This window comes from Phyllobacterium sp. 628 (genome assembly GCF_014189505.1).
Lineage (GTDB): Bacteria > Pseudomonadota > Alphaproteobacteria > Rhizobiales > Rhizobiaceae > Phyllobacterium.
Genome location: NZ_CP050301.1, coordinates 2,582,715 through 2,810,581, shown reverse-complemented (window position 1 = coordinate 2,810,581; position 227,867 = coordinate 2,582,715). Strand labels below are relative to the sequence as shown.

Below are 227,867 nucleotides of genomic sequence, written 5' to 3'. Positions count from 1 at the left end.
AAATCGCGATTTTTGGCGATTATGATGTCGATGGCGCCTGTTCTTCAGCCATTCTATCGCGATTTCTCAGCCATTATGGCATAGCCAATCATATCTATATTCCGGACCGGATTTTTGAAGGCTATGGCCCCAATCCCCAGGCCATGCGCGAATTGGCGCAAAATGGCGCATCGCTGATCATCACCGTTGATTGTGGCACCAACAGCGCTGCTGCCATTGAGGCAGCGCGTGAGGCAGGCGCGGATGTGGTGGTTCTCGACCACCACCAGGTTGGCGGCGCATTGCCAGCGGCAGCGACGGCGGTGGTCAATCCCAACCGCGAGGATGATCTGTCAGGCCAGGGATATCTTTGCGCGGCGGGCGTGGTTTTCCTCACATTGGTACAAATTCTGCGCTCGTTGCGCGAACAGCGTATCGCCACCGGAACGCTGCCGCCCGACCTTTTATCGATGCTGGATCTTGTAGGACTTGCAACGGTTTGCGACGTGGTGCCGCTCAAAGAGTTGAACCGTGCATTCGTGGTCAAAGGTCTTCTGGTGGCCCGCGCGCAACAGAACGCGGGTTTGGCCGCTTTGGCGCGTGTTTCGCGCATTGGCGAGCCGTTGAGCGCGTTTCATTTCGGCTATCTGATCGGACCGCGCATCAATGCGGGCGGGCGCATCGGCGATGCCGGGCTTGGCGCGCGGCTGTTGACGCTGGATGATCCCAACGAAGCGGCGCGTATTGCGACGGAACTCGACCGGCTTAATACAGAACGGCAGGCGATGGAAACTGTTATGCTGGAGCAAGCGGAGGCAGAAGCCATGCTGGAAATGTCCAGCGGCGGAGGGCCGGCCGTTCTGGTCACCGCCAGTGACGATTGGCATCCGGGCATCGTCGGACTGATTGCGGCGCGGCTGAAGGAGCGGGCGCGGCGCCCGGTCTTCGCCATCGCGTTCAATGCGAATGGCACCGGCAGTGGTTCGGGCCGCTCGATCAGCGGTTTTGACTTGGGAAAACTGGTGCGCAACGCGGTCGAGGCCGGGCTTCTGGTCAAGGGCGGCGGGCATGCGATGGCGGCCGGAATCACGCTGGAACGCGCCAAAATGGGCGCTTTGCGCGCGTTTTTTGAAGAACAGGCGGCTGAAATGGTCGGCCAGCTCAGGGAAAACGAGTCGCTGGCCATTGATGGCGCGCTAAGCGCATCGGGTGCAACCGTGCAACTTTACGAGACGATGGAGAAGGCCGGGCCGTTCGGCTCCGGTCATCCGCAGCCGGTGCTGGTGCTGCCGCATCACCGGCTTGTTGATGCCCGCACCGTCGGTACCAATCACGTCAAGGCGACGCTGGCGGGCGCCGATGGCAAGCGGATCAACGCCATCGCCTTCCGCGCGACCGGCGCGCCGCTGGGCGATTTCCTGTTCAAGCGGCTGGGACAATCCATGCATGTGGCTGGCAATCTCGCGCTCAATCATTGGAATGGCTCAACGACCACCCAGTTTCGGATCATAGACGCCGCAACAGCGTAAATCTCATTTTAGCCACAATCTAAGATGTCTCGCCTTATTTTTGCTTCAATCTCAGGCGGCTTTTCGCGAAGCTGTTGCATTCATTTTATAGATATGTTCTAGTTTTGTTCTCGCTTCCCTTTAAAGCTCGAACAATGCCTGTGACCCCATGCGTAAGCCGATCCATCTTGAAAAACTGTATCTGGATTTTGACAGTTTTTTCGCCAGCGCCGAACAGCAGCTGAACCCGGCACTGCGGCAGCGCCCGGTTGCGGTTGTGCCGCTGGATTCGCCGCATACGAGTGTCATCGCTGCGAGCCGTGAGGCAAAGCCGTTTGGCATCAAGACGGGCACATCGGTACGCGACGCCAAAGCGCTATGCCCGGATATTGTGTTCCTGGAGGCGCGGCCGGACGTCTATGTAAAGTTGCACAATCGTATTCTCACAACCATTGAGACCTGCGTGCCCATTGCGGCAGTCCGGTCAATCGATGAGGTGGCCTGCAGCCTGCTTGCTTCGGAGGCGCGGGACCCGCATGGACTGGCCGCACGGATCAAGCGGGGGCTGCATGACGAGATCGGCGCGGTGCTGACCTGTTCGATCGGAGTGTCGTTAAATGAACTTCTCGCCAAGATCGCCGCTGAGATGGACAAGCCGGATGGCTGCGTTGTGCTAGATCATGAAGATCTGCCGGGGAGGCTGTTTGATCTCAGGCTGAAGGATTTGCCCGGCATTGCCGGCGGTATGCAGCAACGGCTGGAGCAGGCAGGCGTGAGCACCGTTGAGGGACTATGGGCGCTCGCGCCGAAACACGCCCGTGCCATCTGGAACAGTGTTGAGGGCGAACGGTTTGTCACAGCGCTGCATGGCTATGCCGTGGAAAAACCGGAAACGGTCAAGCGCATGTTCGGCCATGGCCGTAATCTGCCGCCGGACTGGCGTGCGCCGGACAAGGTGCTGCAATGTGCACGGTTGCTTTGCCTGAGTGCGGGGAGGCGCCTGCGCCGGTCGCATTACCGTGCGGGCGCGATGAGTTATACGGTGGGCGTGCGGCGTGACAGCCGGGTGACACTGGTAGGCCAGTTTCGTGCTGCGCGCGATGACCGCAGCTTTCTCGACTGTCTCAACGATTTGCACGACAAGATGGTACGGGCAGGCGAGATGCGGAATATCAGCAGCGTCACGGTGGTGCTGCATGATCTGTCCAGTGAAGTGGAGGAAAGCCGGGATCTGTTCGACACACAAGCCGCTACGGAACAGCGTGGCCAGTGGGAACGTGTGTCTGACCTTCTCGATACGGTGCGGGTGCGGCATGGTTCGAAAGCGCTCAATCTCGGTCCGGTCAATGGTCCGGGCAATTATATTGGCTCAAAGATTGCCTTCGGGCGTATACCGGAACCGGAAGATTTTTGAGGGGTATAGGTAGCGAGTATCCATAAGGCTGCAAAGCCACTTTGCGTGGTTCGACAAGCTCACCATGAGGGAGATTGGTGTGTTGCAGGGAGCCAAGTTCTGCATCGGTGACGATCAGCTTGCAGCCCATTCCATTCCCTCATGGTGAGCTTGTCGAACCACGCACCATCCTTATGCAAGCGCTTGGTTTGATATAGGTGTTTTACTAATCTGGACACCCCGTTGGATTAAAACCGGCGGCATGTTTCCACGCCGCCGATTTCTTTTTACCGGTTGTCCAGCTCTGAACGCACCAGTGCCAGACCCCGCCGGGTGACCCGGTAGGGACCGCCGCCTGATGAGGCGATGGCTTTTTTCTGCTTGAGCTTGCGGAATAACCGCAAGTCGCAAGCAATGTATCGGGCACCATCGCGTGTGAGGCAAATGATATCCGTGATGGCCTTGCGCTCATCTTTTTCGAGTAAAATTTTGCCGCCCTGGGCGAGCAGGTGAAGTATGCGCTGTTCGTCGCGCGAAATGTCCATTGATCCAAGTCCTGGGAAAACGGGCAAAAGCCCATAAGAACGTATCCGCTGCCAAACATGTTTGGCGCGGGGCTCCTGTTTTCACGCCCCAACCTTCAAAGAAGCTGGGGCTCTAGAGGGACTCAGACTGATAAGACATAAACACTCCATCGGTGTGGACGCTGCGTATAAAACAGGTCAAAGCGGATGTCAAAGCTTCTCGCTGTGCAATAGCTGGCATCCCTGCTGCATTGTTCGGCCTCACAAATACCTCTGTCTGTACTCGGCTGGTGTGACGCCGACATGGCGGAGAAAGGCGCGGCGTGGCCTATCCGCATCGGTAAAGCCGCATTCCACCGCAGCAATTTCTGCGATGTGATCCGCTGCTCGCATTGGAAGGCCTGATGGCTGCTCAGTCCTTGGTGATCTGCAGCGGGCTGTCGTCGCCGCGTTTGCTGATGATCGTGTCGACAAGGCCCCATTCGAGCCCTTCCTGTGCGGTCATGAAATGGTCGCGGTCGAGGGTCTTCTCGACCTCTTCCACCGTGCGGCCGCAATGCTCGGCATAAAGGCGGGTCATGCGCCGTTTGACCACGGCCATCTCCTGCGCCTGGATAAAAATATCCGAAGCCTGTCCCTGAAAGCCGCCAAGCGGCTGGTGAACGTGCAGGCTGGAATTGGGCAAGGCGGCGCGATGGCCGGGTTCGCCCGCCATGAGCAGGAACGAACCCATGGAACGCGCCGTGCCCATGCATAGTGTGGCGACCGGGCAGGTGATGAACTGCATCGTGTCATAGATGGCAAGTCCAGCCGTGATGACGCCGCCGGGCGAATTGATATACATGGCGATGGGTTTTTTCGGGTTTTCCGATTCCAGAAACAGCAGTTGCGCGCAGATCAGCGCCGCCATGCCGTCCTCCACCTGACCGTTGAGAAAGACGATGCGCTCCCGCAGCAGGCGCGAGAAAATGTCGAATGACCGTTCACCACGGCTGGATTGTTCAACAACCATAGGGACGAGCTGCATCATGTCGCGCATGGCGAACACTCCTTCGATAGATGGGATTGGGTTGGTTAGGCGGCGAGGTGCATGGTCAGCGGTGGCGCATTGCCATTGGCGGGAGTGCGGCCCTGCGACTGAACCAGCAGCACCGGTTCATGCAGAATACTGAAGGTGGTGCCGCCATTTCCGTTCGGATTGAGCCGGAAGGTGACGATGCTGTCAGCCACGGCGTCGTCTTCTTCGCGCATGGAATAGCGGACAAACCGTTCCGTATCGGCTTCGAGCATCTTCAGGGAAATGCGGGGCGGTTCTTGCGGGGCCTGCGGCTCGGGCAGAAGCCAGCGGGCGACAAATTCCGGCACCGTCAGCGCGCGCCAGACTTTTGCAGGCGCGGCATCGAGATCATATTCGTAACGCAGTTCTTTCCCGGTATCCGGCTTTTCACTGGTCATTGATCCATCTCCTGCAAAAGCTGTTTCAGTTCGTCGACACGCTGCGGCCAGAAGGCACGATAGCGGTGAAGCCATTGGTGGATTTGTGCGAGTCCATCCGGATTGACACGGTAATGCACATGACGGCCCGAACGCTGTTCTGCGACAAGACCCGCTGAACGCAGGACCGCGAGATGCTGCGACATGGCCGGCTGGGAAAGGGCGAACCCTTCGCGCAGCTCGGTTGCATTCTTCTCGCCATCGGCCAGCCGCTCAAACACGGCACGACGGGTGGGATCGGCAAGCGCCTTGAATATATCAACTTCAGACATGTCAATACATAAGCACAGACTTATGTGAGTCGCAAGCGGGATTTTGTTTGGCTGATTCTGCGTTTGCAAAGGCACCGGTCAAAGACCGGAGGCTGATCTTGCGTTTTCCGGCCAGATACCTGTCGCGAGTGAATTGGGCGACCAGCTATCGTCGGTCATGTCGAGGTTCAGCGGCAGACGGGCTTCCCGGCGTATGATCTTTTTGGGCGAAAACTTCCAGAACAGTTCTGCACCCGCAAAGCCGCCGACCTGATCCGGACCAATGATTTCGGCCGTTCCGGTCATCTGCAGCAACTGGCCTTCGCTGATGAAGGCAAGACCTGCACGCGGATTCACCAGAAAATTTCCAAGCGTGTTGTAAAAGCGATTGCCCGTGAATTCGGGAACGACGAGGCTGCCATCCTTCGTGGCGCGCACGAAGCCGGAGCGACCACCGCGATGGGAGACATCAACCTGTCTCGCTCCGTCCGGCCGATCAACGTAGGACGCAACGAACAATGTGTCGGCCCGCGTGACAAGGCTCTTTGCCGCGGCATCAAGGTCTGTGATTTCCTCAACAGTCCCCGTGTAGGGCCGCCGCGGATCATCGAGCATGTCCATGCTGCGCAATTGAATATATTTCGGACAATTGCCGTAACTCTGCTCTACACCGAGTTCAAACTCTGTGTCGCTGGTGCGTGTGATATGCCCGTTCAACCGGTTGCGGCGGCGCGTCCGCAGATCAATGCCCAGCAGGGCCAAAGCAGCGCCGCCATCCATACCCGCATCAGCGGGATCGGACAGGTCGCGTGGCAAATCCACATGAAGCGCGTAAGGGGTGGGGGCAGTCAGAAATCCGGGACGTCCGGCCCGGACCGTCGCCCAAACGTCCCCCGCCGGATCGACTGCTCCAAGCACAACCATGGGCAACAGCGGATAAAACTCGCGGTGCTGCTCAATCAGCTCGGTCCGGATAACCTTTTTGCCGATTTCCGCCATACGTTCCGCAACGCCCATTCTGTTTTGAAGCGCTGTTTCCCCGGGATGCCAGGGTGCAGAAGGGGTGGGGTATGACATGATTGTTCTCCGGAACCGGTGGAAATCAGGCCGCCGTTGCCAGCGGTGTTTTCACAAAGGGAACGAAGTTGGGCAGGGCTTCGATGCGCTGCAACCAGACTTCCACAGCGCTATAGGCGGATAAATCAATATTGCCTTCGGGCGCTCGCGCGACATAGCTGTAGAGCGCGATGTCGGCGATGGTAGGCCCATCCCCGGCAATCCATTTTTGTGTGGTCAATTCGGCGTTGATCAGCTTCAGGATGGCGTGGGCTCTGGCGATGGCCTCTTCCGGGCGAAATGGCGCGTTGAAGAGCGTGACAAGGCGCGCTGCAGCAGGGCCGAAGGCCAGTTGACCCGCCGCAACGGACAACCATCGCTGGACACGCGCGGCACCGGGCGCATCCTCCGGCAGCCAATCGGTGCGCTCAAACTTCTTGGCCAGATAAATCAGAATGGCGTTTGAATCCGGGATGATCGTCTGTCCGTCCACCAGCACCGGCACCTGACCAAACGGATTGAGCGCGAGAAAAGCCTCGGATTTATGCTCGGCGCTCTTGATATCAACCAGCACCAATTCGAAATCGGCACCGATCAACGACAAAAACAGGTGTGCCCGATGGGAGTGGCCTGAAAGCGGGTGATAGTGGAGTTGCATGACATTGTCCTCGGCGTTTTCGTTAACCTGCAGCAAATGTGATTGCTTTTCATAAACAACTCAATCCATACTTTATGCACTTAACTATTGCATATACTGAAATAATCAGGTGAGAGGCAGCCAATGGACCGTTTGAGTGGAATGCGGATTTTCAGTCTGGTTGCCGAACAGGGAGGCTTTGCCAGCGCTGCCAAGACCTTGGGAACAAGCGCGGCCACCGTGACCCGTGCAGTTGCCATTCTCGAGCGCTCCATCGGGGCCCGATTGCTGGTAAGGACCACCCGCTCGGTAAAATTGACGGAAGCCGGGCAGCGCTATCTGCAGGATTGCAGGCGCATTCTTACAGAGATCGATGAAGCCGAGGCGCAGGCTGCCGGCAGCTTTTCAGCACCGGCCGGTACGCTGACGATTACAGCGCCGACATTGTTTGGCCGAATCTATGTTTTGCCGATTATTCTGGAGTTTCTCGACCTTTATCCAGGAATCAGCATCCGCACCGTGTTTGTTGATCGCGTTACCAACCTGATCGACGAAGGCATCGATGTTGCGGTGAGGATTGCCCATCTCCCGGATTCCAGTCTGACCGCCTTGCGGGTCGGTTCGATCAGGCGGGTTATGTGCGGAGCGCCTGCCTATTTCGTCAAATATGGCGTTCCGCTGACGCCGGACGATTTGCGTAATCACCGCTTCATTGCGCGCAGCGGATTATTCGGCAGTGCAGAATGGCGTTTCGGAAAGAATTCACAGATCAGAATTCCTGTCACCAGCCGCTTGCTGTGCAATACCAATGAGGCGGCGATAGATGCCACCGCTGCGGGATGGGGTGTCTCGCGCTTTCTGTCCTATCAGGTTGCCCACGACATTCAGTCCGGCAGGCTGCAACGTGTTTTAGCAGATTTTGAGGAAGAGCCGGTGCCGATCCACATCATCCACGCTGAAGGGCGCACGGCTTCAGCGCGGATGCGGGCATTTGTTGATTTTGCGGCCCAACGGCTGCGCGCCAATGAACATATAGCCGTCTAGGATGGGTTGGCGGCTCAGCCTGCCATTCGTTCTGCGGCAAGCGCAACGTCATCCTGACGCTGTTTGACGAATGGTTGCATATTTCTGCGCACCACATCGACAATGGCCTGCGGGGCTGTGTCCGGCCGACCTGAACTGAACGGCGGGGCCGGAGCGTATTCCAGCATCAGTTGGATGCGCTGGGCCACATCATCGCCCTGCAACTCGGCAATCAGGGTGAGGACGAAGTCGATGCCAGCGGTGACGCCGCCGCCAGTCAGAATGTTGCCATCGCGCACAACGCGGCCCGTATCGGGGATGGCGCCAAAGGGGATCAACAGGTCGCGCCATGCCCAATGGCAGGCGGCGCGTTTGCCTTGCAGCAGACCCGCAGCGCCGAGGAGCAGCGAACCGGTGCAGACGGACGTGATGTATTGTGCGGAAAGGCCAAGATGCCGGATCACGGCAACAAAATCCGCATTCTGCATCGCTGCCGTACAGCCACCACCACCGGGTACGCACAGCACATCGCAATACCCGATGCTCGCAAGGTCCTCAAGATTCGTGAAAACGAGGTTGTCCGCGTGGATATCGGCTCCGCCCATGGAGGCGACAATCACCTTTGCATCGGGCAAGCGGGAGAGAAACTGGTGCGGCCCGGTGAAATCGAGATGCGTGACGCCATCATAAATGGCAATGACGATAGTGATTGGAGCGGGCATGGCGGAATCTTTCGCTTGGGTTGACATGCCAAACATAGAACGGCAAGGTAATGTCTTAAATGACATATAACCCTCATTTTAAGCCATGACGCGCAATATCGGATTTTTCGTCTTCCCCCAGTTCCAGATCCTTGATCTGACGGGACCGCTGGCTGCTTTTCAGGTCGCCGGGGCGGAATATGTACTGCATGTGATTTCTCCCGATGGCGGGTTGGTGACCAGCAGCGCCGGGCTTGAAGTGATGACGAAGCCAGCGGTTGGCCAGCATTTTGATACGCTGGTGGTTGCCGGCGGCTATGGTGCACGGTTGGGCTCGCACACACCGGCGCTCCCGGCGCTGGTCAAAGAAATCGCGGAACGGTCGCGGCGGATCGCCAGTGTGTGCACCGGAGCGTTTCTGCTGGCGGCAGCGGGTATTCTTGATGGCAGGCGCGCGACGACACACTGGCGGCGTGCCGGTGATCTGCAGAAGCGCTTTCCCCACATCGCCGTGGATGGCGACCGGATTTTTGTAAAAGATGGGTCCATCTGGACATCGGCAGGCATTACGGCTGGCATTGATCTGGCATTGGCGCTGATCGAGGAAGACCTGGGGCTGGCTGCGGCACGGGCAGTGGCACAGGAACTGGTGGTCTATCACCGCAGGCCGGGCGGCCAGTCGCAGTTTTCAGCCATGCTGGAGCTTGAGCCCGACAGCGACAGGGTACGGCGTGCACTGGTGTTTGCCCGCGAGCATCTGCATGAGGCATTGCCGGTGGAACGGCTAGCGGAGGCGGCGTGTTTGAGCCCGCGTCAGTTCGGCAGGGCATTTCGGGCGGAAACGGGAGAAACACCGGCAAAGGCGGTGGAGAGGTTGCGGGCCGAAGCCGCACGGGTACGGATTGAATCGGGCAATGAGCCGATCGAGAGCATTGCGATATCGGTCGGTTTCACCGATCCGGAGCGCATGCGCCGGGCTTTCCTGCGGCTCTATGGCCAGCCGCCGCAGGCTTTGAAGCGCGCTGCACGCGCGCTTCGGGTCTAAGTCTGCGACTGCTGGGCGAAGGCAAAGATGAACGCGACGAGGGCAGCAAAGCTGGTAATTGTGCGTACATGGTTCCACGGCAGCCATTCCTTGAGGTAAGTGGCCCAAACGCTCGCGCCTTCGGGGCTGGCTGGGGCGGTGACAGCGGCCAGAGCGTCATTCAGCGGGACGTTGAACACCATCGTGACAATGATCGTGCCGACGAGAAAGAGCACGCTTCCCGCCAGCAGGGCCAGCGAACCGGATTCGCTCCAGCGCAGGATGCTGACAACGCCGAGCACCACGCAGATCGCCGCCGTGCCCAAGAAGGCGAGCATGAATGTGAAGTTGATGATCGTCACATTGATCGAGTTCATCGCGGCAATGCCCTGTTCGGCCGGAAGCTTGGCCAGCGCAGTCATGATGAAGCTTGAAAAGGCAAAGAACAGACCTGCCATCAGGCCGCTTCCCAGGGCGGCCAAAAGGGTGAGAATAGGTAGCCACATGTTATTATCCCTTCGATGTACCGGACCAGATGCCGGTCGCTGCCGTTTTCTGAACGTAATCCGAGAAGTCGCGCGGCGCGCGGCCGAGTGCCCGCTGTACACCATCGGTAAGATGTTCGTTGCGGCCATCGAGCACCTCAGTGAAAAGCTCGTTGAGCAGTGCAATCAGATCGGCCGGAATCTGTTCCTGTGCCAGCCCCTCTGAGAATTGTTCCGGCGTGATTGTGAGGTAGCGAATATCGCGGTTGGTGGCTTTGGCGATTTCTGCGACAGCGTCGGCAAAAGTCAAGAGGCGCGGTCCGGTGACCTCGTAGAGCTGGCCGATGTGCCGGTCGTCGGTAAGTGCCGCTGCAACCACATCGGCAATATCGTCAGTGTCAATGAAAGGTTCGCCGACATTACCAACCGGCAAGGCGAGTTCCCCGGCGAGAATGGAGTCCAGCATAACGTTTTCACTGAAATTCTGGGCGAACCAACTGGCACGGACAATGGTCCAATCGGCACCGCTGGCCTGCAACGCCTTTTCGGCGCGCTGGGCTTCGTGCTCGCCGCGTCCGGACAAGAGGACAAGCCGTTTGACGCCATTGGCAACGGCCAGTCTGGCAAGTGCTTCCACCGCTTCGGTGGCGCCAGGAACGGCAAGATCAGGATAATAGGTGATGTATGCGGCGTGCACGCCCTCAAGCGCCGGGAGCCATGTGCTCCGGTCTTCCCAATCAAAGGACGGATTGGCACTGCGCGAACCGATGCGGACGGGCACGCCCTGAGCACCCAGGCGATCAACGACGCGGCGGCCGGTTTTTCCGGTGCCGCCAACGATGAGAATGGGTTTTGCCGGGGATGTTTTGTCGATGCTGTCGGTCATGTTCATCTCCATTGTTAATATGAGTAATCCTCACATTTGCAATATGTGATAAATCCTCATATTCTGCAAGTCAAGTGGAATTTATGAACATGTGGAGACGCTGCCGATGAACGAGATCACGCCGATTGCGCCTGCATCCGGGGATAAGGAAGCCACCATGCCGCGCAAGGACCCGACGCAGCGGCGCAGCAGGGAGAGGGTGGAGCGTATTCTCACCTGTGCCTCGACACTGATCGCTGACAATGGCAGCGATGCCATGCGCATGAGCGACGTGGCGCAGATGGCAGAAATATCGATCGGCTCACTCTACCAGTACTTTCCGGACAAGGGCTCGATCATCCGTACGCTGGCAGAACGCTATAATGTACTGGGACGCGAGTGTATTGCCGACGCTTTGCAAAATGTCAGTGATATGAATGGATTACAGTCGTCTTTTGCGGAGCTCATTGACATCTATTACGCCATGTTTCTGGCCGAGCCGGTGATGCGGGACATCTGGTCGGGCACGCAGGCGGACAAGGCGCTGCGCGATATCGATCTTGCGGACAGCCGCATGAATGGCACGGTTCTGGCGGCCGCACGTGCCCGTATCGATCCTGTCGCAGATAGAGATGAACTGGAAAATTCCAGCTTCCTCATCATGCAATTGGGCGAAGCAACAATGCATTTGGCCATCTCCGTTGATCGTGCGGAAGGCGATGCGCTGGTCGAAAATTTCAAACGGATGTTTTTGCGGGAGATGCTGGGGTGAACCAGATCAGGGCAAACTGATGATTGTTGCACCTGCCGGTTCTGTTTTGATCGTCGTACCCGCTGGTGTTATCACAGCGCGGCTAAGTGCAGGTGTAGGCTTTCCGGTCCTGATGAAGCTGAGAATATCCGCCGCGACCTGATCCGGTGCATCCCACTGCACGTTGTGGCCGATATCGGTTTCCTGTGCGCCGGATTTGGGCAACGGGTCGATGCCGTACTGTTTCCAGATCATTGGAATTTTGTGTATGGTGGCTGCTTTCCGCAGGGCTTCGATGATGCCGGTCTGATCCGGATCATGATAGAAAATGCTGTCCTGCGAACCCCATATAACAAGGGCAGGCACGCCCAACTCCGCCAGCCGCGAAGTGTTGTCGAAATCAAGCAGAGCGCCGGTCGCACCGATCCATGTGCCCATTTTCACATTGGCGGTTTCGGGTACAATAGCCTTGATAAGCGCCGGATCGGCGGCCGGATCGACGTCCCAGTTCTTGGCAATCCAGTCTTCGGCGTTCGGATCAGCGTCATGCGGTGTGGCGTTCCAGACCGATTCGGGGCTGGTGATACCCTTAGCCTCAAGGGCTTTTTTCCAGCTTCCCCCGTGACCGCGCTGATCGAGGGCGAAAATATGCAGCGAAGGGTCAGAAACATGCAGCGTTGCCATGGCAGAGGACCATGAGCGTGCCGTGTCGGTCAACCCGTGCAGCAGAATGACAACGTTGCCATCAGCCGGTCCAGTCTCGAGATAGGCCATGCGAATGCCGGTTTTAAGATCAACTGTGCATTTGCCGCTGTCCACACTGGAGCAACTAGCATCCGCCGGAAATGCTCTTGCGGGAAGCATGAGAAGGCCGAGTGTGGCCAAGGTGAGAGCAAGCCGCTTGCGATCGATCATCCCAATATCCCCTCTGATATTGACGCAGGTTAACATTGCTGTCTGCCCCCGGTTAAGCCCGCACCGCCGACAGTTTGTCCGTTTGCGTCGATGTTTCAAGTACCGGATAGCCGGGATAATTGTATGAGGCTTTTTTTGGAGAGTGCCCAGAACTGGCCACTGGTTGAAGCGTTAAGCAGGGGCATTGCGCGTGGTTCGACAAGCTCACCATGAGGGAGATGGATGGGTTGCATGGGGTAATTCCCATAGAGCTGTAATAACCGATCTTTGCGACGGTTCCCGAACCTTTGCAGCCCTCCATCTCCCTCATGGTGAGCTTGTCGAACCACGCGCAATGGTGATGCTCCGATCTATTGAACAGCAGCGGCCAATTCCTCGACCGTACAGAACATCGCGTCGCCCATAAACCGCAGGTTGGCCATGGACCGCTCCGCGGCTTCAGGATGGCCGCCGCCGCAGGCATCGGTGACCACGATGGGAATGAGGCCGAGATCGGCGCCATGGCGCACAGTCGGGTCGATGCCGATTTCGGTGGCAATTCCGCAGATGATAAAGCTCTTCAGGCCGCAATCGCGCATGGCAATGGCCAGCGGTGTGCCTTCAAAGGCCGAGAAGGTGATCTTGTCAAAGATTGCCTCGTCATCGCGCACGGCAAGTTCCGGAGCAAGGCCAAAGCCGGGACTATCGCGCAAAAACCAGGGCTCGACCTCTTCAGCTGATGTTTTGCGCTGCCATACCATCATCTGCCTGTATTGAAAGGCGCCTGCCATGCGTTTGGGCAGCGACATATGCCGCATGAAGAAGACGCGGATGCCGGCTGACCGGGCAATTTCGAGGGTTTTCAGCACGCGCTCCAGAATGGCCGGGCCTTCCTTCATCTGCCGCAATATCCCGATCTGCATGTCATAGACGACAAGCGCTGTGGTTTCAGGCCGGGTGGCTTCGGCAAGTGTCTCGGGAATGGCGAGACCATGGATATTCTGCATCGGGTGTCCTCCGTTATTGGCCGCTGCTCCCCAGCACCTGAGTCCGGCCGACGTTATCATGGGGATGGACGAAAACGAGATCAAGGCACGTTAAGCCGCCGCTTTTCTTTAATCTCTATCGCGCAGGATTGAGAAACACTTGCCTCATGGGGCGGTTTCGACTAGCCAGTATGCAAACAAATTTAGCCAGGAATAGCAGCCCAGTATGACTCTCGTTGATACCCGCACGCCCGAACCCAAGCGTTTTGTTTCCGGTGCCACAGGCGACTGGGAAATCGTCATTGGTATGGAAGTTCATGCGCAGGTCACTTCCCATTCGAAACTCTTCTCCGGTGCCTCGACAACCTTTGGTGCAGAGCCGAACGAGAATGTATCGCTGGTCGATGCCGCTATGCCCGGCATGCTGCCCGTCATCAACGAGTGGTGCGTGCGTCAGGCGATTCTGCACCGGGCTTGGTCTCAAGGCGCAGATCAACCTGAAATCGGTTTTCGACCGCAAGAACTACTTTTATCCGGATTTGCCGCAGGGCTACCAGATTTCCCAGTTCAAGCAGCCGATCGTCGGCGAGGGTACGATGCTCATTTCCGTTGGTCCTGACAACAAGGGCCAGTTCGAAGACATCGAGATCGGCATCGAACGGCTGCATCTGGAACAGGATGCCGGCAAGTCGCTGCATGACCAGAACCCGACCATGTCCTATGTCGACCTGAACCGTTCGGGCGTGGCGCTGATGGAAATCGTCTCCAAGCCGGATATGCGCTCGGCTGATGAAGCCAAGGCATATCTCACCAAAATGCGCACCATCGTGCGATATCTCGGCACCTGCGACGGCAATATGGACGAAGGCTCGATGCGCGCCGACGTCAACGTTTCCGTGCGCAAGCCGGGCGGTGAATTTGGGACGCGCTGCGAGATCAAGAACGTCAACTCCATCCGCTTTGTCGGTCAGGCGATTGACTATGAAGCACGCCGCCAGATTGCGGTGCTGGAAGATGGCGGCAAGATCGATCAGGAAACACGACTGTTCGATCCGGTGAAGGGCGAAACACGTTCCATGCGCAGCAAGGAAGAAGCGCATGATTACCGCTATTTCCCTGACCCGGATCTGTTGCCGCTTGAATTCGAGCAGTCCTTTGTGGACGAATTGCGCGCCGATCTGCCCGAACTGCCTGATGACAAGAAGACACGGCTGGTTACCTCGCTCGGCCTTTCGGTGTACGACGCATCCATTCTGGTGACGGAAAAGGCGATTGCCGATTATTTCGAGGCGGTGGCTGAGGGGCGGGACGGCAAGCTTGCGGCCAACTGGGTGATCAACGATCTGCTCGGCGCGCTGAACAAGGCGGGCAAGGGCATTGAGGAATCGCCCGTTTCGCCGGTACAGCTTGGCGGCATTATCGATCTGATCAAAGAAGGCACGATTTCCGGCAAGATCGCCAAGGACCTGTTCGAGCTCGTCTGGAACGAAGGCGGCGATCCACGTGAGCTGGTTGAATCGCGCGGCATGAAGCAGGTGACTGATACGGGCGCGATCGAAAAAGCAGTGGATGATGTCATTGCCGCGAATCCTGATAAGGTCGAACAGGCGAAGGCAAAGCCAACCATGGCCGGCTGGTTTGTCGGGCAGGTGATGAAGTCGACTGGTGGCAAGGCAAATCCGCAGGCTGTCAGTGATCTGGTCAAGGCAAAACTTGGGATTGTCGATTAAAGAATGTGGATTCGAAGCGCGACGAAGGACGATTTACAGACCGTCCGTGATTTGCTCGTAGAGACCTGGCATGCCACTTATGACGACGTCTATGGCGTCGAAAAGGTCAATGCGATCACCAACCGCTATCATTCGCTGGATGCGCTGAAAAAGCAGCTGGCAAAGCCCTATTCGGAGTTCATCCTCGCCGATGACGGGGCTGATCTTTACGGCATGGCCTATGCCTCGCAGAAAGATCACAAGCTGGCTTATCTTCACCAGCTTTATGTCCATCCGGGCAAGCAGAGCAATGGCGTTGGTTCGCTGCTGCTGGCGGAAGTCGAGAGTGCGTTCCCCGGCGTGTACATGCTCAATCTGGAAGTTATCGAGTCAAATCAAAAGGCTCGGCGCTTTTATGAAAGCAGGGGATTCGATCTGACCGGCGCGCGCACCGACAATTGGGGGAAGCCAATTCCGGCATTTCGGTGCTGGTGATGGAAAAATCCCTGACTGGATATGAGCTTGCACCGTGACATCAGGTACTGAGGCGGTTTTCCGCCGCGCCGAGCGGGCGGATTTGCCTGCACTGATAGCCATTTTCGCTGAGGATGTGCTGGGCGGACATGGCGATACGACCGAAGCGGAAGCTCTGCCACGCTATGAGCGCGCCTTCGAACAGATTGAGGCCAGCAACTGTGATATCCTGATTGTTGGTGTAGTGGGCGGCGCTGTGATTGCCACGGCACAGTTGACGTTCACCACCACCTTGCCGAGCATCGGCACCACCAACATGACCATTGGTGCGGTGCAGACCCGCAGCGACCTGCGCGGCAAGGGGATAGGCGCAAAACTGATCGAACATTGTATCGTACTGGGCAAGGAGCGCGGTGTCGGGCTGATCCAGCTGATGTCAAATGCCAAGCGCGTCGATGCCCATCGCTTCTATGAAAGGCTGGGTTTCAAGAAGAGCCATGCGGGTTTCAAAATGGTTGTTCACACAGGGCCAGCGGCAACTTGACCCTTGCTATCCCCAGGCGATACGGCCATAACCCGATGAGTTGAACGACAAAGTTCGAAGCAGGATTGCTATGAAGACCCTCCTTTTACAGATTTTCACCTGGTGGAACAGTCAGACGATCGGTACGCGCTTCTTTACGTGGCGCAAGGGTACGAAAGTCGGCGAGGATGAGTTCGGCAATGTCTATTACGAAGGCACGCTGGATTCCGAAGGCCGTACGCGCCGCTGGGTGATCTACAAGGGTTATGCGGAAGCGTCCGCTATTCCGGCCGGCTGGCATGGCTGGATCCATCATCGCGCTGAAACAGCGCCGTCGCAGGAAAACTACAAGCCGCATGTGTGGGAAAAGGCACATCAGCCGAATCTCACCGGTTCCGCCGCTGCATACCGTCCGAAAGGCTCGATTGCCCATGGCGACAACCGTCCTGAGGTGACCGGCGATTACGACGCGTGGACACCGGGATCCTGAGCGGATTTTCTTCTGCCACAATTGGTTATTATCGACGGGCTGGTATGAAACTGTCCCGTCAGCCCGAACACAACCGGAATTGAAATGATCCGTCCCAACTTGTCTTTTCTCTTCCAGCACAAAACACGTATCCTTGCGGCCGGTTTAATCGCAGCGGGCGTCTTTTCACCTGCTTATGCGGCCGATGATAAGATTTCCAATCCGATCGCCGTGTTTTCCGGGCTCGATAAGATCACCGGACGAATCACATCCTTTGACGTTTATATCGATGAGACGGTGCAGTTCGGTGCGCTGCAGTTGACGCCGCGGGTCTGCTACACGCGGCCCGATACGGAAACTCCTAAAACCGATACGTTTGTTGAGGTCGATGAAATCACGCTTGATCGCAAGATCCGCAAGATTTTCTCCGGCTGGATGTTTGCCGATAGCCCCGGCCTCAATGCTGTTGAACATCCGGTCTATGATGTGTGGCTCAAGGGCTGCAAGCAGTCCTCGGATGTGCCAAAGCCCGCTAAGAGCTGATCAAATACATAACAGAACTTGGCTCCCACCCTCCCACCTGTGGGGAGGGTCGCTGCGCAGCAGCGGGGTGGGGGTAATGCTGTTTGGAACTAAGCTCTTGAGTGAGATTGTTAGGTTGTTCCCCCCCACCCCGGACCTGATGGTCCGACCCTCCCCACGTTGGGGGAGGGTAAGGATGTGGCGACAGTGTTATCCAGATCCCGGCACCGAGGCACCGGGATTTTAATCATCCAAACATTACATTGGTTTGGCGTGGTTGATGATCCATGGTGTACCGAACCGGTCCACCAGCATGCCGAACCGAATTGCCCAGGAGGTTTCGCCAATGGGTGCGGTGATTTTGCCGCCATCACTCAGCGCAGCAAAAACCCGGTCGGCTTCTTCTGCTGTGTCGAGATGCAGGGCGACGTGCATGCCTTGGGGCTTTTCGAAATAGGGCGGCGGTGCATCTGAGCCCATCAGGGCGTTCTGGCCTACAGTCATCATCACGTGCATGATCTGCTTGGCAGTTTCCGGAGGCATCTGGCCGCCCTCAGGCGCTTCATCGAAGCGGATCAGCGCCTGAATGGTGCCTCCCAGCACTTTAGCATAAACGTTGAAAGCTTCTTCGCATTGGCCGTTGAAGTTCAGATAGGCGTTGATGTTCATAACAGTCTCCTCTGTCGCCAGTTTGGCGCTCCCCAAGGACGTTTGGGGAAGCTGCAAACCGACACCGTTTGAAATTTTTTTGACCGCGCCAATCTTATTGTCAGCTGTGATCGAGCCCACAATACAGCACAATCACAGGACGGCTATGACGCTGGAAAACTCTACTGACAGTTTTAAAATTGCGCAGGCTGGGCCAGTGCGTTTTCGAGCATCTTCTGATACTGCCGCCGGGGCACTTCCACCGCACCGAATGTTTCAAGATGCGTGGTGGTGAACTGGGTATCGAGCAGGGTAAACCCTTTTTCGATCAGGTGGCTGACGAGGTGAACGAGACAGACTTTCGAAGCGTCGCGCTGGCGGGAAAACATGCTCTCGCCAAAAAAAGCCGATCCCAGCGATATGCCGTAAAGCCCCCCGACGAGCATATTGTCCTGCCACGCCTCTACCGTATGGCAATGGCCGTAATCGAACAATGTGCCATAGGCTTCGCGGATCGGGGCATTAATCCACGTGCGGGCACGCTCGCCGCTGCCACTGGCGCAACCGTCGATCACCCCGTCAAAGTCCGTGTCGAAGCGGATATCGAAGCGGCCCTGACGGATGGTTTTGCGCAGGCTGTGTGAAACGTGAAAATTTTCGAACGGAATAATGCCGCGCTTTTCGGGACGAACCCAGAAGATTTCCGGGTTGTCAGCCTCTTCGGCCATGGGAAAGACCCCGGTTGCATAGGCACGCAGCAACAGCTCGGGGTCTATTTTGAAGGTCTCTGCCGGGTCCTTGCCCGTCATGCCTCTTCTTCGACAGCTTTCACGTCGCCAGCCAGATATTTTTCCAGCCAGTGAATGTCATAGTCGCCATTGGCAATGTCAGGATTGTTGATCAGGTCCTGAAACAGCGGCAGCGTCGTCTTGATGCCATCGACCACGAATTCATCCAGTGCGCGGCGCAGGCGCATCAGGCATTCCACACGGTTGCGGCCATGTACGATCAGCTTGCCGATGAGGCTGTCGTAATAGGGCGGAATCTTATAGCCGGTATAGACGCCGGAATCGACACGAATGCCGAGGCCGCCGGGGGTGTGGTAATGGGTGATCTTGCCGGGCGAAGGTGCGAAGGTCCGCGGATCTTCCGCGTTGATACGGCATTCAATGGCATGACCATGGAAGCGGATTTCATCCTGCGTAACGGATAGACCGCCGCCCGAGGCAACACGGATCTGTTCATGCACGAGATCGATGCCAGTGATGGCTTCGGTCACGGGATGCTCGACCTGCAGGCGGGTGTTCATCTCGATGAAATAGAACTCGCCGTTTTCGTAAAGGAATTCGATCGTGCCGGCACCGCGATAGCCCATATCGGCCATGGCATTGGCACAGATCATACCAATACGGTCGCGGGCGTCGGAATTGAGTGCCGGTGAATTGGCTTCTTCCCAGACTTTCTGGTGACGGCGCTGCAACGAGCAGTCACGTTCACCCAGATGCACAGCCTTGCCCATACCGTCGCCCATGACCTGGACTTCGATGTGACGTGGCTTCTGCAGATATTTTTCGATGTAAACAGCATCGTCGCCAAAAGCTGCGCCAGCTTCGGTGCGGGCAGTTGACAGGGCAACCGACAGCTCTTCTTCGCTGAGTGCAACCTTCATGCCGCGTCCGCCACCACCGGCCGAAGCTTTGATGATCACGGGATAGCCGATTTCCGCAGCAATACGGGCCGCTTCCTTGTCATCGGTCACGCCACCATCAGAACCCGGAACAACCGGAATGCCAAGACGTTTTGCAGTGCGCTTGGCTTCGATCTTATCGCCCATCGTGCGGATATGCGCTGCGGTGGGTCCAATGAAGGTGATGCCATGGGCTTCAAGGATTTCGGCGAACTTGGCGTTTTCGGACAGGAAGCCGTAGCCGGGATGGATGGCATCGGCGCCGGTGATTTCGCAGGCCGCAACGATCTGGTGAATATTCAGATAGCTGTCGCGCGAAGGCGGCGGTCCGATACAAACGCTTTCATCGGCAAGGCGCACATGCATGGCGTCCGCGTCCGCAGTCGAGTGGACCGCGACGGTCTGAATGCCGAGCTCTTTGCAGGCGCGCAGAACGCGCAGGGCAATTTCGCCGCGGTTGGCTATGAGAATTTTCTGAAACATCACGCTCTCGATTTATTCGATCACAACTAGCAATTCGCCATACTCAACCGGCTGGCTGTCTTCGATGAGAATCGCAGTGACAGTACCGGAGCGGGGCGATGCGATCTGGTTCATCGTCTTCATCGCTTCGATGATCATCAGCGTCTGACCTTCCTTGACCTTGGTGCCGACTTCGATGAAAGCACGGGCGCCGGGGGCCGGGGACAGGTAGGCTGTGCCAACCATGGGCGAGGGAACAGCGTTCTTCGACGGATCGCCAGCGGGCTTGGCGGCCTCAGCAGGCGCAGCGGCAGTGGCTGCCGGAGCGGCAACTGCGGCAGGAGCCTGCGCATAGACGGCCTGCGGCGCAGCCTGCATTGTGATCTGACGCGATACGCGGATGCGCAGGTCGCCCTGTTCGATCTCGATATCGGTGAGGTCCGTCTCGTTCAGAATTTCTGCGAGATCGCGGATCATGACCTTGTCGATCCCGGTGTTTCTGGTAGCCATGCTTTTTCAAGCCCCTTATTTCTGTTTGACGGCGTTTCTTATTTATCTGCCGCCAGCTTGACGAGTGCGCGCAGGCCCATCACGTAGCCATCCACCCCAAAGCCACATATCACCCCTTTGGCCAAAGGGGAAACATAGGAGTGGTGCCGGAATGACTCGCGCGCGTGAATATTGGAAAGATGAACTTCCACCAGCGTGACGGCTGCCGCGCGGATGGCATCATGCAATGCGATTGATGTATGCGTATAGGCGGCCGGATTGATCAGAACAGCGGCTTTTTTCTCGCCTGCCTCCTGAATCCAGCTAACCAGATCACCCTCATGGTTGGATTGGCGAAACTCGATCTCGACGCCGAGTTTTTCGCCTTCGGTGCGGCACAGGGCCTCGATATCAATCAATGTGGAAGCGCCATAGATCCCCGGTTCACGCTTTCCCAGCATGTTCAGGTTCGGGCCATTGAGGATAAAGATCAACTGTTTCATACCATACCGGACAAATTGACATGTTTCGGGACCCGATATCGGGTCCCATGACGCGTTTCATATAGAGCAATGGATATCCAAAGGAAACTGGTTCTGTTTGCCAGATGGCGAGGCAGTCCACAAGGAAGGTAGCGAGGCCGATGTTTACCCATCGGACGACGCTAGCTGACAAAGTGGATGCCCGCCAGCCGGAAACCCGAAGGGCCGGGTGAATTCGGACCAAATCCATCGGGCTTTGGTATCATCCGATGGAAAAACATCGGCCTCGCCAAACCCCTCGACCTTGTCCGCGAATTCCCTCCGGCAGAACCGTTTCATTTGGGTATCCATTGCTCTAACGGCTTATCGGCAAGCGAAAAGCCTGCAAAGTCAATTGATTGCTTGTCCACAACGGGTTTTAGCAATCATCGGCATTTAGGCAGGGCTATTTGTTGCGAATATGGCTGATTTTTTCGGCCAATGCATCCGCGCCAAGCGCACCGGGAACCACTTCGTTACCGATGATATAGGATGGCGTACCATTGATGCTCAGGCTGTTGGCGAGCTCGTAATTCTGCTGAAATGCCTGCGTGACTTCAGGCGATTTCATCTTCTCGCGGATGGCCTTCTCGTTACCGCCGAGCTTGATGGCGATCTGCATGGCAGAATCTTCCGTGGCACGGCCGTCACGGCCCAGCAGGTCACGGTGGAATTCAAGATATTTTTCCGGCATCAGCGCCTTGAAAGCTTTGGCGACAATGTGGGCGCGGGTAGAATCGGCGCCGAGGATCGGGAATTCCTTCATGACAAAGCGCAGGTTCGGATCGCTTTTGAGCAGGGCGTCCATATCGGGCAGGGCGCGCTTGCAGTAGCCGCAATTGTAATCGAAGAACTCGACAATGGTGACATCACCCTTGGGATTGCCGAAAACGGCATCGAGCGGCGAGTTGAACAGCTTGTCGCTGTTCTCGGCGATGATCTTGCCGGCTGCCTGCTGCTGCGAGGCCTCCTGCTTGGCCGTGAGCGCCGCCTGCGCCTCAACCAGCACTTCCGGATTGTTGATCAGATAATCCTTGATGATCGCTTCGATTTCAGCCCGGTTGACCGTCGAAGGCGACGCAGCCTGCGTCGTCGCTGACGTGTTGACCTGACCGGCCATGCCCGCCTGTTGGCTTAAAACCAGGGCAGCGAGGCCAAGAAGGCCTACGGATGCACCAACCAGAGCGACTTTTTTCATAGCGTCATATCCTTGTTCGTATCAGGGGCGGCTAAAGGCAGGATCAATCTGCCGATTGTCGCTTGGCATTGATAATGTCCTGGGCGCGAACCCAGTCTGGCGATCCGGTGACGAGACCTCTCTGGGCGCGTATCGCGAAGATTTGCGCGTCCTGAATCTTGCCGGAGTAATACTTTTGTTCAGCGCTGGCGAGGTCCGAACGTGGCCCATCACCCAACTGCCCATAGGCTTGCGCCAGATAGCCATAGCCATCGGGGAATTCGCGGTCGCGGTCAATACCGGCTTGAATTTCTTTGATCGACGCCTTGAGATTGGCCGGCGTGCCGCTGAGCATCAGCGCACGGCCATACATCGTGCGGATGAGGCTGGATTTGCGCGGATCAAGCGCACTGGCTTTTTTGAAGGCTTCAGCCGCTTCCATGACCTTGCTCTGCTTGAGCAGAATTTCGCCGCGTATTTCCTGAAAATAGGGGTTCTTGGGCTGTTCGCGGATCAGCGCATCGATTTTGCCAAGTGCTTCCTGCGACGAACCGTTGAGATAGATGGCGATAGCATTGCCATAGCGCGCGCCGATATTGTTCGGATCCTTGCGGAAGCTTTGCAGGACAGTGGTGCCGCCACCGGTATAAGCGGCAATCTTGCCGCGCATCAGATCATGGCGCTGTTGCAGGGCCGGACTATCCGTTTTGTCAAAATAAGGACTGGCATGGGCGAGCGTCTCCAGGTTGGCAATACGCTCGCGCGGCATGGGATGACTGATGCGGTAAGGATCTGTGCGGGTTCCGGTAAGCGCCAGGGCGTTGGAAAAGCGTTCGAAGGTCGTCAGCATGCCCTTGGCTGATTGGCCCGTGCTGGCAAGATATGTGATGGCAGAACGATCAGCAGCCATTTCTTCGGAGCGCTGATAGGCGAGCAGGCTGCGCATGGCAACTTCTGGAGCGCCCATGGCAATACCCGCGCCCGCTTGGGCAGCGCTGCCCGATCGTGTTGCAGCGCCCGCAACGGCTGCGCCTATGCCGAGCAGACCGGCGACTACGGCCATTGTCTTGGCGCGCGCCATCTGTTCGCGCAGTTGGAACTGATGGCCGCCCGCGAGGTGTCCGGTTTCATGGGCGAGAACGCCGATGATCTCATTGGGCGTTTCCGCCTGAAGCAGGGCGCCTGTATTGATGAAAATACGTCTGCCATCGACAAAGGCATTGAAACTCTGGTTGTTGACCAGAACGATCCGGATGGCATGTTTGGTAAGGCCCGCCGCGTTGATGATCGGCGCCGCATAATCGGTAACAAGCGCTTCGATTTCAGCATCGCGGACAATCGGTACGCCGCTCGACTGCGCCGCCGTCGTACCGGTCTGCGCCATGCTGACGGCTCCGCTAACCAGCACGGCGACCGCGCTGCGAACCATGGCAGCGAGTGTTTGACGTGAACTGATACGGCGAATTGTCATCATGGTCTTATTCGTAGCGAAACCGGTCTTTGAAGGAAAGAGAAGCAAATCATCCTCTCTTAATCGTGAAAGATCAGATTAATCAGGCAAATCTGCGGCTTGTGGCGAGACTACAGGGAGTCTTGATAAAGAAAAACCGGCAATGATGCCGGTTTTTCAACTCAATTATCCACGCGTTTTTTCAGGCTCAAAAGAAACCTTTTTTCTGCCACCAGCCGCGTTTTGTCGGCGCGTCGCCTTCCGCCTTCTTTTCCTTTGTCGCAGTCGAAGTCACAACAGGCGTGCTGTTATCAACCTTGGCTGGCTCCGGCTTTGGCGCAACAACAGGCTCCGGTGCCGGTTCTGGCTTGACTTCGACCGGTGCTGCAACAGGTGCTTCAACGGCAGCGGGTGCTGCTTCTTCGACTACGGTTTCCACGGCGACCGCTTTCTTGGCGGTCTTGCGTGGCGCACGTTTCGGCTTGGCCGGTGCTTCGGTTTCAGCAGGAGCAACTTCAACCGGTGCCGTTTCGGCAACGGTCTCAACAGGTGCCGCACCAGCCTTGGCGCGCGGCTTGCGCCGGGCAGGCTTCTTGGCAGGCGCTTCTTCTACGGCAACAACCTCGACGGTGGCGGTTTCAACGAAAACGCTCTCTTCGACGGCATCTGCCTTGGTTTCAACCGCAGCAGGCTTGCTGAAGTCCGGCAGCGGAATGCTGACGAATACTGGTTCAGCGTCTGGAACGGATCTGGCTGCGACCTGATGATCGTCGCCATCTTCCGGGCGGCGGTTCTTGCGGCCACCGCGACGGCCCCGCCGGCGCTTCTTGCGGCGTTCGTTTTCTTCTTCGCGTGCCTTGGTCGCGGCTGCATCTTCGCCTTCAACAGCAGGCATGTCCGAATCGTCGGCATCGTTGTCGCTGCGAACGGCCTGACCGGGTTCACCAGCTGCGGCTTCCTGACGGTCACGGCCACCACGACGGCGACGCTTGCGGCGGCGCTTGCGCGATGATTCATCGTTGTCACCGGTCTTGGTAGTTTCGCCGGACTGGGTCTCGACTTCGGCATCGTCGTCCACATCATCGATAACTGGATCGCTCTCGTCGAAGTCATCGACAATACCAAGAGTCGGTGTTTCCGTCAGCGGAACGATCGGACCAAGCGCAATGGAGCCCTTGTCGATGGCGAAATGCTGGGCGCCGACACTGTCATCAGCCTCAATGCTGATGGTCAGACCGAAGCGGGTCTCGAGATCGGCAAGGTTCTGACGCTTGTGGTTGAGAACGTAGAGCGCCGTGGCAACGGTTGTGCGCACGATGATGTTGTTCTGCGAATGGCGCAGCAGGTATTCCTCGATCGAGCGCATGACATGCAATGCGATGGAAGAAGCGGAACGCACATGGCCGGTACCGCCGCAATGCGAGCAGATCTGCGTGGTGCTTTCCAGAACGCTGGCGCGGATGCGCTGGCGTGACATTTCCAGCAGGCCGAAATGCGAGATGCGGCCAACCTGAATGCGGGCGCGATCGTCTTTCAGACAATCCTTCATCCGCTTTTCAACCGCACGGTTGTTGCGGTTTTCTTCCATGTCGATGAAATCGATGACGATCAGACCGGCAAGATCGCGCAGGCGCAATTGGCGCGCAACTTCATCTGCTGCTTCAAGATTCGTCTGTAATGCCGTGTCTTCAATCGAATGTTCACGGGTCGATCGTCCGGAGTTGACGTCGATGGCAACCAGCGCTTCGGTCTGGTTGATGATGATATAGCCGCCTGATTTGAGCGTTACCTGCGGCTGCAGCATACGGTCAAGCTGCGCTTCAATGCCATTACGGGCAAAGATCGGTGTCGGCTCCCGATAGGGCTGCACAACCTTGGCATGGCTCGGCATGAGCATGCGCATGAAATCCTTGGCCTCGCGGTAGCCATTTTCACCAGCGACGAGGATTTCCGTGATGTCTTTGTTATAGAGGTCGCGGATCGAACGCTTGATCAGGCTGCCTTCCTCGTAAACAAGGGTAGGCGCGCTGGATGCAAGGGTAAGGCTGCGCACATTTTCCCACAGGCGCATCAGATATTCGTAGTCGCGCTTGACTTCCGGCTTGGTGCGCATGGCACCGGCGGTGCGCAGGATGACCCCCATGCCTTTCGGCACTTCGAGATCCTTGACGATATCCTTCAGGCGCTTGCGATCCTGAATGCTGGTGATCTTGCGCGAAATGCCGCCGCCACGGGCTGTGTTCGGCATGAGGACCGAATAACGTCCGGCAAGCGAAAGGTAGGTTGTGAGCGCAGCGCCTTTGTTGCCGCGTTCTTCCTTGACGACCTGAACCAGCAGAATCTGCCGGCGTTTGATCACGTCCTGAATGTTGTACTGGCGGCGCTGGAAGCGCTGATGCGTCGGAACTTCTTCCATGGCATCTTCGGCACCGACAGACTCGACTTCGTCGAGTTCGTCATGCGGTTCTTCCTTGTCGTCCGGCTGGTTGCGACGCTTGGAACGGCGGGAATGGGTTTCACCTTCGCTCGACTTTTCGTCGCCATCGGTGTCTGCCTCATCGGCATCGATTATCACGGCTTCGGAAATCACATCGGCATCGATGGCCGCAGCAATTGTCTGGCCGCCATTATCCTCGGAGGAGGGGTTTTCATCCGATGCACTCTGTTCGGATGATTCATGATCGTCGCCAGCCTCGTCGGCTGCAGCGTCATCGGAAGCGTCGAGCTTTACGGAATCATCGTTCTGGCGGGTGCCACGACGGCTGCGGCGGCGATTGCGCTGACCACGATCATTGCGATCGCGGGTGCGCTGTTCACCGGCATTTTCCTCATGGTCTTCGTCCTGGCTGGCTGCCTCGGCTTCCGCGTCGATCAGCGCCTGACGATCCGCAACGGGGATCTGGTAGTAATCAGGGTGAATTTCGCTGAAGGCGAGAAAGCCATGGCGATTACCGCCATATTCAACGAAAGCTGCCTGAAGCGATGGTTCTACACGTGTGACACGCGCCAGATAGATATTGCCTTTGATCTGTTTCTTGTGTTCCGACTCAAAGTCAAATTCTTCAATTCGGTTGCCGCGAACCACGACAACGCGCGTTTCCTCCTGGTGGGAGGCGTCGATTAGCATTTTGTCCGACATTATAATTCTTCTCCCCGGCCCAAACGCTTGAAACGCGGGACAACCGGGACGCCCTTAGGGGTTCCGTAGCCGCGTTTTCACATTTGCCGGATATATTAAGGTTCGCAGAAACAGACAGACACGGCATCGCGCGGGGTTGCATCAAAGCACCCGCGGCTTTCAAGCCGGTAATAGTCACGTCTGTATCAAACATTTCTGTTCCTGACGAAACGACCTCTACGAATGGCACGCCTTGTAGCTGTGCCGACCCGTTACTGCACCGTGCGTCTGTTTGGGACGCACAGAGGCGCAGTAACAACTAAGATTGCGCATAATCCTTATCCAAAAATCGAATATGATTTTTGGGGTTATGCGGTAACACCCTCGAAAGGGCTGGCTCGACGCGCCTTGTCTGCGCTATCTGCCGTTCACAAAAAGCGTAGCCGACATTCCCTGTCTGCTCACGCCAAATTCTTTTCCGGTTACCCGCAGCGATGCTTCGCCTCTGCCGCTCCATGTCCCTGTCTTCATTGTCAGCCGGGCAAATTGCCGTGACAGAGAAGAGCATGATTCCGGATGGCGGAAAGTAACCCACCTTTGCTTTTAGGAGGTGTGTCGCGTTATGACAAGGCCTTCTTCATAATCGTGTCATCCGAATGGCACAGATGTGGCCGCACATAAGGCTGTTAACAACCCAGTATAACACTAAATTAACCACGATGGATTACCAATCGTTTACACATAGCGGGTGTAACATGGCGCTCCGTCTGATACAAAACAGCACCAGAGGGGATGATGCCTGCCCGGCGCGGCATCGATCTGCATTGAAATGAACGTGATATACCGGACTCTTCTCGCTGCTGCTTTTGGTGTGCTCGCCGTCGTGCAAGCTGGCCAAAGGTCTTATGCCGCCGATGATCTGGCCGCCTTGACCTATCAGGCAGCCGGTGACGAATTGCGCACCCGCGTTGTCATCAATTTCGATAAAGAACCCGATATTTCCACACTTCTGCTCGATCAGCCGCACCGGCTGGCGATTGATCTGCCGAAGACGGTGTTTGCCTTTGACAAAAAATCGCTAGAGCCGCGCGGAATTATCGATGACGTGCGCTACGGCATGATTGACGATGCGCGTTCGCGGCTCATTTTCACGCTGAAGGGGCCGTTCAAGGTAGAGCGGGCCGATGTGCTGAAGAATGATAACAGTCCGGGGTACCGGCTGGTGGCCGATCTGGTAGCTTCGTCCGACCGGGAATTTGCCGAAGCCGTCAAGGCGCAGAATGCGACAACGGCTTCGACACAGCTTGCGCCGAAGGGCGACCGCCTTGCCAGTGCGGCACCCGCTGAGGTCAGCAAAGCGCCAAAGCCGTTCACGGTTGTCGTCGATGCCGGTCATGGCGGCATTGATAGCGGCGCTGAAAGCACTGACGGCACCATGGAAAAGGACGTGACCTTGATGTTTGCGCGCGAATTGCGCGATCAATTGCGCAAGATTCCGGGGTTGCGCATTGAAATGACCCGCGACAGTGACGAGTTTCTCCGCTTGCCGGAACGCGTCCGCATTGCCCGCCAATATGAAGCGGACCTGTTCATCTCCGTCCATGCCGATACGATCAACCAGCGCAGCATTCGCGGCGCCACGGTCTATACGGTGTCCGACAAGGCGTCCGACGCAGCATCGCGCGCCATGGCTGACCGTGAAAACAAAGCAGACAACGTTGCGGGCGTGACATTTGATAATGAGACGCCTGAAATTGCCGATATTCTCATGGATCTGACTCGCCGCGAGACACATACTTTCTCCCTGAGTTTTGCTAAAGGCGTGGTCAAGGCGCTCAAGGGCGATGTCAATATGATCAACAATCCGCATCGTTTCGCTGGTTTTCAGGTGCTGCGCGCGCCTGACGTGCCCTCGGTGCTGGTTGAAATCGGTTATCTGTCGAATGAAGAGGACGCCAAGCTGATGCTGGATCCTGCCTGGCGCACGCACGTGGCCGAGCGGTTGGCTTCGGCGGTCGGTGAGTTTTCCGGCAAAAAGACAGCAGGCGCATCGAATTGACGCTTTGCGACGCGACTGGCAGCGGTACTAACCATAGCTATAGTTGTAGAGACTACTAAACTCGCGTTTGCGTTGCCGAAACTCCACAATTGGTATTTAAATTGTGCGCAGAACCGGGTTGTCCTTGCCTTTGTCACATTTGTCGCTCAATTGCGTCACTGAAATTGCCGGGCGTGGTGTTTTCCGGCTGACTTATATCAGGAGTACCTTTTGAGTGGTGTTTCTGAAGTGCGATCTGCATTGATTCTGGTCGTGCATAGATTATCGACATGCCAAATGGATGAAACGGGTTCCGGATACAAATGATACGCTTGATCGGATATTTTTTCGGAATCGGCACTGTTGTTGCGCTTTTGGCAGCGGGCGGTGCGGCCCTCTATGTGGTCAAATTATCCAAGGACCTGCCTGACTACGAAGTTCTGGCGAAATACGAACCGCCCGTCATGACGCGTATCCACGCTTCTGATGGTGCGTTGATGGCAGAGTTTGCGCGGCAGCGCCGGTTGTATTTGCCGATCCAGGCAGTTCCTGACCGCGTGAAGGCTGCTTTCATCTCCGCAGAAGACAAGAACTTCTACCAGCATCCCGGTATCGATATCAGCGGTCTTGCCCGCGCAATTATCGTCAACGTGCAGAACTGGGGCTCGCGCCGTCCAGTCGGCGCATCGACCATCACCCAGCAGGTGGCAAAGAACTTCCTTCTGTCGTCCGATCAGACGATGGGCCGCAAGGTCAAGGAAGCAATTCTGTCCTTCCGCATCGAGCAGGCCTATTCCAAGGACCGTATTCTCGAGCTCTACCTCAACGAAATTTTCTTCGGCCTGAATTCCTACGGTATCGCCGGTGCGGCGCTGACTTATTACAACAAGTCGGTCAACGAGCTCAGTATTGCCGAGGCGGCCTATCTGGCTGCGCTCCCGAAGGGACCTTCCAACTATCATCCGTTCCGCCAGACCGAGCGCGCGCTTGAGCGCCGCAACTGGGTCATCGACCGTATGGCCGAAAATGGCTACATCACGATGGATGAAGCCAAGACGGCCAAAGCCGAACCGCTGGGCGTGACGCCGCGTCATACCGGAAATTATCTCTTCGCTTCCGAATATTTCACAGAAGAAGTTCGTCGCCAGATCATCGGCAAATACGGCGAGAACGCGCTGTATGAGGGCGGCCTGTCCGTCCGCACGACGCTGGATCCGAAAATGCAGGTGCAGGCGCGCGCCGCCCTGCAGCACGGCCTGTTCAAGTATGACGAGGCCAAGGGCTATCGCGGGCCATACAAGACGATTTCAACCATTGGCGACTGGGGTCTCCCGCTTGCCGAGATCAAGCCGTTCTCCGATGTTCCGGATTGGCAGCTGGCGGTTATTCTTGAGGTAACGCCCACCCAGGCAACGATCGGGCTGCAGCCTGAGCGCAATGACGCCAATGGGCTTGTGACGGAACGCAAGAAGGGCACGATTGCCGCCGCTGATATCAAGTGGGCCATGAACCTCTATAAGGACGGCAGGCGCACGTCGGTGAAATCGCTTGAGGGTGTGTTCAAGCCCGGCGATGTAGTGTTTGTGCAGAAGAAAGACGGTAGTGACACGGCCTTCGATCTGCATCAGGTACCCGGCATCGAAGGCGCCATGGTTGCCATGGACCCGCATACGGGCCGTGTTCTGGCAATGGTCGGCGGCTTCTCCTTTGCCGAATCGGAATTCAACCGTGCGACGCAGGCGATGCGCCAGCCGGGCTCTTCGTTCAAGCCGTTCGTCTACTCGGCGGCGCTTGACAATGGCTATACACCGGCATCCGTGGTGCTTGACGGCCCTATCTCCATCGATCAGGGCGGCAGCCTCGGCGTATGGGCACCAAAGAATTATGGCGGCAATTTTGCTGGTCCATCCACCCTGCGCTACGGCATTGAACAATCGCGCAATCTCATGACCGTGCGGCTGGCGCAGGATATGGGCATGAAGCTCGTGGCCGAATATGCCGAACGCTTCGGCATCTACGACAAGATGCTGCCGGTTCTGGCCATGGCGCTAGGGTCGGGCGAAACCACTGTGATGCGCATGGTGACGGGTTATTCGATTATCGCCAATGGCGGCCGCAAGATCACGCCATCGATCGTCGATCGTATTCAAGACCGCTACGGCAAGACCATCTTCAAACATGACGAGCGCAAGTGCGAAGCCTGTACGGCTGAAGACTGGAAGAATCAGCCGGAGCCGGAACTGGTCGATGACCGCGATCAGGTGCTTGACCCGATGACTGCCTATCAGATCACATCGATGATGGAAGGCGTTATCCAGCGCGGTACCGCAACGATCCTGAAGAGCCTGAACCGTCCAATCGCCGGCAAGACCGGTACGACAAATGACGAAAAGGACGCCTGGTTCATGGGCTTCACGCCGGATCTCGTGATCGGTCTCTATCTTGGTTATGACACGCCCATGGCGATGGGCCATGGCGGCACGGGTGGCGGTCTTGCTGCTCCCGTGGCCAAGGATTTCTTCGACGCAGCCATGAAGGGCCAGCGGTCGGTTGATTTCCGTGTGCCGGAAGGCATGACCGTGGTTGCCATCGACCGCAAGACCGGCATGCGTGCGAGCGAAGGCCAGCCCAACGTGATCATGGAAGCCTTCAAACCCGGTACAGGCCCTGCGGACAGTTATTCGGTGATTGGCGCGAATTCATTCTCCGAGGGTGCACCGGTGGAAGTGCAGTCGCCCAACGTCAATCGCGCCATTCAGGGTGGCGGCGGCGGACTTTTCTGACCGCTTACCCTCAAGACTTTTTCGTAAAGTCTGAAGACTTTACATCGCGCGGACCAGTGAATATGGTCCGCCGCAATTCGAAAACACTGCCATATACAGAAGGAACGGACAGCCGATGCGCGCTGAAATCGAGACGCTGGTCGATGAGATCAAGCAGGCCATAAGCCTGCTGAGGAGGCATCTTTGACTGGGATACGTCAATCAAACGCCTGGGCTATCTGAACCAGCTTGCCGAGGACCCGACGCTGTGGAACGACGCTCAGGAAGCCCAGAAGCTGATGCGCGAACGCCAGCAGCTGGAAGATGCGATCAACTCCATCCGCAGCCTGTCGCAATCGCTTGAGGACAATATCGAACTGATCGCCATGGGCGACGAAGAGGGCGACAAGTCCATCGTCACCGAAGCGGAAGAGGGCATCCGCGCCATAAAGGTGGAAGTGGACCGCCGCCAGATCGACACGCTGTTGTCCGGCGAAGCCGATGCCAATGACACCTATGTCGAAGTGCATTCGGGCGCGGGCGGTACCGAGAGTCAGGACTGGGCGTCGATGCTGCTGCGCATGTATACGCGCTGGGCCGAACGCAAGCGCATGAAGGTCGAACTTCTGGAAATCCATGACGGTGAAGAAGCCGGTATCAAGTCTGCAACAATCCTGATCAAGGGCCACAATGCCTATGGTCTGATGAAGACCGAATCGGGTGTGCACCGGCTGGTGCGCATTTCGCCTTATGATTCCAATGCGCGGCGGCACACATCGTTCTCCAGCATCTGGGTCTATCCGGTTGTCGATGACAATATCGATATCGCGGTGACGGAAGCCGATGTGCGTATTGACACGTATCGCGCCTCGGGTGCAGGCGGTCAGCACGTCAACACGACGGATTCGGCCGTGCGTATCACGCATATCGCCACCGGTATCGTTGTGCAGTGTCAGGCGGAACGGTCGCAGCACAAGAACCGTGCCACGGCATGGTCAATGTTGCGCGCCCGGCTTTATGAAGCCGAGCTGGAAAAGCGCGAACAGGCAGCTGATGCCATTTCCGCTTCCAAAACCGATATTGGCTGGGGGCACCAGATCCGCTCTTACGTGTTGCAGCCATACCAGCTGGTCAAGGACCTGCGCACCGGGGTCGAAAGCACCAGCCCGCAGGACGTGCTCGACGGCGAAGTGGACATGTTCATGGAAGCCGCGCTGGCGCACCGGGTGCACGGTTCCGATGTTGAAGTGCAGGACATCGCCTAAAGGCGTTTGTATCGTGCAGGTTGAATACAATCCCCCGGCAGGACACAATCCTGCCGGGGGATTTTTATTCGGAGGTAACCCAAATGGAACCCGGACAATTGGTGACGCTCGATGGAGAACGCGTTTTCCTGCGGCGTCCGCACAACGGTGATGCCCAAGTACGGCTGGCACTTGGACACGACCTGGAGATTTATCGCATGTTTGGCGGCAGCCGGGAGGAACTGAGTGAAATGACGTCCCACGGTGCGGCCATGTGGGTAGAGAGCCTTGCCGAGCATCCCTATGCCTGGGTTATTGAGCATGAATCATTGATCGGCGAGATACGGCTCGATCACGTCAATCTCAGCGACCGGCGTGCCTCACTGGCCATCGGCATTTATGATCCTGCCTTGCTTGGGCACGGGCTTGGGTCAGAAGCTATCAAGCTTGTGCTAGCCTACGCCTTTGATGTGCTTGGCCTGCACCGCATTGGCCTTCGGGTGCTTGCCTATAATCAACGCGCGATCCGCGCCTATGAGAAATGCGGCTTTGTCATCGAAGGGCGGGAGCGCGACGCCGCCTTTGTCGATGGCGCATTCCACGATGATATCATGATGGGTGTGCTGGAACAGGAGTTCCAAGTGTTGAACCGGTGTTAGAGTAGTAGCAAGTTTCTGTTGAATGACAGTAGTTCTAAGCGTCCGCACACTGACTGAACCAGATGCAATTCATCTAAGAATTTCAGCATAAAATTACCAAGAAGTTGGATATCGTCAAGGAGAGACTCCCTGTACAAATTCGCGCCGTCCGGTATGGGCAATAGTATAATAGGGGGAAATATGAAGCGGATATTTATCGGTGTAATATCGTTGTTTATTACCGCATGTGCGACTACGAGTGAAATGCCATTGGCACAGAATATGGTGCGGTTGGATACACAAGCAAGCGGCCTTTTGTTCGTGGGCAGCGCGCCAAGCATGACAATGAAGAAAGCCGCCGAAGCCACATTAAAGCGGGGCTATACGCATTTTCGTTTAGAACAGGCCTCGACTTCACAAGGACATACGTTGGCTGGGATACAAACATACGGTTCAGGTATGGCAAGTGCCAATGTGTATGGCAATACGGCTTATGGCACATACACAGGACAGAGCTTTGCAAGGCCGGTGTATGCACCAACAGCAAATGTCGGTGTGACTGTTGTTATGTTTAAAGCTAAAGAGCCCGGTGCGCGTGGAGCATTCGATGCGGCAGATGTTTTAAAGAAGCAGGGTAAAATATAGAAAACGTTTCGGTAAAAGTCTCACACAAGCGAGGCTTTTACTATTCTTATGGTGAGTCTCGTTTTCAATCTTCTCGCTGATCTTCGAGAAAACATGACCACATGACATCTATGATCCGCTCGTCAGCGGCTGTGCCGATCTGGTAACGGTTGCTGCCAGCAAACCGGCCGCCTTCGTCCCACGGACCGGTGCCGCTCAGATATTCGGCGATTGCAAGGGCGGGCAGGGTGATCTTTGTGCCTTGAGCGGTGTCAACGCCAATGGCCTCGCATTCATGCGAAAACGCTTCATCGGTTTCGATAGTGACAGCGCCCGCCGGCTCGCCGCTCAGTTCCAGCATGCGGCTGAAGATTTCCGACCGGGCGGAGTGACTCATCATCACCTGTACCATCGACACTTTGTGCATAGCAGCTGCTCTCAATTTCCAAATTGGCTCGAGCTGTCGTCCTTAGGAGCGGAAGATTGCGGATACATGATCCGTCTCAGTGTCGATATCTAACGCATTGATTTGCTGGAATGGAATGGACGTGAGAGCCGGGCATTGCCAGCATCACTGGCAAATGCCAGCAGACCTGTTTTTTGAGGTATGTTAGGTATTTGCAGCGGACATTTTGTCCGCTGCCGGGAAAGTCACACGAATGCGCTTGATACTCATCGCGGCAACAAGTCTTCCATTGATCTGGAGTTTTCCGGCTGGAGCCAAAACCCAGTTCGGTCCCGGCGCTGTGACCTGCCAGACATTTCTTTACAGTTTCGGAAAGAGACACATCCTCGGTCAAGGCTATCGCGATTGGATCGCCGGTTTCATAAGCGGCTTCAATGAAACCCAGCCGGGGCCTGATGTCTTGAAGGAAGGTCACGAAGAAGAATATTTCAAGGCGGTGGAAGAGAAGTGCATGGCAATCCCCGACCAGCCTCTGTCGGATGCGATCATAGATCTGGAGCTGGAGCTCAATAAAAAGCTATTGGAATAGGAGAGGAACCCTTATGCGGACCTTGTTCAAGCTGTTCATAGCCATTGGTCTTTTCGCGACCGCAACTTCGGTCCCTGTGCAAGCAGCGCCGGTGGAAACTCACGTCGAAATTTCAACCGGGTTCCAAAAAACCTTCGCCGTTTCCGGGAAGACGAGTTTGACACTTGGCCCGGCGCGGCGATCGCGGATCGGGCCCGACGCCACAGGTCCAGGGGAGATTACCGTCAGCCTCGCACCGCCGGGCGGAGCCGTGGGTATTGCAAAGCTGCATGTTTTTGAGCGTACAGCCGTCCCTGTGGGGTTTACGGCAACAGCGTTTCGGGGGAAGGAGAGCATCGCCACCGTGAAGGTGAACGGCTGTCTCAATTTGGACGCTTGGGTCACCCTGCCAGTTGAGACAACGCGGGTCCGTCTGTCTGACTTCAAGCCTATCGAGAACGTCTGCAAATAGAACGAAGTTGGTTAAAGTTCGGCGGCGACTTCGCGGCCAACGGTCAGAAACCCTGCGGGATTAAGAGCAGTGCCGTTGCGGCGCACTTCATAATGCAGATGCGGGCCGGTGGAGCGGCCGGTGCTGCCCACCTTGCCGACGACATCGCCAATGCTGATCTTTTGGCCGACGCTGACGAGGATCTGGCTCATATGGCCATAGCGGGTCGAGAGGCCATTGCCGTGGTCGATCTCGACCATATTGCCGTAGCCGCCATTATAACCCGCCTCGGTCACAGTGCCATTGGCGGTTGCCTTTACGGATGAACCGGAGATGGCGCGAAAATCAATGCCGGAATGGAAGGCCATGGAACCGATAATGGGGTCCTTGCGCACGCCGAAGGTGCTGGAAACCGGCATCCCTGGCACAGGATTCGAAATCGGAATGGTCTTTGCCAGCGCTTTGGCACCTTCAAGCCGCTCCAGTGCCTGATCAAGATCGTTGAGCTTGGCGTCGAACGGGGCAACAGAACCGGCAGGAATGAACGGACCACCCGTATCGGACTTGCCGTCGAGTTCAGGTTTGACACCCGTCGCCGCCAGCGCTTCCATGATCTTGTCGGCATTCTCATAGGCGGTGTTGGACAGGGCTTGCATCTGTGCAACCTGTTTGGCCTCGATATCCGTCAGCGATGTGTTGACTTTTTTCAGCAAGAGCTCTGCCTTGTCGACACCGCGCTTCGACTTGTCGTCCTCGCGCGGCGGGACGGGTTTGCGTGTTGCCGTCGTCGGGCCGGTGATGATCGGATCAATGCCGTAAAAGCCGTCGTCTTCAGCCTTCACAACATCGTCGCCGTTGCTGTCCATCGGGGCGTTGTTATCTGCTTCAGGCGGGATAGCTGCGCCGGCATGTTCGGCGCGCTGCAGCAGCGGCACAAGCTTGTCATGACGTTCGGTCAGGGATTTCTGCCGCTGGATCAGTTCCGCAACCTTGGTGTCCATCAGCTGCTGGTCGAGCATCTGGCGGCTGGTGACCTGATCGAGCTGGGTGCGCAGGTTGGCAATCCGGTCTTCATAGGCTTGCTGCAAGCGGGCCTGACGGGCAACGCTGCCGCTGATCAGATCGTCGCGGAATACCAGATAGGAGGTGGCAATCAGATAGGTGCCCGCGAGAGCAAAGGCGAGGGTGCCGCCAAGAATAGCTGCCCATGGCCGAAGCGTGAAATGACGGATCGTTTCGCCCCGCGCGATGATGATCGTGTGGGGTTCCTGGCGGTTGCTGAAGATGGGGGAGTGTTTTGCCTTCTTCATGGCGGATGCGCTCGTCATTTTGCAGCTTCAATTCATGGAGGCATTACACTCTGTTAGGGTTAATAAATCCTGACCAAGAGCATAATCCTCCATGAATTCAAGCGGAAAGCGGCGTGTTTATGCCTTGAGCGCCCTGGTGGCCTCGAGAACTTCCGCAGCGTGGTTGGGAACCTTCACCTTGTTCCAGATCCTGGCGATCTTGCCATTCGAATCGATGAGGAATGTCGTGCGCTCCACACCCATATATTTGCGGCCATACATGCTCTTTTCGGCCCACACACCGTAAGCTTCCAGAATGGTCTTTTCTTCGTCGGCAACGAGATCAACCTTCAGGTCATATTTGGTCTTGAACTTGTCATGCTTCTTGGTGGGGTCGGGAGACATACCAATGACCCTTGCACCAAGCTTTTCGAATTCAGGCTTGAGACCGGAAAACTCGATGGCCTCCTGTGTGCAACCGCTCGTATCGTCCTTCGGGTAGAAATACAGCACCACAGGTTTGCCGCGCAACTCCGCCAAGGAGAGCATACCGCCGCCATCGCGGGGCAGCATAAACTCGGGTGCGGAATTGCCGATTTCAAGGGATGTCATAGGAATGCCTTTCTTTCATCATTGAATGCGCGCCTCATGTGAGCAACTATAGAGAGGCAAGGGAATCGTCTACGGTTTCCCATATGATTCCTCAATTGGCTTGGGAATTTGACAGAGAAACCGAAAAGAGTCCGCTTCTCAAAGCGGGACTTCCTCAAATTTCATCACTACCCGTCTGCGGTGGAGCAAGGCGAGGCGCCTGTGCCTATGCCTGCCCGGCGATCGCGATTTAAGTTTGTTTGTGGTGCGCTTGCTTCCTTTCTTCTTCTCATTGTGGTGCTGGCCGGTGTGGCATTTGTGGTGCTGCGCGTCGGCATTGGCGGCGCGGCTCTGACCGACCGCGCCCAGACGGCGCTGAAGTCGGTTCTGGGACCCGATACGCAGGCAACAATCCAGTCGGTACAGATTTCCCTCGATCAGCGCAAACATGTCGCCCTTGAGGCGCGCAACGTCAATATTTCCGATGCCAAACGCGGCATCGATATCACCAATGTGCGTTCTGTGCGCATCGGGCTGGCAACCCTGCCGCTGCTGCAGGGCAATGTGCAGGTGCAGAACCTTGAGCTTGAAGGCGCGCAGATCAAGGTTGCGAGCCAGCAGCCATTCGATTTCATGGCGCTCGTTCCCAAGGATGATCGCGGTCTCGTCAATCTTGACGGTGTATCGCAACTGCTCTTCACCAGTCTTGAAAGCGCGGTTTCGCTGCTGGATCAACGCGAAACCCGCAATATCTCCATCGCCGATACGACCTTTGCCTTTACCATTGCCGGTCAGCCGCAAAGCCTGCGGATTGTCAATCTCGATCTGGTGGAGACCGGTGGTCCTGTCGCCATCAAAGGCTCGATTGAGTGGCAGGGCAAGGTGGTCGATGTCTCGGCACAGGTGAAACGCTCCGCTATCGGCGCGAAGATCGATTCGTTCTCGATGGCGATCAGCAAAATTCCACTTATCGGAACGCACGGGAATGCACCCGTTCCCGATGCCGATGGGATCAAGCCAGACACATCCTATTTCGCTTACAACAATCTGGGTGAAATCAACCTTGGCGGCACCGCTGGTGCAGCGACGGTACCGATGCGGGTCTGGGGTTCGGTCAATATTGGCGAAGGTCCCATCAGTATCGGCAATGTCGAGAATATGGGCGTGGGCACCCAGATCAATTTTGAACATGTGTTCGGCAGCGAGAAAATTGAACTGACGCCGTCGGCCATTCATTTGGGCGGCATCAAGGGCGTGGTCGAGGGTGCAATCGGCCCCGAACCGTTGCCCACGGATGGTTCGACGCCGGAAAATCCCGGATATCGCTTTGAACTGATAACCCGGGAAGCCAGTTCGGCACCGCAGGATTCAACCGAGCCGCCATTGCTGTTCAACGCTCGGCTTGCCGGACGGTTTGAACCGGCACAGAACAAGCTGGACGTTTCCGAGATTTCCGTGCGCGGCAATGGTGAAAGCGAGCTTTACGGGCAGGCCGGTCTGGTCTTCGGCAAGGGCTCCCCGGCAATAACACTGGCATTGCGCGTTCCCAAAATGCCTGCCGCCCATGTCAAACAGCTGTGGCCGATCTGGGTGGCGACCGGTGCACGCCGCTGGGTTCTCGACAATCTTTTCGGCGGCGATGTGAAAGACAGCCGGATCGACGTGATCTTCCCGGCTGGCCGGTTTGATGGACCCGACAAGCCTGCACCTTTGACTGCTGATGAAGTGCAGGTCGATTTTGCCATTCAGGGTACACGTTTTGATATTGTCGGTGATCTGCCGCCGATCCGTGATGCGGATGGTACGATCAATGTGCGCGGCGCCTATACAACCGTCAAACTGCAGAAGGGCTCGGCATTCACGCCGGGTAATCGCGAAGCAAAGATTGTTGACGGCACGCTGATTATTCCGTGGGGACCGCAGCGTCCGGTGCTTTCGGAGCTTGATCTTAATATTGCAGGTGATGCATCAGCCATTGCCGAGATTGCCGGTTTCAAGCCGATCAACGCGGTGAAAGGCGTGCCATTTGTGCCGGAAGACATTAGCGGCGATGTGAAGACCCATGTTCTTGTGACTTTTCCGGTCACCCGGCACGCGCCGGAAGGCAGCCTGCAATGGTCGGCATCGCTTGATCTGGCGAATGTGGATCTCGCCAAGAAGATCGACGGCCAGACGATCACCAATGCCAACGGCACCCTTAACGTTAATGACACCGAGGCGAATATCGACGTCAAGGCGCTGCTGAACGGCGTTCCGGCAGATATAACCATGTTTGAGCCGCTGGGCAGCAATACGGCCAAGCGCAGCCAGTCCGTGAAGCTGGCGCTGGATGACAAGACGCGCAACATCCTGTTTCCAAGCCTCAACCCTTATATTTCAGGACCTATTACCGTTGATATCGACAAGGCCGCAGACGGATCGCAGATTGCCACGGCGGACTTGACAAAAGCCGAAGTTAAACTGGCACAGCTGGGCTGGACCAAGGGAGCCGGTGTGAAGGCAAGTGCCAAGTTCGGATTGCAGCAGGACAATGACAACCTCAATATCCGTAATCTTGACGTATCAGGCGATACGTTCCGTTTGCGCGGTGACATATCCGTGGCCAAAGGCGATCTTGTAACGGCTGATTTCAGTCAGGTGAGCCTCAATCGCAGTGATGATATCGCCGTCAAGGTAACCCGCACCGGGTACGGCTACAGGGCTGACGTGAAAGGCAAATCGTTCGATGCCCGGCCATTGCTCAACCAGATTACCGACAAGAAGCAGGGTGGTGGGGACACTGGCGACAAGAAACGTATTCTGCTCAATGCCGATATCGATCAGGTGCAGGGCTTTTATTCCGAGAGCTTTGGCAATGTATCCTTGTCCTATGAGGGCGTTGGCTCCAATGTGTCCGGGCTGGCCTTCAATGCCGTGACAAAGACCGGGCAGAAGGTGATTGCAACGGACAGTTCAGAAAGCGGTGCACGGTCGGTCAGTCTCCAATCAAAAGATGCCGGTGCCGTGCTGCGCTTTACCGGTTTCTACGACAAAATGCAGGGTGGCAGCATTGCTGTGACGCTGGATTCCAAGGGTGATGGTCCGCTGCGCGGCCAGATCGATGCGCGCGAGTTCACCCTGGTCAATGAACCAAGGCTGGCCAGCCTCGTTTCATCGTCGTCCAATGGAACCAGTTTGAATGATGCGGTCAAAAAGAACATCGATGTTTCGGTGGTGACCTTCGATCGCGGCTTCTCGCAGATTGAAAAGGGCAAGAATTACATCAATCTCGCCAATGGTGTCGTGCGTGGCTCGACCATCGGTACCACCTTTCAAGGTGTGCTCAGCGATCCCCAGGGCAATATGGCGCTTACCGGCACGTTCATGCCTGCCTATGGTATCAACAGCATTTTCAGTGATCTGCCGGTGTTGGGGCTTTTGCTCGGCAATGGCCGGGATCGCGGCGTGATTGGCATTACCTACAAACTGCAGGGACCGATCAAGCAGCCGCAGATCATCGTGAACCCGATATCGGTGATTGCACCCGGTATTTTCCGGTCGATTTTCGAATTTCAGTGAGAGTGCAACTTTTATCTCCCCCCTTGTGGGGGAGAAAGCGATTTCAGCATCTTAGCCTCTTGGCTAAGTGCTAGAAATCGCAAGAGAGGGGATTTGCAAATCGCAAGCTACCCCCTCACTTGGATTTTCTAAAGATTTAGCAAAGAGGCTAAATCCAAGAAAATCCGTTCTCTCCCGCAAGGGGAGAGAAAACCGGGGTTGGGCGTCCTAAATTAAACCGGGCGAACCAGAATGTGCTTCTTCTTGCCCAGTGACAGCTTGATCACACCGTCGGCCGTCACTTCTCCCGTGCCAATTTGAGCCTTTTCATCGGAAATGCTGGCATCGTTGATACGCACCGCGCCACCCTGAACATGGCGGCGGGCTTCGCCGTTGGATGCGGCAAGGCCAGCCTTGACGAGAAGCGTCAGAATGCCGACGCCGCCATCGAGTTCGCCGGCAGGAATATCGATGGAGGGCAGGTTGGCTGCCAAAGCGCCTTCCTCGAAGGTTGTGCGGGCGGTTTCAGCAGACTGCAAGGCAGCCTCGCGGCCGTGCACGATGGCGGTGGCTTCCGTTGCCAGAACCTTCTTGGCCTCATTGATCTCTGACCCGCCAAGCGCTTCCAGCCGGGCGATTTCATCGAGTGGCAGGCGCGTGAAAATTTTCAGGAAGCGGCCAACGTCGGCATCTTCCGTATTGCGCCAGTACTGCCAAAAATCGTAGGGGCTGAAGACGTCTTCATTCAGCCAGACCGCGCCGGTGGCGGATTTGCCCATTTTTGCGCCCGAGCTGGTGGTCAGCAATGGTGTGGTCAGAGCATAGAGCTGCTGTGTGCCCATGCGGTGGCCGAGATCGACACCATTGATGATGTTGCCCCACTGGTCCGAGCCACCCATCTGCAGCACGCAGCCGTGACGGCGGCTGAGTTCGACAAAATCATAGCCTTGCATGATCATGTAGTTGAATTCGAGGAACGACAAAGACTGCTCGCGGTCAAGCCGCAGCTTCACGCTGTCGAAGGACAGCATGCGGTTGACCGAGAAGTGCCGTCCGACATCACGCAGGAAGTCCACATAGCCAAGCCCCATCAGCCAATCGGCATTGTTGACGATAAAAGCATCGGTCGGACCTTCGCCAAAACGCAGGATGCGGGCGAAAATGCGCTTGATACCTTCGATATTGGTGGCAATGGCTTCGGGCGTCAGCAATTTGCGCTGTTCATCGCGGAAAGAGGGATCTCCGACCATCGATGTGCCGCCGCCCATCAACACGATCGGACGGTGCCCGGTTTCCTGCAGCCAATACAGCATGGTCACGGAAATCAGATTGCCGATATGCAAACTTGTGGCCGTCGCATCATAGCCGACATATGCCGTCACAATCTCCTTGGCGAAAAGCGCATCCAGACCTGACTCGTCAGAGACCTGATGGATGAAGCCGCGCGTGGAAAGCGTGTGCAGAAAGTCGGATTTGAAGGCAGACATGGGGTTTTCCTGAGACTTTTACCTGATTGGGATGGACGGGCACGAAGAACGTGCCGAACAAGACGTGGCCGTTTAACATCATTCGGGACCGAATCACAAGAAAGGCTGTGGCGTGGCAGTGACGAGACGGGCAATTGGCCTGATGAGCGGAACATCGATGGATGGTATAGACATTGCTCTCATCGAAACCGATGGCGTGAACAAGGTTCAGCGTGGACCATCCGGGTTTGTCGCCTATGAGACTGCTTTCCGCCGCCAGATCGAGGCCGGACTTGAGGATGCCAAGGCCATTCGCGTCCGGAGCGAACGGCCCGGCAATCTCGCTGCGATCGAACAGGAGTTGAGCCGGAGGCATGGTGCCGCCGTGCTCGGCTTTCTATCGGACTATAAAATAAGCCCGGATAGCATTGATATTATTGGGTTTCATGGCCAGACAGTGCTGCACCGGCCGCAAGAACACCTGACTGTGCAACTCGGTGACGGCAAGCTGCTGGCGGAACTGACCGGCATTCCCGTTGTCTATGACATGCGTGCCAATGATATGGTGCATGGCGGGCAAGGCGCACCACTGGTTCCCGCCTATCATCAGGCACTTGCTACACGCGTTCCGATGGAACTTGGCAAAGGCAAACCGGTGGTGTTCGTCAATATTGGCGGTATCTCCAATGTTACTATTATTTCAGGGCAAACCGATCCGATTGCCTTCGATACGGGGCCGGGCAACACGCTGATTGATCAATGGGTCTCGGATAGAGCAGGAATCGCCTATGACGCGGGTGGAACGATTGCCAGCGAAGGCCAGGTGATTGTCAGTACTGTTGCCCGGTACTTGGCAAAGCCGTTCTTTGACCTGCAGCCGCCGAAATCGCTCGACCGCAATGATTTCACGCTTGAGGACCTTGGCAATCCGGAACTGGCAGACGGCGCACGTACGCTGGCCAAGGTAACCGCCGACGCGATCCTTAAAGCCAGCGCCTATGCGCCCGATAAGCCGTCGCTGTGGGTGATCTGTGGCGGCGGGCGCAAGAACGCGACCATCATGGCCGATCTTGCCGAGGGTGCGGGCAAGGCAGATGCCGCAGTTATTGCAGCAGAAGAGCTGGGATTGAATGGCGATTCGATGGAGGCCGAAGCCTGGGCCTATCTCGCTGTACGGGCACTGGATGGGCTGCCGCTGACATATCCGACTACGACGGGATGCGATGTGGCGGTTACCGGTGGTGTCGTGGTGGGTAAGGGTATTTAATTGGAGGTTAGCAGGAGCACTGTGCGTGGTTCGCCCTTCGACAAGCTCTGGAGCTCACCATGAGGGAGAGTGAGGATTGCAGGGAGCTAGTTCTGCAACTGCGCATGAGCTCAAAAGCTGCCGATTAACCGTGCAGTGCTTTATTTTCCCTCATGGTGAGCCTGTCGAACCACGCAGATTGTTGATGCTAATCTTTTCAAAGAGCACCCCTTAGCTGTAATCCAATTTCAGCTCCGCGACTTTTTTGACGAATTTTAACCACCTTTCAAACCCCATCCGTCAAAAATGTAAGGCCCTCGGCAATCCACCACCTCAGATGCCCAAAAATCACCCTCGCTAATACCTTCAATTTTAATAAAATTTTTTGAAATTAACCTTAACTAACGGTTTACGTTGCGCATAAACTCTTAGCAGATATCAATGTGATTCGAAAATACCTCGTGATTTCACGGGGTTACACAGTCCACTTTGCTCTTCCCCGCTAGGAGAAATGAATGCGCAGCTTCCTGATATTCTGGGCGGGCCCGTTGAGCTTTTTGTGGGGATGGTACTTTTTGTCGTATTACGACCTGAGTGGCGGCATGTATTTCTTCAGCCGCGAAATGCACGATCTGGTCTTCAATATTTACGGAAATATCCTTGGAATCGCACCCGAGAGCATTCCGCCGCTGGTGGCGCGGGCATGCATCGTTGATACCGGCCTGGTGTTCGCCTTGATCGCCTTCCGCCGCCGTAAAAAGATCATCGCGTGGGTCAAGGTCTGGCGAGCAAACCGTGTTGCTGCTGCCGCAAACGCCGCGACCGCCTATTCGAAGGAGTTGCCGTCCGCGTCGGTTTCCTGACGCAGGCTTTGCAACCGGTCCAATGCCCCTTGCAGGATGAAAGCGGCCGCAGCGGAATCAATCCGCTCGGCCCTTTTTTGCCGTGATACGTCCATACCGATCAGCACGCGTTCCGCCGCAACCGTTGACAGGCGTTCATCCCAATAGATGAAGGGCAGGTCCGTCAGCTTTTCCATGTTACGTACAAAGGCGCGGGTTGCCTGTACGCGCGGACCTTCGCTGCCGTCCATGTTGATGGGCAGCCCAATGACAATTGCGCCGACGTTGTCGGTTTTCAGAGCCTTCAAAAGATCCTGCGCGTCATGGGTAAATTTGCTGCGCCTGAGAACAGTGCGTGGATTGGCGAAAGAGAATCCACGGTCGGAAATGGCAATGCCGATGGTTTTTGTTCCAAGATCAAGCCCTGCGACGGTCTGTCCATCGGCTACATGTTCTTCCAGCTGGTCGATTGTCAGAACAGTCAATTGCTTGTTATCCACCTTAATTGGCCTGTAAAAGGCCGCTCTAATCTGCAACGACTGTCACATAGCTGCAATAGATGGTTGTGGCGAGCATGAATGAAGGGAAAGCGTCATGAAAATTACCTGGCTGGGCCATTCGGCGTTTCGTATTGAAACCGCCAAAAGCACGATTTTGATTGATCCATTTCTCAACGGCAATCCCGGCGCGCGTGGCGTGGATTTCAAGGAAGCGGCAAAGGGCGTAACGCATATCGTCCTGACCCATGGCCATGGCGACCATGTGGGTGACACGGCTGCCATCGCCAAGGATACGGGCGCGGTGGTTATCGGCAATGCCGATCTGGTTACATGGCTCAACAATCGCGGTGTTGCGCGGGTTGATCCGACAAATACCGGAGGAACCGTATCGCATAACGGTTTTACTGTTACCTATGTCAACGCCCTGCATTCCTCGGCATTCATGACCGAAGACGGCATTTCCCATTCGCTGGGCTCGGCAAACGGTATCGTGCTGCATTTTGATGACGAGCCAACGGTTTATCACATGGGCGATACGGACATTTTTTCCGACATGGCGCTGATCAACGAACTGCATCAGCCGGAGATCGGTATCATCCCGATCGGTGACCGTTTTACCATGGGCGGGGCAGTGGCCGCGCTGGCGACCCAGCGCTATTTTAAATTCGCCAAGGCGATTCCCTGCCACTACGGCTCGTTCCCGATTATCGACCAGACTCCAGACAAGTTTGTCGCTGGTATGGATGGCAGCACGACAAAGGTCTTTATCGCCGGGACAAATGACCAGTTTACGGTTTGAGTTGGGATTGCTAAAGCCGTTGACACACACGTAGTCGTCACCACGACGATAGACTGAAGTATTGGAGGTATTGTGCGTAAACTATTCCTGATTTCCTGCGTTATGGCGTTATCCACGCCGGTTTTCGCACAAACGGTCGATACCAAAGGCGCTGACGAGCTCGCCAATACTTTGTCGAAATATTTTGGCAAGGCGGCGCTCAAGAACGGTATTCTCAAAGTTGCGCCGGAAACCGATGCTTATCGCATCACCTTCAGCACTGATGCTTTCCTCAAATCAATGCCCAAGCAGGATTACTTCAAGGGCAATTTTGGCGACTACAGCATTTTGACCAAACCGCTGGCTGACGGCACGTGGAACGTGACATCGGCAGCCATGCCAGCAGGCTCGTTTGAGGTTAATGCTCCGAAGGGACCTGAAAGCTTCCAGTGGTCCGTGGATGGCGGCAGCTGGACCGGGCTGTTCGATCCGAAGATCGGTACGTTTTCCAAGTCAAGTTTCGCTTACGACGCCTTCAAGATGACGGTTAAATCGCCGGAGCAGGATATAGATGCCAATGCAACGGCGGCAAAAGGCGAGATGATTGCATCGGCTGCCACCAGTGGTGGTGTCGATATCAACATGACGCAGTCGCTGGCGAACTTCAGTGAAACGATTCTGACAAAACTCCCGAACCTGACCGAACCTGCGGTGGAAGGTGAAACTGCAGCGCCTGCAGGCGAACCGATCAAAATCGCCTTGCGCAGCGGCGAACTTGGGACGACGGCCGAGGGCAAAGGTTTCCGCAATACCGAGTTTATGGACCTGTGGGCGTTCTTCATTGCTCATTCGGAAGAGAAGAAGCTGAAAAAGCCTGCTCAGGAGGAGCTGAAAAAGAAACTCTCGGCGGTTCTGCCGCTGTGGGACAAGCTCAAGGGTGAGTATCATTTCAAGGATTTCGCGGTTGAAACGCCATTGGGCAACTTTGCCGCGCAGAACATTTCACAGGATATGCAGTTCGATGGCATCAGCAAGAATGGCGCTTATCACTATGCCATTCGCAGCAATGGCCTGAAATATCCGGCGCTGCCGATCCCGGAATGGAGTGTTCCGTTCCTGCCGACCGATGTCGAACTGGCCGTCGGGACCGCAGGTGTTGATCTCGATACGGTGGTCAAGGGTGCGATCGAGGATATGGATCTCAATCGTGAGAAGGTTCTTTCCGAAGAATTTGAAACCAAGACTGCCGCCCAGTTCTTGATGGCACCGCCCAAGCTCGTCATTTCCAAGAGCCTCGTGCGCACCGCCGACGCTGAACTTACGGTCGAAGGCGAAATGACCTTTCCCGGTTTGAAGCCGGAAAGCCACACCACGTGGGAAATGGCCGGGTTTGACAAGGTTGTCGAACGCTTGAACAAGGCGGCGGAGAGCGACGAAGAGATCAAGAATTACGTCGTTTTCGTCAAGCTGGCCAAGGATTTCGGTACGGAAATCGATGGCGGGCGCATCCGCTGGGTTGTTGACCAGAAGGCTGATGGCTCGGTTGCAGTGAACGGCAATGCGGTCAAGGGCCCCGATCCTGTGGTTGAACCGGGCACTGACGATGCAACCGATACCGCCACGCCGGAAGGCGAGGACGAAGATCCGGATGCGGATGCCGGTGCAGGCGCTGCCAAACCGCAGTAAACGCCTCTTCCGCGCTGTCTTGTCCGTTGCGCTCAGGCGCAACGGACACTATAGCTGCATGATCAAAATTTGAATTCGGGAATCCCAATGTCTGTCGATATTTCCACCGTCAAACGCGTTGCGCGTCTTGCCCGTATTGCCGTGAGTGAGGACGATGCGGCGCGCATGACCGGCGAACTCAACACCATTCTTGGCTTTGTCGAGCAATTGAACGAAGTGAATGTCGATGGTGTTGAGCCAATGACATCGGTCACGCCGATGGCCATGAAAAAGCGCACGGACCTGGTGACCGATGGCAACAAGGCAGCGGATATTGTCGCCAATTCGCCGGTTACCGAAGATAATTTCTTCGTCGTTCCGAAAGTGGTGGAGTAATTCAGGCGATGACCATCACCGTCGCCATCGAAACCCCGTTGCAGGATGATGTTCGTGCGCTGGTCGATGCGCTGAACGAGCACCTGCTGCCGCTGTCGCCCGTCGAGTTCCAGTTCAAGATGAGCGTGGAAGAGATGGCCGGTGACGACACGACGGTGTTCATCGCACGTGACGAACATGGTCAGGCAGTCGGCTGCGGCGCCTTGAAGGAACATGAAGACGGCGTTGGCGAGGTCAAACGCATGTTTACCCTGCCATCGCTGCGCGGCAAACGTGTCGGCTCGCTTCTGCTTGATGCCGTTACGAAGCTGGCTGCAGAAAAGGGTATCACGCGCCTCGTGCTCGAAACCGGTGTAGGACCGGGATTTGATGCGGCGTGGCGGCTGTATGAGCGCTCCGGCTTCAATCGTTGCGGCGTGCTGCTTGATTACCCGGATTCAGAACATAGTGCATTTTACGAAAAGCGGCTTGCCTTCGCGCCAGCCCAATAAACAGGACTTGATATGACCGATCTGACCGCTCTCACCATTGCCGAGGCGCGCGACCAGCTGAAAGCCAAGGCGTTCACCGCCACGGAGCTGACCGGCGCATACCTGAAGGCGATCGAGACCGCGAATGAGGCGCTGAATGCCTATATCGTCACCACGCCGGACAAGGCGCTGGAGATGGCCAAGGCTTCGGATGCACGTCTGGCCGACGGCAAGGCAGGCGCACTGGAAGGTATTCCGCTTGGAATTAAAGACCTGTTCGGCACCGAAGGTGTTCACACGCAGGCCTGCTCGCACATCCTTGACGGCTTCAAGCCCAAATATGAATCGACGGTCACCTCGAATCTGTGGGCCGATGGCGCTGTCATGCTCGGCAAGCTCAACATGGATGAGTTCGCCATGGGCTCGTCCAACGAAAGCTCCTATTACGGCCCGGTGAAAAACCCGTGGCGCGCCAGCGGCTCCAATGCCGATCTGGTTCCGGGCGGCTCATCCGGTGGTTCAGCCGCTGCTGTTGCCGCGCATCTGTGCGCCGGTGCCACAGCAACCGATACGGGCGGCTCTATCCGCCAGCCCGCTGCCTTCACCGGCACAGTCGGCATCAAGCCAACCTATGGCCGCTGCTCGCGCTGGGGCATTGTCGCGTTCGCCTCGTCGCTCGATCAGGCCGGACCGATTGCCCGCGACGTGCGCGATGCGGCAATTCTTTTGAAGTCCATGGCTTCGGTCGATTCCAAGGATACGACCTCGGTCGATATCGCCGTGCCGGATTACGAATCCATCATCGGCAAGCCGCTGACCGGCCTCAAGATCGGTATCCCGAAGGAATACCGTGTCGACGGCATGCCGGAAGAGATCGAAAAGCTCTGGCAGCAGGGCATTGCCTGGCTGAAGGATGCCGGCGCATCCATCGTCGATATTTCCCTGCCGCACACCAAATATGCGCTGCCGGCCTATTACATCGTCGCGCCTGCCGAGGCATCGTCCAATCTCGCCCGCTATGACGGCGTGCGTTATGGCCTGCGCGTTCCGGGCAAGGATATTATCGACATGTACGAAAAGACCCGCGCGAGCGGGTTCGGCGATGAGGTCAAGCGCCGCATCATGATCGGCACTTATGTGCTGTCAGCCGGTTATTACGATGCTTACTATCTGCAGGCGCAGAAAGTGCGCACGCTGATCAAGAAGGATTTTGAGGACGTCTTCCATGCCGGCGTCGATGCAATCCTGACCCCGGCCACGCCATCGGCAGCGTTTGGTATTGCCGATCAGGACATGGCGGCCGATCCCGTCAAAATGTACCTGAACGACATTTTCACCGTTACCGTCAACATGGCGGGCCTGCCCGGCATTGCTGTTCCGGCAGGGTTGGACAGCCGCGGTCTGCCGCTTGGCTTGCAGCTGATTGGCCGTCCGTTCGATGAGGAAACCCTGTTCCAGACCGCCTATGTCATCGAACAGGCCGCAGGCAAGTTCAACGCCCCGAAATGGTGGTAGTCAGGCCAGCCACGCAAGCCGACATCGCAGCCATCGCTGCGGTCGGCTCACGTGCCTGGGCTTCGAACATTTTCTCGTTCGAGCCGGAATTGCCCGGCATGCGTGTGCATGTCGAACGTGCCTTCCTGACCTTTGCTGAAGATTTCTACGGCAGCGTGCTTGTTGCCGAAGAGGATGGCAGCGTTGTTGGCTGGGGCGCACGCGACAAGGATGACGATTATATCTCGGACCTTTGGGTTGAGCCCTATGCGCAGGGGCAGGGCGTCGGCTCAGCTATCCTTGCAGCCCTGAAATCCGCCATTGCTGAAGCTGGTTACCCCAACGCCCGGCTGGAGGCTCATGCCCGCAATGTCGGTGCTATCCGCTTATATGAGCGGGGCGGCTTTGAAATTGTGCATCGAAGCCTGCAATGGTCCGAAAGTCTCGAGCGCGAGATTGAAAAGGTCAAAATGCAGGTCAAACTTATATAGGACGGCAATGTTTTTCTTTATTTCCAAGGTTTTCTGGTTTTTTGCTCAACCGTTGAATTTTTCCATTCTGTTGATGGCCGTCGCGTTCTTCGCAGTCTGGTTGTCATGGAAGCGCATTGCCATGACGGCGTCTGCCTGCGCCTTTCTCATCCTCGGTCTTGCCGCCTGGAGTTCTCTCGGCGCACTGCTGCTGCATCCGCTGGAGGACCGTTTTCAACGGCCATCACCAGCACCCTCGCATGTTGATGGCATTATCGTGCTTGGCGGCGGCTTTGAGGGCGGCGTCAATCTGGTGCGCGGCGGCTATGAGCTTAACGCCAGCGGTGACCGCTTTGTCGAGGCAGCAGTGCTGGCACGCAGCTATCCCGAAGCCAAGGTTGTGGTCACCGGTGGCGGCGGCACGCTGGTGCTCGAAGGCGAGGGCGATGGTGCCACGGCTCCCCGTCTGCTGACGGCTCTTGGCATTTCAGCTGACCGGCTCATCCTCGAAAATGAATCGCGCGATACCTATGAGAACGCGCAATTCACCAAAAAGCTTCTCGATATCAAACCCGGCGAAACATGGCTTCTGGTCACTTCGGCCTTTCATATGCCGCGTTCGGTGGGTCTGTTCCGCAAGGCCGGGTTCAACATCGTGCCGTGGCCAGCGGATTATCGCACCTCCGGCATCGAATATGCCGGACCGGCACAGGATAATCCGCTGGATTCCCTGCAGAACCTCACCATCGTCATTAAAGAATGGGTCGGGCTCTTTGCCTATTGGGCCACCGGCCGCACCGATGAACTGTTGCCTTCGCCATGATGAAACAGGTTGACGTTCTCATCATCGGCGCCGGTGCTGCGGGTATGATGTGCGCCGTGGAAGCGGGCAAGCGCGGCCGATCGGTGCTGATCGTTGATCATGCCGCAGCGCCGGGCGACAAAATTCGCATCTCCGGCGGCGGACGCTGCAATTTCACCAATCTCAACGCGGCTCCCCAGAACTACATCAGCAACAACCCGCATTTTTGCATCTCGGCCCTGCGTCGCTATACGCAGCGCCATTTCATCGCGCTCGTCGACCGTTATGGTATCGCCTGGCACGAAAAGACGCTGGGCCAGCTCTTTTGCGATGGATCGGCCAAACAGATCATTGATCTTCTTGTCACCGAGACGAAGCAGGCAGGCGTTGAATTGCGTCTGCGCACCGAGGTCGGTTCCATTGAGCGCGACGGCGATGGCTATGTGGTGTTGCTCGCGGGTGAACGCGTGCGTTGCACATCCTTGGTTGTGGCTTGCGGCGGCAAATCCATTCCCAAAATGGGTGCAACCGGTTTCGGCTATGACATTGCGAAACAGTTCGGGCTTGCGCTGACCGATATCCGCCCGGCGCTGGTGCCTTTGACCTTCGACGAAAACACGCTCGCGCCGCTCAAGCCTTTGTCAGGCATTGCCGTTGATGCGGTGGTCAGTCATGGCAAGACCAAGTTTGCCGAAGCCATGCTGTTCACCCATCGGGGTCTCAGTGGACCATCCATTCTGCAGATTTCGTCCTATTGGCGCGAAGGCGACACAATCAATGTTGCCATGCTGCCGGGAGCCAAGGTTCTTGACGCGCTGCGCGCCGCCCGCTCGCGCAATGGTAAGCAGGCATTGCAGACAGCCTTGTCTGAACTCCTGCCGAAGCGGCTGGCGCAGCTGATTGCCGAAAACAGCAAATTGCAGGGCCATCTTGCCGATATGTCCGACAAGCAATTGTTGACCGTAGAAAAGGCCATCAATGAATGGCAGGTCAAACCGGCAGGCTCCGAAGGCTACCGGACGGCCGAAGTGACACTCGGTGGCGTTGATACCGATGGCCTCGATCAAAAGACAATGGAGGCCAAGTCTGCCAAGGGGCTCTATTTCATCGGTGAGGTGGTCGATGTCACCGGCTGGCTCGGCGGCTACAATTTCCAATGGGCATGGTCATCCGGCTGGGTGGCCGGGCAGGCGGTTTAGATATCGTTCCAAGGTTTACCGGTTTGCGGGCAAACAGAAGGCACCTCTGTCATCTCCCCCTAGCGGGGGAGAAAGGATTTTCTTGGATTTAGCCTCTTCGCTAAATCCGTAGAAAATCCAAGAGAGGGGATCGCTCCGGTCAAAGCTCAACACATCCCCTCTCTGGCAATTTCTAGCACTTAGCCAAGAGGCTAAGATGCTGAAATCGCTTTCTCTCCCGCAAGGGGAGAGATAAGCCTGCATTGTTGTTTTGTGCGAAAACTCCCACCTTGCAGCCAATGCTTCTCCGTCATGGCAAGTTTCCTCATTTTGTTGAAGAACAAACCAGGCAGAATGCTGATGTCATCGAAAAGTAACTTGGCAAAATCCAACAACCATCTAGTCTAATTTTTGAAAATCCCTCCCTTGGAGCGTAAACGTGAGTGATGATCTGAACTGGCGGGTGGAGGAGGCCTGTTTTAATGGCTGGCCCTCGCCACGGCAAATTCTCCATGGCGGCTGGCTGATGCGCTTTTCCGGCGGTCCAACCCGCCGTACGAATTCGGTCAATCCCTTGCGTGGCCCGCGCGCGGAACCTGCGGCAACAATCGATGCTGCCGAAAAGCTTTACCGGTCACTCGGCAGCCGCATTGTTTTCCGCGTACCCACCATTGCCAATGAAATGGAAGAATTGCTCGTGGAGCGCGACTACCACTTTGAGGGGGGCAGCACGGTTCTGCTGTGTGACTTGAGCCTTTTTGATGCCAAGGAGCCGGCCGGGGATTTGTCCCGAGACATGACGCCATTCTGGGCGAAGGAAGGCCAGCGCATTGCCGCATGGTCTGACGAAGATCAGGCGATCTTTGTCGAAATGATCGGGTCAATTGTTGCGCCGAAAGCCTTTGCGTCAGTTACGATTGATGGCCGAATGGTCGCCAAAGCCTATGGTGTAATCAGCAATGGTCTTCTTGTGCTGGAATCCGTGGCGACAGATCCGGATTTTCGCAAACGCGGATATGGACAGCGTGCGGTTGGCGCCTTGCTGGAATGGGCAAAGATCGAGGGCGCAGAGGCTGCGTGTTTGCAGGTGATCACTGACAATCTTCCCGCGCGTGCACTTTATGCTTCACTGGGTTTTGGCCGCGAACTTCACAGTTATCATTATCGGATAAAGCCCTGAACTGGAAAACGCTCCTGACAACAAGCTGTCAGGAGGTGTCAGCTATAGACAACCGCAGTGATACATTTGGAGGGGATAATAATGGGTATTCTGGCAAGCTGCCATTGCGGCGCAATCAAGTTCGAAGTCAGTGAAGCACCGGCGACAGTGACAGCGTGCACATGTTCGTTCTGCTCAAAACGGGGTGCTTTGTGGGCATACTACACGCCGGATCAGGTGAAGCTGTCCGTCGATGCCTCTGCCGATGCGGTGTATGCTCGCAACGGCTTCAACAAGCACCATCATTGCAACGTTTGCGGATGTGGGACGTATTCGCAAGTTCCCAGCTGGGCAGATTACAAGCCTGATCTGGAACATCCGCGTATCTCGGTGAATACGCGGCTTTTCGATGATTTTGATCTGGCCGCCGTTCCCGTGGAAATCATTGACGGCAAGAATCTCTGGTAATGCCGTTAATCGAATTGCTTGATTGAGGGAATCCTGCTTCCCTGACGGGAACAGCGTGTTTGGGAAACGCGTTGTTCCAGTCAAACAGGGAGGTAAGGCCATGTGGATCAAACTGACCGACGTTAATGGCGACCATATCACAGTCAATTTCGCGCATGTCGTCTCGTTCAATCCGTACGGGACCGGAACCCATATCGTCACGATCACCGCTGGTCTGACGTTCTTTGTCAAAGAAACCATCGACGACATTCAAGCCAAGGTCGGCATCACGTCGAACTGAAGAGCTTCTCTGCATTCTTGTTTTCGTGACCTTATTTTTCTGCAGCCGAAGTGGCCGCAGGAGCGCGACTGTTTTTCTTGAGCTGTGTTGGCAAGCCAAATCCAAAAGCGCAGCAGTTCTTATGTGCGCGGCATAATCATTCACGCGTGCAAAAGGCTGCCTTGCCCGTTCAGGGCGAGGGCTTTCGGGGTTGGTTATCACTCGCCAAAGGTATGATTGCGCAGGGAATATTAACGCGTTACTATTGTTTCAAAGTGAAACACTCCTGTGATATTTACGGGTAGGGAACTTTTTTGCGATTTATTAGTTTTATTCAAACGAGAGTCAAAATCGGATACAAATAGTGATTTGTTAAATCGGTTGAATTTTCTTAATGTCACAATGCATCCGAAATACAGACGCATGCTGAACCAGGATTATTCTCTTTTTGAGAGTAGTTTAACTAGAGGTGTGAACAAATGCTAACAACAAACAAAGAAACGTCGCCGTCTGAAGTACGTGTCATGAAACTACCGAAGGTTGCTGTAAAGTCGGCTGCCGTCATCGCCAAGGCCGTCAAAATGGCCGAGCCCCGTGACAAGCGCACCATTTCGCAGATTCTTCGCGAGTCGAATGGCGGCTTCAGTTTCCGCCGTTAATTCTTTGTAATTGTTATGAATATCCCGCCTCAAAGCGGGATATTGTCGTGTTTCTTCCACGGATTTTCCAGATCCTTGTTGCGCAACATGCGCAGTGCCCTTGAGACCCGCTTGCGCGTGGAATGGGGAATAATCACTTCATCGATATAACCACGCTCCGCCGCCACGAATGGCGACAGGAAGCGATCTTCGTAACGCTTTGTATGGGCTGCGATTTTTTCCGCATCGCCTATATCTTTGCGATAGATGATCTCGACTGCGCCCTTGGCGCCCATCACCGCAATCTGGGCCGATGGCCAAGCATAATTGATATCGCCGCGCAGATGTTTCGATGCCATGACATCGTAGGCGCCGCCATAGGCTTTGCGCGTAATTATTGTGATCTTGGGAACAGTTGCTTCCGCATAGGCGAACAATAATTTGGCACCATGCTTGATCAGCCCGCCATATTCCTGCGCAGTACCTGGCAGAAAGCCCGGTACATCCACGAAAGTGACAATCGGGATATTGAAGCAATCGCAAAACCGGACAAACCGTGCGGCTTTGCGCGAGGCATCGCTGTCCAGAACGCCAGCCAGAACCATCGGCTGATTGCCAACAATACCGACGGTCCGGCCTTCGACCCGGCCAAAACCAACAACGATGTTTTTGGCAAAACTCTCCTGAATTTCGAAGAAATCGCCTTCATCGACCGTCTTTTTGATTAATTCCTTGATGTCATAGGGCTTGTTGGCATTGTCCGGAACCAATCTGTCCAGTGAATAGTCTGGCTCGTCGGTGCTCTGATAACATTCCACTTCAGGGATTTCGGCGGTATTCGATGCGGGCAGGAAGTCGATCAGCCGCCGCATCTGCAAAAGCGCGGCCACATCATTGTCGTAGGCACCGTCCGCAATTGACGATTTGGTCGTGTGGATCGATGCGCCGCCCAGCTGCTCCGCCGTAACCGTCTCATTTGTCACGGTTTTTACGACATCCGGCCCGGTTACGAACATGTAGGATGTATCGCGCACCATGAAGATGAAGTCCGTCATGGCAGGGGAGTAGACGTCGCCGCCCGCGCATGGTCCCATGATCACGGATATCTGTGGAATGACGCCGGAGGCAAGCACGTTGCGCTGGAAAATCTCGGCATAGCCGCCGAGCGCCGCCACGCCTTCCTGGATACGCGCGCCGCCGGCATCGTACAGGCCAATGACCGGCGCGCGGTTGCGCAGCGCCATATCCTGAATTTTCTGGACTTTTTCCGCGTGTGCTTCCGACAATGAACCGCCGAACACGGTGAAATCCTTGGCAAACACAAAAACCGTACGACCGTTGATCGTTCCCCAACCGGTCACGACACCGTCGCCGGCAAATTTTGTCTCTTCCATGCCAAAGTCAGTCGATCGATGCTCAACGAACATGTCGAACTCTTCAAACGAGCCTTCATCGAGGAAAATATCGATACGCTCGCGCGCCGTCAGTTTGCCGCGTTTGTGCTGGGCTTCGATCCGCGTCTTGCCACCGCCTTCGCGCGCAACGGTTCTGCGGCGCTCGAGCTCGATCAGCACATCCTTCATGGCATCCTCCTCATTTTGTCATTCCTGATATCAGGACAAAGAGGCGGGTGAAAGCCGTTTGTCAGCGATATCAAGTGCTGGCTTGAACGATATTTCATTGGGATTATTGCTAAATTGGTCAAAGTCGAGCTAAGCAGGTTAACTGGGTTCACGTTTGACAAATCTGTTTCGGGGGAAACATGGAAGGTTCACCACACGCTGCATTTGGCCGTCCGGCTGAACAGGTCGGGCATCGTTTCGTCTTTTCCGGTACGGCAAAAGAGTATTTCGGCATCTGGATTGTCAATGTACTTCTGACGATTGTTACACTCGGCATTTATTCTGCGTGGGCCAAGGTGCGGCGTAACCGCTATTTCTACGGAAATACTGCTCTGGCTGACGGCCGGTTTGATTATCATGCCCGGCCTTTACAAATATTGATCGGCCGACTTCTCGTGATCGGTTACCTTATCGTCTATAATACTCTGCTCCATTTTGTCCCGCTTGTTGGTCTGGTGCTGGCGCTGGTCTTTCTTGCTGCCATGCCTTGGCTGATTGCACGCGGCTTGCGTTTCAGCGCACGCGTCACCAGCTACCGCAACATTCGTTTCGACTTTGTCGGTGGCTACTGGGGGGCGGTGAGGGCTTTTTTCCTGAGCAGTATCGTAGCCGGTGTATCGCTGGGTATCCTGGCACCCTTCGCCAGCCGCTGGACTTTGCGCTATACGCTTGGAAATCTGCGTTATGGCGGTAAAGTGTTTTCGCCGGACCCGACGATTGGCTCTCTCTACCGCGTCTGGGTTTTGCCTGCGGTGCTTACTGTTGTGGGACTGCTTCTTTTCGGCATCCTGATTGCAGGTGCATCTGCCGGGCTGGCGTCACTGCGGGAACAAGCTTCGAATGGCGAAATTGCGTTCATTCTGGTTCTGTACGTTCTGTTTGTGCCCATTCTGCTGATCTACGCCGTTTTGGGGCTGCTCTACACAGCTGGCGTCAGAAATGTTGGCTTCAGTGCCACCACATTCGATGAGCGGCACTATCTTTATTCCGACATGCCGCGCTGGAGCTATGCCTGGGTCGTGATCTCAAATTTGGTTGTGACTGTTCTAACCCTGGGTCTTCTGCGCCCATGGGCAGCCGTAAGATTGGCGCGTTTTCATGCGGACTATACTGCTGTTGTCTTTGATGGCGATGTCGGCGAAATCTTCTCGAACATCAAGGATTCGGGCTCGGCCGTTGGATCGGAGTTTATGGACATCGAAGGTATAGACTTTGGCTTCTGATACGGCAAAGCTCGCTACAGGTCTCTGGTATCGCGAAGGATCCAGTGCCGGCAGGGCCGCCAGCCTCAAATTTGCTGACGATACGTTGTCGGCCATTGACGAGGATGGAACGGTTCTTTCTGCGTCCGCGTTTGCGGGAATAGAGATCAGTGATCGTGTTGGTTCCATCCCTCGGCGATTGACTTTTTCCGACCAGACCAGTTTCGAGACAGCGGATAATGATGCAATTGATGCGTTGGTTGCCTCGAATAGGGGTAGCCGCGCGGGATGGGTGCATAGGGCGGAGCGTGTTCATCCGCGCTTGCTACTCTTTGTTTTTCTTACATTTATCTTCGCTTTTTCAATTTATCGCTTCGCTGTGCCCGCCTTGGTCGAAGTCGCCGTTCTGGTAACGCCTCCGGTTGTGCCGGAGCTCATGTCCAAGGGCGCTTTGCAAACGCTGGATACAACAACTTTCAGCACGACAGCTCTTTCAGCAGAAGAGCGTTCAAAATTGAGTGACGGATTTGCGCGGTTAACGGCCAAATCAGATCTGGGGGCATCTCATTTCGATCTGCTGTTTCGCCAAGGCGGCTTGATTGGACCCAATGCATTTGCTTTGCCGGATGGTACGGTCGTTATCACTGACGAATTGGTTAAGCTGGCCGATGGCGATACGGAAATGCTGCTCGGTGTGCTCGCCCATGAGATCGGCCATGTCGAACTCAATCACAGTCTGCGGCAGCTTTACCGCGCTGCAGGCGTGGCTGGATTGATCATGCTGATTGGCGGCGACATTGGCGACAGCACGCATGACATACTGGTGCAGGGTGGCGGATTGCTGGCGCTGTCCTATTCACGCGCCTATGAAAATGCCGCCGACCGTCACAGCGTCGAACTTATGGCGAAGGCGGGGTACAATCCGGAAGCAATTTCGCGGTTTTTTGCTCTCGTCGAAGACAAGCTGAACGATCACAGCCCGACGAGCATGTTGGAGACCCATCCTGGCACACCCGAGCGCCGTAAAATGGTGCTCGACTATGCGCAGGAGTTGAAGGCAAGAACGCCGCCGGGCGTGGCGAACTGAATGTTACCAGCTGCCGGTATTGGGCATTGAGAGCCAAGGCTCTTGCGGTGCAAGCGCCGGGCCTTTTTGGATGAGTTCAATGGAAATTCCGTCGGGCGAGCGGACAAACGCCATATTGCCGTCGCGAGGAGGGCGATTGATGACCACGCCCTTGTCCTGCAGGTTCTGACAGGTCTCATAGATATTATCGACGACATAAGCGAGATGGCCGAAATTGCGTCCGCCTGTATAGGTTTCGGGATCCCAGTTGAATGTCAGTTCCAGTTCCGGGGCCCGTTCGGCAATGGCACGGCCTTTGTCTTCAGGCGCAGCCAGAAAGATCAGGGTGAAGCGGCCCTTTTCATTTTCGGTACGGCGAATTTCCTCGAGGCCGAACTTATTGCAGTAAAAATCCAGCGATTCATCGATGTCGCGGACGCGGACCATTGTGTGAAGATAGCGCATCATATCCCTTTGATGTGTTCGTCAGTGGCTGAAAGGTGACGGCAATCATCCGATTGCTCAGGCGGATCGCCTACATGTTTTTGGTAACACTATTTTGGTGGCTCCACAAATTAACGACCTTGTGACCGGGGGGTGATCCAGCAATCTTGAGATTTGCACCTGTTTTTCAACAAAAGCGGTCAGATGATACTTGCCCTCATCCATCGGACAGGTGTTATTCTGAAACAAGAGAATCAGTGTTGCTTTCAGGAGAGGAGGGGCTAGCTTCATGTCAGACAGACCAGTATCAGCCCAGCATTCCCCCGATGACGAACAATTAGCCGACGGCCTTGATCTGATCGAGGTTGCGGGTGCGATTAAATGGTTCGATGTCGCCAAAGGATATGGCTTTGTTGTCCCTGACAACTCTGATTTGCCTGATATTCTTCTGCATGTGACATGTCTGCGCCGTGACGGATTTCAGACAGCGCTGGAAGGCTCGCGTGTCGTTTGCGAAGTCAAGCAGGGCGAACGCGGCATGCAGTGCTTCCGTGTTGTCTCCATGGACAATTCCACGGCTGTTCATCCGACAGAACTTCCACCTGTACGCACGCATGTTACCGTCACGCCATCAAGCGGCCTTGAGCGCGTTCTGGTTAAATGGTTCAACCGCACCAAAGGTTTCGGTTTCCTGACGCGCGGCGAAGGCACCGAGGATATTTTCATTCATATGGAAACCCTGCGCCGGTTTGGTTTGACCGAACTGCGCCCGGGACAAGTTGTCCTGATCCGCTTTGGCAATGGCGACAAGGGTCTGATGGCGTCTGAAGTTCACCCTGATATCGGCACACAATTGCCGGCGTCACACTGAAGATGCTCTTATGAATAGCTTGATCAAAATATACCGGTCCCTCATGATCGGTTTTTTTGTCATTATAGCCTCGACGCTGATGGTGCACGGGGCGGATCAACAGCCGATGAAACTCCCCATTGATGCAACTCCACTGGTTCTCAACACTGCCAGAGGCGACGTGCCTTTTCAGGTTGAAGTGGCCGATACCGACGAAGAGCGGGAGCGGGGCCTCATGTTTCGCACCGATCTGAAAGACAACAGCGCGATGTTGTTTGTCTTTGAGGAAAGCCGCTTGGTCACGATGTGGATGGAGAATACACCATCGGCACTCGATATGATTTTTCTGGATGATAATGGGCGCGTATCCGCTATTCGCGCAAACGCCGTGCCCTTTTCCCGAGCGACAATCTCTTCGGGCGGCGCGGCGCGCTTTGTTATCGAAGTCAAGGCGGGTACGGCCCGGCGGTTGGGTCTGGCGGTTGGCGACAAGGTGCACCATCCTGCAATCGCCGCAGTTTGCGGCAAGTGCGCAAAAAAATAGGTCACGGACGTTATGCAGTTTTTTGAGAATGACGGATTGAAGCTCGCTTACATCGATGAAGGCGAGGGAGAACCGATCCTGCTCATCCACGGCTTTGCCTCATCGCATTTTTATAATTGGGTACAGCCCGGCTGGGTTCCTGCATTGACGGCAGCGGGCTACCGGGCAATCGCGATTGACAACCGTGGTCACGGTCAGTCTGACAAACCCCATGACGGCTCGCTTTACACGCCGACACTCATGGCGGGCGATGCCGCTGCGTTGCTCGATCATCTCGGGATCGCGCAAGCCCACGTCATGGGCTATTCGATGGGTGCGCGTATCAGCGCATTTCTCGCCTTGGAACACCCCAAGCGTGTGCATGATGTGATATTTGGCGGCCTTGGCATAGGTATGGTTGAAGGGGCGGGCGACTGGAATCCGATTGCCGAAGCACTGTTGGCTGAAGATGCGGACAGCGTGACGCATCCGCGCGGCAAGATGTTCCGCATGTTTGCCGACAAGACCAAAAGCGATAAAATCGCACTGGCCGCCTGTGTGATCACTTCCAAGGAAGAAATCAGCGAAGCCAATATGGCGCGTATCACGCAGCCTGCCTTGGTCGCAGTCGGAACCAAAGATGATATTGGCGGCAGCCCGCAGCGGCTGGCGGCATTGATGCCCCGTGGCGAGGCAATCGATATTCCAAACCGCGATCATATGCTTGCCGTGGGTGACAAGGTTTTCAAGGAAGCCGTTCTTAAATTTCTCAAAGCGCACCCGCTTTGAGGACCTTACGCTTTATGTGCCGTTGAAGTTGGGCTTGCGTTTTTCCCGGAAGGCAGCGCGGCCTTCGGCATAATCTGCACTTTCAAAGGTATGATCGCCCAGACGGTTCGCTTGGTCGATATCGGTGGATTCTAGCGTTATTGCAGCGCGGATCGCGCGTTTGGAAGCCATGATGCTGAGCGGCGCATTGCCGCTCATTTGTTCACAGATCGCAGAAACGCGCTCGGCCAGCAATTCTCCGCGGGTAATCTCGAGCAGAAACCCGGCTTTGAAAGCTGCTTCGGCATCAATGACAGCACCAGTGAACGTGAGATATCGCGCCATTTGCGGACTGGTTGCTTCAACAATGTCGCTCATGGCCTGACGGGGATATGCAAGACCCAATTTGGCTGCGGGCACACAGAAGCTGGCGTTGTCCGATGCCAGACGAAGATCGCAGGCTGCCGCTATGCCGAAAGCGCCACCAAAACAGATACCTTGTATGGCCGCTATTGTGGGCTTGGAGAACGTACGAACAGCTGCAAACGCTTCGACATTTTGCGCCTCATAGGTTCGCGCGGTGTCAGCATCTTTTCGGACAGTTTCAAACTCGCTGATATCGGCACCGGCAGAAAAATCACTGCCTTGCCCCTGAAAAACCACCACGCGGACACCGGGTTCTTGATCCAGAAATGCAAGCAGTTGCGGCAATGCAGCCCACATCGATGCCGTGATTGCATTTTTTCTGGCAGGCCGGTCAAAGAAAATGGTAGCGGTATAGCCCGAATGCGTGAAATGCAGTCCTTCTGGCAGTGCTGGGTGATATTCAGACAAATCGATCATACCTTCAATATTTCTTGCCATTGATGCGCGGGAATTTGAGGTGTCAAGAAATCATTTTTGCCGTATGCTAGGGGATAGAGCAAGAATATTGGCTGATTGCCTGGAGTTAGGAAATGTCCGCAAGCAACCCGATGAAAATAACCGGATCGGTTAAGCAGATGGATCCAATCTGGCTTTCCATTCGTGCCGAAGCTGAAGAGACGATCCGTCAGGAACCGCTTCTTGCAACGTTCCTTTACACGACGATTCTCAACCACCAATCACTTGAGCAGGCGGTTATTCATCGCATTTCGCAACGGCTTGATCACCCGGACGTTGAGTCGGAACTGTTGCGTCAGACATTTACATCGATGCTGGATGCAAACCCGTCATGGTCGCAAATCCTGCGTGTCGATATTCAGGCCGTCTATGACCGGGATCCAGCCTGCACCCGGTTCATCGAGCCGATCCTTTATTTCAAAGGTTTCCAGGCGATCCAGACGCACCGGCTTGCACACTGGCTGTGGAGTGAGGGCCGCAAGGATTTCGCACTCTATTTGCAGAGCCGCTCTTCCTCCGTTTTCCAGACGGATATTCACCCGGCCGTTCCAATGGGGCAGGGCGTATTCTTTGATCACGCGACCGGTATTGTTGTTGGTATGACCGCTCTCATCGAAGACAATGTTTCGATCCTTCAAGGTGTGACGCTTGGTGGTACCGGCAAGGAAACCGGCGACCGGCATCCAAAGATTCGCCATGGGGTTCTCATCGGTGCGGGTGCCAATATTCTTGGCAATATTGAAATTGGCCATTGCTCAAAAGTGGCCTCCGGTTCCGTGGTTTTGAAACCTGTGCCGCACAACGTCACTGTCGCCGGAGTTCCCGCCCGGGTGGTTGGCGAAACCGGCTGCGCGGAACCGTCCCGTGCCATGGACCAACTCGTCACCAATTTCGACTGAAGCGCAACAAGGGCCTCAGCAGACAGAAATGACAAAGTCAGCCCTTTACAGGGCTGACGGCTGCATGCCACAAGCCCGCTTCCAGATTATCTATTCGACAGGAGAAACCGCGTGAAACCCGAAGAACTGAAAAAACTCGACAGCTACTTCAAGCGCACATTCGGAAACACGGAACTCACGGTTAAAGCGCGTCCGCGTAAGGACGACTCAGCTGAACTCTATCTTGGCGATGAATTTCTCGGTTTGATTTACAAGGACGAGGATGAAGGCGAGTTGTCTTACAACTTCTCCATGGCCATTCTCGATATGGATCTCTGACGGATCAATTCCGAGAGATGGAAGTGCCGCCTGCATTGCTGGCGTCACTTCAGAGTTTTAAGATGTCCATCGGCATAGGCCCGAACCTTTTGATCCACTGATTGCCAATCGGCGAGCAACTCGCGTGGAAAACGGTATGTCAGCTGCAAATCCTCACCGATAAAAATATCCCGCTGGCAGGATGCCAGATTGGATTTGGAGGTTGCCTCATCCAGGCAACGCGCCACAAACGGCACACGGCCTGTATTTTCAGGTGCGACGACCAGTTCTTCATTCACAAAACCGCTGGTTGACCGAAAGTTCTGAACGGTGAGCCCGGATGGGCCTTTTTTGCCAGGACCATCGGTCAGTGTGCTGTAGATCGGGCCATAGCGTCCGGACATATCGCGGGATGTCGCGCGTGGCTCAAAGGTGAGAAACAACAATGTCTTCTTATCGCCGGATCCGTTGAAATCTCCAATGAACACGGGCTGATACCCTTGCATGTCCGGCCAGTGCAGATAAAGATCAACACGTTCGGCGACGCCATCGCGCCTTTGGCTTCGGAAGCGGATCGCATTGGCAGGTAATTCAAGGATACTGTTGCCAATGACGACTTCATGCAATGTCGTCTCTTCGGTATGACCGCCAAGCGAGATTGTATGGCCGAAATACCGCCCGGCAAGTACGAGCCCAATTGAGATGATAGCCAGTGCGACAACGCAATAGAACGCACGCTGCAACAGGTGGCAACCTGTGATTGGTTCTACGCGCTGTGTCGAAGCCTGCATCAGTACCGAACCCTGTTGCTATGGATAGGGTTACATTAGGCGCCAAGTGCTGAATTATGGTTAATTGGGTGTGAAGCTTTTGTTCGCAAACCTTCACCGGTTCGCTAAGCTGACGCAAAGAATCTCCGGAGGATTTATGCCCATATTCACGCTCGATGGCCATGCGCCCGCATTTGAACATCGCAAATCAAATTGGATTGCCCCTGATGCAACCCTGATCGGCAAGGTTTTCCTCGGCGAGAATGCAGGGATCTGGTTCGGGTCTGTTCTGCGCGGCGACAATGAGCTGATTCACATCGGCCGTGATACCAATGTTCAGGAACACACCGTGATGCACACGGATATGGGTTACCCCTTGACGATTGGTGAAGGTTGCACCATCGGCCACCGGGCTATGCTCCACGGTTGCACGATCGGCGAGAATACGTTGATCGGCATTGGCGCAATCATTCTCAATGGCGCCAAAATTGGCAGAAATTCACTCGTTGGAGCAGGTGCCCTTGTAACGGAGCGCAAGGAGTTTCCCGATAATTCGCTGATTGTCGGATCTCCGGCACGCGTCATACGAACGCTGGACGAGGCCGCGATTGCGCAGCTACGGCTTTCGGCTGCTCATTATGTCGAGAACGGCAAGCGTTACATGCGTGGCATGGAGCTCGCTTGACCCCCGGCCTTAACACATAAGGCCAGCCCCTTTGCAGGACTGGCCTTATCGAGGCGAGAAACTTTCAGCCGGAACTTACTGTGTCTCGATGCTGCCTACCAGAACCTGCCGGTCATCCGTAATGGAAACCCAAGCGCCGGTATTATGGGTTGATTGACGCTTCAAGTAGTCGTAACGCGTGTCGTTCCATGGCTTGATCCGTGCTTCCAGATTATCGAGAATGTAGTCGCCACGATCTGTGCGCACGGTGAGGACGGCATGGCCTTCGCCATTCATCTGCCGGACGACGGTGATAAGCAGTGAGTTGACGGGTATGCCGCGTTCCATCAGGATTTTGCGCTTGAGCAGAACGTAGTCTTCGCAGTCGCCGACGGTTGTCGGATAGGACCACACTTCAGCCTTGCCCCAGATTTCCATATCTGTTTCCGGCTTTATATCGGTGTTGACCTTTGTGTTGACCTCAACCATCTGCGCCCAAACCTTAGACGTAAGGGTGACAGGTGTGTCGCTGATGCTTCTGATGCGGCACTCGTCCTGATAGGTCTGACAAAAATCGTAGTGACCTATAGGCTGTGATGTACGCCCGTCCGTTTTCATGACAGTGGTTGAAAGTGCCGGACCGGCCTGTGCCGCCATTGCCATGAGCAGAAGAGTTGTGCCCGCAAGAATTATGCTTTTTATCATACCGTCGTCTCCCCGGTTGAGGATGAGATTGGCAGACAGAACTTGATCGAGCGGAAATCTGAATCAGTAAATCTGATTGAAGTAAGTAGTAGAAAATAAACGATTTGGCATTCGTAAAGTATTATTGAATATTACCAATTTATTTAAAACAAGTTATCGAGGTGGTTCAGTGTGTATATCCCGGTTAAAATTCAGTTTTATTGAGTAAAGTGTGCTTTAAAGTGGCTTAATACCCGCCGAATTGCCCACTTCTCAAGTGAATGAATTTGGTAACCAACACAGCAGGTAACGATCAACCGCTAATTTTGAAAAGCGATCTCGATTGTTTCGCGGCTTTGGACAGTCGCAAATTCAATTGCGATCCCTTCTTCAAAATGCCGCACAACGCGCCCGCGCATTGAGCCGAGCACAACCTGGCTGTTCAGGGCAGGGCGCATGCGAATCTCTACTGCTGCGCCCGATATCGACAGATCGATGATCCGGCATGGATATTCCCGGCCATCCGACATGCCAAGCATGGAGATTGGATTGCGCGGCGCAATGCGCTGATGGCGCCGATCCTCCGGCATGTCCAGTTCGTGCTTGTTGGCGAGCCATGTCAGCTGGGCTGCAATCTTGTTCTTCTTGCGATCAGACGCGACAAGCGAGAGCAGGAAGCCTCCGCTTACCAGCTTCTCGACTGTACCTTCCACCCGGCCAATATGATCGATATAGGCGATAACGCGCTCGCCCATGCTTGCCGCAGCTTCTGTGGCAAAAAGGACATCGCCTGGCGACATTTCACCAATCTGGCACACATGTTCGGTTCGATCTTCCAGCATGAAGCGCCCGTAAAGCTCCACCTTCACACGATGGTACTTTCCCATGGCAACGGCTGGCTGAGTTGAGTCGTCACGGTTCAGGTGCATGAAGTTGGTTCCGGAAGGCTGAAATTGGCTGTCGATCCATCCAGATTATGCCACAAGTCTTAACGGTGATGTAACGGGTATGGCTATCTCCTAAGTATCTACTAACCTAGTCGATAATTTTTCCGCCATCGAAAACCATAAGATGCCCGACGCGCCGGCTGGTGCCGGGAACTGGCTGCGGATTATTCGGTATGGGGCTTTTATGAGCTTCGAGCAGGGCGCTGCCAATCGTCGTCGGGGTTGAGCTGTGCGGATCACCCATGGAAATCGAGCGGAGGCTGTTTTCGATAATGGCGTCGGATTCCAGCCAGAATGGTTTTCCGGCATTGGTGATCATTCCGAGAAGGTGGCGTTCATTCACCTCATTTGCCAGAGGTAACAGGATCAGATTGAAAAGCGTCTTGCGTCCGCGGCTGCTTTTGCCCTCATAGGTCGATCGCACAACCGTTTTGGTTGTCAGGCTGCTTGATACGATCCGCGCAATGATGGGTTTGTCCTTGGCCTGCCAGATCGAGGTGAATGTCTGGCCTTTGAGTTCACGTCCATAAATCGAACAGATACGTGTTCCTGCCAGCCGGAATCGTGCTTCCGCAACACCATTTGCCCTTAGAAGGAAGATGTCCGACAGCCGCGAGCGGATGAGGGCAGGCGATATCTCCCGCCGTTCGGGCGCAGCGCGCGTTCCGCGCAGATTATTCCAATAGGCAAAAATCTCGCTCGTTCCATCGTGCCGCATATGGTGCTTCCGTTTTTCTAAAGACCATCGACAGGGTTGGTCATGCCGAGCGGACATTGGCACCGGCACACTCTGAGCGCCATTAATCATATGAGAGCGTCCACCGCAGGGACTGATTAAGGTTAACAAATGGTTTAGATTGAGTGGCGGGCCTCTCTGTGAGACAAGAGAGGTGAGTAGAGTTCATGTTGACTATCCAGATTGAGGCCGTTCAGTTTATTGAGCGGCCTTATTTTTGTTTGGAGTGTTTGCTGCTAAGCACAGGTTTTAAAGAACCAGTGGCAGGAAGAATGACTGAGCCTACAAACGTCCACAATGCCCCGCCGTCACGCGAGCCCGTCTTCAATATACCGGGTGTGATCCTTGCAATCTTTGCGATTTGCGTTGCTGTATTTGTTCTGGAAAATTATGTTCTGACGGATGCGCAGGATAGTAATTTCCTGCTGGATTATGCGTTCATTCCCGCACGGTTTTCACAGTTTGGCGGATTTTATTCGCCGTCAGCATGGCTCACCACACTGACATATTCTTTCATGCATGGCAGTTTTGCCCACATAGCGCTGAATATGATCTGGCTTGCTGCGTTTGGTTCGCCGCTTGCGGCGCGTATTGGTCCATTGCGTACAGCTTTGTTCTGGGTGGTTACGGCCATTGCCGCCGTCATGATGCATTTCGCCATCTACCCCGCAAGCCCGATCCCACTGGTCGGCGCATCCGGTGCCATATCGGGCATGATGGGCGCGGCTGCACGCTTTGGCTTTCGCCGCTCGACACAACGCAATTCTGCTGCGTTTACCGGTCCTCTCCTGCCGATTGGCGTCGCGTTGCGTACGCGCACTGTTCTGGTCTTTGTTGCGGTCTGGTTCATCACAAATATCGCAACGGGTCTTTTCGCGGTTGTTCCGGGCGATGCGGCAACAATCGCCTGGGAGGCCCATATCGGCGGTTTCCTCATCGGTTTTCTGGGCATTGCCTTATTCGACCGCAACGATCCCGTCACCAACGCGCGCTGATTTGTGGAATAATTGCAAACCTGTTGCATTGGATGCAACATACGCGCACCATGTTGTACTGATCGAGGGAATGGAGGATTTCCGCGATCAGGAGTTCAGTAGGCTAATGTGCAAGGAGGACGTACATGACAGTCAAATTGATTCTGGAACGCAAAGGCTACGACGTTTTCAGCGCTGCACCTGAAACAACTCTTGGCGATGCAGTCGCCGCACTCGCAAAACATAAAATCGGCGCGATTGTTGTTGTCGATGACAAGAAAGCCATCAAAGGTATTCTCTCCGAACGTGATGTTGTTCGCGCAATTGCTGCTGATGGTGGTGATGCCTTATGGAGACCCATTTCCGAAATCATGACCATTAAAGTGAGCGTCTGCTCGGAAATGCATACGGTCAATCAGGTCATGGAAATGATGACACGTGGCCGCTTCCGCCATTTGCCCGTCGAAAAAGACGGGAGATTGTACGGTATCGTGTCAATTGGCGACGTCGTGAAGCTTCGTATTGAAGAAGTCGAACGGGAGTCCCAGGAAATTCGCAGCTATATAGCAACTGCTTGAAGCAGTTGCCCTGACATGGTCGTTTAAAAGACGACCTTCTGCATGCGCTCGAGCTCTCCAATCCGGGCCATCGTTTCCTCATAGCCGAGTTTGATCGCCTCATCGGCACGATGAAACTCGGCAAGCCCCACATGCCCGATTTTCGGTAGAAGTGCGATATCAGGTGGATCGCCAGCCATGCGCGCGCGGGAAATCCGGTCCTGAATGATGTTGAACGATTCCATCATGACGCCGGTAATACCAAGTCGCTTCGAGCGGGCAGCACGGAAATGCAAGCCAGATGCGTCCGGCTGTTCCGCTTCCGATGAATGGGGCGGTTCGGCCGAATGTTTGACAACTGCGGCGCGGCCAAACTGGTCGTAATGCAGATTCACTGCAACGACCAGCGCTTGTTCGTAGGACCGGCAAACGGACACGGGTACGGGATTAACCAGCGCACCATCGACCAACAAACGGCCATTGCATTCAACGGGTTCAAATACGCCGGGCAGGGCATAGGATGCGCGCATCGCCGTGATCAAACTGCCTCGCGTCAACCAGATTTCGTGTCCCGTATTGATTTCAGTACACACAGCGACGAAGGGTTTCGGCAGATTCTCGATCGCCAGCTCTTCGAGATGGTCCCGCAGGCGGCGATCAAGCTTCATTCCACCGAAAAGGCCATTCCCGCCAAAACGCAGGTCCAGCATGCTGAAAATGCCGCGCTTGGTGAGACCGCGCGCGAATTCCTCCAGTTGATCCAGTTTGCCGCCGAGATAACAGCCGCCAACAAGGGCACCGATTGATGTGCCCGCAATCATGGATATTTCGATGCCGGCCTCGTCAAGCGCGCGCAGGACACCAATGTGCGCCCAGCCACGCGCCGCACCACCGCCCAGCGCCAGCGCGATAGGGGCTCTTTTCTCAACATGTGGGGGCGGGGTCATCACAGGGACATCTGATCTGTCAGTGATGCCGATGGGTTCTGCCGCACGTCGCCGTCGCGATGCCCAATCGAGCATGGCTTATACTCCTAAAGTCGTATCCGTTCATTATCCCCTCACTTTGGTATCGAAAGGATGAATATTGCGGAATTATGACCATTTAGCCAACCAAGGAATATGCAGGCATCCAAATCACAGCGCGACAGACGCGGCGTTGTCACGCCGCAGGTGCGATGACCAGATGGGTCCCGTCATTTTCGGTGACGACTTGACGGTAAAAACATGACCTGCGGCCGGTATGGCAGGTGGGTCCATCGCCAGCCACTGTCACTTTGAGCCAAAGGGCGTCCTGATCGCAATCTGTGCGCATCTCAACGACGGTTTGCAAATTTCCAGACGTTTCGCCTTTTTTCCAAAGCGACTGCCGCGAACGGGACCAATAGTGGGCTATGCCCGTTTCCAGGGTCAGGCGCAGAGCTTCCGCATTCATATGTGCGACCATCAAGAGATGGCCGTCATGAGCATCGGTAACGATGGTTGTCACAAGACCTGAAGCGTCAAAACGCGGTGCAAACACCGCGCCTTCTTCATTCTCGTGTTTATCGCCGAGAGGTGATGAAAAATAACCGTTGCTCATGAATGCCAATTCTTGAAGTCGATGGGCTTAACGGCCCTTGAGGAGTGTCATGAAGCGAACCTGTTCGTCAACGTCGCTTTTGAACGCACCAGTGAAGGTGGTTGTCGTCGTCGTTGAACCGGATACGCGAATACCCCGCATGGACATGCACATATGTTCGGCTTCGATCATGATGGCAACACCGCGCGGGCGCAGCGAATTCTGGATCGCATTGGCAATCTGGGCCGTCATGCTTTCCTGCGTCTGCAGGCGGCGGGCATAGATATGAACAACACGCGCGATCTTCGAAAGACCAACGACTTTCTCGCCATCGGGCAGATAGGCGACATGTGCCTTGCCGATGATAGGAACCATGTGATGTTCACAATGCGAGAAGAAGGGGATGTCTTTGATGAACACAATATCATCGTAACCGGCGATTTCTTCGAAAGTCCGGCCGAGAACTTCTGCAGGGTCTTCATCGTAGCCCGAGAACAATTCCTTGTAGGATTTGGCGACACGCTGGGGCGTATCCAACAGACCTTCTCGGTCTGGATTGTCACCGGCCCAAAGCAAGAGCGTGCGCACAGCAGCTTCCGCTTCTTCCTGTGTTGGACGTCGTGGATTGTTCTGATTGACAGTCGTTGACTGCAAACTTTTAATTACCGCATCCATCGCGATCTCCCGTAGCCGCTCTCAAAGGAGCGACGAGTTAAACGGCAATACACGATAGTCGTTCCATAACGAATACGCGATGTATTGAAGCCGGCATAACCCGAAGGCTTTTGCCTAGGCGAACACTGATATCATTGACGCAGAATTTACGCCATGGTGCTTTGTGCTCGTCCGCTCACATACTATATAGAGAGTGAATTCGGGATTCATAGAGCTAAAGCGCTAGACAATGGTCTGATTGCGCTGTGGTTCGTTTCAGTGCGGAAGCTCGTTATGATCAATGACGTCTATAATACACGTATCCTGGAATTTGCCGGGAATATTCAACGTCTCGGGCGTCTGGATCACCCCGATGCATCAGCGAAGGCGCATTCGAAATTGTGCGGCTCCACGGTTATTGTCGATCTGAAAATGGACAGTGGAGTGGTTACCGATTTTGCGCACGATGTGAAAGCATGTGCGCTGGGTCAGGCATCGTCGTCGATCATGGCGCGGCATGTCATCGGGGCAACTGCACAGGAATTGCGCGAGGTTCGCGATGCAATGTTCAAAATGCTCAAGGAAAATGGCGCTCCACCGGAGGGGCGTTTTGAAGATTTGAAGTTTCTCGAACCCGTGCGGGATTATAAGGCCCGGCACAATTCCACCATGCTGACATTTGAAGCGGTGGTGGACTGTCTCGATCAAATCGAAAAGAAAAACGCGGAAGCTGCGGCTTAAACGCTGATGTGTGATGGCACGGCGCATGATGAAGCGCCCAAGACTCCAAAAAGATATTCCCGCAATTGGGGTGGGCCGTGGCGTAAAACGCCAGGGCGCCTGCTTGGGACAGGTCTTGTAAGGTTTTACCAGCTGACCCTGTCCGGATTTATCGGCAATTCCTGCAGACATTTGCCGACTTGTTCCGAATATGCCTATGAATCCGTTGCCCGCTATGGATTGTGGGCGGGCGGATGGATGGGGCTTTTCCGGTTTGTCCGTTGTGGCCCAGGCGGAACGCATGGTCATGATCCGGTGCCGACCAATCTGGACAAGCGCTTTGTCTGGTATACGCCTTGGCGGTATTGGGGCATCAGCAAACCACACTGACATATGTGGCATATCGAGTGTGCGTGGTTCGCCCTTCGACAAGCTCAGGAAGCTCACCATGAGGGGGAGCGAAGACTGCAAAGCGCTTTATTCTGTTACACTGGTCATTGGTACTGCAGCCAACAATCACCCTCATGGCGAGCTTGTCGAACCACGCACAACAGATGTGCAGCAGCGAAAATTCGCATTTCACCAACGCCCACTTTACGGCGGACAAACTTATGAATAAAAGTCCGCTCGCCGGAGCAGTTCCGGTCATACGACACCACCCGCGATTGTTGGCGGGACTGGATAGGAGCAATCTGATGTCACAAACAGTTTCCAAAACTGTATCCATGCAATTTCCCGATGGCTCGAAGCGCGAATATGACGCTGCCATTACCGGCGCGGAACTTGCAGAAACAATTTCCAAATCACTTGCCAAGAAAGCTGTTGCCTATGCGGTGGATGGCACTGTACGTGATCTGTCCGATCCGCTGCAGAATTCCGGCAATATTGAAATCCTGACCCGCGACGATCCACGCGCGCTCGAGCTGATCCGGCACGATTGTGCCCACGTTCTGGCCGAAGCTGTGCAGGAATTGTTTCCGGGAACGCAGGTCACCATCGGTCCGGTGATCGAGAACGGATTCTATTACGATTTCGCCAAGAATGAGCCATTCACGCCCGATGACCTGCCGGTTATCGAGGAGAAGATGCGGGAGATCATTGCCCGCAACAAGCCGTTCACAAAGGAAATCTGGTCGCGCGAAAAGGCTCGCAAAGTTTTTGCCGACAAGGGTGAAGCTTACAAAGTCGAGCTGGTTGATGCGATTGCGGAAGGTCAGGACCTGAAGATTTATTCGCAGGGCGACTGGTATGATCTGTGCCGCGGCCCGCATATGGCTTCAACAGGTCAGGTCGGCAACGCGTTCAAGCTGATGAAGGTTGCCGGTGCCTACTGGCGTGGCGACAGCAACAATCCGATGCTCAGCCGCATTTACGGTACAGCATTCGCGACGGATGCTGAATTGCAGTCCTATCTGCATGTTCTGGAAGAAGCAGAAAAGCGCGATCACCGCAAACTTGGCCGCGAAATGGATCTGTTTCATTTTCAGGAAGAGGGTCCCGGCGTTGTCTTCTGGCATGCCAAGGGCTGGCGCATGTTCCAGACGCTGGTGAGCTATATGCGCCGCCGGCTCGATGGCGTCTATCAGGAGGTCAACGCGCCACAGGTGCTCGACAAATCCCTGTGGGAGACATCAGGCCATTGGGGCTGGTATCGCGACAACATGTTCAAGGTGACTGTTGCCGGTGACGAGACCGACGACGAGCGCGTATTTGCACTCAAGCCGATGAACTGTCCCGGCCACGTGCAGATATTCAAGCATGGATTGAAGTCTTATCGCGATCTGCCAGTGCGGCTTGCGGAATTCGGCAATGTCCATCGCTATGAACCTTCAGGTGCCTTGCATGGTTTGATGCGGGTGCGCGGGTTTACGCAGGATGATGCGCACGTCTTTTGCACGGATGAGCAGATGGCGGCTGAATGCCTGCGTATCAACGATCTGATCCTTTCGGTTTACAAGGATTTCGGCTTTAACGAGATCACCATCAAGCTTTCCACGCGCCCGGAGAAGCGCGTGGGCTCGGATGAACTCTGGGATCGCGCCGAAGAGGTCATGATGGGTGTTCTGGAGCAGATCAAGCAGCAATCGAGCGACATCAAAACCGGTATTCTGCCGGGCGAGGGTGCCTTCTATGGCCCCAAGTTCGAGTACACGTTGAAAGACGCCATCGGCCGCGAGTGGCAATGCGGCACGACGCAGGTGGACTTCAATCTACCGGAACGCTTCGGTGCCTTCTATATCGACTCAACATCGGAGAAGAAGCAGCCTGTCATGATCCATCGCGCCATTTGCGGTTCGATGGAGCGGTTCCTCGGCATCCTGATCGAAAACTTTGCCGGTCATTTGCCCCTATGGTTTGCGCCGGTGCAGGTTGTGGTTGCAACCATCACAACGGAAGCCGACGAGTATGGCAAGCAGGTTGCCAAGGAACTGAAAGCCGCCGGTCTTCAAGTTATCACCGACTTCCGCAACGAGAAGATCAACTACAAGGTGCGCGAGCATTCCTTGCAGAAAGTTCCGGTCATTCTCGTCTGCGGCATGCGTGAAGCGGAAGAGCGAACGGTTAATATGCGCCGTCTTGGTTCTCAGAATCAGGTTTCGCTTAGCCTTGACGATGCGATCAAGCAGCTCGGCACGGAAGCAACGCCGCCGGACCTGTTGCGCGCAGCCGCAGAATAATCCTGTAAATAGCTTTATGACAGCGCGATGAAATTCATCACGCTGTCATGGAGTTGCGCAAATAATCAGCCGCTTCATTATTCGCCGGGATGCAAACGTGCAGTTCAGAGAACTCTCTTATGCCAATGATACCCAGTCACGCGTAACGCAATGGCTGATCCGTTCCATTGAGGGCCTATCCGGGCGCGATCATTATGTCAGGCTCTATAATGCGTGGCGTACCGATATCGTGCCGGTGGGAATCGATGTGTTTTGCCGGATGATGGATCTGATCAACATCAAGTTGGATGTTCAGGATCAATGGCCGCCCCAGCAATTGCCCGATACACCGCTGGTCATCGTCGCCAACCATCCTTTCGGCATTGGCGACGGCATCGCCGCGTTGGCATTGGCTGAGCAGCTTGGACGGCCGTTCCGGGTTCTCATCAACAATGATCTGATGAAGGTGCCTGAGATCCGCCCCTATGCGCTGCCTGTCTGTTTCGATGAAACGAAAGAGGCAGTGGCGATGAACATGGCAACCCGGCACGAAGCGGTTCGTTTGCTCAAAGAAGGCGTGACGATCGTGGTTTTCCCTGCGGGTGGCGTTGCGACCGCCCGCAAGGGTTTTGGCCGGGCCGAAGATCTGCCTTGGAAGATTTTCCCGGCAAAACTGGTGCAGCAGGCGAAAGCATCCGTCATTCCTGTTTATTTCAGCGGGCAGAATGGCCGGTTTTTCCACCTAGCCAGCAAAGTCTCGATGACCCTGCGCATTTCGCTGCTGATCCGGGAGTTTCGCAAACTCTCGGGCAAAGCCATCAATGTGCGTATCGGCCGGACGATGGACTGGTCAGAACTGGCGCCTTTGGTGGATCGCAAAAACCTGCTGGATTACATGTATGGCGCGGTGTTTTCGCTCGACCCAGCCAAGAAACACTGAGCAGGTTTAATCGAGCGGCTCTTCGCCGCCTGCGGGCTGATTTGCCGTCGTGGTGGCACTTGCACCATTGGTTGCAATAAGTTCGACGTCCTGATTGCGCCCGGCAACCACTTTGAAATCGCGCTGATAAATCTTGTCCTTGTTCTTGGCGATGATGATGTATTCGCCTTCCGCCAGAACAATCGATGCAAACGCTCCAACGCTTTCCCGCACGATGTCCCCGGATGTGGTCAGCACCGACCATGCCGTGTCGGCGAGGGCTTCGCCGCCGGTTTCACGGACCAGTTTCATGGTCAGCTGTGCGGCGCGGTGCTCCACATTGGCTTCGGTGATCTTGCCTGCTTCGACACGGATATCGGCGCGGATAACGGCGTTCGCTGTGCCGTAGTTGGAAACGATCTGATAGGTCCCCGCATTCAGTCGTACGACGCTCTCCGGCTTGACGTCGGGGATGATCAACGCGCGCTCGCCGCTGGCATCTTCATGGTCTTCATAGATCGAGAATCGCAACTGGTCCTGCGGAATGCGTCCGCCACCGGACAATACAGCATTGAGTTTGACCCCGCCCGCATCGAGAATCATCGTTTCATTGCGCTTGACCCGGGTCATGGTTACACGTTTTGTAGCCCCTGCACGCCCGAATGCCACGTGGACAAGGTAGCTCCCGGGAGCAAGGTTGAATGATGTCGTGCCGCCCTTGGATGTCGCCAGCAATTGCAATTTGCCGTCGGCATCAGGTTCAGGCGAAAACACCCGCCAGACAAGTCCGCGCCCGATGTTTTCGCCGTTTTCAGCGAGCTTGGCCGACAGGATTAATTCCGGCTCGTTGGCGATCGGATTGTTCGCGGGCGCCTTTGGATTGGCATATTGATTGATGTTGGGCAGCACCGGTAAATCGGCATCGGGCGTGCCCATATCCGGCGCTAGCACCTGTGCAAAGGCACCGGTGGCAAACAGGCTTGCAACCAGCCCGGCAAGCAATGGCTTACAGCTGATCAAGCGTCCACGCGCCGATTGATGAAAAAATACGCCCATGAAACGGTTTGACCCGAAGCCGGTGGCAATTTCAAGGCTTTTTCGTATGAACGTGACTTTACACACCCGATGAAACCGGGACATTGTCCGCCCAAATGAAAAAGGACTTGGTCAGCTATTCCATGGATAATTCTATGCCTTCTCCCATTATCGAATTCTTGTCGCAGCGTTGTTCAACCCCAATATCGGCAATTGGCCTTCCGGGTCCCAGCGATACAGAAATTCAAACGATGATCCGAATCGCGTCGCGTGTGCCGGATCATGGCCGTCTGACGCCGTGGCGGTTTGTGCTTTACCGGGGCGATGCACAGGTCGAAGTTGGCAAATACTTGGCCGATCTGGCCGAACAGCGGGAAGGTCCGCTGACCGAGCAACGGCGCGAGCAGGAACTCAAACGCTTTGCCCGCGCTCCGCTTGTCATCGGTGTCATCTTCTCGAAAGTCGAACACCACATCCCGGAATGGGAGCAGTTTTTGTCTTCGGGGGCAGCCGCTATGAATCTCGTTCTGGCGGCCAATGGGCTTGGCTATGCCACCAACTGGATCACCAACTGGTATTCATCCGATGAAAAGGGCCGGGCTCTGCTAGGTCTTGCTCCTCACGAGCGGGTGGCCGGCTTTGTCCATATCGGCACATGCCCGACACGCGTACCCGAGCGGCCACGTCCTGAAATTACGGATATCCTGTCCGAATATACAGGGCCGTGGAAGGGCTGAGCCGCCATGTTTTACAGGTATGAGGATGGTCACGGCCTGCCGCATGATCCGCTGAAGGCAATCGTTGCACCGCGCCCGATTGGCTGGATATCAAGCCGATCGGGGAATGGCAGGATCAACCTGGCGCCTTACTCCTTCTTCAACATGATCAGCACCAAGCCATGTCTGATCATGTTTTCATCGGAGGGGCGCAAGGACAGCGTGTCATTTATCGAAGAGACAGGCGAGTTTGCCACCAATCTGGTCAGCGCCAACCTGTCTGTCGCGATGAACAAATCGTCGGTCGATGCACCGCGCGGTGTCAGCGAGTTTGACTATGCGGGGCTTCGCGCTGCCGATTGCAATCTCATCAGTGCCCCGCGCGTGGCCGAAGCTTATGCTTCATTCGAATGTGTTGTGACCGATATTCAGCATCCGAAGGATCGCAACGGCAATCCGGTGCAGGCCATTATGGTGACGGGCGAGGTCATCGGCGTGCATATCAATGAAGCAATTCTCACAGACGGGCTTGTTGATATGACCAAAGCCCAGCCGGTCTCCCGGCTTGGCTATATGGATTTTGCTTCCGTGTCAGAAACGTTCCAGATGTTCCGGCCCAAATGGGAAGGGTGAGATTGTTAGTGTTGTAGTAAGCACCCCCCTCTGTCCTGTCGGACATCTCCCCCACAAGGGGGGAGATCACATCGACATCAATTTTATCGCTTACTTTGTGATATCTCAGAACTCATCGAGGCCGCAATGAAGGCTGATCTCCCCCCTTGTGGGGGAGATGCCCGACAGGACAGAGGGGGGTAATTGCACCTCGATAGTTCAGGAACCCCTGACCCGCCCAATCAATCGTTCCGCCCGGCGCAAATGCGGGCGGTCGAACATCTGGCCATCTATGCCGATGACCCCGGAGGATGGATCGCTCGCGAAAGCATCGATGATCTTCTGCGCATGGTGAACAGCATCCGCCGATGGTGTGAACACTGCATTGATAACCGGTACCTGAGCCGGATGGATAGCCAGCTTGGCTGTAAAGCCGTCGCGCTCTGCTTCGGCACACTCGCGGGCGAGGCCCGCATCGTCCTTATAGTTGATATAGACCGTGTCGATGGCGGCGACATCGGCTGCCGAAGCGCCAAGAATGGTGAGCGCTCGGGCAAGCCTGAACACATCCGTATATCGACCAGTCTCATCCCGCACGGCGCGGGCACCTATGACAGCCGAAAGGTCTTCCGCACCCCAGCTAAGACCGATGAGCCGCGATGATGCATCCGGATAGGTTGCCGTCGAGAGAGTGCCCAGCGCTGTTTCGGTGATGATCGCCAGTATCTGTGTCGTACCTTCAGCAACATCCGCATGCGCTTCGTGAACATTCAGCTTGGCGGAGAGGCGCGTGACATCTTTGCCGCTGTTGGATTTCGGCAGAAGAATGCCATGGGGAAGTGCTGGCATAACGGCATCAAGATCAGCGTCCGCCAAACCGCTCGCCAGATCGTTGATACGCACGAACAGCCGCGGCGACTTCTGGCCTTGATTCGCTCTCAAAAATTCGGCGGCAATTTGCCGGGCAGCATCTTTGCGTTCAGCGCTCACCGAATCTTCAAGGTCGATCAGCAGCACGTCCGCGCCACTGGTCAAACCTTTTTCAAGCTTCTTTTCCGAATCACCGGGTACAAACAGGAGTGAACGCATCAGGCGGCAGCCTTCGATTTCATCATCGCCTGACGGGTGCATTTGGCGACCAGAACGCCGTTCTGATTGAACGCACGATGCTCGAACTCGACGATGCCGCGATCCGGCTTTGATTTGGATGGCCGCGTTGAAATAACCGTTGTTTCAACCCGTACCGTATCGCCATGAAACAGCGGCGAGGGGAAGGTGACATCGGTCATGCCAAGATTGGCAATAGTTGTGCCGATGGTGGTGTCGTTGACCGAAATGCCGATCATCAAGCCGAGCGTGAACAGCGAATTGACCAAAGGCTTGCCCCATTCTGTCTTGCTGGCAAAGTCGAAATCGATATGGAGCGGCTGCGTATTCAAGGTCATGACCGAGAACAGCATGTTGTCGCTTTCGGTGATTGTCTTGCGTAAGGAGTGGTTGAAGACATGCCCGACCTCAAATTCTTCCAGATACAATCCGGCCATATCTCGCGTCTCCTGATCCTGTGTTTTTTGCCAAAGACTAGGGCGGGTTCACCGGCTTCGCAACATTGCAGATAAAACTTCTGTTTCAGCCACTGTCGAACGTGGTTAATCGATATGGTGAACCGATCGTAAACCTTTTGTCATTAGCGTGGATTCCAATAAGAGCTTGGGGTCTAACATTCATGACAATTCAGCATTATCTGGCGATGGTCGGACATGCTTCGGCGGCACAACGTTGCCATGCCGCAGGTGCTCTGGCTCATATTTATCTCGAAACAGGCCGTGCCTTTGAAGATCGTTGTGCTGCCGAAGCAGCGCTGACGCTGCTGCTTGATGATCCTTCGCCAAAGGTGCGTCTTGCACTGGCTGAAGCCTTTTCCACCAGCGCTCATGCACCAGTTCATATCGTAGCGAGTCTCGCGCGCGATCAGATCGAAATTGCTGCCTATATGCTGGCGCGTTCGACGATACTTACCGACATCGATCTGATCGACTGCATAGCGGGCGGCTGTGGTGAAACCCAGAAAGTGATTGCGGGCAGGGCCAAGGTATCTTTTGCCGTCAGCGCAGCGCTTGTTGAAATCGCCGAACCCGTTGCGATACTCGAACTGCTGGCCAATACAAGGGCGCAGATTGCAGATATCAGTTTCCGCCGGTTGATCGAACGGCTTGGTCACATCGCTGATATCCGCGCTTTTTTGGCCGATGATCAGCGGCTGCCTGCCGATTGCCGCCATGCACTGGCGATCCGGGTTGCCGAAGCACTGTGCCAGATGGACATGGTCATGGCTTTGATGGGCGAGCGCCGCGCCAAACGCATCACCAATGAAGCCTGTGTCAAAGCCTCGATCAGTCTCGTCACAGCTACGCTCCCGGCCGAATATCCGGCATTGATCGAGCACCTGCAATTGCGCGGTGATCTGACAACTGCCTTTGTCATTCGCGTGGTCGCGTCCGGCAAGATCGATTTTTTCGGCGCAATTCTCGTCGCTCTCTCGGGGCAGAGCCTTTCCCGCGTCCGCAATCTTTTGATTGATGGCCGCGATACATCATTGAGTGCGCTGCTCAGTGCTGCTGGTCTGCCTGACAGTACCCACCGGCCGCTGCGCATTGCCTTGCATGCCTGGCGCGACGTTGCCAATGGCAAACTCGCAATCGGACCGCAGGAAGTCACGCGCCGCATGATGGAACATCTTGTGCCGGAAGATCACGGATTTTCACCGGTTCTGACGGGTGCAAATGACGGCATGCATTCACTGCTCCGGAAAATCTATCTGGAGGCGATTCGTGACAATGCACGCGATCATGCACTGGCGATGGCTGCCGCTTGAACCGCGTTCTGGCGGATGAGCGCACATTTGATTACAAAATCAGATGCTCCAGTGAACAAATGAATATGCGGCGTGCGTATTCTTTGATGCAAAATTGCTTTTTTACATTGCCGCTCGCGATGTTGTAAGCTCCGCGTTCGCGGAACTATCATGAATTTCATGATGTTATAGCCGGATGCTTATGTTCTGCGGGCTTCTCGGGCCAAAGGGTAGAATAATAAGACAGTATTACTGACCTAATATTTCATGTTAGAGTGCATGAAAAGTCGAATGACTGGGAGGTCTGCTGAATGTCTGATGATTCCCCAAATGAATTTGGTCCCCTAAGCCTGCATGTGCCGGAACCGGCCGTGCGTCCCGGCGGCGAGCCGGATTTTTCCAATGTGAATATTCCAGAGGCGGGTTCGGTACGCCGCCCACCCGTTGATGCCAATCCGGAAGAAATCCGCGATCTGGCGTTTTCGATCATCCGGGTTTTGAACCGTGATGGCGAAGCTGTTGGCCCATGGGCTGGGGAATTGACCGACGAGCAACTGGTTGAGGGCCTGCGCCACATGATGACGCTGCGCACGTTCGATGCGCGTATGCAGATAGCCCAGCGTCAGGGCAAAACATCCTTTTATATGCAGCATTTGGGCGAAGAAGCCGTCAGCTGTGCCTTCCGTAAGGCATTGTCGCCGGGCGACATGAATTTCCCGACTTACCGGCAGGCCGGTCTCCTGATTGCGGATGACTATCCGATGGTCGAGATGATGTGCCAGATCTATTCCAACGAGAAAGATCCGCTCAAGGGCCGCCAGCTTCCCATCATGTATTCCTCCAAGGAACATGGCTTTTTCTCGATTTCGGGCAATCTGGCGACGCAGTATATACAGGCTGTCGGCTGGGCCATGGCGTCAGCGATCAAGAACGATACGAAGATCGCAGCGGGCTGGATCGGCGACGGATCGACGGCGGAGTCGGATTTCCACGCCGCACTGGTCTTTGCATCCACGTACAAGGCGCCGGTGGTTCTGAACATCGTCAACAATCAATGGGCCATTTCCACCTTCCAAGGCATTGCCCGTGGCGGTGCCGGTACATTTGCTGCACGTGGCCTCGGTTTCGGCATGCCCGCCCTGCGGGTGGACGGCAATGATTATCTTGCGGTTTTCGCCGTCGCCAAATGGGCGATCGAGCGGGCAAGGCGCAATCTCGGTCCGACGGTCATCGAATATGTGACCTATCGCGCCGGTGCGCATTCCACCTCGGACGATCCTTCCGCCTACCGGCCGAAAACCGAATCCGATGCCTGGCCGCTTGGCGATCCCGTCATGCGCCTGAAGAACCATCTGATCGGGCGCGGTGTCTGGTCCGAAGAACGCCACACGCAGGCCGAGGCGGAAATTCTCGACACGGTGATTACCGCGCAGAAGGAAGCCGAAAGCTTCGGTACATTGCACGCGGGCGGCAAGCCGTCAGCCCGTGACATGTTCGAAGGGGTTTATGAGGAAATGCCGCCGCATCTGCGTCGTCAGCGTCAGCAGGCGGGAGTTTGATCTATGCCGCGTAAAACAATGATTGAAGCCATCCGTGACGCGATGGACACGATGATGGAACGCGACGACAATGTGGTTGTGTTTGGCGAGGACGTTGGTTTCTTCGGCGGGGTTTTCCGCTGCACCCATGGCTTGCAGGCAAAATACGGCAAGACTCGCTGTTTCGATGCGCCCATCAGCGAGGGCGGTATTGTCGGTGCTGCTATTGGCATGGCGGCCTATGGACTGAAGCCCTGTGTTGAAATCCAGTTCGCTGATTACGTGTATCCTGCTTATGACCAGATCGTCTCGGAAGCAGCGCGGTTGCGTTACCGGTCCAACGGCGGTTTTACCTGCCCGATCGTTATCCGCATGCCGGCTGGCGGCGGTATTTTCGGCGGGCAGACCCACAGCCAGAGCCCGGAAGCGCTGTTCACACACGTATCCGGCCTGAAGGTTGTCGTGCCGTCCAATCCGCACGATGCCAAGGGGCTGTTGATTGCTGCGCTCGAGGATCCGGATCCGGTAATCTTCTTAGAACCCAAGCGGCTCTATAACGGTCCATTCGACGGCCATCATGACCGTCCGGTGACACCATGGTCCAAACATGAATTGGGCGAGGTGCCGGATGGCCATTATACCGTGCCGCTGGGCAAGGCGATCAAGCGCCGCGAAGGCAAGCAGCTAACCGTTCTCGCCTATGGCACCATGGTTTACGTGGCTGAGGCTGCAGCGGAAGAAAATGGCATCGACGCCGAGATCATCGATCTGCGCACGCTGCTGCCGCTCGATCTTGAAACCATTGTTGAGTCTGTTACCAAAACAGGGCGCTGCGTCATCGTGCACGAGGCAACGCTGACTTCCGGTTTCGGTGCGGAACTCGCTGCACTGGTCCAGCAGCATTGCTTTTACAATCTTGAAGCACCCGTCGCGCGGGTTACCGGCTGGGATACGCCTTATCCGCATGCGCAGGAATGGGACTACTTTCCCGGGCCGGCACGCGTTGGCCGTGCATTCCTTGAAACGCTGGAAGGATAGGAGCAGACGATGGGTGAATTTGTCATCAAGCTGCCGGATGTCGGTGAAGGCGTTGCAGAAGCCGAACTGGTCGAATGGCATGTAAAAGTCGGTGATCTCGTGCGCGAGGATATGATCCTTGCCGCCGTGATGACCGACAAGGCTACTGTGGAAATACCGTCGCCTGTCGACGGCGAAATTCTCTGGCTGGGCGGTGAAATCGGGCAGGTGATTGCCATCGGTTCGCCAATCATCCGCCTGAAGGTGGAAGGCGAGGGCCATGCCATTGCGCCAGAACCAGCAAAGCTTGCGAAAGCCGAAGAGCCAAAAGCGCAACCCGTCAAGGAAGCCGCACCTGAGGCCAAGGTGGAAAAGCCTGCATCCAAACCGGCTCCGATAGCGCAAGCATCAAAGCCGCTTTCTGCACCGCTTGCCATTGGTGCGCCACGCGCCGAGGGCGACAAGCCGCTGGCATCGCCTGCCGTTCGTCAGCGGGCGCGCGACGCGGGTGTGGATTTGCGTCAGGTGACGGGCACCGGTCCCGCAGGCCGGATCAGCCACGAAGATCTCGACACCTTCTTTGCCCGGGGCTCGCAAAAGCCAGTGGTTTCCGGCCTTACGCCAGATATATCGGTGAAGGAAATCAAGGTGGTGGGCCTGCGCCGCAAGATTGCGGAGAAGATGGCGATCGCCAAATCGCACATTCCGCACATCACTTATGTTGAAGAGATCGATGTGACCTCGCTGGAAGAGTTGCGTGCCCTGCTCAATGGCAAGAAGCGCGGGGATCAGCCCAAACTGACGCTTTTGCCGTTCCTCATGCGTGCCATGGTGAAAGCCATTGCCGAACAGCCACAGCTGAATGCGCTCTACGACGACGATGCCAATGTCATTCATCAGCATGGCGGCGTGCATATCGGCATCGCGGCGCAGACGCCGTCCGGCCTCGTGGTTCCCGTCGTCAAGCATGCGGAAGCCCGTGATCTCTGGGGCTGTGCTGCTGAAGTCAATCTTCTGGCGGATGCCGCCAAAACCGGCACGGCAACGCGCGAACAACTGACCGGATCGACCATTACCATCACATCGCTAGGCAGCATGGGCGGGATCGTCACCACACCGGTTATCAACTATCCCGAAGTGGCGATTATCGGCGTCAACAAGATGATGACGCGGCCCATGTGGGACGGTGCAGCCTTCATTCCGCGCAAGATGATGAACCTGTCATCGAGTTTCGATCATCGTGTGATCGACGGTTGGGACGCCGCTGTGTTTATTCAACGGATCAAGACGCTGCTCGAAACGCCAGCGCTGATTTTCGTGGAGGGTTGATCCGATGAAAGATATTTCCTGCAAGCTGCTGGTCATCGGCGCTGGCCCCGGCGGTTATGTCTGTGCCATTCGCGCTGGACAACTCAATGTCGATACGGTGATCGTTGAAGCGGCCAAGGTCGGCGGTACATGCCTACTGGTTGGCTGTATTCCGTCGAAGGCACTCATTCATGCCGCTGACGAATTTGCCAAAGTTGCGCATTTCGCCGTGGGACAGACACCGTTGGGTATTTCGGTGGGTGAACCTGCCATCGACTTTTCCAAGACGATTGCCTGGAAAGACGGCATCGTCAGCCGCCTCAACAATGGCGTTGCCGGTCTGTTGAAGAAGGCCAATGTCAAGATCGTCACGGGCCGGGCAAGCTTCCGCGATGGCAAGACGGTCGAGGTTGAAACCCTCACCGGTCAACAGATTATCCGCGCGGAAAATGTGGTGATCGCGACGGGTTCGGCACCGGTTGAAGTGCCGTCGCTGCCGTTTGGTGGCAATGTGATCTCATCAACTAAAGCATTGTCGCTGCAGCAGGTGCCTGAAAAGCTCGTTGTTGTCGGGGGCGGTTATATCGGCCTTGAACTGGGCACGGCCTTTGCCAAACTGGGTTCGAAGGTGACGGTGGTCGAGGCGCAGTCGAAGGTTCTTCCGCAATATGATGCGGAATTGACCCGTCCGGTTGTCAAACATCTGAACGAGCTTGGTATCACCGTTTTGACCGGCGCGAAGGCCAAGGGTGTCAGCACCAAGGGCGATGCTCTGCTGATCGAGACGGCGGATGGCAAGGATGACAGGATTGCTGCCGACAAGATCCTCGTGACGGTCGGGCGCAAGCCGGTCACATCTGGCTGGGGTCTCGAAGAGATCGACATCGATATGGACGGCCGCTTTGTCCGCATCGATGACAAGTGCCGCACGTCCATGCGCGGCGTCTATGCAATTGGCGATGTGACGGGTGAGCCAATGCTGGCGCATCGTGCCATGGCGCAGGGCGAAATGGTTGCCGAAATCATCGCTGGCGAAAACCGCAGTTGGGACAAGCGCGCCATTGCTGCTGTTTGCTTCACCGATCCGGAAATTGTTTCGGTGGGATTATCGCCTGATGAAGCAAAGCAGGCCGGTCACGAGATCAAGATTGGTATGTTCCCGTTTGCTGCCAATGGCCGCGCCATGACCAAGGAAGGCGAGGAGGGTTTCGTGCGGGTTGTTGCCGCTGCCGGAAACCATCTCATCCTTGGCATTCAGGCGGTGGGACATGGCGTCTCCGAGCTCTCGGCTTCCTTTGCACTTGCTATGGAAATGGGTGCGCGGCTGGAGGATATTGCCGGAACCATTCATGCGCACCCGACGCAGGGCGAGGGTTTTCAGGAAGCAGCGCTCAAGGCGCTGGGCCACGCGCTGCATATCTAAATCAGGATCAGCCACATATCAGGGCGCCAGCAATGGCGCCCTTTTTATTTTGTTGCGGATTGCATTTGAAAACGATGGGTTGATTGTTTTCACCCCCCTCTGCCCTGTCGGGCATCTCCCCCACAAGGGGGAGATCACATCGTCATCGAGGATTTCGCTGAATTTTCAACATTGAAGGTTGCGTGAAACTGTAATGAAGGCTGATCTCCCCTCTTGTGGGGGAGATGCCCGACAGGGCAGAGGGGGGTGAAACACTAATCACCACAGACCTTGAGAACCAGAGCGGCGGCTCTTGCCCCCCACCCCGGACCTTGCGGTCCGACCCTCCCCACAGGTGGGAGGGTAAGTGGTGGTGCCTCCTGCTGGTCACCTCCCTATGGAGAGCCTCCCGAGCTCATCCAAGGGCAACCCACACAAGGCGGTTTGCAAATCTTTTAGAAGCCTGCCGCTATAATCAAATATCCAGCTCTTCCACAAAGGCAGCGCGGTCCTGGATAAACCGGAAGCGGGCTTCGGGTTTGGTCCCCATCAGATCGTCAACGGCGAGTTTTGTCTCCTCGATCCATTCCTCGTCGATCTGGACACGCAGCAGGGTGCGCTTCTTACGGTCCATCGTCGTTTCCTTGAGCTGATCGGCGCGCATTTCGCCAAGGCCCTTGAACCGTCCGATTTCGATCTTGCCCTTGCCGGTAAACAGTGTGCGCATCAGTTCGTCCTTGTGCGCGTCCGTACGGGCATAGGCGACCTTGCCGCCCTGCGAAATACGATAAAGCGGCGGAACGCCGAGGAACAGATGGCCGTTGCGGATCAGTTCCGGCATTTCCTGATAGAAAAATGTAATGAGCAACGAGGCAATGTGTGCACCGTCGACGTCAGCATCGGTCATGATGATGACGCGGTCATAGCGCAAATCTTCGTCACGATATTTCGAACGGGTACCGCAACCCAGAGCCAGAATGAGATCGCCGATCTGCTGATTGGCGGTCATTTTCTCGCGCCCTGCACTCACCACGTTGAGGATTTTACCACGCAGAGGAAGAACCGCCTGCGTTGCGCGATCGCGGGCTTGTTTGGCCGAGCCGCCGGCGGAATCACCCTCGACGATGAAAATTTCCGCACCAAGTGCCGCTGTCTGCGTGCAATCGGCAAGCTTGCCCGGCAGGCGCAGCTTGCGGACAGCCGACTTGCGGTTGACTTCCTTTTCCTGACGGCGTTTGACGCGCTCATCGGCCCGTTCCACCACCCAATCAAGCAGTTTCGACGCTTCCTGCGGCGAGGCAGCCAGCCAATGATCGAACGGATCGCGGATGGCGTTTTCAACAATGCGCTGCGCTTCGACGGTAGCAAGCTTATCCTTGGTCTGGCCGACAAATTCCGGCTCGCGGATGAAGACGGAGAGCATCGCTGCCGAGGAAATCATCACATCGTCGGTGGTGATGATGGAAGCGCGCTTGTTGCCGGTCAGTTCCGCATAGGCCTTGAGGCCGCGAGTAAGAGCGATACGCAGGCCCGCTTCATGCGTGCCGCCTTCGCCGGTCGGGATGGTATTGCAGTAGGAATTGACGAAACCGTCCCCGCCATACCAGGCAACCGCCCATTCCATTGCGCCGTGACCACCGGATTTTTCGGTCTTGCCTGCGAACATTTCGCGTGTGACCTGAAAATCCTTGCCGAGCGATGCGCCGAGATAGTCTTTCAATCCGCCGGGGAAATGAAACACTGCCTTGTCAGGCGTCGGATCTTTGGGATCGAGCAGGGACGGCGCGCAATTCCAGCGGATTTCAACACCGCCAAAGAGATAGGCCTTTGACCGCGCCATCTTGTAGAGACGCGCCGGATCAAACTTGGCGCCTTGACCAAAAATCTCCGCATCCGGATGAAAGGTTACGCGGGTTCCGCGCCGGTTGTGAACCTCACCGGCATCTTCCAGCGGTCCAAGCGATTTGCCGCGAGAGAAGCGCTGACGATAAAGGCGGCGGTTCCGGGCTACTTCCACTTCGACATGATCGGACAGGGCGTTGACGACTGAAATACCGACGCCGTGCAGACCGCCCGAGGTTTCGTAGACTTTTGAATCGAACTTGCCGCCGGAGTGAAGCGTCGTCATGATCACTTCCAGCGCGGACATGTTCTTGAATTTTGGATGCGGATCGATCGGAATACCGCGGCCATTGTCGGTTACAGAGAGATAGCCGTTTTCATCAAGATCAATGTCGATGAAATTGGCATGTCCAGCCACCGCCTCGTCCATCGCGTTATCGATGACTTCGGCAAAGAGATGGTGCAGCGCCCGCTCGTCGGTACCGCCAATATACATGCCGGGACGGCGACGGACCGGCTCCAGCCCTTCGAGAACCTCGATATCCGCCGCATTATAGCTGCCGCTGCTCTCCGGCGTAGGTCGCGGCGAAGGCTTTGCAGTCGTAACGGGCGCGATCTTAACAGGCGGCTCGACGGGCGTTACCGCCGGTTCTGGCCGCGTCTGATTAACCGCCTCCTGGCGTTCGCGTGCTGTTTTGACTACCGCAGAAAAGAGGTCGTTATTGTCATCCATATCGTATTTTGGCCAATGCTACAGGGACTGCGAATCACCAGCAATCTTTACACGCTTCGCATGGAAACGCGATGGGAGTTCGCGGTCTGTTCCGGGGTTCACCACAGAACTATGCAACAAAACCTCAAGTTTCAAGCGGCTTTGAGGCGCGCGACCACGTTTTCCAGCTGTTCGATCCGTTCACCCAACTGTTCATGCTGAACTTTCAGATTACGGATCTGGTTCTTGAGCATGTCATTGGTATCGGCAGTCTCGGTTTCATCAGGTGATTGTCCGACGCCGTGAATAAGCCAAGTGGGTGTCACACCAAGCGAACCTGCCAGCATAATGATGCGGTTGGCGCGGGGTTCTGAGCGATCCGATTCCCAGGCGGCGACAGTTTGTGATTTCACGCCGATATGCAGGGCAAGTTCCGCCACTGTCATTGACTTGGCATCCCGGGCCCGCGACAGGCGTCCGCCCAGCGTGTCCGTGTCGGGTGCATCGGTCATGATATTGGTCGGGAAATTCATGGAATTCTCCATTTCTGGTTTTGGAGCATTGAACAGCTGCAAATAGCAGCGTGCGTGGTTCGACAAGCTCACCATGAGGGAGGATGAGGATTGCAGGGAAATATCCCTGCAATATTTTCGGATAGCTTTACAGCACTACTCTCCCTCATGGTGAGCTTGTCGAACCACGCACTGCATTTGTGCTCATTCAACCGGGATTTTGGTGCAATTCAGCAACTGAATTCGACTGTTTGCACCATTTACAGGCAGAAAAGTCAAATCTGCTTCGCATTGGGATCAGTATTGCGCTTTACGGGTGATTGCATTTTCCAGCAGAGCGGATATGCCAGAAAGCCTCATCTGAGCCCGTTCATCCGGAAAGGTCACTGCCATGGAAAACTCAACCTCACCACAAATGAGGGGTGTTGGAACAATGGCTGGAGCCATGTTTATTCTGCCGATGATGGATGCGATTGCCAAATGGCTGTCGACGGTGGATAGCCTGCCGCCGGCAACGGTCACGCTGTCGCGTTTTGTGGTGCAGACGCTGTTGACCTTGCTGATTATCGTGGCGCTGACTGGCATCAAATCGCTCAGGCCGCATAATCTGTGGGGCAATATGTTTCGCGGCTTTCTCATGGGCATCGGCAGTCTGTGCTTTTTCGCAGCAGTCAAATACATGCCGCTGGCCGATGCGATGGCGGTGTTCTTCGTGGAACCCTTGATGCTGACGGTTTTGTCAGCGCTGGTCCTGAAGGAAACAGTCGGCTGGCGCAGGCGGATTGCCGTCGCTATCGGCTTTGTTGGCACGCTTGTCGTCATCCAGCCAAGCTTTGAACTGTTTGGCTGGGTTTCGCTGCTGCCGCTGGCCACTGCAGCGCTGTTTGCCGTGTATCTCATTCTCAACCGGCGTTTTGGTGAGCACGATTCGCCGCTTGTCATGCAGCTCTATGCGGGCATCGGCGGCACCGTGACAGTGGTCGTAGCGTTGTTTCTGGGCGGCTGGTTCGGTGTCAGCGATATGACACTGGGATCGCCAGCGACCGGAATGTCGTGGTTTCTGCTGTTTGCCATCGGGGCGATTGCCACGGGCGGTCACCTTCTCGTCGTACAGGCTTCCCGCCTGGCACCGGCATCGCTGCTAGCGCCGTTCCAGTATCTCGAGATCGTCATGGCTGTCATCATCGGGCTGTTTGTATTCCAGGAATTCCCGACAGCATCGAAATGGCTTGGCATCATTATCATCATAGCATCCGGCGCTTACATCGTCTGGCGCGAGGGCAAAAAGAACAAAGCACCTGAGCCAGCTTTCAATTGATCCAAGCCTATCTTACCAGTTGAGCAAAGCCGCCTTTGGCAATAGAACCAAAGACGCATTTTGTGCGGGGAGGTCCATAAGAGTGTTCAAAAAAATCCTGATTGCCAACCGTGGCGAAATTGCCTGCCGGGTCATCAAGTCGGCGCGGAAGATGGGGATCGCCACGGTCGCAGTCTATTCGGATGCTGACCGCGATGCGGTGCATGTCGAGATGGCTGATGAAGCGGTGCATATCGGCCCGGCAGTTGCTTCGGAAAGCTATCTCGTTGCCGACAAGATCATAGCCGCCTGCAAGGCCACCGGCGCGGAAGCGGTTCATCCCGGTTATGGATTTTTGTCCGAGCGCGCATCTTTCTGCGAGGCGCTGGAAAAACAGGGTATTATTTTCATCGGGCCCAAACCCAAGGCGATCATTGCCATGGGGGACAAAATCGAATCGAAGAAGTTCGCCAATGCGGCCAAGGTGAACACAGTTCCGGGTTTCCTTGATATCATCACCGATGCGGCGCATGCGGAAAACATCGCCGGGCAGATCGGCTATCCGGTCATGATCAAAGCGTCGGCCGGCGGCGGCGGCAAAGGTATGCGCATTGCCTGGGACGAAAGCGAAGTGCGCGACGGCTTCGAGCGCGCAACATCGGAAGCACGCAACTCCTTCGGCGATGACCGGGTTTTCATCGAAAAATTCGTGGTTGATCCGCGCCACATCGAAATCCAGGTGCTGGGCGATAGCTTTGGCAATTGCATCTATCTGGGTGAGCGCGAATGTTCGGTACAGCGCCGTAACCAGAAAGTGGTTGAAGAAGCGCCATCCCCTTTCCTTGATGAGGCAACCCGCAAGGCGATGGGCGAGCAGGCTGTGGCACTTGCCAAGGCGGTTGACTACCAGAGTGCCGGAACGGTCGAATTCATTGTCGACAAGGATCGCAACTTCTATTTCCTTGAGATGAACACCCGCCTGCAGGTCGAGCATCCGGTCACCGAGCTTATTACCGGCATTGATCTGGTCGAGCAGATGATCCGCATTGCCGCGGGTGAAAAGCTTGACATCAAACAGGCGGACGTGAAGCTGAACGGCTGGGCGGTGGAAAGCCGCCTCTATGCGGAAGATCCATACCGCAATTTCCTGCCTTCAATTGGCCGCCTGACGCGTTATCGTCCGCCGAGCGAAGGTCCGGTTGGCAAAGCCATCATCCGCAATGATACCGGGGTGACGGAAGGCTCCGAGATTTCAATGTTCTATGACCCGATGGTGGCAAAGCTTTGCACATGGGCACCGACCCGCATTGAAGCCATCGATGCCATGGCTGATGCGCTGGATACCTTCGTGGTCGATGGTATCGAGCACAATATTCCATTCCTCGCTGCCCTGATGCAGCATCCGCGCTGGCGCGAAGGGCGTCTGTCGACCGGTTTTATTGCCGAAGAATTCCCCGAGGGCTTTCACCCGATTGCGCCAACAGACGAAGACAGGGACGTGCTGGCCTGCATTGCCCTTGCGGTGGAGTTGGTGCGCAAGGCACGGCTGGATGGCCTTGGTGACCGTCTGCGGCCGCATACGGGCAAAATCAGAGCCGAATGGGAAGTGCGGATCAATGATGATTATGTGCCAGCGCACGTTCATCAGAGCGCAGCCAAGCCTCCCGTAAAAATCGAGCTGTCGCTGCATGGCGGCGAAGTCTTGACCATCCGCAGCGATTGGAAGCCCGGCGACGCAGTCTGGGACGGCTATATCGATGATCGGGCCATAAAGGCGCAGCTCCGCCCTGTTTTGAATGGCATGCGGATCGACTGGAAGGGCATGTCTGTCATTGGCCACGCCATGCAGACGCATGTGGCGGCGCTGGAAAAACTGATGCCGGTCAAACTGCCGCCAGATACGTCGAAAATGCTGCTCTGCCCGATGCCCGGTCTGATCGTCTCGATCAATGTTACCGAGGGTCAGGAAGTGAAGGCTGGCGAAACACTGGCAATCGTTGAGGCGATGAAGATGGAAAACGTCCTGCGCGCCGACCGCGACCTGACGGTATCCGCCATCAACGCCAAGCAGGGTGACAGTCTTGCCGTGGATGCGGTGATCATGGAGTTTGCCTGAAAGGGGCTGGCATGATCATGGTGCGTGGTTCGACAAGCTCACCATGAGGGAGTTGGTTTGATTGCAAAGCTAACCTGCAACTTTGCAGAATATGCTCCCTGCAACCATCACTCTCCCTCATGGTGAGCTTGTCGAACCACGCACACCGGTTCTGCAACCCAATTATCGCTCCACAGCGCCAAACACATCCTCAAACGATTCCAGCAATGCCCGGTCGAGATCGGCCATCTCAACCGGCAACCCAAGATCTACCAGGCTGGTCACCCCATGACCACGCACGCCGCAGGGCACAATGCCGTCAAAATGGCCGAGCTCCGGCTCGACATTGATCGAGATGCCGTGAAAGCTCACCCATTTGCGCAGGCGAATGCCGATCGCGGCGATCTTGTCTTCCGCCGGTGAGCCATCCGGCAGGGCTGGCCGGTCCGGCCGCATCACCCAGACGCCAACCCGGTCCTCGCGCCGTTCTCCCTTCACATTGAAGGAGGCGAGGGTGGAAATGATCCATTGTTCCAGCGCGGTGACGAAAGCGCGGATATCCTCGCGCCGCCGCTTCAGGTCCAGCATCACATAGGCGACCCGCTGGCCGGGACCATGATAGGTGTATTCGCCGCCACGCCCCGTCGCATAAACCGGAAAGCGATCGGTCGCCAGAAGATCCGAATCCTTGGCACTCGTGCCTGCCGTGTAAAGCGGCGGATGTTCAACCAGCCAGACGAGTTCTTTCGCGGTCCCCTCGCGAATCGCCGCGACACGCTGTTCCATGAAGGTGAGGGCAGCCTCGTATCCGGTCAGGCCATCGCTGACCAGCCATTCCACCGGCGCCGAATCGCTGCTGGGAAAAAACGCGGAGACGAGATCGTCACGGTTGCTCTTCATGAACGGAAACCAAACTTTCGAACTGCAGTGCATCTGCACCGGGTTCGGCTTGCCCGCTTCGGGCCCATAAATCGCCGATTCACCCAGCTTACAGAAGGTGAGCCGCATATGGACTTTTTCTTAGAAGATTTCCAGTCTGACAGGTGCGGCAAATCTTTTCGCAGGCTTTGTGAAAAACAATCACCATATGTGCCGATAGGGCTTGTTTAGCTGAAACCGATTTGCTACATGCCGCGAGCCGACACGTTCGGCTTCTACCACAGAGTGCGGTCGTGGCGGAATTGGTAGACGCGCAGCGTTGAGGTCGCTGTGTCGCAAGACGTGGAAGTTCGAGTCTTCTCGACCGCACCAACTTCTTTCGCTAAGCGATTGATTTTATGCTAAAAAAGGTGGCCTTGTGCCGCCTTTTTGCTTTTCCGGGCAGCGATGATGCGCAGATGCGGGCTGCCAGCTATTTCAATGGTTTGACCAGAAACAGGCAGGGATGGGTTTCGGCCCACAGGGTAGGAAACACTTCCGCCTTGAGGAAGCCGTTTCGCGCATAGAATTCGCGGGTAGCGTCCAGATGCGGTTCGTCCTTGCCGCGTGGCGCAAGGGTTTTGACTGTCAGAAGCGAGTAGCCGGATTCTCGTATATGGGCTTCGGCTGCCTTGAGCAGCGACCGGCCTATTCCCTGTCCATGGCGCGCCTTTTTGGTAGCGATCACAAAGATTTCCGCCGCTGCCGGCGGGTGGTATTTCAGTGCGATGAAACCGATGCAGGTCCCGTCGCTGGTGCTTGCCAGAACCGGCAGCGTGGTCACCGCCTTGGCGCAAGCGGTAATTCCCTCCGGTTCCTCAAACCATTCCGGCAGATCGCTCATGATTTCGGTGCAAAGGTCGCTCTTCATTTGCGGGCATGTGATTTCACTGATCATTGGCAAACCGCTATCCTTCATCGATGACTGATATGAAAAATTTAGCGATGAAAAATTTCATCCTTAGATGAGACGCAACCTGTGTCTTTCGATTTAGGTTTTTCTCTTTTTATCAAGTTGTTGTGAACCGAATACGCGCTCCGGCTCAATCATGTTGGCGAATCCACACCACAATAGGTCGCGTCAGAGAAACCCGTTATTTGGCGGGCAGGGTAGGATGGCAAAAAATAACGGGAACCGACCGCCTTGCCAGCCCATGACGATCCGCTTCTGCAGCCCTACCAGCTCAAACATTTGCGGTTGAAGAACCGCCTGATGTCGACCAGCCACGAACCGGCTTATTCCGAAGATGGAATGCCGAAGACACGCTACCGGCTCTACCATGCGGAGAAGGCCAAAGGCGGGATTGCGCTGACGATGACGGCGGGTTCGGCGGTGGTTTCACGCGAGTCGCCGCCAGCGTTCGGCAATCTTCATGCCTATAAGGATGAAATCGTGCCGTGGTTGCGTGAGCTTGCCGACGATTGCCACGAACATGGTGCCGCTGTGATGATCCAACTGACGCATCTTGGCCGCCGTACCAGCTGGAACAAGGCCGATTGGCTGCCTGTTGTCTCGGCGTCGCCGGTGCGCGAGCCAGCGCATCGGGCGTTTCCGAAAGAGGCTGAGGATTGGGATATCGAGCGGATCATTGCCGATTACGCATCGGCTGCGCAGCGCATGCAGGCAGCCGGGCTTGATGGTGTCGAGTTTGAGGCCTACGGCCATTTGATGGATGGTTTCTGGTCGCCCGCCACCAACCGGCGTGACGACAATTATGGCGGCTCGCTTGACAATCGTCTGCGCTTCACCTGGGCGGTGATCGACGCAGTGCGGCAGGCGGTGGGGCCGGACTTTATCGTCGGCATTCGCATGGTGGCGGATGAAGACTGGGAGCAGGGCCTGTCAAAACGGGAGGGCGTCGAGATCGCCCGGCGTATTGCTGCATCGGGCAAGTTTGATTTTCTCAATATCATTCGCGGTCATATTGATACGGACGCTGCGCTCAACGAGGTTATTCCCATTCAAGGCATGCGGTCTTCGCCGCATCTCGATTTTGCCGGTGATGTCAGGCAGGCAACCAAATTTCCTGTCTTTCATGCGGCACGCATCGCCGATGTGGCCACAGCGCGCCATGCCATCGCCGAAGGCAAGCTCGATATGGTTGGCATGACCCGCGCACACATTGCTGACCCGCATATTGTCCGCAAGATCGCTGCGGGTGAGGAACACCGCATTCGCCCCTGCGTTGGCGCAACCTATTGCCTCGACCGGATTTACGAGGGCGGCGAAGCTCTATGCATTCACAACGCCGCCACGGGCCGTGAAGGCACCATGCCGCATGTGATTGCCAAGGCGAAGAACCGCCGCAACATTGTTGTCGTTGGCGCGGGACCGGCCGGGCTTGAAACCGCGCGGGTTGCAGCTGAGAGCGGCCATCAAGTGACAATCCTTGAAGCGTCGGATCAGGCAGGCGGGCAGGTGCGGCTTGCCGCCCAGAACCCGCGCCGCAAGGAAATGATCGGCATTGTCGACTGGCGTCTCGATGAGCTCGAACGGCTGGGCGTGGTGCTGCGCTATAATGTCTGGGCGGAAAGCAACGATGTTCTCGGGCTTGATCCGGATGTCGTGGTGATCGCCACGGGCGGTCTGCCGCAAAACCCGCCGCTGCAAGCGGGCGATGAACTGGTCACATCCAGCTGGGACATTCTGGCCGGCTCGGTCAAACCCGGCGACACCGTGCTGCTCTACGATGACAATGGCGGTCATCAGGGCATGAGCGCGGCGGAAATGATCGCAAAGGCGGGCTCAAAACTCGAACTGGTCAGTCCTGAACGGTTTTTCGCGCCGGAGATGGGCGGCATGAACCACGTGCCCTATATGCGGACATTTCAGCAGAATGCGGTCCGGGTGACAATCAACACACGGCTACTGAGTGTGATGCGCAACGGCAACCAGCTCGTGGCTGTGCTTGGTTCTGATTTCGATCCTGATTATCGCGAGGAACGTCTGATCGATCAGGTGGTGGTGGAACATGGAACACTGCCAATCGACGATCTCTATCGTGAATTGAAGCCCTTATCACGCAATGGCGGTGCGGTGGATTATGACCGGCTGGTCAATGGCGGTGCGATTTTCCCGCACCGGCTGGCTGATGGGCAATTCGATCTGCTGCGCGTTGGCGACGCGGTGCATGCCCGCAATATTCACGCCGCCATTTATGATGGCCTGCGCTATGCTATCCGGTTTTGAGGGTATCCCTTGAGGTAGAGCGTTGCATCCCGCCAGGTGCGTGGTTCGACAGGCTTGTCGAACCACGCACGGTGCCGATGCACCAAGCCCTAATGCGCTTCGGCCGCCAAGATCGCTTCGCTGCGGATTTCCTCCGTCAGCTTCAACCGCATCTGCGTAAATTCCGGACTCGCCTTCACCGTATAATGCCGGGGATGTCCGAGCGGCACCGGCATGATCGATTTGATCCGGCCGGGCCGGGCCGACATGGTCACCACGCGTGAGGCCATGAAGATCGCTTCCTCGATATCGTGGGTCACGAAAATCACGGTTTTCTGCTCGTGCTCCCAGATACCGAGCAGCAGTTCCTGCATCAATCCGCGCGTCTGGTTGTCGAGCGCGCCGAATGGCTCGTCCAGCAGCAGGATTTTCGGATTGTTGGCCAGTGCGCGGGCAATTGCCGTGCGCTGCTGCATGCCGCCAGACAGTTGTTTCGGCCAATGGTTTTCGAATCCGCGCAACCCCACCTTGTCGATATAGGAGGCAACGATTTCCTGCTTTTCCTTCTCCGCAACGCCGCGTTCACGCAGGCCAAAGCCGATATTCTGCTCGATCGTCAACCACGGGAACAGCGTGTAGGATTGGAACACCACACCGCGATCCGCGCCGGGGCCTTTGACCTCCTGGCCATCCAATGTCACAGAACCGCTGGTTGGCCGGTCAAGCCCGGCAACGATGCGCAGAAGCGTGGACTTGCCGCAGCCTGACGGTCCGAGGATCGAGACAAAATCATTGTGCGCGACGGTGAGATCAGTCGGTTGCAGCGCCTGTGTCGGCTGACCGCCATGCACGCCGGGGAAAATGCGGCTGACGCCTTTGATAATGAGAGTGCTCATGCCAGCCTCCAGGCGAACAGCCAGCGATTGACCGACTTGAACACGAAATCAGAAATCAGGCCGATAATGCCGATAACAATAATGCCGAAAATGATTTGGCCGGTGGCAAGCAGTGCCTGACTGTTGATGATCATGTAGCCTATGCCCGATGAGGCACCAATCATTTCGGCGACAATAACATAGGTCCAGGCCCAGCCGAGAACCAGCCGCAGGGTTTCGGCAATGTCTGGTGCATTGGCCGGGATCAGTACCCGTTTGACGATGCCACGGTCATTGGCGCCCAGCGTATAGGCAGCTTCCACCAGATCGCGCCGTGTATTGGCAACGGCCACCGCCACCATCAGGATGATCTGGAACACCGCGCCGATGAAGATCACCAGCAGTTTCTGCATTTCGCCGATACCCGCCCACAGGATCAGCAGGGGAATGAAGGCGGATGCCGGCAGATAACGCGCAAAGGAAACGAATGGTTCGAGCATCGCCTCGATGGGCTTGTAGGCCCCCATAGCGATCCCTAGCGGCACGGCAATAATGGCTGCAATGATGAAACCGCCGACCACCCGCCAGATGGTCATGCCGATATCGTAGAGAAAGTTCTGTTCCGACAGCAGGAACCAGCCGTCATGCAGCATGGTCAGGGGATCAGCGAGAAATGTGCTCGAGACGAAGCCGCCGAATGTTGCCACAGACCATGCCGCGATGAAGAGGATGAAAAAAAGGACGCCAAGCAGGATGCGCGCTGGCGCCCCGATGGGTTGAAGAGGTTGAACCATGTGTATTCCGTTCAAATGAGAAAAGTGTGGCAGCAGGAAGATGGCGCGTGGTTCGTGGTTCGACAAGCTCACCATGAGGGAGAGTGAGGATTGCCGGGAGTTACGTTCTGCAAGATTGCTCATGCCGCAATGTTTCCAAGTGGCTTTACAGCACCACTCTCCCTCATGGTGAGCTTGTCGAACCACGCACAATAGTAGTGCAGCCGTTGGTTACTTGATAAAACTCGTATCAACGATGGTGCTGATATCCGGCTTCTTCTTGATGATGCCGATTTCCAGCAGCAGGTCAGCGGCTTCATCAGAGAACTTTGCAAAGTCCTTTTCAAAGAATGCCTGATTGGCCGCCTTGTCCTGCCAGCGGAGATATTGTGCTGAATTGCCAAATACTTCCGCGGATTGCTTCACATCTGCCCCCCATGATTTCATAGGCCTTGTTCTTGTCGGCAGCGATCAGTTCAAGCGCTTCGAAATAGCTTTTAGCGAATGCCTTTGCGGCATCCGGGTTCTTTTCGAGGAAGGCATTGGTGCAGCCGAATGTATCCATCACGATCGGGTAGTCGAGCGTTGTGGCAATGATCTTGCCCTTGTCAGGTGCAGCACGAACGGTCGAAAGATAGGGCTCGTAGGTCATGGCCGCATCATTTTGCCCGGCAACGAAAGCCTGTGCCGCAGGTCCCGGCTCGAGATTGACCACCTTCACATCTTTCAGCGTCAGGCCATTGTGCTTCAACATCCATGCCAGCACGAAATAGGGCGAGGTGCCCGGTGCCGAGGCGGCAATGGCCTTGTCCTTGAGGTCGGCGATCTTGGTGATATCGCCGCGCACGACCATCCCGTCGGCACCATAGGATTTATCCATCTGGAAAATTTGCTTGGTGGCGACGCCATTGGCGTTCCACGCAACCCAGGTTTCAACAGTGGTTGCAGCGCACTGCACATCGCCCGATGCCAGCGCCAGATGGCGGCTTGCCTGCGGAATTTTTGTCAGCGTCACGTCAAGACCGTTTTTCTTGAAGATGCCAGCCTGTTTGGCCAGTGTCAGCGGTGCAAAACCGGTCCAGCCGGATATGCCGACCGAAACCGCCGTATCGGCCATAGAAGGCGCTGTAGAAACCAGTATGGCTGCCAAAGCGGCACCCAGATGCCTTTTGAATGTCATTGTCCAGAACCCCTTTGTTCATTTTTTTGGCACGATGAATATAAGGGCATGATAGGCGCGCGGCTTTTCTTTTGTCTAGACATAAGCGGGCGTGGGGCGGCAGAAAAATACAACCTGAGACATTTTGCATCGGCCATATCATTGAGCTAGAAAGAAGGTATATCGTGAGGCCGGTTAACCGCTTGTCAGAACCTTCATTCCATAAAGGGCGCGACTCATGATTGCGGGAGTGCATTGTTCCGTGCGAACAGGCCTTGCCGTAAGGACAGCACAATTTTGATCAGGATAATTTCTTGAAAACCCACGACGTTCTCAACCAGACGCCCCCCATGATTGGCCTTAACGCCTATCTTGGCGATCCGCTCTTGATGCAGATCACCAAACGGTTCCCGCAAGCGGCGCGTACGGAGCTGGAGCAAAGCGGGCGTTTTGTCCTGTCAGGCGATGCACAGGATCTGGCGCGGCTGGCCAACACCGAGACACCGAAATTGCGCACCCATGACCGTCAAGGCAATCGAATCGATGTGGTGGACTATCATCCGGCCTATCACGCCCTGATGCGCCGCTCGGTGGCGCAGGGCCTGCATTCATCGATCTGGGAAAATACTCCGGCGGAAAATGGTCTGCGGCATCAGTCGCGCACGGCACGTTTTTATCTGACATCGCAGCTTGAATGCGGGCACCTGTGCCCGATCACCATGACCAGCGCCTCCTTGGCTGCGCTGATGGCTGCACCCAATCTCTATAAGGAATGGTCGCCGCTGGTCCTTCCGCGCAAATATGATTCCAGTAACAAGCCGCCGGCCAAGAAGGCGAGCCTGACGCTGGGTATGGGCATGACCGAGAAGCAGGGCGGCACGGATGTGCGGACCAACACGACCCGTGCCGAACCCGCAGGCAGCGGCTTCTATCGACTGACCGGACATAAATGGTTCATGTCCGCGCCCATGTCCGATGCGTTTCTGGTGCTGGCGCAGGCCCGGGAAGGTTTATCCTGTTTCCTCGTCCCACGCATTCTGCCGGATGGTTCCACGAACGGTTTTCGTTTCCAGCGCCTGAAGGACAAGCTCGGCAACCGCTCGAATGCGTCCTCGGAAGTTGAATTCGACAATGCGCTGGGTCAGATGGTTGGCGAGCCTGGCGACGGCGTCAAAACCATTCTCGACATGGTAACGCTGACGCGGCTCGACTGTGCCATCGCCTCCGCCGGCATGATGCGGGCGGGCCTGGCCGAGGCCGTCCATCATGCCCGCCACCGCGTGGTGTTCGATGGCCCACTCATCGACAAGCCGCTGATGCTGCGTGTCATGGCGGACATGGCACTCGATGTTGCCGGTGCGACGGCGCTGACATTCCGGCTGGCCCGGGCATTTGACAATGCTGCGCAAAGTCGCGGCGAGGCGGCCTTTGCCCGGGTCATGACACCGGTTGTCAAATATTGGGTGGCCAAGATCGCTCCGGCGATGCTTTACGAGGCGATGGAATGCCTCGGCGGCAATGGCTATATCGAAGAGGGCAATCTTGCCCGCTATTACCGTGAAACACCGGTCAATGCGATCTGGGAAGGCTCCGGCAATGTCATGGCGCTGGATGTATTGCGCGTTCTCAAGCGTGGCCCGCAGCTTTTCGACGAAGTTCTGAACTGGATCGGATCGCAACTCGGCCGCGGCGGGCAGGGCACGGTCGAAGTGCTGCGCGCGGCCATGCGTGTTGCAGAAAACGATGAAGGCGCCGCACGTATTCTGACTGAGCAGTTGGCCTTGGCCGCTGCCGGCGCTGAACTGCGCTATCTGCAAGCGGAAGATATCGCCGATGCATTTATCGAAACCCGCCTCGGTGGCCAGTGGCGCACCACTTATGGAATGCTCGATGCCCGCCACAATGCCAAGAGCATCGTGAATTCGCTGTTTCCTTCGGGGAATTGAGGACTCAATAGAACGATTGCATCAGCATTCTGCGTGGTTCGACAGGCTCACCATGAGGGAGGTTGGAGTACTGCACGATTAAGTCGATAACATTTAAACCCATGGGCAGTTGCAGGACGCGACTCCCTGCAATCCTCGCGCCCCTCGTGGTGAGCTTGTCGAACCACGCACGATGGTCTTGCGGTTATTCCCAAAAGCGCCATCTATCCCATCATCCTACAGCAGTTCTCTCTCCGTCATCCTCGGGTCAAGCCCGAGGATAACGGAGAAAAAGGTGCCAAGCAGCACAGTGCTGATGCGATAGACCCTTAACGCAAACGCTTCGGCTTGGCTTCGACCAGTTCACCATTCAAGCGGCGGTCGAGATAATCCGAACATTCGGTGATGACTTCATCGGTCATGCCCGAGAAGAAATGATTGGCGCCGACCATCGTCTTCTGCGTGATGGTGATGCCCTTCTGCGTCTTCAGCTTGTCGACGAGAACCTGCACATCCTTGGCCGGTGCAACCTTGTCCTGATCGCCATGCAGGATCAGGCCCGATGACGGGCAGGGAGCCAGGAAGGAGAAGTCATAAGTGTTTGGCTGCGGTGCAACCGAGATAAAGCCTTCGATTTCAGGGCGGCGCATCAGAAGCTGCATGCCGATCCATGCGCCGAAGGAATAACCGGCAACCCAGCAGGTCTTTGAATCAGGATGCAGTGACTGGACCCAATCCAGCGCACCGGCAGCATCGGACAATTCGCCCGAACCATGGTCGAATTCGCCCTGACTGCGGCCAATGCCACGGAAATTGAAGCGCAATGTCGTGAAACCGCGCTGCTGGAACATGTAGAACAGATCGTAGACGATCTTGTTGTTCATCGTGCCGCCGAATTGTGGATGCGGGTGCAGGACGATCGCAATCGGGGCATTTTTTTCCGTCGAAGGCTGGTAACGGCCCTCAAGACGTCCCGCTGGTCCATTGAAAATTACTTCAGGCATGTGTACTCCACTCTTCGCCACAGGGTCTCTGTCAGCCACCGGACTTGACGGCGATCAACAGCACCCATAAAACCAGTTTAGAACCGTTCAAAACTGGTGTAGAATTTGTCTCGAAGCGGCTTCATAGGCCGGTCCGAGGTTGAATTTCAAGGAAATTGCGCTTTAGAAACGCATAACGTTCAAAAGAACAGGAATCACGACAGGTATGGCCCCAAAACGCGCCTATCTCGATTACAATGCCAGTGCGCCGCTCCTTGCAGTGGCGCGCGATGCTGTTGTCGATGCCATGGCGCAGACGGGCAATCCGTCATCGGTGCATCTGGAAGGCCGTGCATCCAAAGCCATTCTTGAGGGTGCTCGCCGCGATGTGGCCGCTCTCGTCAATGCCAAGCCTGATCATGTGTTCTTTACATCGGGTGCCACCGAAGCTGCTTCAACCCTGCTGACGCCACATTACGCCATGGGGCGGGCGCCTTTGCGGCTGTCACGGCTTTATGTGAGCGCCAGCGAGCATCTCTGTATGCTGGCAGGTGGCCAGTTCACAGCGGATCAGATCGTTAAAGTAGCAGTCGATAGCGACGGTTTGCTGGATCTGGCGCAGTTGCGTGCATTGCTGAACACGCATGACAAGAGTGAAGGCTTGCCACTGGTTGCGGTGCAGGCGGCGAACAACGAGACCGGCGTGGTGCAGTCAATTGCCGCGATTGGCGCGCTTGTGAAAGAGTTCGGCGGGCTGTTTATCGTTGATGCGGTGCAGGCTGCAGGCCGAATTCCTCTCGATATCACAACGGTTTCTGCCGATTACCTCATTTTATCATCGCACAAGATCGGCGGCCCCAAAGGTGTCGGTGCGATTGTTGCCGTGTCCGATCTGGTCATGCCGAAGGCTCTTGTTCGCGGTGGCGGTCAGGAAAAGGGCCATCGCGCCGGGACGGAAGCGTTGCCGGTCATTGCAGGTTTTGGCGCTGCGGCGCGCTTTGCCCGCGAACAGGTTGCAGCTGGCGGCTGGGGCCTCGAAAACCGCAGCACGATCGAGAATGGTATCCGTTCCATCGCGCCGGATGCGGTGATCTACGGCGATGCAGTTGAGCGGCTGTCCAATACAACGTTTTTCAGTTTGGCAGATATGAAGGCGGAAACCGTGCAAATCGCTTTCGATCTGGCCGGAATTGCGCTATCGGCAGGCTCTGCCTGTTCTTCGGGAAAAGTAGGACCCAGCCATGTGCTGGCGGCCATGGGATTTGGTGATGGTATGGGCGGCCTTCGGGTCTCCACATCGCCTGATACCACGCAGGACGACATTGCGCTTTTCCTCGATGCGCTGACAAAAATCGTTGCGCGACGTGACCGGACCAAGCCGGTTTCGGCCGATGCTGCATAAATAATCGCAGATATCGGCAATAAATCGCCGATAAATGCAAAAGAATCCGGTGAATACCGGTGTTAAATCGTGCGATTGCACACTACATTGAGGCAAATATTCAAGACGACACACGCCTTGACGTTTGCAACTGCGGGACCTTGAATCCCGCGAGGATGGAGAACGCCAATGCCTGCCGTGCAGGAAACTATTGATCAGGTTCGCACCCTGGATGTGGACCAGTACAAGTATGGCTTTGAGACCCTTATCGAAATGGATAAGGCGCCCAAAGGCCTCAGCGAAGATATCATTCGCTTTATCTCGGCCAAGAAGAGTGAGCCCGAATGGATGCTGGAATGGCGTCTGAAGGCCTATGAACGCTGGCTGACCATGGAAGAGCCCACATGGGCGCGGGTGAATTACCCGAAGATCGACTTCCAGGATATGGTCTATTACGCCGGACCGAAGAACCAGACGGGCCCGACATCGCTTGCCGAGGTCGATCCGGAGCTGCTGCGCACCTATGAGAAGCTGGGCATTCCGCTGAAAGAGCAGGAAATCCTGGCAGGCGTGCGCAAGATGGGCGAACCAAGCCCTTCGGACGAGGACGAAGAAGCCAGCGACAATGTCTACAAATCCGGCCGTGTTGCGGTTGATGCCGTATTCGACAGCGTGTCTGTGGTCACGACGTTCAAGGCAGAGCTGGCCAAGGTCGGTGTCATTTTCTGCTCGATCTCCGAGGCGATCCGCGAACATCCGGAACTGGTGAAAAAGTATCTGGCATCCGTGGTGCCGGTTTCCGACAATTTCTACGCAACGCTGAATTCGGCTGTCTTCACCGACGGTTCGTTTGTCTACGTGCCAAAGGGCGTTCGCTGCCCGATGGAATTGTCGACCTATTTCCGCATCAACGAGCGGGATACGGGCCAGTTTGAGCGCACGCTCATCATCGCCGAAGAGGGCGCCTATGTGTCGTACCTCGAAGGCTGTACGGCACCGCAGCGCGACGAGAACCAGCTGCATGCGGCTGTTGTCGAGCTCATCGCGCTGGATGATGCCGAGATCAAGTATTCAACCGTGCAGAACTGGTATCCCGGCGATGCGGACGGAAAAGGCGGTATCTACAACTTCGTCACCAAGCGTGGCGATTGCCGTGGCAAGAACTCCAAGATTTCTTGGACGCAGGTCGAGACCGGTTCAGCGATCACCTGGAAATATCCGTCGGTGATCCTGCGCGGCGACAATTCACGCGGCGAATTCTACTCGATTGCCGTTTCGAATGGTCATCAGCAGATCGACAGCGGCACCAAGATGCTGCATCTGGGCAAGAACACCTCGAGTCGCATCATTTCCAAGGGTATTTCGGCTGGTAAATCGAACAACACCTATCGCGGACAGGTTTCGGCCCACCGCAAGGCGGAGAATGCGCGTAACTTCACCCAGTGCGACTCGCTGCTGATCGGCAATGATTGCGGCGCGCATACGGTGCCTTACATTGAGGCAAAGAACGCTACGGCGCAGTTCGAACATGAGGCGACAACCTCGAAGATTTCCGAAGATGCGCTGTTCTACGTGATGCAGCGCGGCATTCCCGAGGAAGAAGCGATTGCGCTGATCGTCAACGGGTTCGTCAAGGAAGTCATTCAGGAACTGCCGATGGAATTTGCGGTCGAAGCGCAGAAATTGATCGGCATCAGCCTTGAAGGGAGTGTCGGATAAGGATGGCAACAGACGACACCAGACCTGAGGCCAAGCGGGAAGATAAGTCCAGATATGTTTATCTGCGAGAACGCGTAGAAGGCCCTGGTTGGTTTTTGCTTCGGCTGCCTGGAACAGTGCGATTCCTCATAGCACTCGTTTCAATTTGCGGGACAGCCTACGGCAGTTATCTGTGGCTAATCAGCCGCTGGTGATGAAACTTTCGGCGCTGAGCGCCAAAACGTACAAAAGATTTAGCAGGGATCGCCGAGGCTGATCCCAGGAATTCAAAGGGTAGTACAATGCTGGAAATCAGAAATCTTCATGCGAAGATCGCAGATACGGATACGGAAATCATTCGCGGCCTGAACCTCACGGTCAAGGCGGGCGAAGTTGCGGCGATCATGGGACCGAATGGTTCCGGTAAATCGACGCTGTCCTATATTCTTGCGGGCCGCGACGACTATGAAGTTACCGAAGGCGACATTCTTTACAACGGCGAGTCCATTCTGGAGCTCGATCCGTCCGAACGTGCCGCCAAGGGCATTTTCCTGGCCTTCCAGTATCCGATGGAAATACCGGGCGTTGCGACGATGGAATTCCTGAAAGTGGCGATGAACTCGCAGCGCAAGGCGCGCGGTGAAGAGCCCCTGAAGATTCCGGAATTCATTGCCCGGGTAAAGACAGCTGCCGCATCGCTCGACATGGATATCGCCATGCTGAAGCGCCCGCTCAATGTCGGTTTCTCCGGTGGTGAGAAGAAGCGTGCGGAAATCCTGCAGATGAAACTGCTGGAGCCAAAGCTTTGCGTTCTAGACGAAACCGATTCAGGCCTCGATATTGATGCGCTGAAGATCGTTTCGGACGGCGTCAATGCGCTGCGTTCACCTGACCGTGCGGTGATTGTCATCACCCACTATCAGCGCCTGCTCGATTACATCGTTCCGGACAGTGTGCATGTTCTTTACAAGGGACAGGTCATCAAGTCCGGCGACAAGAACCTCGCCCTCCATCTCGAAGAGAACGGCTATGCCGATATCATCGGCGAAGCAGCCTGAGGATCGCATGATGAATGTTCACACAGGACGTCAGCCGACGGCCGCAGAAGCGGCACTGGTCGATTCCTTCGTCGACCGGATGGGCGAATTGCCCGGCGATGCCGAGATTGTCGGTGCGCGCGACAATGCGATTGAGGCGCTGAAGACGCAGGGCCTGCCATCCCGCCGCGTCGAAGCCTGGCACTATACCGATCTGCGCACGTTACTGCGCAGCATCCCGGCGCATGACAGCGCGGCCGGCACCAATGCGCTGAGCCCGGTCATTACAGGTTCGGCTATCGCGACGGTTTCCAATGGCGTGGCTCTGAACGCTCCGCGCGTTGAAGGTGTCGAATTTACCAAGGTCGGCGACAAGCTGGCGGATGGTTCGATGATCCGTCATCTGGCGATCCGCGACGGTGACGATGCAATTGGCCAGATCAATGCGGCTTATGTCACCGATGGCTGGTCCATATCGTTTGCCGATGGCATTGAACTGGAAACTCCGGTGGAGTTGCAAAACGTGCAGGCGCGCGGGCAGGGCCATGTGCGTTTTCCGGTTACGTTCGGCAAGAGCTCGAAGGTGACGGTTATCGAGCGCCAGACCGGCGGCGAGGGCGAAGGTTTTTCCACCAGCATCAGCAATATCACAGTTGCCGACGACGCCAAGATCATCTGGATTATCCTGCGTGAACACAGTGCTGAAGCCACGCAACTGGCCCAGTTCACAGCAACCATCGGCACCAATGCCAAGTTGACGGTCTATGTGGTCAATGCGGGCGGCAAGCTGGTGCGTCAGGAAGTGCATGTGCTGTCGAAGGGCGAAGGTTCGGATTTCCAGCTGCGCGGCGTCAATCTGCTCGGCGGTGACAGCCATACGGACGTGACGATGACGCTCGGCCATCTCGTGGAAAACACGACATCGGTCCAGATCATCCGCAATGTTGTGACAGATCGCGCACGCGGCGTATTTCAGGGGCAGATCAAGGTCAACCGCATTGCCCAGAAGACCGATGCGCGTATGGCCTGCAACACACTGCTCCTGTCTGACGATGGCGAGTTCGATGCCAAGCCCGAGCTGGAAATCTTCGCTGATGACGTGGCTTGCGGCCACGGTGCGACGGTGACGGAAATCGATGCCAACCACCTGTTCTATCTGCAGGCGCGCGGTATTCCGGAAAGCGACGGACGCGGGCTGCTGATCAAGGCTTTTGTTGCCGAAATCATCGAAGAGCTGGAAAGCGAACCATTGGTCGAGGCTTTGGAAGCCATTCTCGACAAGTGGCTGGCTGCTCACGTCTGATCAAGGCTGCCGGCTGGTCCGGCAGGCATGATTTCAGGTGAAACACCCGACTGAAACGCAGGAAAGCGCGGGCAATATGGATACGAAGATCATTCGAAGTGGCTATGACGTCGAGGCTATCCGCCGCGACTTTCCGGTCCTGTCGCGCGAAGTCTACGGCAAGCCGCTGGTTTATCTCGATAATGGCGCTTCGGCTCAGAAGCCGCAGGCGGTGATCGACGCGATTACCCATACCTATTCGCATGAATATGCCAATGTGCATCGCGGCCTGCATTTCCTTTCCAATGCCACGACGGATGCCTATGAAAAGGCGCGCGAAAATGTGCGGCGCTTTTTGAACGCCGCATCGGTGGACGAGATCGTTTTCACCAAGTCGGCGACTGAGGCAATCAATACGGTTTCATATGGCTATGGCATGCCGAATATCGGTGAGGGCGACGAGATTGTCCTGTCGATCATGGAGCACCATTCCAACATCGTACCTTGGCACTTTATCCGTGAGCGGCAGGGCGCCAAGCTGGTCTGGGTGCCTGTCGATGAGCAGGGCGCATTCCATATCGAGGAATTTGAGGCACGGCTGACTGACCGCACCAAGCTGGTGGCCATCACCCATATGTCCAATGTGCTCGGCACGGTTACGCCGATCAAGGAAATCGTCCGCATTGCCCATGCGCGCGGCATTCCGGTTCTGGTTGACGGCAGTCAGGGTGCCGTGCATCTGCCGGTGGATGTGCAGGATCTCGGCTGTGACTGGTACATTTTTACCGGTCACAAAATTTACGGCCCTTCGGGCATTGGCGTGCTCTACGGCCGCAAGGAAATGCTCGAAGCGATGCGCCCTTTTCAGGGTGGCGGCGAGATGATCGAAGAAGTGACGGAAGATATCGTCACCTATAATCATCCGCCGCACCGTTTTGAAGCAGGTACTCCGCCGATTGCGCAGGCGATCGGTCTGGGTGCTGCCATTGAATATGTCGAAAAGATCGGCCGCGCCGCCATTCTGGCGCATGAGGAAGATTTGCGCGACTACGCGCATGAACGGCTGCGCCAGATCAATTCCCTGCGTATCTTTGGTGATGCCAAGGGCAAGGGTGCTATCATTTCCTTCGAACTCGAAGGCATTCATGCTCACGACGTATCGATGGTTATTGACCGCGCGGGTGTTGCGGTGCGTGCCGGCACACATTGTGCCCAGCCGCTCTTGAAACGTTTCGGTGTAACGTCCACATGCCGTGCATCGTTTGCGATGTATAATACGAGAGACGAGATCGATGTTCTCGCCGATGCGCTGGAAAAGGCGCGGAAATTCTTTGGATGATGACCATGGCCGATAAAGTCGAGACACTGGAAAAAGACGAAACACAGAAGCCGGAAGCCGTTGAAACAGCCCCGGAAGTGAGCGGTGCCGTTTCCGCGTCTGCCATTCCTGCCGATGAGCTCGCACGCATGACCGATGACATTATCGGCGCGTTGAAGACTGTCTATGATCCGGAAATTCCGGCTGACATTTATGAACTCGGTTTGGTTTACAAGATCGATATCGAGGATGATCGTTCTGTGAAGATCGAGATGACGTTGACCGCGCCGGGCTGCCCGGTGGCGGGCGAAATGCCGGGCTGGGTGCAGGATGCCGTCAGCTCTGTCGAGGGTGTCAGCTTCGTTGATGTGACGATGACCTTCGATCCGCCATGGACACCTGACCGTATGTCGGAAGAGGCGCAGGTCGCCGTCGGCTGGTATTGAGTTGGTGAAGAAGCCTATCATTCTGATTATTCTCGGTCTGCTGCTTCTGGGCGGCGGCGGTGCATTGAGTTTTGTTGGTGGCCCGCCACAGGCCAATGCCGAATTGACGCAAAAATGCCGGGAAACATTGACCGCCCGTGCAGCCGACGCGGCTACGGTTGATCAGTGCAAGGAAGTGGCATTTGCCACGGCCATGACCGCAACAGACGCACAAAGTGCGGCTCGTGCCATCAGCGCGGCCAACAACAGTGAAATCGGCAGCAATACCGTGGCCATGTTCCTGATGGGACTGGGGCTTGTATTTGTCCTCGGCGGCGTATTTCTGCGGCGAAAGCAGATGAAGGCGGCTTAAGGCGCTTCGCAGCCCTCCGGAACGCTTTGATCCAGCGGCTTTTCGAACTTCTGCAATGTGCCATCCAGAATTGACAGCGGCACGAATGGCACGCCCTGAATGGCTGCATTGGCCAGACGCAGGCGGTAGCAGCCGTTGTAGACCGTGGTCTTGCCGTCTTTCAGCTTGGATTCAATGGCCAGCGGCAGGCTCCAATAGGTCGAGCCCGCAGCGCCTTCACTCTCAGCCTTGCCAAGGCGCAGTTCGACCGAGACGGTGTTCTCGTATCCGGCCTGAAATTGCGGGAAGGGCTGTGTGTGGCCTTCATCGGCAAAATAGCTGTAAGCGCGGGAATATTCCTGCCGGTTGATGGCATTGTAGTAGGATTTCACCACCTGTTCCGGTGTGCTGCGCTCGTCAAAATAGTCCGGTACCGACTGGTTTGGTGTTTCGGCGGCTTCCTTGGCCTTAGCCGGTGTCTCCGGCTTGGCTTCGGCAGGTGCTGCTGGTTTCGTCGCTGTTTCCTGCTTGACCTCGGGCTTTTTGGCCTCCTGCGCCAGCGCAGGTGTCAGGTTGAGCGCCAGTCCGGCGGCACTGCAAAGAAAGAGATGGCGGTAATTCATGATTTCTGCCTTCTGCGTGCGGGTTTATAGAGTGTGATGAGTTTGAACACTTGCGGTGACGGTTGTGTAACACTAACTATGGTACTGACTGTTCTTGGTACGGTCTGAACAAGAGAGCTGATAAATGGGTCGTTTTTCTGTCATGACATTGACTGACGCTGCCGCTGCCCGCGTAAGCGAGATTGTGGCGGCGCGTGAGAATGCGCTGGGCATTCGGGTCGGTATCAAAAAAGGCGGCTGCGCCGGGATGGAATACACCATCGATCTGGTGACAGAAGCCAAATCGGGCGATGATATCGTCGAAAAGGACGGCTCCAAGGTGTTTGTTGCGCCGGAAGCCGTGCTTTATCTCTTGGGCACGCAGATGGATTTTGAAGTGACGACCCTGCGCACGGGCTTCGTTTTCAACAACCCGAACCAGACGTCGGCCTGCGGTTGCGGCGAATCGGTTGAGCTGACGCCAGCCAAGCCGGAAGCTTTGGCCTCCGTCGCTTCCTGATTTTTCCTGTCATTGGATTGCCGTGTGGGAGTGGATTTATAGTCTGCTCCCATTGTTGTTTTTGCGCGTGACGGGCGCCGCGCCGCCTGCAATACTCTGTCCATGGACAATGATGCGATTCACGATCTGTTTTCCGGCCTCGGGCCTGTCACCATCAAACGCATGTTTGGCGGCAAGGGCATCTATCACAACGGGCTTATCATTGCGCTGGAAGTGGCGGATGAAATCCTCCTAAAGGCCGATACGGTTTCTGCGCCGGACTTCGAGGCTGCGGGTTGCCGCCGCTGGAACTATGAGGGCAAGTCGAAGGTCGTCAATATGCCATACTGGTCCGTACCAGCCGATGCGTTTGATGACCCTGACATTATGACCGAATGGGCTCGCAAGGCTTATGAGGCGTCGCTGCGTGTAGCGCGGCAGGCGTAGGCCAGAACAACAGCTAGCAGACTGTCAGGCCGTTTAGCGGATTAAATCCAGCGCGTGCTTTGTAGGGAGCGTCAGTTTTGTCGGCAAATTGTCGAGAGCAAACCACTCAATCCCGCCGTGTTTATCCGGCTCAAGCAGTTGTATATCGCCGGAAAAGCTTATCGCCTGGAACAGCACACCGTACCAATGCTGGTTTTCATCATGGAAAAGCTGTTCGCTGAGGCCAAGCAGTTCGATTTCACCGGCTATAAGACCGGTCTCCTCCAGCGCTTCACGCCGGATAGCCTGTTCGGCAGTTTCAAGAAAGTCGACCTTGCCGCCGAGGATTCCCCAAGCACCGGCTTCCGGGCTTTTCTTGCGTTGTAACAGGAGGATATGGCCGTCCTTTAAGAAGACCATCCCGCACCCAACGCCCGGAGCTTTCAAGATAAAAACCTCAGATCTTGGTGTCGATCAGCATGAAGGCAGGGATTTCCTCGCCAAAACCAACCGGTGACGGCTCGTTGTCACCACGATCGCGGCGGTGATAGTCACGCTCGCGTTCACGGCGTGGTTCCTGTTCGCGGCGCGGCTGCTCCTGCTGCGCAGGCGCTGGACGGGCACGGCGTTCATTGTCGGCCTTGATGGCAGCTTTTTGCGGCTTTTCGGCTGCACGCTTGACCGGCTCATCGGAGATTACAGGCTGTTCGCCGGTTGTTTCCTTGGCCTTTTCCGCCGCTGCAATAATATCGATTTCTGACTGCGGACGTTCGCGCTCGCGGCCCTCGTTGCGCGGCTTGCGCTTGGTTTCGCTTTTGCCGCCGCGGGCATTGCGGCCCCGGCGCGGCGCTTCGTCGGTTTCCTCGGAAACGGGCAGAGTGCTGAGGTCGCCATCGTACCAGTTGATGTCCTCACCGATCAGCTTTTCAATGGATGCCAGATGTTTCACATCACCCGGAGTGACCAGTGTAAACGCCTTGCCGGAGCGGCCGGCGCGGCCGGTACGGCCGATGCGGTGCACATAGTCTTCCGAATGCACCGGAACGTCGAAATTGAAGACGTGGCTGACATCAGGAATATCGAGACCGCGCGCCGCCACGTCGGAGGCCACGAGAATCTTCAATTTGCCGTCCTTGAAATTGGCCAGCATGGTGGTACGTGCGCGCTGATCCATGTCGCCATGCAGGGCGCCTGCATCGAACTCGTGCTTGACCAGCGAGCGGAACAGCTCCGATACATCTTTCTTGCGGTTGCAGAAGATGATCGCGTTCTTCAGGCCTTCTTCTTCGGCGCGGATCAGATCACGCAGCTTGGCGCGCTTTTCCCAATCCTTCTTGCCGGATTTGACCAGCTGCTGTTCGACGGTCTTGGCGGTCGTGGCAGCCTTCGCCACTTCAACGCGCACCGGCGCATGCAGGAACTGCTCGGTCAGCTTGGTGATTTCGGGCGGCATGGTGGCCGAGAAGAACAGAGTTTGCCGGGTAAACGGGATAAGCTTGCAGATGCGTTCGATATCGGGAATGAAACCCATATCAAGCATGCGGTCAGCTTCGTCGATAACCAGAATGTCGACACCAGTCAAAAGCAGCTTGCCGCGCTCAAAATGATCCAGCAGACGGCCGGGCGTGGCGATAAGCACGTCAGCGCCGCGTTCGAGTTTGCGCAACTGGTCATCAAAGGACACGCCGCCGATCAGCAGCGCGACATTGAGCCGGTGGTTCTTGCCGTATTTGACAAAGTTTTCCTCGACCTGCGCCGCGAGTTCGCGCGTCGGCTCAAGGATCAGCGTGCGCGGCATGCGTGCACGTGCGCGGCCCTGTTCAAGCAGCGTCAGCATCGGCAGCACGAATGATGCTGTCTTGCCGGTCCCCGTCTGGGCGATGCCAAGAACATCCTTGCGCTGCAGCGCGTGCGGGATGGCTCCAGCCTGAATGGGAGTAGGGATTGTGTATCCTGCTGCTTCGACAGCGTTGAGCACTTTCGGCGAAAGGCCCAGATCAGCGAACGTGGTCAATGGAGGTTTAACTTTCTATCTGCAGTCGATGCCGCACATGTCCGTCATTTTTGCCAATGGAATGGGTGCTTTGTATTGCACAGTGTATTCTTGGAATGGCGTTAGGGCCCATACCAACAAAAGTCAACTCTTGCATCCCGTGAGATTTAAGAGTCCGTTACAATTGTTCATCATTTTAAGCTAATGTTGTCAATAAAGGAACTGTTCTTTCAGAATTCGTTCATTCCAGGAATGGTTCTTGTCAAACAGAATAGTGGCGCGCAGTTGCGAGGCCTCTTCCACCGTCACCGAAAGCACCGACTTTACTTCCGTGTGGTCGGCAACTGCGTTTACCGGCCGCTTTTCCGGCTCGAGGATATCCAGCCGCACTGTAACCTTGTTTGGCAGCAGCGCACCGCGCCAGCGGCGTGGGCGGAATGCCGATACCGGGGTGAGGGCAAGCAGCCGTGCATCGAGCGGCAGGATTGGCCCCTGCGCTGACAGATTGTAGGCCGTGGAGCCCGCAGGCGTTGCCACCATCACGCCATCGCAGATCAATTCTTCCAGCCGCACCTGATCGTCGACAGTGATGCGGATCTTGGCTGCCTGATAGGATTGGCGCAGCAGAGCCACTTCATTGAGCGCAAAGGAGGTTACCGTGCCTTCTTCAACCGATTCCGCCACCATCTTGAGCGGACGGATGGTTTCGGCCTGTGCAGCTTCCACACGCTCTTTCAGGCCTGCTTCCCGGTACTCATTCATGAGAAAACCGACAGAGCCGCGATTCATGCCATAGGTCATCTTGCCCTGGTTCATATGGTTCTGCAGGGTCTGCAGCATGAAACCATCACCGCCGAGCGCGACGATGACATCGGCATCTTTGGGCGCACTTTGCCCGTAAAGCTTGACGAGATCGTGCATGGCCGCATCGGATTCCGGCGTTCCGGAGGAAAGAAAAGCGAAGGTTTCGATATTCCGGTTCATGGCTGCCTGCGTGTCGGAGCGTCTCAAAGACGTATCGCGTAGCACGGCACGGTTGATCTGCAAAATGGCGATGATTCAAAAAAAGCGGGAAAATTTCACAAAGTGGTGTTTTTTCATTTTACACGGCGAATGTTTGTGCTAATCGGACGCCGCTGCCCTTATAGCTCAGTTGGTAGAGCATCTGATTTGTAATCAGAGGGTCGGGAGTTCGAGTCTCTCTGAGGGCACCATTTTTCTTTCTATATTTAAATAATCGCTGTTTTCCCTTGAAACATGAGGGAATCATGAGATTTTGTGAGACCTGAAACCAAGTGTCACGCTTCACAATTCTTTGCATATTGTTCTTTGAGGGATATCGAGTCGCATCAGCGGGAAGGTGTTGGATTCAACAGCTTGTGGATCCAAGCCGGTAGAACGATATCGAATTTACGTCGCAAAAACTTCTCGATCCGGGTTCGTGGCTTTGGCTTTGCCAAGAGATGCGGGTTAGGCAACGCTGTCAGATAGTACATATTGATGTCATGAGCCTCACACCAATGCGTACTTTCATCAATCGAAAACAGATAGCCGTCAACGGGCAACGCATCTAATATTGCAAAGCAATGCGCATGGGCGTTCACCTGCAAAAAATTGTGTATTTCAATATCGAGAAAGGGCAATTGGCGCAGGAGGTGGCGCGCGCCGAGTAGAGCCGCAACTTCATGGCCCTCAACGTCAATCTTTAGAAAATCCACATCGCCGAGCATGGCGTCGTCCAGTGCGATCACGTCGACGATCAGATCTCCATCAGGAGCGTGGACTTGAATATCATTGAGAATGACGTTGCTGCTTTCAGCAAGCACTTTATGACTGCCGGTCCTGTCGCCGATGGCCTTTCCATAGGTTTTGACATTTCGCAGGTTGTTCAACTCGACATTCTTTGCAACAACATCCGCGTTGAAGGGCAGTGCGTCAAAAGCCGTTACCCTGCCTTTGCGGCCGGTCTTTTCGGCAAAAAGAACCGTCATAATTCCATGATGAGCACCGCAATGCACCACATATGATCCCGGTTCCACAAAGTACAGGCATTTTTCGCGCAACCAGTTGTGATTGTCATCAGTAGCAACGTACCATTCATAACCTGTTGCGTCTGCAATACAGAATGGAATGTGCCGATCGCGATATTTTACGTTTTCGTTAAATGGGTAGTTCAATTCTTTATTGCTCCCCAGACCACAACTATAAGCTAGTTTTTTATTGAAATATTTGAAAGATCGGTGCGAAAATTATTTTCGGTTAAATCAACTTACGTTGTTAATTGATGGTCATGCAGCAGTAGTCACACGAAGCAAAATCTGCTGGACCCGGACCCAATACCATTTGGCATGCTACGGAGTTACTTGGCTGGATCGGTGTAAAATGTCAGTTCCACGTTCTTCCAAAGGTCATATTTCTCCGGCGGCAACTGATAGGGCGCTGAATCGAGAACGGCTTTGCGCGCGCGATCCGTCACTTTTTTCAGCACCGCAGCATCGCTTCCTGTCGCCTTTACCTCAGGGGTGCCTTCAACCATACCGGATTGAGTGAGGCTGAAGGTTACCGTGATGACGAGATGGGGATTTGCCCGGATCTCGTCTTCTGACAGCCATGTTCTGATATCGAGGCGTTGCGCCGGTTGTTTGGGGTCGTCGGCAAGACCGGCTGCGCCGGAAGACAAACAAGTTAGCGGGACGATGATAGCCATGAATAGAGTGGCCAGAAGCAGTCGAATTTTCAGCAATCCCACGTGCATACATATCCCCTTGGTTACCGGTTCAATCAGGAAATCTGCGGCGCATTATCAGCGCAACGCATTTCTACTATGATTATCAAAGCTGAAGAATAGGCGATCTGCAAAAATATATAATACAATCAAATATAAAATTCGTATTTTGTCTTGCGGCTGCAAAAAACGAAGAAGATTATCGTTCAAATGCACTGTTGAAGTCATATTCGGCTAAATATGTGTGTCATGCACATTCAGACAAGAATTCTACCGCACGCATCAATAACAGATGCTGCAACGGGAAAAAGAAATTTCCTGATTAAAATCAGGAGGATCTGTTTCCGCAATCGGGGGATTGATGATGCTACGGACCGTTTTTCAATACATCACGGCAGCGATGGTCGCCCTGCTTTTGCTGACCACAGGATCGTTTGCGCAGGCAACAAGGACATGGGTGTCGGGCGTGGGCGATGACGTCAATCCTTGCAGCCGCACCGCACCGTGCAAGACTTACGCGGGAGCGATCTCCAAAACTGCCGCCGGCGGGGAAATCAACAATATCGACGTGGGCGGTTTTGGGACCGTGACCATCACCAAATCGATCAGCATTGTCGCTGCGGCTGGAACTCCAAGTGTTTTGGCTACAGGAACCAATGGCATTATCGTCAACGTAGCGGCAACGGACAGGGTTGTTCTGGATGGGCTTGATATCGAGGGAGCAGGCACCGGCTTGAACGGTGTGCGTATGATTGGGGCAGGAAATCTATTGATCCGCAACTCTTCGATCCGCAATTTTCGCGCCGGGACTGGTTTCGGTGTCGATGTTCAAGGAACCAATGCTCGGGTGGTGATCGACAATGTTCTGCTCACAGCGAATATCGGCGGCGTGAATATGAAACCTCTGTCCGGTGCCAACAGCATACTTATGCAGGATAGCTTCCTTGACGCGAACGTCACGTTTTCAGCCAAAGTGGATGGTGTGGCTTCGCTCATTTTGAACCGGTCGACATTGTCGGGAAGCCCGGCAGCCCTGACCATCGTCAATGGCGGAGCAGTCGTGTCTTACGGTAATAATCTATTGCGGGGGACCGGCGTACCGACGCAAACCCTGCCATTGCAGTAGGCTTTGTTGAGCAGCTTTAACCAATCACATGATCTGGCGAAATATCGACTGATCAACGTTTCGCCATTTCCGTAATCATCCGGCCAAATTCGCAGCTTGCGTCGGTGTGACCCTCGGCGCTCCAGATCAGGGTGAAATCGGCAGTCTGCAACGGGGGCAGGCCATATTCACCGTCGATGATCTTCATGCCGGGTTCGACATCATCGCGGGTCATCACTGTGATCGCAAGGCCCGATAGCACGGCGGCACGAATGCCCTGCTGGCTGGCGGATGTGAAGACGACGTGCCAGTCGGCAGAGATGCGGTCGAGCGCTTCGACGCCGACCTTGCGGTTGATGCATGGCGCCGGAATGAAGGCGAAGGGTAGTGACACGCCGCATTGCGGCCTTTCAAAAATATCTGCAGCAACCCAGACGAACTGCGCCTTGCGCAGGACGGTGCCTTCGTACATGTCCGGCAAGGCCATCACCACCGCCAGATCAAGCTCGCAGGCCTTGACCATCGCACCGAGGTCGAGGCTCATGCTGACATTGACATCAAGCTGCACGGCGGGAAATGCCCGTGCGAACTGGCATAGAAGTGTCGGCAGGCGATCACCAATGAAATTCTCCGGCACACCGAAGCGCACGATGCCAGCAATGGGCGACGATTGAAAACGCCGTGTCAACGCATCCAGGGATTGCAAAATCTGCTCGGCATGGCGCAGGAAATCGGTGCCATCTTCGGTCAGTGTCACGTTTCGGGTGGTCCGGTACAGCAATGATCTGCCAACTTGCTCCTCAAGCCGTCTGATCTGGTGACTGACTGCGGACTGGGTCAAATTCAGTCGGTTTGCAGCGCGGGTGAAACTACCGGATTCCTTGACGGCGACGAAGGCCCGCAGAAGCGTGGGGTCAAAATCCATAATTTTTACTCATGATGGTTTGTAATGAGTTCCACAAAATTAAATCATTTTTATCATGGGAGCAGCGCGCCTACAATGATCTCATTATCCGTTTCGGCGGACGCCGTGGGCAACACCTTGCGTGCCCGGACGCTGTTACTTGCCATCTCTGGTCAACTCTCCTGCAGTCGCGCATGCGTACCGGCAGCGGGCGACGCTGTACCTGAGAACAACTCTGGAAAGAACGATCAATGAGTATTTCTCACTCCCGAAAGAATATCATAGCTCTCGCAGCCGTAAGTCTGTCAGCTTTGATGTTCGGGCTTGAAATCTCCAGTGTGCCGGTGATCCTGCCGACGCTGGAAAAGGTGTTGCATGGCACGTTGAAAGACATGCAGTGGATCATGAATGCCTACACCATTGCCTGTACAACCGTACTGATGGCGGTGGGAACGCTGGCAGACCGCTATGGCCGCAAGCGCATTTTCATCATCAGCCTCATTCTGTTCGCCATTATCTCCCTGATCTGCGGTCTGGCAGAAAGCGCAACTGTGCTGATTATCAGCCGGTTTTTGCAAGGCGTCGCTGCCGGGGCAATGTTGATCTGTCAGATCGCCATTCTCTCGCATCAGTTTCAGGCCGGGAACGAACGCAGCCGCGCCTTTGGCCTATGGGGTATTATCTTCGGGATCGGACTGGGGTTTGGCCCGATCATTGGCGGTGTGATTGTTGCGCTTTCAAGTTGGGAATGGGTGTTTCTCGTGCATGTTCCGCTGACGGTGCTGACCTTGCTGCTGGTTTTCGGCAGCGTGGAAGAATCCAGTGATCCGGAGGCGAAAAAACTGGATCTGCTTGGCATCGTCACATTGTCGCTGGCGGTGTTCGGACTGACTTACTTTATCACGCAGGGGCCGGATATCGGCTTTACCAGCGCAACGGGCCTTAGCATCATTGGTGCGGCAGCTATCAGTTTCATCCTTTTCCTGTTCGCGGAAAAATTCAGCGCACATCCCATGTTTGATTTTTCGGTGTTCCGGATCCGCAATTTTTCCGGATCGATCGTCGGGTCCATCGGTATGAATTTCAGCTTCTGGCCGCTGATGATCTATCTGCCGATCTATTTCCAGAGCGGCCTTGGCTATGACATCGTTGCAGCCGGGTTAGCGCTCTTGGCCTACACGCTGCCCACATTGATCTTTCCGCCCGTGGCTGAACGGCTGTCGCTACGCTATCAGCCTGGTGTTGTTATTCCGCTCGGGCTATTCACCATCGGCCTTGGGTTCATGCTGATGAAACTTGGCAGCAGTGTCGACAATGCAAGCTGGCTTACCATGCTGCCGGGATGTCTGATCGCGGGTATGGGGCTTGGCCTGACCAACACGCCTGTGACCAACACAACGACTGGATCGGTTTCCAGCGCGCGTGCCGGCATGGCGTCCGGTATTGATATGAGCGCCAGACTGATCACATTGGCGGTCAACATTGCCCTGATGGGATTTGTGCTGATGGAAGGCACGTTGTCTCATTTGAAGGGTGCCTTTGCCGGGTCATTCGATGCTTCGCAGTTGAGGGCAATGGCGGAGAAAATTGCTGCGGGAAATTTTGCGTCGCTGGGCGAACTCTTTCCGCAATTGTCGACGCTTGATCCCTCCGGGGCGGTTGTTCATGCGGCGCTGGTGCATGGTTCTGGTCTGATCATGCTTTATGGCGGTATAGGCGTGTGGGTGCTGGCTGCGATCAGCTTTATGATCTTTGGCACGCGAAGACGTGTGAGTGCAGCTGCTGCGTGACGTCTGCTGGCTCAGCAACACTTTCGCCTTAAGCGAAAGTGTTGCACCATTGCAGGTGTTTGTGAACCGAAGAGATATGGCGCCAATGCCCGCTGATCATGTGCAAGCCCGCGACGTTGTGATTGATACCGCCCTCGTGCGGCGATTAATTGCCACGCAATTCCCGCAATGGGCGAATTTGCCCGTCAGGCCTGTGCAATTTGGGGGATGGGACAACAGGACGTTCCATCTTGGCGAGCATATGACCGTGCGTATGCCGAGTGATGGTTCCTATACATTGCAAGTGAAGAAGGAACAGCACTGGTTGCCGAAGCTTGCCCCGCTTCTGCCGCTGCCGATTCCTGTGCCCTTGGCGATGGGCCAGCCAGACAAGACCTATCCGTGGCCTTGGTCGATCTACGAGTGGCTCGCCGGGGAAACTGCCGTGCCTGCGCGTATTGGCGATCTCAAGCAGTTCGCGATTGATTTGGCGCACTTTCTGACAGCGCTACAACAAATCGACACAACAGGAGGACCGCCGGCCGGACCACACAATTTTTATCGCGGTGGATCACTGACGGTCTATGACGGCGAAACACGGGATGCGATTGCTGCGCTTCGCGGCAAGATTGATGCGGATGCAGCGTTGGCCGTTTGGGAAGCTGCGCTTGATACACATTGGCAAGGGCCGGATGTCTGGTTCCATGGTGACGTCGCCTTTGGCAATCTTCTGGTTCAGAACGGCCGCCTCAGCGCCGTTATCGACTTTGGCACCTCAGGCGTGGGCGATCCCGCATGCGATCTGGCGATAGCTTGGACATTGTTTCATGGCGCAAGCCGCGAGGCTTTTCGTGCCGCGCTTCCACTCGATAGGGGAACTTGGGCGCGTGGCCGTGGCTGGACCTTATGGAAAGCCTTGATCGTTTATGCGGGAGCGCCGGCTAGCAGCGCAGGTGAGACGTCGCGGCTTGTTCTAGAGGAAGTATTGGCGGATCACGCGCGTATGACGCGATGAAGACGGTCTTCACCATTTTGCCAATGAAGCAGTGCCCGGATATAGCGCTTCAATTTTACTTCATGTACCGTCCCAACCGCCGGTGGGGAGCACCGGTAGAAGTAACATTGGGGGAGAGACCATGCTTTTGAAAAGAATAGCGCAAGCTGCTCTGGTGAGCGTTGCTTTGGGTGCACCGGCAAGCTTCGCTGACGATCTTAAGATCGCCGTTGCGGGCCCTATGACGGGCCAGCTTGCCAATATCGGCGATCAGTTCAAACAGGGCGCGCAAGCCGCTGTTGCTGCGATCAATGAAAAAGGCGGCGTTATGGGCCGCCAGATCAAGCTGGTGGTTGAAGATGACGTCTGCGATCCGAAGCAGGCCGTATCAATCGCCAATCGTATTGTTGCTGAAGGCATCAAGTTCGTTGATGGTCATGCCTGCTCGGGCTCCAGTATTCCTGCCTCGGCGGTTTATGCGGAAGCGGGCGTGTTAATGATGTCACCGGCATCATCCAATCCTGCACTGACCGATGCAGCCGCCAAAAACGGCTGGTCTACGATCATGCGGCTTTACACCCGTGACGACGGCCAGGGCGAATTTGTCGGGCCGTGGATTGCCGAGAAGTACAAGGGCAAGCGGGTTGTTATCCTGCACGATAAGGGTGCCTATGGTAAGGGTCTCGCCGATGCGGTGAAGGGCAAGATGAATGAAAGCGGCCTGAAGGAAGTGCTGTATGACGGCATCAATGCGGGCGATAAGGACTATTCCGCGCTGATCACCAAGTTGAAAGAAGCCAAGGCGGATTTTGTCTATTTTGGCGGTTACCATCCGGAAGCCGGACTTATTCTGCGTCAGGCGGCAGACCAGAATTTCAAGTTTCAGCTGATGATGGGTGACTCGATTGCTTCGCCGGAATTCTGGGCGGTTGCAGGTCCGGCGGGCGAAGGTGTGATGTTCACTTTCCCGGCCAATCCGCAGGCGCGGCCAGAGGCGAAGAGCGCGGTCGAGAAGATCAAGGCTGGCGGCTTCGTGCCGGATGGCTTTACGCTGTTTTCCTATGCGGTCATTGAAGCTTTCGCACAGGGTGTCGAACGGGCTGGCAGCGATGACCCCGTCAAGGTTGCGGCTGCTCTGAAAGATGGCAAACCAATCAGCACGGTTATCGGCGCTGTTGCCTTCGACGAGAAGGGCGATATCAAGGACGCCAAATATGACATCAATGTCTGGCACGACGGAGCCTATGCGCCGATCAAGCCTTAGAGCCTGGTATTGAACAAAAGAATGGGCGCCTCGAGCGCCCATTTTATTTCCGGATTGCGATTCGGTGGCTTACAGCCCGCACGTCTTAAGCTGGGCAGCATAGGCATTGGCCATGGCTGCCGTGCGCCGCGCCGACCGGTCGATCTCCGGTTTGTTGCGCCATGTGCCGCGCGCATAGTCCTTTGGACCGGCGTAATAGGCGACATAAAGATTATAGGGATCGTTCAGCGCAATCCCGTTCTTCAGATGGCTTTGCGCGTGGTACCAGCCGACAAAATAGACGGCGTCGGCGAAGCTTGTGCGGCCGCTGCCATAGCGTCCCGTGCTGCGCTGAAATTCTGCCCATGTGCCGTCCAATGCCTGTGAATAGCCGTAGGCGCTCGATGGCCGGGACCAGGGAATGAAACCGAGCAGCTTTGTGCGTGGCGGGCGAGCGCGGCCTTCAAAATTGGATTCCGTCTTGATCGTCGCCATGAGAATGGGAACAGGCACGCCGAACTGTGCTTCAGCACCCTTGGCATAGGAATACCAATTGTTGAAGAAGCCGTCCTTCTGATCGAATACGGCACAAATATTGTTGGTCTGCGTGGGCGCTGAGGCGCAGCCGGTCAGCAACAACAAAGCAATGATCATCGCACGGCGCATGGGCTAGTCCTTTGTCTTGCCCAATGACCTAGCCCTCAAATCCTAACGCTTCCTTACCAATTCGAGGGCAGGCTCGACTCGGTCGATCAATTTTGATGTAAATAATTATTGATATGCTAACGCACCGGTCGCGCTGAAGGCGGAAAAGTTTGGACCGGGCAACGTTGCCTTGTCGGATACAGGCTTGCCATCGCTGTTTTGCCGGACCACCTTGCGGGCTTGCGATTCCGTTCCTGTCGAGCGGAAGGTTGTTAGCCATCTCACTTGAGGTCTTCCATGCGTGTCAGCAATTATCCCGCCGGAACTGTACATCGTCTGATCCTTGACAGTGTCCATATTCGCAACAATCTGCTCGGCGATCCGAGCGAGCGTATTATCGATGTTTATGTGCCTGCAGACCATGACGGGGCGGGGTTGCCTCTGCTCGTTGACCTCGTGGGTTTCACGGCCGGTGGTCCGGCGCATACCAACTGGAAGGGCTTTGGCGAGAATGTGCCGGAGCGGCTCGACCGGTTGATCGGTTCCGGTGAGATGCCGCCCGTGGTTGTGGCATTTCCGGATTGTTTCACCCGGCTTGGTGGCAACCAATATGTGAACAGTCCGGTGATGGGTAATTGGGAAGACTTTCTTATTGACGAGATGCTGCCACGGGTTGAAAGCCAGTTTCAGTGCGGCGGCGACGGCAAACGTGGTGTGTTCGGCAAAAGTTCGGGCGGCTATGGCACCTTGGTTCACATTTTGCGGCGCCCGGAGATTTGGTCAGCCGCAGCCAGCCATTCCGGTGATGCCGGATTTGAGCAGCTTTACCTGCCGGAATTCCCGAATATCCTGCGCGCACTGGCCGAGTACGATCTTTCCATTGAAAAATGGTTTAAGGCGTTTGAGGCCAAACCCAAGAAAAGCGACAATGATACGCTTGTGGTGATGACTCTCGCGCAAGCTGCATCATTCGATCCGGATCCGGCAGCCTATCTCGGTCTGCGTCTGCCGGTCGATCTTGAAACCTGCGAACCCATTGAGGAGCGCTGGGTGAACTGGCTTGCCCACGATCCGGCACGGCTTGCTGAAACCCATGGGAAGAACCTGTCGAAACTGAAAGCGGTGTATTTCGATTGCGGCACCAAAGATCAGTATAATATCCTGTATGGCTCGCGCCGTGTTCACCGGACTCTTGACCGGCTTGGCGTCGCGCATCGTTACGAGGAGTTTGAGGATAATCACTCGGCTGTCGATTACCGCATGGATGTAAGCCTGCCGTTTATTGCAAAGGCTCTCAGTTAGCCAAGAAAAGAGGCTTGACCCAACCAACTTGGAGAGCGGGAAAACAGATCAAGCCTCTGCTGGAGGTCCAGCAAGCTTGCAACGTTCCGGCTCGCAAAAAAGTTCCGGTTGTATTTCAGCCGTGCCAGACTGATGCAATGTTCCCGCAATACAAGGCGCGGACAAGAGCAGCGCCGTTGCGGCTTACCTTGCCTAGAGTTGTGGATGGTTGCAAAACTCAAAAAAGTTCATTGATGGCTGCAAAAAAAGTAAGCTAGATGGATAGACAAAGACGTGAAAGCATGATGGCTGCGACGATTATGAAAAATCGACTGATGGTAACACTGCGCTTGGCTGCCGATCTTTCCGGCACGCTGCATGGAAACTCTGGTTCACGGCAATTCAATGTGCACGGAGGGTTTACCGCATGACGTTCCTTGGCAGTTCACGTCTCTACACTTTTCTCTCCTGTACCTTGTGGCCCTTTTTCTATTGTGTCGGACTGCTTGGCACCTATGCGGCGTTTCAGACGGAATATCCGTTGCTCTGGTTCAATGTGGTCTACTTTTCCGTCGTCGCACTGATCGGCATCTTCGAACGGGTTATGCCCTATGAACAGACCTGGATGAAGCGGGACGGGGAGACATTCAACGATCTTGCGCATACATTCCTGACCAAGGGTATTGTGCAGATTGCAGCCGCCATAGGCGCATCCTTTCCGATGGCCGTGGCAATTGTCGCGCAACCAGCCCTCAGCACCAAAATGCATATCTGGCCAACGGAATGGCCGCTGGCGATTCAGGTTGTTCTTGGACTGATTATCGCGGAGCTCGGCCTCTATATTGCCCATCGTCTGGCCCATGAAAAACTGGCGCTCTGGCGCTTCCATGCACTGCATCACAGTGTGGAGCGGCTGTGGGTGGTCAATACAGGGCGCTTTCACATCATTGATTCGCTCTTTAAAATCGTTCTGAGCCAGACCCCGCTTTATCTGTTGGGGGCACCTTTGCCGGTGTTTCTGTGGATCAGCGCCGTGACCGCATTCACGGGGCTGCTCACGCATTGCAACGTGGCCGTAAGAACCGGGCCGCTGGATTGGTTCTTGAGCACGCCGCGTCTGCATCGCTGGCACCATTCCAAGGAACTCTCGGAAGGCAATACCAACTACGGCGAGAATCTCGTGTTGTGGGATCAGATTCTTGGCACATATTTCAACCCGCCGCGTCCATCGCCGGTCAATATCGGCATCAGCGGGCGGGTCGCCAAGAGCTTTCTGGGCCAGTTGGCTCAACCCTTTTCAGCCAGGGGCGTGCGGCAAATCCTTGGCTATGCGCCAAAGAAAGTTACCGAGGTAAGTGCACAGCAGGTAACCGAGATGACGAGAAGCGAGAAGGAGTGATCGTCGCTCGGCGGATTCAAGCCCGCAACTCAATACCCATGCGTGGCCCCAGCATTGTGTAGAGCGGGGTCTTTCTAAATTGAGCCGGTGTAAACCCGTCTGCATCATACTGCTTAAAACATCCATCGATGAACTCTTCGAGATGCATGGACGGTGTGCCATTGCGGATGTGCCCTGCAGGCTTGAACTCGTATGATCCCTGCACATTGCCGATGCGATCGGCAATTTCTGGATAGACCGGCCATACAATACCGTCGGCAAAATAGTCGGGTACGGTCTCTTCGATATTCACATCCGGATTGATCTCCAGACCTGAAACCTCGACCAATTGCCGCGCGAGATCGTTGACCACGGCTATTTTGGGATGGTTGATGGTATACATAAACGGCCCGGATGCTTCCCAACGGGCGATATCGGCTTCGAAATCAAGATTGTGACTCTCGGCGGTGGCGAGCAACTGCCGGCGCCACAGATCGTAAGCGTCGAAGTACCCAAGGCGCGCAAAGGTGAGGGCATTGAAGCGGTCGGCAGTCTCTTCCACCGTCATTTCATGGGCATAAGCCGCCGCGACAATACGCGAATTGTAAGAACCGAGGCAGGAATTGGCTACGCGCCCCTCAATGCCAAAATAGGCAATATCTGGATGGTAACCGGAGAAGACGATACTGGGCCAAAGGACTGATTGGCGAATTTTATCAGTCTGCTCCTGAATAACCGAATAGCTGCCGATCTCGGAAAAGGTGAGACTGAGATCGAAACCTTCAAACATGGATTTGATCTGGGCAGGATCCAGATTGTGAATATCGGTTACGCTGAAATGTTGAACATACGTATCAATCGAAAGCGCCTTTACAGCATTGGCTATCCCAAGGGATGTACAATTTCCAACAACAGCGACCCGTATCGTCATCGATTGCTCGCTTTCTAGAATGCCAGGCGTTCTTCGTCGCACAGGACGCCCGCAACATTGGCGTATTCCTGCTTGGTCTCTTCGGCCAGTTGGTCATTGACTGGCGCAGCTGTTTTTTCCGGGCGGCGCTCCTCAACTGTACTGTTGGAAAGGTAATGTTTAGCGAACATAGTCATGACACGGGTCACGCCTTCTGATTTGACCAGTCTGAAGTCGTCTTCGTAATATTGAGCTTGCGAGGGGTGGCTATAGACCATTTCAAAAGAAGGAAAATAGGAAACAAAATCGTGGTCTCTGGCCGTTTCTTCAGCCACCACACGAAGTGCGGATTTGGTATAGGTATTGGAAAGAAGCACATGCTGCTTTTCATAAGTCGCAATCATGGAAACCGGCGAAACGGTCAAAATGACCTCAACGCGCGGATTGACCAGTCGTAAGTCCTTCAGAAAGGCGTTCAACAACTGGTTCATTTCATGGACACGGGCATTGTGAAATTCGTAGTGATCGTTCCAGTCAGGGCAATCGACGGCGCCCGGAACAACCGGAATGGCTGCGCGGTCTTCTTTTGCTACCCACCCCTCCGTGAGGCCGAAGGTGAAGAGAAAGACTTCGCATTCTTCGAAAACCCGGCGAACTGCTTTCAGATGGGACTTTTGTAATTCGAGCAGTTCCTCAAGTGTCTCAAAGCCTTCCTCCCGCACAGCCGGACGAAATGGGTCCATGTAGCGGCCTTGCGAATTGACCCAGTAATTGGTCTTGGGCTTGAACATGCCATATGCGCGGCCCATCAACTGATGCAATTGCAGCACCGTATAGACATTGCCATAGGCCGCTGAAAACTGACCATAGAGCGGATTTTCTTCCTGCCCCGCCGGTGCTGTCTCTGTCTTGAGATAGGAATAGCCCTGGTCCATCAGGGAGGCGGCTATGCGCTGCGCAAAGCAACTGCCCGCCGTGGCGACCCGCGTCGTCTGCTGAAGTTTGATGCGTGTCTCGATCACGGGATCGATTTCATCCCACGTATGGGAACTAATGGCTCGACGCCAATATTGATGGTCAGGCAAGTCCCGGTAGGGATGAGACATGAGTTATCCTCCAACGTTTGGAGAGGCTAATTCATACGAAAGTATATGACAATGCAGAACATAATGTCTGTGTGATCTATTTCGTAAATTTCGTAGTTTATAATTCCAATGATTAATAAGAGAACTCACTCACTGCGTAATTTGTCTTGCCGTGCCGCTATTTGTACTTAAATGCAATATGCAATCGCCTGATAGTTAATTAGCTGCGTTCTCCATGAATGGTCATGTCGAACTGCACGACATTCGAATAAATCGGTGTGCCGACATCCATGCCGTAGCGCGAACGCATGACCTTGCCTTCCACATGGAAAACGATGGCATTCTTGTCGTGATCGGAAAGGCTCGCCTGAAAACTTGCTGGGCTGCTTTTGCCGCGTGCGGTCAGAATGCCGTCGATCGTGGCTGTGCTCGAGCTGGTCTGGGTGATCTGCGTGGATTTGAACGTGACGGTCGGAAAGGTCTGCGAATCAAACACTGCATCGGAACGCAGAAAGCTCTCGATTCGCGCCTGGCCCGTGCTGACACTTTCCGGAAAAAGCGTGAACTCAATGGAGGAGCGGGTGATGTCACCATTGTTCAGAGCAAAAATGCCAGAAAACTTCTTGAAATTACCTGTTATGCCACCGCCGCCAATTTGTGCGACGGCGAAGCCGATGCGGGATGACGAATCGATTTTATAGCGGCCAGCGACTTCGGACAACGTATCGGCATTGGCCAGCGCAGGCACGATGGCGAAAAGCAAGGCCATTGCGGCTCTGGCGGTGAGCGCGAAGAGGCTACGGGTATTTTTCATGATTGAACGTCCTTTGGCGCGGAGCGCAGTTGTTCAGCGTGCTGGCGATCATGGGCGGTAGAGTACCAGCCAAGCATGCGCAGCAGTACCGCATCTTTTTTCCAGAAATGATGATGAAGTGCCGCCAGCATGTGGGCGGTGGCTACAAAGGCAGACAGATAGGCAAGATAAGCATGACTGACAGTCCAGAAGGCTTCGGCCTGATCAGAAATGGCCAGTGGCAATGGCGGTATGACGATGAGATTGAAGGCGTAAGTCGGGATTTGCAGTGGTGAACTCGACGCAATCGCCCAGCCGGTCAGTGGAACGAGGAAGAGGGCGAGATAGAGCAGACCATGTGCAACATGGGCAGCAAGGCGCTCCAGGTAGCCCATGCCGTCAGGATCACGCGGACGGGGATTTGCCATCCGCCAGAGGACTCTCAAGCCGGACAATGCAAGGATCATGAACCCGAATGATTTGTGCCATTGGAAAAGGTTGAATTGCAGCGCGAAGTCGCTGGTGCGCACCATCAGATAGCCGAGCAGCATCTGCCCTATAAAAATGAGCGCGATGATCCAATGAAACAGGATCGTCACTACACCATAAGATTGTGCGTCATTGCGCAGCATCGTGCACCCCATCGCGAGGGCATCACTTCGTGGTTGAAGTGATGTCCTGACATGGGGTGAACACCGCAGCAGCAAAAATATTCATGGCTGCTTGCGGATTTTTAATTTGCGGGCCTCAGCGAGGCTGTAAACTCATAAAATCGAATGGTCTGCCGATTGCTCCGCTCGGTGTCAGGGAATCTTGAGGCCTTGCGGCAGACTGATCCAGAGCACCGTCTGTTCCTGTGGCGAATGCAGCGATTTGTGCCCCTTGCCATCCACATCCTCAAACAAGACGAAGCCACCCGCCGGTACGCGCCGCTCATCTCCGTCACTTGTCTGGTATTCTGCTGCTCCATCAAGCCTGACGGTAAGCACGCGCTCTGTCACTGTATGCCAATCGACCTTTCCTGCACCCGCTGGAATATGCGTGAAACGGATGCCTGAAGTCGCGTATTTCGCTGACATTTCGAATGCAACCGCATCGGGGTGAGCCTGCCAGGAGGTTGTCGGGATTTCGACCTCGTCGAAATGGGATTCGCCGTCGGCAGTCGCGTAAACGCGCAGACACTTCATCTCAGTCTCCGTTCCGTCATGTCCGCATGCAGCCATTTGAGTTTGGCTACGCTATGAGCTTACGAGTTGGCCTTGGTGCTGAGGAATCGCTGTGCCGCATAAAGCGATATGGCGGCTGCATTGGAGACGTTGAGCGATTTGATCGCGCCGGGCATGTCGAGGCGGGCGAGGTGGGTCACGGTCTCGCGGGTTTTCTGGCGCAGGCCCTTGCCTTCCGCTCCCAGAACCAGCGCGACCCGGTCATCGGCCAGTGTCTTTTCCAGTTCCAGCGGGCCCTCCGAATCAAGCCCGATCGTCACGAAGCCGATTTCATGCAATTCTTCGATGGCTTCGGCGAGATTGCGCACTTCAATATGCGGAATAAGCTCGAGCGCTCCGGAGGCGGCTTTGGCGAGAACGCCGGATTCCTGCGGGCTGTGGCGGGCGGTGGTAACGATGGCTCCGGCGCCAAAGGCAACGGCTGAGCGCATGATGGCGCCGACATTGTGCGGATCGGTGACCTGATCGAGAATCAGCAGCAACGGGCTGTCCTTCAATGCCTTCAGCGTCTGCGACTTCAGCGGTTTGGCTTCAATCATCACGCCCTGGTGCACGGCTTCCGAGCCGGTTTCGCGGTCAATGGCGCGGGGTTCAACCACGTCCACGTCAAAGGGCAGGGCGGAGGTGTCGGCGATCTCCAGCCGGTCGAGCGCATTCTTGGTTACAAGCATGCGTTTGATCTGGCGTTGCGGGTTGTCCAGCGCGGCGCGGACAGTATGCAGGCCATAGAGGCACACGAGGCCTTCCGGCGCTGCAGTGCCTTCTACGGCGGGGCGGGATGCCCTTTCGCGCGGCGCTTGCGGCGCTCCGCCGGACTTCTGGTCACGGAACTGGCGGCGCAGTGTCGCATAATGGGAATCTTTGAGGGTGCGGGATGGTTTTTCGTCGGTCATGGCGCAACCTATAACCTTTCGGATCGTCTGGCGATATATGCTTGTTGGCTAAAATGCTGGCTTTGACTGTTTCTGCAGAATTTGATTGCGGGTGGCTATCGAACAATGATTTTCACAGGGTACGTCATTTTCTTCCACAGGCTGTTGACACCACGAATGCTAGTCGGCATAAGGCCACCCGCAAGCAACGGCCTGACACAACGTCCGGCAGGTTGTTTGCAAAGTGCCTGATGGCGCGGTTCTATCGGCAGTGACCGGAGGAGTGCCCGAGTGGTTAAAGGGGACGGACTGTAAATCCGTTAGCTTGGCTTACGTTGGTTCGAATCCAACCTCCTCCACCACTGCCGGAACCGAGCGCCTGGGTGCATGATCGCGAAACCAAGACTGGTTTCGGTTTGGATTGTGCGCCATATAGATGCGAATGCGTCCTTATGTGCGTCCCAAATGCGCGGCGCCAAGGGATGTGCGGGTATAGCTCAGTGGTAGAGCAGCAGCCTTCCAAGCTGAATATGCGGGTTCGATTCCCGCTACCCGCTCCAGATTTAGCATGTGACCCCCAAAGCCGATTGCGGTTCTTGGACAAGGATTATGTGCAGGTTTAATTGTTGCTGCGTCCTTTGCGCGTCCATGAGATGCGCGGCGCGGTAATTGAGCACCACGCGCGCGAACATGCGTTGAGGTGCTCGTCGGTTTTGTCTTGAGCATTGAACGCCGCTCATGTGTCCCCATATGAACGAGCAGGATCAAGACGAGTGTAATCCGGATCGATCATTTGTGATCGGACGGTGACTGTGCTGACGGACGGCTTGCTGTCCCGTCTTGGCTACAAACATGGTACCGGCCCTAGACCGGTTGTGATGACGAGAGAACGACAGCAATGGCTAAGAGCAAGTTTGAACGTAACAAGCCGCACGTCAACATCGGCACGATTGGTCACGTTGACCATGGCAAGACGTCGTTGACGGCAGCGATTACGAAGTATTTTGGTGAGTACAAGCCTTACGACCAGATCGATGCAGCGCCTGAAGAAAAGGCCCGCGGCATCACGATCTCGACGGCGCACGTTGAGTATGAGACGCCAGCGCGTCACTATGCACACGTTGATTGCCCAGGCCACGCTGACTATGTGAAGAACATGATCACCGGTGCTGCGCAGATGGACGGCGCGATCCTGGTTGTTTCGGCTGCCGACGGTCCGATGCCACAGACCCGCGAGCACATTCTGCTTGCCCGTCAGGTTGGTGTTCCTGCGATCGTTGTTTTCCTGAACAAGGTTGATCAGGTTGACGATGCCGAGCTTCTGGAACTGGTTGAACTGGAAGTGCGCGAGCTTCTGTCGAAATACGACTTCCCGGGCGACGATGTACCGATCGTCAAGGGTTCGGCTTTGGCTGCACTTGAAGATTCCAACAAGGAAATCGGCGAAGACGCAGTGCGCGCGCTGATGGCTGAAGTTGACAAGTACATCCCGACACCAGAGCGTCCGATCAACATGCCGTTCCTGATGCCGATCGAAGACGTATTTTCGATCTCGGGCCGTGGTACGGTTGTGACGGGCCGCGTTGAACGCGGTATCGTCAAGGTTGGTGAAGAAGTTGAAATCATCGGCATCAAGCCGACGACGAAGACAACAGTTACCGGCGTTGAAATGTTCCGCAAGCTGCTCGATCAGGGCCAGGCAGGCGACAACATCGGCGCGCTGATCCGCGGCGTTGGACGTGAAGACGTTGAGCGTGGCCAGATCCTTGCCAAGCCAGGTTCGGTCAAGCCGCACACGAAGTTCAAGGCAGAAGCCTATATCCTGACGAAGGATGAAGGTGGCCGTCATACGCCATTCTTCTCCAACTACCGTCCGCAGTTCTACTTCCGCACGACCGACGTGACGGGTGTGGTAACGCTGCCGGAAGGCACGGAAATGGTCATGCCTGGCGACAACATCTCGGTTGATGTGACGCTGATCGTGCCGATCGCCATGGAAGAGAAGCTCCGCTTCGCTATCCGTGAAGGTGGCCGTACCGTCGGTGCTGGCATCGTCGCTTCGATCATTGAGTAAGACTGTCGCAAACGACAGTTCAGGAAATAAAAAGGCGGCCGTTATGGCCGCCTTTTTGCTTGGTGCAGCAGGTCATACCATCAGGGTACGGCTGAATGATATCGTGGGAATGCGGGGCGGAGGGGCATATGAAGAACCAGACAGACATTTTCGTCCGGCCGGCGCAACGGGAAGACATGCCGCGCCTGCACGCTATTCTACTTGACACGTTCGAGAGCACCTGGCGGCCCAACATCACGCAAAGCGCTGCCCACGCATTCCTTCAGGACAAAAGACCAGAGGTCTATGTGCGCGAGCGCGGGCTTCTCTTTTGGGTGGCCGAGGTGGCCGGTGAGATTGCCGGGTTCGTCGATTGGGTGGATGACTTCGTGCATGCCCTTCACGTGCATTCTGCCTATGCCCGGCAAGGCATCGGACAACAGCTCATGGACCATGCGGAAGCGCAGATCGCCCGCGCCGGCTTTGCCTCGGCACGGCTGGAAACCGATACATTCAATCATTCCAGTCGGGCCTTCTACGCAGCTCGGGGCTATCACGAGGCGGGCCGCTATCCCGATGAGGAGTGGCATAGCGGGCTGACGACGATCTTGTTGATAAAGCCGCTCTCCTGAGATTGGCGCTCCGGCAGACCTGTCTTTAAAATGGCTGGCTTGTCTGGCCTAGATAGTCTTGGGTTTTCCATACCGGCGATGATAGGCGGCCACCAATGCAAACAGGCGGTCAAAATCTGTCGTTAAAACCCGCCCGTCAATATAAAGGCCTTTCGGCATCTTGAAGATGGACGTCGCGATGATTTTTGCCTTTATGCCGCGGCCCAGCTGGTCAACCTGATGCGGGTCAATGCCCAGTACAATGGTCTGTTCGCGGTTTTCATTCCACGTCGCCACGTCGTTGATATTTTTCCAGGGAATGGTTTCGTTGGCGAGGCGGCGGTCGCGCAGGCCTTCCGGTGAGATGGTGATGGCCTCGCTGCCGGTTTTCACCAGACGCCAGATCAGCCGCAATGCCAGAAGCGGGAAGACGAAAGACCCGACCCAGGCGATATAATCAATCAGGTCTTCCGGCTCGCTTTGCAGGAGCTCGGAAATGACCATTCCGATCGAGCAGACGGAAAGCATGATGCACATGGCGATGTGTTGAAGCGGCCTCGAAAACGAGGATTTGATATTGATTGTCTCGAGCGTGTCCATTTGGGGTCTCTTGGTGTCATCTCCCGGAACTGGCAAAAATGCCGGTTCTGGTCACGGGAAGCGACGTTGTTTATCTGTCCGGCAGGTGATGCCTGATATGCATGACGTGAGAATGACGGCTATATGACGCGGCCATTCAACCTTGGTTACAGGCGTATATGAATGCTGAATATGGATTTACACTACCGGCTGAATAAGCCCTTGATATGGCGCAATCAAGCCCTGCGGCGAAAGGGCCGGTGCTTTTGGTTTACGCTCGCATGGCCTTCCGCTATCCTGTTATTCATAGCTCATCGGACCGTCATGCCGTGATCCGGTGATACAGGCCGATTGATTTCATCAGGATTAAAATGCTCCTTCATCGTTTGGCCGGATACGGTTCCATCTTAGGCAAGTTGCGCTGCATTCTACTCGCTTTCCTTCTTTCCATATTGGTCGCATCGCCGGTTCTGGCGGCAAAGAAGCAAGCCAAAGAACCAGTGTTGCCATCCATGCAATTTGCCATTGTGCGCAGCGCAGTGTCCTCCTGCGAACCGGCATGTCCGGAATGGATATCGGCCTCCGGCGTTATTCTCGGGGATACGCCAGCGAAGTTGCAGAAGATTTTGAAGAAGATGGGTGATCGAAAACTGCCTATCGTGATGGAATCCAATGGCGGCAATGTCGATGCCGCGATGGAAATTGGCCGCATGATCCGCAAACGCGGCCTCGACGTGGCCATCGGCAAGACACGGTTTGAAGGTTGCAGCCCGGATCAGAAGAACTGCAAGCCGGACAGGTTTTCCGACGGAGCCTATGCCGGTTACACCTTTCCGGTTGGCGCCTATTGCCTGTCGGCCTGTCCTTACATTCTGGCTGGCGGGGAAAAGCGGTATGTGGGGCAGTGGGCTTTTGTCGGGGTTCATCAGATTACCCAGATCTATACGCAGACGAAGATCACCTATCGCACCCGCTATCGCATCGTGAATGGCCGGAAAAAAGTTCTCGATACGACGATTGTCGGACGCAAGCCGGCCGGATCTTACGAAAAGACCGATCTGAGCAAAGCCTATCGCCAGAAGCTGCTGACCTACTTTACGCAATTGGGCATCGATCCGGCGATTGTCGACAGGATGCTGGTCATTCCGGCGAAGGATATTTCCGTAATGACGCCAGAGGAACTGGTGCAGTATAAACTTGTCACGGGGACAGGCGATGTCAGCGATGTCGCGGCGACGCGTATCTGCGAGCAAGACCCCAGGCCTGCAAGTTGTGTGGAACTAAAACCAGCCGGACCGAAGGCCTGATAGTTTCGCGCTATAGACGCGCCAAATAAAACCGTCTCCCCGTTGATGGCGATATTATTCCCTGTATATCTAGTATGGGGTTTTGCTCTTGGGGAAATGCATGGGGAAAGTTACGTCGGTTATAAGTCGCATGCTGCGTCTGCATATGCTGCTTAGCGATAAAATGTATTTTACAGCCGCGGCAGTCGTTCTGTTTGTGATGCTGACAGGGGCGGCCGAAGCACAGCAGCAAAGCTGCAACCTTGCATGTCCGGCATGGACATTGGGCGGTACGACTATTTGCAATCCAGCCAACAGATGTGCTGGGGTGCCGGCATACGGGCCTATCCTTATGGGAGGCGTTGCGCCACAAACGCAATCGCAACCGGAACAAAAACCACAACCGGAACCCAGTTCTATCCCTCCGGCAACGACGCTAATGCTGTGGACGATTGCTGACGAGCCAATGTCTTTCGTCATTGCTCGTGCTGACGTTGCCGTTTGCAGACCTAACTGTCCTGAATGGGTAGCTGCGTCAGGCACGATCAAGCCGGATACGCCCTCAAAACTACGCAAAGTACTCAAGCAATTGGGAAAGCGACGCCTGCCCATTATTATAGATTCTCGCGGTGGTGCTGTTGATGCGGCTATCGAGATGGGTAGGATTATCCGAAAACGTGCTCTTGATGTCGCGGTGGCCAAAACAATGTATTTCGGCTGCGAACCCGGCGCGAAAGGCTGTAAACCCGATTTCTCCGATGGTGCTTATTCAGCGTACGCCTATCCGGGCGGCGCAATCTGCATGTCTGCATGTCCGTTTTTTGCTGCCGGGGGCATCAAAAGGCTTATCGGCTTTGAGGCGAGCGTAGGCATTCATCAGATCACGACCACTGTTACCAATCAAAGGATAATGTATCAGACCCGGTATCAAATCATTCGAGGGAAGAAAAGAATTATTGACCGCAAAATTCTTAGCAGGGAGGCAACGGGAACTTATCAGACGACCGAGCTGCGTAAAGGATACCGCAAGAGACTTAGTGCCTATTTTTCCGAGATGGGAGTCGATGCCAGCATTGTTGAGCGAATGCTTGCGGTCGCGGCCAGCGATATCTACGTTATGAAGCCCGATGAATTGTCCAAATTTCGCTTTGCGACTCATGATGGTGATTCCCGCACGTTTACACCGGGCAAGATCTGCAACAATGATCCGAAGCCTGATAATTGTATCGAGTTGAAGCTTGCTGGCTCCAAAATATGATTCTGCGATAATTGTAGTCGGCGCACCGCCTGAAAACCTGCTCCCTGCTTTGGGCAGATACAAGAAGAGCCAGATTTAACGTGCCAGCTTCGCAAATTTGCTGTAAACGGTGAGACAGCAGGAATAGGGACTTGAAAAGCGTTGCGCTTTGTGGAATGTACCGCCCGACTGTAGGGGAGTAGCTCAGTTGGTAGAGCGGCGGTCTCCAAAACCGTAGGTCGCAGGTTCGAATCCTGTCTCCCCTGCCAACACATAGTCTGCCCGCACACGATTGGATGGTGTGCTGACAGATGTTTGGAAAGAAACGAAGCCGGGGACTTGTGTTTTACCGGAATCGGTTCTATGTAACATCAACAGACACGCGGTGCGTGGAGCTGAACGATCAGCTTTACGGGCCGTAATGGTGTGAACAAAGCGTGTTATTTGTACTTTAATACGTAATGTTTACAGCAACATGACACGCACGAGCGGTAAATGGCATCCAAAACGAATCCGATAACTTTTTTCAGCAAGTGCGCGCGGAAACGGCAAAGGTCACCTGGCCTTCACGCCGTGAAACGCTTATTTCCACCGCTATGGTGATGGTTATGGCGTTTTTTGCTGCGATTTTCTTTTTCGCGGCTGATCAGTTGATGGCCTATGGGATCGATCTCGTTCTCGGTCTTGGTCGTTAACGCAGGCTGACAAGGAAATTTGAATGACCGCGCGCTGGTATATTGTTCACGCCTATTCGAACTTTGAGAAGAAGGTTGCTGAGTCGATTGAAGAGAAGGCACGACAGAAGGGTCTGTCGCATCTTTTCGAGAAAATCCTCGTTCCGACCGAAAAGGTGGTTGAAGTGCGCCGCGGCCGCAAGGTTGATGCTGAGCGCAAGTTCTTCCCGGGTTACGTTCTGGTTCGTGCCGATCTGACGGATGATGCGTATCATCTGATCAAGAACACGCCGAAAGTGACGGGCTTCCTTGGTTCCGACAACAAGCCGGTGGCGATTTCCGACAAGGAAGCCGACCGGATCCTGATGCAGGTTCAGGAAGGTGTCGAGCGTCCGAAGGCTTCGATCTCATTCGAGATCGGCGAAAGTGTTCGCGTTGCCGACGGTCCGTTCGCTTCGTTCAACGGTATCGTTCAGGAAGTTGACGAGGAGCGTTCGCGCCTCAAGGTGGAAGTTTCGATTTTCGGCCGTGCTACCCCGGTCGATCTGGAATTTGGTCAGGTCGAAAAGGTCTGACCAAGCGGCCGCCCACCGGGCGGCCTGTCGCGTCTGCGACGAATGGTGGGAGGTGAGGTGACCTTTAGCCGGGTCTTCAATCCGTACCACCGAACTGCAACCGCCGGTTTTCCGGCATAATGATAAGGCAGAGAAGTTATGGCTAAGAAAATTGCAGGCCAGCTCAAGCTGCAGGTTTCGGCAGGATCGGCAACACCGTCCCCGCCGATCGGACCGGCACTTGGTCAGCGCGGCATCAACATCATGGAATTCTGCAAGGCCTTCAATGCGGCTACGCAGGAACTGGAAAAGGGTTCGCCCATTCCAGTCGTGATCACATACTATCAGGACAAGTCCTTCACTTTTGTGATGAAGACGCCTCCGGTGTCTTATTTTCTCAAGAAGGCTGCAAACCTGAAGTCCGGTTCGAAAGAGCCAGGCAAGGTTGTTGCTGGCAAGATCTCGCGCGACAAGGTCCGCGAAATCGCTGAAGCAAAGATGAAAGATCTGAATGCTGCGGATGTTGAATCCGCTATGCGCATGATCGAAGGTTCTGCCCGTTCTATGGGCCTGGAAGTGGTGGGCTGAGACGATGGCAAAACTATCAAAGCGTGTAGTCAAGGTTCGTGAAGGCGTTGATCGTGACAAGCTCTATGATCTGACTGCGGCTGTTGCCATGGTCAAGGAGCGTGCCATTGCCAAGTTCGACGAGACAATCGAAGTATCGATGAACCTCGGTGTTGATCCCCGCCATGCGGACCAGATGGTTCGCGGCGTTGTCAACCTGCCGAACGGCACAGGCCGTACGGTTCGCGTTGCTGTTTTCGCTCGCGGCGACAAGGCTGAAGAAGCCAAGAAGGCCGGTGCGGATATCGTTGGTGCGGAAGATCTGTTCGAGATCGTCAATGGCGGCAAGATCGATTTCGATCGCTGCATTGCGACACCGGACATGATGCCGCTCGTTGGCCGTCTCGGCAAGGTACTCGGCCCGCGCGGCATGATGCCAAACCCGAAGGTCGGTACCGTAACGACTGACGTTACTGCAGCTGTCAAGGCTTCCAAGGGCGGTGCCGTTGAGTTCCGCGTCGAGAAGGCCGGTATTGTTCACGCTGGCGTCGGCAAGGCATCGTTTGATGTCAAGGCGCTGGAAGAAAACATCAAGGCATTCACCGATGCCGTCACCAAGGCAAAGCCAGCTGGCGCCAAGGGTGAATATGTCAAGCGCGTCGCGATTTCTTCGACGATGGGCGTTGGCGTCAAGGTTGATCCGTCAACTGTACGCCCTGCGTAACAGCTGATGTGAATACTCAGGCTTAACCGTTTGAGTTCTAAAGAATTCCAGGCCTTTCGGGGCCTGGATAACCGGATGAAAGTCCGGTTATCCTGTCCGAGATTGCAGGTGGCTCGCCTTAATTGTTATGAGCCTGCATGAGACGTGGAACAGCTTTGTTAGGATGGAACTATCCATCGAGACAAGGTTCGAACCGTAGTTGCCTTTCGCTTGCAGCCGGATTTCCGGCGAAGCAGGGGGGACAGGATCCTCAAGTGTTGTTTGATTTTTAGTTTTCGGACTGAAGTCTTGCAACAAAAGGCAACCCGGCAGGAGCGCATCGTGCGTTTCTGTCAAATGGAGAGAGACAGTGGAAAAAGCGGAAAAGCGCGAATTTGTCGCGTGGCTGAATGGGGTCTTTACTGACTCTGGTTCAGTTGTCGTGGCCCACTATACCGGTCTCACCGTTGCGCAGCTGAGCGATCTTCGCTCCAAGATGCGTGATGCAGGTGGCACCGTTAAAGTCGCGAAGAACCGCCTTGCCAAGATCGCTCTTCAGGGCACGGAATCGGAAGGCATCTCTGACCTGTTCACAGGCCAGACACTTGTTGCCTATTCGAATGATCCGATTACGGCACCAAAGATCGCCGTCGAATTTGCCAAGGGTAACGACAAGCTCGTCATCCTCGGTGGCTCGATGGGAGCAACAACTCTCAATGCTGATGGCGTAAAGGCTCTTGCCGTACTCCCATCGCTCGACGAGTTGCGTGCAAAGCTGGTTGGTATGATCCAGACACCAGCAACGCGCATCGCTCAGATCGTAAACGCACCGGCAGGTCAGCTTGCTCGCGTTTTTGGCGCCTATGCCCGGAAGGACGAAGCGGCATAAGGCCGTTCTCGCTGTCAATATATCGAACCTTGTAAAGGAATACCAAAATGACTGATCTTGCAAAGATCGTAGACGACCTGTCCAACCTGACAGTTCTGGAAGCAGCTGAACTTTCCAAGCTTCTGGAAGAAAAGTGGGGGGGTTTCTGCTGCTGCTCCTGTTGCTGCTGCTGCCGCTGCTGGCGGCGGTGCAGCTGCTGCTGTTGTAGAAGAAAAGACCGAATTCGACGTTATCCTGACCGAAGCCGGCGCTAACAAGATCAACGTGATCAAGGAAGTGCGTGCAATCACCGGTCTCGGCCTCAAGGAAGCCAAGGATCTCGTTGAAGCCGCTCCTAAGGCAGTCAAGGAAGCAGCAACCAAGGTTGATGCTGACAAGATCAAGGCACAGCTCGAAGCAGCTGGCGCCAAGGTTGAACTGAAGTAATTAGCGTTTTGGCGGGCAGGGCACTTGTTCTGTCCGCCAATCTGCCCCTCGGGGCAACCCGGTACTGAACCCTTTTCCTGACGGCAATTTTGGTGCTTTCAGGAAACGGGTTTTGTCCCGTTCACGGGGCCGCAAAAGCGGTTTTAAGAAACATGCCAGTTTTCGCTGGCGCAAAGACGAGGAGCGACGATGGCTCAGACCCATACTTTTAACGGTCGTAGGCGCGTACGCAAGTTTTTCGGTAAGATCCCTGAAGTCGCAGAGATGCCGAACCTTATCGAGGTTCAAAAGGCTTCCTACGATCAGTTCCTCATGGTTGAAGAACCGAAAGGCGGGCGTCTTGATGAAGGTCTGCAGGCTGTATTCAAGTCTGTATTCCCGATCCAGGATTTCTCCGGTGCTTCCATGCTTGAATTCGTCAAGTATGAGTTCGAAGCTCCTAAATTCGACGTTGACGAATGCCGTCAGCGCGATCTGACCTATGCTGCACCGCTGAAAGTCACACTGCGTCTGATCGTGTTCGATATTGACGAGGATACGGGCGCAAAGTCGATCAAGGACATCAAGGAACAGGACGTTTACATGGGCGATATGCCGCTCATGACCGACAACGGCACGTTCATTGTCAATGGTACCGAGCGCGTTATCGTTTCGCAGATGCACCGTTCGCCGGGCGTTTTCTTCGATCACGACAAGGGCAAAACCCATTCGTCCGGCAAGCTTCTGTTTGCTGCACGCGTCATTCCTTACCGCGGCTCATGGCTTGACATCGAATTCGATGCCAAGGACGTGGTCTATGCGCGTATTGATCGCCGCCGCAAGATTCCTGCGACATCGCTGTTGATGGCGCTGGGCATGGACAGCGAAGAAATCCTGTCGACATTCTACAACTCGCTGATGTTCAGCCGTGACGGCGATACATGGCGTATTCCTTTCTCCGTGGATCGTTTCCGTGGTTTCAAGGCTACGACAGACGTTATCGATGCCGATACCGGTGAGGTCATTCTCGAATCCGGCAAGAAGCTGACAGCACGCGCTGCCAAGCAGCTTGCTGAAAAGGGTCTGAAGTTCATCAAAGCGACGGAAGACGACCTGTTCGGCATGTATCTGGCCGAAGACATCGTCAACATGGAAACCGGTGAAGTCTATCTCGAAGCTGGCGATGAGCTGGACGAGAAGACACTCAAGGTTCTGCTCGATACCGGTGTGACCGAGATCAACGTTCTTGATATCGATCATGTCAATATCGGACCGTACATCCGCAATACGCTCGCAGTGGACAAGAATGAGGGCCGTCAGGATGCCTTGTTCGACATTTACCGCGTCATGCGTCCGGGTGAACCACCCACAATCGACTCGGCGGAAGCCATGTTCAAGTCGCTGTTCTTCGACAGCGAACGCTATGATCTGTCGGCTGTTGGCCGTGTAAAGATGAACATGCGTCTGGACCTGAATGCGGAGGACACTGTCCGCATCCTGCGCAAGGAAGACATCCTTGCAGTGGTCAAGATGCTGGTTGATCTGCGCGATGGCCGCGGCGAAATCGACGACATCGACAATCTCGGCAACCGCCGTGTACGTTCGGTCGGCGAATTGATGGAAAACCAGTACCGTGTTGGTCTGCTCCGCATGGAGCGCGCCATCAAGGAACGCATGTCGTCCATCGAAATTGATACTGTGATGCCGCAGGACCTGATCAACGCGAAGCCGGCAGCTGCCGCAGTTCGCGAATTCTTCGGTTCCTCTCAGCTGTCGCAGTTCATGGATCAGACCAACCCGCTTTCGGAAATCACCCACAAGCGCCGCCTTTCGGCTCTTGGACCCGGTGGTCTGACCCGCGAGCGCGCTGGCTTCGAAGTCCGCGACGTGCATCCGACCCATTACGGCCGTATCTGCCCGATTGAAACGCCGGAAGGCCCGAACATCGGTCTGATCAACTCACTAGCTACCTTTGCCCGGGTCAACAAGTACGGCTTTATCGAAAGCCCGTACCGCCGGATCATCGATGGCAAGGTAACAGACGACGTCGTCTATCTGTCGGCAATGGAAGAAGCCAAGTATCACGTGGCGCAGGCCAATGTGGAACTCGACGCTTCCGGTGCTTTCACCGACGAATTCGTTGTTTGCCGCCATGCGGGTGAAGTTTTGATGGCACCGCGTGAAAACGTGGATCTTATGGACGTTTCGCCGAAGCAGCTCGTATCGGTTGCCGCAGCGCTTATTCCGTTCCTGGAAAACGACGACGCCAACCGCGCTCTGATGGGCTCGAACATGCAGCGTCAGGCCGTTCCTCTGGTTCGTGCAGAAGCGCCGTTCGTTGGTACCGGCATGGAGCCGATCGTTGCCCGTGACTCGGGCGCCGCTATCGGTGCACGCCGTACAGGTATCGTCGATCAGGTGGATGCGACACGTATCGTTATCCGTGCAACGGAAGATCTCGTACCCGGCAAGTCCGGCGTCGATATCTACCGCCTGATGAAGTTCCAGCGTTCGAACCAGAACACCTGCATCAATCAGCGTCCGCTCGTTCGGGTTGGCGACAAGATTGAAAAGGGTGACATCATTGCCGACGGTCCTTCGACGGATCTGGGCGATTTGGCTCTGGGCCGCAACGTGCTCGTCGCGTTCATGCCTTGGAATGGCTACAACTACGAAGATTCCATCCTTCTGTCTGAAAAGATCGTTTCGGATGACGTCTTCACCTCGATCCACATCGAGGAGTTCGAAGTCATGGCTCGCGATACGAAGCTTGGACCGGAAGAAATCACGCGCGATATTCCGAACGTTTCGGAAGAAGCCCTGAAGAACCTGGACGAAGCCGGTATCGTGTATATCGGTGCCGAAGTTCAGCCGGGTGACATTCTGGTTGGCAAGATCACACCAAAGGGCGAAAGCCCGATGACGCCGGAAGAGAAGCTTCTGCGCGCCATCTTTGGTGAAAAGGCTTCTGACGTCCGTGACACCTCGATGCGCATGCCGCCCGGGACTTACGGTACGGTTGTGGAAGTTCGCGTTTTCAATCGCCACGGCGTTGAAAAGGACGAACGTGCCATGGCTATCGAACGCGAGGAAATCGAGCGTTTGGCCAAGGATCGTGACGACGAACAGGCTATTCTTGACCGTAACGTCTATGGCCGTCTGGCCGACGTTTTGACAGGCAAGCCTGCCGTTGCCGGACCGAAGGCGTTCAAGAAGGGCACTGTTGTTACGCAGGACGTCATGGGTGAACACCCGCGTTCCCAGTGGTGGCAGTTTGCTGTCGAGGACGAAAAGCTTCAGGGCGAAATCGAAGCTCTGCGCAACCAGTACGACGATTCCAAGAAGCTGCTTGAACAGCGTTTCATGGACAAGGTCGAGAAGGTCCAGCGCGGCGACGAGATGCCTCCGGGCGTCATGAAGATGGTCAAGGTCTTTGTTGCTGTGAAGCGCAAGATCCAGCCAGGCGACAAGATGGCCGGCCGTCACGGCAACAAGGGTGTTGTCTCGCGTATTGCTGCTGTTGAAGACATGCCGTTCCTTGAAGACGGAACGCATGTTGACATCGTGCTCAATCCGCTTGGCGTGCCAAGCCGCATGAACGTTGGTCAGATCCTGGAGACACATCTGGGCTGGGCATGCGCCGGAATGGGCAAGAAGATCGGCGAGCTGATCGAAGCCTACAAGGCACAGTATGCCGAGAGCGGCCAGGGCGACATTCTGCCGTTGCGGGCGACGATCGAGTCGATCATCCCTGACAACGACCGCAATGAGCCGGTTCGCAACTATGACGACGAGAGTATCGTTCGTCTGGGTGAACAGATGAAGCGTGGCGTGTCGATCGCAACGCCGGTGTTTGATGGTGCGCATGAACCAGACATCAACGTGATGCTGGAACAGGCAGGCCTCAAGTCTTCCGGTCAGTCGACACTCTATGACGGACGTACGGGTGAAACTTTCGATCGTCAGGTAACTGTCGGCTACATCTATATGCTGAAGCTGCACCACCTGGTTGACGACAAGATCCACGCCCGTTCGATCGGACCATACTCGCTCGTTACGCAGCAACCTCTGGGTGGTAAAGCCCAGTTCGGCGGTCAGCGCTTCGGTGAAATGGAGGTCTGGGCACTGGAAGCATACGGTGCGGCTTACACGCTGCAGGAAATGCTTACGGTCAAGTCCGATGACGTCGCCGGTCGTACCAAGGTCTATGAAGCTATCGTCCGCGGGGATGATACTTTCGAGGCCGGTATTCCGGAGAGCTTCAACGTTCTCGTCAAGGAAATGCGCTCGCTCGGTCTTAATGTCGAGCTGGACGATACGCGTAGCCAGGAACAGCAGCAGGCCTTGCCTGACGCTGCAGAGTAAAAAGGGCGGGGTGCGTGGCTTGGCTGCGCACCCAACCAGTTTTTCGGGCCGCTGAGGAAGCGGCATTTGATCTAGATGGACCCGCGGCGGCGGCTATCCATCGCAAGTAGAGGGCACTTTTTTGCCCCATGGAGAAACGGCATGAACCAAGAGGTCATGAATCTTTTCAATCCTCAGGTGCCTGTACAGGCATTCGATTCCATCCGGATTTCGATTGCCAGCCCTGAGAAGATTCTGTCCTGGTCATACGGTGAGATCAAGAAGCCGGAGACGATCAACTACCGCACGTTTAAGCCGGAGCGGGATGGTCTCTTCTGCGCTCGGATCTTCGGGCCGATCAAGGACTATGAATGCTTGTGCGGCAAGTACAAGCGTATGAAGTATAAGGGCATCATCTGCGAAAAGTGCGGCGTCGAAGTGACGTTGTCGCGCGTTCGCCGTGAGCGCATGGGCCATATCGAACTCGCAGCTCCGGTTGCGCACATCTGGTTCCTGAAGTCCCTGCCTAGCCGTATCGGCACTCTGCTCGACATGACCCTTAAGGGTATCGAGCGCGTTCTCTATTTCGAGAACTACATCGTGACCGAGCCTGGCCTGACATCTCTGAAAGAGCATCAGCTGCTTTCAGAAGAAGAATACATGATCGCTGTCGATGAGTTCGGTGAAGATTCCTTCACGGCACTGATCGGCGCGGAAGCTATTCATGAGCTTCTGGCTTCCATGGATCTGGAGAAGATTGCCGGCACCCTGCGTGAGGAACTGGCAACAACGACTTCCGACCTGAAGCAGAAGAAGCTGATGAAGCGTCTGAAGATCGTCGAAAACTTCATGGAATCGGGTAACCGTCCGGAATGGATGATCATGAAGATCGTTCCAGTTATTCCGCCGGACCTGCGTCCGCTTGTTCCGCTGGATGGCGGCCGTTTTGCGACGTCTGATCTGAACGACCTCTATCGTCGTGTGATCAACCGTAACAACCGTCTGAAGCGCCTGATCGAACTGCGCGCGCCTGGCATCATCATCCGCAACGAGAAGCGCATGCTTCAGGAATCGGTTGATGCTCTGTTCGACAACGGTCGTCGCGGCCGCGTCATCACCGGCGCCAACAAGCGTCCGCTGAAGTCGCTGTCCGATATGCTCAAGGGCAAGCAGGGCCGCTTCCGTCAGAACCTGCTCGGCAAGCGCGTCGATTATTCCGGCCGTTCGGTTATCGTGACCGGTCCTGAATTGAAGCTGCACCAGTGCGGTCTGCCAAAGAAGATGGCGCTCGAACTGTTCAAGCCGTTCATCTATGCCCGTCTCGACGCCAAGGGTTATTCCTCGACCGTCAAGCAGGCGAAGAAACTGGTTGAAAAGGAGAAGCCGGAAGTCTGGGATATCCTTGACGAAGTCATCCGCGAGCACCCGGTTCTGCTGAACCGTGCGCCGACGCTGCACCGTCTTGGCATCCAGGCATTCGAACCCATCCTGATCGAAGGCAAGGCAATCCAGCTGCATCCGCTCGTCTGTACCGCTTTCAACGCGGATTTCGACGGCGATCAGATGGCTGTTCACGTTCCGCTTTCTCTGGAAGCGCAGCTTGAAGCCCGCGTTCTGATGATGTCGACGAACAACATCCTGCACCCTGCAAACGGTCTGCCGGTTATCGTTCCGTCACAGGACATGGTTCTGGGCCTGTACTATCTGTCGATCGTTGCGGCTAAGGAGCCGGGCGAAGGCATGGCCTTTGCCGATATCGGTGAATTGCATCACGCCATTGGCAGCGGTGCTGTGACCCTGCACACCAAGATCAAGGGCCGCTTCAAGAGCATTGATGCGGACGGCAAGCCAACGTCGAAGATTTTCGACACGACGCCTGGCCGTATGATCATCGGTGAATTGCTGCCGAAGCACCACAATGTGCCTTTCGACATCTGCAATCAGGAAATGACCAAGAAGAACATCTCCAAGATGATCGACACGGTCTATCGCCATTGCGGACAGAAAGAGACGGTCATTTTCTGCGATCGCATCATGCAGCTTGGCTTCAGCCATGCTTGCCGTGCCGGTATTTCCTTCGGCAAGGACGACATGATCATTCCGGAAACCAAGGAAAAGCTGGTTGCTGAAACCGTTGCCTTGGCCACCGAATATGAACAGCAGTACAATGACGGCCTGATCACTCAGGGCGAAAAGTACAACAAGGTCGTCGACGCCTGGGGCAAGTGCACCGAGAAGGTCGCTGACGAAATGATGGCCCGAATTAAGGCCGTTGAGTTCGATCCTGTTACTGGTCGCCAGAAGCAGATGAACTCGATCTACATGATGTCGCATTCCGGCGCTCGTGGTTCGCCAAGCCAGATGCGTCAGCTGGGTGGTATGCGCGGATTGATGGCCAAGCCTTCGGGCGAAATCATCGAAACGCCGATCATTTCGAACTTCAAGGAAGGCTTGACCGTGAACGAGTACTTCAACTCGACACACGGTGCCCGTAAGGGTCTTGCCGATACCGCCTTGAAGACGGCTAACTCCGGTTACCTGACACGCCGTCTCGTTGACGTCGCACAGGATTGCATTGTCATCTCGGTGGATTGCGGCACGACAACGGGCCTCACCATGCAGCCGATCGTTGATGCCGGTCAGGTCGTTGCGACCATTGGCCAGCGTGTTCTCGGCCGTACGGCACTGGAAGACATCCTGCATCCGCTGACGGGTGACGTTCTTGTCACCGGTGGCAACATTATCGACGAGTTCGATATTGATGCCATTGAAAAGGCAGGCGTTCAGTCCATCCGCATCCGTTCGGCTCTCACCTGTGAGACCCGCGGCGGCATCTGCGCCAAGTGCTACGGCCGCGATCTGGCCCGTGGTACTCCGGTCAACCAGGGTGAAGCTGTCGGCGTTATCGCTGCTCAGTCGATCGGTGAGCCTGGCACGCAGCTGACGATGCGTACGTTCCACCTTGGTGGTACGGCGCAGGTTGTGGATCAGTCGTTCCTCGAAGCCAGCTATGAAGGCACTGTGCAGATCCGTAACCGCAATGTGGTGCGTAACTCTGATGGCCATCTGGTCGTCATGGGCCGTAACATGGCTGTTGTCATTCTTGATGCGACAGGCAAGGAACGTGCAACACACCGTGTTACCTACGGTTCGCGCATCTACGTCGATGATGGCGATACGGTTAAGCGCGGCCAGCGTGTTGCCGAGTGGGATCCTTATACCCGCCCGGTCATGACGGAAGTCGAAGGTCATGTCGAATTCGAAGACATGGTCGACGGTCTTTCCGTTTCGGAAACCACGGATGAGTCCACGGGCATCACCAAGCGCGTGGTTATCGACTGGCGTTCAACACCACGCGGTTCGGATCTGAAGCCATGCATCGTGGTCAAGGGCAAGGACGGCAAGGTTCTGAAACTGGCAAAGGGTGGCGATGCACGCTTCCAGCTGTCGGTTGAATCGATCCTTTCGGTTGAGCCTGGTTCCCATGTGAAGGCGGGTGACGTTCTTGCCCGTATTCCAATGGAAAGCGCCAAGACCAAGGACATCACCGGTGGTCTGCCGCGCGTTGCCGAACTGTTCGAAGCACGCCGTCCAAAGGATCATGCGATCATCGCAGAGATCGAAGGTACGGTTCGTTTCGGCCGCGACTACAAGAACAAGCGCCGCATCGTTATTGAACCGAACGACGAGACGCTCGAGCCTGTTGAATATCTGATCCCCAAGGGCAAGCCTTTCCATCTTCAGGATGGCGATGCGATCGAAAAGGGCGATTATATCCTCGACGGCAATCCAGCGCCGCACGACATTCTGGCCATCAAGGGCGTGGAAGCACTTGCTTCGTACCTCGTCAATGAAATCCAGGAAGTCTATCGTCTGCAGGGCGTTCTGATCAACGACAAGCACATCGAAGTGATTGTTCGTCAGATGTTGCAGAAGGTCGAGATCACCGAGTCAGGTGACACAGGCTTCATCGCCGGTGATCACGTTGACCGGATTGAACTTGACGAGATCAACGAGCGTCTTGAGGAAGATGGCAAGAAGTCGGGCTATGGCACTCCAGTGCTGCTCGGCATCACCAAAGCCTCGCTGCAGACACCGTCGTTCATCTCTGCTGCGTCCTTCCAGGAAACAACACGCGTCCTCACGGAAGCTGCTGTTGCCGGTAAGATGGATGCGCTGCAGGGCCTGAAGGAAAACGTCATCGTGGGCCGTCTTATCCCGGCCGGTACCGGTGGCACGGTCAAGCAGATCCGCCGCATTGCCGGTGCCCGCGATGAATTGATCATCGATGAGCGCCGCAAGGAAAGCGGAGCCGGTGCTGCCAAGGTTGACGCCATGTTGACCGACATGACAGGCACCCCGGCTGAATAAGCTGGTTGCTTAAAGAACAAGAAAAAGGCCGCCTTTCGAGGCGGCCTTTTTGTTTCCAGATGTTTTATACAAATACAGATTAGCGGATTGCTGCGCTATTCGTTGAATTCGATCAGCGCGGCCTGACCGGTGAGGGCGGTTTTCCAGGCTGAGAGATGCGGTTCTTCCTCCGGCTGTTCGGTCAAGGTGCCGATCTCGAGCAGCTCGGCCTCTTCATAACCCTCATTGGCCAGTATCTGCAGCGCTGTCTGGACCAGTCCATCGGCATCATCGTTCATAAGGAGCAGATGCACCTGCCGTGGCTCGTGGTCTTTGTTCTTCCACACGTCGGCAACGACGAGATGGACCGGTTTTGAGTCGGCAGGGGGTGTAGACATGGTAATGATTGCCGAATCTGTGTGTTTTGAGGCTCAAGTTTAGCCAAAACAGCTGGCGGCGTCTTGTGAATGGTGCAAATCCTTGTGCATGATGCGAAAGATTGCTTGAAATCGTGCCGATTGCGCGAAACAATCTTCCAGTCAGGCCCCAAAGTGCCCCAAAACGCTCCAAACCTTAATAATATTTAGACTTCAGGCTTGACGTAGAGCAGGGGACAAAGTATCAGCAGCACATCTGAGCCGATGTGAGATTGGCCGTTTCGGAGCGACACGCTCTGGAGTTCATCTCAAACAGGGTTCGTTTTACGAACGAAATGCAATTTGCCGCTCGCATGAGGCCTCAGGGCTTCCTCTGCTTTTATTCGGGCAACCACCCTCGCGGTGGTTTAGTTGCCCGAATTCGTGCATGAGCATGGCGCTGAAACGGCCCTGACGGGCGAAGATACGAGATTTGTGAAAGAGGGAAGGTTGAATGCCTACCGTAAACCAGTTGATCCGCAAGCCGCGCACTGCGCCGGTAAAGCGCAATAAAGTTCCTGCCTTGCAGGAAAACCCGCAGAAGCGCGGCGTTTGCACTCGCGTCTATACGACGACCCCAAAGAAGCCAAACTCGGCTCTTCGTAAGGTTGCCAAGGTGCGTTTGACGAATGGCTTCGAAGTTATCGGATACATTCCGGGTGAAGGCCACAACCTTCAGGAACACTCTGTCGTGATGATCCGCGGCGGCCGTGTAAAGGATTTGCCGGGCGTTCGTTATCACATCATTCGTGGTGTTCTCGATACGCAGGGCGTCAAGAATCGTAAGCAGCGCCGTTCCAAGTACGGTGCGAAGCGTCCGAAGTAAGATTTTCCGGGACTTTGGCCACCAGGTAGGTCAACCCGATGCAGATAAGAGACAGAGAATATGTCCAGACGCCATAGTGCAGAAAAGCGTGAGATCAACCCGGATCCAAAGTTCGGCGATCTCGTTCTGACAAAGTTCATGAATGCAGTCATGCATCATGGCAAGAAGTCGATTGCTGAACGTATCGTTTACGGTGCGCTTGAGTCGGTTGAAGCCAAGAGCAAGCAGGAGCCGGTTGCCCTGTTCCATCAGGCCCTCGACAATGTTGCGCCGCACGTTGAAGTGCGTTCGCGCCGTGTTGGTGGTGCGACTTACCAGGTACCGGTTGATGTTCGTCCAGAGCGTCGTCAGGCTCTTGCAATCCGTTGGCTGATCAATGCCGCTCGCGGTCGCAATGAGACCACGATGGTTGATCGCCTGTCCGGCGAGCTCCTGGATGCTGCAAACAACCGCGGCTCGGCTGTCAAGAAGCGTGAAGACACGCATCGCATGGCAGAAGCCAACCGCGCATTCTCGCATTACCGCTGGTAATCGTCGAAACCCTATTCTTAGAGGCACCAGATCATGGCCCGCGAATATAAAATCGAAGACTACCGTAACTTCGGTATCATGGCGCACATCGACGCCGGCAAGACCACGACCACCGAGCGTATTCTTTATTACACCGGCAAGTCGCACAAAATCGGTGAAGTTCATGATGGCGCCGCAACCATGGACTGGATGGAGCAGGAGCAGGAGCGTGGTATCACGATCACTTCCGCTGCAACCACGACATATTGGACAGGCCGTGATGGCAAGAAGCGTCGCTTCAACATCATCGATACGCCAGGCCACGTTGACTTCACGATTGAAGTAGAGCGCTCGCTGCGCGTTCTCGACGGTGCGATTGCACTGCTCGATGCCAACGCCGGTGTAGAGCCGCAGACTGAAACCGTATGGCGTCAGGCTGAGAAGTATCACGTTCCACGTATGATCTTCGTCAACAAGATGGACAAGACCGGCGCCGATTTCTATCGCTGCGTCGAAATGGTCAAGTCGCGTCTTGGTGCAACAGCTCTCGTTATGCAGCTGCCAATCGGCGCTGAGACAGAATTCAAGGGCGTTGTCGATCTGATCGAAATGAAGGCTCTGGTCTGGCGCGATGAGCAGCTGGGCGCTGAGTGGGATGTCGTTGAAATTCCTGCCGATCTTAAGGAACGTGCAGAAGAATATCGTGAAAAGCTGATCGAAACTGCCGTCGAAGTCGACGAAGCAGCGACCGAAGCCTATCTCGAAGGCAACATGCCAGACAATGATACAATCCGTAAGCTGATCCGTATCGGTACATGCCGCGTTGATTTCCATCCGGTATTCTGCGGTTCGGCGTTCAAGAACAAGGGCGTACAGCCACTTCTTGATGGTGTCGTTGACTTCTTGCCTTCGCCTGTTGATGTTCCTTCGATCAAGGGTATCGATCCTAAGACTGAAGCAGAAACAGTTCGCAAGTCTTCCGACGAAGAGCCTTTGTCGATGCTTGCATTCAAGATCATGAACGATCCGTTCGTTGGTTCGCTGACATTCTGCCGTATCTATTCCGGCAAGCTGACCAAGGGCATTTCGCTCGACAACACAGTCAAGGAAAAGCGCGAACGTATCGGCCGTATGCTGCAGATGCATTCCAACTCGCGTGAAGACATCGAAGAAGCGTTTGCCGGTGACATCGTTGCTTTGGCAGGCCTGAAGGAAACCACAACAGGTGATACGCTCTGCGATCCTCTGAAGCCGGTTATCCTTGAGCGGATGATTTTCCCTGAGCCGGTGATCGAAATTTCGATCGAGCCTAAGACCAAGGCAGACCAGGAAAAGATGGGCCTCGCGCTTAATCGTCTTGCTGCTGAAGATCCTTCATTCCGCGTCAAGTCGGACGAAGAATCAGGCCAGACAATCATTGCTGGCATGGGCGAACTTCATCTCGACATTCTCGTTGACCGTATGCGTCGCGAGTTCAAGGTCGAGGCAAATGTTGGTCAGCCGCAGGTTGCCTATCGTGAATCGATTACACGCAAGGCGGAAATTGACTACACCCACAAGAAGCAGTCGGGTGGTTCGGGCCAGTTCGCTCGTATCAAGGTGATCTTCGAGCCACATGATGGCGATGAGTTCATCTTTGAATCGAAGATCGTGGGCGGTTCCATTCCTAAGGAATACATTCCCGGCGTTCAAAAGGGTATCGAAAGCGTCATGGGTGCGGGTCCGCTCGCAGGCTTCCCGATGCTCGGCGTGAAAGCCACGCTGATCGACGGTGCTTACCACGATGTCGACTCCTCGGTTCTCGCCTTCGAAATCGCAGCTCGCGCTGCATTCCGCGAAGGTGCGCAGAAGGCTGGTGCCCAGCTGCTCGAACCGATCATGAAGGTCGAAGTTGTTACACCTGAAGATTACGTCGGTGACGTGATTGGTGATCTGAATTCACGTCGTGGTCAGATTTCGGGTACGGAAGCGCGTGGTATCGCGACTGTCGTCAACGCAAATGTCCCGCTGGCCAACATGTTTGGTTATGTGAGCAATCTGCGCTCGATGAGCCAGGGTCGTGCACAGTACACCATGCAGTTTGACCACTACGAACCTGTGCCGGCAGTTGTCGCGCAGGAAATTCAGAAGAAGTTTGCGTAACCATAAGGTTGCGCTTGACAGTTGAGTTAAGCCTGAGCAGGCGAACATATAACGGAGAGCTCAGATGGCTAAGAGCAAGTTTGAACGTAACAAGCCGCACGTCAACATCGGCACGATTGGTCACGTTGACCATGGCAAGACGTCGTTGACGGCAGCGATTACGAAGTATTTTGGTGAGTACAAGCCTTACGACCAGATCGATGCAGCGCCTGAAGAAAAGGCCCGCGGCATCACGATCTCGACGGCGCACGTTGAGTATGAGACGCCAGCGCGTCACTATGCACACGTTGATTGCCCAGGCCACGCTGACTATGTGAAGAACATGATCACCGGTGCTGCGCAGATGGACGGCGCGATCCTGGTTGTTTCGGCTGCCGACGGTCCGATGCCACAGACCCGCGAGCACATTCTGCTTGCCCGTCAGGTTGGTGTTCCTGCGATCGTTGTTTTCCTGAACAAGGTTGATCAGGTTGACGATGCCGAGCTTCTGGAACTGGTTGAACTGGAAGTGCGCGAGCTTCTGTCGAAATACGACTTCCCGGGCGACGATGTACCGATCGTCAAGGGTTCGGCTTTGGCTGCACTTGAAGATTCCAACAAGGAAATCGGCGAAGACGCAGTGCGCGCGCTGATGGCTGAAGTTGACAAGTACATCCCGACACCAGAGCGTCCGATCAACATGCCGTTCCTGATGCCGATCGAAGACGTATTTTCGATCTCGGGCCGTGGTACGGTTGTGACGGGCCGCGTTGAACGCGGTATCGTCAAGGTTGGTGAAGAAGTTGAAATCATCGGCATCAAGCCGACGACGAAGACAACAGTTACCGGCGTTGAAATGTTCCGCAAGCTGCTCGATCAGGGCCAGGCAGGCGACAACATCGGCGCGCTGATCCGCGGCGTTGGACGTGAAGACGTTGAGCGTGGCCAGATCCTTGCCAAGCCAGGTTCGGTCAAGCCGCACACGAAGTTCAAGGCAGAAGCCTATATCCTGACGAAGGATGAAGGTGGCCGTCATACGCCATTCTTCTCCAACTACCGTCCGCAGTTCTACTTCCGCACGACCGACGTGACGGGTGTGGTAACGCTGCCGGAAGGCACGGAAATGGTCATGCCTGGCGACAACATCTCGGTTGATGTGACGCTGATCGTGCCGATCGCCATGGAAGAGAAGCTCCGCTTCGCTATCCGTGAAGGTGGCCGTACCGTCGGTGCTGGCATCGTCGCTTCGATCATTGAGTAATATTAAGGTTTTATGCAGAGGCGCCTGCTATAGGCGTCTCCGCAAAACAAGGAAAAGATGAAATGAACGGTCAAAACATCCGCATTCGCCTTAAGGCGTTTGATCATCGGATCCTTGACGATTCGACGCGGGAAATCGTGTCGACTGCCAAGCGTACCGGTGCCAATGTGCGCGGACCGATCCCGCTTCCTACGCGGATCGAGAAGTTCACGGTTAATCGCTCGCCGCACATCGACAAGAAGAGCCGCGAACAGTTCGAGATGCGCACTCATAAGCGTCTTCTCGATATCGTAGACCCAACCCCGCAGACAGTAGACGCGCTGATGAAGCTCGATCTTTCCGCTGGTGTTGATGTCGAGATCAAGCTGTAAGGCTTGAGGACGGAAGGACGAACCGATGCGTTCAGGTGTAATTGCACAGAAACTGGGCATGACTCGCGTCTACAATGACGCAGGTGAGCATGTGCCGGTGACAGTACTCCGGATGGAGAATTGTCAGGTTGTGGCTCAGCGTACAGTCGAGAAGAATGGCTACACTGCCGTTCAGCTCGGTGTTGGCCTGGCCAAAGTAAAGAATACGACAAAGAGCTTGCGCGGCCACTTCGCGACAGCGTCAGTCGAGCCAAAGGCGAAAGTAGCGGAATTCCGCGTCTCTGTTGACAATCTTCTTGATGTCGGCGTCGAGATCACCGCCGAACATTATGTTGCCGGCCAGAAGGTCGATGTGACTGGTACTTCAATCGGTAAAGGTTTTGCCGGTTCGATGAAGCGCCATAACTTCGGCGGTCACCGCGCAACACACGGTAACTCGGTAACCCACCGCGCTCACGGTTCGACCGGTCAGCGTCAGGATCCGGGCAAAGTGTTCAAGGGAAAGAAGATGGCCGGTCATATGGGTTCGACCCGTATCACCACCCAGAACATCGAAGTTGTTTCGACCGATCTGGATCGTGGCCTTATTCTGGTTCGTGGTGCTGTTCCTGGCTCCAAGGGTGCATGGATTTTGGTGCGCGATGCCATGAAGGTAGCGCTGCCAGCTTCTGCTCCCAAGCCAGCTGGTGTTCGCCAGGCCGCAAACACCGCAGCAGCTGTGTCTGATGCAGAAGTAGCGCAGACAACTGAGGGAGCCGAATAATGGATCTCACGATTACAACACTTGAAGGCAAAGACGCCGGCAAGGTGAAACTCTCCGAGGAGATTTTCGGTCTTGAGCCACGCGACGACATCCTTCAGCGCATGGTACGCTACCAGCTTGCCCGCAAGCAGCAGGGAACGCACAAGGCAAAGGGCCGTTCGGAAATCGCACGGACCGGCGCCAAGATGTACAAGCAGAAGGGAACGGGCCGCGCCCGTCACCATTCAGCTCGTGCTCCGCAGTTCCGCGGCGGTGGTAAGGCTCATGGTCCGGTTGTTCACAGCCACGAACATGACCTGCCTAAGAAGGTTCGTGCTCTTGCACTCCGTCATGCCCTGTCTGCCAAGGTAAAGGCTTCAGAACTCATCATCATCGATGATCTGGCTTCAGCCGATGCAAAGACAAAGGTACTTGTTTCGCAGTTCGCCAAGCTTGGCTTCGAAAATGCGCTTCTCATCGGCGGTGCCGAGATTGATGCAAATTTCCGTCGTGCAGCCTCGAACATCCCGAACATTGATGTTCTGCCAATTCAGGGCATCAATGTTTATGACATCCTGCGTCGCGGCAAGCTCGTGCTTTCCAAGGCTGCAGTTGAAGCTCTCGAGGAGCGTTTCAAATGACCGATCTTCGCCATTACGACGTGATCGTCAGCCCGGTTATTACGGAAAAGTCGACCCTGGTTTCTGAACATAACCAGGTCGTCTTCAACGTAGCCCGCAAGGCAACGAAGCCGGAAATCAAGGCAGCAGTCGAAGCGCTCTTCCGCGTGAAGGTTACTGCCGTCAATACGTCTGTGCGCAAAGGCAAGGTGAAGCGGTTCCGCGGCATCGTCGGGCGCCAGAGCGATGTCAAGAAAGCAGTCGTGACGCTTGCCGAAGGGCAGTCGATCGATGTTTCGACTGGTCTCTGAGGGGCCGTGGAGTAAAGACAATGGCACTCAAACATTATAATCCAACCACACCAAGTCAGCGTCAGCTGGTTATCGTGGACCGTTCGGAGCTCTACAAGGGCAAGCCTGTGAAGGCTCTGACCGAAGGTCTGTCGTCAAAGGGTGGTCGTAACAACACCGGTCGCGTCACTGCACGCTATCAGGGTGGTGGTCATAAGCGCACTTATCGCTTCGTTGATTTCAAGCGCCGCAAGCATGATGTGGCTGCCAAGGTTGAACGCCTTGAATACGATCCGAACCGGACCGCATTCATTGCTCTCATCCGCTACGAAGACGGTGAGCTGAGCTACATTCTGGCGCCACAGCGTCTGGCAGTTGGCGACAGCGTTATTGCTGGCGCACAGACAGACGTGAAGCCAGGCAATGCGATGCCATTGTCGTCGATCCCGGTCGGTACCATCATCCACAATGTGGAGATGAAGCCAGGCAAGGGCGGTCAGATTGCTCGCTCCGCCGGTACTTATGCGCAGCTCGTTGGCCGCGATCAGGGCATGGCAATCCTTCGCCTGAACTCAGGTGAACAGCGCCTTGTCCACGGTTCGTGCTTTGCCACGGTCGGTGCAGTATCCAACCCTGACCATGGCAATATCAGCCTTGGTAAGGCAGGCCGCAGCCGTTGGCTTGGCAAGCGCCCGCACGTTCGCGGTGTTGCCATGAACCCGGTTGATCACCCGCACGGTGGTGGTGAAGGTCGTACGTCAGGTGGTCGTCATCCTGTTTCTCCGTGGGGTAAGCCTACGAAGGGCAAGAAGACGCGCTCCAACAAGTCGACGGACAAGTTCATCGCTCGTTCGCGTCATCAGCGCAAGAAATAAGAGAGGTAGTCTGAAATGGCTCGTTCAGTTTGGAAAGGCCCGTTCATCGATGGCTATCTTCTCAAGAAGGCTGAGAAGGTACGTGAGGGCGGTCGCAGTGAAGTTATCAAGATCTGGAGCCGTCGCTCCACGATCCTGCCACAGTTCGTCGGTCTGACCTTCGGTGTGTACAATGGTAACAAGCATGTACCGGTCTCCGTCAACGAAGAGATGATCGGACACAAGTTCGGTGAATTCGCTCCGACGCGTACCTATTACGGTCATGGCGCGGACAAGAAAGCGAAGAGGAAATAACGATGGGCAAGGCTAAGGCTCCGCGCCAGCTTAAGGACAACGAGGCGAAAGCCGTTGCCCGCACGCTCCGCATCAGCCCTCAGAAGCTAAATCTGGTGGCTGCTCTGATCCGTGGCAAGAAGGTTAACGCCGCTCTTGCCGATCTGGAATTTTCGCGTAAGCGGATTGCAGGAACGGTGAAAAAGACTCTCGAATCAGCTATCGCCAACGCTGAAAACAACCATGACCTGGATGTTGACACTCTGGTTGTTGCTGAAGCCTATGTAGGCAAGTCAATCGTGATGAAGCGTTTCCACGTTCGTGGCCGCGGTCGTGCAAGCCGGATTGAGAAGCCATTCTCACATCTGACGATCGTTGTTCGCGAAGCTGAGGAAAAAGGGGAGGCCGCATAATGGGCCAGAAGATTAATCCGATTGGTTTCCGCCTTGGCATCAATCGGACCTGGGACTCGCGTTGGTACGCGAACACAGGTGAATACGGCAAGCTGCTGCATGAAGACATCAAGATCCGCAAGTATCTGATGGACGAGTTGAAGCAGGCTGCGATTTCCAAGGTTGTGATCGAGCGTCCGCACAAGAAGTGCCGCGTCACGATCCACGCTGCACGTCCAGGTCTGATCATCGGCAAAAAGGGCGCCGATATCGAGAAGTTGCGCCGCAAGCTGTCAGAAATGACAAATGCAGACACAACGCTCAATATCGTTGAAGTCCGCAAGCCGGAAACAGACGCAGTACTGGTTGCGCAGTCAATCGCTCAGCAGTTGGAACGCCGTGTTGCATTCCGCCGTGCCATGAAGCGTGCCGTTCAGTCGGCCATGCGTCTTGGTGCAGAAGGCATTCGTATCAATTGCTCGGGTCGTCTTGGCGGCGCGGAAATTGCTCGTATGGAATGGTACCGTGAAGGCCGTGTGCCTTTGCATACTCTTCGTGCCGATATCGATTACGGAACTGCTGAAGCACACACCGCCTACGGCATCTGCGGCGTCAAGGTTTGGGTATTCAAGGGCGAAATCCTTGAGCATGACCCAATGGCCTCTGAACGTCGCGCTGTTGAAGGTGATGGTCATCAGGGTCAGAACCGTCGCCGCGAAAACGCTTAAAATAGCGTCTTTCCGGAAAGAGAATTTTGGAGTAGAGAACAATGCTGCAGCCTAAGCGCACAAAGTTCCGCAAGCAGTTCAAGGGCCGTATCCACGGCGCGTCGAAAGGCGGCACGGATCTTAATTTTGGTGCTTTCGGCCTGAAGGCCCTCGAGCCGAACCGCGTTACCGCGCGTGAGATCGAGGCCGCTCGCCGTGCAATTACCCGTCACATGAAGCGTGCCGGCCGTGTGTGGATCCGGATTTTCCCGGATGTACCAGTTACATCAAAGCCTACCGAAGTCCGCATGGGTAAAGGTAAGGGTTCGGTGGATTACTGGGCTTCTCGTGTAGCACCAGGCCGCGTCATGTTTGAGCTCGACGGCGTTTCGGAAGAAGTGGCTCGTGAGGCTCTTCGCCTCGGAGCGGCAAAACTTTCGGTCAAGACGCGCTTTATTCAGCGCATCGCAGAATAAGGGGTGGATGTTATGAAATCCGCAGAAGTTCGGGCTTTGAGCCTCGATCAGTTGAATGAAGAGTTGGCTACGCTGAAGAAAGAGCAGTTCAATCTGCGCTTCCAGAAAGCAACTGGCCAGTTGGAAAAAACCGCACGTGTCCGGCAGATTCGCCGTGATATCGCGCGCATCAAGACAGTCGCCCGCCAGAAAGCGGTCGTAAGCAAGGCTTAAGGAAAAAACCATGCCTAAACGCATTCTGCAGGGCGTTGTCGTCAGCGACAAAAACGACAAGACCGTCGTGGTCAAGGTCGAGCGGCGCTATTCGCACCCGCTCCTCCAGAAGACCGTGCGCCAGTCCAAGAAGTACAAGGCCCACGACGAGAATAACCAGTTCAAGGTCGGCGATGCCGTTTCCATCCAGGAATCGAAGCCAATCTCGAAAGATAAGCGTTGGGTTGTCGTAACTGACGCCCCAGCAAGTTAATATTAATATCTGTATGTAAGTACGCAACAATCGCGAGGGGCAAGGAAAGCCCAGTCCGGTTGAACAAGAAGAAGGCGGCTAGTCATGATTCAGATGCAAACAAACCTCGACGTCGCGGATAATTCCGGCGCCCGTCGTGTCATGTGCATCAAGGTGCTGGGCGGCTCGAAGCGGAAGTATGCTTCGGTCGGCGACATTATTGTCGTTTCGATCAAGGAAGCAATTCCGCGCGGCCGTGTTAAAAAGGGTGACGTGATGAAAGCTGTGGTTGTTCGCACAGCCAAGGACATCCGTCGCGCAGATGGTAGCGTTATTCGTTTCGACAAGAACGCAGCTGTCCTGATCGACAACAAGAAAGAGCCTATCGGCACGCGTATCTTCGGACCGGTTCCGCGCGAACTTCGCGCAAAGAACCACATGAAGATCATCTCGCTGGCTCCAGAAGTACTCTAAAGGAGCAGACGATGCAGAAGATCCGTAAAGGCGACCGTGTTGTCGTTCTTGCTGGTAAGGACAAAGGTCGTACCGGCGAAGTAATCAAAGTTTTGCCGAAGGATGAGCAGGCGCTCGTTCGCGGCGTTAATCTTGTCAAGCGTCACCAGAAGCAGACACAGACTCAGGAAGCCGGCATCATTTCGAAAGAAGCGCCGCTCCATCTGTCGAACCTCGCAGTCGCCGACCCCAAGGATGGCAAGCCGACCCGTGTTGGCTTCAAGGTCCTCGAGAATGGCGATAAGGTACGTGTAGCAAAGCGTTCGGGAGACCAGATCGATGGCTAATCCAGCTGCAAAGATCGAACCTCGTTTGAAGAAGCAGTACCTTGAAGTGGTACGTAAAGACCTTCTCGAACAGTTCAAATATGACAACGAGATGCAGATTCCCCGCATCACCAAAGTTGTTCTGAACATGGGCGTTGGCGAAGCGACAGCTGATTCCAAGAAGCCAACTGTCGCAGCTGAAGATCTGGCATTGATTGCTGGTCAGAAGCCGGTTATTACCCGTGCGCGTAATTCGATTGCTACCTTCAAGGTACGTGAGAATATGCCGATCGGCACGAAGGTTACACTTCGTAAAGAGCGTATGTACGAATTCCTGGATCGCCTGATCACGATCGCGCTGCCGCGCGTTCGAGATTTCCGCGGTCTGAATCCAAAGAGCTTTGATGGTCGTGGCAACTTCGCCATGGGTATCAAGGAACACATTGTGTTCCCGGAAATCAACTACGATAAGGTTGATCAGATCTGGGGCATGGACATCATCGTTTGCACGACTGCGAAGACGGATGACGAAGCCCGCGCTCTTTTGCGCGCCTTCAACTTCCCCTTCCGCCAGTAACGGCAAGCGTAGCGAGGTATTTGAAATGGCAAAGACTAGCGCAGTCGAAAAGAACAAGCGCCGTGGTTTGCTCGTCAAACAGTATGCTGCAAAGCGTGCGCGTTTGAAGGCAGTAGTGATGAATCAGTCGCTTCCTCTGGATGAGCGCTTCCGCGCTACTATCCAGCTGGCAGAACTGCCACGCAACTCCACCAAGGTTCGTATTCGCAATCGTTGTGAAATATCGGGTCGTCCGCGCGGTTATTACCGCAAACTGAAAATGTCGCGTATCGCATTGCGCCAGCTGGGTTCGCTCGGCCAGGTGCCTGGCATCGTGAAGTCGAGCTGGTAAGGGAGAAGACAGATGTCTATGACAGATCCTCTCGGCGATATGCTGACACGTATCCGTAACGCAATCATGCGCAAGAAGGGCAAGGTTTCTACACCTGCCTCCAAGCTGCGCGCACGCGTTCTGGATGTTCTCCAGTCCGAAGGCTATATCCGCGGATACAGCCAGGTTGATTTTGAAAACGGTAAGTCCGAGATCGAAATCGAACTGAAGTATTTCGAGAACGTACCAGTAATCCGTGAGATTACCCGTATTTCGAAGCCTGGCCGTCGCGTTTACGTTTCGGTCAAGTCGATCCCGCAGGTTGCGAACGGTCTTGGTATTTCGATCCTGTCCACGCCTAAGGGCGTGATGGCAGACCACGAGGCACGTGAACAGAATGTCGGCGGCGAATTGCTCTGCCGTATATTCTAATCACAGGCTTGAAAAGGTTTGAAAAATGTCTCGTATCGGTAAAAAACCAGTTGCAGTCCCGGCAGGCGTAACCGCCAGCGTGGACGGCCAGACCATTAAGGCCAAAGGCCCTAAGGGTGAACTGAGCTTTGTCGCCAATGACGAAGTTCTGGTTAAGTTCGAAGATAACGCCGTTCGCGTTGATCCGCGTGACAGCAGCAAGACCGCACGGTCGAAGTGGGGCATGAGCCGCACGATGATCGTCAACATCTTCCAGGGTGTTAAGGACGGTTTTGAAAAGCGTCTCGAGATCAATGGTGTTGGTTATCGTGCGGCTATGCAGGGCAAGAATGTCCAGCTGTCGCTCGGTTTCAGCCACGAAGTGGTCTACCAGGTACCGGAAGGTATCACTGTTGCAGTGCCGAAGCCGACGGAAATCGTCATCACCGGCATCGACAAGCAGCAGGTTGGTCAGGTTGCCGCTGAGATCCGCGAATATCGTGGCCCAGAGCCTTACAAGGGCAAGGGCGTGAAGTATGCGGGCGAGAAGATCGTTCGCAAAGAAGGTAAGAAGAAGTAAGGAATTCGTGTCATGGCATCGCCGAAAGAAATCATTCAGCGTCGCGCTTCGCGTGTTCGCCGCCAGCTCAAGGCGGTTGCCGGTGACCGTCCGCGGCTCAGCGTCCACCGTTCTTCGAAGAATATCTATGCGCAGGTCATTGACGATGCGCGTGGACACACAATTGCATCCGCATCCACTCTCGAAGCTGACCTTAAGGGCAAGCTGAAGACCGGTGCAGATCTCGGATGCTGCGGCCCTGATCGGCAAGCTCGTTGCAGAGCGCGCTGTCAAGGCTGGCATCAAGGAAGTTGTCTTTGATCGTGGTGCCTATATTTACCACGGCCGCGTAAAGGCACTTGCAGAAGCTGCCCGTGAAGCTGGTCTTAGTTTCTAAGATCGCTTTTTAAGGCAAAACTATCGAAGTCCGGAACTGCAAGGGCTCGTCTCTTGTAAGCCGGACTTCGCAGTGCATATCGCCAAAAATCAACTTTGAGTTTTGGAATAGTATATGCGCTTCTAACCCGTTACCGCGTTCTATGTGCCTCCACTTAGATGCACGGCGCTGTAACTTCATTCGTGCTACCGGAAAAGAAAAAGGAATTAGGAGCATGGCACAGGAAAAGAGAGGCCGCGACGATCGTGGTGGCCGTAACGAAGAGCGCGATAGCGAATTCGTTGACAAGCTTGTTCACATCAACCGCGTCGCCAAGGTCGTCAAGGGCGGCCGGCGTTTTGGCTTTGCTGCTCTCGTCGTTGTCGGCGATCAGAAGGGCCGCGTTGGTTTTGGTCATGGCAAGGCACGTGAAGTGCCGGAAGCTATCCGCAAGGCAACAGAAGCTGCCAAGCGCGAAATGATTTTCGTACCGCTGCGTTCGGGCCGTACTTTGCATCACGATGTTCACGGCCGTCATGGCGCCGGCAAGGTTCTGCTTCGTGCAGCAACTGCTGGTACTGGTATCATCGCCGGTGGTCCAATGCGCGCTGTTTTCGAGACGCTTGGTGTACAGGACGTCGTTGCCAAGTCGCTTGGCTCGTCGAACCCATACAACATGGTTCGCGCAACGTTCGATGCCTTGAAGCACCAGATGCACCCCAAGGACATCGCTGCACAGCGCGGCATCAAGTACTCCACACTGCAGGCTCGTCGCCGCGACGTGGTTGGTTCGGAAGAATAGTAGCGCGGCAGGGCAGGGATCTCGATCCCGCCAGCTGTAGACTAAAGGATATAAGTCATGGTTGAGAACAAGAAGGGTAAGACGGTTACGGTCGAACAGATCGGTAGCCCTATCCGCCGTCCGGCAGACCAGCGCGCAACGCTGATCGGCCTGGGCCTCAATAAGATGCATCGCCGCCGGGTTCTGGAAGATACGCCTTCCGTCCGTGGCATGATTGCAAAAGTTCAGCATCTCGTCCGCGTTGTGGACGAGGCTTAAGAACTCCGGAGATTGATCAAATGAAACTCAATGATCTGAGTGAAAACCCAGGCGCCACCAAAGCTCGCAAGCGTGTTGGCCGTGGTATCGGTTCCGGTTCCGGCAAGACTGCTGGTCGCGGTGTGAAGGGCCAGAAGTCCCGTTCCGGCGTTGCCATCAATGGCTTCGAAGGCGGACAGATGCCAGTTTACCGTCGCTTGCCAAAGCGCGGTTTCACCAACATCTTCATGAAGAACTTCAATGAAGTATCTGTTGGCCGCATCCAGACAGCTATCGATGCGAAGAAGCTCGATGCCAAGGTTGCGATCACGATTGAAACCCTGAAGGCCGCCGGCGTTATCCGCCGCGCTAAAGACGGTGTTCGTCTGCTTTCCGGTGGTGAGATCACTTCTGCAGTAACGATTGAAGTTGCTGGCGCCTCCAAGGTCGCGATCGAAAAGATCGAAAAGGCAGGCGGTTCCGTCAAGCTTCCTGCTGTTAAAGCAGCTGCAGAATAAATATGCTTTTATAAGCGGCGGCCTTAGGGTCGCCGCTTGTACTTTTTTCGTCCCGCATCATATTTACCAAAAAACCCGTACCGATTCTTTGGCAAATATGATGGGTAAAACGCAGTGTTGGTGCGTCCATGAGGATGCACGGCGCAGTAACGGCACATATCTGGGTAGGACCGTCATTGCCTGACGGGCGCAGACCGGAGACTACTTATGGCATCAGCCGCTGAACAGCTCGCCTCTAATCTTAACTTCTCGGCTTTTTCGAAAGCTGAAGAGCTCAAAAAGCGTATCTGGTTTACGCTTGGCGCATTGCTGGTTTACCGGCTCGGCACCTACATCCCGCTTCCGGGTATCAATCTTGCTGCTTATGCTCAGGCCTTCAACCATCAGGCGCAGGGCATTCTTGGCATGTTCAACATGTTTGCCGGTGGCGCGGTCGCTCGTATGGCGATCTTTGCGCTCGGCATCATGCCCTATATTTCCGCTTCGATCATCGTTCAGTTGATGACGTCGGTTATTCCGGCGCTTGAACAGCTGAAGAAAGATGGCGAGCAGGGCCGTAAGGTCATCAATCAATATACGCGCTACGGAACGGTGCTTCTGGCAACGGTTCAGGCCTATGCGATTGCGGTTGGTTTGCAGGGCAGCCAGGGTATTGTCACCAATCCGGGTCCATTCTTCCTGTTCTCGACGGTTATCACGCTCGTCGGCGGTACAATGTTCCTGATGTGGCTTGGCGAACAGATTACTGCACGCGGTATCGGTAACGGCATCTCGCTGATCATCTTCTCCGGCATTGTTGCCAACCTGCCTCAGGCTATTTCCGGCACGTTGGAACTCGGCCGCACAGGTGCGCTTTCAACCGGCGTTATTCTTGCAATTATCGTTCTGACAATTGCTGTCATCGGCATCATCGTGTTTGTTGAACGCGCGCAGCGCCGCTTGCTGATCCAGTATCCAAAGCGTCAGGTTGGCAACCGCATGTTCCAGGGCGATACCTCGCACCTGCCGTTGAAGCTTAACACTGCTGGTGTTATTCCGCCGATCTTCGCATCGTCGCTGCTGCTTCTGCCTGCTACGATCGCGGGCTTTGCTCAGAGCCATCAGATGCCCGCATGGGCAACAACGATCCTGTCGTCGCTTGGTCATGGCCAGCCGCTTTATATGGCGTCCTATGCCGCGATGATCGTATTCTTTGCCTTCTTCTACACGGCCCTTGTGTTCAATCCGAAGGACACCGCCGACCAGCTGAAGAAGCATTCAGGCTTCATTCCCGGCATTCGCCCAGGCGAGCGCACTGCAGAGTATATCGACTACGTTCTGACCCGCATCACGGTTCTCGGCGCAGGCTATCTTGTCTTGATCTGCATGCTGCCGGAGTTCCTGATTTCCTGGGCTGGCGTTCCTTTCTATCTCGGCGGTACATCGCTGCTGATTGTCGTGAGCGTTACGCTCGATACGGTTGCACAAATCCAGGGTCACCTGATTGCGCATCAATATGAGGGGCTTATCAAGAAGTCGAAGCTCCGGGGAGGAAAGCGGAACAGATGAGATTAATACTTCTCGGACCACCGGGGGCAGGTAAGGGAACTCAGTCTCAGCGCTTGGTAGAAAAACTAGGGATACCGCAGCTCTCCACCGGGGATATGTTGCGGGATGCAGTCAAAGCCGGAACCGATGTCGGTTTGCGCGCCAAGGCTGTCATGGATGCCGGCAAGCTGGTATCCGACGAAATTGTCAATGCGATCGTTTCAGAGCGCATTGATCAGCCTGACGCCGCCAACGGCTTTATTCTCGATGGTTATCCCCGGACACTTGTCCAGGCCGATGCGGTCGAGAAAATGCTGAAAGACAAGCATTTTGAGCTTGATTGTGTGATCGAGCTTGAAGTCGATGACAATGTGCTCGTCGAGCGGATCTCCGGACGGTACACCTGCGCCAAATGCGGTACAGGTTATCACGACACCAACAAGCAGCCCAAGGTACCGGGCGTGTGCGATAAATGCGGTTCGCATGAGTTCAAGCGGCGTCCCGATGACAATGCCGAGACAGTCCGCACACGGCTTGAAGCATATTACAAACAGACTTCGCCCCTGATTGGCTATTACTATGCCAAGGGCAAGCTGAAGAAGGTTGATGGTATGGCGGACTTCGAGGAAGTCACAGCATCAATCGAAAAGATTTTGGCGGAACTTTAGATTTCGACAAAAATGTACAGGAGGAGTTGACTTTTCGAAGCGATTCCTTCAAAGACGGCGGAAATTCGCTTGGATATGAAGCGATCGGCGCCGATCCGGTAAAGCAGGTTCGGGGCTGATCGTTTGTGTTTGTCCCGGATATCATTTTCATCCCGTCATCTGGCCTGCCACATTGGTATCCCAGCTCTGCCGGTTAACAAGGAGAACAGACGTGGCTCGTATTGCTGGCGTCAACATCCCGACGAATAAGCGCGTTGTTATCGCGCTTCAGTACATTCACGGGATTGGTCAAAAATTTGCACAGGAAATCGTCGCTAAGGTCGGCATTCCTGCTGAACGTCGTGTCAATCAGTTGACCGACGCCGAAGTGCTGCAGATTCGTGAAACAATCGATCGCGATTACCACGTTGAGGGTGATCTGCGTCGTGAAGTTTCGATGAACATCAAGCGTCTGATGGATCTGGGCTGCTATCGCGGTCTGCGTCATCGTCGCTCCCTGCCAGTTCGTGGCCAGCGTACGCACACCAATGCGCGTACCCGTAAGGGTCCTGCCAAGGCAATCGCCGGCAAGAAGAAGTAAGATCGCTCCGGCGCGGTTCGCTGCGCCGGTTCTGCTTTTGCAGAGACAAGTGCCGGTTTCGCACTTTAACTGAAACCATGGTGGAGCCTCTGGAAATACGGAGGCGTCGAGATCAACTGAAAGGACTACTATGGCCAAGGAAGCCACACGCGTTCGCCGCCGCGAGCGCAAAAACATTTCGTCGGGCGTTGCCCACGTTAATTCGACATTCAACAATACGATGATCACCATCACGGATGCGCAGGGCAATGCGATTGCCTGGTCCTCCGCTGGTGCGCAGGGCTTCAAGGGTTCACGTAAATCCACGCCTTTTGCTGCACAGATGGCTGCTGAAGATTGTGCCAAGAAGGCACAGGAACATGGCATGCGTTCGCTCGAAGTTGAAGTTTGTGGACCGGGCTCCGGCCGTGAATCGGCTCTGCGTGCACTCCAGGCTGCTGGTTTTACGATTACATCGATCCGCGATGTAACGCCGATCCCGCACAATGGCTGCCGCCCGCGCAAGCGTCGCCGCGTCTAATCTGTTTCGACAAGATTTGACCGCAAGAGCTGATTTCAGCTCCTCTACGGTTTCCACGCTTCATTGCCACGATTGGATGGTGGCAAGGCAAGGATAGGGAAAAACTAGATGATCCAGAAAAACTGGCAAGAATTGATCAAGCCGAACAAGGTCGAGTTCCAGACCTCCGGCTCGAAGACAAAGGCAACGGTCGTCGCCGAACCGCTTGAACGCGGTTTTGGCTTGACGCTCGGCAATGCTCTGCGCCGTGTTCTCTTGTCTTCACTGCGCGGCGCTGCCGTGACTGCTGTACAGATCGATGGCGTTCTGCATGAATTCTCTTCGATCCCCGGCGTTCGTGAAGATGTGACGGATATCGTCCTGAACATCAAGGAAATCGCTATCCACATGGAAAGCGACGGTCCAAAGCGCATGGTCGTCCGTAAGGAAGGCCCAGGCGTTGTTACGGCTGGCGACATTCAGACGGTTGGCGATATCGAAATCCTCAACCCGGAACACGTTATCTGCACGCTGGACGAGGGCGCTGAAATCCGCATGGAATTCACCGTTAACACCGGCAAGGGCTACGTTCCTGCTGACCGCAACCGTGCGGAAGATGCGCCAATCGGCTTGATCCCGGTTGACAGCCTCTACTCACCGGTTCGCAAGGTATCGTACAAGATCGAGAACACCCGTGAAGGTCAGGTTCTCGATTATGACAAGCTGATCCTGCAGATCGAGACCGATGGTTCGATTTCCGGTGAAGATGCAGTTGCTTACGCAGCACGCATTCTTCAGGACCAGCTGGCGATTTTCGTCAACTTTGACGAGCCGCAGAAGGAAGTACAGCAGGAACAGGTCACTGAGCTTGCGTTCAATCCGGCTCTGCTCAAGAAGGTTGATGAACTCGAACTTTCCGTTCGCTCGGCAAACTGCCTGAAGAATGATAATATCGTCTACATTGGCGATCTTATTCAGAAGACAGAAGCAGAAATGCTGCGCACACCGAACTTTGGTCGCAAGTCGCTGAACGAAATCAAGGAAGTTCTGGCTTCCATGGGTCTCCATCTCGGTATGGAAGTCCCATCATGGCCGCCAGAAAACATCGAAGATCTCGCAAAGCGTTACGAAGATCAATATTAATCCGGGCTCTGCCCGACAACCAAGCCCGGGCAATGAGCCCGAACTGAGAAATTGAAGGAGAAGGCTCATGCGCCACGGTAATTCAGGCCGCAAGCTTAACCGGACTGCCAGCCATCGTAAGGCGATGTTTGCCAATATGGCTGCATCACTGATTGAGCATGAGCAGATCGTTACAACGCTGCCCAAGGCCAAGGAAATTCGTCCGATCGTTGAAAAGCTTGTCACACTCGGCAAGCGCGGCGATCTGCACGCTCGTCGTCAGGCCATTTCGGCCATCCGCGACGCCAAGCTCGTTGCCAAGCTGTTTGATACGCTTGCTCCGCGCTACGGCCAGCGCAATGGCGGTTACATCCGCATTATGAAGGCAGGCTTCCGCACCGGTGACAATGCACCGCTCGCAGTTGTCGAATTCGTTGATCGCGATGTCAGCGCCAAGGGTTCCAAGGATTTGACCCGTGTTGCTGCTGAACAGGCAAGCGAAGCCGAAGCCGCATAATCTGGCTTTGCATCGTTGGACTATTGGATCGGGGCCTTTACGGGCCCCGTTTCTGTTTGAGCTTTCCGATAATGGCATTAGTGATAGAGAAATCGTAATGGCAGATTTGATCTGACATCACCAATGTCTCAAATTTGCTTTGTTTCATGGCTGGTATCTCTGTGGAAATTCAGCACATTGGATTGGCAAGCTTTACTGATTCATCAGTTTCGGGAGATCGACATGAGTTCTAGGATCGCGATATCGGCACGGATGCTTCTGGTTTGCTCCGCGCTTGTTTCTGGTATGGCTGTACCAGTTTATGCGCAGACAACCACCGACACGGCAAAACAGGTGCCTGCATCCCGCGTCGAAACGCAATTGTCCTTCGCGCCTCTGGTGAAACAGACGGCCGGCGCCGTGGTTAACGTTTACGCGGCGCACGAAGTGCAGCAGCGCTCTCCATTTGCGGGCGATCCGTTTTTCGAACAATTCTTCGGCAATCAGTTCAAAGGCCCGCCGCGGGTTCAATCTTCCCTTGGTTCTGGGGTTATTGTCGATGCATCCGGTATCGTTGTGACCAATAATCACGTGATCCGGGATGCGGAAACCGTGAAAATCGCCCTCTCAGACGGACGTGAATTTGAATCAAAGGTTCTTCTGAAGGATGAATCTACCGATCTTGCGATCCTGAAGATCGATGCCGGTGAGCAATTGCCAATTCTGGGATTGGCGGATTCCGACAAGGTTGAAGTCGGTGATCTTGTTTTGGCTATCGGTAACCCGTTCGGTGTCGGCCAGACCGTGACAAGCGGCATTGTTTCGGCGCAGGCACGTACGCGTGTCGGCATTTCAGACTTCGATTTCTTCATCCAGACCGATGCTGCGATCAATCCGGGTAATTCCGGCGGTGCGCTGATTGGTATGGACGGCAAACTTGTTGGTATCAACACGGCTATCTTTTCCCGGTCGGGCGGCTCCGTTGGCATCGGCTTTGCCATTCCGTCCAATATGGTGCGCGCTGTGGTGGAAACCGCCAAGCAGGGCGGCGACAAGTTTGAGCGGCCCTATATCGGTGCGACTTTCCAGAACGTCACACCCGACGTCGCCGACGGCCTTGGCATGAAGCAGCCCTATGGTGCTCTGGTAACCAGTATCGTGAAGGATGGACCATCCGAGAAGGGCGGTTTGCAGGTCGGCGATGTTGTCTTGTCGGTTGATGATGTCCGCATCGAGAATTTCGATGGGTTGGGATATCGCCTGTCGACGGCCGGCATCGGCAAAACGGTTAAACTTGGTGTGTTGAGCCGGTCCAAGGAGAAAGTGATTTCTCTGGTTCTGGAAAAGCCCCGGCCGGATGATCCCAATGACAAGGCGGTTATTCAGGGCAAGAATCCACTGGCCGGCGCACAGATTATCAAACTGACGCCCAGCAGCGCCGCGCGTCTGCGTCTGCCTGCGGAGACGGTAGGGGTTGCTATTGAGAAGGTCTTTCAAAACACACCGGCTGCGCGTATCGGATTGCAACCTGGCGATATCGTGCGCAAGGTGAATGGCCGCGATATTACCAATGTTGCCGATCTTACTGAGGTAATGTCGGGCAAGCCTGTGCTGTGGCGCTTCGAATTTGAACGCGGCGGCGATATCATCCGGCAAATTATTCGATAGAGAAGGCACGCAGGACAATGACGGATCTGTTTTCGGCCCAAGATGATCCGGCTTCGGATCGAAGCCGGCCGCTTGCCGACCGTTTGCGTCCGCGATCCCTTGCGGAAGTCACCGGTCAGGAGCACCTGACCGGCCCGGAAGGTGCGCTGACGCGTATGATCGAATCGGGTTCGCTCGGTTCGATGATTTTCTGGGGTCCGCCCGGCACAGGCAAGACGACAGTTGCGCGTTTGCTTGCGGGTGAGACAAAGCTGGCTTTCGAGCAAATCTCCGCCATCTTTTCCGGTGTTGCGGATCTGAAGAAGGTGTTTGAGGCCGCCCGCGCCCGCAAAATGTCCGGCCGCCAGACATTGCTATTTGTTGACGAAATTCATCGCTTCAATCGCGCCCAACAGGATTCGTTCCTGCCTGTGATGGAAGACGGGACGATTGTGCTGGTTGGTGCCACAACGGAAAATCCATCCTTTGAACTCAACGCCGCTCTTTTGTCGCGTGCGCGGGTACTCGTTTTCCATCCGCATGATGAATCAAGCCTGATGGCGCTGATGCAGCGCGCCGAGGAGCATGAGGATAAACCGCTGCCTTTGGACGATGAGGCGCGGGCAAGCCTTGTACGCATGGCTGATGGCGACGGGCGAGCGATCCTGACGCTGGCGGAAGAAGTTTGGCGCGCGGTACGCGAGGGCGAAGTCTTCAATGCCGAGCGGGTGCAGCAGATCGTACAGCGCCGGGCGCCGGTTTATGACAAGGGACAGGACGGTCATTACAATCTGATATCAGCACTGCACAAATCAGTGCGGGGTTCCGATCCTGATGCGGCGCTGTATTATCTCTGCCGGATGTTCGATGCGGGTGAAGATCCGCTTTATATTGGCAGACGGCTTGTGCGCATGGCGAGCGAGGATATCGGTCTTGCCGATCCGCAGGCACTGGCCATCTGTAACGCCGCCAAGGATGCGTATGATTATCTGGGTTCGCCCGAGGGCGAACTGGCCTTGGCGCAGGCCTGTGTTTATCTTGCAACGGCACCAAAATCCAATGCGGTCTATGTCGCCTACAAGGCGGCTATGCGTGCAGCGAAGGAAAATGGCTCACTGGTGCCGCCCAAACACATTCTTAATGCACCGACAAAGCTGATGAAGGGTGAGGGCTATGGCAAGGGCTACGCCTATGACCATGATCAGCCGGATGCATTTTCTGGACAGAACTATTTTCCTGACGCACTTGGCCGTCAGACGTTTTACGATCCACCCGAACGCGGCTTCGAACGTGAAATCCGCAAGCGTATCGAATACTGGAATCGCCTGAGGATTGAACGCGGCGAGTAGCCTCGACTTTTAACCGCATATAAAAAGCCGCTTCCGCAGGGGCTCGACATTATACGTGCTGCGCGGTCAACACACCGCGGGCCATTCGCCCCGGAAACAACGGGTGAATCTGCCACGTCGTTGTGATCGATAGAACGCCGCTATCTACCTTGAAGAACCGAACCTGCTCGGTGCCAATCCAGGCCGGATGCCAAGCCGTGTCGACCTTTATGATGAGCTTATCCCCATCCTCGACCCGACACGAACCGGAATAAGCAATCATGCCCTCGAAAAGGGCAGCCGGATCATTATCGGGCCGTTCTGCGGATGTGAGAATCGCCATCATCCTGTCTCGTTCAATGACCATATGGCCGAGTGGGTTGACACCGTACGTATCCGCACGCGCGCCGCCATCTTCGAATTCGATCTGAAAAGATAAAATCTTCCACCATCCAAGCACCGAGTGGGCGTCAACATCCGGCTTCACCATTTCATCCTCCTCAGGCCCAAACAAAGGTACTAAACCGTCGCGAAATTTGATCAGGAATTTGGAGTTTTAAACTTGTAAGCGAAAATCTGAGCGGAACCAGATTCCCGTAAAAGGCCGCTTCGGTGAAGCGGCCTTTTGTTCAAGCTAGAGTATATGGTTTCAAGCCGCAGCTTCCGGTTTGCGCGGGAAAGGCGTGACGTTGGTTGTGTCGTCGTCCAGCTTGAGGCCACCGGCCTTGAGCAGCGCAGTGAAGCGGCCATTCTGGTGGGCCAGTTCATCAAAACTGCCGGACTCAACGATTTCGCCGCGATCCATGAAGAGCACCAGATCGGCATCACGAACAGTCGATAGACGGTGCGCGATGATGAACGTCGTGCGGTTCTGGCACAGCTTGTCGACAGCAGCCTTCACGCGTGCTTCCGTTTCCACGTCGAGGGCACTGGTGGCCTCATCGAGAACCAGGATCGGCGCATCCTTCAGGATAGCTCGGGCGATAGCCACACGCTGGCGTTCGCCTCCGGAGAGCTGCGAGCCGCGTTCGCCGACCATCGTATCGAAACCGGATGATTTCGACAGGATGAAGTCGCTGGCGTCAGCTGCTGCAGCAGCGGCTGCAACATCCTCGTCACTGGCTTTTGGACGGCCAACACGGATGTTTTCCTCAATGCTGCGGTTGAACATGCCGGCATCCTGAAACACGGTTGCAATGGCATTGCGCAACGAGCGGCGGCTGATGGTGCGCGTATCGATACCATCGACCAGGACGCGGCCTTCCTTGGGATCATATACACGCTGCAACAGATTGATCAGGGTCGTCTTGCCGGCGCCTGTCGGGCCAACAATGGCGATTGTCTCACCAGCTTTGGCCTTGAACGATACGTTCTTCAGGCCCTGACTGGACTTGGCAAACTCGAACGAAACATTCTCAAACTCGACGTCGCCTTTGACATTGTCGATATCGTGCACGGTCTTGGGCTCGGCCTGATAGGCAGCCGATGCTTCCATTTCGTAGAAGTCCTCGAGCTTGGCACGGGCAGCAAAAATCTGGTTGACGAACGCGCTGAGCTGATCAAGTCGGCCAATCAACAGGGCAGCAAAGCCTGTAAATGCCACAACCTGACCGACGTTCATCTGGTTCTGCATAACGAAGTACGAACCGAGAAACAGAATCACAACCATCGAAACGATTGAAGCCATGCGGTTGATACCGGCAGCCAGAGCCCACCAGTTGAGAACAGGATATTGCGAATCCAGCAACTGCTTTGTGTAGCTCTGCAGCGCGCGGGTTTCTTCGTCGATGCGATTGTAGCTCTGCAGAACAGAGATATTGCCCATCGAGTCGGTCACATGGCTGAACGCATTGATGTGGTGACGCTCTACCTGCGCCTGACCATCCTTCGTCTTCGCGGTAACGACGCGGCTGACGATGACATAAATTACGCCCAAAACTGCAAGAACGGAGGCAAGGCGCCAGTCCTGGCCAATGGCAAGCGGTACAAGGCCGCCAAGAGCCACGATGGTTGCAAGATGGGTGCGCATAAATTCCAGCCAGAGGCTGAATAGCGTTTCAATAGCGCGCAACAACGTATGCATGGCATTGGAGGTGCCGCGCTGATGATGCCATGCAAGCGGCATGCTGATGACGCGATTATACGATTCCGTCAGCACTGAAAGCTTGCGGCGATGGGCCAGCCGGTCTGCTTCGCGCGAAACCAGCACATTGGCAACGATGTGGAACAAGCCGACACCGGCCAGTTGGCTTAGGGGAGGCCAAATAGCTGTCTTAGTGGAGATTGCCTGAATAACACGACCGACAAGAACAGGTTCGAAAAGCATGGTCAGAGCCAAGGCAACGTTGACCAGGCAGATAAACGTGGTCGCACGTTTTTCCGCCCCGAGATATTGGAGAGATTTCCAATAGATCTGTAACAATGACACTTTGGCCACTCCGCTTGTTATGCCCGCTTCTGCGCACATTCCCCATTTTTACTCTGCATGAGGTGCTTGTGCACTGCAATATTCAATGCTCTAAAGTTGTGACGGTTCCGCGTCCATTCAAGGAACAAATTTCTACGTTTTGTAACGTCCCGTGATGAGTCAAATATTTGACTTCACAGAATAAACCGCCGGAGGCCAAGCAAGTGAACGCAATATTACTGGTCGCGTCGGGTGGGGCGATCGGGTCAGTCGCGCGGTACCTCGTGGGCCTGCTGATGACCCGCATTGTTGGGGCTGCATTTCCTTGGGGAACTCTAACAGTCAACGTGGTTGGCGGGTTGCTTATGGGCTTGTTTATCGAGCTTTTGGGCCGGCGTTTCGACGGGTCAGAGCAGTTGCGCCTGTTTGTTGCTGTTGGCATCATGGGTGGCTTCACCACCTTTTCATCGTTTTCACTCGATGTGGCATTGTTATGGGACCGCGGCGAGGGACTAAATGCGCTGATTTATGTGCTCGCGAGCGTCATACTGAGCATTGGCGCGCTGTTTTTTGGATTATGGCTCGCAAGAGCAGTCGCTTAGTGCTAAGCGCATGCCTGACTAGACAAGGTATGAGTTATGGCAGCGGTAGAACAGAAGACAGTTGACACGGGCGAGGCTGAAATGCGCCTCGATCGATGGTTCAAGGTACATTATCCGGGTTTGGGCTTTGGACCCCTGCAGAAACTGCTGCGGTCCGGGCAGGTTCGCGTCGATGGATCGCGCGCCAAGTCCGATACCCGGTTACAGGCTGGCCAGACCATTCGCATTCCGCCGCTGGCGGTTGATGCCAAGTCCGAAAATCAGCATTTGACCGGAAAGAGCATTCGCGGCCGGGAAGATGGCGACGTGCTTTCCCAGATGCTGCTTTATGAAGACCCCAAGGTTTTTGTTTTCAACAAGCCTGCGGGGCTGGCAGTGCAGGGTGGTTCCGGCGTCAATCGTCATGTGGATGACATGCTTGAAGCATGGCGCAACAAGAAGGGCGAGAAGCCGCGTCTTGTGCACCGGCTTGACCGCGATACATCGGGCGTTCTTGTCGTGGCGCGCACGCGTGGCGCTGCACAGGCCCTGACTGCCGCATTCCGCGAACGTGAAACCAAGAAAACCTATTGGGCACTGGTGAAAGGTATCCCGCGCAAGCGCGAGGATAAGATCACCACGTGGCTGGTCAAGGAAACGACGCCGGATGGGGATCGCATGCGTGTTGCCCAGCACGGCGAACCGGATTCCGACCACGCGGTTTCGTTTTATCGTGTGATCGAGTCTGCCGGACAGGTGCTGACCTGGCTGGAGATGGAACCCTATACCGGCCGTACGCACCAGCTGCGTGTTCATGCGGCCCATATTGGCTGCCCGATCATCGGTGATCCCAAATATTTCGAGGCAGATACGAACTGGTCGTTTCCCGGGGGTATCCAGAACCGTTTGCACCTGCATGCGCGGCGCATTCGCGTCCCCAATCCATCGGGAAAAGGGATCATTGACGTAACGGCGCCTTTGCCACCGCACATGGTGCAGACATGGAACCTGCTCGGTCTCGATGAAAACGACGGCGACGAAGACAATTAGAATTGGCTGACCCGTAACTTGCGCGCGCCGGTGGGGAAACTTACATCGGCATTGCCGGTCAATCCAAGCAAACCACACGGACGACGACGATGAGCAACGACCCTTTCAGCATGGATACCAAGGAAGGTCTGAACGATGCAGACCCGGTGCGCCGGGCGCAGATCCAGTCGAATCTGCCGTTTCCCAAGCGGTTCTACAAAGTCGTAACTGTGGTTGAACGCGACGGCCAGTTTGCAATTGAGCTAGACGGTAAGCGGGTCAAAACGCCGGCGCGGCAAGACCTGTTGCTGCCAAGCCGTGCTTTGGCGCAGATGATTGCTGACGAATTCGCGGCGCAGGACAAGGATATTATCCCGGCGCAGATGCCTGTCACACGGCTGGCCAACACCGCCATCGATGGGATTGTCACTGATCCGCAGGTCGTTCTTGAAGACGTGCTGCGCTTTGCTTCATCCGATATGCTTTGCTACCGTGCAGGTTCGCCTGAACGGCTGGTCAATCGTCAGACCGAACTTTGGGATCCGATTGTTGATTGGGCCGCTTCTGATCTTGGTGCTCGTTTCGTACTGGCGGAAGGTGTCATGTATGTGGAGCAGCCACGCGAGACGCTGGCCGCACTCGGCGTGCATCTCGGGCAGTTCAAGGATGCTTTTGCCGTTGCGGCCCTCCATACAATCACCACGCTCACCGGTTCGGCCATTCTGGCGCTTGCAGTGGCCAAAGGCCGGATTTCCGGTGACGATGCCTGGAAACTGGCGCATGTCGATGAAGACTGGACCATAGAGCAGTGGGGCGGAGATGCGGAAGCTGCCGCCCGCCGCGCTCTGCGCGAACGCGAGATGGTGGCTGCCGTTAAAGTGCTTGAGGCAATCTCGATCTAAGACAAGAGTTGTACTTGTCTTCTGTGATGTGATACATCACATTATCTTATGATCCGAAGTTTTCGTCATAAGGGACTGAAGCTCTTTTATGAGAGCGGTTCGACCAGAGGTATCAACGCTGCCCATTCCAAGCGGTTGTCTCGCATGTTGGCTTTCTTGGACCGGGCAACAGGACCAGACGACATGAATATTCCCGGGTGGCGCCTCCACATATTGCACGGGGAATTGCAAGGTTTCTGGTCGATAACTGTAAATGGAAACTGGCGGCTCATATTTCAGTTCATCAACAACGACGTGGAACTCGTCGATTATCTGGATTATCATTAGGGACCAATACAATGCCGATGTTCAACCCTCCACACCCGGGCGAAACGCTGCTGGAAGATGTCTTGCCGGCATTGCAAATTACTGGGACCGAACTTGCCCATCGTCTCGGCTTTGCCCGCGAAACACTGTCGCGGATCATGCATGGCAAGGCACCGATAAGTCCTGACCTTGCGGTTCGTCTTGAACGGGCAGGGATTGGCAAGGCCCGGATATGGCTTGGTGTTCAGGCTGATTATGATCTTTGGCAGGCCGAACATCGAGACCAACCAAAAATCGAGCCCTTTGCCAACATCCAATAAAAAACCCCGGCATTGCCGGGGTTTTCTTTGTCGCGCAAGGGTCTGATTAGACCGAGTAATACATGTCGTATTCGACCGGATGCGGGGTCATTTCGTAACGCATGACTTCAGCCATCTTCAGGTCGATGAAGCTGTCGATCTGGTCGTCATCGAACACGCCGCCAGCCTTGAGGAAGCCGCGGTCTTTGTCGAGGCTCTGGAGAGCTTCACGCAGTGAGCCGCAAACAGTCGGGATCTTCTTGAGTTCCTTGGCAGGAAGGTCGTAAAGATCCTTGTCCATTGGCTGACCCGGATGGATCTTGTTCTTGATGCCGTCGAGGCCGGCCATCAGCATCGCGGCGAAGCCGAGATAAGGATTGGCTGTCGGATCCGGGAAGCGGATTTCAACGCGCTTCGACTTCGGCGAGGAGCCGAAAGGAATACGGCAGGAAGCCGAACGGTTGCGGGCAGAATAGGCCAGCAGAACCGGAGCTTCGTAGCCTGGAACCAGACGCTTATAGGAGTTGGTCGACGGGTTGGTGAAGGCGTTGATCGCCTTGGCATGCTTGATAATGCCGCCGATGAAGAAGAGGCAATTTTCGGACAGACCAGCATATTCATTGCCAGCGAACGTTGGCTTGCCGTCCTTCCAGATCGACATGTGAACGTGCATACCCGAACCATTGTCACCGAAAATCGGCTTGGGCATGAAGGTTGCTGTTTTGCCATAGGCATTGGCGACCTGATGCACGACATACTTGTAGATCAGCATTTTGTCGGCGTTGCGTGTCAGATGATCGAACTTGATGCCGAGTTCGTGCTGGGCAGCAGCCACTTCGTGGTGGTGCTTTTCAACGCGCACGCCCATTTCGGTCAAAACCGTGAGCATTTCAGAGCGCATATCTTGGGCGCTGTCGATTGGCGGAACCGGGAAATAGCCGCCTTTGACGCGCGGACGGTGACCAAGATTGCCGGTTTCATAGTCGGTATCGTCGTTGGACGGCAATTCTGTGGAATCGAGCTTGAAGCCTGTATTGTATGGATCAGCCTTGTACTTCACGTCGTCGAAGACGAAGAATTCAGCTTCCGGGCCAACAAAGATGGTGTCGCCAATGCCTTCAGCCTTCATGTAGGCTTCGGCCTTCTTGGCAGTGCCGCGTGGATCACGGTTGTAGGCTTCGCCGGAGACCGGATCGAGAATGTCGCAGAGGATAACCATGGTTGACTGCGCGAAGAACGGGTCCATGTGAACTGTATCGGTGTCTGGCATGAGAACCATGTCGGACTCATTGATCGCCTTCCAGCCGGCAATGGACGAACCGTCGAACATGACGCCGTCGGCAAACATGTCTTCGTCAACTTCGGCAACGTCCATCGTCACATGCTGCAGCTTGCCCTTCGGGTCGGTGAAGCGAAGGTCAAGGAACTTAACGTCATTGTCCTTGATCTGTTTCAAAATGTCTTTTGCGGTCGTCATATCAGTTTTCCTTGTTCAGCGACGAGATGGCAGACTGGCCGCGAAGCCAGCAATGGAAATGCAGGTCAGATAGCGTCGATACCGGATTCGCCGGTCCGGATACGTACAACTTCTTCGATATTGGAGACAAAAATCTTGCCGTCGCCAATACGCCCGGTCTGTGCAGCCTTGCGGATCGCCTCAATGGCAGCCTCGACAGACTCATCGCCCAGAACGATCTCGACTTTGACCTTTGGCAGGAAGTCGACAACATATTCAGCGCCGCGATACAGTTCCGTATGACCTTTCTGACGGCCGAAACCTTTGGCTTCGGTCACGGTAATGCCCTGAAGCCCCACTTCCTGCAGTGCCTCTTTCACCTCATCCAGCTTGAATGGTTTGATGATGGCTTCGATTTTCTTCATCAGAGAACAATCTCCCTATGGTATTGCTAAACGGACCTCTTGCCCGCTTGCCTCAACAAAAAGCAGGAAGCATGCCAAGTCGAGAGCATGCGCTAAATATTTCCGGTAATTCTATTTTATCGATACGGGAGCAGGGTGATTGGCAATTTTACGATCACCCTGCTCAACAAAAAACGACCTATCGCAAAGTTCATTTGATGAAAAAATAATCAAACTGATCATAAATAAGGCATTTCCGTTTCTTCTCTGAATTAAAGACGCTCTTTTAAAGCCTGTGCTGCCTGCGGAGCGCGCACTTTGCCCTCGTGAATGAAATAGGCAAAAACATCCCGTGGTTTCTTCTCAAGCTTCGTAGCGGGAGCGGCGAGCGGCAAATCATCGGGTTGCTCGCCCTTTGCCCAAAGTTTGACCCGATCTGCCCATTGATCAAGCTCTTTGGCTGGGTAGGCAGTCGCAACAGCATCATCACCCTTCTGCAGGCGGGCATAGACGAAATCCGCTGTCACATCGGCGATCTCAGGATAGTCGAAATGGTGAGCATAAACGACGGCGACATTCTTCTTGCGCAGGAGCGCGATGAAATCCGGATCGATAAACGAGGGATGACGCACTTCAACCGTATGACGCAGGGCGATGCCGCCTTCCTTATCAGGGAGAAGATCAAGGAACGCCCCGAAATCTTCCACATCGAATTTCTTCGTGGGTGCAAATTGCCAGAGCAGCGGGCCGAGCCGGTCGGCAAGTTCGGCAATACCGGATTTGATAAAGCGTTGCATCGATTCACCCGCTTCTGCGAGAACCCGGCGATTGGTGACGAAACGATTGCCTTTGACGGAGAAGATGAAGCCATTGGGCACCGAGCTCGCCCATTTGGCAAAGGTTTCCGGTTTTTGCGTGCCGTAATACGTGCTGTTGATCTCAATGGTGCTGAGATGCTGACCGGCATATTCGAGCTCTTTGGCTTTCGATAGACCCTTGGGGTAGAAGGTGCCGCGCCAAGGTTCGAAAATCCAGCCGCCAATGCCGGTTCTAATTGTTCCGCTTGTTGTCATAACCTTCTCCTCCCGGGCAAATTATATTCAAGCATCATAGATAGCGAAAACCCGCCGTTTTCGGCGGGTTTTTGTTTATTCTGCCGCCGCTTGGGCTCGCGTACCCGGCCGCCGCTGCAACAGTTCCTTCAGGAATTTGCCAGTGTAGGAGCGGGGCTCCTCCACAATATCCTCCGGCCGGCCAACCGCAACGATCTCGCCGCCACCATCGCCGCCCTCCGGACCAAGATCGATGACCCAGTCGGCTGTTTTGATGACTTCGAGGTTGTGCTCGATGACAACAACCGTATTTCCCTGGTCAACAAGCTCATGCAGCACTTCAAGAAGTTTTGCTACGTCGTGGAAATGCAAGCCGGTTGTCGGCTCATCCAGAATATAGAGCGTCCGTCCGGTAGCCTTGCGTGACAATTCCTTGGCGAGCTTGATGCGCTGGGCTTCACCGCCAGACAACGTGTTTGCCTGTTGACCGACATGGATATAGCCGAGACCAACCTTGGCCAGGGTCTGCAGCTTGTCGCGCACGGCAGGAACGGCAGCGAAGAATTCGGCGCCTTCCTCGACAGTCATATCCAGCACATCGGCAATGGACTTACCCTTGAACAGGACTTCCAGCGTTTCGCGGTTGTAGCGCTTGCCATGGCAGACGTCACAGGTGACATAGACGTCAGGCAGGAAGTGCATCTCGATCTTGATCACACCATCGCCCTGGCAGGCCTCGCAGCGGCCGCCCTTGACGTTGAACGAGAAGCGCCCGGGCTGATAGCCGCGCGCTTTTGCTTCCGGCAGACCGGCAAACCAGTCACGGATGGGCGTAAATGCACCGGTATAGGTTGCCGGGTTGGAACGCGGCGTGCGGCCAATCGGCGACTGATCAATATCGATGACCTTGTCGAGGAATTCGAGCCCGTCGATGCGGTCATGTTCTGCCGGCTGCTCGCGTGAGCCCATGATGCGGCGTGATGCTGATTTGAACAGCGTCTCGATCAGGAAGGTTGACTTGCCACCCCCTGATACGCCTGTGACGGCGGTGAAGGTGCCAAGGGGTATTTCAGCCGAAACGTTCTTGAGGTTGTTGCCGCGTGCGCCGACAATCTTGATACGCTTCTTGTTGAGCTTGCGCCGCTCCGCAGGCACCGGCACTTCGATCGCACCGGACAGATACTTGCCCGTCAGCGATTTCGGGCTAGACATGATGTCGGCGGGTGAGCCCTGCGCGATGATTTCGCCGCCGTGGATACCGGCAGCCGGCCCAATATCAACCACATAATCAGCCGTCAGAATGGCATCTTCGTCGTGCTCGACGACAATAACGGTGTTGCCGAGATCGCGCAGGTGTCGGAGCGTCTTCAACAGCTGTTCATTGTCGCGTTGATGCAGGCCAATGGATGGCTCATCCAGGACATAGAGCACGCCTGTTAGCCCCGAGCCAATCTGCGAAGCCAGACGAATACGCTGGCTTTCGCCGCCGGACAGCGTGCCGGAATTGCGCGACAGGGCGAGATAGTCGAGACCAACGTCATTGAGAAAGCGCAGGCGTTCGCGGATTTCCTTGAGAATGCGCGCCGCAATTTCCGTCTGCTTCTCGTTAAAGCTCTTGTCGATATCGCTGAACCACGCATCCGCATGACGGATGGATTTTTCCGTGATCTGGCCGATATGCAGCCCGCCGATCTTCACGGCCAATGCTTCCGGCTTGAGGCGATAGCCGCCACAGGCCGGGCAGGGCGTGCCAGACATGAAACGTTCGATCTCTTCACGCGACCAAGCCGAATCTGTTTCCTTCCAGCGCCGTTCCAGATTGGGAATGACCCCTTCAAATGGCTTTGTCGTTTTGTAGGAACGCAAACCGTCATCATAGGAGAAGTGAATTTCGCGGTTGCCAGTGCCGTGCAGAATGGCATTCTGTGCTTCTTCGTTGATATCGCGCCAACGATCGCCAAGCTTGAATCCGTAAGCGCCGCCCAGCGCATCTAGTGTCTGATTATAATAAGGTGAACTCGACTTGGACCAGGGTGCAATCGCACCGCCCTTCAATGTCAGGCTTTCGTCAGGCACGATCAGGTTGGGATCAATAGCCTTCTGCGTCCCCAGACCATCACAGGTGGGGCAGGCACCAAACGGATTGTTGAACGAGAACAGGCGCGGCTCGATTTCGGCAATGGTAAAGCCAGATACCGGGCAGGCGAATTTTTCCGAGAACATCAAACGCTCGTGCGTCTCGTTCTTCGACTTGTTGGCGGATTCGCTTGAGGTCTCGTCGGATGGCAGCGGCTTGTCGGCGAATTCGGCCAATGCAATGCCATCGGCCAGTTTCAGCGCTGTTTCCAGACTGTCGGCAAGACGTGCCGAAATGTCCGGGCGCACCACAACGCGGTCAACAACCACATCGATGTCATGCTTGTACTTTTTGTCGAGCGCCGGAACATCAGCAATCTCGTAGAAAATTCCATCGACCTTGACGCGCTGGAAACCGCGTTTCTGCAAATCCGCCAGTTCCTTGCGGTATTCGCCTTTGCGTCCGCGCACGATGGGCGCAAGAATGAACAGGCGGGTGCCTTCTTCCTGCGCCAGCACACGGTCTACCATCTGGCTGACAGTCTGGCTTTCAATCGGCAAGCCTGTTGCGGGCGAGTAAGGAATGCCCACGCGGGCATAAAGCAGGCGCAGATAATCATAGATTTCCGTCACAGTGCCGACAGTGGAGCGCGGATTACGGCTCGTTGTCTTCTGCTCGATGGAAATGGCAGGGGACAGGCCGTCGATCTGGTCGACATCCGGCTTCTGCATCATCTCAAGAAACTGCCTTGCATAGGCCGACAGGCTCTCGACATAACGCCGCTGGCCTTCCGCATAGATCGTATCGAAGGCAAGCGATGATTTACCCGATCCTGACAGGCCGGTCATGACAATCAGCTTGTCGCGCGGCAGGTCAAGATCAATGTTCTTCAAATTGTGCTCGCGGGCACCGCGAATGGATATAAATTTCTGATCGCTCATGACTGTCACGCCGTTATGGGGGAGGAACTGGCTCGCTGGCCGGAGTCTTTCCCTTATTTAGAAAGTTTCCAGCAAATTACGAGGCTGCACCTGAGTTGGAATCACCATAGCCATGTTGACATCCATAGAGCAAGTGATAGAACAAAAAAAGAACAAATATTGCAGGCGGTCAAAAACCGGCGCAAAACTTGGCTTTGCTGAGTGTGTAACGCGTTCATGCGCAGGATTGTTGCATTGAGGAAATGTGTGCCTGGCAAACCCTCCTGACAGATTTGTCAGGAGAGTGTCAGCTGACAGTCTTTTGGCAGGAGTGTCAGTATGCCGGGACGGCAGAGATTGAGGCAGAGCAGTATTTTGTGGATAGAGCCAGACAGTTGCCCTCGAAGTGAGTGGCTCCTGTATGATGGCGCAAAATCGAAAAGCTAATTTTGTGGAGTATTTTTATGGCGGGCAGTGTCAACAAGGTGATTTTGGTCGGCAATCTGGGTAAAGATCCGGAAGTTCGGAAAATGGGCTCGGGCGATCCCGTCGTCAGTTTCAGTATCGCCACATCGGAAAGCTGGCGCGATAAGAACAGCGGCGAGCGTAAGGAAAAGACCGAGTGGCACAATATTGTCATTTTCAATGACAACCTCGCCAAGGTTGCTGAACAATATCTGAAAAAAGGCATGAAGGTTTATATCGAAGGCGCCTTGCAGACCCGCAAGTGGCAGGATCAGACCGGCAACGAGCGTTATACGACAGAAATCGTTCTGCAGAAATTCCGCGGTGAATTGCAGATGCTGGATTCACGCGGCGAGGGCGCCGGTTCCGGCGGCGGCCGTTCGTTCGACAATTCGAGCCGTGGTCAGGTTTCGGACAACGGCGATTACGGTTCGGACTTCAACCGTGGCAGTTCATCGTCTTCCTCCGGCAACAGCAATGCGGGCGGCGGCAATTTCTCGCGTGATCTCGACGATGAGATTCCGTTCTGATCGGAGAACGCATCGCGCCGCTGCGGTGAAATACCTGTGATACAATGACAAGAGTATTTCCCACGGTTTAAGAGACACGGACGTCCGCATCTTTGGCGGGCGTCAGGGCGAGAAGGTCCGGCACTTATAAGATGGCCCGTGTTCCGCAAAAATCTGGTTTTACCGGGAAGGCCGGTATCCACTTTTCCAAATCAGTGATTTTGCGCCCATTTACCGGACATTTTCCTCTATCGCGGTTCCTGCTTGTTGGTTGATCATTGCACAGTTTCGCATTTTGGTGTGCGACGTCCCTCGGCGGCAAACAGCTCCGATAAAAAGCCGTATAACCGAATGAAGAATCCTTGATTCCTGCGGAGTGGCGGAGGCACAAGGTCAACTGGCTGCAGTTCGCTTGGATTGATCCATTGCGCATCATAAACATCCCTGAAGAAATAGCTTGCCGGTATCATTTGCATTCTCCATTTTGAATCGGTTCAATTTTGAAATAGAACCCAAAGTTTGAACCGGTTCAATTATATGATCACCTGATCGACTGTCAAGTTAATTGAATCGATACAACTTTGTGCTAGTTTCGAAACTGGTGATTAGGGAGATTCAGGATTGACCAAGGGCAAAGTCAGGCTTGCGGATATTGCCAAGGCAGCAGGCGTATCGCAGGGAACGGCTTCCAACGTATTCAGCCGGCCGGAAGTGGTCAGAGACGAAGTGCGTGAGTACGTTCTGGCCGTGGCCAAAGAACATGGCTATGCCGGTCCGAGTGTAACTGGCAGACTTTTGCGTGCGGGAAAGGTCAATGCAATAGGCGTGGCGGCGATTGAACCGCTTGCGTATTTTTTTGATGATCCGTGGGCAAGGGCGTTTTTGACAGCGCTTGCTGAGGTGTGCGACGCCCGGGGGACGGGCCTGACGCTTGTGTCAGCCCGAAACCAGCAGAAACTGAGCTGGAACATCCAGAGTGCTCTGGTCGATGGATTTGTGCTTCTTTGCGTTGAAGGCGGAGAAAGGCTTGTTGAGCTCACCCGTGAAAGGCAATTGCCCTTTATCAGTCTGGCATTGGGCAGTGACGACCAGTCGATCCCGGCCATCGGCGTGAACAATATCGACGGGGCGGCCACGGCGGCCCGGCATCTGACAGGTTTGGGGCACCGGCGTTTTGCCGTTCTGGCAACTGAATTCACGGATGACCACGTGGGACGTGTCAGCGTTCAAGATGTCGAGCGCGGGATATATTCGACGTCGCGCGACCGCGCGGCCGGATATTGGCATGCGCTGGCAGAAACTGGCATTTCGCGGGAGGAAGTCCCGGTCTTCGAAACCCAGAATGACCGGCAAAGCGTTCACGCCTGTCTTGAGCAGATTTTTGCCTCCGCAGCACCTCCGACAGCGATTCTCGCCATGTCCGACAATATTGCGATACTGGCGATGGCTTGGCTCGCGGGCCGGGGACTGAATGTCCCCGACGATATTTCCATTGTTGGTTTCGATGGGGTGCCGGAAGGCGGTTTGTTCAAACCAGGTCTGACCACGATGGCCCAGCCGTTTGAGGAATTGGCGATACGTGCCGTGAGCGCCATTCTGGACGATACCATGCCGATGGAGCAGGATATCCTCGATGTGAAACTGGCGGTGAGAGGCAGCACCGTTGCGCCGAAAATATGACCAGGGTTCATCGCTTTAAGCAGGCACCTCATCATGTTTGCTGATTTTGGTGTCTATGCCGGATTGTTCGCGGCGGCTTTTGCGGCCGCAACCATTTTGCCGATGCAATCGGAAGCGCTGCTTGCAGGCTTGCTGCTGACACATTCCTATCCCGCATCCGTCCTTCTCGCTGTTGCCAGCCTTGGCAACGTGCTCGGCTCGGTCCTCAATTGGCTGCTTGGACGCGGCATTGAGCAGTTTCGCCAGCGCAAATGGTTTCCCGCCAGCGAAGCCCAGCTTGAGCGCGCCGCGCGCTGGTATCAGCGCTATGGCAAATGGACGCTGATTCTCAGCTGGGTACCAGTCATTGGTGATCCGCTGACTGTTATTGCCGGTGTGTTGCGTGAGCCATTGTGGCGTTTTGTGCTCATTGTGGCGGTTGCCAAAACGGCGCGCTATCTCGCCGTGTATGCATTGGCGAGCAGCTGGTAGAGCGTCAGGGATGCATTTTTGCGCCTTTGGTGATTTTGTCGACGATCTTCTTTTCAGCGCGCAGCGCAATGCCGACAACCCTGGCATCGTCTGGCGCAAACCGGGCAAATGTGGCGCGGTTGAGCTGGTCATAGCCGGTCGAAAACATTTCTTCGACATAAAGGCAGGATTTGACCTCACGCTCCAGCGAGCGGCGATGGATTGCCGACAGAGTGGCCTGATCTGCTGTGAGTATGATCAGCGGCTGGATGGGCAGGGCATGATAATGATGGCCTGCGCGGTCTACATAGGGTTCGCCGATCAGGCCGGGAGTCGGCGCAACAAGGCCGCCCGTGAGGAATGACGAGACATTGAGTTTCTGCCATGTCGCGAGATCATCACGCACAACGATTGCAATTTTCGTATCAAACACCAAATCTAGGTCTCCATTCATGGGTCGAGAGTGTGGGATGCCAAGTGAAAGCCTAAGAGAGGAAGCCCTGCGCGGTCTTGGACGTTTGTGCGAACGTCCGGTGCGCGACGCGATCACGTCGGCGCCTTCCAATCCGGGGGTTGAGCGAATGGAAGCGCGCTTTACCGGCAATGCATTCGAACCGCATCGGCACGATACCTATGCCATTGGCATTACGCTGCACGGGGTTCAGACCTTCCGCTATCGCGGCGAAAAACGGCAAAGCCTGCCGGGCAACATCATGGTTCTGCATCCCGATGAGGTCCATGATGGCGGCGCGGGTACTGATGAGGGCTTGCGTTACCGGATGATCTATCTTGAACCAGCATTGGCGCTGGAAGCCCTCGGCAGCACCCATGCCGCGCTGCCCTTCGTCCATGATCCGGTTTTCGCTGATGCGTCCATTGTTTCGACCCTGTCCACGGCATTTGCCAGTCTGGACGAGGAAATGGATGAACTTCTGGTGGATGACATCGTCTCGCGGCTGACTGACGGACTGTCGCGGCATGCCAGTCAACCGGATAAGCTGCTGGGCCGGCCAGCCATGCAACAGGCTGGCCGCGCACGGGAATATCTTGCCGACAATGCCCTGCGGCAGGTGCGCTCGCAGGAGTTGGAAGTTGTGAGCGGGCTTGACCGCTATGCGCTATCCCGGCATTTTCGCGCCCTCTATGCCACCAGCCCGCATCGTTTTCAGCTGATGCGCCGTCTGCAGCGGGCCAAGGAGCTGATGAAATTTGGCGTTCCGCTGGCAGAGATTGCCGCCGAAACCGGGTTCACCGATCAAAGCCATCTCAACCGGCAGTTCAAGAAAGCCTTTGGCATGACGCCTGGACGCTGGGCAATGCTGACCACCGCCAGCCGTAAGGTTTGACCTTTCTACCGGAGGTCTGATACCTATTGTGCAGCGCACAAGGAGCCTGACATGACGGACACGACGACGCCTTCGAACACCCCGCACCGGGTGGTCATTGTCGGTGGCGGGTTTGGCGGTCTGGAGGCGGCTCATTACTTGCGCAACAGCGATATCGCGGTGACCCTTGTCGACCAGCGCAATCACCATCTTTTCCAGCCGCTGCTTTATCAGGTGGCAACATCGACGCTGGCAACTTCGGAAATCGCATGGCCTATCCGCCATCTCCTGCGCAAATACAGCAATATCAAAACGTTGCTCGGAACTGTTGAAAGCGTTGATACGAAGGCGCGAACCATTTCGACGGCGGATGGCGAGGTTATTCCCTATGATACGCTGGTGCTGGCGACGGGCGCACGCCATGCCTATTTCGGTCATGATGACTGGGAGCCCTATGCGCCTGGACTGAAGACACTGGAAGATGCCACGACGATCCGGCGACGTATCCTGACGGCGTTTGAAAAGGCCGAACGGGAGCCGGATCCGAAGAAACGCCAGGATTTGCTGACATTTGTGATCATCGGCGGCGGGCCGACCGGTGTCGAGATTGCGGGAACAATTGCCGACCTTGCCCGCGATACGCTGAAAGGCGAGTTCCGGGTCATCGATCCCGCAACGGCGCAGGTGGTGCTTATTGAAGGCGGAGACCGCATTCTTGGCGCGTTTTCCGAGGATTTGTCGGCCTATGCGCAGCGGGCACTCGAGAAGCTTGGCGTGCAGGTGCATCTGGGAAATCCGGTGATGAAATGTCACGCGGACGGTGTGGAATATGCAGGAAAATCACTCGGGGCAGGCACGATTATCTGGGCTGCAGGAGTGCAGGCATCACCGGCGGCGAAATGGCTGAATGCATCGGCTGACCGGGCAGGGCGCGTTGTGGTCAATGATGATCTGACAGCGCCTGAGCATTCGGATATTTTTGTTATCGGCGATACCGCGACGGTCAAGAACGGTGACAAGGGCCCTGTTCCCGGTATTGCGCCTGCCGCCAAACAGCAGGGCGTCCATATTGGCAAGACGATCAAGGCGCGACTGGCGGGCGATACAACGCCGAGACCGTTCCGCTATCGCCATGCAGGCAATCTTGCGACCATCGGCAAACGCGCGGCGGTGACAGATTTCGGCTTCATCACGTTCAAGGGCTATATCGCCTGGTGGCTCTGGGGGCTGGCGCACATCTACTTCCTCATCGGTGTGCGCAACCGTCTTGCTGTGGCGATGAGCTGGCTATGGATTTCCGTCAGCGGCGCGCGCAGTGCGCGATTGATTACGCAGAGAGACGCTGCCGAGGAAGATCATATCGCTTAGGTGGCAATAAAAGTCTTGATACCATCTGCCACGAATTGTACCGCCAGAGCCGCAAGGATGACGCCCAGCAGGCGCGTAAGGATCGAGCGGCCTGTTTCACCCAAGAAGCGGTCCACGCGCTCAGCGAGGAAAAATACCACATAGGATGCGGCGATACAGATGAGGATGATACCGATCAGCGCCAGACGCGATGTGGGTTCGGACAGGGTGCCTGCAAGCAGGATCGTTGCGGAAATGGCGCCGGGGCCTGCAATCAGCGGAATGGCAAGCGGAAAGGCGGCGATATTACGGATATGATCCTTGGTGATGGCGACGGTTGCGCTCTTCTCATGACGCTCCTGCCGCCGCTCGAAAATCATTTCGAAGGCGATCCAGAACAGGAGCAGGCCGCCCGCGATGCGGAAGGCGCCGATGGTGATGCCGAACAGCGCCAGAATCTGCGCACCGGCAACGGCGAAAATCGTCAGAACCACGAAAGCAGTGATGCTGGCGCGCAAGGCAACCTGACTGCGCTCCTTGCGGTTCATACCCCGCGTCAGCGCAAGAAAAAGCGGTGCCAGTCCCGGAGGGTCGATCGTCACCATCAAGGTAACGAGCGCATTGAGCAGGGTGTCATAAAGCGCCACGATTTTGCTTTTCTTCTCTGATTGAAGCTGTCCTAGCGTACCGGATTCGCGGTGAAGCGTCGATAAAGTTGAGATTTTGCAACCAAGTTTTTCACTGATTGAAATGAACTGTTGTATCCCATTGAAAACAAAGGGTTTTCAGCTGTGTATTGCGGTGTCTCCGGTTGGCTTTTGCGTTCAAAAGCCGCTATAAGATGAAGATTGATTCTATACGAAAGATGAGTGCCTCGTGTCTGAACTAACCCCACCATCCGGCCCAGAAGACGATAAACCAGGCGGAAATTTCGGCATCGAGCCAATTTCCATTATCGAGGAGATGCAAAACTCCTATCTCTCCTATGCCATGAGCGTGATCGTCAGCCGTGCGCTGCCAGACGTGCGTGACGGCCTGAAGCCAGTGCATCGGCGTATCCTGCATGCGATGAACGAGATGGGCCTGTCGTGGAACAGATCCTATCGTAAATCTGCCGGTGTGGTCGGTGAAGTGATGGGTAAATACCATCCGCATGGCGACGCATCGATCTACGATGCGCTGGTTCGTATGGCGCAGGATTGGTCGCTGCGCGATCCGCTGGTGGATGGGCAGGGCAATTTCGGCTCCATCGATGGCGATTCCCCGGCGGCGATGCGTTATACGGAATGCCGTCTGGAGAAGGTCACTCAATCGCTGCTTGAAGATATCGACAAGGAAACTGTTGATTTTCAGGACAATTATGACGGCCGCGAGCAGGAGCCAATGGTTCTTCCGGCTCGTTTCCCCAACCTTCTGGTGAATGGTTCCGGTGGTATTGCCGTTGGTATGGCGACGAATATCCCGCCGCACAATCTGGCTGAGGTTATCAACGGCTGTATTGCGCTCATTGACAATCCGCTGATCGATCTGCCGGAGCTGATGGAAATCATTCCCGGTCCCGATTTCCCGACGGGCGGTATTGTTCTTGGGCGCTCGGGCATCCATTCGGCCTATAGTACCGGACGCGGTTCGATCCTGATGCGCGGCAAGGTCGCCATCGAACCGATGCGCGGCGACCGCGAAGCAATCATCATCACCGAAGTGCCTTATCAGGTGAACAAGGCGACGATGATTGAAAAGATGGCGGATCTTGTGCGCGAAAAGCGCATCGAGGGCATTTCCGACATCCGCGACGAGTCGGATCGTGATGGTTATCGCGTCGTTGTTGAATTGAAGCGCGATGCGGTTGCCGATGTCATCGTCAATCAGCTCTATCGCTTTACGCCGCTGCAGTCCTCGTTTGGCGCCAACATGGTGGCGCTTAATGGCGGCAAGCCAGGCCTTCTCAACCTCATGGACATTCTGCGGGCCTTTGTCGCCTTCCGTGAGGAAGTTGTCAGCCGCCGCACGAAATTCCTGCTGCGCAAGGCGCGTGACCGTGCGCATGTCTTGGTCGGTCTGGCTATTGCTGTTGCCAATATTGACGAGATCATCGCCTTGATCCGCCAGGCGCCGGACCCGGCCACCGCGCGTGACCAGTTGATGGAACGCCGCTGGCCCGCCAATGATGTGGCACCACTGATCACCCTGATCGCTGATCCGCGTCACACGCTCAATGACGACAACACTTATAATCTGTCGGAAGAGCAGGCCCGCGCCATTCTCGATCTGCGTCTGCAGCGCCTGACGGCGCTCGGCCGTGATGAAATTGCTGATGAACTCAACAAGATTGGCGTTGAAATCAAGGATTACCTTGAAATCCTGGCTTCGCGTCAGCGTATCATGCAGATCGTCAAGGACGAACTTGCTGCCATTCGCGACGAATTTGGCTCCCCGCGCCGCACGGAACTGACCGATGGCGGCGCCGATATGGATGACGAAGACCTGATCGCCCGTGAAGACATGGTCGTGACGGTCAGCCATGCCGGCTATATCAAGCGGGTGCCATTGACGACCTATCGTGCGCAGCGCCGCGGCGGCAAGGGCCGTTCCGGTGTTTCGATGAAGGACGAGGATTTCGTCACACGGCTGTTTGTGGCCAATACCCACACGCCGATGCTGTTCTTCTCATCGCGCGGCATTGTTTATAAGGAAAAGGTCTGGCGTCTGCCAATCGGTACGCCGCAGTCACGCGGCAAGGCGCTGATCAATATGTTGCCGCTCGAACAGGGCGAACGCATCACCACAATCATGCCATTGCCCGAAGACGAGGCAAGCTGGACCAATCTTGACGTGATGTTTGCCACGACGCGCGGCACCGTGCGCCGGAACAAGCTTTCCGACTTCGTTCAGGTCAACCGCAACGGCAAGATCGCGATGAAGCTGGAAGAAGAGGGTGATGAGATCCTCGGCGTCGATACATGTGACGAGTTTGATGATGTGCTGCTGACAGCCGCTGGCGGTCAGTGCATTCGCTTCCCTGTGACGGATGTACGCGTATTCGCCGGCCGTAATTCGATCGGTGTGCGCGGCATTACGCTGGCCAAGGGCGATACGCTGATCTCGATGGCAATTCTTGCCCACGTGGATGCGAGCCCGGCGGAACGTTCGGCATATCTGAAACAGGCTGCGGCAGACCGGCGTGCGCAGGGTGCTGACGATGTTGAGGAAATCGCATTGGTTGGTGAAGAAGCCACGGATGTGGCGGATCTCAATGCAGAACGCTATGCCGAATTGCGTGATCGTGAAGAGACAGTTCTGACCGTTAGCGAATATGGCTATGGCAAGCGCTCGTCGTCCTATGAGTTCCGCGTTTCAGGACGTGGCGGCAAGGGCATTCGTGCGACAGATACGTCGAAAACCGACGAAATCGGCAAGCTTGTCTCGCTGTTCCCGGTCGAAGCTTCGGATCAGATTCTGCTTGTATCGGATCGTGGCCAGCTGATCCGCGTGCCGGTCAACGGCATACGCGTTGCCGGTCGCTCTACAAAGGGCGTGACAATCTTCAATACAGCCGATGGCGAGAAGGTTGTTTCGGTCGAGCGGATTTCGGAAACCGATAGCGACGACGAAGAACTTGAAGCAGTTGTATCCGCAGAAGAGGCAGATGGATCTGCCCCAACAGGTGGTTCTGAAGAGATTTAGAACTGACGACGATTATTCGTCGGATACACACCAAAGCGGGAGGTCTTTACTTTGGCTTCCCGCTTTTTGCTTTCTTCCATCATCATGACGACGGCGGAAACCATCATCGCAATCATCATGCCGACGCTAAGAAGAATAAACATTATCAGTCCTTTCGATCTTCAGCTTTCTTATGGTTAACAACGCACTAAGAGCCAAAAGGTTTCATTTTCTGACTCTGGTATAGTTAATGGCAGCTGAATACTTGCTGATCGGGCCGTTCATCTACCGTTCATTTAACCTGCGCTTGATCCCGTGCTAACCATTGAAAGCGCCTGATAAAACGGTTAGGAGACGGTATGAAAATCGCAATCTATGCCGGATCGTTTGATCCCATCACCAATGGCCACATGGATGTGCTGCAGGGTTCTTTGCGCCTGGCGGACAAGGTGTTTGTCGCCATTGGCATCCATCCCGGCAAGGCGCCGCTGTTTTCTTTTGACGAGCGGGTGGACCTGATCAAACGGGTATCCAAGGAGTTCTTCGGGAGGGATAGCGAGCGGCTCGAAGTCATTGCGTTCGATGGTTTGCTGATTGATGCGGCGCGCAAGCACGGCGCATCGCTGATGGTGCGCGGGCTGCGTGACGGAACCGATCTTGACTACGAAATGCAGATGGCCGGCATGAACGGCAAGATGGCGCCGGAACTGCAAACCGTCTTCCTTCCATCCGATCCTTCGGTTCGAACCATTACTGCCACATTGGTTCGGCAGATTGCGGCTATGGGGGGCGACACCAGACACTTTGCTCCCGCACTTGTTGTTGAGGCGCTCAAAGCCAAATTCAAATAAGGGCCGAATTCAAACAGGGCTCAAGACCAATCCCGATCCTTTGGAGACTTTCATGTCCGTATTTCGCACTGCGCTTCTTGTGGCGGCCGTTTCTTCCCTGTCTTTTGCGTCGCTAAGCCCCAGTTGGGCCGATGACGCGAACACCATGACGATCAAGCTCAAGGACGGTGACGTCAAGATCGAACTGCGTCCCGATCTTGCGCCCAAGCATGTCGAGCAGATCAAGGCCCTTGCCAAGGAAGGCGCTTATAACAGTGTCGTGTTCCACCGCGTCATTCCGGGCTTCATGGCCCAGACAGGCGACGTCCAGTATGGCAATACCGAGAAGGGCTACAATCAGGCGGCGGCTGGAACCGGCGGTTCGAAGCGTCCTGATCTGCCAGCGGAGTTCTCAAAGGAACCATTCGTTCGCGGAACTGTTGGTATGGCACGTTCCTCAAATCCGAACTCGGCCAATTCGCAATTCTTTATCATGTTCGACAATGGCTCATTCCTGAATGGCCAGTACACGGTCGTCGGCAAGGTGACGAGCGGTATGGAAACGGTCGACAAGATCAAAAAAGGCAACGAAGCACAGAATGGTGCTGTCGATAGCCCGGACAAGATGATCAAGGTTACTGTCGGTCCGGCGAAATAATTCAATCAATCAATAGGAGATGCCGGAAATGGCTTACAAAGATCCAGAAAACACAATCTTGCTTGAAACCACCAAGGGCAACGTTGTCATTGAACTCTATCCTGATTTGGCTCCCGGTCATGTGGAGCGGATCAAGGAACTCGCACGCGAAGGCGCCTATGACGGCGTTGTTTTCCATCGTGTGATCGATGGCTTCATGGCACAGACCGGTGACGTCAAGTTCGGCAAGCAGGGTGGTTCTTCTTTCAATCCATCGCGCGCCGGCATGGGCGGTTCGGAAAAGCCTGATCTCAAGGCTGAATTCTCCAATGCCAACCACGGCCGCGGCGCTTGCTCGATGGCCCGTTCGCAGAACCCGAACTCGGCTAATTCGCAGTTCTTCATCTGCTTCGACGACGCTGCATTCCTGAACCGTCAATACACCGTATGGGGTCAGGTTATCGAAGGCATGGACAATGTTGACAAGATCAAGCGCGGCGAGCCGGTGCAGGATCCGGATTCCATCGTTTCCATGCGCGTTGCCGCAGACGCCGAATAGATCATTGACCCATTATGCGTGTTGATCTTTTCGATTTCGATCTGCCGGAAGAAAACATCGCATTGAGACCTGCAGAGCCGCGCGATTCAGCGCGGCTTTTGCTTGTTCAGGCGGGTAGTTCTGGATTTGAGGACAGTTCCGTCAAGCATCTTGGCGATTTCCTGCGTGCCGGTGATGCATTGGTTTTTAACGATACCAAGGTGATACCGGCGCAACTTGAAGGTTTTCGCGAGCGCGAAGGCGTCAAAGCCCAGATCAGTGCGACGCTGCATATGCGCGTGGGGCCGGATCGCTGGAAAGCCTTTCTGCGCCCAGGCAAACGCGTCAAGCAGGGTGAGTGCATCGACTTCGGCGATGGCAACAATGCCTGTCTGCTTGGATCCCTGCAGGCGACAGTTGCGGAAAAAGGCGAGGCAGGCGAGGCGTTGCTCGTATTCGATTTCAGCGGTGCAGATCTGGATCAGGCGATTGCTGCCGTGGGGCATATTCCGTTGCCGCCTTATATCGCGTCGAAGCGTGCCGAAGATGGCCGCGACCGTGAGGATTATCAGACCATTTATGCCCGCGAAGAGGGTGCCGTTGCCGCGCCGACCGCCGGACTGCATTTTACCCCCGCATTGCTTGAGGATTTGAAGCTCCTGGGCATCGAACAGCATTATGTAACGCTGCATGTGGGCGCCGGAACATTTCTGCCGGTGAAGGCAGACGATACCGCCGATCACAAAATGCATGCGGAGATTGGTCATGTGGACCAGAAAACTGCTGACGCATTGAATGCGGTGAGAGCGCGTGGCGGGCGGATTGTCAGTGTTGGCACCACGTCGCTACGGCTGCTTGAAAGTGCCACAACCGAAGACGGCGTTATCAAGGCATGGTCCGGACCGACGGATATTTTCATCACTCCCGGCTATAAGTTCCGCGCCGTCGATCTGTTGATGACCAATTTCCACCTGCCGCGTTCGACCCTGTTCATGCTGGTTTCTGCCTTCAGCGGCTTTGAACGTATGCATGCCGCGTATGAATACGCGGTCAAAAATCACTACCGCTTCTATTCCTATGGTGATGCAAGCCTGTTATGGCGATCCCCATCATGACAGAAAACTTTGAATTCAAGCTCATCGCCTCCGACGGCAAGGCCCGCCGTGGTGAAATCACCATGCCGCGCGGCACCGTACGCACGCCTGCCTTTATGCCCGTCGGTACGGCCGGAACGGTCAAAGCCATGTATATGGATCAGGTCGCCGATCTGGGCGCCGATATCATCCTTGGCAATACCTATCATTTGATGTTGCGTCCAAGCGCGGAACGTATCGCCAAACTGGGTGGTCTGCACGATTTCGCCCGCTGGCAGGGACCGATCCTTACGGATTCCGGCGGCTTTCAGGTCATGTCACTGGCGCAATTGCGCAAGCTTGATGAGAAGGGTGTGACCTTCCGTTCACATATCGATGGCCGTGCCTATGAGATGAGCCCCGAACGCTCGATCGAAATTCAAGGCCTGCTGGATTCCGATATCCAGATGCAGCTTGATGAATGTGTCGCGCTGCCATCAACACCGAAAGACATTCAGCGCGCCATGGAATTGTCGCTGCGCTGGGCGGAGCGCTGCAAGGTGGCGTTCGGCAATCAGCCTGGCAAGGCTATGTTTGGCATCGTGCAGGGCGGCGATGTGCCGGATCTGCGCATCCGCTCGGCGCAGGCACTGAAGGCCATGGACCTCAAAGGTTATGCGGTGGGTGGTCTGGCTGTGGGCGAGCCGCAGGAAGTCATGCTCGACATGCTCGACATTACCTGTCCTGAATTGCCTGCGGAAAAGCCGCGCTATCTGATGGGTGTTGGAACACCGGATGACATCATTAAATCCGTGGCGCGCGGCATTGATATGTTCGATTGCGTGATGCCAACCCGGGCAGGACGCCATGGTCTTGCGTTCACCCGTCGCGGCAAGGTCAATCTGCGCAATGCCCGCCATGCGGATGATCCGCGTCCGCTGGATAAAGAATCCTCATGCCCGGCCGCGCGTGATTACAGCCGTGCCTATTTGCATCATCTGGTTAAATCGGGTGAGGCGCTGGGCGGCATGCTGCTGACATGGAACAATCTGGCCTATTACCAGCAGTTGATGCAGGGCATCCGTGGTTCCATCGAAGCCGGGCGTTTCAGTGCTTTTACGGAAGACACGCAAGGCGCTTGGGCACAGGGCGACATCGCGCCCTACGCCTGATCTTGCGTCGTGGCTGACTGGGACGGCTTGTCTGGATCGCAGGGAGCGAACAGCTGGCGCAAGCCGTCAATCGCAGCAATCTGATCTTCGTGCGTCACCGTATCCATGTCGAACAGTTTCAGACTGCGCAGGCCTTCGATGGTCAGGAATGCGATGAGGGCCATAGTCGGGTCTTCCGAATTTTCCTTCATCCGCTCGAGGAGCTGCTTGTTGTAGCGTCGGATGGGATCGATGAAACTTGGATCATTGGCTATGGCCGCCAATATGCCTGACGGTTCCGGCTCGTTCAGCACAAATTCGGCGCGATAAACCTCGATACAGGCCTGAACGACGCTGTTCACCTTGTGGTTGCGCCGGGCTTCCTGCATGCGCAGTGATTCGTCAAATTCGGCCACATGGTGCTCGACAAGCGCTTCGAGCAATTTGGCCTTGGTTGGAAATGTATAAAGCAATCCGCCTTTTGAAAGTCCCGCTCGGCGCGCAACCGCATCGAGGGAGAGATGGACAGGGCCCACCTCCATGGCGATTTCTGCAGCTGCCTGCAGGATTTTATCTTTTGTCGTGAGAACTGCCGCCCGCATCCCGCTCTTTCTTTTTAAATTATTAGTTCCATAAGGAATCCCGCTTCTATTGACTTTACCGTCCAGACGGTACAGTAAATTGCGCGTGGCAATCAAGTCCACATCACGTTATTCTCATTTGACAGGCTGGCAACAAACTTTGCTGGCCATTGTTTTGTTCCGGAGCGGTTCCCCATGATAAAGCGCTACATTCTACCTGTGATCATTCTACTCCTGGTCGTGGTGCTTGGCGGAGGATTGGTTTGGTTCAACTACTTCAAAGAGGGGATGATCAAACAATTTTTTGCGACAATGCAGCAGCCGGCACAACCGGTATCAACCTATAAGGTTGAGCCGAGCGTATGGACGCCCAATATCGAAGCGATTGGCTCTGTCAGCGCTATTCAGGGTGTCGAGCTCGCTGTTGAAGTTGCCGGTATCGTCAAGAATATCCCGTTTGAGGCCAACCAGATCGTCGATCAGGGTGCTCCGCTTTTGCAGCTTGATGATGCCATTGAGAAGGCTGACATCGTTGCCGCGCAGGCTCAGGACGTTCTGAACGACCAGACGCTGGCGCGTGCCCGTACGCTGAACACACGCGGTGTGGGCGCGGAATCCAATGTTGATACGGCGCAGGCTGCATCCTTGGCCAAGAAGGCCGAGATCGCCAAATTGCAAGCCGTAATGGACCAGAAACTGCTCAAAGCGCCGTTCAAGGGCACCGTTGGTATTCCGCAAATCGAACTTGGCCAGTACCTGTCACCGGGTAAGGTCGTGGTTTCGTTGCAGGATCTTGCTACCATGCGTGTAGACTTCACGGTCAACGAGCAGAACCTTCAGCAGGTGAAAATTGGTCAGCCGATCAAGATGAAACTGACTGACGTCGAACAGCCCTATGACGGTGTCATCACCGCTGTTGAGCCCCGCATTGATCCGGCAACACGTCTGGTTTCCGTTCGTGCGAAGGTTGACAACAAGGACGGCAAGCTGCGTCCCGGTCAGTTTGCGCAGGTTTACGTCACGCTTCCACAGGAAGACAATGTCTTCACCTTGCCGCAGACCGCGCTCGTTTCTAGCCTTTATGGCGATTACATCTTTGTTCTTCGTCCTGAGGAAAAGAAGGAAGATCCAGCCAAGGCGGCCGATGCAGCAAAACCTGCAGACGCAGCCAAGCCGACGGATGCGGCGAAGCCGGCTGATGCAGCCAAGAAAGAAGAGCGATTTGTTCTTGCTCAGGTTTTCGTTACGCCAGGACGCCGTTCAGGTCTTTTGGTCGAGATTACCAAGGGCATTAAAACGGGTGATGTCGTTGTAACGGCCGGTCAAAATCGTTTGAACGCTGGTGGAGCGGTGACGATTGCCAATGCCGTGAACCCGGCCAACACCACAGATGCGGGACTGCCCACAAAATGAATTTCTCAGATGTATTCATTCGCCGTCCGGTTCTGTCGACGGTTGTCGCCCTGATGATCATCCTGCTCGGTGCCCAGGGAGTGTCGAACCTTGCGGTTCGCCAGTACCCAAAGGTTGACGAAACGGCCATCACCATCACAACAACTTATGCTGGTGCCAGCGCCGATCTGATGCAAGGATTCATTTCCGCACCGATTGCGAAAGCTGTTACCACAACGGAAAACATTGACTACGTCACATCCTCATCGGTGCCATCATCCAGCACGGTTACTGTGCAGATGAAACTTGGCGCCGATCCGGACGCGGCCCTGACCGAAGTTATTTCCAAGGTCAATCAGGTTCGCGGCGATCTGCCAACGGAAGCTGATGATCCCGTGATCAAGAAGGGTACAGGTCAAGAGTTCGCGACCATGTATCTGGCTGTGCAAAATCCCAATATGACCAGCGTACAGCTCACCGAATATCTGCAGCGCGTTATCCAGCCGCGTATGTCGACGATTCAAGGTGTCGCTGATGCACAGGTTCTGGGTGGTCAGGTGTTTTCAATGCGCGTCTGGATCGATCCGGTTCAACTGGCCGCACGTAAGACAACAGCTTCGGAAGTATTGACCGCGATCAAGCAGTCAAACTTCCTGTCCGCGCCGGGCAAGATCGAAAACCTCTATGTCGCGTCGCCGATCACGCTGAAGACGACTTTGCAAACGCCTGAGGCCTTCGGTGCGATGCCGATCAAGTCGGATGGTACCAACATCGTCCGCCTGCGTGACATTGCCCGCATTGAGCTTGGCGCCGTCAATACTGATACGCGCGTTACCTTCAATGGATCGAGCGGTACCTTTCTTGGTATTTTCCCGACGCCGTCGGCAAATCCGCTGGATATGACCGCTGCCGTGCGCAAAGAATTGCCGTTAATCGACGCGACGCTTCCGGAAGGCATGTCCATCATCATGCTTTACGATTCGACTGAGCAGATCAGCTCGTCGATCTATGAAGTGTTCAAGACCATTGGTGAAGCGGTACTTATCGTTGTCGCCGTCATCCTGCTGTTTCTCGGCTCGTTCCGTTCGGTCATCATTCCGGTTGTTACGATTCCGATTTCGTTGGTCGGCGTGTGTTTCTTCCTCTTCCTGCTCGGCTATTCGATCAATCTGCTGTCGCTGCTGGCAATGGTTCTGGCGATCGGGCTTGTCGTCGACGATGCGATTGTGGTGCTTGAAAACATCCATCGACACATCGAAGAGGGGCTCAAACCGATTGATGCCGCGCTCAAGGGCATGAAGGAAATCACCGGCCCGATCGTGGCGATGACCATCACGCTGGCTGCCGTGTTTGCGCCACTGGGCTTTACCGGTGGTCTGACAGGCGCGTTGTTCCGCGAGTTCGCCTTCACGCTGGCTGGTGCTGTTATCATTTCCGGCGTCGCTGCTTTGACGGTTTCGCCGATGATGTGCGCGTTGCTGCTGAAAAGTGGTAATCACAGCCGTTTCCAGCGTATCGTTGACAACAGCTTCAGCTGGCTGGAAGGCGCCTATGAACGCCGTGTTGCAGGATCGCTGGCTTTCCGGCCGGTAACCCTGTTCATTGTTATCGCGCTTGTGGCATTGACGGCTTTCCTGTTCAACAAGACATCGTCCGAACTGGCACCGGAAGAGGATTCCGGCTTCCTGGTCTCGCTTGTCAACGCACCACAATATGCAACGTCTGATTACACCAAGCTTTATGCCGATCAGCTCGACAAACTGACCAAGGATCTGCCTGAACTCAAAGCCAGGTTCAATATTCTCGGTCTTGGCACGACGAACTCGGCGTTTGCGATCTGGGTGTTCAAGGATTGGGCACAGCGTGAAAAATCGCAGAAACAGTTGCAGCAGGAACTGCAAGGCATGATCAGTCCGATGGCGGGTGCGCAGGCCTATATTTTCGCGCTGCCAACTTTGCCCGGCACGGGCGGCGGTTTGCCGATTTCGGTTGTTATCCAGTCGACCGGTCCTGCCGACAAGGTGTTCGAAGTGGCAGAAGAGATAAAGAACAAGGTGCAGGCTTCGGGCAAGTTCATTGTCGCGCAGAATTCGCTTTCGTTTAACGCGCCGCAGGTGACTGTTACCATTGATCGTGATCGTGCATCGGCTCTGGGTATTCCTGTCAGTGAAATCGGCCAGACGCTTGGGCTTCTGGTCGGTGGCGGTAAAATCGCGAAGTTTGACCGCGATTCAAATAGCTACGATATCATTCCGCAGGTGCCGCAGGATTTCCGCTCCAATCCGGAAAATCTTGGCAAATACTTCGTCAAGAGTTCATCGGGCGATATGGTGCCATTGTCGGCAGTTATCAAAGTGACGGAAAACGCTTCTCCGGCAGCGATTGAGCAGTTCAATCAGCTGAATTCGGCGACGATTTCCGCACTGCCCATGCCGGGCGTTACAACCGGTGAAGGCCTGAAGGCCGTGGTTGATACAGCGCGTCCATTGATGCCAAATGGCTTCTTCCTGGATTATACCGGTCAATCGCGTCTGGAGATCACGCAGGGCAACACAATTCTGATTGCCTTCGTGCTCGCTGTTATCGTGATCTACCTTGTGCTTGCGGCGCAGTTCGAAAGCTTCCGCGATCCGTTCATCATCATGATGTCGGTTCCGCTGTCGATCTTCGGCGCAATCGTTCCGCTGAATCTCGGTCTGGGAACGCTCAACATCTATACGCAGGTGGGGCTGATCACGCTCGTTGGCTTGATCACCAAGCATGGTATCTTGATGGTGGAGTTTGCCAATCAGCAGCGTGAGTTGCATGGCATATCCCGGCATGATGCGATCATTCTTGCGGCAAAGACCCGTCTTCGCCCGATCCTCATGACGACTGCGGCGATGGCACTTGGTGTTATTCCGTTGATCACGGCAACCGGTGCCGGTGCCGCGGCCCGTTACTCCATTGGCCTCGTGATTTTCTCGGGTATTCTTGTCGGTACAATCTTCACGCTCTTTGTCGTACCGATGTTCTACACCTTCATTTCCCGCAAGGACGAGAAGGTCGAGACGATCGCGGCGACGCAGCAAAGCGAAGCAAACTTCGGCCGCGTCTGACGCTGACGATTGAATACAAAGAAAGCCTCCGAACCTTGCCGGGTTCGGAGGCTTTGTCATTTTCGATGTTTGGCGGTGTCAGGCTCGTCTAACGAGACGAAGAATGACCAGCAGGATTACCGCGCCAATCGTTGCCGAGATAATGGCACCAAGAATGCCGGCACCCAGCGATATGCCCAGACGTGGAAATAGGAAGCCCGCGATAAATGCGCCAACGACGCCAATAACCAGATCGCCAACGAGGCCAAAACCGCCTCCACCGACAAGAATGCTGGCAAGCCAGCCAGCGACAAGTCCCACCAATAGAAAAATCAGAAGTCCTTCTGCACCCATAGTCGTCTCTCCCATGCGATTGCGTTACGATGGCCCAATAGACCGTGGATGCCGCTTTTCATGGGCGATCCGTGATCGGCCTTAGAATCATCGAATCGATTTTACGATGGGAAATGCATTTTGGACAATTAAACTTGTGGTGGCATTCGCCTATAGGCACAATATCTAGTTGATAGAGTGGTTTTCGCGCTGGAAAGGCAGGCTATCTCACAGAAATCATTGTGTTTTATGCTGCGGAGAAAAAAAACTGCACGTCACAGCACCTATAACGAAAAAGCTATGCCGGCTATGGTTTCCCATGACCGGCATAGTTTCAGACAATGCAAGAATTCAGCTTGGAGACGATTAAGCCTTCTTTGGAGCGGCCTTCTTGGCAGCAGCCTTCTTGTGAGCCTTGTGCTTGGCAGTCTTCTTGACGTGATGCTTTGCCTTGGCTGTGTGCTTAACGGCAGTTGTTGTAGCAGTTGCAGCAGCAGGAGCGGTCGCAGCGTTGGCGCTGGAAGCTGTCAGAACGGGAGCCGAAACAGCAAGAGCGATAGCAAGGCCGAGAGCTGTATAGAGGGACTTTTTCATTGGTCAGTTTCCTTTTCAAATGGGCTGGTGGGATACAGTCGATCAGTCATCGATCGGTTGTACACCGAGCAGTTTCAACGATTGGGCGAATGTTCGAATGCCCTGCGCCTGCTTGTTGCTTGCGCAAAACTTTATCGCCTTCCGTTGAAGTACTCTCGCCTTGGCTGCCCGTTTTGCCACGGCGTGTTCGGTGATTGCTTGTTGAGTCTGCTGCTGTAACCTGCTGCAGAGCTCGCTGCGTGTGAGCGTTTCATCCGCCATTGACATTTCAACAGGTGCAGTCAGGTAGACCGCGCCGGTCAAAATCAGTGTCGACATGGTGAGAATGTTGCGCATAAGAACCTTTGGTTTACTCAAACAGGTCCTGTCTCAGAGCGTTTGAACAGGATCGATGGGCTCTTTATCGGGCATCACTATTGCGCGGGTTTTTCCGCTCTGTAGAGTTTTGTTTCTCAATTGTTTCTGGAGCTGGGCAGACGCTGTAAATCACGGCGAATTCACCGGGCGGTGCTGGTCAATGCGTATTTCGGCCTTTATCCTGTTGCCGGATAATCAAATCAAAACTTGCCACATCGAAAGATTCGCATGAAATCCGAACCGCATATTCTGATTGTCGATGATGATGAGGCTATCCGTGATCTGCTGCATGAGTTCTTGAAGAAGCGCGGTATGCGGGTGTCTGTTGCCCGCGACAATGACGAGATGCAGGCAATCTTTTCCCGCACACCGGTCGATCTGCTCATTCTCGATGTCATGCTGCCGGGCAAGAGCGGCATGGAGATTTGCCGCGATATCCGTATGCATTCACGTGTGCCGATTATCATGCTCACCGCAATCACCGAAACCACGGACCGGGTTGTCGGGCTGGAAATGGGCGCGGACGATTATGTATCCAAGCCGTTTGATCCCCGCGAATTGCTGGCGCGGGTGCGGGCCGTTTTGCGCCGTCTCGATGCGCCCGGCACAGACCGGCGCATAGAGCCTCAGGTCTACAAATTTGCTGGCTGGACGATGGATTGCTCGCGGCGCAGGCTGATTTCACCGGATAATGTGCGGATTGAACTGACCAGCGGTGAATTCAATCTGCTCGAGACTTTGGTGAAAAGCGCGCAGCGCATGCTCAGCCGCGATCAATTGTTGGAACTTGCCGGAAACAATGTTGCCTATGGTTATGATCGCAGCGTCGATATTCTGATCAGCCGTCTTCGCCGCAAGATGGAAGATGATCCGCGCTCGCCCAAAATCATCCTGACTATTCGCGGCGGTGGTTATCAGTTCGTCCCTGAGGTCGTGGCGGAATGAAACGGTTTCTGCCCCAGTCATTGCCAAGCTGGATTCTGCTGATCCTGATAACCGGACTGATCACCACGCAGATTGCGACCTTGTCGATTGTTTCGCGTGATCGCAATGAAGGCAACAATATCCAAGAGCTGTTCCGGTTGAGCGACCGTGCCTATACGCTGGTCAAACTGCTCTATGCTTCGCCGCCACCGGAAAGAACACGCCTTGCCACTGCCATGTCGAATGTATCGAGCCCGCTCTATATGTCGGATGAACCGGCCGTGAAGTCGGCTATCGCGGCGGATGACAATCTGGCGGAACTTGAAGATGTGCTTGTGGCGCGGTTTTCCGCGTTTGGCGTCACCGATGCACGGGTTCGCCGCGATTCGCCAAAAGTTGTCACGGGAATGCCCGTCAATCCCAGCACATTCAATCCTGACGTGGGAATTGTCGAACGGCAGTTAACCGATTTGGCGCAGGATTTCAGCGAGAGCGGCGGATTGGCAGCGTCCATCGAATTCAGCGACGGCCAGTGGTTGAATTTTGTAACGCCCGTCGCACCGATTGATCCGATTTTGACGACCCAAACCCTGCCGCTTTTCGGTTCGGTCGCGGCAATCGTCATCATCATGTCGATATGGGCCATGCGCAGATTGACGGCGCCGTATCGGGCCCTGGAAAGCGCTGTCAAACGCATTGGTGAGGATGTGAAAATCCCGCCTTTGCCCGAATATGGCAGTACCGAATACAAATCGGCGGCGCGGGCGGTGAACGCAATGCAGGCGCAGCTACGTGAATATGTGGCGGACCGCGAGCAGCTGGCTGCCGCGCTGGCACATGATTTGCGCACGCCCTTGACCCGCATTCGTCTGCGGCTGGAGCTTTTGCGCAAATCGCAACTGCGTCAGTCCCTGATGCAGGACCTCAATGACATTGAAGCGATTTCACGCTCGGTGATCGATTTCGCCACCTATGAGATTGTCGAAGAGGAACAGGAGAAGATCGACTTCTGGTCGCTGGTCGATTCGATTGCCGATAACTATCCCGAGGTGACGTTCGGCAAGAGCAGTTCTGCTTCCCGCAAACTGATCTGTTTTGGCCGCCCCATCGCATTGCGGCGGTGTATTACCAATCTCATCGACAATGCGGTTAAATATGGTCAAAGCGCGAATGTTGATCTGTCGCAGGTGGAAAACGATATTGTTCTTGTCATTCGCGACAAGGGCCCCGGTATTCCCCAGGAGAAACTTGACGAGGTTTTCCAGCCATTCCGGCGGGTGGAGGGCTCACGCAACCGGGAGACCGGCGGTTTTGGGCTTGGCCTTACCATTGCCCGCAACATCGCCCAGCGCTGCGGCGGCGATATCGTACTGAAAAATGATCCCGAAGGGGGATTGAGAGCCGAGTTGAGAATTCCGCTGGCTTAAACTTATCTCACAGATAATCCCTTTGGTCGCGTCGACAAATTGAATTTATGGTTTTTGGTATTCGCCGGGTATTGGTGGACTTCTCGAGGGGGCGATATCATAACCCGTGTTGATTATCTCGAGTTGCGCTTGTATGGCCATTTCAAGCCCATATTGCAGGGATTCATAGGCGTCAATGTATCCGTAACGATGCCAAGGTGAGCGATTGAAGCCGTGTTCGTGATGGTTAAAATAAATAACTTTCGAACCGATGAGTGCGACTACCCAAAATTTCCCGTATTCCGGCACTTCCCATTCTTCGGGCGGACGCTTGATCGTCTCCCATAAAAAGCGCTCTCTAAAGGACATTCGCGACCAGCCCTCGTTGATCTCGTTCCATATTTTTTCTTCTGGAAATGACATTCGGGCTCTCAAAACTGATGATGTCCGGAGGTGCCGGATGAAATCACGCTATCACCGCACGATTTACAATTCATCGTAAAACTAATTCAAACTCGCTTTTCGGAGCGGTCTCGATGCGAAGCTGTAGCTTTCGTCGGCTGCGACTTAATATGACAAACGCTGTAAGATCTATCTCGTTTTTGCCAAATTTTCTCAATCCCTCTGTGGCTGATCAGAGTTCACTAGTACCAACGTTTCGATGTCATCGAACATGTCGTGCCACTCATCATTACCGATCTCCATAAATCCAAAAAACCGCAGCATGAAGACGCCTTCAGTGGCAATGAACGCCATTCGAGCGCGCCGGCCTTCTTCCGTAGAGAGGTCGAAATCGGCCATTCTGGTTCGATACCATTCGCGCGTGCTGCCCAAATGCTCCGGCGTCTGGATCAATGAAGCCATCAGGCTGGCGGCCTTGGCATTGGAATTGTCGTCACCTTTGCGTGTGGCCTCCAGATGGGCGCGGATCGGGCTGATGGGTGCATGCGCATCGCTGGATAGCTGCGCCACTTCCTCATCGTAGTCCTGGCCCCAACGGTCCAGCATTGCATCGATGAGCGCGCCTTTGGTGCCGAAACAATATTGCACACCGCCCTTGGTGATTCCCGCAGCTTTGGCGACAGCGTCGATGGTCAACGCTGCGGCGCCAACTTTGGCGACAACGCTTTCTGCCGCATCCAGCACTTTATCCCGGTCAATCGTGCGTTTTCGGCCCAAAATCAGGTCTCCTCTTTTATTTCAATACGAACGTATTTATATAGTGGCTGTGAACAGAGACACAATCTGCTCACGTCCGTAATTGTAACAGGAGCGAAGAACGCTCCAAATGGTGAGAAAAATGCTACCCCAAAACCGCTGGCTGGTCCTCGCGATCGTATCCAGCGCTCTTCTGCTCGTCGTCATTGACATGACTGTTCTTTACACCGCTTTGCCGAGATTGACCCATGATCTTCATGCGTCTGCATCCGCCAAACTGTGGATCGTCAATGCCTATCCCCTGGTTGTTGCAGGTCTGCTGCCCGGTGCCGGTGCACTGGGTGACCGCATTGGCCACAAAAAGCTTTTTGCTGCAGGTCTTCTGGTCTTCGGTATTGCTTCACTTGCTGCCGCCTTTTCGCCGACAAGTGCCATCCTCATTGCCTCACGTGCCCTGTTGGCTGTGGGTGCTGCGATGATGATGCCCGCTACGCTTTCCATAGTTCGCCAGACATTTGCCAATGAACGCGAACGTGCTTTTGCCATAGGCATCTGGGCGTCAATCGCCTCGGGTGGTGCCGCGATTGGCCCGGTTCTCGGCGGCGTTTTGCTTGAATATTTCTGGTGGGGCTCCGTCTTCCTGATCAATGTGCCCATTGTTATTGCCGCGTTTGCGCTCACGCTCTGGATCATTCCGAACCGTGCGGGCGATAAAACGCGCCCATGGGATCTGATTGGATCGGTGTTGATTATGATCGGTCTCGTGGGTGTGACCTACGCCATCAAGGAATTTGCCAAACAGAAGCCGCTTTATGAGGCCGCACTTGTTGCTGTCATCGTCGGCGCGGTCTTCCTGACGCTGTTCGTCCGTAGGCAATTGCTTGCCAAACAGCCGATGATCGATTTTTCCTTGTTTCGGAACAGGCGGTTCTCGTCCGGTGTGGCTGCGGCCTTTATTGCATCGCTGACGCTTGTTGGTATGGAACTCGTGCTCAGTCAGCGTTTTCAGCTGGTTATGGGGCTGTCGCCACTGGAAGCCGGACTGTTGATCCTGCCGGTGCCGTTGGCAGCCTTTGTTGCAGGGCCGGTTGCCGGACTTGCTTTGCCGCGTCTCGGGTCTGAACGTATCTTGTGGATCAGCTTGCTTGTCGCGGGTCTGGGCATTGCCAGCCTTCTCTATGCGTATGAGGCATCACCAATTGTACAGATCTCGAGCCTCGTCGTGCTGGGTTTTGGGTTTGGTGCTGCCATGACGGCGGCTTCAAGTGCCGTCATGCTGAACACGCCGGAGAAGAGTGCCGGTACCGTCGCTTCGATTGAGGAAGTTTCGTATGAACTTGGCGGCGCCATGGGCGTCGCGCTGCTCGGCAGTCTTATGTCGACCATTTATACGATCAGTCTGACTGTACCAGACAGCATGAATGTCTCGGCGATGGTCTATGACAGTCTGGATGAAGCGCTTATTCTGGCTCAGAATCTTGCACCCGATGCTGCAATGAACTTGATCTCTCTTGCCAAAGCGGCATTCGAGAACGCGTTTACAGTGGTCATCATCGTGGCTTCTGCTCTGCTGATCGTCACCTCGGGTGCGATCAAGCTTGCAACGCGTGCGGGCAGGGCATAAGCGCCTAGCAATCAATCCGGCCCTCGCGGGCCGGATTGTCTTTATCTCTATGCTTCAACGATGGTCCAGGCTGATGCCGTATCATAGAAGAACCGCTCTTCAATAATGCGGTCGCCTTGCCAGCGCTGTATCGCAAGTTCTTCCAGACACCGGGTCACTCCATCCTTGGTTGTCGCGTCAAATATCCCGTTGATCACAACATTGTCGCCGTCGATTAGAACGGCGCTGGCAGGGTGGGTATACATCCGCTCCAGCCGGTTTAGTGCGGCCTGCTCATGCTTTTCCAGCAGTTCCCGGCCACGGCGCGGTTCCTTGCCGGGTTCCTGCATCGATGCATTCTCATGGTAGAAATCGGTGATAGCCTTGACGTGATCACCACTGACGACTGTTGCAACAAAAGCATCAACACGGCTTCGATCCGGCATCGGATTATTCCTTCGATTGAATGGGTTTTGAGCTTTGGAGTATCCCGCACCAGCAGTCGGTATGCGGATAAGAATCATCTTATCCGCCGATCATCACTAGATAATGGCGTGCGACAAGCCCCCGTCAATCGGGATAGCCGCACCGGTCACATAGGATGCCTGTTGGCTGGCAAGGAACGCGGCAACTGCACCGAACTCCTCCGCTGTTCCGTAGCGTCCAACCGGCACTTCCGCCTGACTTTGCGCTGAGACCACCGACACATCGATACCCAGAGCCTCGGCATCCATACGATCCAGTTTGTCAGTCCGATCTGTCGCCAGACGCCCGGCGAGCAGAAGATTGACAGTTACCCCATCCGCAGCGACTTCTCCCGCAAGGCTTTTCGCCCATCCCGCAACGGCAGCGCGCAGAGCATTCGAGGCAGTCAGCCCAGCAATGGGCTCCCGCACACTGGTTGATGAAACCACCAGAATGCGGCCCCAGCGCTTTTCGCGCATTCTTGGCACAAAGTGCGATGCGATACGCACGCCTGACAGGAACATCGCTTCGAACTGGGTTCGCCATTGCACGATGTTGGGGGTGGACGCGGCGAAAGGCGGGGGTCCACCGCCATTGAGAAGCAGGATATCGATGCCGCCCAATGCACGATCAACCTGATCCAGCATGGCTGCCAGGGCAATGGTGTCTTCCAGATCGGCGTTGATACCGAAGGAATTCGGCGTGTGGGCACGCAATTCTGCGGTTGTTGCGTCCAGCGCCGTCTGGTCGCGGCCGGCAATCGCGACTGTCACGCCGTTTTCCGCGAGAGCTTTGGCAACGCCGCGGCCGAGCCCCTTGTTACCGCCCAGCACAAGTGCGCGTTTTCCATCCAGTCCAAAGTTCATGATAATATTCCCTTTATAGCGCAAGGATCAGCCGACATGGACGATTGCATCGACTTCAACGGGGACATTGACAGGCAGGCCTGCCATGCCCAGCGCCGCGCGCGCATGCTTGCCCTTGTCGCCCAGAACGTTCAGCAACAATTCCGAAGCGCCATTGCCCACTATGGAAAAGTCGCTGAAGCCGATGACCGCGTTGATGTAGACGTTGATTTTTGCAACTTGAACAACGCGGCTTAAATCTCCATCCAGTTCCTTGCTGAGCCAGAACAGGATGTTGGCGGCGCAAAGTGCAGCAGCCTTCTTGGCATCTTGGGGACTGACTGTTTCGCCAACCTTGCCCGTATATGCAATGTCATCGCGGGTTTCAGGGATTTGTCCGGAGATATAGACGATGTTGTCGATGCGCGTGGCTGGCGCAAAAGGAAAATCAGCAGGGGCGATATCAGGCCAGATGAGGCCAAGTTCGTCAAAACGGTCGCGAAATGTGGTCAAGCTCGTTCTCCTTCAGCGTGAAGGTGCTACTTGCCATGGCATCGTTCGATAAAGTATCCTGATAATTCTTATGTCGATATAAGGTTTGTTTATGGAGCTGAATCTTGATCCGCATTTGCTGCGCGCGTTGGTTGTCGTGGCAGAAACCGGCACTGTCAGCGGTGCAGCTGAACGCTTGTCGCGCACGCAAGCGGCGATAAGCATGCAGCTCAAACGGCTCGAGGTCGATCTCGGCACGCAGCTTTTGACCCGCACATCACGCGGCGTCACGCTGACGGATTCGGGGCAGATTCTCGTGGCTTATGCGCGTAAACTCATCGCACTTGGCGATGATGCACGCCAGCAGATTGAAGGACGGCAGCTTGTGGGCCGGGTACGCCTCGGGTTGATCGAGGATCTGGTTGCGACCCGCCTGCCGATCCTGCTGGCAGAATTTCGCAAGCGGTTTCCGCAGGTCGAGCTTGATTTAATCACGGCGCATAGCGGGGAGCTCAGCCAAAGCTTGCAAACGGAAAAGCTCGATATGGTCATAGCCGATCCGTCGCGATTTGCGTCCGTGCCATTCTTCCATTGGTCGCGGCAATTGGTGTGGAGCGGCAGCCGGATGATCGACGTGGGTGAGGGCGATGCCATACCGCTCATTGTGTTTGAGGGTTCGTGTACGTGGCAGGACAAGACAACCGTTGCCTTCGCCGCAGCTGGCGTCGCCTGGTCCGTAGCATGCCGCGTTTCCAGTTATGGGGCACTCATCGGGGCTTTGCGCGCCGGGCTTGGTTACAGCCTCATGCTACCGGAAAGCGTACCGAGCGATTGTGAGACAATCGACGCAGACCAGCGTTTACCGGCGGCACCCAGCGCGGATTTTGGCCTTTTTCTGACCAGGGAGTCGTCGAAAATCGTCAAGGAACTCGGATTTTACCTGCGTGAAAAGTTGGTTCGCTGACTGCCGGTGGATTTGCCCGGGAGCATGTCCTTCCCACGAAATGAAGCGAACCGGTCGTGATGTTAGCCGGAAAACTAAAACAGTTTGCGGTAAACAACGAAACCTGAGTCTTCCGCTACCTTATTGTAGAGTTCCTTGGCCGTGTGGTTGGTTTCGTGGGTTAGCCAGTATACGCGCGGTGACCCGGCATTTTGTGCTCGTTCATACACGCCATTGATCAACGCCCGTCCAACGCCTTTTCCGCGCGCTGCCTCGCTGGTGAACAGGTCCTGAAGATAACAGTTTGGCGCAATCGACGTGGTGCTCCGGTGAAAGATGTAATGGGTAAGTCCCAGGAGCTTTCCGCCACTTTCGGCCACAAGCGCATTGACCGGCTCATAGGCATCAAAGAAACGCTCCCAGGTCATGCGCGTAATTTCGGGCGCAAGAGCAGTCGGTCCGGAGCGGCCGTAGAATGCATTGTATCCATCCCATAACGGCAGCCATTGCTCATAATCCTCGCGGGTAATGGAGCGGATAGATAGATCAATCGTCATTTTATCTCTCGTTAAGTGAACGCGCGGTGGTCGTTTCGTTTGAAAATAGAGCATTCACCGCTGCCTGCTGCAATTCGCAAACTTGTATCAGAGACATGATTCTGGCGTTCGTCAGTAATGTTAAATTCATGGGTTAACTGGTTGCGATTTCTACTTAATTCAACGTTGGATTGCATTATTTGCTCCAATCGTGTCTAGGTAGGGGATACACGCGAGGGCGTACAGCAGATAGAAATCTCGCGCTTCGATTGAATGTTGATCATATGCCGGAGACTTTATACATGGCCAAATCACTCGATATTTACATAGGCTGGGATTCCCGTGAGCCGATCGCTTACGAAGTGGCTAAACGCACGATTTTGGACAACGCCTCCATCCCTGTGCAGGTCAAGCCGATTGTACTGAGTGAGCTTGTAGAAAAGGGCGCATACACCCGTGAGGTTGATCCTCTAGCCTCGACTGAATTCACCTATTCGCGCTTCTTTACCCCATGGCTAGCAGGCTGTGAGGGCTGGGCGCTTTTTTGCGATTGCGATTTCCTGTTCTTTTCCGATGTTGCCGAACTCCTGCAATATCAAGACCCGAATAAGGCCGTCTGCTGCGTAAAGCATGACTATACGCCGAAAGAGGGTTTCAAAATGGATGGCAAGGTCCAGACTTCCTATCCACGCAAGAACTGGTCGTCGTTCATGATGTTCAATTGTGCGCATCCGTCCACGCGCAAGTTGACGCCCGAACTCATCAATCGTGAGAGTGGCGCCTATCTCCATCGGATGCAGTGGGCTGCAGATGATGAAATCGGTGAAATCCCAACAGAATGGAATTGGCTGGAAGGCTGGAATGAAAAGCCCGCTGCAGGAACACCGCATGCGGTGCATTTTACCAATGGCGGTCCTTGGTTCAAGGATTGGCAGAATGTGGATTATGGCGACGAGTGGCGTTCGCAAGCATTGCAGATCGACCCGGAATTCAAACCGATATGACGGCAAGTAGACTGAAATAGATCATCCAATAACCCTAGCCCTGGTTGAACCGGGGCCTTGGGATACCTATATCCACAACTGTGGGGTGTTTTAGGTTGTTTCTTGTGATGGAGAAACAACTGCAAATTCTTTCCCGTTGAAATTTCGGACAACACGGCTCCTCAAACTAGCGGAGTCCGGGTGGAGGGATTCTATTGCGACAAAACAAGTCTGCGCTGTTTGGAAAACTTGAAATTCCATTTCCCTATCGGTCGTCCGATATCGAGTTACCCGATCATTTTCCGAAGTCTTTGACCCTCCCGCTACTAAGCCGGTGGCGTACTTTGAATGTGCGACGTGCACCTAGTCGCATCAGCATCTATTCACTGCGCGAGCGCGATATTCTGCCGCTTGGCGATTTGGATATTCCGTTGATTTTCCTGACCCGCAACAGCCTGCGGTTCATTCCGTCATTTCTCGAGCATTATCGTGCACTCGGTGTCACGCGATTTTTGTGCGTTGATGATCAGTCGAGCGATGGAACGCGCGAACGGCTGCTTAAAGAAGATGATGTCGAAGTTTTTGGGTCCGATGTCCGTTATCGCGAAGCCAAAGGTGGCGGGTTGTGGCGCGAGGCGCTGGTCAGAATGTTTGGCACGCAGCGGTGGTATCTGAACGTCGATTGCGACGAATATTTTGTCTACGACCAATATGAGACCAGAAAGCTGCCCGAACTGATCCGGAAACTGGAAGCCGAGGGCATCTATCATTGTCCGGCTCCCATGATCGATTTTTATCCGGAGAACACAATCCAGTCGGCAGATTTTGGCGGGTCGGGCAGCAATATGCCCTGGCACACGGCGAATATGTTCGACGCCAGCGGCTACCGGTTATTTCGGACCACATCGGGAATGCTGATGTCCGGCGGGCCGCGTGACCGGATCATGGACCGCCCTGATGTTCACGACGAACTCATGAAATATCCTCTGGTCTATGTGGATTATGAAATCGGATTGAGTGTCAGTATTCACAAACCATGGCCATTTACCCGAAACTTTTCCCCGATCATCGGTTCATTGCTTCACTTCAAGTTCTTCAATGAGACGGAGGATCTGGTGGTCGAAGCCATCAACGACAATCAATATTTCAAGGGCTCACGATCTTACATTCGTATGCTTGGCGCTATTCAGGAGGGTAAATTGAATTATCTCGTTTCAGATATTTCCGTTCCCTATCAAGGTTCGAAGCAAATGGCTGAACTCGGGTTTTTCAAGTCTCTGTTTTAACAACGGGCCCCCAAGACGCGCAGCGCTTCGGGTGCCGATACTGATAATCGGGTGGGAAATGGGCGGTCGTCTATCAGAGACAATAACACGGTTCCGGCGGACGCTGATTTACCGCATCATGAAACCGCGCCCGCCCGCGCATTCGCAGCCGTTTACAGGACCTGTGGTCGTGGTGGGATCAGCGCCGGTCTCGACAATGCCTGCGGGGTTTGATGCAAGTTTCCATGTCATCAGCGTCAACGGCTCTCAACAGGTCTGCGAGACATGGGGACGCGCCATTCCTGATGTAGCGATCATGCAGTTCAATCAGGTCGAAGGACAGACCGTTAACGCACAGGCGGTACGAAAAGTATTGAACGGCAAGGCGACAGGGTATCTCTATGTGATGCGCTGGCCAAAAAGCATGACGCGATTGAAGCGAGGCCTTGCCGCATTCGATTATTCATACAACAACTTGAAAATCATCAATCGTTTTGGGCGAATGTCGATGTTTGAAGCCTTGATGGGAAGGCTGAATGTCGAGATTGACGATGATATGAAGTTTTCCAATGGAATGACGGCGGTGTTCTATGCGCTGACCAATGGTGCGAAAGCCGTGATCCTGACTGGTATCAATCCGGATTCATCCGGTCATATCTACAATGATGCCAATCTGAAGCGTTTACATGTCGGGACGGACAAAGACATTCTGCAAACGTTGAACAAACGGGGTTTTCCCCTGTTCACCGCCGACCCAGAGGTGGCAAAGGCAACCGGTCTGCCGCTCTGGACGCGCTAAACCGCTTCATATTTAGCCCATATCCTGCCGTTCATGTGTATTCAAAATGCCGGTGGTACGTCACGATGATGCCAAATCCTGATACATTTTACGCAGACACACTGGAACCAGAACGTATTGCAATCGTTGCATCCCTCAAGGAGGTACAATCCATGACGAACACGCGACTGCTTACAAAACCTGATGAAATTCGCGATTGGGCAGGGGCTCGTTCCGGCATTCCGGTGATCAGGGATGCAGCCGAATTGATTGGCGATGACAATCCGGTTCTGATGATTCAATTTGGTCAGCACCCCTATGAAGACGACGATCACGAAGGAGCCGATCGGCCTGATCAGTTGGGCGGTCCAAGGATTGTCGAATGGGATGAGTGGTTTGATGTGTTCGAGCGGGAAGGGCTTGGGCTGGTGGTCAGCGAGGATGTTCCTGGACAGCGCGACGAGTTCCACGAGCTTGTACGTCGTTAGGTGTAAGTAATCATTGCTGTTGCTTGTTTTGCCTAATTGCAGAGCTGGCTGATAGCAATCGCGACAAAGACTGCGCCGATAAAAAACAGCAAATGCCAGCCCATGGGAGTGCTGTAGTGGAGATAGCCGTCGTCGTCGCGGTTGTCGCTCATGATAATGCCCGGTTGGTAGAGGCCGTGCCCTAGCAGGTGCGTATGACACTTAAATGTCAATTGGTGTGAAGACGGATTGAAACGACAAGACTCCCGGCGTCGTCTGACGTTCTTTGTTTTACTGGATGACGCCGCCAGTTTTTAAAGCTCGTCCAAAGGGGAAATGAGGCCCGGTACTGCTGGCTTTCCCGCTAACATATAACCGGACCTCACGCTGTATGGTCGTACAGCATGACCAACTTGACGGCTCGCATCAACACAGTCAAATCACAGTTGAGCGTAAAGGCTCAGAGATCATCTGTTTGATGTGAGGAGTTTCATTCGCGCCTTTCGGCGAATACGCCTCATGACCGCCTGCATTTCTGCAGAACAATTATACAAGCGAAAGCGGGCGTCATCGCTTTGCTCTTGCGCTTGAATAATGATTTTCTCTTTGTAGTTTTGAGATCCCAGAAAAGTAACTCTTGCTCGCATTTTATTCTTCCCCTCGGCGTCTTATGACTTTTTTTGAGAGACGTAATATATGCGCTGATTCAGGTTAGTTTGGAATGCCTCTAAGCAAGACATCGCAAAAATATTACTTTTACACAGGCTTGCTTTGCCCGCGTTGAATGACTGATGATTTCTGCGCGACAAGGAAGTAATAGATAAGCGCCTACGGATCGTTTTTTGGTTAAACCTGTCTGGTCATGCCTTAATCCGTGTGAGCGTTGATAGCCGAAATGATTTGACCCCAATCCTCGGGATGAATTTCATGACCACCACCCTCCAGACGGAGAAGCTCAGCGCCTTTAACGGTCTTTGCCAGTAATTCGCCGTGCCCGACCGGAAAGACCGGGTCGGACGTACCGTGGATGACGAGAAGAGGGGCGGTCAACTCACCCAGTTTTCCCTTCCACACATCGCCGCCCTTCAGCATGAAATGGTTGGTGGCGCTGACGAAGTTTTTAGCGCGCTCGACGTCGCGCTCCACAAGATTGCGGGCACTTACTTCATCGTAGGGGTGCGCAGTGCTGGCAATCATCCGTGTATCTCTCACGATGAAATCGATGACCTGAGCGTTGTCGCTCCAATCGACGCTCTCACCCGCTGCCGCATGCTCCATATAGATATCGCTGGTCTGCGCCAGATTGGAGGTATCAATGCCGACTGGCGTAGTGGAGATCAGCGTCAGCGTCCTCACCCGCGTCGGATGGGCCAGAGCAGCGATTTGAGCGATCATCCCACCCAGTGACATGCCAACCAGATGGACGCTGCCGATGCCGTAAGCATCGACCACGTGTATGGCGTCCTTGGCCATGTCGTCCATCGTATAGGGGGGCTGCCCGGCTCGTAAAACGTGGAAAGGCCGGTGTCACGGTTGTCGTACCGGATGACATAGTGGCCCTGTGCGGCGAGCTTTTGGCAAAATGCCTCCGGCCACCACAACATTGAAGCCATGGCACCCATAATAAGCAGAACTGGCTTGCCGGCCGGATCGCCAAAAGCCTGCGTGGCAATTTCCACGCCGTCAGTCATGATGATGCGTTCATTCATTTTGTGGTTCCTCGTAAAGGACGAAGTAACAAGAACTGCGGTGTATTTATTGCCACGCCCGGCGGTGCGGGTAAGGAAGATGGTTCCGGTTGGCTGCCATGGCTTCCGTCCATCTGCTTGCATTTAACAACCGGTTTTTATATTGCATAACTGATCTTGTTATGCAATCGGTTTCTTAAGGGGATCGAGTGATCGAGACAGAACCGGGTGAGGGTGGAGATGTTGGATCGTGCTGATTTTTATGACGCAGAATTAAAGCGTCACAATGCGCATTTACACGCGGCTGCCAATGTCGGGATACGTGATCGCGTGCTCGACATCGGTTGTGGGGCAGGACAAACCACGCGCGAGGCCGCCCGTGCTGCCGTGGAAGGTGACGCGATCGGCGTGGATACGTCCGCAGAGATACTTGAGGTTGCACGACAACGTTCCAGCCAAGCGGAGTTGCGAAATGTTGCGTTTGAGCTGGGAGACGCCCAGCGTCACGCGTTTCCCGCTGCCGGTTTCGATCTCTGCATCAGCCGGTTTGGCGTGATGTTCTTTGCTGATCCGGCGGCGGCGTTTGCCAATATCGCCCGCTCGATGCGTCCAGGCGCGCGCCTCGTTTGGATGGTGTGGCAGGACAAGGACCGCAACGAATGGTCTGGTGCCATTCAGCAAGCCTTGGCCCCGGGAACCGCAGGCTCCACAAATGCCCTAAATCCGTTTTCACTTGGCAATCCTATCGTCGCTACAGAACTTCTGAGCGCGGCAGGCTTTGTTTCGATCGATTTTATTGATGTGCGGGAACCGGTATTCTATGGGCCGAACGTCGATGCGGCGTTTAACTCACTCACTGAGCTCTATCTTGTGAAGGACGCCCTCGCGCGCACCGATGAAGCGCACGAAGGTGCATTGCAGCGGCTGCGTGATTTGCTGGAGGCGCATATGGCCACGGACGGCGTGCTGTTTGACTCGCGCGCGTGGATTATTACCGCTCAAAAGGGCCAGAGTATCTAGAAAGTTTTTGATTTGGTTGGTGAGCGCGCGGGGGTTCGAACCCCGGACCTACTGATTAAAAGTCAGTTGCTCTACCGGCTGAGCTACGCGCTCCCTTGCAAGGGAAACGCTTGGCGCTGCCCTCGGGATTGCGGCGGAACATAGGGATGAGTTCGCCATCGGTCAACAGCTATTGTGCAGAGTTTTTGCGACAATAAGCCTTGTTTTTGCCTGTTCCGCGATTTTTCTGATCGTTACATGCAATTTGCCAGTACAAAATATGTCTAAAAGTCGCCGAGAGGCAGATTTTAACCGGGAAGCTGGCGAAAAGGTGATTGGAATTTGCAAGAGATTCGGCCTATGGCACTCAAACCACGATTGAAATGCCACATAAGGAGCGCATATGGCGCTTGATGTTTCCTATCTGACCGCCGCCGGTGCTGGCGCGCTATCGTTCCTGTCTCCTTGCGTTCTGCCGCTCGTACCGCCTTATCTCTGCTATATGGCGGGCGTGACGGTCGAAGATTTCCGTTCGGATCAGCCTGCAGCGCGTGTTTCGCCGGTCAGGCAGGCGCTGCTGCTCTCATCCTTCTGCTTTGTGCTTGGGTTTTCGACAGTGTTTGTGCTGTTGGGGGCAGGCGCGTCGACCATTGGCGGCCTGCTGCGTATGTGGCAACAGGAAATTGCCATTGCAGCCGGTATTGTTATCATTCTGATGGGGTTGAATTTTCTCGGTGTGTTCCGGTTCGCTTTCCTGTCGCGCGAGGCGCGATTCCAGACCAAGGGCAAGCCGGCCAATCCGCTGGCCGCCTATGTGATGGGGCTAGCCTTCGCGTTTGGCTGGACGCCATGCATCGGCCCTGTCCTTGGACCGATTCTCGCGTTGGCCGGTGGCCGCGATACGGTGTCGGATGGCGCATTGCTGCTGGCGATCTATTCGCTCGGGCTCGGTATTCCGTTTATCATCGCTGCACTGTTTTCCGGTTATTTCATGCGTTTTCTCAGCCGCTTCCGCATGCATCTCGGCAAGGTGGAAAAGGTCATGGGCGGCTTGCTTGTCGTTACCGGTGTGCTGTTCCTGACCGGCGGCTTGCAGACATTCTCTTTCTGGCTGCTTGAAACATTTCCCATCCTTGGCCAACTCGGCTAAAGAAGCGGAAATTGTTCATGCATTGGCAACCGGGTTTATGCCACGATCTGGCGTAACACTGTACTTAGCCAAAACGGATCCGGAATTCTGACAATGACATCACGTACCTGCCTCTCGGTTATTCTTGCCGCCGGTGAGGGCACGCGCATGAAATCCGCGCTGCCGAAAGTCCTGCATCCGATTGCAGGTCTGCCCATCGTTGCGCATGTGGCCAAGGCTGTGCGTGACACGGGCGGCAACGATATCGCCCTTGTCGTTGGTCGCGGGGCGGATGCGGTACAGGCGGCGGTGCAGTCTGTGGTGTCGAATGTTTCGACCTATGAGCAGACAGAACGGCTTGGGACTGGCCATGCGGTGCTGGCGGCGCGCGATGCCATTGCGCGCGGTTATGATGATATTCTCGTTGTGTTCGGCGATACGCCGCTGATCGAATCCGCTGCGCTGGAACAGGCGAGAGCCAGGCTGGTTGGCGGCGCCGATGTGGTTGTGATGGGGTTCCGTCCCGCCGATCCGGCAGGATATGGCCGCCTCATCGAAAAGGACGGCAAGCTGCTCGCCATCCGTGAAGACAAGGATGCCAGTGAAACCGAGAAACAGATCGGTTTTTGCAATGCCGGCTTCATGGCTCTGCGCGGCGACAATGCATTGCAGCTGCTCGACAAAATCACCAACAAAAATGCCAAGGGCGAATATTATCTGACCGATGTGGTTGAGATTGCCAATGCGCTCGGCAAGTCTGTCATTGCCATCGAAATCGCTGTCGACAATGTGATCGGCATCAACACGCGCGTGGAACTCGCGGAGGCTGAAGCCATCTGGCAGAACCGCAAGCGCCGCGCCATGATGCTGGCGGGTGTGACGCTTCAAGCGCCGGAAACTGTGTTTTTTGCCCATGACACGCTGATCGAGGCAGATGTTATCTTGGAACCAAATATCGTTTTCGGCCCCGGCGTATCCATTGCGACTGGTGCCGTCATCCATGCTTTCTCGCATGTGGAAGGTGCAAAGGTCGGGCCCGGTGCCATGGTGGGCCCCTATGCGCGGCTGCGTCCGGGTGCAGATCTTGCGGCGAAGGCAAAGGTTGGCAATTTCGTTGAAGTGAAGAATGCCAGGATCGGTGCGGGCGCCAAGGTCAACCACCTGACCTATCTCGGCGATGCAACCGTTGGCGCTGACGCCAATATCGGGGCTGGAGCGATCACCTGTAATTATGACGGATATAATAAGTGGCGGACCGAAATTGGAGCCGGGGCTTTCATCGGGTCCAATTCCTCACTGGTTGCTCCTGTATCGGTCGGCGACAATGCCTATGTGGCTTCCGGCAGTGTGATCACTGAAAATGTGCCTGCCGATGCTCTGGCTTTGGGCCGGGCGCATCAGGTGACCAAGGAAGGGCGGGCGACACAATTGCGGGCCCGCTATATCGCGCTGAAGCAAGCCAAGAAGGCGGAATAGACCTTCCATACTTCATGCAAGAGACTGAAACGTAATTTGACTTCCTGCCGGGACTATTTGCCCCTAGGCAGGAGGAAATCGAGACCTTGAGCCATCGGAGCTTTGTATGTGCGGAATTGTAGGAATTATCGGACGTGAACAGGTAGCACCATTGCTGGTGGATGCCCTGAAGCGCCTTGAATATCGTGGTTATGATTCTGCAGGGGTTGCAACACTGGAGAAGGGTGTGCTTGACCGCCGCCGCGCCGAGGGCAAGCTGGTCAATCTTGACAACCTGTTAAAGGATCAACCACTCGCTGGAACGATAGGCATCGGTCATACACGTTGGGCCACGCACGGCGCACCGACCGTCCGCAATGCCCATCCGCATACGACACCGCGCCTTGCCGTCATCCACAATGGCATTATCGAGAACTTTGCCGAACTGCGCAGCATGCTGGAAAAAGACGGCTACGTGTTCGAGACTGAAACCGACACGGAAACGGTTGCCCATCTGGTCACACGGGCTTTGGATCGGGGACTTTCGCCTGTAGAAGCGGTCCGCCAGACTTTGCCGGAACTGCGCGGTGCCTTTGCCATTGCGATCATGTTCAAGGGCGAGGACGATTTGCTGATAGCAGCCCGCAACGGTCCGCCGCTCGCCGTTGGTTATGGTGATGGCGAGATGTATCTCGGCTCGGACGCCATTGCGCTTGCACCCTTTACCGACCGTTTGTCCTATCTCGAAGATGGCGATTGGGCCGTTCTCACGCGTAATAGTGTTGTGATCTATGACGAAACCGGTGCTGTCGTGCAGCGCCGTATTGAGAAGTCAGCGGGCGCAGCCTTTCTCGTCAGCAAAGGCAACCGCCGGCATTTCATGGAAAAGGAAATTCATGAACAGCCGGAGGTTATTTCGCACACACTGGCCAATTACCTCGATTTCTCCAAAGGCGTTATTCGCGCCGGCGCAACAACCATTGATTTTGCCAATATCGACCGGATCGCAGCTTCCGCTTGCGGTACTGCATACTATGCCGGACTGATCGGTAAATACTGGTTCGAGCAGATCGCCCGGCTTCCCGTCGATATCGATGTGGCTTCGGAATTCCGCTATCGCGAAATGCCTCTATCGAAGGACAGCCTTGCGCTGTTCGTGTCGCAGTCGGGTGAAACCGCCGATACGCTGGCATCGCTGCGCTATTGCAAGCAGCAGGGCCTGAAAATCGGCTGCGTGGTCAATGTCAAGGAATCGACGATGGCCCGCGAGTCGGACACGATTTTCCCGACACTGGCTGGTCCGGAAGTCGGCGTCGCCTCGACAAAGGCATTTACCTGCCAGTTGTCTGTGCTTGCCTCACTGGCTGTCACCGCAGGCAAAGCGCGCGGTACAATCTCCGAGGAAGATGAGCGCCGCCTGGTGCATGAGCTTTCGGAAATTCCGCGCTATGCCACGCAAGCCTTGAAGCTGGAACAGCAGATGGAAGCGATCAGCCGTGATCTGTCGCAGGTCAAACATGCGCTGTATCTTGGCCGTGGCACCAGCTTCCCGCTGGCGCTAGAAGGCGCGCTGAAGCTCAAGGAAATTTCCTATATTCATGCGGAAGGCTACGCGGCTGGCGAGTTGAAGCATGGGCCGATTGCGCTGATTGATGAAGCCATGCCGGTGATCGTCATCGCACCCTATGACCGCTGGTTTGATAAGACTGTCTCGAACATGCAGGAAGTGGCAGCGCGCGGTGGCAAGATCATCCTGATCACCGATGCACGCGGCGCCGCTGCCAGCACGTTGAAGACCATGCACACGGTCATCCTGCCTGACATGCCCGAAATCATCACGCCGATCATTTACGCGCTGCCAATCCAGATGCTGGCCTATTACACGGCTGTGTTCATGGGCACGGACGTGGATCAGCCACGCAATCTGGCGAAGTCGGTTACCGTCGAATAAGCCTATCCGGCGCGAAGAAGCCGCACGGCTTCATCGCGCTCGAACAGATAAAGTAGGACGCGCAAGGCTTCGCCGCGCGCGCTCTGCAATTCCGGGTCACGCCCGAGGATATAACGTGCGTCCTTGCGGGCAATTTCCAGAAGGTCCTGATGGGCTTCGATGCTGGCAAGACGGAAACCGGGTGTACCGGACTGGCGCGTACCCAGAAGTTCGCCTTCACCGCGCAGTTTCAAATCTTCCTCGGCGATGCGGAAACCATCTTCGGTCTCGCGCATGATCTCAAGACGAGCCCGTGCCACTTCACCCAATGGTCCCTTGTAGAGCAGCAGACAGGTTGATGGCTTGTCGCCACGTCCGACGCGCCCACGCAACTGGTGCAGTTGGGCAAGGCCGAAGCGCTCGGCATGTTCTATGACGATGATCGTGGCATCCGGGACGTCAACACCCACTTCAACAACCGTCGTCGCTACGAGAAGACGGGTTTCGCCATTCTTGAACGCCAGCATGGCCGCGTCTTTTTCCGGCCCGGTCATGCGTCCATGCACCAGCCCGATCTTGTTACCTAACAATGGCTCCAAGGACTGAAAGCGCTCTTCGGCGGAAACCAGATCGACCAGTTCAGATTCCTCCACCAGCGGACAAATCCAGTAAATCTTCTGGCCGTCAGCTATGGCGCGGCGCATGCGGTCAACCAATTCGCTTAGGCGCTCCATCGGCAAAATCGCTGTGGTGATCGGCCTGCGGCCCGCAGGCTTTTCCGTGAGTTTCGATACATCCATGTCGCCAAAGGCGGTCAGAACCAGCGTGCGCGGGATGGGCGTTGCGGTCATGACAAGCATATCGGGGGCTGTCCCTTTGGATGTCAGCAACAGACGCTGATGCACACCGAAGCGGTGCTGTTCATCAATGATGACAAACACGAGATCGTGGTAGCTGACCTTTTCCTGAAACAGCGCATGGGTGCCGATAATGATGTGAATGGCGCCGGTGCGCAGCCCTTCGAGAATGTCTTCACGCTCGCGACCTTTTTCGCGGCCTGTCAGCAGGGCTGCGCGCAGACCGGCCTTTGCTGCGAGAGGTGCAATGGTGGCATAGTGCTGGCGGGCCAGAACTTCGGTCGGAACCATCAGTGCAGATTGCCCGCCTGATTCTGCCGCATGGGCCATGGCGAGCAGGCCAACAACTGTTTTACCGGAGCCGACGTCGCCTTGCAGCAGCCGCAGCATCCGTTCAGGTTCACGCAGATCGGCAATAATTTCCTTGATTGCCTGCTGCTGACTGCCCGTCAGGGAATAAGGCAATGCGGCAATGATCTTGGCTTTGAGACTGCCATTGCCTTCCAGCTTGCGACCGGAAAGCCGCCGGGTTTTCAGGCGTACGAGTGCCAAGGCCAGCTGACCAGCAAGAAACTCGTCATAGGCAAGGCGTTGCCGTGCCGGATGATCCAGCGCAATGTCAGAAGGGTCTTGCGGCCTGTGCAGCGTTTCCAGCGCTTGCCGGTGTGTCGGAAAAGCATGTTTTACCAGCACAGGCTCTTCGATCCATTCCGGCATTTCAGGGGCGCGGGCAAGCGCCTCCTGCACGCCGCGTGCCAGAACCTTTGGCGAAAGACCTGCTGTCAAGGGATAGACCGGCTCGACCAGCGGCAGGGACGCCGCATCGGCAATGCTGGCGATGTGATCCGGATGAACCATTGTGGGGCGGCCATTGAACCATTCCATGCGGCCGGAAACGATAACCGTTTCACCGACGGGCAGGGCATTTTCGAGCCAGGCCTTTTTGGCGTGAAAGAAGGTGAGCCCTATCTCACCGGTATCGTCATGGGCAAAAACTCGGTGCGGGACGTTGCTGCGCCCGCTTGGCGCCGGCAAATGCCGGTCGACTCGCACTTCCAGCGTCACAATGGCACCTTCCGGCGCATAGGCAATTCCCGGGCGGTTGCGCCGGTCGATCACGCTGTTTGGCGGCAGATAGACGAGATTACCGACGCGCGGTTCGGTTCCGGGTGGCTGTGTTCCCAGCAATGTTGCAAGCAGACCCGTCACTTTGGGCCCGATGCCGGGAAGTGATCGAACAGACGCAAAAAGGGGATCAAGCAATGATGGACGCATTCCTTAGGTTTAACGCGTTCAAAATGCGTTGCAAGGCTGACAGCGGCGTCAATGCACGCTATACCCAGCCGCAACCATACGGCCTCCCATTCAGCTGGGGCCTTTCATGCTATTCCAAGGAGACTGTCCATGACCGGAAGCAGTCGTTCAACGGCCGATCTGCCGCCAAGACAGCGCAAAATCCTTTTCCGTTCGTGGCATCGCGGCATGCGCGAGATGGATCTGATTCTGGGTCAGTTTGCCGATGCGCATATTGAAAGCTTGTCGGAAACGGAACTGGACCAATATGAAGAGCTGATGGAAGCGCTTGACCGCGACCTGTTGAAATGGGTCACGGGCGAGGCTGAAGTTCCCGCCGAATTCAACACGCCGATCTTTCACAGGATCGTTGCATCCCGAAACACAATGAAATTCTGATTTGAAATGACCGCCTTTTCCAAACTCGGACTGAAACCGGATATCAATGGTCACGTCGTTATTGATGGCGTGGTGGATGGCTACGAAGGCTTTGCCTTGGCCAAGGTTGTTGCCGAGGCGGGTGCGGGCGGTCCTGTGCTGTTTATTGCCAGCGATGGCCAGCGTGTTGCCGATATCGAACAAGTGCTGAATTTCGTCCAGCCGGATCTTCCCGTTTTGCAATTGCCGGGATGGGATTGCCTGCCCTATGACCGGGTCTCGCCGGGTTCTGATACGGCGGCGCGGCGGCTGGCGGCATTGGCCGGGCTTGCATCGCTCCGTGATCAAAAGCATCCGGGTGTCATCCTCGCAACGGCCAATGCGGTGCTGCAAAAGCTTCCACCGCGCAAGGTGCTGGCCGAACAGCTGTTCATGGCCAAGCCCGGCAATCGAATTGACATGAATGCGCTGGTGCAACGCCTTGAAAATAATGGATTTGAGCGCGTTTCAACAGTTCGCGATGTCGGTGAATATGCTGTTCGCGGCGGCATCCTTGATCTTTTCGCACCGGGGGCTGAAGAGCCACTGCGACTGGACTTTTTCGGCGATAATCTCGAATCCATTCGTACTTTTGATGCGGCGTCGCAGCGCACGTCCAGTCAAAAGACCGAATTCTCCATGCAGCCGATGAGTGAAATCACGCTCTCGCCGGAAATGATCAGCCGGTTCCGCTCGCAATATGTGCAGAAGTTTGGCGCACCATCGCGCAATGACGCGCTCTATCAGGCAATTTCGGAAGGGCGCCGTTTTGCCGGTATGGAGCACTGGCTGCCATTGTTTTACGAGCGCATGGAAACGTTATTTGATCATGCGGGCAATATGCCTGTTATTTTCGATCATCTGGCACATGAAGCCATGGCGGAACGCCATAAAATGGTGGTCGACCACTACGAAGCGCGTAAAAAGCAGTCAGATGGAACTGAACCGGGCGAATCTGTGCCCTACAAACCGGTTGAGCCGGGCTCACTGTATTTGTCGCCTGCGGAAGTCGAGGAAGCTGCGATCTCATCCGGAATGCGCGTGGATTTTTCGCCATTTGATGCGCCATTCGCAACCGGACGTTCGGTTCTCCACGCCGGCGCACATCGCGGCCGGACCTTTGTCGAAGAACGCACCGCAAAAGATGCCAATGTTTTTGATGCGGTGGTCAAGCACATTGCCGACGAGCGTGCAGCGGGCAAGAAAGTACTGCTCGCAGCCTGGAGCGAAGGCTCGCGCGACCGGCTCGTGCAGGTTCTGAATGAGCACGGGCTGGAAAAGATCGAACTCGTCAACGATCTGCGGACCGTGAAGGCGCTGGCGCGTGACAAGATCATGGCCGGTATTCTGGCGCTGGAAACCGGATTTGATGCGGGTGACCTCGTGGTCATCGCGGAACAGGACATTCTTGGCGACCGCCTGATCCGCCGTTCCAAGCGACGCAAGCGCGATCAGGATTTCATCAGCGAAGTTGCTGCATTGAATGCAGGCGATATTGTCGTGCACGTCGACCACGGTATCGGCCGCTTCATCGGCCTGCGGACCATCACGGCGGCCGGTGCGCCGCATGACTGTCTTGAAATCCACTATGCGGGCGATGACCGTCTGTTTTTGCCGGTGGAAAATATCGAGCTTTTATCACGGTTTGGCTCGGAAAGTTCAACCGCCGTGTTGGACAAGCTCGGCGGCGGTGCGTGGCAGGCCCGCAAAGCCAAGCTGAAGAAGCGCCTGCTGGAAATTGCCGGACACCTGATCCGCATTGCAGCGGAGCGGCAAATGCGCGGAGCGCCCGTTCTGACGCCGCCTGACGGACTCTATGGCGAATTCGCTGCGCGTTTCCCCTATGAGGAGACAGAGGATCAGGACCGCGCCATCGAAGCGGTCATCGATGATTTGTCCCTCGGTAAGCCGATGGACCGCCTGATTTGCGGCGATGTGGGCTTTGGCAAGACGGAAGTTGCGCTGCGTGCGGCTTTCGTGGCGGCGCTGAATGGCGTTCAGGTAGCGGTTGTCGTACCAACCACATTGCTATCCCGGCAGCATTTCAAGACATTCTCGACGCGGTTTCAGGGGCTGCCCGTCAATGTGGCACAAGCTTCGCGTCTGGTTGGTGCCAAGGAACTGGCCGAGAACAAGAAGGGCATTGCCGAAGGACAAATCGATATTGTCGTTGGCACCCATGCACTCCTCGGGCAGGGCATTACTTTCAAGAATCTGGGCCTGCTGATTATCGATGAAGAGCAGCATTTCGGCGTCAAGCATAAGGAACGGTTGAAAGACCTGAAATCTGACGTGCATGTGCTGACCCTGTCGGCCACGCCGATCCCGCGCACATTGCAATTGGCCCTGACTGGCGTTCGTGAATTGTCACTGATCACCACGCCGCCAGTTGATCGCATGGCGGTACGCACATTCGTTTCTCCTTTCGATCCGCTTGTGATCCGCGAAACCCTGTTGCGCGAGCGCTATCGCGGTGGCCAGAGTTTTTACGTCTGTCCGCGCATTTCGGACTTGGGTGAGATCAAGGAGTTCCTTGATACGCAGGTGCCGGAGCTCAAAGTGGCCATTGCCCATGGTCAGATGCCGCCCGGTGAGCTCGATGACATTATGAACGCGTTCTACGATGGGCAGTATGACGTGCTGTTGTCGACGACCATTGTTGAATCCGGACTCGACATTCCGACGGCCAACACACTGATCATCCACCGTGCTGATATGTTTGGTCTGGCACAGCTATACCAGCTGCGCGGCCGGGTGGGACGGTCGAAGCAGCGGGCTTTTGCCCTGTTCACATTGCCGGCCAACAAGATGTTGACGCAGATGGCGGATCGCAGGCTTAAGGTCCTCCAATCATTGGATACACTTGGCGCGGGTTTCCAGCTGGCAAGCCATGACATGGACATTCGCGGCGCGGGTAATCTGCTGGGTGAGGAACAATCCGGGCACATCAAAGAGGTTGGTTTCGAGCTCTACCAGCAGATGCTGGAAGAGGCTGTTTCCGAGATCAAGGGCACATGCGAAGTGGATGACGGCCACTGGTCGCCGCAGATCGCCGTGGGTACAGCCGTGATGATTCCGGAAACCTATGTGCCGGATCTGCAGTTGCGGCTTGGTCTCTATCGCCGCCTGGCTGATCTGGAAGAGTTGCAGGATATCGATGGTTTTGGTGCGGAACTTATCGACCGGTTCGGTCCGCTGCCGGATGAAGTCCAGCATCTGCTCAAGATCGTCTACATCAAGGCGCTATGCCGCCGTGCGAATGTGGACAAGCTCGATGCAGGACCGAAGGGCATCGTCATCCAGTTCCGCAACAAGACGTTCAACAATCCGGCCGCTCTGGTGAAGTTGATTGGAGAGCAGGGCTCGATGGCGAAGATCCGCCCGGATCAAAGCATCGTCTTCGTACGGGATTGGCCAACGGCGGAGAAACGCCTGAACGGTGCAGCTGTTGTGATGACGCAGCTGGCAAAGCTGGCCGCCGCATAGCGGCCAGTTCAGGATCTAGATCAGGTTGGACCGGGCTCGAAACCATCTGCGGTCTGGCGGATGGCATCGGCCAGCGCGTCGGCTGACTGGGCACCCATAACAGCGTATTTCTGATCGAGAATGAAGCATGGTACGCCGCGCACGCCAATCTGGTTGGCAGTGTCGATCTCCTGACGCACGCCAACGCTGTCCGCGTCGGTCGGCAGCAGGCTCGCCACAATGGCGCCGTCCATCCCTGCTTCTTCGGCAGCCTCAATCAGTACCTGATGGTCGCCGATATTCTTGCCCTGTTCGAAATAGTAGGAAAACAGGATACCGACGATACGGTCCTGCACATCGGGACCCGCTTGGGAGCCCCACCGGATAATGCGATGCGCATCCAGTGTATTGGGCGCGATTTCGATAGCTTCGAAATCGAATT

At 55.3% G+C, this 227,867-nt stretch carries 224 protein-coding genes, 6 tRNA genes and 9 pseudogenes (2 of these 239 cut by a window edge); 155 read left to right on the top strand and 84 right to left on the bottom strand.

The window, feature by feature from the left end:
• Together recJ and HB779_RS15460 are read left to right on the top strand one after the other, a co-directional pair.
• Positions 1-1,508, top strand: the 3' portion of a protein-coding gene (gene recJ, locus HB779_RS15465) for a single-stranded-DNA-specific exonuclease RecJ (RefSeq protein ID WP_188343198.1). 283 nt of this gene lie to the left of the window's left edge; the window shows 1,508 of its 1,791 coding nt (coding positions 284-1,791); its start codon lies beyond the left edge, outside the window; the stop codon is at positions 1,506-1,508.
• Positions 1,509-1,656: 148 nt separating this feature from the next.
• Positions 1,657-2,901, top strand: a complete 1,245-nt coding sequence (locus HB779_RS15460; RefSeq protein WP_188343197.1) for a type VI secretion protein ImpB — start codon at positions 1,657-1,659, stop codon at positions 2,899-2,901.
• A gap of 266 nt (positions 2,902-3,167) precedes the next feature.
• Here the strand turns inward: HB779_RS15460 and HB779_RS15455 are convergent, their stop codons facing one another.
• From HB779_RS15455 to HB779_RS15430, 6 genes are all read right to left on the bottom strand, one after another.
• Entirely contained in the window at positions 3,168-3,425 is a 258-nt protein-coding gene (locus HB779_RS15455; RefSeq protein ID WP_188343196.1) for a YjhX family toxin, read from the bottom strand.
• A 391-nt stretch (positions 3,426-3,816) separates the two neighbouring features.
• Complete coding sequence (locus HB779_RS15450) at positions 3,817-4,443, bottom strand: ATP-dependent Clp protease proteolytic subunit (RefSeq protein WP_188343195.1); 627 nt, start codon at positions 4,441-4,443, stop codon at positions 3,817-3,819.
• Positions 4,444-4,478: 35 nt separating this feature from the next.
• Entirely contained in the window at positions 4,479-4,859 is a 381-nt protein-coding gene (locus HB779_RS15445) for an SRPBCC domain-containing protein (protein WP_188343194.1), read from the bottom strand.
• Positions 4,856-5,170, bottom strand: a complete 315-nt coding sequence (locus HB779_RS15440) for a helix-turn-helix transcriptional regulator (protein WP_188343193.1) — start codon at positions 5,168-5,170, stop codon at positions 4,856-4,858. Before HB779_RS15440 ends, HB779_RS15445 begins: the two co-directional genes overlap by 4 nt.
• 78 nt (positions 5,171-5,248) lie before the next feature.
• Complete coding sequence (locus tag HB779_RS15435; protein ID WP_210302595.1) at positions 5,249-6,226, bottom strand: pyridoxamine 5'-phosphate oxidase family protein; 978 nt, start codon at positions 6,224-6,226, stop codon at positions 5,249-5,251.
• Between the two features lie 25 nt (positions 6,227-6,251).
• The gene (locus HB779_RS15430; RefSeq protein ID WP_188343192.1) at positions 6,252-6,863 is read right to left on the bottom strand and encodes a glutathione S-transferase family protein; all 612 of its coding nucleotides are present in this window, start codon (positions 6,861-6,863) and stop codon (positions 6,252-6,254) included.
• A gap of 123 nt (positions 6,864-6,986) precedes the next feature.
• Between HB779_RS15430 and HB779_RS15425 the strand changes: the two genes are divergently transcribed.
• Entirely contained in the window at positions 6,987-7,886 is a 900-nt protein-coding gene (locus HB779_RS15425) for a LysR family transcriptional regulator (RefSeq protein WP_188343191.1), read from the top strand.
• A gap of 14 nt (positions 7,887-7,900) precedes the next feature.
• Here HB779_RS15425 and HB779_RS15420 read toward each other — a convergent pair whose 3' ends face one another.
• A complete protein-coding gene (locus tag HB779_RS15420) occupies positions 7,901-8,587 on the bottom strand; it encodes a DJ-1/PfpI family protein (protein ID WP_188343190.1) in 687 nt (228 codons plus the stop codon).
• A gap of 85 nt (positions 8,588-8,672) precedes the next feature.
• Between HB779_RS15420 and HB779_RS15415 the strand changes: the two genes are divergently transcribed.
• Positions 8,673-9,611 (top strand): GlxA family transcriptional regulator, encoded by a 939-nt coding sequence (locus tag HB779_RS15415; protein WP_188343189.1) that lies wholly within the window; start codon positions 8,673-8,675, stop codon positions 9,609-9,611.
• Here HB779_RS15415 and HB779_RS15410 read toward each other — a convergent pair.
• Both HB779_RS15410 and HB779_RS15405 read right to left on the bottom strand, forming a co-directional pair.
• A complete protein-coding gene (locus HB779_RS15410; RefSeq protein ID WP_188343188.1) occupies positions 9,608-10,096 on the bottom strand; it encodes a DUF1772 domain-containing protein in 489 nt (162 codons plus the stop codon). The two genes, HB779_RS15415 and HB779_RS15410, sit on opposite strands and share 4 nt — an antisense overlap.
• Before the next feature lie 4 nt (positions 10,097-10,100).
• Complete coding sequence (locus tag HB779_RS15405) at positions 10,101-10,961, bottom strand: NAD(P)H-binding protein (protein WP_188343187.1); 861 nt, start codon at positions 10,959-10,961, stop codon at positions 10,101-10,103.
• A 106-nt stretch (positions 10,962-11,067) separates the two neighbouring features.
• Between HB779_RS15405 and HB779_RS15400 the strand changes: the two genes are divergently transcribed.
• Positions 11,068-11,712 carry a TetR/AcrR family transcriptional regulator gene (locus HB779_RS15400; RefSeq protein WP_188343186.1) on the top strand — a complete coding sequence of 215 codons (645 nt, stop codon included), beginning with the start codon at positions 11,068-11,070 and terminating at the stop codon, positions 11,710-11,712.
• 6 nt (positions 11,713-11,718) lie between these two features.
• On the opposite strand, the gene HB779_RS15395 is transcribed toward HB779_RS15400, so the two are convergent.
• Both HB779_RS15395 and HB779_RS15390 read right to left on the bottom strand, forming a co-directional pair.
• Entirely contained in the window at positions 11,719-12,606 is an 888-nt protein-coding gene (locus HB779_RS15395) for an alpha/beta fold hydrolase (RefSeq protein WP_188343185.1), read from the bottom strand.
• 350 nt (positions 12,607-12,956) lie between these two features.
• Positions 12,957-13,592: a cysteine hydrolase family protein gene (locus HB779_RS15390; RefSeq protein WP_188343184.1), complete on the bottom strand. Its 636-nt coding sequence runs from the start codon at positions 13,590-13,592 to the stop codon at positions 12,957-12,959.
• Between the two features lie 205 nt (positions 13,593-13,797).
• On the opposite strand from HB779_RS15390, the pseudogene gatB reads away from it, so the two are divergent.
• The 5 genes and pseudogenes from gatB to HB779_RS15365 all read left to right on the top strand — a co-directional run bounded on the left by gatB (position 13,798) and on the right by HB779_RS15365 (position 17,289).
• Positions 13,798-15,301 (top strand): annotated as a pseudogene (gene gatB / locus HB779_RS15385) (Asp-tRNA(Asn)/Glu-tRNA(Gln) amidotransferase subunit GatB).
• Positions 15,302-15,304: 3 nt separating this feature from the next.
• Positions 15,305-15,813, top strand: a pseudogene (locus HB779_RS15380) (N-acetyltransferase family protein).
• A complete protein-coding gene (locus HB779_RS15375) occupies positions 15,810-16,298 on the top strand; it encodes a GNAT family N-acetyltransferase (RefSeq protein WP_188343183.1) in 489 nt (162 codons plus the stop codon). The pseudogene HB779_RS15380 and the gene HB779_RS15375 overlap by 4 nt, the downstream one beginning before the upstream one ends.
• 70 nt (positions 16,299-16,368) lie before the next feature.
• Complete coding sequence (locus HB779_RS15370) at positions 16,369-16,767, top strand: NADH:ubiquinone oxidoreductase subunit NDUFA12 (protein WP_188343182.1); 399 nt, start codon at positions 16,369-16,371, stop codon at positions 16,765-16,767.
• 84 nt (positions 16,768-16,851) lie between these two features.
• Positions 16,852-17,289: a DUF2155 domain-containing protein gene (locus tag HB779_RS15365; RefSeq protein WP_244642381.1), complete on the top strand. Its 438-nt coding sequence runs from the start codon at positions 16,852-16,854 to the stop codon at positions 17,287-17,289.
• Between the two features lie 237 nt (positions 17,290-17,526).
• Here HB779_RS15365 and HB779_RS15360 read toward each other — a convergent pair whose 3' ends face one another.
• The 8 genes from HB779_RS15360 to HB779_RS15325 all read right to left on the bottom strand — a co-directional run bounded on the left by HB779_RS15360 (position 17,527) and on the right by HB779_RS15325 (position 26,841).
• Positions 17,527-17,937: a VOC family protein gene (locus tag HB779_RS15360; protein WP_188343181.1), complete on the bottom strand. Its 411-nt coding sequence runs from the start codon at positions 17,935-17,937 to the stop codon at positions 17,527-17,529.
• 173 nt (positions 17,938-18,110) lie between these two features.
• The gene (gene aat, locus HB779_RS15355) at positions 18,111-18,725 is read right to left on the bottom strand and encodes a leucyl/phenylalanyl-tRNA--protein transferase (protein WP_188343180.1); all 615 of its coding nucleotides are present in this window, start codon (positions 18,723-18,725) and stop codon (positions 18,111-18,113) included.
• Positions 18,722-20,086 (bottom strand): acetyl-CoA carboxylase biotin carboxylase subunit, encoded by a 1,365-nt coding sequence (gene accC, locus HB779_RS15350; protein WP_188343179.1) that lies wholly within the window; start codon positions 20,084-20,086, stop codon positions 18,722-18,724. The genes aat and accC overlap by 4 nt, the downstream gene beginning before the upstream one ends.
• 12 nt (positions 20,087-20,098) lie before the next feature.
• Entirely contained in the window at positions 20,099-20,575 is a 477-nt protein-coding gene (gene accB / locus HB779_RS15345) for an acetyl-CoA carboxylase biotin carboxyl carrier protein (RefSeq protein WP_188343178.1), read from the bottom strand.
• A 38-nt stretch (positions 20,576-20,613) separates the two neighbouring features.
• Positions 20,614-21,057: a type II 3-dehydroquinate dehydratase gene (aroQ, locus tag HB779_RS15340; protein WP_188343177.1), complete on the bottom strand. Its 444-nt coding sequence runs from the start codon at positions 21,055-21,057 to the stop codon at positions 20,614-20,616.
• Positions 21,058-21,481: 424 nt separating this feature from the next.
• Entirely contained in the window at positions 21,482-22,273 is a 792-nt protein-coding gene (locus tag HB779_RS15335; protein ID WP_188343176.1) for a DsbA family protein, read from the bottom strand.
• 43 nt (positions 22,274-22,316) lie between these two features.
• Complete coding sequence (locus HB779_RS15330; protein ID WP_371823930.1) at positions 22,317-23,681, bottom strand: M48 family metalloprotease; 1,365 nt, start codon at positions 23,679-23,681, stop codon at positions 22,317-22,319.
• A 229-nt stretch (positions 23,682-23,910) separates the two neighbouring features.
• Positions 23,911-26,841 (bottom strand): ribonuclease E/G, encoded by a 2,931-nt coding sequence (locus tag HB779_RS15325; protein ID WP_188343174.1) that lies wholly within the window; start codon positions 26,839-26,841, stop codon positions 23,911-23,913.
• Between the two features lie 808 nt (positions 26,842-27,649).
• Here HB779_RS15325 and HB779_RS15320 point away from each other — a divergent pair.
• The 5 genes from HB779_RS15320 to HB779_RS15300 all read left to right on the top strand — a co-directional run bounded on the left by HB779_RS15320 (position 27,650) and on the right by HB779_RS15300 (position 34,147).
• Positions 27,650-28,879, top strand: coding sequence for an N-acetylmuramoyl-L-alanine amidase (locus tag HB779_RS15320; protein ID WP_188343173.1), 1,230 nt, complete (start codon positions 27,650-27,652; stop codon positions 28,877-28,879).
• Positions 28,880-29,181: 302 nt separating this feature from the next.
• Complete coding sequence (locus tag HB779_RS15315; RefSeq protein ID WP_188343172.1) at positions 29,182-31,641, top strand: penicillin-binding protein 1A; 2,460 nt, start codon at positions 29,182-29,184, stop codon at positions 31,639-31,641.
• Between the two features lie 115 nt (positions 31,642-31,756).
• A protein-coding gene (gene prfB / locus HB779_RS15310) for a peptide chain release factor 2 (RefSeq protein WP_188343171.1) occupies positions 31,757-32,885 on the top strand; the annotation gives its coding sequence in 2 pieces (ribosomal slippage) (positions 31,757-31,825 and positions 31,827-32,885; 1,128 coding nt in all).
• Between the two features lie 83 nt (positions 32,886-32,968).
• Positions 32,969-33,523 carry a GNAT family N-acetyltransferase gene (locus HB779_RS15305; RefSeq protein WP_188343170.1) on the top strand — a complete coding sequence of 185 codons (555 nt, stop codon included), beginning with the start codon at positions 32,969-32,971 and terminating at the stop codon, positions 33,521-33,523.
• Between the two features lie 180 nt (positions 33,524-33,703).
• A complete protein-coding gene (locus HB779_RS15300) occupies positions 33,704-34,147 on the top strand; it encodes a hypothetical protein (protein ID WP_188343169.1) in 444 nt (147 codons plus the stop codon).
• A gap of 64 nt (positions 34,148-34,211) precedes the next feature.
• Here the strand turns inward: HB779_RS15300 and HB779_RS15295 are convergent, their stop codons facing one another.
• Positions 34,212-34,553: a hypothetical protein gene (locus HB779_RS15295; RefSeq protein WP_188343168.1), complete on the bottom strand. Its 342-nt coding sequence runs from the start codon at positions 34,551-34,553 to the stop codon at positions 34,212-34,214.
• Between the two features lie 232 nt (positions 34,554-34,785).
• Here HB779_RS15295 and HB779_RS15290 point away from each other — a divergent pair, with 232 nt between their 5' ends.
• Together HB779_RS15290 and HB779_RS15285 are read left to right on the top strand one after the other, a co-directional pair.
• Positions 34,786-35,121 carry an HdeA/HdeB family chaperone gene (locus tag HB779_RS15290; protein ID WP_188343167.1) on the top strand — a complete coding sequence of 112 codons (336 nt, stop codon included), beginning with the start codon at positions 34,786-34,788 and terminating at the stop codon, positions 35,119-35,121.
• Positions 35,122-35,134: 13 nt separating this feature from the next.
• Positions 35,135-35,572: a hypothetical protein gene (locus HB779_RS15285; protein WP_188343166.1), complete on the top strand. Its 438-nt coding sequence runs from the start codon at positions 35,135-35,137 to the stop codon at positions 35,570-35,572.
• An 11-nt stretch (positions 35,573-35,583) separates the two neighbouring features.
• Here the strand turns inward: HB779_RS15285 and HB779_RS15280 are convergent, their stop codons facing one another.
• Positions 35,584-36,879 (bottom strand): peptidoglycan DD-metalloendopeptidase family protein, encoded by a 1,296-nt coding sequence (locus HB779_RS15280; RefSeq protein ID WP_244642380.1) that lies wholly within the window; start codon positions 36,877-36,879, stop codon positions 35,584-35,586.
• Between the two features lie 99 nt (positions 36,880-36,978).
• Positions 36,979-37,452, bottom strand: coding sequence for a thioredoxin-dependent thiol peroxidase (bcp, locus tag HB779_RS15275; RefSeq protein WP_188343165.1), 474 nt, complete (start codon positions 37,450-37,452; stop codon positions 36,979-36,981).
• Positions 37,453-37,659: 207 nt separating this feature from the next.
• Between bcp and HB779_RS15270 the strand changes: the two genes are divergently transcribed.
• Positions 37,660-40,989 (top strand): DUF3971 domain-containing protein, encoded by a 3,330-nt coding sequence (locus HB779_RS15270; protein ID WP_188343164.1) that lies wholly within the window; start codon positions 37,660-37,662, stop codon positions 40,987-40,989.
• A gap of 212 nt (positions 40,990-41,201) precedes the next feature.
• On the opposite strand, the gene tyrS is transcribed toward HB779_RS15270, so the two are convergent.
• On the bottom strand, positions 41,202-42,455 hold the full coding sequence (gene tyrS / locus HB779_RS15265; RefSeq protein WP_188343163.1) for a tyrosine--tRNA ligase: 1,254 nt from the start codon (positions 42,453-42,455) through the stop codon (positions 41,202-41,204).
• 112 nt (positions 42,456-42,567) lie between these two features.
• Between tyrS and HB779_RS15260 the strand changes: the two genes are divergently transcribed.
• Together HB779_RS15260 and HB779_RS15255 are read left to right on the top strand one after the other, a co-directional pair.
• Positions 42,568-43,701, top strand: coding sequence for an anhydro-N-acetylmuramic acid kinase (locus HB779_RS15260; protein WP_188343162.1), 1,134 nt, complete (start codon positions 42,568-42,570; stop codon positions 43,699-43,701).
• Positions 43,702-44,195: 494 nt separating this feature from the next.
• Positions 44,196-44,543, top strand: a complete 348-nt coding sequence (locus HB779_RS15255; RefSeq protein ID WP_188343161.1) for a DUF6105 family protein — start codon at positions 44,196-44,198, stop codon at positions 44,541-44,543.
• Here the strand turns inward: HB779_RS15255 and ruvX are convergent.
• Positions 44,507-45,007: a Holliday junction resolvase RuvX gene (ruvX, locus tag HB779_RS15250; RefSeq protein WP_188343160.1), complete on the bottom strand. Its 501-nt coding sequence runs from the start codon at positions 45,005-45,007 to the stop codon at positions 44,507-44,509. The genes HB779_RS15255 and ruvX overlap by 37 nt on opposite strands.
• Positions 45,008-45,116: 109 nt before the next feature.
• Between ruvX and HB779_RS15245 the strand changes: the two genes are divergently transcribed.
• From HB779_RS15245 to HB779_RS25610, 12 genes are all read left to right on the top strand, one after another.
• Entirely contained in the window at positions 45,117-45,821 is a 705-nt protein-coding gene (locus HB779_RS15245) for a metal-dependent hydrolase (RefSeq protein ID WP_188343159.1), read from the top strand.
• Positions 45,822-45,893: 72 nt separating this feature from the next.
• Positions 45,894-47,486, top strand: coding sequence for a hypothetical protein (locus HB779_RS15240; protein WP_188343158.1), 1,593 nt, complete (start codon positions 45,894-45,896; stop codon positions 47,484-47,486).
• Between the two features lie 87 nt (positions 47,487-47,573).
• Positions 47,574-47,861 (top strand): Asp-tRNA(Asn)/Glu-tRNA(Gln) amidotransferase subunit GatC, encoded by a 288-nt coding sequence (gene gatC, locus HB779_RS15235; protein WP_188343157.1) that lies wholly within the window; start codon positions 47,574-47,576, stop codon positions 47,859-47,861.
• Positions 47,862-47,869: 8 nt separating this feature from the next.
• Positions 47,870-48,352 carry a GNAT family N-acetyltransferase gene (locus HB779_RS15230; RefSeq protein ID WP_188343156.1) on the top strand — a complete coding sequence of 161 codons (483 nt, stop codon included), beginning with the start codon at positions 47,870-47,872 and terminating at the stop codon, positions 48,350-48,352.
• A 12-nt stretch (positions 48,353-48,364) separates the two neighbouring features.
• Positions 48,365-49,846 (top strand): Asp-tRNA(Asn)/Glu-tRNA(Gln) amidotransferase subunit GatA, encoded by a 1,482-nt coding sequence (gene gatA / locus HB779_RS15225; RefSeq protein WP_188343155.1) that lies wholly within the window; start codon positions 48,365-48,367, stop codon positions 49,844-49,846.
• Complete coding sequence (locus tag HB779_RS15220; RefSeq protein ID WP_188343154.1) at positions 49,837-50,316, top strand: GNAT family N-acetyltransferase; 480 nt, start codon at positions 49,837-49,839, stop codon at positions 50,314-50,316. The genes gatA and HB779_RS15220 overlap by 10 nt, the downstream gene beginning before the upstream one ends.
• 7 nt (positions 50,317-50,323) lie before the next feature.
• Positions 50,324-51,118, top strand: coding sequence for a YdcF family protein (locus HB779_RS15215; RefSeq protein ID WP_188343153.1), 795 nt, complete (start codon positions 50,324-50,326; stop codon positions 51,116-51,118).
• Positions 51,118-52,296: an NAD(P)/FAD-dependent oxidoreductase gene (locus tag HB779_RS15210; protein ID WP_188345948.1), complete on the top strand. Its 1,179-nt coding sequence runs from the start codon at positions 51,118-51,120 to the stop codon at positions 52,294-52,296. The genes HB779_RS15215 and HB779_RS15210 overlap by 1 nt, the downstream gene beginning before the upstream one ends.
• 418 nt (positions 52,297-52,714) lie before the next feature.
• Positions 52,715-53,455 carry a GNAT family N-acetyltransferase gene (locus HB779_RS15205; protein ID WP_244642378.1) on the top strand — a complete coding sequence of 247 codons (741 nt, stop codon included), beginning with the start codon at positions 52,715-52,717 and terminating at the stop codon, positions 53,453-53,455.
• 81 nt (positions 53,456-53,536) lie between these two features.
• Positions 53,537-53,902: a GFA family protein gene (locus tag HB779_RS15200; RefSeq protein WP_188343152.1), complete on the top strand. Its 366-nt coding sequence runs from the start codon at positions 53,537-53,539 to the stop codon at positions 53,900-53,902.
• A 100-nt stretch (positions 53,903-54,002) separates the two neighbouring features.
• A complete protein-coding gene (locus tag HB779_RS15195) occupies positions 54,003-54,182 on the top strand; it encodes a hypothetical protein (RefSeq protein WP_188343151.1) in 180 nt (59 codons plus the stop codon).
• Positions 54,183-54,685: 503 nt separating this feature from the next.
• Positions 54,686-54,820 (top strand): hypothetical protein, encoded by a 135-nt coding sequence (locus HB779_RS25610; protein WP_256440603.1) that lies wholly within the window; start codon positions 54,686-54,688, stop codon positions 54,818-54,820.
• Positions 54,821-54,849: 29 nt separating this feature from the next.
• On the opposite strand, the gene HB779_RS15190 is transcribed toward HB779_RS25610, so the two are convergent.
• Positions 54,850-56,382 (bottom strand): acyl-CoA carboxylase subunit beta, encoded by a 1,533-nt coding sequence (locus tag HB779_RS15190; RefSeq protein WP_188343150.1) that lies wholly within the window; start codon positions 56,380-56,382, stop codon positions 54,850-54,852.
• Between the two features lie 179 nt (positions 56,383-56,561).
• Between HB779_RS15190 and HB779_RS15185 the strand changes: the two genes are divergently transcribed.
• The gene (locus HB779_RS15185; protein ID WP_188343149.1) at positions 56,562-57,644 is read left to right on the top strand and encodes a YjgN family protein; all 1,083 of its coding nucleotides are present in this window, start codon (positions 56,562-56,564) and stop codon (positions 57,642-57,644) included.
• The gene (locus HB779_RS15180) at positions 57,634-58,710 is read left to right on the top strand and encodes a M48 family metallopeptidase (RefSeq protein WP_188343148.1); all 1,077 of its coding nucleotides are present in this window, start codon (positions 57,634-57,636) and stop codon (positions 58,708-58,710) included. Before HB779_RS15185 ends, HB779_RS15180 begins: the two co-directional genes overlap by 11 nt.
• Positions 58,711-58,713: 3 nt before the next feature.
• Here the strand turns inward: HB779_RS15180 and HB779_RS15175 are convergent, their stop codons facing one another.
• Positions 58,714-59,154 carry a VOC family protein gene (locus HB779_RS15175; protein ID WP_188345946.1) on the bottom strand — a complete coding sequence of 147 codons (441 nt, stop codon included), beginning with the start codon at positions 59,152-59,154 and terminating at the stop codon, positions 58,714-58,716.
• Positions 59,155-59,422: 268 nt separating this feature from the next.
• Here HB779_RS15175 and HB779_RS15170 point away from each other — a divergent pair, with 268 nt between their 5' ends.
• The 3 genes from HB779_RS15170 to HB779_RS15160 are packed head-to-tail and all read left to right on the top strand — an operon-like array spanning position 59,423 to position 61,295.
• Positions 59,423-60,004: a cold-shock protein gene (locus HB779_RS15170; protein ID WP_188343147.1), complete on the top strand. Its 582-nt coding sequence runs from the start codon at positions 59,423-59,425 to the stop codon at positions 60,002-60,004.
• A 10-nt stretch (positions 60,005-60,014) separates the two neighbouring features.
• Positions 60,015-60,527, top strand: a complete 513-nt coding sequence (locus tag HB779_RS15165; protein ID WP_244642377.1) for a DUF192 domain-containing protein — start codon at positions 60,015-60,017, stop codon at positions 60,525-60,527.
• A gap of 12 nt (positions 60,528-60,539) precedes the next feature.
• Positions 60,540-61,295 carry an alpha/beta fold hydrolase gene (locus HB779_RS15160; protein ID WP_188343146.1) on the top strand — a complete coding sequence of 252 codons (756 nt, stop codon included), beginning with the start codon at positions 60,540-60,542 and terminating at the stop codon, positions 61,293-61,295.
• Positions 61,296-61,307: 12 nt separating this feature from the next.
• On the opposite strand, the gene HB779_RS15155 is transcribed toward HB779_RS15160, so the two are convergent.
• Positions 61,308-62,117, bottom strand: a complete 810-nt coding sequence (locus tag HB779_RS15155; RefSeq protein ID WP_188343145.1) for an enoyl-CoA hydratase-related protein — start codon at positions 62,115-62,117, stop codon at positions 61,308-61,310.
• A 113-nt stretch (positions 62,118-62,230) separates the two neighbouring features.
• On the opposite strand from HB779_RS15155, the gene cysE reads away from it, so the two are divergent.
• Both cysE and HB779_RS15145 read left to right on the top strand, forming a co-directional pair.
• A complete protein-coding gene (cysE, locus tag HB779_RS15150; RefSeq protein ID WP_188343144.1) occupies positions 62,231-63,055 on the top strand; it encodes a serine O-acetyltransferase in 825 nt (274 codons plus the stop codon).
• Between the two features lie 111 nt (positions 63,056-63,166).
• Positions 63,167-63,373 carry a DUF3126 family protein gene (locus HB779_RS15145; protein ID WP_182550925.1) on the top strand — a complete coding sequence of 69 codons (207 nt, stop codon included), beginning with the start codon at positions 63,167-63,169 and terminating at the stop codon, positions 63,371-63,373.
• Positions 63,374-63,417: 44 nt separating this feature from the next.
• Here HB779_RS15145 and HB779_RS15140 read toward each other — a convergent pair whose 3' ends face one another.
• On the bottom strand, positions 63,418-64,143 hold the full coding sequence (locus HB779_RS15140) for a hypothetical protein (protein WP_188343143.1): 726 nt from the start codon (positions 64,141-64,143) through the stop codon (positions 63,418-63,420).
• A 136-nt stretch (positions 64,144-64,279) separates the two neighbouring features.
• On the opposite strand from HB779_RS15140, the gene HB779_RS15135 reads away from it, so the two are divergent.
• Positions 64,280-64,807, top strand: a complete 528-nt coding sequence (locus HB779_RS15135) for a gamma carbonic anhydrase family protein (RefSeq protein WP_188343142.1) — start codon at positions 64,280-64,282, stop codon at positions 64,805-64,807.
• 75 nt (positions 64,808-64,882) lie between these two features.
• Here HB779_RS15135 and HB779_RS15130 read toward each other — a convergent pair whose 3' ends face one another.
• From HB779_RS15130 to HB779_RS15120, 3 genes are all read right to left on the bottom strand, one after another.
• The gene (locus HB779_RS15130) at positions 64,883-65,491 is read right to left on the bottom strand and encodes a transglutaminase-like cysteine peptidase (RefSeq protein ID WP_188343141.1); all 609 of its coding nucleotides are present in this window, start codon (positions 65,489-65,491) and stop codon (positions 64,883-64,885) included.
• Between the two features lie 299 nt (positions 65,492-65,790).
• Positions 65,791-66,399, bottom strand: a complete 609-nt coding sequence (locus tag HB779_RS15125) for a PilZ domain-containing protein (RefSeq protein ID WP_188343140.1) — start codon at positions 66,397-66,399, stop codon at positions 65,791-65,793.
• Between the two features lie 106 nt (positions 66,400-66,505).
• Positions 66,506-67,135 (bottom strand): PAS domain-containing protein, encoded by a 630-nt coding sequence (locus HB779_RS15120; RefSeq protein ID WP_188343139.1) that lies wholly within the window; start codon positions 67,133-67,135, stop codon positions 66,506-66,508.
• Positions 67,136-67,425: 290 nt separating this feature from the next.
• On the opposite strand from HB779_RS15120, the gene HB779_RS15115 reads away from it, so the two are divergent.
• Positions 67,426-68,148, top strand: a complete 723-nt coding sequence (locus HB779_RS15115) for a rhomboid family intramembrane serine protease (RefSeq protein WP_188343138.1) — start codon at positions 67,426-67,428, stop codon at positions 68,146-68,148.
• 125 nt (positions 68,149-68,273) lie between these two features.
• Positions 68,274-68,705, top strand: coding sequence for a CBS domain-containing protein (locus HB779_RS15110; protein WP_188343137.1), 432 nt, complete (start codon positions 68,274-68,276; stop codon positions 68,703-68,705).
• Between the two features lie 23 nt (positions 68,706-68,728).
• Here HB779_RS15110 and HB779_RS15105 read toward each other — a convergent pair whose 3' ends face one another.
• From HB779_RS15105 to folE, 3 genes are all read right to left on the bottom strand, one after another.
• The gene (locus HB779_RS15105) at positions 68,729-69,631 is read right to left on the bottom strand and encodes a patatin family protein (RefSeq protein ID WP_244642661.1); all 903 of its coding nucleotides are present in this window, start codon (positions 69,629-69,631) and stop codon (positions 68,729-68,731) included.
• A gap of 214 nt (positions 69,632-69,845) precedes the next feature.
• Positions 69,846-70,265 (bottom strand): phosphoribosyl-AMP cyclohydrolase, encoded by a 420-nt coding sequence (gene hisI / locus HB779_RS15100; protein ID WP_188343135.1) that lies wholly within the window; start codon positions 70,263-70,265, stop codon positions 69,846-69,848.
• A 27-nt stretch (positions 70,266-70,292) separates the two neighbouring features.
• Positions 70,293-70,919: a GTP cyclohydrolase I FolE gene (folE, locus tag HB779_RS15095; RefSeq protein WP_188343134.1), complete on the bottom strand. Its 627-nt coding sequence runs from the start codon at positions 70,917-70,919 to the stop codon at positions 70,293-70,295.
• A 273-nt stretch (positions 70,920-71,192) separates the two neighbouring features.
• Here folE and HB779_RS15090 point away from each other — a divergent pair, with 273 nt between their 5' ends.
• The 4 genes from HB779_RS15090 to HB779_RS15075 all read left to right on the top strand — a co-directional run bounded on the left by HB779_RS15090 (position 71,193) and on the right by HB779_RS15075 (position 75,215).
• Complete coding sequence (locus tag HB779_RS15090; RefSeq protein ID WP_188343133.1) at positions 71,193-71,639, top strand: iron-sulfur cluster assembly scaffold protein; 447 nt, start codon at positions 71,193-71,195, stop codon at positions 71,637-71,639.
• A gap of 6 nt (positions 71,640-71,645) precedes the next feature.
• A complete protein-coding gene (yidD, locus tag HB779_RS15085; protein ID WP_188343132.1) occupies positions 71,646-72,008 on the top strand; it encodes a membrane protein insertion efficiency factor YidD in 363 nt (120 codons plus the stop codon).
• A gap of 305 nt (positions 72,009-72,313) precedes the next feature.
• Positions 72,314-74,296, top strand: coding sequence for a threonine--tRNA ligase (thrS, locus tag HB779_RS15080; RefSeq protein WP_188343131.1), 1,983 nt, complete (start codon positions 72,314-72,316; stop codon positions 74,294-74,296).
• Between the two features lie 97 nt (positions 74,297-74,393).
• Positions 74,394-75,215, top strand: coding sequence for a lysophospholipid acyltransferase family protein (locus tag HB779_RS15075; RefSeq protein ID WP_188343130.1), 822 nt, complete (start codon positions 74,394-74,396; stop codon positions 75,213-75,215).
• 6 nt (positions 75,216-75,221) lie between these two features.
• Here HB779_RS15075 and HB779_RS15070 read toward each other — a convergent pair whose 3' ends face one another.
• Positions 75,222-76,250 (bottom strand): hypothetical protein, encoded by a 1,029-nt coding sequence (locus HB779_RS15070; protein ID WP_244642376.1) that lies wholly within the window; start codon positions 76,248-76,250, stop codon positions 75,222-75,224.
• 134 nt (positions 76,251-76,384) lie between these two features.
• Here HB779_RS15070 and HB779_RS15065 point away from each other — a divergent pair, with 134 nt between their 5' ends.
• Together HB779_RS15065 and HB779_RS15060 are read left to right on the top strand one after the other, a co-directional pair.
• Entirely contained in the window at positions 76,385-76,966 is a 582-nt protein-coding gene (locus HB779_RS15065) for a nitroreductase (protein ID WP_188343129.1), read from the top strand.
• A 6-nt stretch (positions 76,967-76,972) separates the two neighbouring features.
• Positions 76,973-77,578 carry a flavin reductase family protein gene (locus HB779_RS15060; protein ID WP_188343128.1) on the top strand — a complete coding sequence of 202 codons (606 nt, stop codon included), beginning with the start codon at positions 76,973-76,975 and terminating at the stop codon, positions 77,576-77,578.
• A gap of 198 nt (positions 77,579-77,776) precedes the next feature.
• On the opposite strand, the gene HB779_RS15055 is transcribed toward HB779_RS15060, so the two are convergent.
• Together HB779_RS15055 and HB779_RS15050 are read right to left on the bottom strand one after the other, a co-directional pair.
• On the bottom strand, positions 77,777-78,646 hold the full coding sequence (locus HB779_RS15055) for a CoA ester lyase (protein ID WP_188343127.1): 870 nt from the start codon (positions 78,644-78,646) through the stop codon (positions 77,777-77,779).
• Positions 78,646-79,104: pseudogene (locus HB779_RS15050) on the bottom strand (MaoC family dehydratase); the annotation flags it as partial. The gene HB779_RS15055 and the pseudogene HB779_RS15050, both read right to left, overlap by 1 nt.
• 179 nt (positions 79,105-79,283) lie before the next feature.
• On the opposite strand from HB779_RS15050, the gene HB779_RS15045 reads away from it, so the two are divergent.
• The 5 genes from HB779_RS15045 to lpdA all read left to right on the top strand — a co-directional run bounded on the left by HB779_RS15045 (position 79,284) and on the right by lpdA (position 85,697).
• Entirely contained in the window at positions 79,284-80,432 is a 1,149-nt protein-coding gene (locus tag HB779_RS15045) for a DUF2336 domain-containing protein (protein ID WP_188343125.1), read from the top strand.
• Positions 80,433-80,722: 290 nt separating this feature from the next.
• Positions 80,723-81,970 (top strand): 3-methyl-2-oxobutanoate dehydrogenase (2-methylpropanoyl-transferring) subunit alpha, encoded by a 1,248-nt coding sequence (locus HB779_RS15040; RefSeq protein WP_188343124.1) that lies wholly within the window; start codon positions 80,723-80,725, stop codon positions 81,968-81,970.
• A 3-nt stretch (positions 81,971-81,973) separates the two neighbouring features.
• A complete protein-coding gene (locus HB779_RS15035; RefSeq protein ID WP_188343123.1) occupies positions 81,974-82,987 on the top strand; it encodes an alpha-ketoacid dehydrogenase subunit beta in 1,014 nt (337 codons plus the stop codon).
• Positions 82,988-82,996: 9 nt separating this feature from the next.
• Positions 82,997-84,295 (top strand): dihydrolipoamide acetyltransferase family protein, encoded by a 1,299-nt coding sequence (locus HB779_RS15030; protein WP_188343122.1) that lies wholly within the window; start codon positions 82,997-82,999, stop codon positions 84,293-84,295.
• Positions 84,296-84,299: 4 nt separating this feature from the next.
• The gene (gene lpdA / locus HB779_RS15025) at positions 84,300-85,697 is read left to right on the top strand and encodes a dihydrolipoyl dehydrogenase (RefSeq protein ID WP_188343121.1); all 1,398 of its coding nucleotides are present in this window, start codon (positions 84,300-84,302) and stop codon (positions 85,695-85,697) included.
• 454 nt (positions 85,698-86,151) lie between these two features.
• Here the strand turns inward: lpdA and parE are convergent.
• Both parE and HB779_RS15015 read right to left on the bottom strand, forming a co-directional pair.
• A pseudogene (parE, locus tag HB779_RS15020) lies at positions 86,152-88,080 on the bottom strand (DNA topoisomerase IV subunit B); the annotation flags it as partial.
• Positions 88,081-88,382: 302 nt separating this feature from the next.
• The gene (locus tag HB779_RS15015; RefSeq protein WP_188343119.1) at positions 88,383-88,763 is read right to left on the bottom strand and encodes a helix-turn-helix domain-containing protein; all 381 of its coding nucleotides are present in this window, start codon (positions 88,761-88,763) and stop codon (positions 88,383-88,385) included.
• Positions 88,764-89,133: 370 nt separating this feature from the next.
• On the opposite strand from HB779_RS15015, the gene HB779_RS15010 reads away from it, so the two are divergent.
• The gene (locus HB779_RS15010; protein ID WP_188343118.1) at positions 89,134-90,060 is read left to right on the top strand and encodes a DMT family transporter; all 927 of its coding nucleotides are present in this window, start codon (positions 89,134-89,136) and stop codon (positions 90,058-90,060) included.
• An 82-nt stretch (positions 90,061-90,142) separates the two neighbouring features.
• Entirely contained in the window at positions 90,143-92,155 is a 2,013-nt protein-coding gene (locus tag HB779_RS15005) for an acetyl/propionyl/methylcrotonyl-CoA carboxylase subunit alpha (protein ID WP_188343117.1), read from the top strand.
• A gap of 162 nt (positions 92,156-92,317) precedes the next feature.
• Here HB779_RS15005 and lipB read toward each other — a convergent pair whose 3' ends face one another.
• Positions 92,318-93,034, bottom strand: coding sequence for a lipoyl(octanoyl) transferase LipB (lipB, locus tag HB779_RS15000; RefSeq protein WP_188343116.1), 717 nt, complete (start codon positions 93,032-93,034; stop codon positions 92,318-92,320).
• A 266-nt stretch (positions 93,035-93,300) separates the two neighbouring features.
• On the opposite strand from lipB, the gene HB779_RS14995 reads away from it, so the two are divergent.
• Positions 93,301-93,385 (top strand) — tRNA-Leu (locus tag HB779_RS14995).
• Positions 93,386-93,485: 100 nt separating this feature from the next.
• Here the strand turns inward: HB779_RS14995 and HB779_RS14990 are convergent.
• Complete coding sequence (locus HB779_RS14990; RefSeq protein WP_188343115.1) at positions 93,486-93,950, bottom strand: GNAT family N-acetyltransferase; 465 nt, start codon at positions 93,948-93,950, stop codon at positions 93,486-93,488.
• Between the two features lie 246 nt (positions 93,951-94,196).
• Between HB779_RS14990 and HB779_RS14985 the strand changes: the two genes are divergently transcribed.
• Complete coding sequence (locus HB779_RS14985) at positions 94,197-96,242, top strand: NADH:flavin oxidoreductase (RefSeq protein WP_188343114.1); 2,046 nt, start codon at positions 94,197-94,199, stop codon at positions 96,240-96,242.
• Positions 96,243-96,331: 89 nt separating this feature from the next.
• On the opposite strand, the gene HB779_RS14980 is transcribed toward HB779_RS14985, so the two are convergent.
• The 3 genes and pseudogenes from HB779_RS14980 to HB779_RS14970 all read right to left on the bottom strand — a co-directional run bounded on the left by HB779_RS14980 (position 96,332) and on the right by HB779_RS14970 (position 99,049).
• Entirely contained in the window at positions 96,332-97,117 is a 786-nt protein-coding gene (locus tag HB779_RS14980) for an ABC transporter ATP-binding protein (RefSeq protein WP_188343113.1), read from the bottom strand.
• Positions 97,114-97,890, bottom strand: coding sequence for an ABC transporter permease (locus HB779_RS14975; protein WP_188343112.1), 777 nt, complete (start codon positions 97,888-97,890; stop codon positions 97,114-97,116). The genes HB779_RS14980 and HB779_RS14975 overlap by 4 nt, the downstream gene beginning before the upstream one ends.
• Positions 97,891-98,100: 210 nt before the next feature.
• Positions 98,101-99,049 (bottom strand): annotated as a pseudogene (locus tag HB779_RS14970) (ABC transporter substrate-binding protein).
• A gap of 293 nt (positions 99,050-99,342) precedes the next feature.
• Between HB779_RS14970 and HB779_RS14965 the strand changes: the two are divergent.
• On the top strand, positions 99,343-100,974 hold the full coding sequence (locus tag HB779_RS14965) for an acyl-CoA dehydrogenase family protein (protein WP_188343111.1): 1,632 nt from the start codon (positions 99,343-99,345) through the stop codon (positions 100,972-100,974).
• Between the two features lie 308 nt (positions 100,975-101,282).
• Here the strand turns inward: HB779_RS14965 and HB779_RS14960 are convergent, their stop codons facing one another.
• Positions 101,283-101,957: an alpha/beta hydrolase gene (locus HB779_RS14960; RefSeq protein ID WP_188343110.1), complete on the bottom strand. Its 675-nt coding sequence runs from the start codon at positions 101,955-101,957 to the stop codon at positions 101,283-101,285.
• A gap of 205 nt (positions 101,958-102,162) precedes the next feature.
• Here HB779_RS14960 and HB779_RS14955 point away from each other — a divergent pair, with 205 nt between their 5' ends.
• The 7 genes from HB779_RS14955 (at position 102,163) to HB779_RS14925 (ending at position 109,450) form a co-directional block, all read left to right on the top strand.
• The gene (locus HB779_RS14955; RefSeq protein WP_188343109.1) at positions 102,163-103,338 is read left to right on the top strand and encodes a cysteine desulfurase family protein; all 1,176 of its coding nucleotides are present in this window, start codon (positions 102,163-102,165) and stop codon (positions 103,336-103,338) included.
• Positions 103,339-103,506: 168 nt separating this feature from the next.
• Positions 103,507-105,036, top strand: a complete 1,530-nt coding sequence (sufB, locus tag HB779_RS14950) for a Fe-S cluster assembly protein SufB (protein ID WP_188343108.1) — start codon at positions 103,507-103,509, stop codon at positions 105,034-105,036.
• A 281-nt stretch (positions 105,037-105,317) separates the two neighbouring features.
• Entirely contained in the window at positions 105,318-106,073 is a 756-nt protein-coding gene (gene sufC / locus HB779_RS14945) for a Fe-S cluster assembly ATPase SufC (RefSeq protein WP_188343107.1), read from the top strand.
• 10 nt (positions 106,074-106,083) lie between these two features.
• A complete protein-coding gene (gene sufD / locus HB779_RS14940; protein ID WP_188345943.1) occupies positions 106,084-107,355 on the top strand; it encodes a Fe-S cluster assembly protein SufD in 1,272 nt (423 codons plus the stop codon).
• Positions 107,356-107,431: 76 nt separating this feature from the next.
• Positions 107,432-108,673, top strand: a complete 1,242-nt coding sequence (locus tag HB779_RS14935) for a cysteine desulfurase (RefSeq protein WP_188343106.1) — start codon at positions 107,432-107,434, stop codon at positions 108,671-108,673.
• Positions 108,670-109,098: an SUF system Fe-S cluster assembly protein gene (locus HB779_RS14930; protein WP_188343105.1), complete on the top strand. Its 429-nt coding sequence runs from the start codon at positions 108,670-108,672 to the stop codon at positions 109,096-109,098. Before HB779_RS14935 ends, HB779_RS14930 begins: the two co-directional genes overlap by 4 nt.
• Positions 109,099-109,102: 4 nt before the next feature.
• Positions 109,103-109,450: an LPXTG cell wall anchor domain-containing protein gene (locus tag HB779_RS14925; protein WP_210302594.1), complete on the top strand. Its 348-nt coding sequence runs from the start codon at positions 109,103-109,105 to the stop codon at positions 109,448-109,450.
• On the opposite strand, the gene HB779_RS14920 is transcribed toward HB779_RS14925, so the two are convergent.
• Positions 109,447-110,052: a hypothetical protein gene (locus tag HB779_RS14920; RefSeq protein ID WP_188343103.1), complete on the bottom strand. Its 606-nt coding sequence runs from the start codon at positions 110,050-110,052 to the stop codon at positions 109,447-109,449. The two genes, HB779_RS14925 and HB779_RS14920, sit on opposite strands and share 4 nt — an antisense overlap.
• A gap of 124 nt (positions 110,053-110,176) precedes the next feature.
• Here HB779_RS14920 and sufA point away from each other — a divergent pair, with 124 nt between their 5' ends.
• Positions 110,177-110,551 (top strand): Fe-S cluster assembly scaffold SufA, encoded by a 375-nt coding sequence (sufA, locus tag HB779_RS14915; RefSeq protein ID WP_188343102.1) that lies wholly within the window; start codon positions 110,177-110,179, stop codon positions 110,549-110,551.
• Positions 110,552-110,653: 102 nt separating this feature from the next.
• A complete protein-coding gene (locus HB779_RS14910; protein WP_188343101.1) occupies positions 110,654-110,977 on the top strand; it encodes a TfoX/Sxy family protein in 324 nt (107 codons plus the stop codon).
• A gap of 33 nt (positions 110,978-111,010) precedes the next feature.
• Here the strand turns inward: HB779_RS14910 and HB779_RS14905 are convergent, their stop codons facing one another.
• The 3 genes from HB779_RS14905 to HB779_RS14895 form a co-directional block, all read right to left on the bottom strand.
• Positions 111,011-111,403: an NUDIX domain-containing protein gene (locus HB779_RS14905; protein ID WP_188343100.1), complete on the bottom strand. Its 393-nt coding sequence runs from the start codon at positions 111,401-111,403 to the stop codon at positions 111,011-111,013.
• A gap of 10 nt (positions 111,404-111,413) precedes the next feature.
• Positions 111,414-112,970: a DEAD/DEAH box helicase gene (locus tag HB779_RS14900; protein ID WP_188343099.1), complete on the bottom strand. Its 1,557-nt coding sequence runs from the start codon at positions 112,968-112,970 to the stop codon at positions 111,414-111,416.
• Between the two features lie 189 nt (positions 112,971-113,159).
• Positions 113,160-113,933: an NAD kinase gene (locus HB779_RS14895; protein WP_188343098.1), complete on the bottom strand. Its 774-nt coding sequence runs from the start codon at positions 113,931-113,933 to the stop codon at positions 113,160-113,162.
• Between the two features lie 154 nt (positions 113,934-114,087).
• Between HB779_RS14895 and HB779_RS14890 the strand changes: the two genes are divergently transcribed.
• A tRNA-Thr gene (locus HB779_RS14890) sits at positions 114,088-114,163 on the top strand.
• A 135-nt stretch (positions 114,164-114,298) separates the two neighbouring features.
• Here HB779_RS14890 and HB779_RS14885 read toward each other — a convergent pair.
• Positions 114,299-115,126, bottom strand: coding sequence for an FkbM family methyltransferase (locus HB779_RS14885; RefSeq protein ID WP_188343097.1), 828 nt, complete (start codon positions 115,124-115,126; stop codon positions 114,299-114,301).
• Between the two features lie 182 nt (positions 115,127-115,308).
• A complete protein-coding gene (locus tag HB779_RS14880) occupies positions 115,309-115,656 on the bottom strand; it encodes a hypothetical protein (RefSeq protein ID WP_188343096.1) in 348 nt (115 codons plus the stop codon).
• A gap of 379 nt (positions 115,657-116,035) precedes the next feature.
• Between HB779_RS14880 and HB779_RS14875 the strand changes: the two genes are divergently transcribed.
• Complete coding sequence (locus tag HB779_RS14875; RefSeq protein WP_188343095.1) at positions 116,036-116,800, top strand: hypothetical protein; 765 nt, start codon at positions 116,036-116,038, stop codon at positions 116,798-116,800.
• A 52-nt stretch (positions 116,801-116,852) separates the two neighbouring features.
• On the opposite strand, the gene HB779_RS14870 is transcribed toward HB779_RS14875, so the two are convergent.
• Positions 116,853-117,704, bottom strand: a complete 852-nt coding sequence (locus HB779_RS14870) for a LysR family transcriptional regulator (protein WP_188343094.1) — start codon at positions 117,702-117,704, stop codon at positions 116,853-116,855.
• A gap of 230 nt (positions 117,705-117,934) precedes the next feature.
• On the opposite strand from HB779_RS14870, the gene HB779_RS14865 reads away from it, so the two are divergent.
• The 3 genes from HB779_RS14865 to HB779_RS14855 all read left to right on the top strand — a co-directional run bounded on the left by HB779_RS14865 (position 117,935) and on the right by HB779_RS14855 (position 121,710).
• A complete protein-coding gene (locus tag HB779_RS14865; RefSeq protein ID WP_188343093.1) occupies positions 117,935-119,473 on the top strand; it encodes an MFS transporter in 1,539 nt (512 codons plus the stop codon).
• Between the two features lie 85 nt (positions 119,474-119,558).
• Positions 119,559-120,467, top strand: coding sequence for an aminoglycoside phosphotransferase family protein (locus HB779_RS14860; protein WP_188343092.1), 909 nt, complete (start codon positions 119,559-119,561; stop codon positions 120,465-120,467).
• A gap of 121 nt (positions 120,468-120,588) precedes the next feature.
• Positions 120,589-121,710, top strand: coding sequence for an ABC transporter substrate-binding protein (locus HB779_RS14855; protein ID WP_188343091.1), 1,122 nt, complete (start codon positions 120,589-120,591; stop codon positions 121,708-121,710).
• A 69-nt stretch (positions 121,711-121,779) separates the two neighbouring features.
• Here HB779_RS14855 and HB779_RS14850 read toward each other — a convergent pair whose 3' ends face one another.
• Positions 121,780-122,355 carry a hypothetical protein gene (locus HB779_RS14850; RefSeq protein WP_188343090.1) on the bottom strand — a complete coding sequence of 192 codons (576 nt, stop codon included), beginning with the start codon at positions 122,353-122,355 and terminating at the stop codon, positions 121,780-121,782.
• Positions 122,356-122,631: 276 nt separating this feature from the next.
• Between HB779_RS14850 and HB779_RS14845 the strand changes: the two genes are divergently transcribed.
• Together HB779_RS14845 and HB779_RS14840 are read left to right on the top strand one after the other, a co-directional pair.
• Positions 122,632-123,636 carry an alpha/beta hydrolase family protein gene (locus HB779_RS14845; protein ID WP_188343089.1) on the top strand — a complete coding sequence of 335 codons (1,005 nt, stop codon included), beginning with the start codon at positions 122,632-122,634 and terminating at the stop codon, positions 123,634-123,636.
• A 406-nt stretch (positions 123,637-124,042) separates the two neighbouring features.
• Positions 124,043-125,014, top strand: a complete 972-nt coding sequence (locus tag HB779_RS14840; RefSeq protein WP_188343088.1) for a sterol desaturase family protein — start codon at positions 124,043-124,045, stop codon at positions 125,012-125,014.
• Between the two features lie 16 nt (positions 125,015-125,030).
• Here the strand turns inward: HB779_RS14840 and HB779_RS14835 are convergent, their stop codons facing one another.
• The 6 genes from HB779_RS14835 to rlmB all read right to left on the bottom strand — a co-directional run bounded on the left by HB779_RS14835 (position 125,031) and on the right by rlmB (position 129,900).
• Positions 125,031-125,924 carry a WcbI family polysaccharide biosynthesis putative acetyltransferase gene (locus HB779_RS14835; RefSeq protein WP_188343087.1) on the bottom strand — a complete coding sequence of 298 codons (894 nt, stop codon included), beginning with the start codon at positions 125,922-125,924 and terminating at the stop codon, positions 125,031-125,033.
• Between the two features lie 14 nt (positions 125,925-125,938).
• Positions 125,939-127,009 carry a GSCFA domain-containing protein gene (locus HB779_RS14830; RefSeq protein WP_188343086.1) on the bottom strand — a complete coding sequence of 357 codons (1,071 nt, stop codon included), beginning with the start codon at positions 127,007-127,009 and terminating at the stop codon, positions 125,939-125,941.
• 199 nt (positions 127,010-127,208) lie between these two features.
• Positions 127,209-127,802 (bottom strand): YceI family protein, encoded by a 594-nt coding sequence (locus HB779_RS14825; RefSeq protein ID WP_188343085.1) that lies wholly within the window; start codon positions 127,800-127,802, stop codon positions 127,209-127,211.
• Complete coding sequence (locus HB779_RS14820) at positions 127,799-128,413, bottom strand: cytochrome b (protein WP_188343084.1); 615 nt, start codon at positions 128,411-128,413, stop codon at positions 127,799-127,801. The genes HB779_RS14825 and HB779_RS14820 overlap by 4 nt, the downstream gene beginning before the upstream one ends.
• Before the next feature lie 171 nt (positions 128,414-128,584).
• Positions 128,585-128,968, bottom strand: coding sequence for a hypothetical protein (locus HB779_RS14815; RefSeq protein WP_188343083.1), 384 nt, complete (start codon positions 128,966-128,968; stop codon positions 128,585-128,587).
• Positions 128,969-129,027: 59 nt separating this feature from the next.
• Complete coding sequence (rlmB, locus tag HB779_RS14810) at positions 129,028-129,900, bottom strand: 23S rRNA (guanosine(2251)-2'-O)-methyltransferase RlmB (protein WP_188343082.1); 873 nt, start codon at positions 129,898-129,900, stop codon at positions 129,028-129,030.
• A gap of 256 nt (positions 129,901-130,156) precedes the next feature.
• On the opposite strand from rlmB, the gene HB779_RS14805 reads away from it, so the two are divergent.
• From HB779_RS14805 to HB779_RS14790, 4 genes are all read left to right on the top strand, one after another.
• A tRNA-Tyr gene (locus HB779_RS14805) sits at positions 130,157-130,241 on the top strand.
• Between the two features lie 124 nt (positions 130,242-130,365).
• A tRNA-Gly gene (locus tag HB779_RS14800) sits at positions 130,366-130,439 on the top strand.
• A 338-nt stretch (positions 130,440-130,777) separates the two neighbouring features.
• The gene (gene tuf / locus HB779_RS14795; protein ID WP_091877012.1) at positions 130,778-131,953 is read left to right on the top strand and encodes an elongation factor Tu; all 1,176 of its coding nucleotides are present in this window, start codon (positions 130,778-130,780) and stop codon (positions 131,951-131,953) included.
• 128 nt (positions 131,954-132,081) lie between these two features.
• A complete protein-coding gene (locus HB779_RS14790) occupies positions 132,082-132,564 on the top strand; it encodes a GNAT family N-acetyltransferase (RefSeq protein ID WP_210302593.1) in 483 nt (160 codons plus the stop codon).
• A 48-nt stretch (positions 132,565-132,612) separates the two neighbouring features.
• On the opposite strand, the gene HB779_RS14785 is transcribed toward HB779_RS14790, so the two are convergent.
• Complete coding sequence (locus tag HB779_RS14785; protein ID WP_188343081.1) at positions 132,613-133,143, bottom strand: STM3941 family protein; 531 nt, start codon at positions 133,141-133,143, stop codon at positions 132,613-132,615.
• Positions 133,144-133,493: 350 nt separating this feature from the next.
• On the opposite strand from HB779_RS14785, the gene HB779_RS14780 reads away from it, so the two are divergent.
• The 11 genes and pseudogenes from HB779_RS14780 to rpoC all read left to right on the top strand — a co-directional run bounded on the left by HB779_RS14780 (position 133,494) and on the right by rpoC (position 148,152).
• On the top strand, positions 133,494-134,429 hold the full coding sequence (locus HB779_RS14780) for a hypothetical protein (protein ID WP_188343080.1): 936 nt from the start codon (positions 133,494-133,496) through the stop codon (positions 134,427-134,429).
• A gap of 130 nt (positions 134,430-134,559) precedes the next feature.
• Positions 134,560-135,666, top strand: a complete 1,107-nt coding sequence (locus tag HB779_RS14775) for a hypothetical protein (RefSeq protein ID WP_188343079.1) — start codon at positions 134,560-134,562, stop codon at positions 135,664-135,666.
• A gap of 172 nt (positions 135,667-135,838) precedes the next feature.
• Positions 135,839-135,914, top strand: a tRNA-Trp gene (locus HB779_RS14770).
• A gap of 226 nt (positions 135,915-136,140) precedes the next feature.
• Positions 136,141-136,340, top strand: a pseudogene (secE, locus tag HB779_RS14765) (preprotein translocase subunit SecE).
• Positions 136,341-136,363: 23 nt separating this feature from the next.
• Entirely contained in the window at positions 136,364-136,894 is a 531-nt protein-coding gene (gene nusG, locus HB779_RS14760) for a transcription termination/antitermination protein NusG (RefSeq protein ID WP_188343078.1), read from the top strand.
• Between the two features lie 138 nt (positions 136,895-137,032).
• A complete protein-coding gene (gene rplK / locus HB779_RS14755) occupies positions 137,033-137,461 on the top strand; it encodes a 50S ribosomal protein L11 (RefSeq protein ID WP_188343077.1) in 429 nt (142 codons plus the stop codon).
• 4 nt (positions 137,462-137,465) lie between these two features.
• A complete protein-coding gene (rplA, locus tag HB779_RS14750) occupies positions 137,466-138,164 on the top strand; it encodes a 50S ribosomal protein L1 (protein ID WP_188343076.1) in 699 nt (232 codons plus the stop codon).
• 349 nt (positions 138,165-138,513) lie between these two features.
• Entirely contained in the window at positions 138,514-139,032 is a 519-nt protein-coding gene (rplJ, locus tag HB779_RS14745; RefSeq protein ID WP_182552811.1) for a 50S ribosomal protein L10, read from the top strand.
• A 47-nt stretch (positions 139,033-139,079) separates the two neighbouring features.
• Positions 139,080-139,458: pseudogene (rplL, locus tag HB779_RS14740) on the top strand (50S ribosomal protein L7/L12).
• A gap of 189 nt (positions 139,459-139,647) precedes the next feature.
• The gene (rpoB, locus tag HB779_RS14735) at positions 139,648-143,802 is read left to right on the top strand and encodes a DNA-directed RNA polymerase subunit beta (RefSeq protein WP_188343075.1); all 4,155 of its coding nucleotides are present in this window, start codon (positions 139,648-139,650) and stop codon (positions 143,800-143,802) included.
• Between the two features lie 141 nt (positions 143,803-143,943).
• Positions 143,944-148,152, top strand: coding sequence for a DNA-directed RNA polymerase subunit beta' (gene rpoC / locus HB779_RS14730; protein ID WP_188343074.1), 4,209 nt, complete (start codon positions 143,944-143,946; stop codon positions 148,150-148,152).
• A 95-nt stretch (positions 148,153-148,247) separates the two neighbouring features.
• Here rpoC and HB779_RS14725 read toward each other — a convergent pair whose 3' ends face one another.
• Positions 148,248-148,529: a hypothetical protein gene (locus HB779_RS14725; RefSeq protein ID WP_188343073.1), complete on the bottom strand. Its 282-nt coding sequence runs from the start codon at positions 148,527-148,529 to the stop codon at positions 148,248-148,250.
• Between the two features lie 472 nt (positions 148,530-149,001).
• Here HB779_RS14725 and rpsL point away from each other — a divergent pair, with 472 nt between their 5' ends.
• The 33 genes and pseudogenes from rpsL (at position 149,002) to HB779_RS14560 (ending at position 170,913) form a co-directional block, all read left to right on the top strand.
• A complete protein-coding gene (gene rpsL / locus HB779_RS14720) occupies positions 149,002-149,373 on the top strand; it encodes a 30S ribosomal protein S12 (protein WP_008121760.1) in 372 nt (123 codons plus the stop codon).
• Between the two features lie 60 nt (positions 149,374-149,433).
• Positions 149,434-149,904: a 30S ribosomal protein S7 gene (gene rpsG, locus HB779_RS14715; protein WP_008121762.1), complete on the top strand. Its 471-nt coding sequence runs from the start codon at positions 149,434-149,436 to the stop codon at positions 149,902-149,904.
• 33 nt (positions 149,905-149,937) lie between these two features.
• The gene (fusA, locus tag HB779_RS14710; protein WP_188343072.1) at positions 149,938-152,025 is read left to right on the top strand and encodes an elongation factor G; all 2,088 of its coding nucleotides are present in this window, start codon (positions 149,938-149,940) and stop codon (positions 152,023-152,025) included.
• 64 nt (positions 152,026-152,089) lie between these two features.
• On the top strand, positions 152,090-153,265 hold the full coding sequence (tuf, locus tag HB779_RS14705) for an elongation factor Tu (RefSeq protein WP_091877012.1): 1,176 nt from the start codon (positions 152,090-152,092) through the stop codon (positions 153,263-153,265).
• Positions 153,266-153,327: 62 nt separating this feature from the next.
• Positions 153,328-153,636, top strand: coding sequence for a 30S ribosomal protein S10 (gene rpsJ / locus HB779_RS14700; RefSeq protein WP_008124902.1), 309 nt, complete (start codon positions 153,328-153,330; stop codon positions 153,634-153,636).
• 25 nt (positions 153,637-153,661) lie between these two features.
• The gene (rplC, locus tag HB779_RS14695; RefSeq protein WP_188343071.1) at positions 153,662-154,399 is read left to right on the top strand and encodes a 50S ribosomal protein L3; all 738 of its coding nucleotides are present in this window, start codon (positions 153,662-153,664) and stop codon (positions 154,397-154,399) included.
• A complete protein-coding gene (gene rplD / locus HB779_RS14690) occupies positions 154,399-155,019 on the top strand; it encodes a 50S ribosomal protein L4 (protein ID WP_188343070.1) in 621 nt (206 codons plus the stop codon). The genes rplC and rplD overlap by 1 nt, the downstream gene beginning before the upstream one ends.
• On the top strand, positions 155,016-155,309 hold the full coding sequence (locus tag HB779_RS14685; RefSeq protein WP_188343069.1) for a 50S ribosomal protein L23: 294 nt from the start codon (positions 155,016-155,018) through the stop codon (positions 155,307-155,309). Before rplD ends, HB779_RS14685 begins: the two co-directional genes overlap by 4 nt.
• A 20-nt stretch (positions 155,310-155,329) precedes the next feature.
• Positions 155,330-156,163, top strand: coding sequence for a 50S ribosomal protein L2 (gene rplB / locus HB779_RS14680; RefSeq protein ID WP_188343068.1), 834 nt, complete (start codon positions 155,330-155,332; stop codon positions 156,161-156,163).
• Positions 156,164-156,178: 15 nt separating this feature from the next.
• A complete protein-coding gene (rpsS, locus tag HB779_RS14675; RefSeq protein WP_008124912.1) occupies positions 156,179-156,457 on the top strand; it encodes a 30S ribosomal protein S19 in 279 nt (92 codons plus the stop codon).
• Positions 156,458-156,459: 2 nt separating this feature from the next.
• Positions 156,460-156,849, top strand: coding sequence for a 50S ribosomal protein L22 (gene rplV, locus HB779_RS14670; RefSeq protein ID WP_106716807.1), 390 nt, complete (start codon positions 156,460-156,462; stop codon positions 156,847-156,849).
• On the top strand, positions 156,849-157,556 hold the full coding sequence (rpsC, locus tag HB779_RS14665) for a 30S ribosomal protein S3 (protein WP_188343067.1): 708 nt from the start codon (positions 156,849-156,851) through the stop codon (positions 157,554-157,556). Before rplV ends, rpsC begins: the two co-directional genes overlap by 1 nt.
• 41 nt (positions 157,557-157,597) lie before the next feature.
• The gene (rplP, locus tag HB779_RS14660) at positions 157,598-158,011 is read left to right on the top strand and encodes a 50S ribosomal protein L16 (protein WP_106663214.1); all 414 of its coding nucleotides are present in this window, start codon (positions 157,598-157,600) and stop codon (positions 158,009-158,011) included.
• 12 nt (positions 158,012-158,023) lie between these two features.
• Complete coding sequence (gene rpmC, locus HB779_RS14655; protein WP_182551949.1) at positions 158,024-158,224, top strand: 50S ribosomal protein L29; 201 nt, start codon at positions 158,024-158,026, stop codon at positions 158,222-158,224.
• Between the two features lie 10 nt (positions 158,225-158,234).
• Entirely contained in the window at positions 158,235-158,477 is a 243-nt protein-coding gene (gene rpsQ / locus HB779_RS14650) for a 30S ribosomal protein S17 (protein ID WP_099999158.1), read from the top strand.
• Positions 158,478-158,561: 84 nt separating this feature from the next.
• A complete protein-coding gene (gene rplN, locus HB779_RS14645; RefSeq protein ID WP_068881785.1) occupies positions 158,562-158,930 on the top strand; it encodes a 50S ribosomal protein L14 in 369 nt (122 codons plus the stop codon).
• Between the two features lie 11 nt (positions 158,931-158,941).
• Positions 158,942-159,256 (top strand): 50S ribosomal protein L24, encoded by a 315-nt coding sequence (rplX, locus tag HB779_RS14640; RefSeq protein ID WP_188343066.1) that lies wholly within the window; start codon positions 158,942-158,944, stop codon positions 159,254-159,256.
• Positions 159,249-159,812: a 50S ribosomal protein L5 gene (gene rplE / locus HB779_RS14635; RefSeq protein WP_112526652.1), complete on the top strand. Its 564-nt coding sequence runs from the start codon at positions 159,249-159,251 to the stop codon at positions 159,810-159,812. The genes rplX and rplE overlap by 8 nt, the downstream gene beginning before the upstream one ends.
• A 25-nt stretch (positions 159,813-159,837) precedes the next feature.
• The gene (gene rpsN / locus HB779_RS14630; protein WP_182551947.1) at positions 159,838-160,143 is read left to right on the top strand and encodes a 30S ribosomal protein S14; all 306 of its coding nucleotides are present in this window, start codon (positions 159,838-159,840) and stop codon (positions 160,141-160,143) included.
• Positions 160,144-160,155: 12 nt separating this feature from the next.
• Entirely contained in the window at positions 160,156-160,554 is a 399-nt protein-coding gene (gene rpsH / locus HB779_RS14625; protein WP_091876988.1) for a 30S ribosomal protein S8, read from the top strand.
• Positions 160,555-160,579: 25 nt separating this feature from the next.
• A complete protein-coding gene (gene rplF, locus HB779_RS14620) occupies positions 160,580-161,113 on the top strand; it encodes a 50S ribosomal protein L6 (protein WP_188343065.1) in 534 nt (177 codons plus the stop codon).
• Positions 161,114-161,125: 12 nt separating this feature from the next.
• Positions 161,126-161,489: pseudogene (gene rplR, locus HB779_RS14615) on the top strand (50S ribosomal protein L18).
• 214 nt (positions 161,490-161,703) lie between these two features.
• On the top strand, positions 161,704-162,270 hold the full coding sequence (gene rpsE, locus HB779_RS14610) for a 30S ribosomal protein S5 (protein ID WP_008124939.1): 567 nt from the start codon (positions 161,704-161,706) through the stop codon (positions 162,268-162,270).
• A gap of 57 nt (positions 162,271-162,327) precedes the next feature.
• On the top strand, positions 162,328-162,528 hold the full coding sequence (gene rpmD, locus HB779_RS14605) for a 50S ribosomal protein L30 (RefSeq protein WP_188343064.1): 201 nt from the start codon (positions 162,328-162,330) through the stop codon (positions 162,526-162,528).
• 20 nt (positions 162,529-162,548) lie between these two features.
• A complete protein-coding gene (gene rplO, locus HB779_RS14600; RefSeq protein WP_188343063.1) occupies positions 162,549-163,025 on the top strand; it encodes a 50S ribosomal protein L15 in 477 nt (158 codons plus the stop codon).
• Positions 163,026-163,232: 207 nt separating this feature from the next.
• On the top strand, positions 163,233-164,573 hold the full coding sequence (secY, locus tag HB779_RS14595) for a preprotein translocase subunit SecY (protein WP_188343062.1): 1,341 nt from the start codon (positions 163,233-163,235) through the stop codon (positions 164,571-164,573).
• A complete protein-coding gene (locus tag HB779_RS14590; protein WP_188343061.1) occupies positions 164,570-165,220 on the top strand; it encodes an adenylate kinase in 651 nt (216 codons plus the stop codon). Before secY ends, HB779_RS14590 begins: the two co-directional genes overlap by 4 nt.
• Before the next feature lie 211 nt (positions 165,221-165,431).
• Positions 165,432-165,800 (top strand): 30S ribosomal protein S13, encoded by a 369-nt coding sequence (gene rpsM, locus HB779_RS14585; protein WP_091876975.1) that lies wholly within the window; start codon positions 165,432-165,434, stop codon positions 165,798-165,800.
• 130 nt (positions 165,801-165,930) lie between these two features.
• Positions 165,931-166,320, top strand: a complete 390-nt coding sequence (gene rpsK, locus HB779_RS14580) for a 30S ribosomal protein S11 (RefSeq protein WP_008124952.1) — start codon at positions 165,931-165,933, stop codon at positions 166,318-166,320.
• A gap of 108 nt (positions 166,321-166,428) precedes the next feature.
• Positions 166,429-167,442, top strand: a complete 1,014-nt coding sequence (locus HB779_RS14575) for a DNA-directed RNA polymerase subunit alpha (protein ID WP_091876973.1) — start codon at positions 166,429-166,431, stop codon at positions 167,440-167,442.
• Between the two features lie 67 nt (positions 167,443-167,509).
• A complete protein-coding gene (rplQ, locus tag HB779_RS14570; RefSeq protein ID WP_188343060.1) occupies positions 167,510-167,938 on the top strand; it encodes a 50S ribosomal protein L17 in 429 nt (142 codons plus the stop codon).
• A 222-nt stretch (positions 167,939-168,160) separates the two neighbouring features.
• Positions 168,161-169,585: a DegQ family serine endoprotease gene (locus HB779_RS14565; RefSeq protein WP_188343059.1), complete on the top strand. Its 1,425-nt coding sequence runs from the start codon at positions 168,161-168,163 to the stop codon at positions 169,583-169,585.
• Between the two features lie 17 nt (positions 169,586-169,602).
• Entirely contained in the window at positions 169,603-170,913 is a 1,311-nt protein-coding gene (locus tag HB779_RS14560) for a replication-associated recombination protein A (protein ID WP_188343058.1), read from the top strand.
• A 49-nt stretch (positions 170,914-170,962) separates the two neighbouring features.
• Here HB779_RS14560 and HB779_RS14555 read toward each other — a convergent pair whose 3' ends face one another.
• Positions 170,963-171,382, bottom strand: coding sequence for a lipocalin-like domain-containing protein (locus tag HB779_RS14555; protein ID WP_188343057.1), 420 nt, complete (start codon positions 171,380-171,382; stop codon positions 170,963-170,965).
• A gap of 159 nt (positions 171,383-171,541) precedes the next feature.
• Positions 171,542-173,320 carry a glucan ABC transporter ATP-binding protein/ permease gene (locus tag HB779_RS14550; RefSeq protein ID WP_188343056.1) on the bottom strand — a complete coding sequence of 593 codons (1,779 nt, stop codon included), beginning with the start codon at positions 173,318-173,320 and terminating at the stop codon, positions 171,542-171,544.
• 203 nt (positions 173,321-173,523) lie between these two features.
• Here HB779_RS14550 and crcB point away from each other — a divergent pair, with 203 nt between their 5' ends.
• The 5 genes from crcB to HB779_RS14525 all read left to right on the top strand — a co-directional run bounded on the left by crcB (position 173,524) and on the right by HB779_RS14525 (position 176,437).
• A complete protein-coding gene (gene crcB / locus HB779_RS14545) occupies positions 173,524-173,901 on the top strand; it encodes a fluoride efflux transporter CrcB (protein ID WP_188345940.1) in 378 nt (125 codons plus the stop codon).
• Between the two features lie 36 nt (positions 173,902-173,937).
• Positions 173,938-174,930: an RluA family pseudouridine synthase gene (locus tag HB779_RS14540; protein WP_188343055.1), complete on the top strand. Its 993-nt coding sequence runs from the start codon at positions 173,938-173,940 to the stop codon at positions 174,928-174,930.
• Between the two features lie 89 nt (positions 174,931-175,019).
• Positions 175,020-175,811 carry an ATP12 family chaperone protein gene (locus HB779_RS14535; protein WP_188343054.1) on the top strand — a complete coding sequence of 264 codons (792 nt, stop codon included), beginning with the start codon at positions 175,020-175,022 and terminating at the stop codon, positions 175,809-175,811.
• 48 nt (positions 175,812-175,859) lie between these two features.
• Complete coding sequence (locus HB779_RS14530) at positions 175,860-176,138, top strand: type II toxin-antitoxin system RelE/ParE family toxin (protein ID WP_188343053.1); 279 nt, start codon at positions 175,860-175,862, stop codon at positions 176,136-176,138.
• Positions 176,139-176,149: 11 nt separating this feature from the next.
• Complete coding sequence (locus tag HB779_RS14525) at positions 176,150-176,437, top strand: HigA family addiction module antitoxin (protein WP_188343052.1); 288 nt, start codon at positions 176,150-176,152, stop codon at positions 176,435-176,437.
• Between the two features lie 46 nt (positions 176,438-176,483).
• On the opposite strand, the gene glnA is transcribed toward HB779_RS14525, so the two are convergent.
• On the bottom strand, positions 176,484-177,893 hold the full coding sequence (gene glnA, locus HB779_RS14520; protein WP_188343051.1) for a type I glutamate--ammonia ligase: 1,410 nt from the start codon (positions 177,891-177,893) through the stop codon (positions 176,484-176,486).
• Positions 177,894-177,958: 65 nt separating this feature from the next.
• Entirely contained in the window at positions 177,959-178,297 is a 339-nt protein-coding gene (locus tag HB779_RS14515; protein WP_008123000.1) for a P-II family nitrogen regulator, read from the bottom strand.
• A 17-nt stretch (positions 178,298-178,314) separates the two neighbouring features.
• On the opposite strand from HB779_RS14515, the gene HB779_RS14510 reads away from it, so the two are divergent.
• Positions 178,315-178,506 carry a hypothetical protein gene (locus HB779_RS14510; RefSeq protein ID WP_188343050.1) on the top strand — a complete coding sequence of 64 codons (192 nt, stop codon included), beginning with the start codon at positions 178,315-178,317 and terminating at the stop codon, positions 178,504-178,506.
• A gap of 42 nt (positions 178,507-178,548) precedes the next feature.
• On the opposite strand, the gene HB779_RS14505 is transcribed toward HB779_RS14510, so the two are convergent.
• Positions 178,549-179,349 carry a DUF72 domain-containing protein gene (locus HB779_RS14505; protein WP_188343049.1) on the bottom strand — a complete coding sequence of 267 codons (801 nt, stop codon included), beginning with the start codon at positions 179,347-179,349 and terminating at the stop codon, positions 178,549-178,551.
• Between the two features lie 75 nt (positions 179,350-179,424).
• Complete coding sequence (gene uvrA, locus HB779_RS14500; protein WP_188343048.1) at positions 179,425-182,346, bottom strand: excinuclease ABC subunit UvrA; 2,922 nt, start codon at positions 182,344-182,346, stop codon at positions 179,425-179,427.
• Positions 182,347-182,789: 443 nt separating this feature from the next.
• On the opposite strand from uvrA, the gene ssb reads away from it, so the two are divergent.
• The 3 genes from ssb (at position 182,790) to HB779_RS14485 (ending at position 185,450) form a co-directional block, all read left to right on the top strand.
• A complete protein-coding gene (ssb, locus tag HB779_RS14495; protein WP_188343047.1) occupies positions 182,790-183,320 on the top strand; it encodes a single-stranded DNA-binding protein in 531 nt (176 codons plus the stop codon).
• Positions 183,321-183,920: 600 nt separating this feature from the next.
• Positions 183,921-184,979 (top strand): LacI family DNA-binding transcriptional regulator, encoded by a 1,059-nt coding sequence (locus HB779_RS14490; RefSeq protein WP_188343046.1) that lies wholly within the window; start codon positions 183,921-183,923, stop codon positions 184,977-184,979.
• A 33-nt stretch (positions 184,980-185,012) separates the two neighbouring features.
• Positions 185,013-185,450: a YqaA family protein gene (locus HB779_RS14485; RefSeq protein WP_188343045.1), complete on the top strand. Its 438-nt coding sequence runs from the start codon at positions 185,013-185,015 to the stop codon at positions 185,448-185,450.
• A gap of 4 nt (positions 185,451-185,454) precedes the next feature.
• On the opposite strand, the gene HB779_RS14480 is transcribed toward HB779_RS14485, so the two are convergent.
• On the bottom strand, positions 185,455-185,862 hold the full coding sequence (locus HB779_RS14480) for a DUF2000 family protein (protein WP_188343044.1): 408 nt from the start codon (positions 185,860-185,862) through the stop codon (positions 185,455-185,457).
• Between the two features lie 37 nt (positions 185,863-185,899).
• Between HB779_RS14480 and HB779_RS14475 the strand changes: the two genes are divergently transcribed.
• Together HB779_RS14475 and HB779_RS14470 are read left to right on the top strand one after the other, a co-directional pair.
• Positions 185,900-186,775 carry an AraC family transcriptional regulator gene (locus HB779_RS14475; protein WP_188343043.1) on the top strand — a complete coding sequence of 292 codons (876 nt, stop codon included), beginning with the start codon at positions 185,900-185,902 and terminating at the stop codon, positions 186,773-186,775.
• Positions 186,776-186,826: 51 nt separating this feature from the next.
• Positions 186,827-188,122, top strand: coding sequence for an NAD(P)/FAD-dependent oxidoreductase (locus tag HB779_RS14470; protein WP_188343042.1), 1,296 nt, complete (start codon positions 186,827-186,829; stop codon positions 188,120-188,122).
• Here the strand turns inward: HB779_RS14470 and HB779_RS14465 are convergent.
• Positions 188,119-188,748, bottom strand: coding sequence for a MarC family protein (locus HB779_RS14465; RefSeq protein WP_188343041.1), 630 nt, complete (start codon positions 188,746-188,748; stop codon positions 188,119-188,121). The genes HB779_RS14470 and HB779_RS14465 overlap by 4 nt on opposite strands.
• Positions 188,749-188,977: 229 nt before the next feature.
• Between HB779_RS14465 and gyrA the strand changes: the two genes are divergently transcribed.
• Positions 188,978-191,785, top strand: a complete 2,808-nt coding sequence (gene gyrA / locus HB779_RS14460; RefSeq protein ID WP_256440602.1) for a DNA gyrase subunit A — start codon at positions 188,978-188,980, stop codon at positions 191,783-191,785.
• On the opposite strand, the gene HB779_RS14455 is transcribed toward gyrA, so the two are convergent.
• Positions 191,782-191,928, bottom strand: a complete 147-nt coding sequence (locus tag HB779_RS14455) for a hypothetical protein (protein WP_188343040.1) — start codon at positions 191,926-191,928, stop codon at positions 191,782-191,784. The genes gyrA and HB779_RS14455 overlap by 4 nt on opposite strands.
• 195 nt (positions 191,929-192,123) lie before the next feature.
• Here HB779_RS14455 and coaD point away from each other — a divergent pair, with 195 nt between their 5' ends.
• From coaD to tgt, 5 genes are read left to right on the top strand one after another with little or no spacing between them, the layout of a single operon-like run.
• Positions 192,124-192,615, top strand: a complete 492-nt coding sequence (gene coaD, locus HB779_RS14450) for a pantetheine-phosphate adenylyltransferase (RefSeq protein ID WP_188343039.1) — start codon at positions 192,124-192,126, stop codon at positions 192,613-192,615.
• A 52-nt stretch (positions 192,616-192,667) separates the two neighbouring features.
• On the top strand, positions 192,668-193,252 hold the full coding sequence (locus HB779_RS14445; protein WP_188343038.1) for a peptidylprolyl isomerase: 585 nt from the start codon (positions 192,668-192,670) through the stop codon (positions 193,250-193,252).
• Between the two features lie 28 nt (positions 193,253-193,280).
• The gene (locus HB779_RS14440) at positions 193,281-193,790 is read left to right on the top strand and encodes a peptidylprolyl isomerase (protein WP_188343037.1); all 510 of its coding nucleotides are present in this window, start codon (positions 193,281-193,283) and stop codon (positions 193,788-193,790) included.
• Positions 193,791-193,804: 14 nt separating this feature from the next.
• On the top strand, positions 193,805-194,884 hold the full coding sequence (queA, locus tag HB779_RS14435) for a tRNA preQ1(34) S-adenosylmethionine ribosyltransferase-isomerase QueA (protein ID WP_188343036.1): 1,080 nt from the start codon (positions 193,805-193,807) through the stop codon (positions 194,882-194,884).
• Positions 194,881-196,014, top strand: a complete 1,134-nt coding sequence (gene tgt / locus HB779_RS14430; RefSeq protein ID WP_188343035.1) for a tRNA guanosine(34) transglycosylase Tgt — start codon at positions 194,881-194,883, stop codon at positions 196,012-196,014. The genes queA and tgt overlap by 4 nt, the downstream gene beginning before the upstream one ends.
• Here the strand turns inward: tgt and HB779_RS14425 are convergent.
• The gene (locus tag HB779_RS14425; protein WP_188343034.1) at positions 196,005-196,595 is read right to left on the bottom strand and encodes a TetR/AcrR family transcriptional regulator; all 591 of its coding nucleotides are present in this window, start codon (positions 196,593-196,595) and stop codon (positions 196,005-196,007) included. The genes tgt and HB779_RS14425 overlap by 10 nt on opposite strands.
• Before the next feature lie 174 nt (positions 196,596-196,769).
• Between HB779_RS14425 and HB779_RS14420 the strand changes: the two genes are divergently transcribed.
• Together HB779_RS14420 and HB779_RS14415 are read left to right on the top strand one after the other, a co-directional pair.
• Positions 196,770-197,987: an efflux RND transporter periplasmic adaptor subunit gene (locus tag HB779_RS14420; RefSeq protein WP_188343033.1), complete on the top strand. Its 1,218-nt coding sequence runs from the start codon at positions 196,770-196,772 to the stop codon at positions 197,985-197,987.
• Positions 197,984-201,064 carry an efflux RND transporter permease subunit gene (locus HB779_RS14415; RefSeq protein ID WP_188343032.1) on the top strand — a complete coding sequence of 1,027 codons (3,081 nt, stop codon included), beginning with the start codon at positions 197,984-197,986 and terminating at the stop codon, positions 201,062-201,064. The genes HB779_RS14420 and HB779_RS14415 overlap by 4 nt, the downstream gene beginning before the upstream one ends.
• Positions 201,065-201,142: 78 nt before the next feature.
• Here HB779_RS14415 and HB779_RS14410 read toward each other — a convergent pair whose 3' ends face one another.
• The 3 genes from HB779_RS14410 to HB779_RS14400 all read right to left on the bottom strand — a co-directional run bounded on the left by HB779_RS14410 (position 201,143) and on the right by HB779_RS14400 (position 202,306).
• On the bottom strand, positions 201,143-201,397 hold the full coding sequence (locus tag HB779_RS14410) for a GlsB/YeaQ/YmgE family stress response membrane protein (protein WP_188343031.1): 255 nt from the start codon (positions 201,395-201,397) through the stop codon (positions 201,143-201,145).
• 345 nt (positions 201,398-201,742) lie between these two features.
• Entirely contained in the window at positions 201,743-201,970 is a 228-nt protein-coding gene (locus tag HB779_RS14405; protein WP_188343030.1) for a hypothetical protein, read from the bottom strand.
• A gap of 42 nt (positions 201,971-202,012) precedes the next feature.
• Positions 202,013-202,306 carry a hypothetical protein gene (locus tag HB779_RS14400; protein WP_244642374.1) on the bottom strand — a complete coding sequence of 98 codons (294 nt, stop codon included), beginning with the start codon at positions 202,304-202,306 and terminating at the stop codon, positions 202,013-202,015.
• 249 nt (positions 202,307-202,555) lie between these two features.
• Between HB779_RS14400 and HB779_RS14395 the strand changes: the two genes are divergently transcribed.
• Entirely contained in the window at positions 202,556-203,272 is a 717-nt protein-coding gene (locus tag HB779_RS14395; protein WP_188343029.1) for a response regulator, read from the top strand.
• A complete protein-coding gene (locus HB779_RS14390) occupies positions 203,269-204,678 on the top strand; it encodes an ATP-binding protein (protein ID WP_188343028.1) in 1,410 nt (469 codons plus the stop codon). The genes HB779_RS14395 and HB779_RS14390 overlap by 4 nt, the downstream gene beginning before the upstream one ends.
• 45 nt (positions 204,679-204,723) lie before the next feature.
• Here the strand turns inward: HB779_RS14390 and HB779_RS14385 are convergent, their stop codons facing one another.
• Both HB779_RS14385 and HB779_RS14380 read right to left on the bottom strand, forming a co-directional pair.
• Positions 204,724-205,080, bottom strand: a complete 357-nt coding sequence (locus HB779_RS14385) for a hypothetical protein (RefSeq protein ID WP_188343027.1) — start codon at positions 205,078-205,080, stop codon at positions 204,724-204,726.
• 192 nt (positions 205,081-205,272) lie between these two features.
• A complete protein-coding gene (locus tag HB779_RS14380; protein WP_188343026.1) occupies positions 205,273-205,836 on the bottom strand; it encodes a TetR/AcrR family transcriptional regulator in 564 nt (187 codons plus the stop codon).
• Positions 205,837-205,957: 121 nt separating this feature from the next.
• Here HB779_RS14380 and HB779_RS14375 point away from each other — a divergent pair, with 121 nt between their 5' ends.
• The gene (locus tag HB779_RS14375; protein WP_188343025.1) at positions 205,958-207,439 is read left to right on the top strand and encodes an MFS transporter; all 1,482 of its coding nucleotides are present in this window, start codon (positions 205,958-205,960) and stop codon (positions 207,437-207,439) included.
• Positions 207,440-207,486: 47 nt separating this feature from the next.
• On the opposite strand, the gene HB779_RS14370 is transcribed toward HB779_RS14375, so the two are convergent.
• The 3 genes from HB779_RS14370 to HB779_RS14360 form a co-directional block, all read right to left on the bottom strand.
• On the bottom strand, positions 207,487-207,864 hold the full coding sequence (locus HB779_RS14370) for a nuclear transport factor 2 family protein (protein ID WP_188343024.1): 378 nt from the start codon (positions 207,862-207,864) through the stop codon (positions 207,487-207,489).
• Between the two features lie 96 nt (positions 207,865-207,960).
• Positions 207,961-208,749: an SDR family oxidoreductase gene (locus tag HB779_RS14365; protein WP_188343023.1), complete on the bottom strand. Its 789-nt coding sequence runs from the start codon at positions 208,747-208,749 to the stop codon at positions 207,961-207,963.
• A 27-nt stretch (positions 208,750-208,776) separates the two neighbouring features.
• The gene (locus HB779_RS14360) at positions 208,777-209,241 is read right to left on the bottom strand and encodes a RidA family protein (RefSeq protein WP_188343022.1); all 465 of its coding nucleotides are present in this window, start codon (positions 209,239-209,241) and stop codon (positions 208,777-208,779) included.
• A gap of 91 nt (positions 209,242-209,332) precedes the next feature.
• Here HB779_RS14360 and HB779_RS14355 point away from each other — a divergent pair, with 91 nt between their 5' ends.
• Complete coding sequence (locus HB779_RS14355) at positions 209,333-210,184, top strand: LysR family transcriptional regulator (RefSeq protein WP_188343021.1); 852 nt, start codon at positions 209,333-209,335, stop codon at positions 210,182-210,184.
• A gap of 74 nt (positions 210,185-210,258) precedes the next feature.
• Here HB779_RS14355 and HB779_RS14350 read toward each other — a convergent pair whose 3' ends face one another.
• A complete protein-coding gene (locus tag HB779_RS14350) occupies positions 210,259-210,720 on the bottom strand; it encodes a GNAT family N-acetyltransferase (RefSeq protein ID WP_188343020.1) in 462 nt (153 codons plus the stop codon).
• A gap of 281 nt (positions 210,721-211,001) precedes the next feature.
• Between HB779_RS14350 and HB779_RS14345 the strand changes: the two genes are divergently transcribed.
• From HB779_RS14345 to HB779_RS14330, 4 genes are all read left to right on the top strand, one after another.
• Positions 211,002-211,703 (top strand): glycosyltransferase, encoded by a 702-nt coding sequence (locus tag HB779_RS14345; RefSeq protein ID WP_188343019.1) that lies wholly within the window; start codon positions 211,002-211,004, stop codon positions 211,701-211,703.
• Positions 211,704-212,032: 329 nt separating this feature from the next.
• Entirely contained in the window at positions 212,033-212,968 is a 936-nt protein-coding gene (locus tag HB779_RS14340; protein ID WP_244642658.1) for a glycosyltransferase family 2 protein, read from the top strand.
• Positions 212,969-213,086: 118 nt separating this feature from the next.
• Positions 213,087-213,746 (top strand): membrane-anchored protein, encoded by a 660-nt coding sequence (locus HB779_RS14335; RefSeq protein WP_244642373.1) that lies wholly within the window; start codon positions 213,087-213,089, stop codon positions 213,744-213,746.
• A 152-nt stretch (positions 213,747-213,898) separates the two neighbouring features.
• Complete coding sequence (locus HB779_RS14330; protein ID WP_188343016.1) at positions 213,899-214,213, top strand: hypothetical protein; 315 nt, start codon at positions 213,899-213,901, stop codon at positions 214,211-214,213.
• An 846-nt stretch (positions 214,214-215,059) separates the two neighbouring features.
• On the opposite strand, the pseudogene HB779_RS14325 reads toward HB779_RS14330, so the two are convergent.
• Positions 215,060-215,901, bottom strand: a pseudogene (locus HB779_RS14325) (alpha/beta fold hydrolase).
• A gap of 219 nt (positions 215,902-216,120) precedes the next feature.
• Here HB779_RS14325 and HB779_RS14320 point away from each other — a divergent pair.
• Positions 216,121-216,900, top strand: a complete 780-nt coding sequence (locus tag HB779_RS14320; protein ID WP_188345937.1) for a class I SAM-dependent methyltransferase — start codon at positions 216,121-216,123, stop codon at positions 216,898-216,900.
• Between the two features lie 17 nt (positions 216,901-216,917).
• On the opposite strand, the gene HB779_RS14315 is transcribed toward HB779_RS14320, so the two are convergent.
• Positions 216,918-216,993, bottom strand: a tRNA-Lys gene (locus tag HB779_RS14315).
• Between the two features lie 289 nt (positions 216,994-217,282).
• Between HB779_RS14315 and HB779_RS14310 the strand changes: the two genes are divergently transcribed.
• From HB779_RS14310 to glmS, 3 genes are all read left to right on the top strand, one after another.
• Positions 217,283-218,029, top strand: coding sequence for a cytochrome c biogenesis CcdA family protein (locus HB779_RS14310; protein ID WP_188343015.1), 747 nt, complete (start codon positions 217,283-217,285; stop codon positions 218,027-218,029).
• A 93-nt stretch (positions 218,030-218,122) separates the two neighbouring features.
• Positions 218,123-219,484: a bifunctional UDP-N-acetylglucosamine diphosphorylase/glucosamine-1-phosphate N-acetyltransferase GlmU gene (gene glmU, locus HB779_RS14305; RefSeq protein ID WP_188343014.1), complete on the top strand. Its 1,362-nt coding sequence runs from the start codon at positions 218,123-218,125 to the stop codon at positions 219,482-219,484.
• Between the two features lie 106 nt (positions 219,485-219,590).
• The gene (glmS, locus tag HB779_RS14300) at positions 219,591-221,414 is read left to right on the top strand and encodes a glutamine--fructose-6-phosphate transaminase (isomerizing) (protein WP_188343013.1); all 1,824 of its coding nucleotides are present in this window, start codon (positions 219,591-219,593) and stop codon (positions 221,412-221,414) included.
• Positions 221,415-221,416: 2 nt separating this feature from the next.
• On the opposite strand, the gene recG is transcribed toward glmS, so the two are convergent.
• Entirely contained in the window at positions 221,417-223,525 is a 2,109-nt protein-coding gene (recG, locus tag HB779_RS14295; RefSeq protein ID WP_188343012.1) for an ATP-dependent DNA helicase RecG, read from the bottom strand.
• 129 nt (positions 223,526-223,654) lie between these two features.
• Between recG and HB779_RS14290 the strand changes: the two genes are divergently transcribed.
• Both HB779_RS14290 and mfd read left to right on the top strand, forming a co-directional pair.
• Entirely contained in the window at positions 223,655-223,942 is a 288-nt protein-coding gene (locus HB779_RS14290; protein WP_188343011.1) for a succinate dehydrogenase assembly factor 2, read from the top strand.
• A 6-nt stretch (positions 223,943-223,948) separates the two neighbouring features.
• Positions 223,949-227,446: a transcription-repair coupling factor gene (mfd, locus tag HB779_RS14285; RefSeq protein ID WP_188343010.1), complete on the top strand. Its 3,498-nt coding sequence runs from the start codon at positions 223,949-223,951 to the stop codon at positions 227,444-227,446.
• 20 nt (positions 227,447-227,466) lie between these two features.
• On the opposite strand, the gene HB779_RS14280 is transcribed toward mfd, so the two are convergent.
• Positions 227,467-227,867: the 3' portion of a DsbA family oxidoreductase gene (locus HB779_RS14280; RefSeq protein ID WP_188343009.1), read on the bottom strand. Its footprint extends 265 nt past the window's final position; 401 of the gene's 666 nt are visible here — the last part of the coding sequence; its start codon lies off the right edge, out of view; the stop codon is at positions 227,467-227,469.

Excerpts from the sequence above, each read along its gene's own strand:
- HB779_RS14575 (WP_091876973.1), top strand. The coding sequence starts at position 166,429 with ATGATCCAGAAAAACTGGCAAGAATTGATCAAGCCGAACAAGGTCGAG.
- sufA (WP_188343102.1), top strand. The coding sequence starts at position 110,177 with ATGGGTCGTTTTTCTGTCATGACATTGACTGACGCTGCCGCTGCCCGC.
- rpsE (WP_008124939.1), top strand. The coding sequence starts at position 161,704 with ATGGCACAGGAAAAGAGAGGCCGCGACGATCGTGGTGGCCGTAACGAA.
- HB779_RS14935 (WP_188343106.1), top strand. The coding sequence starts at position 107,432 with ATGGATACGAAGATCATTCGAAGTGGCTATGACGTCGAGGCTATCCGC.
- HB779_RS14875 (WP_188343095.1), top strand. The coding sequence starts at position 116,036 with ATGATGCTACGGACCGTTTTTCAATACATCACGGCAGCGATGGTCGCC.
- HB779_RS14370 (WP_188343024.1), bottom strand. The coding sequence starts at position 207,864 with ATGCCGGATCGAAGCCGTGTTGATGCTTTTGTTGCAACAGTCGTCAGT.
- HB779_RS14685 (WP_188343069.1), top strand. The coding sequence starts at position 155,016 with ATGACCGATCTTCGCCATTACGACGTGATCGTCAGCCCGGTTATTACG.
- recG (WP_188343012.1), bottom strand. The coding sequence starts at position 223,525 with ATGCGTCCATCATTGCTTGATCCCCTTTTTGCGTCTGTTCGATCACTT.
- HB779_RS15295 (WP_188343168.1), bottom strand. The coding sequence starts at position 34,553 with ATGCACAAAGTGTCGATGGTACAGGTGATGATGAGTCACTCCGCCCGG.
- HB779_RS15245 (WP_188343159.1), top strand. The coding sequence starts at position 45,117 with ATGAAAATTACCTGGCTGGGCCATTCGGCGTTTCGTATTGAAACCGCC.
- HB779_RS15280 (WP_244642380.1), bottom strand. The coding sequence starts at position 36,879 with ATGACGAGCGCATCCGCCATGAAGAAGGCAAAACACTCCCCCATCTTC.
- HB779_RS15015 (WP_188343119.1), bottom strand. The coding sequence starts at position 88,763 with ATGAATTTCCCGACCAATATCATGACCGATGCACCCGACACGGACACG.
- HB779_RS15130 (WP_188343141.1), bottom strand. The coding sequence starts at position 65,491 with ATGATAAAAAGCATAATTCTTGCGGGCACAACTCTTCTGCTCATGGCA.
- sufC (WP_188343107.1), top strand. The coding sequence starts at position 105,318 with ATGCTGGAAATCAGAAATCTTCATGCGAAGATCGCAGATACGGATACG.
- HB779_RS14365 (WP_188343023.1), bottom strand. The coding sequence starts at position 208,749 with ATGAACTTTGGACTGGATGGAAAACGCGCACTTGTGCTGGGCGGTAAC.
- HB779_RS15330 (WP_371823930.1), bottom strand. The coding sequence starts at position 23,681 with ATGGTTCGCAGCGCGGTCGCCGTGCTGGTTAGCGGAGCCGTCAGCATG.
- HB779_RS15120 (WP_188343139.1), bottom strand. The coding sequence starts at position 67,135 with ATGCGGCACGATGGAACGAGCGAGATTTTTGCCTATTGGAATAATCTG.
- HB779_RS14515 (WP_008123000.1), bottom strand. The coding sequence starts at position 178,297 with ATGAAGAAAATCGAAGCCATCATCAAACCATTCAAGCTGGATGAGGTG.
- HB779_RS14475 (WP_188343043.1), top strand. The coding sequence starts at position 185,900 with ATGCCAAGTGAAAGCCTAAGAGAGGAAGCCCTGCGCGGTCTTGGACGT.
- rpsS (WP_008124912.1), top strand. The coding sequence starts at position 156,179 with ATGGCTCGTTCAGTTTGGAAAGGCCCGTTCATCGATGGCTATCTTCTC.
- HB779_RS14560 (WP_188343058.1), top strand. The coding sequence starts at position 169,603 with ATGACGGATCTGTTTTCGGCCCAAGATGATCCGGCTTCGGATCGAAGC.
- HB779_RS14440 (WP_188343037.1), top strand. The coding sequence starts at position 193,281 with ATGGCTTACAAAGATCCAGAAAACACAATCTTGCTTGAAACCACCAAG.
- HB779_RS15060 (WP_188343128.1), top strand. The coding sequence starts at position 76,973 with ATGTTTTACAGGTATGAGGATGGTCACGGCCTGCCGCATGATCCGCTG.
- HB779_RS14910 (WP_188343101.1), top strand. The coding sequence starts at position 110,654 with ATGGACAATGATGCGATTCACGATCTGTTTTCCGGCCTCGGGCCTGTC.
- HB779_RS15370 (WP_188343182.1), top strand. The coding sequence starts at position 16,369 with ATGAAGACCCTCCTTTTACAGATTTTCACCTGGTGGAACAGTCAGACG.
- rplQ (WP_188343060.1), top strand. The coding sequence starts at position 167,510 with ATGCGCCACGGTAATTCAGGCCGCAAGCTTAACCGGACTGCCAGCCAT.
- HB779_RS14870 (WP_188343094.1), bottom strand. The coding sequence starts at position 117,704 with ATGGATTTTGACCCCACGCTTCTGCGGGCCTTCGTCGCCGTCAAGGAA.
- rplB (WP_188343068.1), top strand. The coding sequence starts at position 155,330 with ATGGCACTCAAACATTATAATCCAACCACACCAAGTCAGCGTCAGCTG.
- folE (WP_188343134.1), bottom strand. The coding sequence starts at position 70,919 with ATGGATGCGGTAATTAAAAGTTTGCAGTCAACGACTGTCAATCAGAAC.
- thrS (WP_188343131.1), top strand. The coding sequence starts at position 72,314 with ATGTCACAAACAGTTTCCAAAACTGTATCCATGCAATTTCCCGATGGC.
- glmU (WP_188343014.1), top strand. The coding sequence starts at position 218,123 with ATGACATCACGTACCTGCCTCTCGGTTATTCTTGCCGCCGGTGAGGGC.
- HB779_RS15040 (WP_188343124.1), top strand. The coding sequence starts at position 80,723 with ATGTCTGATGATTCCCCAAATGAATTTGGTCCCCTAAGCCTGCATGTG.
- HB779_RS14390 (WP_188343028.1), top strand. The coding sequence starts at position 203,269 with ATGAAACGGTTTCTGCCCCAGTCATTGCCAAGCTGGATTCTGCTGATC.
- HB779_RS14395 (WP_188343029.1), top strand. The coding sequence starts at position 202,556 with ATGAAATCCGAACCGCATATTCTGATTGTCGATGATGATGAGGCTATC.
- accC (WP_188343179.1), bottom strand. The coding sequence starts at position 20,086 with ATGTTTCAGAAAATTCTCATAGCCAACCGCGGCGAAATTGCCCTGCGC.
- HB779_RS15125 (WP_188343140.1), bottom strand. The coding sequence starts at position 66,399 with ATGCACCTGAACCGTGACGACTCAACTCAGCCAGCCGTTGCCATGGGA.
- cysE (WP_188343144.1), top strand. The coding sequence starts at position 62,231 with ATGTCCGCAAGCAACCCGATGAAAATAACCGGATCGGTTAAGCAGATG.
- coaD (WP_188343039.1), top strand. The coding sequence starts at position 192,124 with ATGAAAATCGCAATCTATGCCGGATCGTTTGATCCCATCACCAATGGC.
- HB779_RS14530 (WP_188343053.1), top strand. The coding sequence starts at position 175,860 with ATGATCCGAAGTTTTCGTCATAAGGGACTGAAGCTCTTTTATGAGAGC.
- HB779_RS15200 (WP_188343152.1), top strand. The coding sequence starts at position 53,537 with ATGGGTATTCTGGCAAGCTGCCATTGCGGCGCAATCAAGTTCGAAGTC.
- HB779_RS15010 (WP_188343118.1), top strand. The coding sequence starts at position 89,134 with ATGGAAAACTCAACCTCACCACAAATGAGGGGTGTTGGAACAATGGCT.
- HB779_RS14410 (WP_188343031.1), bottom strand. The coding sequence starts at position 201,397 with ATGGGTGCAGAAGGACTTCTGATTTTTCTATTGGTGGGACTTGTCGCT.
- HB779_RS14990 (WP_188343115.1), bottom strand. The coding sequence starts at position 93,950 with ATGATCAGTGAAATCACATGCCCGCAAATGAAGAGCGACCTTTGCACC.
- secY (WP_188343062.1), top strand. The coding sequence starts at position 163,233 with ATGGCATCAGCCGCTGAACAGCTCGCCTCTAATCTTAACTTCTCGGCT.
- HB779_RS14505 (WP_188343049.1), bottom strand. The coding sequence starts at position 179,349 with ATGACAACAAGCGGAACAATTAGAACCGGCATTGGCGGCTGGATTTTC.
- HB779_RS14855 (WP_188343091.1), top strand. The coding sequence starts at position 120,589 with ATGCTTTTGAAAAGAATAGCGCAAGCTGCTCTGGTGAGCGTTGCTTTG.
- HB779_RS14815 (WP_188343083.1), bottom strand. The coding sequence starts at position 128,968 with ATGAAGTGTCTGCGCGTTTACGCGACTGCCGACGGCGAATCCCATTTC.
- rpmC (WP_182551949.1), top strand. The coding sequence starts at position 158,024 with ATGAAATCCGCAGAAGTTCGGGCTTTGAGCCTCGATCAGTTGAATGAA.
- HB779_RS15425 (WP_188343191.1), top strand. The coding sequence starts at position 6,987 with ATGGACCGTTTGAGTGGAATGCGGATTTTCAGTCTGGTTGCCGAACAG.
- HB779_RS14790 (WP_210302593.1), top strand. The coding sequence starts at position 132,082 with ATGAAGAACCAGACAGACATTTTCGTCCGGCCGGCGCAACGGGAAGAC.
- HB779_RS14930 (WP_188343105.1), top strand. The coding sequence starts at position 108,670 with ATGATGACCATGGCCGATAAAGTCGAGACACTGGAAAAAGACGAAACA.
- lpdA (WP_188343121.1), top strand. The coding sequence starts at position 84,300 with ATGAAAGATATTTCCTGCAAGCTGCTGGTCATCGGCGCTGGCCCCGGC.
- HB779_RS15400 (WP_188343186.1), top strand. The coding sequence starts at position 11,068 with ATGAACGAGATCACGCCGATTGCGCCTGCATCCGGGGATAAGGAAGCC.
- ssb (WP_188343047.1), top strand. The coding sequence starts at position 182,790 with ATGGCGGGCAGTGTCAACAAGGTGATTTTGGTCGGCAATCTGGGTAAA.
- tuf (WP_091877012.1), top strand. The coding sequence starts at position 130,778 with ATGGCTAAGAGCAAGTTTGAACGTAACAAGCCGCACGTCAACATCGGC.
- HB779_RS15320 (WP_188343173.1), top strand. The coding sequence starts at position 27,650 with ATGAACGTGATATACCGGACTCTTCTCGCTGCTGCTTTTGGTGTGCTC.
- HB779_RS14375 (WP_188343025.1), top strand. The coding sequence starts at position 205,958 with ATGCTACCCCAAAACCGCTGGCTGGTCCTCGCGATCGTATCCAGCGCT.
- glmS (WP_188343013.1), top strand. The coding sequence starts at position 219,591 with ATGTGCGGAATTGTAGGAATTATCGGACGTGAACAGGTAGCACCATTG.
- HB779_RS15115 (WP_188343138.1), top strand. The coding sequence starts at position 67,426 with ATGACTGAGCCTACAAACGTCCACAATGCCCCGCCGTCACGCGAGCCC.
- HB779_RS15430 (WP_188343192.1), bottom strand. The coding sequence starts at position 6,863 with ATGCAACTCCACTATCACCCGCTTTCAGGCCACTCCCATCGGGCACAC.
- rpsL (WP_008121760.1), top strand. The coding sequence starts at position 149,002 with ATGCCTACCGTAAACCAGTTGATCCGCAAGCCGCGCACTGCGCCGGTA.
- HB779_RS15300 (WP_188343169.1), top strand. The coding sequence starts at position 33,704 with ATGAAGCGGATATTTATCGGTGTAATATCGTTGTTTATTACCGCATGT.
- HB779_RS14510 (WP_188343050.1), top strand. The coding sequence starts at position 178,315 with ATGGTATTGCTAAACGGACCTCTTGCCCGCTTGCCTCAACAAAAAGCA.
- rpoB (WP_188343075.1), top strand. The coding sequence starts at position 139,648 with ATGGCTCAGACCCATACTTTTAACGGTCGTAGGCGCGTACGCAAGTTT.
- HB779_RS15065 (WP_188343129.1), top strand. The coding sequence starts at position 76,385 with ATGCCTTCTCCCATTATCGAATTCTTGTCGCAGCGTTGTTCAACCCCA.
- HB779_RS14535 (WP_188343054.1), top strand. The coding sequence starts at position 175,020 with ATGAGCAACGACCCTTTCAGCATGGATACCAAGGAAGGTCTGAACGAT.
- HB779_RS15335 (WP_188343176.1), bottom strand. The coding sequence starts at position 22,273 with ATGAAAAAAGTCGCTCTGGTTGGTGCATCCGTAGGCCTTCTTGGCCTC.
- HB779_RS15155 (WP_188343145.1), bottom strand. The coding sequence starts at position 62,117 with ATGATCGATTTGTCTGAATATCACCCAGCACTGCCAGAAGGACTGCAT.
- HB779_RS14385 (WP_188343027.1), bottom strand. The coding sequence starts at position 205,080 with ATGTCATTTCCAGAAGAAAAAATATGGAACGAGATCAACGAGGGCTGG.
- HB779_RS14345 (WP_188343019.1), top strand. The coding sequence starts at position 211,002 with ATGGCCAAATCACTCGATATTTACATAGGCTGGGATTCCCGTGAGCCG.
- nusG (WP_188343078.1), top strand. The coding sequence starts at position 136,364 with ATGACCGCGCGCTGGTATATTGTTCACGCCTATTCGAACTTTGAGAAG.
- HB779_RS15170 (WP_188343147.1), top strand. The coding sequence starts at position 59,423 with ATGTCAGACAGACCAGTATCAGCCCAGCATTCCCCCGATGACGAACAA.
- sufB (WP_188343108.1), top strand. The coding sequence starts at position 103,507 with ATGCCTGCCGTGCAGGAAACTATTGATCAGGTTCGCACCCTGGATGTG.
- aat (WP_188343180.1), bottom strand. The coding sequence starts at position 18,725 with ATGACGGGCAAGGACCCGGCAGAGACCTTCAAAATAGACCCCGAGCTG.
- rplE (WP_112526652.1), top strand. The coding sequence starts at position 159,249 with ATGGCTAATCCAGCTGCAAAGATCGAACCTCGTTTGAAGAAGCAGTAC.
- HB779_RS14405 (WP_188343030.1), bottom strand. The coding sequence starts at position 201,970 with ATGAAAAAGTCCCTCTATACAGCTCTCGGCCTTGCTATCGCTCTTGCT.
- rpsH (WP_091876988.1), top strand. The coding sequence starts at position 160,156 with ATGTCTATGACAGATCCTCTCGGCGATATGCTGACACGTATCCGTAAC.
- rplC (WP_188343071.1), top strand. The coding sequence starts at position 153,662 with ATGCGTTCAGGTGTAATTGCACAGAAACTGGGCATGACTCGCGTCTAC.
- HB779_RS14725 (WP_188343073.1), bottom strand. The coding sequence starts at position 148,529 with ATGTCTACACCCCCTGCCGACTCAAAACCGGTCCATCTCGTCGTTGCC.
- HB779_RS15090 (WP_188343133.1), top strand. The coding sequence starts at position 71,193 with ATGATCAATGACGTCTATAATACACGTATCCTGGAATTTGCCGGGAAT.
- HB779_RS14775 (WP_188343079.1), top strand. The coding sequence starts at position 134,560 with ATGCTGCGTCTGCATATGCTGCTTAGCGATAAAATGTATTTTACAGCC.
- HB779_RS14835 (WP_188343087.1), bottom strand. The coding sequence starts at position 125,924 with ATGACGATACGGGTCGCTGTTGTTGGAAATTGTACATCCCTTGGGATA.
- HB779_RS14895 (WP_188343098.1), bottom strand. The coding sequence starts at position 113,933 with ATGAACCGGAATATCGAAACCTTCGCTTTTCTTTCCTCCGGAACGCCG.
- HB779_RS14400 (WP_244642374.1), bottom strand. The coding sequence starts at position 202,306 with ATGCGCAACATTCTCACCATGTCGACACTGATTTTGACCGGCGCGGTC.
- HB779_RS15410 (WP_188343188.1), bottom strand. The coding sequence starts at position 10,096 with ATGTGGCTACCTATTCTCACCCTTTTGGCCGCCCTGGGAAGCGGCCTG.
- HB779_RS15055 (WP_188343127.1), bottom strand. The coding sequence starts at position 78,646 with ATGCGTTCACTCCTGTTTGTACCCGGTGATTCGGAAAAGAAGCTTGAA.
- HB779_RS14975 (WP_188343112.1), bottom strand. The coding sequence starts at position 97,890 with ATGGTTCAACCTCTTCAACCCATCGGGGCGCCAGCGCGCATCCTGCTT.
- HB779_RS14350 (WP_188343020.1), bottom strand. The coding sequence starts at position 210,720 with ATGACGATTGATCTATCTATCCGCTCCATTACCCGCGAGGATTATGAG.
- bcp (WP_188343165.1), bottom strand. The coding sequence starts at position 37,452 with ATGACATCCCTTGAAATCGGCAATTCCGCACCCGAGTTTATGCTGCCC.
- rpsJ (WP_008124902.1), top strand. The coding sequence starts at position 153,328 with ATGAACGGTCAAAACATCCGCATTCGCCTTAAGGCGTTTGATCATCGG.
- HB779_RS15450 (WP_188343195.1), bottom strand. The coding sequence starts at position 4,443 with ATGCGCGACATGATGCAGCTCGTCCCTATGGTTGTTGAACAATCCAGC.
- HB779_RS15210 (WP_188345948.1), top strand. The coding sequence starts at position 51,118 with ATGAAACAGGTTGACGTTCTCATCATCGGCGCCGGTGCTGCGGGTATG.
- HB779_RS14830 (WP_188343086.1), bottom strand. The coding sequence starts at position 127,009 with ATGTCTCATCCCTACCGGGACTTGCCTGACCATCAATATTGGCGTCGA.
- HB779_RS15405 (WP_188343187.1), bottom strand. The coding sequence starts at position 10,961 with ATGACCGACAGCATCGACAAAACATCCCCGGCAAAACCCATTCTCATC.
- HB779_RS15190 (WP_188343150.1), bottom strand. The coding sequence starts at position 56,382 with ATGAAGGATGTGCTGATCGAGCTCGAGCGCCGCAGAACCGTTGCGCGC.
- HB779_RS15215 (WP_188343153.1), top strand. The coding sequence starts at position 50,324 with ATGTTTTTCTTTATTTCCAAGGTTTTCTGGTTTTTTGCTCAACCGTTG.
- HB779_RS14290 (WP_188343011.1), top strand. The coding sequence starts at position 223,655 with ATGACCGGAAGCAGTCGTTCAACGGCCGATCTGCCGCCAAGACAGCGC.
- HB779_RS14525 (WP_188343052.1), top strand. The coding sequence starts at position 176,150 with ATGCCGATGTTCAACCCTCCACACCCGGGCGAAACGCTGCTGGAAGAT.
- HB779_RS15195 (WP_188343151.1), top strand. The coding sequence starts at position 54,003 with ATGTGGATCAAACTGACCGACGTTAATGGCGACCATATCACAGTCAAT.
- HB779_RS15390 (WP_188343184.1), bottom strand. The coding sequence starts at position 13,592 with ATGCAGAATATCCATGGTCTCGCCATTCCCGAGACACTTGCCGAAGCC.
- rpsG (WP_008121762.1), top strand. The coding sequence starts at position 149,434 with ATGTCCAGACGCCATAGTGCAGAAAAGCGTGAGATCAACCCGGATCCA.
- HB779_RS14820 (WP_188343084.1), bottom strand. The coding sequence starts at position 128,413 with ATGCTGCGCAATGACGCACAATCTTATGGTGTAGTGACGATCCTGTTT.
- HB779_RS14470 (WP_188343042.1), top strand. The coding sequence starts at position 186,827 with ATGACGGACACGACGACGCCTTCGAACACCCCGCACCGGGTGGTCATT.
- HB779_RS14955 (WP_188343109.1), top strand. The coding sequence starts at position 102,163 with ATGGCCCCAAAACGCGCCTATCTCGATTACAATGCCAGTGCGCCGCTC.
- HB779_RS15440 (WP_188343193.1), bottom strand. The coding sequence starts at position 5,170 with ATGTCTGAAGTTGATATATTCAAGGCGCTTGCCGATCCCACCCGTCGT.
- HB779_RS15315 (WP_188343172.1), top strand. The coding sequence starts at position 29,182 with ATGATACGCTTGATCGGATATTTTTTCGGAATCGGCACTGTTGTTGCG.
- HB779_RS15445 (WP_188343194.1), bottom strand. The coding sequence starts at position 4,859 with ATGACCAGTGAAAAGCCGGATACCGGGAAAGAACTGCGTTACGAATAT.
- HB779_RS14565 (WP_188343059.1), top strand. The coding sequence starts at position 168,161 with ATGAGTTCTAGGATCGCGATATCGGCACGGATGCTTCTGGTTTGCTCC.
- rpsK (WP_008124952.1), top strand. The coding sequence starts at position 165,931 with ATGGCCAAGGAAGCCACACGCGTTCGCCGCCGCGAGCGCAAAAACATT.
- rplP (WP_106663214.1), top strand. The coding sequence starts at position 157,598 with ATGCTGCAGCCTAAGCGCACAAAGTTCCGCAAGCAGTTCAAGGGCCGT.
- HB779_RS15035 (WP_188343123.1), top strand. The coding sequence starts at position 81,974 with ATGCCGCGTAAAACAATGATTGAAGCCATCCGTGACGCGATGGACACG.
- HB779_RS15420 (WP_188343190.1), bottom strand. The coding sequence starts at position 8,587 with ATGCCCGCTCCAATCACTATCGTCATTGCCATTTATGATGGCGTCACG.
- rplD (WP_188343070.1), top strand. The coding sequence starts at position 154,399 with ATGGATCTCACGATTACAACACTTGAAGGCAAAGACGCCGGCAAGGTG.
- HB779_RS14335 (WP_244642373.1), top strand. The coding sequence starts at position 213,087 with ATGAAACCGCGCCCGCCCGCGCATTCGCAGCCGTTTACAGGACCTGTG.
- HB779_RS14445 (WP_188343038.1), top strand. The coding sequence starts at position 192,668 with ATGTCCGTATTTCGCACTGCGCTTCTTGTGGCGGCCGTTTCTTCCCTG.
- HB779_RS14455 (WP_188343040.1), bottom strand. The coding sequence starts at position 191,928 with ATGTTTATTCTTCTTAGCGTCGGCATGATGATTGCGATGATGGTTTCC.
- HB779_RS14960 (WP_188343110.1), bottom strand. The coding sequence starts at position 101,957 with ATGCCTGAAGTAATTTTCAATGGACCAGCGGGACGTCTTGAGGGCCGT.
- HB779_RS14425 (WP_188343034.1), bottom strand. The coding sequence starts at position 196,595 with ATGCGGGCGGCAGTTCTCACGACAAAAGATAAAATCCTGCAGGCAGCT.
- HB779_RS14485 (WP_188343045.1), top strand. The coding sequence starts at position 185,013 with ATGTTTGCTGATTTTGGTGTCTATGCCGGATTGTTCGCGGCGGCTTTT.
- HB779_RS14590 (WP_188343061.1), top strand. The coding sequence starts at position 164,570 with ATGAGATTAATACTTCTCGGACCACCGGGGGCAGGTAAGGGAACTCAG.
- HB779_RS14825 (WP_188343085.1), bottom strand. The coding sequence starts at position 127,802 with ATGAAAAATACCCGTAGCCTCTTCGCGCTCACCGCCAGAGCCGCAATG.
- uvrA (WP_188343048.1), bottom strand. The coding sequence starts at position 182,346 with ATGAGCGATCAGAAATTTATATCCATTCGCGGTGCCCGCGAGCACAAT.
- tuf (WP_091877012.1), top strand. The coding sequence starts at position 152,090 with ATGGCTAAGAGCAAGTTTGAACGTAACAAGCCGCACGTCAACATCGGC.
- HB779_RS15230 (WP_188343156.1), top strand. The coding sequence starts at position 47,870 with ATGACCATCACCGTCGCCATCGAAACCCCGTTGCAGGATGATGTTCGT.
- HB779_RS14310 (WP_188343015.1), top strand. The coding sequence starts at position 217,283 with ATGGCGCTTGATGTTTCCTATCTGACCGCCGCCGGTGCTGGCGCGCTA.
- HB779_RS14865 (WP_188343093.1), top strand. The coding sequence starts at position 117,935 with ATGAGTATTTCTCACTCCCGAAAGAATATCATAGCTCTCGCAGCCGTA.
- rpsN (WP_182551947.1), top strand. The coding sequence starts at position 159,838 with ATGGCAAAGACTAGCGCAGTCGAAAAGAACAAGCGCCGTGGTTTGCTC.
- fusA (WP_188343072.1), top strand. The coding sequence starts at position 149,938 with ATGGCCCGCGAATATAAAATCGAAGACTACCGTAACTTCGGTATCATG.
- HB779_RS14780 (WP_188343080.1), top strand. The coding sequence starts at position 133,494 with ATGCTCCTTCATCGTTTGGCCGGATACGGTTCCATCTTAGGCAAGTTG.
- HB779_RS14860 (WP_188343092.1), top strand. The coding sequence starts at position 119,559 with ATGCCCGCTGATCATGTGCAAGCCCGCGACGTTGTGATTGATACCGCC.
- gatC (WP_188343157.1), top strand. The coding sequence starts at position 47,574 with ATGTCTGTCGATATTTCCACCGTCAAACGCGTTGCGCGTCTTGCCCGT.
- rpsQ (WP_099999158.1), top strand. The coding sequence starts at position 158,235 with ATGCCTAAACGCATTCTGCAGGGCGTTGTCGTCAGCGACAAAAACGAC.
- rplV (WP_106716807.1), top strand. The coding sequence starts at position 156,460 with ATGGGCAAGGCTAAGGCTCCGCGCCAGCTTAAGGACAACGAGGCGAAA.
- HB779_RS15140 (WP_188343143.1), bottom strand. The coding sequence starts at position 64,143 with ATGCAGGCTTCGACACAGCGCGTAGAACCAATCACAGGTTGCCACCTG.
- accB (WP_188343178.1), bottom strand. The coding sequence starts at position 20,575 with ATGGCTACCAGAAACACCGGGATCGACAAGGTCATGATCCGCGATCTC.
- gatA (WP_188343155.1), top strand. The coding sequence starts at position 48,365 with ATGACCGATCTGACCGCTCTCACCATTGCCGAGGCGCGCGACCAGCTG.
- HB779_RS14420 (WP_188343033.1), top strand. The coding sequence starts at position 196,770 with ATGATAAAGCGCTACATTCTACCTGTGATCATTCTACTCCTGGTCGTG.
- HB779_RS14980 (WP_188343113.1), bottom strand. The coding sequence starts at position 97,117 with ATGAGCACTCTCATTATCAAAGGCGTCAGCCGCATTTTCCCCGGCGTG.
- yidD (WP_188343132.1), top strand. The coding sequence starts at position 71,646 with ATGTGTGATGGCACGGCGCATGATGAAGCGCCCAAGACTCCAAAAAGA.
- HB779_RS15435 (WP_210302595.1), bottom strand. The coding sequence starts at position 6,226 with ATGTCATACCCCACCCCTTCTGCACCCTGGCATCCCGGGGAAACAGCG.
- rplF (WP_188343065.1), top strand. The coding sequence starts at position 160,580 with ATGTCTCGTATCGGTAAAAAACCAGTTGCAGTCCCGGCAGGCGTAACC.
- HB779_RS15360 (WP_188343181.1), bottom strand. The coding sequence starts at position 17,937 with ATGAACATCAACGCCTATCTGAACTTCAACGGCCAATGCGAAGAAGCT.
- rplK (WP_188343077.1), top strand. The coding sequence starts at position 137,033 with ATGGCTAAGAAAATTGCAGGCCAGCTCAAGCTGCAGGTTTCGGCAGGA.
- HB779_RS15105 (WP_244642661.1), bottom strand. The coding sequence starts at position 69,631 with ATGACCCCGCCCCCACATGTTGAGAAAAGAGCCCCTATCGCGCTGGCG.
- HB779_RS15185 (WP_188343149.1), top strand. The coding sequence starts at position 56,562 with ATGGAAGGTTCACCACACGCTGCATTTGGCCGTCCGGCTGAACAGGTC.
- aroQ (WP_188343177.1), bottom strand. The coding sequence starts at position 21,057 with ATGAAACAGTTGATCTTTATCCTCAATGGCCCGAACCTGAACATGCTG.
- HB779_RS14880 (WP_188343096.1), bottom strand. The coding sequence starts at position 115,656 with ATGGCTATCATCGTCCCGCTAACTTGTTTGTCTTCCGGCGCAGCCGGT.
- queA (WP_188343036.1), top strand. The coding sequence starts at position 193,805 with ATGCGTGTTGATCTTTTCGATTTCGATCTGCCGGAAGAAAACATCGCA.
- HB779_RS15455 (WP_188343196.1), bottom strand. The coding sequence starts at position 3,425 with ATGGACATTTCGCGCGACGAACAGCGCATACTTCACCTGCTCGCCCAG.
- HB779_RS14330 (WP_188343016.1), top strand. The coding sequence starts at position 213,899 with ATGACGAACACGCGACTGCTTACAAAACCTGATGAAATTCGCGATTGG.
- HB779_RS15395 (WP_188343185.1), bottom strand. The coding sequence starts at position 12,606 with ATGATCGATCGCAAGCGGCTTGCTCTCACCTTGGCCACACTCGGCCTT.
- HB779_RS14355 (WP_188343021.1), top strand. The coding sequence starts at position 209,333 with ATGGAGCTGAATCTTGATCCGCATTTGCTGCGCGCGTTGGTTGTCGTG.
- HB779_RS15255 (WP_188343161.1), top strand. The coding sequence starts at position 44,196 with ATGCGCAGCTTCCTGATATTCTGGGCGGGCCCGTTGAGCTTTTTGTGG.
- mfd (WP_188343010.1), top strand. The coding sequence starts at position 223,949 with ATGACCGCCTTTTCCAAACTCGGACTGAAACCGGATATCAATGGTCAC.
- rpoC (WP_188343074.1), top strand. The coding sequence starts at position 143,944 with ATGAACCAAGAGGTCATGAATCTTTTCAATCCTCAGGTGCCTGTACAG.
- hisI (WP_188343135.1), bottom strand. The coding sequence starts at position 70,265 with ATGAGCAACGGTTATTTTTCATCACCTCTCGGCGATAAACACGAGAAT.
- HB779_RS15365 (WP_244642381.1), top strand. The coding sequence starts at position 16,852 with ATGATCCGTCCCAACTTGTCTTTTCTCTTCCAGCACAAAACACGTATC.
- HB779_RS14850 (WP_188343090.1), bottom strand. The coding sequence starts at position 122,355 with ATGCGCCGTGCGATGATCATTGCTTTGTTGTTGCTGACCGGCTGCGCC.
- glnA (WP_188343051.1), bottom strand. The coding sequence starts at position 177,893 with ATGACGACCGCAAAAGACATTTTGAAACAGATCAAGGACAATGACGTT.
- HB779_RS15110 (WP_188343137.1), top strand. The coding sequence starts at position 68,274 with ATGACAGTCAAATTGATTCTGGAACGCAAAGGCTACGACGTTTTCAGC.
- rpmD (WP_188343064.1), top strand. The coding sequence starts at position 162,328 with ATGGTTGAGAACAAGAAGGGTAAGACGGTTACGGTCGAACAGATCGGT.
- HB779_RS15160 (WP_188343146.1), top strand. The coding sequence starts at position 60,540 with ATGCAGTTTTTTGAGAATGACGGATTGAAGCTCGCTTACATCGATGAA.
- rplA (WP_188343076.1), top strand. The coding sequence starts at position 137,466 with ATGGCAAAACTATCAAAGCGTGTAGTCAAGGTTCGTGAAGGCGTTGAT.
- HB779_RS15285 (WP_188343166.1), top strand. The coding sequence starts at position 35,135 with ATGCGGACCTTGTTCAAGCTGTTCATAGCCATTGGTCTTTTCGCGACC.
- HB779_RS25610 (WP_256440603.1), top strand. The coding sequence starts at position 54,686 with ATGAAACTACCGAAGGTTGCTGTAAAGTCGGCTGCCGTCATCGCCAAG.
- rplX (WP_188343066.1), top strand. The coding sequence starts at position 158,942 with ATGCAGAAGATCCGTAAAGGCGACCGTGTTGTCGTTCTTGCTGGTAAG.
- HB779_RS15305 (WP_188343170.1), top strand. The coding sequence starts at position 32,969 with ATGGAACCCGGACAATTGGTGACGCTCGATGGAGAACGCGTTTTCCTG.
- HB779_RS14785 (WP_188343081.1), bottom strand. The coding sequence starts at position 133,143 with ATGGACACGCTCGAGACAATCAATATCAAATCCTCGTTTTCGAGGCCG.
- sufD (WP_188345943.1), top strand. The coding sequence starts at position 106,084 with ATGAATGTTCACACAGGACGTCAGCCGACGGCCGCAGAAGCGGCACTG.
- rlmB (WP_188343082.1), bottom strand. The coding sequence starts at position 129,900 with ATGACCGACGAAAAACCATCCCGCACCCTCAAAGATTCCCATTATGCG.
- HB779_RS14920 (WP_188343103.1), bottom strand. The coding sequence starts at position 110,052 with ATGAATTACCGCCATCTCTTTCTTTGCAGTGCCGCCGGACTGGCGCTC.
- HB779_RS15270 (WP_188343164.1), top strand. The coding sequence starts at position 37,660 with ATGCCTGCCCGGCGATCGCGATTTAAGTTTGTTTGTGGTGCGCTTGCT.
- HB779_RS15165 (WP_244642377.1), top strand. The coding sequence starts at position 60,015 with ATGAATAGCTTGATCAAAATATACCGGTCCCTCATGATCGGTTTTTTT.
- HB779_RS15070 (WP_244642376.1), bottom strand. The coding sequence starts at position 76,250 with ATGGGCGTATTTTTTCATCAATCGGCGCGTGGACGCTTGATCAGCTGT.
- HB779_RS15290 (WP_188343167.1), top strand. The coding sequence starts at position 34,786 with ATGCGCTTGATACTCATCGCGGCAACAAGTCTTCCATTGATCTGGAGT.
- HB779_RS14320 (WP_188345937.1), top strand. The coding sequence starts at position 216,121 with ATGTTGGATCGTGCTGATTTTTATGACGCAGAATTAAAGCGTCACAAT.
- HB779_RS14415 (WP_188343032.1), top strand. The coding sequence starts at position 197,984 with ATGAATTTCTCAGATGTATTCATTCGCCGTCCGGTTCTGTCGACGGTT.
- HB779_RS15220 (WP_188343154.1), top strand. The coding sequence starts at position 49,837 with ATGGTGGTAGTCAGGCCAGCCACGCAAGCCGACATCGCAGCCATCGCT.
- HB779_RS15030 (WP_188343122.1), top strand. The coding sequence starts at position 82,997 with ATGGGTGAATTTGTCATCAAGCTGCCGGATGTCGGTGAAGGCGTTGCA.
- HB779_RS15175 (WP_188345946.1), bottom strand. The coding sequence starts at position 59,154 with ATGCGCTATCTTCACACAATGGTCCGCGTCCGCGACATCGATGAATCG.
- HB779_RS14555 (WP_188343057.1), bottom strand. The coding sequence starts at position 171,382 with ATGGTGAAGCCGGATGTTGACGCCCACTCGGTGCTTGGATGGTGGAAG.
- HB779_RS15325 (WP_188343174.1), bottom strand. The coding sequence starts at position 26,841 with ATGTCGGACAAAATGCTAATCGACGCCTCCCACCAGGAGGAAACGCGC.
- HB779_RS15460 (WP_188343197.1), top strand. The coding sequence starts at position 1,657 with ATGCGTAAGCCGATCCATCTTGAAAAACTGTATCTGGATTTTGACAGT.
- HB779_RS15415 (WP_188343189.1), top strand. The coding sequence starts at position 8,673 with ATGACGCGCAATATCGGATTTTTCGTCTTCCCCCAGTTCCAGATCCTT.
- HB779_RS15135 (WP_188343142.1), top strand. The coding sequence starts at position 64,280 with ATGCCCATATTCACGCTCGATGGCCATGCGCCCGCATTTGAACATCGC.
- tyrS (WP_188343163.1), bottom strand. The coding sequence starts at position 42,455 with ATGTCTGCCTTCAAATCCGACTTTCTGCACACGCTTTCCACGCGCGGC.
- rplO (WP_188343063.1), top strand. The coding sequence starts at position 162,549 with ATGAAACTCAATGATCTGAGTGAAAACCCAGGCGCCACCAAAGCTCGC.
- lipB (WP_188343116.1), bottom strand. The coding sequence starts at position 93,034 with ATGAAGAGCAACCGTGACGATCTCGTCTCCGCGTTTTTTCCCAGCAGC.
- rplN (WP_068881785.1), top strand. The coding sequence starts at position 158,562 with ATGATTCAGATGCAAACAAACCTCGACGTCGCGGATAATTCCGGCGCC.
- HB779_RS14840 (WP_188343088.1), top strand. The coding sequence starts at position 124,043 with ATGACGTTCCTTGGCAGTTCACGTCTCTACACTTTTCTCTCCTGTACC.
- HB779_RS14540 (WP_188343055.1), top strand. The coding sequence starts at position 173,938 with ATGGCAGCGGTAGAACAGAAGACAGTTGACACGGGCGAGGCTGAAATG.
- rpsC (WP_188343067.1), top strand. The coding sequence starts at position 156,849 with ATGGGCCAGAAGATTAATCCGATTGGTTTCCGCCTTGGCATCAATCGG.
- tgt (WP_188343035.1), top strand. The coding sequence starts at position 194,881 with ATGACAGAAAACTTTGAATTCAAGCTCATCGCCTCCGACGGCAAGGCC.
- HB779_RS14845 (WP_188343089.1), top strand. The coding sequence starts at position 122,632 with ATGCGTGTCAGCAATTATCCCGCCGGAACTGTACATCGTCTGATCCTT.
- HB779_RS15045 (WP_188343125.1), top strand. The coding sequence starts at position 79,284 with ATGACAATTCAGCATTATCTGGCGATGGTCGGACATGCTTCGGCGGCA.